This window comes from Bradyrhizobium lablabi (assembly GCF_900141755.1).
Classification (GTDB): domain Bacteria; phylum Pseudomonadota; class Alphaproteobacteria; order Rhizobiales; family Xanthobacteraceae; genus Bradyrhizobium; species Bradyrhizobium lablabi_A.
Genome location: NZ_LT670844.1, coordinates 6,942,315 through 7,166,372 on the forward strand (window position 1 = coordinate 6,942,315; position 224,058 = coordinate 7,166,372).

The 224,058-nt window shown below is 61.8% G+C and carries 228 protein-coding genes, 4 tRNA genes and 2 pseudogenes (1 of these 234 cut by a window edge); 148 read left to right on the plus strand and 86 right to left on the minus strand.

Annotation, left to right across the window (positions count from 1 at the left end; genetic code table 11):
- From B5526_RS32215 to B5526_RS32230, 4 genes are all read right to left on the minus strand, one after another.
- A protein-coding gene (locus B5526_RS32215; protein ID WP_172842162.1) for an acyl-CoA desaturase crosses the window boundary here: on the minus strand, positions 1-79 show its 5' end (the start). The gene continues 836 nt to the left of window position 1, outside the view; 79 of the gene's 915 nt are visible here — the first part of the coding sequence; its start codon is at positions 77-79; its stop codon lies beyond the left edge, outside the window.
- Positions 79-1,263: an MFS transporter gene (locus B5526_RS32220; protein WP_079543750.1), complete on the minus strand. Its 1,185-nt coding sequence runs from the start codon at positions 1,261-1,263 to the stop codon at positions 79-81. Before B5526_RS32220 ends, B5526_RS32215 begins: the two co-directional genes overlap by 1 nt.
- Before the next feature lie 131 nt (positions 1,264-1,394).
- Positions 1,395-2,744: an NAD(P)/FAD-dependent oxidoreductase gene (locus tag B5526_RS32225; RefSeq protein ID WP_079543751.1), complete on the minus strand. Its 1,350-nt coding sequence runs from the start codon at positions 2,742-2,744 to the stop codon at positions 1,395-1,397.
- Positions 2,745-2,860: 116 nt separating this feature from the next.
- Positions 2,861-3,421 (minus strand): PAS domain-containing protein, encoded by a 561-nt coding sequence (locus tag B5526_RS32230; protein ID WP_079543752.1) that lies wholly within the window; start codon positions 3,419-3,421, stop codon positions 2,861-2,863.
- 480 nt (positions 3,422-3,901) lie between these two features.
- Here B5526_RS32230 and B5526_RS32235 point away from each other — a divergent pair, with 480 nt between their 5' ends.
- Both B5526_RS32235 and B5526_RS32240 read left to right on the plus strand, forming a co-directional pair.
- Positions 3,902-4,711: a rhomboid family intramembrane serine protease gene (locus tag B5526_RS32235; RefSeq protein WP_079545702.1), complete on the plus strand. Its 810-nt coding sequence runs from the start codon at positions 3,902-3,904 to the stop codon at positions 4,709-4,711.
- A 196-nt stretch (positions 4,712-4,907) separates the two neighbouring features.
- Positions 4,908-5,336: a CBS domain-containing protein gene (locus tag B5526_RS32240; RefSeq protein ID WP_079543753.1), complete on the plus strand. Its 429-nt coding sequence runs from the start codon at positions 4,908-4,910 to the stop codon at positions 5,334-5,336.
- A gap of 30 nt (positions 5,337-5,366) precedes the next feature.
- On the opposite strand, the gene B5526_RS32245 is transcribed toward B5526_RS32240, so the two are convergent.
- A complete protein-coding gene (locus B5526_RS32245) occupies positions 5,367-6,401 on the minus strand; it encodes a patatin-like phospholipase family protein (protein ID WP_079543754.1) in 1,035 nt (344 codons plus the stop codon).
- A gap of 233 nt (positions 6,402-6,634) precedes the next feature.
- Here B5526_RS32245 and B5526_RS32250 point away from each other — a divergent pair, with 233 nt between their 5' ends.
- Together B5526_RS32250 and B5526_RS32255 are read left to right on the plus strand one after the other, a co-directional pair.
- Entirely contained in the window at positions 6,635-7,684 is a 1,050-nt protein-coding gene (locus tag B5526_RS32250) for a hypothetical protein (RefSeq protein WP_079543755.1), read from the plus strand.
- A gap of 172 nt (positions 7,685-7,856) precedes the next feature.
- Positions 7,857-10,328: a putative bifunctional diguanylate cyclase/phosphodiesterase gene (locus B5526_RS32255; protein WP_079545704.1), complete on the plus strand. Its 2,472-nt coding sequence runs from the start codon at positions 7,857-7,859 to the stop codon at positions 10,326-10,328.
- A 108-nt stretch (positions 10,329-10,436) separates the two neighbouring features.
- On the opposite strand, the gene B5526_RS32260 is transcribed toward B5526_RS32255, so the two are convergent.
- Positions 10,437-11,000: a nitroreductase family protein gene (locus B5526_RS32260; RefSeq protein ID WP_079545706.1), complete on the minus strand. Its 564-nt coding sequence runs from the start codon at positions 10,998-11,000 to the stop codon at positions 10,437-10,439.
- Between the two features lie 212 nt (positions 11,001-11,212).
- Positions 11,213-13,258: a threonine--tRNA ligase gene (gene thrS / locus B5526_RS32265; protein WP_079543756.1), complete on the minus strand. Its 2,046-nt coding sequence runs from the start codon at positions 13,256-13,258 to the stop codon at positions 11,213-11,215.
- A gap of 284 nt (positions 13,259-13,542) precedes the next feature.
- Here thrS and B5526_RS32270 point away from each other — a divergent pair, with 284 nt between their 5' ends.
- Positions 13,543-13,935, plus strand: coding sequence for a hypothetical protein (locus B5526_RS32270; protein ID WP_079543757.1), 393 nt, complete (start codon positions 13,543-13,545; stop codon positions 13,933-13,935).
- Between the two features lie 35 nt (positions 13,936-13,970).
- Here the strand turns inward: B5526_RS32270 and B5526_RS32275 are convergent, their stop codons facing one another.
- A complete protein-coding gene (locus B5526_RS32275; RefSeq protein WP_197688383.1) occupies positions 13,971-14,204 on the minus strand; it encodes a hypothetical protein in 234 nt (77 codons plus the stop codon).
- Between the two features lie 96 nt (positions 14,205-14,300).
- Positions 14,301-15,596, minus strand: a complete 1,296-nt coding sequence (locus B5526_RS32280; RefSeq protein WP_244562112.1) for an alpha/beta hydrolase — start codon at positions 15,594-15,596, stop codon at positions 14,301-14,303.
- A 305-nt stretch (positions 15,597-15,901) separates the two neighbouring features.
- Between B5526_RS32280 and B5526_RS32285 the strand changes: the two genes are divergently transcribed.
- Together B5526_RS32285 and B5526_RS32290 are read left to right on the plus strand one after the other, a co-directional pair.
- The gene (locus B5526_RS32285) at positions 15,902-17,281 is read left to right on the plus strand and encodes an APC family permease (RefSeq protein WP_079545711.1); all 1,380 of its coding nucleotides are present in this window, start codon (positions 15,902-15,904) and stop codon (positions 17,279-17,281) included.
- 2 nt (positions 17,282-17,283) lie between these two features.
- Positions 17,284-18,507 carry a hypothetical protein gene (locus tag B5526_RS32290; RefSeq protein ID WP_079543759.1) on the plus strand — a complete coding sequence of 408 codons (1,224 nt, stop codon included), beginning with the start codon at positions 17,284-17,286 and terminating at the stop codon, positions 18,505-18,507.
- 280 nt (positions 18,508-18,787) lie between these two features.
- Here B5526_RS32290 and yidD read toward each other — a convergent pair whose 3' ends face one another.
- Positions 18,788-19,126 (minus strand): membrane protein insertion efficiency factor YidD, encoded by a 339-nt coding sequence (yidD, locus tag B5526_RS32295; RefSeq protein WP_079545713.1) that lies wholly within the window; start codon positions 19,124-19,126, stop codon positions 18,788-18,790.
- 245 nt (positions 19,127-19,371) lie between these two features.
- On the opposite strand from yidD, the gene B5526_RS32300 reads away from it, so the two are divergent.
- Positions 19,372-20,280 carry a hypothetical protein gene (locus tag B5526_RS32300; protein ID WP_079543760.1) on the plus strand — a complete coding sequence of 303 codons (909 nt, stop codon included), beginning with the start codon at positions 19,372-19,374 and terminating at the stop codon, positions 20,278-20,280.
- Positions 20,281-20,407: 127 nt separating this feature from the next.
- Here the strand turns inward: B5526_RS32300 and B5526_RS32305 are convergent, their stop codons facing one another.
- Positions 20,408-20,863 carry an iron-sulfur cluster assembly scaffold protein gene (locus B5526_RS32305; RefSeq protein WP_079543761.1) on the minus strand — a complete coding sequence of 152 codons (456 nt, stop codon included), beginning with the start codon at positions 20,861-20,863 and terminating at the stop codon, positions 20,408-20,410.
- Between the two features lie 237 nt (positions 20,864-21,100).
- Between B5526_RS32305 and folE the strand changes: the two genes are divergently transcribed.
- The 4 genes from folE to B5526_RS32325 all read left to right on the plus strand — a co-directional run bounded on the left by folE (position 21,101) and on the right by B5526_RS32325 (position 24,818).
- Complete coding sequence (gene folE, locus B5526_RS32310) at positions 21,101-21,832, plus strand: GTP cyclohydrolase I FolE (protein WP_079543762.1); 732 nt, start codon at positions 21,101-21,103, stop codon at positions 21,830-21,832.
- 29 nt (positions 21,833-21,861) lie between these two features.
- Positions 21,862-22,290: a phosphoribosyl-AMP cyclohydrolase gene (hisI, locus tag B5526_RS32315; protein WP_079543763.1), complete on the plus strand. Its 429-nt coding sequence runs from the start codon at positions 21,862-21,864 to the stop codon at positions 22,288-22,290.
- 162 nt (positions 22,291-22,452) lie between these two features.
- Positions 22,453-23,478 carry a transglycosylase SLT domain-containing protein gene (locus B5526_RS32320; protein ID WP_079543764.1) on the plus strand — a complete coding sequence of 342 codons (1,026 nt, stop codon included), beginning with the start codon at positions 22,453-22,455 and terminating at the stop codon, positions 23,476-23,478.
- A 164-nt stretch (positions 23,479-23,642) separates the two neighbouring features.
- A complete protein-coding gene (locus B5526_RS32325; protein WP_079543765.1) occupies positions 23,643-24,818 on the plus strand; it encodes a DUF2336 domain-containing protein in 1,176 nt (391 codons plus the stop codon).
- A gap of 165 nt (positions 24,819-24,983) precedes the next feature.
- Here the strand turns inward: B5526_RS32325 and B5526_RS32330 are convergent, their stop codons facing one another.
- The 3 genes from B5526_RS32330 to B5526_RS32340 all read right to left on the minus strand — a co-directional run bounded on the left by B5526_RS32330 (position 24,984) and on the right by B5526_RS32340 (position 27,016).
- Entirely contained in the window at positions 24,984-25,562 is a 579-nt protein-coding gene (locus B5526_RS32330; RefSeq protein ID WP_079543766.1) for an Hpt domain-containing protein, read from the minus strand.
- 23 nt (positions 25,563-25,585) lie between these two features.
- The gene (locus tag B5526_RS32335; protein WP_079543767.1) at positions 25,586-26,131 is read right to left on the minus strand and encodes a response regulator; all 546 of its coding nucleotides are present in this window, start codon (positions 26,129-26,131) and stop codon (positions 25,586-25,588) included.
- 105 nt (positions 26,132-26,236) lie between these two features.
- Positions 26,237-27,016 (minus strand): NAD kinase, encoded by a 780-nt coding sequence (locus B5526_RS32340; RefSeq protein WP_079543768.1) that lies wholly within the window; start codon positions 27,014-27,016, stop codon positions 26,237-26,239.
- Between the two features lie 332 nt (positions 27,017-27,348).
- Between B5526_RS32340 and B5526_RS32345 the strand changes: the two genes are divergently transcribed.
- Positions 27,349-28,920 (plus strand): S10 family peptidase, encoded by a 1,572-nt coding sequence (locus tag B5526_RS32345; RefSeq protein ID WP_079543769.1) that lies wholly within the window; start codon positions 27,349-27,351, stop codon positions 28,918-28,920.
- Positions 28,921-28,933: 13 nt separating this feature from the next.
- Here the strand turns inward: B5526_RS32345 and B5526_RS32350 are convergent, their stop codons facing one another.
- The 3 genes from B5526_RS32350 to B5526_RS32360 all read right to left on the minus strand — a co-directional run bounded on the left by B5526_RS32350 (position 28,934) and on the right by B5526_RS32360 (position 31,599).
- Complete coding sequence (locus B5526_RS32350) at positions 28,934-30,322, minus strand: serine hydrolase domain-containing protein (RefSeq protein ID WP_079543770.1); 1,389 nt, start codon at positions 30,320-30,322, stop codon at positions 28,934-28,936.
- A gap of 160 nt (positions 30,323-30,482) precedes the next feature.
- Positions 30,483-31,028 (minus strand): tetratricopeptide repeat protein, encoded by a 546-nt coding sequence (locus B5526_RS32355; RefSeq protein WP_079543771.1) that lies wholly within the window; start codon positions 31,026-31,028, stop codon positions 30,483-30,485.
- Positions 31,029-31,056: 28 nt separating this feature from the next.
- Complete coding sequence (locus tag B5526_RS32360) at positions 31,057-31,599, minus strand: tetratricopeptide repeat protein (RefSeq protein WP_079543772.1); 543 nt, start codon at positions 31,597-31,599, stop codon at positions 31,057-31,059.
- A 289-nt stretch (positions 31,600-31,888) separates the two neighbouring features.
- Here B5526_RS32360 and B5526_RS32370 point away from each other — a divergent pair, with 289 nt between their 5' ends.
- The 4 genes from B5526_RS32370 to B5526_RS32385 all read left to right on the plus strand — a co-directional run bounded on the left by B5526_RS32370 (position 31,889) and on the right by B5526_RS32385 (position 34,118).
- Positions 31,889-32,185 carry a His-rich protein BRANT gene (locus B5526_RS32370; protein ID WP_079543774.1) on the plus strand — a complete coding sequence of 99 codons (297 nt, stop codon included), beginning with the start codon at positions 31,889-31,891 and terminating at the stop codon, positions 32,183-32,185.
- A 377-nt stretch (positions 32,186-32,562) separates the two neighbouring features.
- Positions 32,563-32,985 (plus strand): hypothetical protein, encoded by a 423-nt coding sequence (locus tag B5526_RS32375; RefSeq protein WP_079543775.1) that lies wholly within the window; start codon positions 32,563-32,565, stop codon positions 32,983-32,985.
- Positions 32,986-33,192: 207 nt separating this feature from the next.
- Positions 33,193-33,387, plus strand: coding sequence for a hypothetical protein (locus tag B5526_RS32380; protein WP_079543776.1), 195 nt, complete (start codon positions 33,193-33,195; stop codon positions 33,385-33,387).
- Positions 33,388-33,761: 374 nt separating this feature from the next.
- Positions 33,762-34,118 (plus strand): hypothetical protein, encoded by a 357-nt coding sequence (locus B5526_RS32385; protein WP_079543777.1) that lies wholly within the window; start codon positions 33,762-33,764, stop codon positions 34,116-34,118.
- A 249-nt stretch (positions 34,119-34,367) separates the two neighbouring features.
- On the opposite strand, the gene B5526_RS32390 is transcribed toward B5526_RS32385, so the two are convergent.
- Positions 34,368-34,622, minus strand: a complete 255-nt coding sequence (locus B5526_RS32390; protein WP_079543778.1) for a hypothetical protein — start codon at positions 34,620-34,622, stop codon at positions 34,368-34,370.
- Between the two features lie 161 nt (positions 34,623-34,783).
- Between B5526_RS32390 and B5526_RS32395 the strand changes: the two genes are divergently transcribed.
- On the plus strand, positions 34,784-35,020 hold the full coding sequence (locus B5526_RS32395; RefSeq protein WP_154071564.1) for a hypothetical protein: 237 nt from the start codon (positions 34,784-34,786) through the stop codon (positions 35,018-35,020).
- A 12-nt stretch (positions 35,021-35,032) separates the two neighbouring features.
- Here B5526_RS32395 and B5526_RS32400 read toward each other — a convergent pair whose 3' ends face one another.
- Both B5526_RS32400 and B5526_RS32405 read right to left on the minus strand, forming a co-directional pair.
- On the minus strand, positions 35,033-36,223 hold the full coding sequence (locus tag B5526_RS32400; RefSeq protein ID WP_079543779.1) for a serine hydrolase domain-containing protein: 1,191 nt from the start codon (positions 36,221-36,223) through the stop codon (positions 35,033-35,035).
- A 19-nt stretch (positions 36,224-36,242) separates the two neighbouring features.
- Positions 36,243-36,521, minus strand: a complete 279-nt coding sequence (locus tag B5526_RS32405; protein ID WP_154071565.1) for a hypothetical protein — start codon at positions 36,519-36,521, stop codon at positions 36,243-36,245.
- Here B5526_RS32405 and B5526_RS32410 point away from each other — a divergent pair.
- Together B5526_RS32410 and B5526_RS32415 are read left to right on the plus strand one after the other, a co-directional pair.
- Positions 36,520-37,230, plus strand: a complete 711-nt coding sequence (locus tag B5526_RS32410) for an outer membrane protein (protein ID WP_079543781.1) — start codon at positions 36,520-36,522, stop codon at positions 37,228-37,230. The genes B5526_RS32405 and B5526_RS32410 overlap by 2 nt on opposite strands.
- A 183-nt stretch (positions 37,231-37,413) precedes the next feature.
- Positions 37,414-37,653 (plus strand): DUF6719 family protein, encoded by a 240-nt coding sequence (locus B5526_RS32415; RefSeq protein WP_079545718.1) that lies wholly within the window; start codon positions 37,414-37,416, stop codon positions 37,651-37,653.
- Between the two features lie 83 nt (positions 37,654-37,736).
- Here B5526_RS32415 and B5526_RS32420 read toward each other — a convergent pair whose 3' ends face one another.
- The 4 genes from B5526_RS32420 to B5526_RS32430 form a co-directional block, all read right to left on the minus strand.
- Positions 37,737-37,991 carry a hypothetical protein gene (locus tag B5526_RS32420; RefSeq protein WP_079543782.1) on the minus strand — a complete coding sequence of 85 codons (255 nt, stop codon included), beginning with the start codon at positions 37,989-37,991 and terminating at the stop codon, positions 37,737-37,739.
- 257 nt (positions 37,992-38,248) lie between these two features.
- Positions 38,249-39,061 carry a dienelactone hydrolase family protein gene (locus B5526_RS32425; protein ID WP_079543783.1) on the minus strand — a complete coding sequence of 271 codons (813 nt, stop codon included), beginning with the start codon at positions 39,059-39,061 and terminating at the stop codon, positions 38,249-38,251.
- Positions 39,062-39,071: 10 nt separating this feature from the next.
- Positions 39,072-39,209: a hypothetical protein gene (locus B5526_RS38140; RefSeq protein ID WP_154071566.1), complete on the minus strand. Its 138-nt coding sequence runs from the start codon at positions 39,207-39,209 to the stop codon at positions 39,072-39,074.
- A gap of 119 nt (positions 39,210-39,328) precedes the next feature.
- Positions 39,329-40,651: a ferredoxin reductase family protein gene (locus tag B5526_RS32430; RefSeq protein WP_079543784.1), complete on the minus strand. Its 1,323-nt coding sequence runs from the start codon at positions 40,649-40,651 to the stop codon at positions 39,329-39,331.
- A gap of 299 nt (positions 40,652-40,950) precedes the next feature.
- Here B5526_RS32430 and B5526_RS32435 point away from each other — a divergent pair, with 299 nt between their 5' ends.
- Together B5526_RS32435 and B5526_RS32440 are read left to right on the plus strand one after the other, a co-directional pair.
- Positions 40,951-41,670: a cytochrome c oxidase assembly protein gene (locus B5526_RS32435; RefSeq protein WP_172842163.1), complete on the plus strand. Its 720-nt coding sequence runs from the start codon at positions 40,951-40,953 to the stop codon at positions 41,668-41,670.
- 5 nt (positions 41,671-41,675) lie between these two features.
- Complete coding sequence (locus tag B5526_RS32440) at positions 41,676-42,179, plus strand: CopD family protein (RefSeq protein WP_197688384.1); 504 nt, start codon at positions 41,676-41,678, stop codon at positions 42,177-42,179.
- On the opposite strand, the gene B5526_RS32445 is transcribed toward B5526_RS32440, so the two are convergent.
- Positions 42,143-42,655 carry a DUF2231 domain-containing protein gene (locus B5526_RS32445; protein WP_079545722.1) on the minus strand — a complete coding sequence of 171 codons (513 nt, stop codon included), beginning with the start codon at positions 42,653-42,655 and terminating at the stop codon, positions 42,143-42,145. The two genes, B5526_RS32440 and B5526_RS32445, sit on opposite strands and share 37 nt — an antisense overlap.
- A gap of 54 nt (positions 42,656-42,709) precedes the next feature.
- Between B5526_RS32445 and coxB the strand changes: the two genes are divergently transcribed.
- Genes coxB through B5526_RS32460 form a run of 3 tightly spaced genes read left to right on the plus strand, consistent with a single transcriptional unit; the run spans position 42,710 to position 46,274 of the window.
- Entirely contained in the window at positions 42,710-43,399 is a 690-nt protein-coding gene (gene coxB, locus B5526_RS32450) for a cytochrome c oxidase subunit II (protein WP_079543786.1), read from the plus strand.
- Positions 43,396-45,936, plus strand: a complete 2,541-nt coding sequence (gene ctaD / locus B5526_RS32455) for a cytochrome c oxidase subunit I (RefSeq protein ID WP_079543787.1) — start codon at positions 43,396-43,398, stop codon at positions 45,934-45,936. The genes coxB and ctaD overlap by 4 nt, the downstream gene beginning before the upstream one ends.
- Positions 45,933-46,274: a hypothetical protein gene (locus tag B5526_RS32460; protein ID WP_079543788.1), complete on the plus strand. Its 342-nt coding sequence runs from the start codon at positions 45,933-45,935 to the stop codon at positions 46,272-46,274. Before ctaD ends, B5526_RS32460 begins: the two co-directional genes overlap by 4 nt.
- 41 nt (positions 46,275-46,315) lie before the next feature.
- On the opposite strand, the gene B5526_RS32465 is transcribed toward B5526_RS32460, so the two are convergent.
- Positions 46,316-46,390: transfer RNA gene (locus B5526_RS32465), tRNA-Thr, on the minus strand.
- A 252-nt stretch (positions 46,391-46,642) separates the two neighbouring features.
- Between B5526_RS32465 and B5526_RS32470 the strand changes: the two genes are divergently transcribed.
- A complete protein-coding gene (locus B5526_RS32470; RefSeq protein WP_079543789.1) occupies positions 46,643-46,894 on the plus strand; it encodes a hypothetical protein in 252 nt (83 codons plus the stop codon).
- A gap of 67 nt (positions 46,895-46,961) precedes the next feature.
- Here B5526_RS32470 and B5526_RS32475 read toward each other — a convergent pair whose 3' ends face one another.
- Positions 46,962-47,375 (minus strand): hypothetical protein, encoded by a 414-nt coding sequence (locus B5526_RS32475; protein ID WP_079543790.1) that lies wholly within the window; start codon positions 47,373-47,375, stop codon positions 46,962-46,964.
- A 189-nt stretch (positions 47,376-47,564) separates the two neighbouring features.
- Here B5526_RS32475 and B5526_RS32480 point away from each other — a divergent pair, with 189 nt between their 5' ends.
- From B5526_RS32480 to B5526_RS32495, 4 genes are all read left to right on the plus strand, one after another.
- Positions 47,565-48,293 (plus strand): dienelactone hydrolase family protein, encoded by a 729-nt coding sequence (locus B5526_RS32480; RefSeq protein WP_079543791.1) that lies wholly within the window; start codon positions 47,565-47,567, stop codon positions 48,291-48,293.
- Between the two features lie 15 nt (positions 48,294-48,308).
- Positions 48,309-49,004: an urease accessory protein gene (locus B5526_RS32485; RefSeq protein ID WP_079543792.1), complete on the plus strand. Its 696-nt coding sequence runs from the start codon at positions 48,309-48,311 to the stop codon at positions 49,002-49,004.
- A gap of 160 nt (positions 49,005-49,164) precedes the next feature.
- Positions 49,165-49,644, plus strand: coding sequence for a hypothetical protein (locus tag B5526_RS32490; protein WP_079543793.1), 480 nt, complete (start codon positions 49,165-49,167; stop codon positions 49,642-49,644).
- 40 nt (positions 49,645-49,684) lie between these two features.
- The gene (locus tag B5526_RS32495) at positions 49,685-50,176 is read left to right on the plus strand and encodes a hypothetical protein (RefSeq protein ID WP_079543794.1); all 492 of its coding nucleotides are present in this window, start codon (positions 49,685-49,687) and stop codon (positions 50,174-50,176) included.
- A gap of 132 nt (positions 50,177-50,308) precedes the next feature.
- Here B5526_RS32495 and rlmB read toward each other — a convergent pair whose 3' ends face one another.
- A complete protein-coding gene (gene rlmB / locus B5526_RS32500) occupies positions 50,309-51,142 on the minus strand; it encodes a 23S rRNA (guanosine(2251)-2'-O)-methyltransferase RlmB (RefSeq protein ID WP_079543795.1) in 834 nt (277 codons plus the stop codon).
- Between the two features lie 201 nt (positions 51,143-51,343).
- On the opposite strand from rlmB, the gene B5526_RS32505 reads away from it, so the two are divergent.
- The 3 genes from B5526_RS32505 to B5526_RS38580 all read left to right on the plus strand — a co-directional run bounded on the left by B5526_RS32505 (position 51,344) and on the right by B5526_RS38580 (position 52,161).
- Positions 51,344-51,429, plus strand: a tRNA-Tyr gene (locus tag B5526_RS32505).
- A 292-nt stretch (positions 51,430-51,721) separates the two neighbouring features.
- Positions 51,722-51,910, plus strand: coding sequence for a hypothetical protein (locus B5526_RS32510; protein ID WP_079543796.1), 189 nt, complete (start codon positions 51,722-51,724; stop codon positions 51,908-51,910).
- Between the two features lie 29 nt (positions 51,911-51,939).
- Positions 51,940-52,161 carry a hypothetical protein gene (locus B5526_RS38580; protein WP_079543797.1) on the plus strand — a complete coding sequence of 74 codons (222 nt, stop codon included), beginning with the start codon at positions 51,940-51,942 and terminating at the stop codon, positions 52,159-52,161.
- Between the two features lie 833 nt (positions 52,162-52,994).
- On the opposite strand, the gene B5526_RS32520 is transcribed toward B5526_RS38580, so the two are convergent.
- A complete protein-coding gene (locus tag B5526_RS32520) occupies positions 52,995-54,044 on the minus strand; it encodes a LysR family transcriptional regulator (RefSeq protein ID WP_349642751.1) in 1,050 nt (349 codons plus the stop codon).
- On the opposite strand from B5526_RS32520, the gene B5526_RS32525 reads away from it, so the two are divergent.
- Both B5526_RS32525 and B5526_RS32530 read left to right on the plus strand, forming a co-directional pair.
- Positions 54,043-55,029, plus strand: a complete 987-nt coding sequence (locus B5526_RS32525) for an NmrA/HSCARG family protein (protein WP_079545725.1) — start codon at positions 54,043-54,045, stop codon at positions 55,027-55,029. The two genes, B5526_RS32520 and B5526_RS32525, sit on opposite strands and share 2 nt — an antisense overlap.
- A 388-nt stretch (positions 55,030-55,417) precedes the next feature.
- Positions 55,418-55,491: transfer RNA gene (locus tag B5526_RS32530), tRNA-Gly, on the plus strand.
- A gap of 571 nt (positions 55,492-56,062) precedes the next feature.
- On the opposite strand, the gene ftsH is transcribed toward B5526_RS32530, so the two are convergent.
- The 5 genes from ftsH to B5526_RS32555 form a co-directional block, all read right to left on the minus strand.
- Positions 56,063-57,910 (minus strand): ATP-dependent zinc metalloprotease FtsH, encoded by a 1,848-nt coding sequence (gene ftsH, locus B5526_RS32535; RefSeq protein WP_079545727.1) that lies wholly within the window; start codon positions 57,908-57,910, stop codon positions 56,063-56,065.
- A 91-nt stretch (positions 57,911-58,001) separates the two neighbouring features.
- Positions 58,002-58,751, minus strand: a complete 750-nt coding sequence (locus B5526_RS32540) for an NADH dehydrogenase ubiquinone Fe-S protein 4 (protein ID WP_079543799.1) — start codon at positions 58,749-58,751, stop codon at positions 58,002-58,004.
- Between the two features lie 68 nt (positions 58,752-58,819).
- The gene (locus tag B5526_RS32545) at positions 58,820-59,320 is read right to left on the minus strand and encodes an Hsp20/alpha crystallin family protein (RefSeq protein WP_079543800.1); all 501 of its coding nucleotides are present in this window, start codon (positions 59,318-59,320) and stop codon (positions 58,820-58,822) included.
- Positions 59,321-59,426: 106 nt separating this feature from the next.
- A complete protein-coding gene (locus B5526_RS32550; RefSeq protein WP_079543801.1) occupies positions 59,427-59,888 on the minus strand; it encodes an Hsp20 family protein in 462 nt (153 codons plus the stop codon).
- Between the two features lie 161 nt (positions 59,889-60,049).
- Positions 60,050-60,430: a hypothetical protein gene (locus B5526_RS32555; RefSeq protein ID WP_079543802.1), complete on the minus strand. Its 381-nt coding sequence runs from the start codon at positions 60,428-60,430 to the stop codon at positions 60,050-60,052.
- Positions 60,431-61,049: 619 nt separating this feature from the next.
- Between B5526_RS32555 and B5526_RS32560 the strand changes: the two genes are divergently transcribed.
- Positions 61,050-62,090, plus strand: coding sequence for a DUF2778 domain-containing protein (locus tag B5526_RS32560; RefSeq protein ID WP_433994610.1), 1,041 nt, complete (start codon positions 61,050-61,052; stop codon positions 62,088-62,090).
- Positions 62,087-62,344 carry a hypothetical protein gene (locus tag B5526_RS32565; RefSeq protein WP_079543804.1) on the plus strand — a complete coding sequence of 86 codons (258 nt, stop codon included), beginning with the start codon at positions 62,087-62,089 and terminating at the stop codon, positions 62,342-62,344. The genes B5526_RS32560 and B5526_RS32565 overlap by 4 nt, the downstream gene beginning before the upstream one ends.
- Positions 62,345-62,488: 144 nt before the next feature.
- Here B5526_RS32565 and B5526_RS32570 read toward each other — a convergent pair whose 3' ends face one another.
- Positions 62,489-62,848: a cytochrome C gene (locus tag B5526_RS32570; RefSeq protein WP_079543805.1), complete on the minus strand. Its 360-nt coding sequence runs from the start codon at positions 62,846-62,848 to the stop codon at positions 62,489-62,491.
- 239 nt (positions 62,849-63,087) lie between these two features.
- Positions 63,088-63,432: an MmgE/PrpD family protein gene (locus tag B5526_RS32575; RefSeq protein ID WP_079543806.1), complete on the minus strand. Its 345-nt coding sequence runs from the start codon at positions 63,430-63,432 to the stop codon at positions 63,088-63,090.
- Positions 63,433-63,497: 65 nt separating this feature from the next.
- On the opposite strand from B5526_RS32575, the gene B5526_RS32580 reads away from it, so the two are divergent.
- Positions 63,498-63,677 (plus strand): hypothetical protein, encoded by a 180-nt coding sequence (locus B5526_RS32580; RefSeq protein ID WP_079543807.1) that lies wholly within the window; start codon positions 63,498-63,500, stop codon positions 63,675-63,677.
- 347 nt (positions 63,678-64,024) lie between these two features.
- Here the strand turns inward: B5526_RS32580 and B5526_RS32585 are convergent, their stop codons facing one another.
- A complete protein-coding gene (locus tag B5526_RS32585) occupies positions 64,025-64,405 on the minus strand; it encodes a winged helix-turn-helix transcriptional regulator (RefSeq protein ID WP_079543808.1) in 381 nt (126 codons plus the stop codon).
- A gap of 109 nt (positions 64,406-64,514) precedes the next feature.
- Between B5526_RS32585 and B5526_RS32590 the strand changes: the two genes are divergently transcribed.
- From B5526_RS32590 to ltrA, 7 genes and pseudogenes are all read left to right on the plus strand, one after another.
- Entirely contained in the window at positions 64,515-65,261 is a 747-nt protein-coding gene (locus tag B5526_RS32590; protein WP_079543809.1) for a glucose 1-dehydrogenase, read from the plus strand.
- Between the two features lie 872 nt (positions 65,262-66,133).
- Entirely contained in the window at positions 66,134-67,090 is a 957-nt protein-coding gene (locus B5526_RS32595; RefSeq protein ID WP_244562114.1) for a crotonase/enoyl-CoA hydratase family protein, read from the plus strand.
- Complete coding sequence (locus B5526_RS32600; protein ID WP_079543810.1) at positions 67,087-68,901, plus strand: feruloyl-CoA synthase; 1,815 nt, start codon at positions 67,087-67,089, stop codon at positions 68,899-68,901. Before B5526_RS32595 ends, B5526_RS32600 begins: the two co-directional genes overlap by 4 nt.
- Before the next feature lie 39 nt (positions 68,902-68,940).
- Complete coding sequence (locus B5526_RS32605; protein ID WP_079543811.1) at positions 68,941-69,402, plus strand: lipocalin-like domain-containing protein; 462 nt, start codon at positions 68,941-68,943, stop codon at positions 69,400-69,402.
- On the plus strand, positions 69,399-70,400 hold the full coding sequence (locus B5526_RS32610; protein ID WP_244562115.1) for a 3-hydroxyacyl-CoA dehydrogenase NAD-binding domain-containing protein: 1,002 nt from the start codon (positions 69,399-69,401) through the stop codon (positions 70,398-70,400). Before B5526_RS32605 ends, B5526_RS32610 begins: the two co-directional genes overlap by 4 nt.
- Positions 70,397-70,589 (plus strand): annotated as a pseudogene (locus B5526_RS39270) (DDE-type integrase/transposase/recombinase); the annotation flags it as partial. The gene B5526_RS32610 and the pseudogene B5526_RS39270, both read left to right, overlap by 4 nt.
- 558 nt (positions 70,590-71,147) lie before the next feature.
- Positions 71,148-72,479: a group II intron reverse transcriptase/maturase gene (ltrA, locus tag B5526_RS32620; RefSeq protein WP_154071316.1), complete on the plus strand. Its 1,332-nt coding sequence runs from the start codon at positions 71,148-71,150 to the stop codon at positions 72,477-72,479.
- A gap of 257 nt (positions 72,480-72,736) precedes the next feature.
- On the opposite strand, the gene B5526_RS32625 is transcribed toward ltrA, so the two are convergent.
- Entirely contained in the window at positions 72,737-73,675 is a 939-nt protein-coding gene (locus B5526_RS32625; RefSeq protein WP_079543813.1) for an AEC family transporter, read from the minus strand.
- Between the two features lie 1,787 nt (positions 73,676-75,462).
- Between B5526_RS32625 and B5526_RS32630 the strand changes: the two genes are divergently transcribed.
- The gene (locus B5526_RS32630) at positions 75,463-76,851 is read left to right on the plus strand and encodes an FAD-binding oxidoreductase (protein ID WP_244562116.1); all 1,389 of its coding nucleotides are present in this window, start codon (positions 75,463-75,465) and stop codon (positions 76,849-76,851) included.
- Between the two features lie 450 nt (positions 76,852-77,301).
- Positions 77,302-77,643, plus strand: a pseudogene (locus B5526_RS32640) (CbbX protein); the annotation flags it as partial.
- Between the two features lie 33 nt (positions 77,644-77,676).
- On the opposite strand, the gene B5526_RS32645 reads toward B5526_RS32640, so the two are convergent.
- The 8 genes from B5526_RS32645 to B5526_RS32680 form a co-directional block, all read right to left on the minus strand.
- The gene (locus B5526_RS32645) at positions 77,677-78,003 is read right to left on the minus strand and encodes a hypothetical protein (protein WP_079543815.1); all 327 of its coding nucleotides are present in this window, start codon (positions 78,001-78,003) and stop codon (positions 77,677-77,679) included.
- Between the two features lie 84 nt (positions 78,004-78,087).
- Positions 78,088-79,542: a catalase gene (locus B5526_RS32650; RefSeq protein ID WP_079545732.1), complete on the minus strand. Its 1,455-nt coding sequence runs from the start codon at positions 79,540-79,542 to the stop codon at positions 78,088-78,090.
- A 135-nt stretch (positions 79,543-79,677) separates the two neighbouring features.
- Positions 79,678-80,337 carry an HD domain-containing protein gene (locus tag B5526_RS32655; RefSeq protein ID WP_079543816.1) on the minus strand — a complete coding sequence of 220 codons (660 nt, stop codon included), beginning with the start codon at positions 80,335-80,337 and terminating at the stop codon, positions 79,678-79,680.
- Positions 80,338-80,415: 78 nt separating this feature from the next.
- The gene (locus tag B5526_RS32660) at positions 80,416-81,396 is read right to left on the minus strand and encodes an agmatinase (RefSeq protein WP_244562117.1); all 981 of its coding nucleotides are present in this window, start codon (positions 81,394-81,396) and stop codon (positions 80,416-80,418) included.
- 54 nt (positions 81,397-81,450) lie between these two features.
- Entirely contained in the window at positions 81,451-82,089 is a 639-nt protein-coding gene (locus B5526_RS32665) for a glutathione S-transferase family protein (protein WP_079543817.1), read from the minus strand.
- Between the two features lie 107 nt (positions 82,090-82,196).
- Entirely contained in the window at positions 82,197-83,288 is a 1,092-nt protein-coding gene (locus B5526_RS32670) for a TQO small subunit DoxD (RefSeq protein WP_079545737.1), read from the minus strand.
- Between the two features lie 37 nt (positions 83,289-83,325).
- The gene (locus B5526_RS32675; protein ID WP_079545740.1) at positions 83,326-84,318 is read right to left on the minus strand and encodes a molybdate ABC transporter substrate-binding protein; all 993 of its coding nucleotides are present in this window, start codon (positions 84,316-84,318) and stop codon (positions 83,326-83,328) included.
- A gap of 8 nt (positions 84,319-84,326) precedes the next feature.
- Complete coding sequence (locus B5526_RS32680; protein WP_079543818.1) at positions 84,327-85,109, minus strand: transcriptional initiation protein Tat; 783 nt, start codon at positions 85,107-85,109, stop codon at positions 84,327-84,329.
- A 238-nt stretch (positions 85,110-85,347) separates the two neighbouring features.
- Between B5526_RS32680 and fdxA the strand changes: the two genes are divergently transcribed.
- Positions 85,348-85,677, plus strand: coding sequence for a ferredoxin FdxA (gene fdxA / locus B5526_RS32685; RefSeq protein WP_079543819.1), 330 nt, complete (start codon positions 85,348-85,350; stop codon positions 85,675-85,677).
- Positions 85,678-85,707: 30 nt separating this feature from the next.
- On the opposite strand, the gene cysG is transcribed toward fdxA, so the two are convergent.
- Positions 85,708-87,087 carry a siroheme synthase CysG gene (gene cysG / locus B5526_RS32690; protein WP_197688388.1) on the minus strand — a complete coding sequence of 460 codons (1,380 nt, stop codon included), beginning with the start codon at positions 87,085-87,087 and terminating at the stop codon, positions 85,708-85,710.
- 266 nt (positions 87,088-87,353) lie between these two features.
- Here cysG and B5526_RS32695 point away from each other — a divergent pair, with 266 nt between their 5' ends.
- The 5 genes from B5526_RS32695 (at position 87,354) to B5526_RS32715 (ending at position 91,981) form a co-directional block, all read left to right on the plus strand.
- On the plus strand, positions 87,354-88,127 hold the full coding sequence (locus B5526_RS32695) for a ferredoxin--NADP reductase (protein WP_079543820.1): 774 nt from the start codon (positions 87,354-87,356) through the stop codon (positions 88,125-88,127).
- A gap of 19 nt (positions 88,128-88,146) precedes the next feature.
- Positions 88,147-88,494 carry a DUF2849 domain-containing protein gene (locus tag B5526_RS32700; protein WP_079543821.1) on the plus strand — a complete coding sequence of 116 codons (348 nt, stop codon included), beginning with the start codon at positions 88,147-88,149 and terminating at the stop codon, positions 88,492-88,494.
- Entirely contained in the window at positions 88,484-90,169 is a 1,686-nt protein-coding gene (locus B5526_RS32705) for a nitrite/sulfite reductase (RefSeq protein ID WP_079543822.1), read from the plus strand. The genes B5526_RS32700 and B5526_RS32705 overlap by 11 nt, the downstream gene beginning before the upstream one ends.
- Positions 90,156-90,689 carry a DUF934 domain-containing protein gene (locus B5526_RS32710; RefSeq protein WP_079543823.1) on the plus strand — a complete coding sequence of 178 codons (534 nt, stop codon included), beginning with the start codon at positions 90,156-90,158 and terminating at the stop codon, positions 90,687-90,689. The genes B5526_RS32705 and B5526_RS32710 overlap by 14 nt, the downstream gene beginning before the upstream one ends.
- A 389-nt stretch (positions 90,690-91,078) precedes the next feature.
- Positions 91,079-91,981 carry a LysR family transcriptional regulator gene (locus tag B5526_RS32715; RefSeq protein ID WP_079543824.1) on the plus strand — a complete coding sequence of 301 codons (903 nt, stop codon included), beginning with the start codon at positions 91,079-91,081 and terminating at the stop codon, positions 91,979-91,981.
- Here the strand turns inward: B5526_RS32715 and B5526_RS32720 are convergent.
- Positions 91,967-92,161 carry a hypothetical protein gene (locus B5526_RS32720; protein ID WP_079543825.1) on the minus strand — a complete coding sequence of 65 codons (195 nt, stop codon included), beginning with the start codon at positions 92,159-92,161 and terminating at the stop codon, positions 91,967-91,969. The two genes, B5526_RS32715 and B5526_RS32720, sit on opposite strands and share 15 nt — an antisense overlap.
- 351 nt (positions 92,162-92,512) lie before the next feature.
- The gene (locus B5526_RS39815) at positions 92,513-92,668 is read right to left on the minus strand and encodes a hypothetical protein (RefSeq protein WP_154071568.1); all 156 of its coding nucleotides are present in this window, start codon (positions 92,666-92,668) and stop codon (positions 92,513-92,515) included.
- Between the two features lie 324 nt (positions 92,669-92,992).
- Between B5526_RS39815 and B5526_RS32725 the strand changes: the two genes are divergently transcribed.
- The 3 genes from B5526_RS32725 (at position 92,993) to B5526_RS32735 (ending at position 99,173) form a co-directional block, all read left to right on the plus strand.
- The gene (locus B5526_RS32725; protein ID WP_079543826.1) at positions 92,993-96,211 is read left to right on the plus strand and encodes an efflux RND transporter permease subunit; all 3,219 of its coding nucleotides are present in this window, start codon (positions 92,993-92,995) and stop codon (positions 96,209-96,211) included.
- Between the two features lie 22 nt (positions 96,212-96,233).
- Positions 96,234-97,490 carry an efflux RND transporter periplasmic adaptor subunit gene (locus tag B5526_RS32730; protein WP_079543827.1) on the plus strand — a complete coding sequence of 419 codons (1,257 nt, stop codon included), beginning with the start codon at positions 96,234-96,236 and terminating at the stop codon, positions 97,488-97,490.
- A gap of 108 nt (positions 97,491-97,598) precedes the next feature.
- Complete coding sequence (locus B5526_RS32735; RefSeq protein ID WP_079543828.1) at positions 97,599-99,173, plus strand: efflux transporter outer membrane subunit; 1,575 nt, start codon at positions 97,599-97,601, stop codon at positions 99,171-99,173.
- A gap of 403 nt (positions 99,174-99,576) precedes the next feature.
- Here the strand turns inward: B5526_RS32735 and B5526_RS32740 are convergent, their stop codons facing one another.
- Positions 99,577-100,752, minus strand: coding sequence for a peptidase M15 (locus B5526_RS32740; RefSeq protein WP_079543829.1), 1,176 nt, complete (start codon positions 100,750-100,752; stop codon positions 99,577-99,579).
- Positions 100,753-101,243: 491 nt separating this feature from the next.
- Between B5526_RS32740 and B5526_RS32745 the strand changes: the two genes are divergently transcribed.
- Entirely contained in the window at positions 101,244-102,782 is a 1,539-nt protein-coding gene (locus B5526_RS32745; RefSeq protein ID WP_079543830.1) for a L,D-transpeptidase, read from the plus strand.
- Positions 102,783-103,291: 509 nt separating this feature from the next.
- Here the strand turns inward: B5526_RS32745 and B5526_RS32750 are convergent.
- Positions 103,292-104,602, minus strand: a complete 1,311-nt coding sequence (locus B5526_RS32750; RefSeq protein WP_079543831.1) for a PQQ-dependent sugar dehydrogenase — start codon at positions 104,600-104,602, stop codon at positions 103,292-103,294.
- A gap of 244 nt (positions 104,603-104,846) precedes the next feature.
- Positions 104,847-105,902, minus strand: coding sequence for a helix-turn-helix domain-containing protein (locus tag B5526_RS32755; RefSeq protein WP_154071569.1), 1,056 nt, complete (start codon positions 105,900-105,902; stop codon positions 104,847-104,849).
- A 228-nt stretch (positions 105,903-106,130) separates the two neighbouring features.
- Between B5526_RS32755 and B5526_RS32760 the strand changes: the two genes are divergently transcribed.
- Positions 106,131-107,603 (plus strand): aldehyde dehydrogenase family protein, encoded by a 1,473-nt coding sequence (locus B5526_RS32760; RefSeq protein ID WP_079543833.1) that lies wholly within the window; start codon positions 106,131-106,133, stop codon positions 107,601-107,603.
- On the opposite strand, the gene B5526_RS39275 is transcribed toward B5526_RS32760, so the two are convergent.
- The 5 genes from B5526_RS39275 to B5526_RS32780 all read right to left on the minus strand — a co-directional run bounded on the left by B5526_RS39275 (position 107,600) and on the right by B5526_RS32780 (position 111,031).
- Positions 107,600-107,797, minus strand: a complete 198-nt coding sequence (locus B5526_RS39275) for a hypothetical protein (RefSeq protein WP_244562118.1) — start codon at positions 107,795-107,797, stop codon at positions 107,600-107,602. The two genes, B5526_RS32760 and B5526_RS39275, sit on opposite strands and share 4 nt — an antisense overlap.
- Positions 107,798-108,277: 480 nt before the next feature.
- Positions 108,278-108,673: a type II toxin-antitoxin system VapC family toxin gene (locus B5526_RS32765; RefSeq protein WP_079543834.1), complete on the minus strand. Its 396-nt coding sequence runs from the start codon at positions 108,671-108,673 to the stop codon at positions 108,278-108,280.
- Entirely contained in the window at positions 108,673-108,927 is a 255-nt protein-coding gene (locus B5526_RS32770) for a type II toxin-antitoxin system VapB family antitoxin (protein WP_079543835.1), read from the minus strand. Before B5526_RS32770 ends, B5526_RS32765 begins: the two co-directional genes overlap by 1 nt.
- Positions 108,928-109,071: 144 nt before the next feature.
- A complete protein-coding gene (locus B5526_RS32775; RefSeq protein ID WP_079543836.1) occupies positions 109,072-109,950 on the minus strand; it encodes a LysR family transcriptional regulator in 879 nt (292 codons plus the stop codon).
- A 4-nt stretch (positions 109,951-109,954) separates the two neighbouring features.
- Positions 109,955-111,031 (minus strand): YeiH family protein, encoded by a 1,077-nt coding sequence (locus tag B5526_RS32780; protein ID WP_079543837.1) that lies wholly within the window; start codon positions 111,029-111,031, stop codon positions 109,955-109,957.
- A 215-nt stretch (positions 111,032-111,246) separates the two neighbouring features.
- Between B5526_RS32780 and B5526_RS32785 the strand changes: the two genes are divergently transcribed.
- Both B5526_RS32785 and B5526_RS32790 read left to right on the plus strand, forming a co-directional pair.
- Positions 111,247-112,917, plus strand: coding sequence for a hydantoinase B/oxoprolinase family protein (locus tag B5526_RS32785; RefSeq protein ID WP_079543838.1), 1,671 nt, complete (start codon positions 111,247-111,249; stop codon positions 112,915-112,917).
- Positions 112,914-114,986: a hydantoinase/oxoprolinase family protein gene (locus B5526_RS32790; protein ID WP_079543839.1), complete on the plus strand. Its 2,073-nt coding sequence runs from the start codon at positions 112,914-112,916 to the stop codon at positions 114,984-114,986. Before B5526_RS32785 ends, B5526_RS32790 begins: the two co-directional genes overlap by 4 nt.
- 3 nt (positions 114,987-114,989) lie before the next feature.
- Here the strand turns inward: B5526_RS32790 and yghU are convergent, their stop codons facing one another.
- Positions 114,990-115,865: a glutathione-dependent disulfide-bond oxidoreductase gene (yghU, locus tag B5526_RS32795; protein WP_079543840.1), complete on the minus strand. Its 876-nt coding sequence runs from the start codon at positions 115,863-115,865 to the stop codon at positions 114,990-114,992.
- A 173-nt stretch (positions 115,866-116,038) separates the two neighbouring features.
- On the opposite strand from yghU, the gene B5526_RS32800 reads away from it, so the two are divergent.
- The gene (locus B5526_RS32800; protein ID WP_079543841.1) at positions 116,039-116,416 is read left to right on the plus strand and encodes a VOC family protein; all 378 of its coding nucleotides are present in this window, start codon (positions 116,039-116,041) and stop codon (positions 116,414-116,416) included.
- 102 nt (positions 116,417-116,518) lie between these two features.
- On the opposite strand, the gene B5526_RS32805 is transcribed toward B5526_RS32800, so the two are convergent.
- Complete coding sequence (locus tag B5526_RS32805; RefSeq protein ID WP_079543842.1) at positions 116,519-116,902, minus strand: type II toxin-antitoxin system VapC family toxin; 384 nt, start codon at positions 116,900-116,902, stop codon at positions 116,519-116,521.
- Positions 116,899-117,156, minus strand: a complete 258-nt coding sequence (locus tag B5526_RS32810) for a type II toxin-antitoxin system Phd/YefM family antitoxin (protein WP_079545745.1) — start codon at positions 117,154-117,156, stop codon at positions 116,899-116,901. The genes B5526_RS32805 and B5526_RS32810 overlap by 4 nt, the downstream gene beginning before the upstream one ends.
- Before the next feature lie 271 nt (positions 117,157-117,427).
- On the opposite strand from B5526_RS32810, the gene B5526_RS32815 reads away from it, so the two are divergent.
- Entirely contained in the window at positions 117,428-118,657 is a 1,230-nt protein-coding gene (locus B5526_RS32815) for a CaiB/BaiF CoA transferase family protein (RefSeq protein WP_079545747.1), read from the plus strand.
- A gap of 299 nt (positions 118,658-118,956) precedes the next feature.
- On the opposite strand, the gene B5526_RS32825 is transcribed toward B5526_RS32815, so the two are convergent.
- Positions 118,957-119,628 carry a TetR/AcrR family transcriptional regulator gene (locus B5526_RS32825; RefSeq protein ID WP_079543844.1) on the minus strand — a complete coding sequence of 224 codons (672 nt, stop codon included), beginning with the start codon at positions 119,626-119,628 and terminating at the stop codon, positions 118,957-118,959.
- Positions 119,629-119,866: 238 nt separating this feature from the next.
- On the opposite strand from B5526_RS32825, the gene B5526_RS32830 reads away from it, so the two are divergent.
- The 4 genes from B5526_RS32830 to B5526_RS32845 all read left to right on the plus strand — a co-directional run bounded on the left by B5526_RS32830 (position 119,867) and on the right by B5526_RS32845 (position 123,792).
- The gene (locus B5526_RS32830) at positions 119,867-121,105 is read left to right on the plus strand and encodes an acyl-CoA dehydrogenase family protein (protein ID WP_079543845.1); all 1,239 of its coding nucleotides are present in this window, start codon (positions 119,867-119,869) and stop codon (positions 121,103-121,105) included.
- Between the two features lie 50 nt (positions 121,106-121,155).
- The gene (locus B5526_RS32835) at positions 121,156-122,214 is read left to right on the plus strand and encodes a phosphotransferase family protein (protein WP_079543846.1); all 1,059 of its coding nucleotides are present in this window, start codon (positions 121,156-121,158) and stop codon (positions 122,212-122,214) included.
- A gap of 233 nt (positions 122,215-122,447) precedes the next feature.
- Positions 122,448-122,801, plus strand: a complete 354-nt coding sequence (locus B5526_RS32840) for an NIPSNAP family protein (RefSeq protein WP_079545750.1) — start codon at positions 122,448-122,450, stop codon at positions 122,799-122,801.
- A gap of 535 nt (positions 122,802-123,336) precedes the next feature.
- Entirely contained in the window at positions 123,337-123,792 is a 456-nt protein-coding gene (locus tag B5526_RS32845; RefSeq protein ID WP_079543847.1) for a hypothetical protein, read from the plus strand.
- 2 nt (positions 123,793-123,794) lie between these two features.
- On the opposite strand, the gene B5526_RS32850 is transcribed toward B5526_RS32845, so the two are convergent.
- Together B5526_RS32850 and B5526_RS32855 are read right to left on the minus strand one after the other, a co-directional pair.
- Positions 123,795-124,088 carry a putative quinol monooxygenase gene (locus B5526_RS32850; RefSeq protein ID WP_079543848.1) on the minus strand — a complete coding sequence of 98 codons (294 nt, stop codon included), beginning with the start codon at positions 124,086-124,088 and terminating at the stop codon, positions 123,795-123,797.
- Positions 124,089-124,128: 40 nt separating this feature from the next.
- Positions 124,129-124,914, minus strand: a complete 786-nt coding sequence (locus B5526_RS32855) for an SDR family NAD(P)-dependent oxidoreductase (RefSeq protein ID WP_079543849.1) — start codon at positions 124,912-124,914, stop codon at positions 124,129-124,131.
- A gap of 200 nt (positions 124,915-125,114) precedes the next feature.
- Between B5526_RS32855 and B5526_RS32860 the strand changes: the two genes are divergently transcribed.
- Both B5526_RS32860 and B5526_RS32865 read left to right on the plus strand, forming a co-directional pair.
- Positions 125,115-125,822 (plus strand): histidine phosphatase family protein, encoded by a 708-nt coding sequence (locus B5526_RS32860; RefSeq protein ID WP_079543850.1) that lies wholly within the window; start codon positions 125,115-125,117, stop codon positions 125,820-125,822.
- Between the two features lie 92 nt (positions 125,823-125,914).
- Positions 125,915-126,682, plus strand: coding sequence for an SDR family NAD(P)-dependent oxidoreductase (locus B5526_RS32865; RefSeq protein WP_079543851.1), 768 nt, complete (start codon positions 125,915-125,917; stop codon positions 126,680-126,682).
- 185 nt (positions 126,683-126,867) lie between these two features.
- Here the strand turns inward: B5526_RS32865 and B5526_RS32870 are convergent, their stop codons facing one another.
- On the minus strand, positions 126,868-128,091 hold the full coding sequence (locus tag B5526_RS32870; protein ID WP_154071570.1) for a serine hydrolase domain-containing protein: 1,224 nt from the start codon (positions 128,089-128,091) through the stop codon (positions 126,868-126,870).
- A 150-nt stretch (positions 128,092-128,241) separates the two neighbouring features.
- Between B5526_RS32870 and B5526_RS32875 the strand changes: the two genes are divergently transcribed.
- Positions 128,242-128,317 (plus strand) — tRNA-Trp (locus B5526_RS32875).
- 214 nt (positions 128,318-128,531) lie between these two features.
- Here the strand turns inward: B5526_RS32875 and B5526_RS38165 are convergent.
- Together B5526_RS38165 and B5526_RS32885 are read right to left on the minus strand one after the other, a co-directional pair.
- The gene (locus B5526_RS38165) at positions 128,532-128,960 is read right to left on the minus strand and encodes a hypothetical protein (RefSeq protein WP_154071571.1); all 429 of its coding nucleotides are present in this window, start codon (positions 128,958-128,960) and stop codon (positions 128,532-128,534) included.
- 264 nt (positions 128,961-129,224) lie between these two features.
- Positions 129,225-129,668 (minus strand): hypothetical protein, encoded by a 444-nt coding sequence (locus tag B5526_RS32885; protein WP_244562119.1) that lies wholly within the window; start codon positions 129,666-129,668, stop codon positions 129,225-129,227.
- Between the two features lie 356 nt (positions 129,669-130,024).
- Here B5526_RS32885 and secE point away from each other — a divergent pair, with 356 nt between their 5' ends.
- The 4 genes from secE (at position 130,025) to rplA (ending at position 132,148) form a co-directional block, all read left to right on the plus strand.
- Positions 130,025-130,216, plus strand: coding sequence for a preprotein translocase subunit SecE (gene secE, locus B5526_RS32890; protein WP_079543854.1), 192 nt, complete (start codon positions 130,025-130,027; stop codon positions 130,214-130,216).
- A 23-nt stretch (positions 130,217-130,239) separates the two neighbouring features.
- On the plus strand, positions 130,240-130,770 hold the full coding sequence (gene nusG, locus B5526_RS32895) for a transcription termination/antitermination protein NusG (protein WP_079545755.1): 531 nt from the start codon (positions 130,240-130,242) through the stop codon (positions 130,768-130,770).
- Between the two features lie 250 nt (positions 130,771-131,020).
- Positions 131,021-131,449 (plus strand): 50S ribosomal protein L11, encoded by a 429-nt coding sequence (rplK, locus tag B5526_RS32900; RefSeq protein ID WP_079543855.1) that lies wholly within the window; start codon positions 131,021-131,023, stop codon positions 131,447-131,449.
- A gap of 6 nt (positions 131,450-131,455) precedes the next feature.
- The gene (rplA, locus tag B5526_RS32905) at positions 131,456-132,148 is read left to right on the plus strand and encodes a 50S ribosomal protein L1 (RefSeq protein WP_079543856.1); all 693 of its coding nucleotides are present in this window, start codon (positions 131,456-131,458) and stop codon (positions 132,146-132,148) included.
- A gap of 218 nt (positions 132,149-132,366) precedes the next feature.
- On the opposite strand, the gene B5526_RS32910 is transcribed toward rplA, so the two are convergent.
- Positions 132,367-133,170: a hypothetical protein gene (locus B5526_RS32910; RefSeq protein WP_079543857.1), complete on the minus strand. Its 804-nt coding sequence runs from the start codon at positions 133,168-133,170 to the stop codon at positions 132,367-132,369.
- 148 nt (positions 133,171-133,318) lie between these two features.
- Here B5526_RS32910 and B5526_RS32915 point away from each other — a divergent pair, with 148 nt between their 5' ends.
- From B5526_RS32915 to rpoC, 5 genes are all read left to right on the plus strand, one after another.
- Positions 133,319-134,272, plus strand: a complete 954-nt coding sequence (locus B5526_RS32915) for a 2-hydroxyacid dehydrogenase (protein ID WP_079543858.1) — start codon at positions 133,319-133,321, stop codon at positions 134,270-134,272.
- 580 nt (positions 134,273-134,852) lie between these two features.
- Positions 134,853-135,371 (plus strand): 50S ribosomal protein L10, encoded by a 519-nt coding sequence (gene rplJ / locus B5526_RS32920; RefSeq protein WP_079543859.1) that lies wholly within the window; start codon positions 134,853-134,855, stop codon positions 135,369-135,371.
- Positions 135,372-135,427: 56 nt separating this feature from the next.
- The gene (gene rplL / locus B5526_RS32925; protein ID WP_079543860.1) at positions 135,428-135,805 is read left to right on the plus strand and encodes a 50S ribosomal protein L7/L12; all 378 of its coding nucleotides are present in this window, start codon (positions 135,428-135,430) and stop codon (positions 135,803-135,805) included.
- A 524-nt stretch (positions 135,806-136,329) separates the two neighbouring features.
- Positions 136,330-140,454, plus strand: a complete 4,125-nt coding sequence (gene rpoB, locus B5526_RS32930) for a DNA-directed RNA polymerase subunit beta (RefSeq protein ID WP_079543861.1) — start codon at positions 136,330-136,332, stop codon at positions 140,452-140,454.
- Between the two features lie 128 nt (positions 140,455-140,582).
- Positions 140,583-144,782, plus strand: coding sequence for a DNA-directed RNA polymerase subunit beta' (rpoC, locus tag B5526_RS32935; RefSeq protein WP_079543862.1), 4,200 nt, complete (start codon positions 140,583-140,585; stop codon positions 144,780-144,782).
- An 87-nt stretch (positions 144,783-144,869) separates the two neighbouring features.
- Here the strand turns inward: rpoC and B5526_RS32940 are convergent, their stop codons facing one another.
- Positions 144,870-145,142, minus strand: a complete 273-nt coding sequence (locus B5526_RS32940) for a hypothetical protein (protein WP_079543863.1) — start codon at positions 145,140-145,142, stop codon at positions 144,870-144,872.
- 661 nt (positions 145,143-145,803) lie between these two features.
- On the opposite strand from B5526_RS32940, the gene B5526_RS32945 reads away from it, so the two are divergent.
- Entirely contained in the window at positions 145,804-146,928 is a 1,125-nt protein-coding gene (locus B5526_RS32945; protein WP_244562120.1) for an alpha/beta hydrolase family protein, read from the plus strand.
- 218 nt (positions 146,929-147,146) lie between these two features.
- Here the strand turns inward: B5526_RS32945 and B5526_RS32950 are convergent, their stop codons facing one another.
- Entirely contained in the window at positions 147,147-147,662 is a 516-nt protein-coding gene (locus B5526_RS32950; RefSeq protein WP_244562121.1) for a MarR family winged helix-turn-helix transcriptional regulator, read from the minus strand.
- 400 nt (positions 147,663-148,062) lie between these two features.
- Here B5526_RS32950 and B5526_RS32955 point away from each other — a divergent pair, with 400 nt between their 5' ends.
- The 34 genes from B5526_RS32955 (at position 148,063) to rplQ (ending at position 174,469) form a co-directional block, all read left to right on the plus strand.
- On the plus strand, positions 148,063-149,640 hold the full coding sequence (locus B5526_RS32955; RefSeq protein ID WP_079543866.1) for a porin: 1,578 nt from the start codon (positions 148,063-148,065) through the stop codon (positions 149,638-149,640).
- A gap of 650 nt (positions 149,641-150,290) precedes the next feature.
- Positions 150,291-152,345: an FAD-dependent oxidoreductase gene (locus B5526_RS32960; RefSeq protein ID WP_079543867.1), complete on the plus strand. Its 2,055-nt coding sequence runs from the start codon at positions 150,291-150,293 to the stop codon at positions 152,343-152,345.
- A gap of 128 nt (positions 152,346-152,473) precedes the next feature.
- The gene (locus B5526_RS32965; RefSeq protein WP_079543868.1) at positions 152,474-154,501 is read left to right on the plus strand and encodes an ABC transporter ATP-binding protein; all 2,028 of its coding nucleotides are present in this window, start codon (positions 152,474-152,476) and stop codon (positions 154,499-154,501) included.
- Between the two features lie 661 nt (positions 154,502-155,162).
- Entirely contained in the window at positions 155,163-155,534 is a 372-nt protein-coding gene (gene rpsL, locus B5526_RS32970) for a 30S ribosomal protein S12 (protein ID WP_029584567.1), read from the plus strand.
- A 116-nt stretch (positions 155,535-155,650) separates the two neighbouring features.
- Positions 155,651-156,121 carry a 30S ribosomal protein S7 gene (gene rpsG, locus B5526_RS32975; RefSeq protein WP_079543869.1) on the plus strand — a complete coding sequence of 157 codons (471 nt, stop codon included), beginning with the start codon at positions 155,651-155,653 and terminating at the stop codon, positions 156,119-156,121.
- Between the two features lie 31 nt (positions 156,122-156,152).
- Positions 156,153-158,225 (plus strand): elongation factor G, encoded by a 2,073-nt coding sequence (fusA, locus tag B5526_RS32980; protein ID WP_079543870.1) that lies wholly within the window; start codon positions 156,153-156,155, stop codon positions 158,223-158,225.
- A 39-nt stretch (positions 158,226-158,264) separates the two neighbouring features.
- Entirely contained in the window at positions 158,265-159,455 is a 1,191-nt protein-coding gene (gene tuf / locus B5526_RS32985; protein WP_079543871.1) for an elongation factor Tu, read from the plus strand.
- Between the two features lie 137 nt (positions 159,456-159,592).
- Positions 159,593-159,901 carry a 30S ribosomal protein S10 gene (gene rpsJ / locus B5526_RS32990; RefSeq protein ID WP_011473876.1) on the plus strand — a complete coding sequence of 103 codons (309 nt, stop codon included), beginning with the start codon at positions 159,593-159,595 and terminating at the stop codon, positions 159,899-159,901.
- A gap of 53 nt (positions 159,902-159,954) precedes the next feature.
- Positions 159,955-160,683: a 50S ribosomal protein L3 gene (gene rplC, locus B5526_RS32995; protein WP_079543872.1), complete on the plus strand. Its 729-nt coding sequence runs from the start codon at positions 159,955-159,957 to the stop codon at positions 160,681-160,683.
- A gap of 1 nt (position 160,684) precedes the next feature.
- Positions 160,685-161,305: a 50S ribosomal protein L4 gene (gene rplD / locus B5526_RS33000; RefSeq protein ID WP_079543873.1), complete on the plus strand. Its 621-nt coding sequence runs from the start codon at positions 160,685-160,687 to the stop codon at positions 161,303-161,305.
- Positions 161,302-161,601: a 50S ribosomal protein L23 gene (locus B5526_RS33005; protein ID WP_079543874.1), complete on the plus strand. Its 300-nt coding sequence runs from the start codon at positions 161,302-161,304 to the stop codon at positions 161,599-161,601. Before rplD ends, B5526_RS33005 begins: the two co-directional genes overlap by 4 nt.
- 13 nt (positions 161,602-161,614) lie before the next feature.
- On the plus strand, positions 161,615-162,448 hold the full coding sequence (gene rplB / locus B5526_RS33010; protein ID WP_079543875.1) for a 50S ribosomal protein L2: 834 nt from the start codon (positions 161,615-161,617) through the stop codon (positions 162,446-162,448).
- A gap of 12 nt (positions 162,449-162,460) precedes the next feature.
- Positions 162,461-162,739, plus strand: a complete 279-nt coding sequence (gene rpsS, locus B5526_RS33015) for a 30S ribosomal protein S19 (protein WP_027536815.1) — start codon at positions 162,461-162,463, stop codon at positions 162,737-162,739.
- 11 nt (positions 162,740-162,750) lie between these two features.
- Complete coding sequence (gene rplV, locus B5526_RS33020) at positions 162,751-163,131, plus strand: 50S ribosomal protein L22 (RefSeq protein WP_079543876.1); 381 nt, start codon at positions 162,751-162,753, stop codon at positions 163,129-163,131.
- A 20-nt stretch (positions 163,132-163,151) separates the two neighbouring features.
- Positions 163,152-163,850, plus strand: a complete 699-nt coding sequence (gene rpsC / locus B5526_RS33025) for a 30S ribosomal protein S3 (protein ID WP_079543877.1) — start codon at positions 163,152-163,154, stop codon at positions 163,848-163,850.
- Positions 163,851-163,887: 37 nt separating this feature from the next.
- On the plus strand, positions 163,888-164,301 hold the full coding sequence (gene rplP / locus B5526_RS33030; protein ID WP_079543878.1) for a 50S ribosomal protein L16: 414 nt from the start codon (positions 163,888-163,890) through the stop codon (positions 164,299-164,301).
- A 10-nt stretch (positions 164,302-164,311) separates the two neighbouring features.
- The gene (rpmC, locus tag B5526_RS33035; protein ID WP_029584556.1) at positions 164,312-164,518 is read left to right on the plus strand and encodes a 50S ribosomal protein L29; all 207 of its coding nucleotides are present in this window, start codon (positions 164,312-164,314) and stop codon (positions 164,516-164,518) included.
- A gap of 11 nt (positions 164,519-164,529) precedes the next feature.
- On the plus strand, positions 164,530-164,775 hold the full coding sequence (gene rpsQ, locus B5526_RS33040; protein ID WP_079543879.1) for a 30S ribosomal protein S17: 246 nt from the start codon (positions 164,530-164,532) through the stop codon (positions 164,773-164,775).
- An 81-nt stretch (positions 164,776-164,856) separates the two neighbouring features.
- Positions 164,857-165,225, plus strand: a complete 369-nt coding sequence (gene rplN / locus B5526_RS33045; protein ID WP_011473865.1) for a 50S ribosomal protein L14 — start codon at positions 164,857-164,859, stop codon at positions 165,223-165,225.
- Positions 165,225-165,539: a 50S ribosomal protein L24 gene (rplX, locus tag B5526_RS33050; RefSeq protein WP_079543880.1), complete on the plus strand. Its 315-nt coding sequence runs from the start codon at positions 165,225-165,227 to the stop codon at positions 165,537-165,539. Before rplN ends, rplX begins: the two co-directional genes overlap by 1 nt.
- Positions 165,532-166,089, plus strand: a complete 558-nt coding sequence (gene rplE, locus B5526_RS33055) for a 50S ribosomal protein L5 (RefSeq protein WP_079543881.1) — start codon at positions 165,532-165,534, stop codon at positions 166,087-166,089. Before rplX ends, rplE begins: the two co-directional genes overlap by 8 nt.
- A 43-nt stretch (positions 166,090-166,132) precedes the next feature.
- On the plus strand, positions 166,133-166,438 hold the full coding sequence (gene rpsN, locus B5526_RS33060; RefSeq protein WP_079543882.1) for a 30S ribosomal protein S14: 306 nt from the start codon (positions 166,133-166,135) through the stop codon (positions 166,436-166,438).
- Between the two features lie 13 nt (positions 166,439-166,451).
- Positions 166,452-166,850 carry a 30S ribosomal protein S8 gene (rpsH, locus tag B5526_RS33065; protein ID WP_079543883.1) on the plus strand — a complete coding sequence of 133 codons (399 nt, stop codon included), beginning with the start codon at positions 166,452-166,454 and terminating at the stop codon, positions 166,848-166,850.
- Positions 166,851-166,865: 15 nt separating this feature from the next.
- Positions 166,866-167,399, plus strand: a complete 534-nt coding sequence (gene rplF / locus B5526_RS33070) for a 50S ribosomal protein L6 (protein WP_079543884.1) — start codon at positions 166,866-166,868, stop codon at positions 167,397-167,399.
- Positions 167,400-167,410: 11 nt separating this feature from the next.
- A complete protein-coding gene (rplR, locus tag B5526_RS33075) occupies positions 167,411-167,773 on the plus strand; it encodes a 50S ribosomal protein L18 (protein WP_079543885.1) in 363 nt (120 codons plus the stop codon).
- Between the two features lie 38 nt (positions 167,774-167,811).
- Positions 167,812-168,384, plus strand: coding sequence for a 30S ribosomal protein S5 (gene rpsE, locus B5526_RS33080; RefSeq protein ID WP_079543886.1), 573 nt, complete (start codon positions 167,812-167,814; stop codon positions 168,382-168,384).
- Between the two features lie 36 nt (positions 168,385-168,420).
- The gene (gene rpmD, locus B5526_RS33085; RefSeq protein WP_079545758.1) at positions 168,421-168,615 is read left to right on the plus strand and encodes a 50S ribosomal protein L30; all 195 of its coding nucleotides are present in this window, start codon (positions 168,421-168,423) and stop codon (positions 168,613-168,615) included.
- A gap of 72 nt (positions 168,616-168,687) precedes the next feature.
- Complete coding sequence (rplO, locus tag B5526_RS33090) at positions 168,688-169,176, plus strand: 50S ribosomal protein L15 (protein WP_079543887.1); 489 nt, start codon at positions 168,688-168,690, stop codon at positions 169,174-169,176.
- A gap of 151 nt (positions 169,177-169,327) precedes the next feature.
- Positions 169,328-170,659, plus strand: a complete 1,332-nt coding sequence (gene secY, locus B5526_RS33095) for a preprotein translocase subunit SecY (RefSeq protein WP_079543888.1) — start codon at positions 169,328-169,330, stop codon at positions 170,657-170,659.
- 126 nt (positions 170,660-170,785) lie between these two features.
- On the plus strand, positions 170,786-171,652 hold the full coding sequence (locus B5526_RS33100) for an adenylate kinase (protein WP_079543889.1): 867 nt from the start codon (positions 170,786-170,788) through the stop codon (positions 171,650-171,652).
- Positions 171,653-171,836: 184 nt separating this feature from the next.
- On the plus strand, positions 171,837-172,205 hold the full coding sequence (gene rpsM / locus B5526_RS33105) for a 30S ribosomal protein S13 (protein ID WP_079543890.1): 369 nt from the start codon (positions 171,837-171,839) through the stop codon (positions 172,203-172,205).
- A 128-nt stretch (positions 172,206-172,333) separates the two neighbouring features.
- Positions 172,334-172,723, plus strand: a complete 390-nt coding sequence (rpsK, locus tag B5526_RS33110; RefSeq protein ID WP_006021048.1) for a 30S ribosomal protein S11 — start codon at positions 172,334-172,336, stop codon at positions 172,721-172,723.
- A gap of 130 nt (positions 172,724-172,853) precedes the next feature.
- Complete coding sequence (locus tag B5526_RS33115; RefSeq protein WP_079543891.1) at positions 172,854-173,873, plus strand: DNA-directed RNA polymerase subunit alpha; 1,020 nt, start codon at positions 172,854-172,856, stop codon at positions 173,871-173,873.
- A gap of 179 nt (positions 173,874-174,052) precedes the next feature.
- Entirely contained in the window at positions 174,053-174,469 is a 417-nt protein-coding gene (rplQ, locus tag B5526_RS33120) for a 50S ribosomal protein L17 (protein WP_079543892.1), read from the plus strand.
- Positions 174,470-174,567: 98 nt separating this feature from the next.
- Here the strand turns inward: rplQ and B5526_RS33125 are convergent, their stop codons facing one another.
- Positions 174,568-176,523: a leucine-rich repeat domain-containing protein gene (locus B5526_RS33125; protein ID WP_154071573.1), complete on the minus strand. Its 1,956-nt coding sequence runs from the start codon at positions 176,521-176,523 to the stop codon at positions 174,568-174,570.
- A gap of 259 nt (positions 176,524-176,782) precedes the next feature.
- On the opposite strand from B5526_RS33125, the gene B5526_RS33130 reads away from it, so the two are divergent.
- Together B5526_RS33130 and B5526_RS33135 are read left to right on the plus strand one after the other, a co-directional pair.
- The gene (locus tag B5526_RS33130) at positions 176,783-177,577 is read left to right on the plus strand and encodes an SDR family NAD(P)-dependent oxidoreductase (RefSeq protein ID WP_079543894.1); all 795 of its coding nucleotides are present in this window, start codon (positions 176,783-176,785) and stop codon (positions 177,575-177,577) included.
- An 8-nt stretch (positions 177,578-177,585) separates the two neighbouring features.
- Positions 177,586-177,882 (plus strand): DUF1330 domain-containing protein, encoded by a 297-nt coding sequence (locus B5526_RS33135; RefSeq protein ID WP_079543895.1) that lies wholly within the window; start codon positions 177,586-177,588, stop codon positions 177,880-177,882.
- Between the two features lie 67 nt (positions 177,883-177,949).
- On the opposite strand, the gene B5526_RS33140 is transcribed toward B5526_RS33135, so the two are convergent.
- Positions 177,950-178,963 carry a zinc-binding alcohol dehydrogenase family protein gene (locus B5526_RS33140; RefSeq protein WP_079545760.1) on the minus strand — a complete coding sequence of 338 codons (1,014 nt, stop codon included), beginning with the start codon at positions 178,961-178,963 and terminating at the stop codon, positions 177,950-177,952.
- Positions 178,964-179,084: 121 nt separating this feature from the next.
- Here B5526_RS33140 and B5526_RS33145 point away from each other — a divergent pair, with 121 nt between their 5' ends.
- Positions 179,085-179,462: a winged helix-turn-helix transcriptional regulator gene (locus tag B5526_RS33145; protein WP_079543896.1), complete on the plus strand. Its 378-nt coding sequence runs from the start codon at positions 179,085-179,087 to the stop codon at positions 179,460-179,462.
- A 72-nt stretch (positions 179,463-179,534) separates the two neighbouring features.
- Here the strand turns inward: B5526_RS33145 and B5526_RS33150 are convergent, their stop codons facing one another.
- Positions 179,535-181,121, minus strand: a complete 1,587-nt coding sequence (locus B5526_RS33150) for an OprO/OprP family phosphate-selective porin (RefSeq protein ID WP_079543897.1) — start codon at positions 181,119-181,121, stop codon at positions 179,535-179,537.
- A 430-nt stretch (positions 181,122-181,551) separates the two neighbouring features.
- Here B5526_RS33150 and B5526_RS33155 point away from each other — a divergent pair, with 430 nt between their 5' ends.
- Both B5526_RS33155 and B5526_RS33160 read left to right on the plus strand, forming a co-directional pair.
- The gene (locus B5526_RS33155) at positions 181,552-182,958 is read left to right on the plus strand and encodes a DegQ family serine endoprotease (RefSeq protein ID WP_079543898.1); all 1,407 of its coding nucleotides are present in this window, start codon (positions 181,552-181,554) and stop codon (positions 182,956-182,958) included.
- Positions 182,955-184,289: a replication-associated recombination protein A gene (locus B5526_RS33160; protein WP_079543899.1), complete on the plus strand. Its 1,335-nt coding sequence runs from the start codon at positions 182,955-182,957 to the stop codon at positions 184,287-184,289. Before B5526_RS33155 ends, B5526_RS33160 begins: the two co-directional genes overlap by 4 nt.
- A gap of 14 nt (positions 184,290-184,303) precedes the next feature.
- On the opposite strand, the gene B5526_RS33165 is transcribed toward B5526_RS33160, so the two are convergent.
- Positions 184,304-185,245 (minus strand): alpha/beta hydrolase, encoded by a 942-nt coding sequence (locus B5526_RS33165; protein WP_079543900.1) that lies wholly within the window; start codon positions 185,243-185,245, stop codon positions 184,304-184,306.
- A 125-nt stretch (positions 185,246-185,370) separates the two neighbouring features.
- On the opposite strand from B5526_RS33165, the gene B5526_RS33170 reads away from it, so the two are divergent.
- Both B5526_RS33170 and B5526_RS33175 read left to right on the plus strand, forming a co-directional pair.
- Positions 185,371-186,567 carry an RluA family pseudouridine synthase gene (locus tag B5526_RS33170; RefSeq protein WP_079543901.1) on the plus strand — a complete coding sequence of 399 codons (1,197 nt, stop codon included), beginning with the start codon at positions 185,371-185,373 and terminating at the stop codon, positions 186,565-186,567.
- A gap of 41 nt (positions 186,568-186,608) precedes the next feature.
- Positions 186,609-186,914, plus strand: coding sequence for a hypothetical protein (locus B5526_RS33175; protein ID WP_079543902.1), 306 nt, complete (start codon positions 186,609-186,611; stop codon positions 186,912-186,914).
- Here B5526_RS33175 and B5526_RS33180 read toward each other — a convergent pair.
- A complete protein-coding gene (locus tag B5526_RS33180; RefSeq protein WP_079543903.1) occupies positions 186,908-187,366 on the minus strand; it encodes a hypothetical protein in 459 nt (152 codons plus the stop codon). The genes B5526_RS33175 and B5526_RS33180 overlap by 7 nt on opposite strands.
- A gap of 92 nt (positions 187,367-187,458) precedes the next feature.
- On the opposite strand from B5526_RS33180, the gene B5526_RS33185 reads away from it, so the two are divergent.
- From B5526_RS33185 to B5526_RS33200, 4 genes are all read left to right on the plus strand, one after another.
- Entirely contained in the window at positions 187,459-188,235 is a 777-nt protein-coding gene (locus B5526_RS33185; RefSeq protein WP_079543904.1) for an ATP12 family chaperone protein, read from the plus strand.
- A gap of 166 nt (positions 188,236-188,401) precedes the next feature.
- On the plus strand, positions 188,402-190,063 hold the full coding sequence (locus B5526_RS33190; protein ID WP_079543905.1) for a flagellar hook-length control protein FliK: 1,662 nt from the start codon (positions 188,402-188,404) through the stop codon (positions 190,061-190,063).
- Positions 190,060-190,326: an EscU/YscU/HrcU family type III secretion system export apparatus switch protein gene (locus tag B5526_RS33195; protein ID WP_079543906.1), complete on the plus strand. Its 267-nt coding sequence runs from the start codon at positions 190,060-190,062 to the stop codon at positions 190,324-190,326. The genes B5526_RS33190 and B5526_RS33195 overlap by 4 nt, the downstream gene beginning before the upstream one ends.
- A 92-nt stretch (positions 190,327-190,418) precedes the next feature.
- On the plus strand, positions 190,419-191,237 hold the full coding sequence (locus B5526_RS33200) for a penicillin-binding transpeptidase domain-containing protein (RefSeq protein ID WP_079543907.1): 819 nt from the start codon (positions 190,419-190,421) through the stop codon (positions 191,235-191,237).
- Positions 191,238-191,368: 131 nt separating this feature from the next.
- Here the strand turns inward: B5526_RS33200 and B5526_RS33205 are convergent, their stop codons facing one another.
- Together B5526_RS33205 and B5526_RS33210 are read right to left on the minus strand one after the other, a co-directional pair.
- Entirely contained in the window at positions 191,369-192,370 is a 1,002-nt protein-coding gene (locus B5526_RS33205; RefSeq protein ID WP_079543908.1) for a dienelactone hydrolase family protein, read from the minus strand.
- Between the two features lie 79 nt (positions 192,371-192,449).
- The gene (locus B5526_RS33210; protein WP_079543909.1) at positions 192,450-192,854 is read right to left on the minus strand and encodes a DUF4260 domain-containing protein; all 405 of its coding nucleotides are present in this window, start codon (positions 192,852-192,854) and stop codon (positions 192,450-192,452) included.
- A gap of 133 nt (positions 192,855-192,987) precedes the next feature.
- Here B5526_RS33210 and B5526_RS33215 point away from each other — a divergent pair, with 133 nt between their 5' ends.
- Both B5526_RS33215 and B5526_RS33220 read left to right on the plus strand, forming a co-directional pair.
- The gene (locus B5526_RS33215; protein ID WP_079543910.1) at positions 192,988-194,520 is read left to right on the plus strand and encodes an acyl-CoA carboxylase subunit beta; all 1,533 of its coding nucleotides are present in this window, start codon (positions 192,988-192,990) and stop codon (positions 194,518-194,520) included.
- Between the two features lie 21 nt (positions 194,521-194,541).
- A complete protein-coding gene (locus tag B5526_RS33220) occupies positions 194,542-195,540 on the plus strand; it encodes a nucleoside hydrolase (protein ID WP_197688389.1) in 999 nt (332 codons plus the stop codon).
- A gap of 48 nt (positions 195,541-195,588) precedes the next feature.
- Here the strand turns inward: B5526_RS33220 and B5526_RS33225 are convergent, their stop codons facing one another.
- On the minus strand, positions 195,589-196,107 hold the full coding sequence (locus B5526_RS33225) for a glycoside hydrolase family 108 protein (protein WP_154071574.1): 519 nt from the start codon (positions 196,105-196,107) through the stop codon (positions 195,589-195,591).
- Between the two features lie 130 nt (positions 196,108-196,237).
- Between B5526_RS33225 and B5526_RS33230 the strand changes: the two genes are divergently transcribed.
- The 4 genes from B5526_RS33230 (at position 196,238) to B5526_RS39820 (ending at position 197,845) form a co-directional block, all read left to right on the plus strand.
- Positions 196,238-196,684, plus strand: a complete 447-nt coding sequence (locus B5526_RS33230) for a DUF2214 family protein (RefSeq protein ID WP_079543911.1) — start codon at positions 196,238-196,240, stop codon at positions 196,682-196,684.
- Positions 196,685-196,736: 52 nt separating this feature from the next.
- Positions 196,737-197,054: a hypothetical protein gene (locus B5526_RS33235; RefSeq protein WP_079543912.1), complete on the plus strand. Its 318-nt coding sequence runs from the start codon at positions 196,737-196,739 to the stop codon at positions 197,052-197,054.
- 156 nt (positions 197,055-197,210) lie between these two features.
- Complete coding sequence (locus tag B5526_RS33240; protein ID WP_079543913.1) at positions 197,211-197,516, plus strand: twin-arginine translocation signal domain-containing protein; 306 nt, start codon at positions 197,211-197,213, stop codon at positions 197,514-197,516.
- Positions 197,517-197,605: 89 nt separating this feature from the next.
- A complete protein-coding gene (locus B5526_RS39820; RefSeq protein WP_079543914.1) occupies positions 197,606-197,845 on the plus strand; it encodes a GCG_CRPN prefix-to-repeats domain-containing protein in 240 nt (79 codons plus the stop codon).
- A gap of 69 nt (positions 197,846-197,914) precedes the next feature.
- Here the strand turns inward: B5526_RS39820 and B5526_RS33250 are convergent, their stop codons facing one another.
- Both B5526_RS33250 and B5526_RS33255 read right to left on the minus strand, forming a co-directional pair.
- Positions 197,915-198,922 carry an alpha/beta fold hydrolase gene (locus tag B5526_RS33250; RefSeq protein ID WP_079543915.1) on the minus strand — a complete coding sequence of 336 codons (1,008 nt, stop codon included), beginning with the start codon at positions 198,920-198,922 and terminating at the stop codon, positions 197,915-197,917.
- A 166-nt stretch (positions 198,923-199,088) separates the two neighbouring features.
- Positions 199,089-199,787: an ArsR/SmtB family transcription factor gene (locus tag B5526_RS33255; protein WP_154071575.1), complete on the minus strand. Its 699-nt coding sequence runs from the start codon at positions 199,785-199,787 to the stop codon at positions 199,089-199,091.
- Between the two features lie 182 nt (positions 199,788-199,969).
- Here B5526_RS33255 and B5526_RS33260 point away from each other — a divergent pair, with 182 nt between their 5' ends.
- Both B5526_RS33260 and B5526_RS33265 read left to right on the plus strand, forming a co-directional pair.
- Entirely contained in the window at positions 199,970-200,275 is a 306-nt protein-coding gene (locus tag B5526_RS33260; protein WP_283807581.1) for an NIPSNAP family protein, read from the plus strand.
- Between the two features lie 81 nt (positions 200,276-200,356).
- Positions 200,357-201,172 carry an isocitrate lyase/PEP mutase family protein gene (locus tag B5526_RS33265; protein WP_079543916.1) on the plus strand — a complete coding sequence of 272 codons (816 nt, stop codon included), beginning with the start codon at positions 200,357-200,359 and terminating at the stop codon, positions 201,170-201,172.
- Positions 201,173-201,241: 69 nt separating this feature from the next.
- Here the strand turns inward: B5526_RS33265 and B5526_RS33270 are convergent, their stop codons facing one another.
- Positions 201,242-201,673 carry a hypothetical protein gene (locus B5526_RS33270; protein WP_079543917.1) on the minus strand — a complete coding sequence of 144 codons (432 nt, stop codon included), beginning with the start codon at positions 201,671-201,673 and terminating at the stop codon, positions 201,242-201,244.
- 139 nt (positions 201,674-201,812) lie between these two features.
- Here B5526_RS33270 and B5526_RS33275 point away from each other — a divergent pair, with 139 nt between their 5' ends.
- Positions 201,813-202,454, plus strand: a complete 642-nt coding sequence (locus B5526_RS33275; RefSeq protein ID WP_079543918.1) for a trimeric intracellular cation channel family protein — start codon at positions 201,813-201,815, stop codon at positions 202,452-202,454.
- 3 nt (positions 202,455-202,457) lie between these two features.
- On the opposite strand, the gene B5526_RS33280 is transcribed toward B5526_RS33275, so the two are convergent.
- A complete protein-coding gene (locus B5526_RS33280) occupies positions 202,458-203,660 on the minus strand; it encodes a cytochrome c (RefSeq protein WP_079543919.1) in 1,203 nt (400 codons plus the stop codon).
- Between the two features lie 334 nt (positions 203,661-203,994).
- Here B5526_RS33280 and B5526_RS33285 point away from each other — a divergent pair, with 334 nt between their 5' ends.
- Positions 203,995-207,486, plus strand: a complete 3,492-nt coding sequence (locus tag B5526_RS33285; protein ID WP_079543920.1) for an indolepyruvate ferredoxin oxidoreductase family protein — start codon at positions 203,995-203,997, stop codon at positions 207,484-207,486.
- A gap of 161 nt (positions 207,487-207,647) precedes the next feature.
- On the opposite strand, the gene B5526_RS33290 is transcribed toward B5526_RS33285, so the two are convergent.
- Entirely contained in the window at positions 207,648-207,983 is a 336-nt protein-coding gene (locus tag B5526_RS33290) for a hypothetical protein (RefSeq protein ID WP_154071145.1), read from the minus strand.
- A gap of 41 nt (positions 207,984-208,024) precedes the next feature.
- On the opposite strand from B5526_RS33290, the gene B5526_RS38170 reads away from it, so the two are divergent.
- From B5526_RS38170 to B5526_RS33330, 9 genes are all read left to right on the plus strand, one after another.
- Positions 208,025-208,351, plus strand: coding sequence for a hypothetical protein (locus B5526_RS38170; RefSeq protein WP_154071576.1), 327 nt, complete (start codon positions 208,025-208,027; stop codon positions 208,349-208,351).
- A 942-nt stretch (positions 208,352-209,293) separates the two neighbouring features.
- Positions 209,294-210,445 (plus strand): thiolase domain-containing protein, encoded by a 1,152-nt coding sequence (locus B5526_RS33295; RefSeq protein ID WP_079543921.1) that lies wholly within the window; start codon positions 209,294-209,296, stop codon positions 210,443-210,445.
- Positions 210,442-210,834, plus strand: coding sequence for a Zn-ribbon domain-containing OB-fold protein (locus B5526_RS33300; protein ID WP_079543922.1), 393 nt, complete (start codon positions 210,442-210,444; stop codon positions 210,832-210,834). The genes B5526_RS33295 and B5526_RS33300 overlap by 4 nt, the downstream gene beginning before the upstream one ends.
- Positions 210,835-210,985: 151 nt before the next feature.
- Positions 210,986-211,846: a MaoC/PaaZ C-terminal domain-containing protein gene (locus tag B5526_RS33305; protein ID WP_079543923.1), complete on the plus strand. Its 861-nt coding sequence runs from the start codon at positions 210,986-210,988 to the stop codon at positions 211,844-211,846.
- A gap of 173 nt (positions 211,847-212,019) precedes the next feature.
- Entirely contained in the window at positions 212,020-212,898 is an 879-nt protein-coding gene (locus B5526_RS33310) for an SDR family oxidoreductase (protein WP_079543924.1), read from the plus strand.
- A gap of 127 nt (positions 212,899-213,025) precedes the next feature.
- Positions 213,026-213,982: a dihydrodipicolinate synthase family protein gene (locus B5526_RS33315; RefSeq protein ID WP_079543925.1), complete on the plus strand. Its 957-nt coding sequence runs from the start codon at positions 213,026-213,028 to the stop codon at positions 213,980-213,982.
- A gap of 4 nt (positions 213,983-213,986) precedes the next feature.
- A complete protein-coding gene (locus tag B5526_RS33320; RefSeq protein WP_079543926.1) occupies positions 213,987-214,799 on the plus strand; it encodes an NUDIX hydrolase in 813 nt (270 codons plus the stop codon).
- Between the two features lie 201 nt (positions 214,800-215,000).
- The gene (locus B5526_RS33325) at positions 215,001-215,924 is read left to right on the plus strand and encodes a DMT family transporter (RefSeq protein ID WP_079545770.1); all 924 of its coding nucleotides are present in this window, start codon (positions 215,001-215,003) and stop codon (positions 215,922-215,924) included.
- Positions 215,925-216,130: 206 nt separating this feature from the next.
- Positions 216,131-218,806 (plus strand): PAS domain S-box protein, encoded by a 2,676-nt coding sequence (locus B5526_RS33330; RefSeq protein ID WP_079543927.1) that lies wholly within the window; start codon positions 216,131-216,133, stop codon positions 218,804-218,806.
- 12 nt (positions 218,807-218,818) lie between these two features.
- On the opposite strand, the gene B5526_RS33335 is transcribed toward B5526_RS33330, so the two are convergent.
- A complete protein-coding gene (locus B5526_RS33335) occupies positions 218,819-219,166 on the minus strand; it encodes a GrlR family regulatory protein (protein WP_079543928.1) in 348 nt (115 codons plus the stop codon).
- Positions 219,167-219,510: 344 nt separating this feature from the next.
- Here B5526_RS33335 and B5526_RS33340 point away from each other — a divergent pair, with 344 nt between their 5' ends.
- A complete protein-coding gene (locus tag B5526_RS33340; protein ID WP_172842165.1) occupies positions 219,511-219,960 on the plus strand; it encodes a hypothetical protein in 450 nt (149 codons plus the stop codon).
- Here B5526_RS33340 and B5526_RS33345 read toward each other — a convergent pair.
- Positions 219,957-220,295 (minus strand): hypothetical protein, encoded by a 339-nt coding sequence (locus B5526_RS33345; protein WP_079543929.1) that lies wholly within the window; start codon positions 220,293-220,295, stop codon positions 219,957-219,959. The genes B5526_RS33340 and B5526_RS33345 overlap by 4 nt on opposite strands.
- 42 nt (positions 220,296-220,337) lie before the next feature.
- Positions 220,338-220,721: a VOC family protein gene (locus tag B5526_RS33350; RefSeq protein WP_079543930.1), complete on the minus strand. Its 384-nt coding sequence runs from the start codon at positions 220,719-220,721 to the stop codon at positions 220,338-220,340.
- A gap of 281 nt (positions 220,722-221,002) precedes the next feature.
- On the opposite strand from B5526_RS33350, the gene B5526_RS33355 reads away from it, so the two are divergent.
- From B5526_RS33355 to B5526_RS33365, 3 genes are all read left to right on the plus strand, one after another.
- Entirely contained in the window at positions 221,003-221,611 is a 609-nt protein-coding gene (locus B5526_RS33355; protein WP_154071577.1) for a hypothetical protein, read from the plus strand.
- Positions 221,612-221,757: 146 nt separating this feature from the next.
- The gene (locus tag B5526_RS33360) at positions 221,758-222,246 is read left to right on the plus strand and encodes a hypothetical protein (RefSeq protein WP_079543932.1); all 489 of its coding nucleotides are present in this window, start codon (positions 221,758-221,760) and stop codon (positions 222,244-222,246) included.
- A gap of 381 nt (positions 222,247-222,627) precedes the next feature.
- On the plus strand, positions 222,628-222,843 hold the full coding sequence (locus tag B5526_RS33365; RefSeq protein ID WP_079543933.1) for a hypothetical protein: 216 nt from the start codon (positions 222,628-222,630) through the stop codon (positions 222,841-222,843).
- Between the two features lie 82 nt (positions 222,844-222,925).
- Here B5526_RS33365 and B5526_RS33370 read toward each other — a convergent pair whose 3' ends face one another.
- Positions 222,926-223,414, minus strand: coding sequence for a hypothetical protein (locus B5526_RS33370; RefSeq protein ID WP_154071579.1), 489 nt, complete (start codon positions 223,412-223,414; stop codon positions 222,926-222,928).
- Between the two features lie 272 nt (positions 223,415-223,686).
- Between B5526_RS33370 and B5526_RS33375 the strand changes: the two genes are divergently transcribed.
- Complete coding sequence (locus B5526_RS33375) at positions 223,687-223,983, plus strand: hypothetical protein (RefSeq protein WP_079543935.1); 297 nt, start codon at positions 223,687-223,689, stop codon at positions 223,981-223,983.
- The last annotated feature ends 75 nt before the right edge of the window (positions 223,984-224,058 follow it).

Here is a 224,058-nt window from a genome sequence, read left to right on the forward strand (position 1 = left end):
GGGACCAGCGCACATCGCCTGCCACGGGATCCGTTTCGTCGCTCGCAATGATGCGCTCCGAACCGGGCGCCAGGTTCATCAGGAGCCTCCGCGCTCGCCAACAATAACGCCCGTCAGCGTTATGGGGATGCGATTGAAACCCCACAAAAGCACCGGACACGCAAGGATCGCGGCGGCGCCGAAGTCGAACGCCGCGGCGGCGCTGCCGGCCCATTTGGCGCAGGCGCCGGCGACGATCGGGCCGAGCATCATGCTGGCGTAAAACATAGTGAAAAACAGGCCCATGCCGATCGCCCGCGTCGCCGGCAGCAGCACGCGCGCCGGTAGACTCATGATCGGACCCGCCGGCTGCCCGCCGATTAGCCCAAGCGCGACCACAACCAGAATGACCGAGCCACTGCGCGGCAGCGCAGTCATCAGGATCGCGAACACGATGCAGCTTACGACCAGAACGAGTTCGGGTCGCTTGGTCCGATCCGCAACAAAACCGCCCAGCGGAACGGAGATCACCGCCAGCCATAAGACGATGCTGATGGTTGAACCTGCCGCCGCGATCGACCAGCCACGTTCGACCAGCAGCGAGGGCCCAAATGAGAAGATCACCGCGAAGCCGACGTTGAACAGACCCCAAATCAAGCCGGCGGTGATTACGCAGATGATGGCATTACGATCAAGACGCAAGCTCGCTGTTGATGCGACCGCGACATCCGCCGGCGACCGGTACGTGATCATGAGCAGCGCGATACCAAAGAAGCTGAATGCAGCAACACTCAGGTGAACCGCGCCGACGCCATAGGTGGTGCCGATCCAAGGCATCAGCAGCAGCGAAATCGCGACACCGGCGGGCCATGAATTGACGAAGATCGCCATCGCGGTTGCGATCTCCTTACCCGCAAACCAGTCCGTCAGCATCTTTGTCAGTTGAACGCTGAGGATGACGCCACCAGCACCGGCAACCAGCCGGCCGGCGATCTGCGCGCTCCAGGAGGCAGCGAAGGCCATGGCCACGCTGCCCGCGAGCATCAGCAGCAGGGCTCCGAGCACGGTCGCCTTGTCTCCGAACCTTTGCCCGATGGCGCCGCCCGGCATAGCCAATGCAACGCCGGGCGCGAAATACAGTCCGATCAGAACGCCGATATCAGCCAGGCTGACGCCGAATTCACTTGTGAGTAACGGTGCAATCGCGGCAACACTCTGGAACTGGAACGCCATGGTGCCGCGAATCACGAACAGGACAGCAAGGATCGCCCAGCGATTGCGCAACGCTTCACCCCCAATTTGAAATCAGCGCGCAACCTGAGACGGTGCGATGCGTCTGTCAATCACCGTGCAAATTCGATCGCCCACCGCAGATTGGCATCGGGTGGCCTTCCGGGAAACGCCAGTGTTGCCAGTCACGCGAAGGCTTTGGCGGAGACCGCATCGATCCGTTCCTTGATATGCGGTTCGTGCAATAGGTCGTGGGGTTGCAGAAGCTGGCCGACTTCTATCATGGCGCGATGGACGACCGGGTCAGCGACCACCGCACGGAACAGAGCGGCCTCGAACTGTCGGCTTTTCTCAAAATCCTCCGGCCGTTCGCCGCGCGTGTCGGGAAAAGCGAGGTCGGCGCTCGTGGACATGCTCCAGGGCGTCTGCAGCACAGCTTCGACCCCGGCCATGAAACCGGCCTGTGCCGCAAGAAGCGGATCCGGTTCGGCCGCGGCCAGTCCCAACACGGTCTGCAGCAATCGGGCCTGCTTGGCAGCGGCCGACATGCCCTGACCGTAGATCGGGTTGAACCGGCAAAGCGCATCGGCGATCGGCAGCGCCCCGCGGGGCAAGCGGGGCAGGCGTTCGAAGTGCCGCCAAACACTCGCGGGAAAGCCGTAGTGCCGGATGCCGTCCAGCGGCTCAGCGCGACGCAGCGCATCGTATATTGTTGGCGTGAGCAGTTGGGGGAGCGCGGCGTGGAAACTGCCCCAATTGTCCAGCCGCGGAATTGAGCCGCGGTCGGCGATCGTGACGATCCAGCGACCGCCCTCTAACGGCACTAACACGGCGTACAGCCCCAAGGCTGGTGGGTTCGGCAGCGTAATCACCAGCTTCCAGTCCGGCATCGCATCAGCAGGAATCCGCACCACAGCGGTTGTGTAAGTGAGATCAATCCCGATTTCGGTCACCTGCGGCCGTTCCCAGCCGAGCGTGTCCAGCAACTCCAATGTCGTTGCCCCACGACCCGACGCGTCTACCACCAGATCGGCTTCCAGCGTCTCCGATGGTCCCGACCCAGAGTCAAATCGGACACCGTGCGCGGCTTCATGAGCTGGTACAATCTCGGTTACCCGGCACCCCGCTCGCAGCGCGATATTAGCGACCGCCATGGCCCGACGTCGCAGCACGAACTCGATAAACGGTCTCGACGCACAGAGGATCGACAGGCCGAAATCCCGCCTCGGCAGCGCGCCAACATCCGCCCGCTCGTAACGGATGTCCTGTGCGACCCCCACGGAGACAGCCCCAGCTTCGGCAAGATCGCGCTCGAAGCCCGGGAAAATCTCACCGAGTGCCTTGAGGCCACCGGCTAGTAGGCCGTGGGTGTGCCGATCCTGGGCGGTACCGGGCCGCGATTCGGCATATGCCGCGAGACGGTCGCGCTCAAGGACGTCGACCTGCTCGAAATAAGGCGCCAAGGCACCCGCTGCCGACAGACCGCCGATGCCGCCACCGACCACCACCGCGCGACGACCGAAGAAATTGCTCATGACCCGCTCCACGAATTTCGGAACGAGCAGATCATTGTGCGCGGGTTGCAGTTGAGTTTCAGTCGCGGAGAAAGTCGTTACAGCGGTAACGTGCGGACCGCAGACGCGGGAGAGGGTTAGCTCAGGCCTTCATAGACCATGAAGCCGCGCGCGATCTTGAGTTTGCGCAAAGCGCGCGGGACGAGGCGCTGCGGCGGCGGGTGGCCGAAATAGCGCCACGACGTCAGTTTGAAATCCCGCAATTGTTTGTGTTCGCTTTCGAACGGTGCCAACAGGCCGGTCAGGCTGAGCGGGGTGTGGGCGCGGGTGTTGAACGGCAACAGCAGCAATTCCAGATGCGCCGGGGAGCCGTCTTCCGACGTTGCGGTGATGCCGGCTACCGCAGCCAGCATTTCTTCCGCCACCACCGCGATGATGTCCTCGATCTCGCGGCGTGCCGGCGGCGCAAACAGCGCGGAAAAACTCTTGTCCTTCAGATCACAGCCGAGCAGCGCGCACACCCTGGTTCCGGCAACGCGGAATGGATAGCCGGATGCAGCGTCATAGGACAGTACGAAGATGTCGCCGAGCAGGTCGCGCACCGCGCCGGGCTCGATCTCGCTGCGGTCCGGCGCCCGCGCGCCGCCACGCTTCTCGTCCCAATAGGCGAAGAACTCGCGGTTTGACGGATGTTTCATACCTCAACCTTGCCCCGGCGAATGCGCCGGTGGGACACATCTGTCCCGCTCTTGCGCACGCGCATTCCCCGGTTTGTTTTGCAAGAGAGGCACTGCAGCGTCCATGCCGCAGGCGCATTTCCGCCGTCTTCGCCGCGTCTTTGCGTTGTTAACGTTAAATTAACTATGGGCTTGGGGTTCGGCTGCGGGCTGCTATGGTCCGCGCACTCTAATTCTCGCCGGTTTCCTCCAAGTGGCCGGCGAGGTTGCTACACTGGCGGCGTCAAACAGGTTTGGTCATCGCGCGGGGAGGGGTGGGGATGTCACCCGGGCTCTGCGCGAAAAAAGACCGGCAAAAACGGGGGAGGGCTTTCTCAGAGCCCTCCCTTTTCTTTGAGGTTTCGCGCGTCTGGCGGCTATCCTGCGCTTGCACCGCACCGCCAAGCCGCCTATTGGGGCGCAATCGCTCGCGAGAGCCGCTGCCTTAAGGCCGTCGACCCCTTGGAATCCCCACCGCAATACCCGCAAGATTTGCCGCAGGACGCTGCGCCGCAGGCCCCGCGCGAACCGCTTCTGACGCTGCCCGGCCCGCTCACCGCCTATGTGCTGCTGCTGGCGGTCATTCATCTGCGCGTGCTGCTGCCGCCGGAACTCGAAAACTGGACCGTCGACGTGTTCGGTTTCATTCCGAAGCGCTATGATTCAACGCTTCTGGCGATCAATTTTCCCGGCGGCGCCGGCGCCAAGGTCTGGACTTTTGTCACGTATTCGCTGCTGCATGCGAATCTCAGCCATATCGGTTTCAATGTCCTCTGGCTGTTGCCGTTCGGCAGCGCGCTGGCGCGCCGGTTTGGCGCGATCCGGTTCTTCCTGTTCATGGCGGTGACGGCGGCGGCCGGCGCTCTTGCGCATCTCGTCACCCATGAGCACGCGGTCGCGCCGATGATCGGCGCCTCGGCCTCGGTGTCCGGCACCATGGCGGCCGCGATGCGCTTTGCCTTCGTCAAGGGCAGCTTCCTGTCGTTCAGCCGGGGCGATGCCGATGCGGCGGCGAGGGTGCCGGCACTGTCGCTGATGCGCGCCTTGCGCAATCCGCGCGTGCTGGCGTTTCTCGTGATCTGGTTCGGCGTCAACATCATCTTCGGCATCGGGTCGATCGCGATCGGCAGCGACGGCGCCAGCGTCGCCTGGCAGGCGCATATCGGCGGGTTCCTTGCCGGCCTGGTGTTGTTTTCGCTATTCGACCCGGTGCCGCGCAGCGCGGCCGATGCTGCGGATGCGTCATCGTCCGATGCATCGCACTCTGGCTGATCCTTGCTTGCGGCGCGGGGCGATTTCATTCATCATTGCTGCCTTCTGAGGCAAGGCATAAGCTCGTAAGCGTGCTTAAACCACTGTGCTTGCCGAACGCGCCGCAACCGAAGCGGCGCAGAACTGTTGATTGAAGACTCGAACGAACAAAGATCGCGCTCGCTTCAAGGGCGCGACCGGCTTCAGGGAGACGACAATGACGGTACGTGCAATTCTCGACACCAAGGGCCATCAGATTACGAGCGTCGAGCCGGACGCCAAACTCGCCGCGGCGATCAAGATTCTGGGCGAACGCAAGATCGGCGCCGTCTTGGTGATGAGCCAGGGCCGCGTCGAGGGCATCCTGTCGGAGCGCGACATCGTGCGCGTCCTCGGCGACCGCGGCGCCAGCGTGCTCGACGAGCCGGTCAGCGCGGTGATGACGCGTAAGGTCATCAGCTGCAAGCAGGCCGACACCGTCAGCGCCATCATGGAAATGATGACGCTCGGCAAGTTCAGGCATCTGCCGGTGGTCGAGGGCGAGCGGGTCGTCGGCCTGATCTCGATCGGCGACATCGTCAAATGGCGGGTCAGGGAATACGAGGCCGAGCAGGAAGCGCTGCGCGACTACATCAAGACCGCCTGATTGAGGTTTTGGCTTCGCCCTTCAAGTTCATCAAGGGATCTTGTCGGCGGCCGGGCCCCGATTGCCGGCAGGAGGCGCGAGAATGTGGATCGCTTCCTGGATCGAGTCGATGGCGCGCTCGGCGGCGCGCGCGCCAAAACTGATCAGGTCGTCGGCGCGGTGGAAGTCGAACCAGCCGATTTGACCGACGCGAGGCGAAATCAACAGGTCCGGTGGATCGCCGGCGAGGCGGGCGCGGGTGATGCGGTCCTGCATGATGTTGAAGGCATCGACCATGACCGAGGAGATGCCCGGCCGCCCGCCGCCGCCGAAAAATTCGCGCTTCATGGTGCGCTCGGGAGAGAAGAACTTGCCCAGCCCGCGCTTCGGCCGCGCGGGTTCGATCACGGCCTCCGGCGCCTCAGTCGAGGGGCCATGGGAATAGATCGTGGTGGAGTGCGTGAATACGTCGCTGGAGAGGTTGGCGGCGATCACGATTTCGGCGCCGAGCGCGCGCGCCGCCGACACCGGCACCGGGTTTACCAGCGCGCCGTCGACCAGCCAGCGGTCGCCGACCAGGACCGGCGAGAAGATTCCGGGCAGCGCGTAAGAGGCGCGCATCGCGTCGACCATGCGGCCATGGGTCAGCCAGATCTCGTGGCCGGTGCGGACTTCCGTCGCCACGGTGGCGAATTTCAGCGGCAATTCCTCGATCAGGATCGGGCCGATCGCGGCCTCGAGCTGGGCCGCCAGTTTGTCGCCGCCGATCAGACCGGAGCCGTTGAGGCGGATATCGAGATAGCTCAGGATATTTCGCGGCTGCAGGCCGCGCGCCCATTTTTCCAAAGTATCGAGATGGCCCGCCGCATAGGCGCCGCCGACCACGGCCCCGATCGAGGTTCCGACCACGACGTTGGGGACGATGCCGTGGGCGACCAGGGTCCGGACGATGCCGATATGCGCCAGCCCGCGGGCGGCGCCGCCGCCCAGCGCCAGCCCGATCACCGGCCGCCGGATGCTGCCGAGGCCCACCTTCTGGCGGCCCTCGGCGCCGTTTTGGCTACGTCCGATCAAAATATCCAGCACCTAAAGCACTCCTGCGCGCGCAAGACTATTCACCATGGACCGGCCCCGCCAGAATTGATCACAAGCATGGTTTATGCCGCTTATGCCGGGCTCGGGACGGGGCTAGGCGGGGATTGTGACTGCAGCGCGGCCTTGCGAAGTAACATATGGGACTTGGCGCCGGTTCCGTAAGGCTACGGTCCGGCGGGTCAGGTGGCTTGAATTTGCCGCGTTTTCGGTGAAAAGCATGCGCTATGACATCAGGGGGTAGCGGTATTGGTCGAACCGGGCGGGGCGAACGCCCGCTGCTGGCGCTTGTGCTCGCGGCGATGCTCGGTTTTGCCCTTCCGCTCCCCGCCTCGGCGCAGATGTTCACCGATCACCCGCCGCCGATACCTCCGGCTTCCGTGCCGGAGCCTTCGGGGCCGGCGATGAATCTGGCCCCACCCTCCGGCCCTTCATCGATCCCCCTGCCGGCGCCGCTGACGCAGCCTTCGATCGCCGCCGTGCCGCCGGTGGTCCCACCGCCCGGCGCGTCGACCGCGGGCCAGGCGGTATTGTCGCTGACGGCGCGTTACGGCAAGGACCTGCCGGTCATCAACTCAGGCCTGGTGTGGCGGGTATTCTCTGACCGTCCCGACGAGACCGGCACCTTCAAGATGATCCGCGAGGAGCGCGGGGCGACCCCGAATATCGTGCTGCCGCCGGGCAGCTACGTCGTTCATGTCGCCCTTGGCCTCGTCAGCGCGGTGCGGGCGGTGACGCTGAAATCCGAGACCGACCGCGAATCCTTCGTACTGCCGGCGGGCGGCCTGCGCATTGAAGGCCGCGTCGGCGCGTCCAAGATTCCGCAGAACCAGATTTCGTTCGCGATCTACAAAGGCAGCCAGTTTGAAGTCGGCGAACGCGCCGCACTGGTGCCGAACGTCGCCGTCGGCGATGTCGTGCTGTTACCGGAGGGCACCTACTACATCATTTCCAATTATGGCGACGCCAATTCGGTGGTGCGCTCGGATATCCGCGTTCAGGCCGGCAAGCTGACCGACGTCATCATCACCCATCGCGCCGCCGTCATCACGCTGAAGCTCGTCAGCGACAAGGGCGGTGAGGCCCTGGCGAACACCGCCTGGTCGGTGATCACGCCGGGCGGCGACGTCATCAAGGAATCGATCGGCGCATTCCCGCGCGTCGTGCTCTCCGAAGGCGAATATCGCGCCATCGCCAAGAACGAGGGCAAGGTCTACGAGCGGCCGTTCAACGTCGTCAACGGCGTCGACGGCGAGGTCGAAGTCGTCGCGCATTAGCGCTGAAATCCCTCCGTCGACAGTCATAGTCGCTAACTCGTACTAACCATCCGATGAATTAAAACTGTCATAATCGACGGTTTGCCGATACCACCTCGCAATTTTTACAGCGCATTAAACCCTGCCCGCCTTGGATGCGGCGGGGCAGAGGTTTGCGTTTGCGGGGAATGCGATGATTGCGGCCAAGAAAACGTCCGGTAAATCAAGTACGGAAATGTTCGACGACGTTCCCGTTCTGCGCCGCAAATGGCACGCCGCGCTGCGGCCGGGCGAGAGCTTGCCGCGCTATGAAGATGTCATGCTGGGCAGCCTCGGCAAGCTCGCCGATCATATCGTCCTCTTGAAGCATAACGAGACAGTGCTCGAAGTATCGCGCACCGGCCGCTACATCCAGAAATGGCTGGAGGACGACCGTTGGGACATTCCCTTGAGCGCGCTGCCGCCCGATTGCGCCACCGCGCTCGGCGAGGCCGCGGCCTGCGCGCTTGCAACCAGCCGTCCCTATCTCGCCGCCGCCCATTGCGTGCGCGACGGGGTGGTCCAGACCTACGATATCCTCGCGCTTCCGACGTTCTCGCGCTGGGGCGGTACACTGATCGGAACGTACGTCAACGAGCGCGCACCGAAGTACAATCTGCTGGATGCGATTTTTTCCACCACCGACGAGGGCGTGCTGTCGCTGGCGACGATTCGCGATTTGAGCGGCCAGCCGTTCGATTTCCAGATCGTCCACCACAATCAGGGAACGTCGCGGCTTTTGAAGTTGCCGTCGAGCGGCCTGTTGTGGCACCGCCTCAGCGCCGGGGGAAATCTCCTGTGCCTGCCGGAGGTCATCGAACGATTGCTCGCCGTCGTCAACAGCGGCGACCGCGATCAGTTCGAAATCGACAGCGATGATCGCAACCTGCGGCTGGGCGTCACCGCATTCGGCGACATCCTCTCGCTGACGATTTCGGATGTGACGGCGCTGAAGCGCCGCGAAGCCTCGTTTCGTCTGTTGTTCGACAACAACCCGATGCCGATGTGGGTGTTCGACGCCGAGACGACTGGCTTCCTCAGCGTCAATGACGCAGCGGTGCAGCATTATGGCTATAGCCGCGCGACGTTTCTGCGCATGAAGATCCGGGACATCTGGCCCGAGGACGAGTGGGTCATCCATACCGAGGCGCTGCAGCAAATCGGCGATGCCTTTTATTCCGGCCGCCACTGGCGGCATCTCAAGGCCGATGGCAGCGAGATCCAGGTGCTGACATATGGAAGGCGTGTCTCGTTCGAGGGGCGCGACGGCTATCTCGTCGCCGTCGTCGACATCACCGAGCGGCGCAAGGCCGAGGCGCGGATCGCTTACATGGCCCACCACGACGGCCTGACCAATCTGCCGAACCGCGAACTCTATCAGGATCGCCTCAAACAGGCGCTGGAACAGGCCGAGCCGGGCAACAAGCGGGTTGCGGTGTTGTGCGTCGATCTCGACCTGTTCAAGAACGTCAACGATTCGTTCGGCCATCCGATGGGCGACCGCCTGCTGAAGCAGGTGGCCGACCGGCTGCGGTCGGAAGTTCGCGGCAGCAATCTGGTGGCAAGGCTCGGCGGCGACGAGTTTGCGGTCATCCTGGCCTCCGACGTCTCGCCGAAGCAAGCCAGCGGCTTTGCGACCCGGCTGATCCAGATCCTGAGCGCAGGCTACGACATCGACGGCATCGAGGTCGTCATCGGCGCCAGCATCGGGATCGCGCTTTCGCCCGGCGACGGCACAACGTCTGAGGAACTGATGCGCAACGCCGACATGGCGCTGTACCGCGCCAAGTCGGACGGCGGCGGCGTACACCGCTTCTTTGAGCGCGAGATGGACCGCCAGGCGCAAAGGCGCCGCGACATGGAGTTCGATCTGCGCCGCGCCTTTGCCAATGGTGAATTCGAGCTGCACTATCAGCCGCTGGTGGACATCGCCGCCGACCGGATCTCGGGCTTTGAATCGCTGCTGCGCTGGCGGCATCCCGAAAAGGGCATGATCTCGCCCGCGGAGTTTATCCCGGTCGCCGAGGATATCGGATTGATCACCCCGCTCGGCGAGTGGGTGCTCAGGGAAGCCTGCAACGAGGCGATGAAATGGCCCTCAGGCATCAAGGTCGCGGTTAATCTGTCGCCGGTGCAGTTTCGCAGCCGCAATTTGGTTCAGGTCGTGATCTCGGCGCTTGCGAATTCCGGATTGTCGCCGCGGCGGCTCGAGCTTGAAATCACCGAATCGCTGTTCTTGGCGGAGACCGAGGCTAATCTAGCGATCCTGCATCAATTGCGCGAACTCGGCGTCAGCATTTCGATGGACGATTTCGGTACCGGATATTCCAGCCTGAGTTATCTGCGAAGCTTTCCGTTCGACAAGATCAAGATCGACCGCTCGTTCGTGAAGGATCTCGCCGAGCGCTCCGATTGTGTGGCAATCGTGCGGGCGATCTCGGGCCTCGGCCGCAGCCTCAACATCACCACGACCGCCGAGGGCGTGGAGACCATCGACCAGCTCGACTGGCTGCGCGCCGAAGGCTGCAACGAAGTGCAGGGCTTTCTGTTCAGCGCCGCCAAGCCCGCGGCCGAGGTCGAAGCGCTGCTGTGCAAGTTTGGCGAGCGCGCATCACAGGCGGCGTGAAAACCGTCGTCATTGCCGGGTTTGACCCGGCAATCCATCTGGAAAAAAACCGCTTCCTCGTGAAGAACGAAGGATGCCCGGATCAAGTCCGGGCATGACGATATTGCTCTAAAACCGCGTGACGATGTCGGCAAGTGCCGGGCGGGGGCGGTCTTCGCTCGGTTTCGACGGCGTGCCGATATGGATGAGGCCGGCGAGCTTTTCGTCCGCCTTCAATCCGAGCCCGTCGAGCACGTCGCGATCGAACGCGAACCAGCCGGTCAGCCAGCACGCGCCGTAGCCGAGCGCGGTCGCCGCGGTGACGATGTTCATCGCGCTGGCGCCCGCCGATAATTGCTGCTCCCACGGCGGCACTTTTGGATGCGGTTTTGTGAAGCTGACGACGCCGATCACGAGCGGCGCATCGGTGAGCCGGCGCTTTTCGACATCGATTTCGGAAGCTTGCGCGTTCGGATTCTTCTGCGCGAATACCTTTGCGATGACCTCGCCGGCACGAGCACGCGCCTCGCCCTCGAAAATGATAAATCGCCACGGCACTAGCTTGCCGTGATCGGGTACCCGTGCGCCGATGGTCAGGATGGTTTCAAGCTCGGCGGGCGAGGGGCCGGGTCCGCTCATCTCGCGCGGCTTTACCGAGCGGCGGATTTTCAGGAGGTCGATGGCGTCGGGCACGAGCGTTTCTTTCATAGGGGGATTAGGAGAGTTTCCTACCACCAGATAGGCGAACGGCACGGCAGGTGAAAGCCAATTTTAGATCGATTGTGAATCCTTGCACCGTCATGCCCGGGCTTGTCCAGGCTTGTCCCGGGCATCCACGTCTTGGCCGCGGATAACAAGAGAAGACGTGGATGGCCGGGACAAGCCCGGCCACGACGGTAAGAGATTTAACCCGCCGCCTTCGCCCGTCTCACATCCGGCGGCGTCGCTTCTTCGACCAGCGCGGCGATGGCCTCGTCGGTCGGCATCACCTTTTGCCCCTCGCTACCGAGGCGGCGGATCGAGACCGAATGCGTCTCGGCTTCTTTCTTGCCGACCACGAGAAGCGCCGGGATTTTCGCCAGCGAATGCTCGCGGACCTTATAGTTGATCTTCTCGTTGCGCAGGTCGATCTCGACGCGCAGGCCGGCGCGCCGCGCGGCGGCGGCAACCACCTTGGCGTATTCGTCGCCTTCGGAGGTGATGGTGGTGACCACCGCCTGCACCGGCGCCAGCCAGAGCGGGAAATTGCCGGCGTAGTGTTCGATCAGGATGCCGATAAAGCGCTCCATCGAGCCGCAGATCGCGCGATGCACCATGACGGGCACCTTCTTCGAACCATCGGCATCGATGTAGAACGCGCCGAATCGTTCCGGCAGGTTGAAATCGACCTGCGTGGTGCCGCACTGCCAGTCGCGGCCGATGGCGTCGCGCAGCACATATTCGAATTTCGGGCCATAGAACGCGCCTTCGCCCGGATTGATCTCGGTCTTGATGCGGTTACTGCCCTGCGCCTTGATCTCCTGCAGCACCGTCGCCATCACGCGCTCGGCATGATCCCACATCTCGTCGGTGCCGACGCGCTTTTCCGGCCGGGTCGAGAGTTTTACGGTGAGTTCGCCCTCGAAGCCGAAATCAGCATAGGTCGACAGGATCAGGTCGTTGATCTTGAGACACTCGTCGGCGAGCTGCTGCTCGGTGCAAAACACATGCGCATCGTCCTGCGTAAATCCGCGCACCCGCATCAAGCCATGCATCGCGCCCGACGGCTCGTAGCGATGCACCACGCCGAATTCGGCCAGACGTAGAGGCAAGTCGCGATAGCTCTTCAGGCCATGCTTAAAGATCTGCACGTGGCCCGGACAGTTCATCGGTTTCAGCGCAAACCAGCGCTTGTCCTCGGCTTCGTCGCCGGCAGATTGCGCGGCGAACATGTTTTCGCGGTACCAGTCCCAATGGCCGGAGGTTTCCCACAGCGACTTGTCGAGGATCTGCGGCGCGTTGACTTCAGAGTAGTCGCCGGTCAAGCGGCGGCGCATGTAAGCGATCAGCGCCTGGAAGATGGTCCAGCCTTTGGCATGCCAGAACACAACGCCGGGGCCTTCTTCCTGGAAGTGAAACAGGTCGAGCTCGCGCCCCAGTTTGCGATGGTCGCGCTTCTCGGCTTCCTCGATCTGCTTCAGATACGCATCGAGGTCTTCCTGTTTGGCGAACGCCGTGCCGTAGATGCGCGTCAGCATAGGATTGTTTGAGTCACCGCGCCAATAGGCGCCGGCGACCTTCATCAGCTTGAACGCGTTGCCGACCTTGCCGGTCGAGGTCATGTGCGGTCCACGGCAAAGATCGAACCAGTCGCCCTGAAAATAGATCTTGATCGGCTCGTCGCCGGAAATGGCGTCGACCAATTCGACCTTGAACGCCTCGCCCTTGTCGCGGAATACCTGTTTTGTCTTTTCGCGGTCCCACACTTCCTTGGTGAAGGGTTTGTCGCGCGCGACGATCTCGCGCATCTTTTTTTCGATCGCGGCAAAATCCTCCGGCGTGAACGGCTCGTTGCGGAAGAAATCGTAATAGAAGCCGTTCTCGATCACCGGACCGATCGTCACCTGCGTGCCAGGCCACAGCGATTGCACCGCTTCGGCCAGCACATGCGCCGCGTCGTGGCGGATCAATTCCAGCGCGCGCGCATCGTCGCGGGCGATGAATTCGATTTTCGCGTCCTGTTCAATGGGGTCGGCGAGATCTCTGACCTCGCCATCGAGCGCCATCGCCACCGTGCGCTTGGCGAGCGAGGGCGAGATGCCCTTGGCGATGTCGAGGCCGGTGATGCCTTTGGGGAACTCGCGCCTGGCGCCGTCGGGGAAGGTGAGGGCGATCTTGTGCACGGGCTCGACCGGTTTCAGATTCGAGAGGCTGTACTGGAATCCTGACGTGGGGGTATTCTTGTCGGGCATAGGTCTCTCCTTAAGCTCACTCCTGCGAACGAGCGCAGGTAAGCGGGAACGAGCGGTATAGCAGGCGATTCGGGCGTTGCAATGCGCCGTTGCCGGGAACAGCGCCAAAGAAAATAATCGGACTTCACCCTAGGATTTAGCAAAAGGCCGCGCCGCCGACCGGCGGCCTAACCGGCGTAGCCGCTCCGCCCGGCGGGGAAGCCGGGGGATTTTCGGCGCCATGCGGCTCGACTCGCCGTTTGCCTTGCCTTACATCGGCGGGCGAATACGAAAAGTGAGGCATTATGAGAAGAATACTTCCGCTGGTCCTGGTCCTATATTCCGCCGCAGCCTTTGCCCAAACCAACCCACCTGCCGAAGGCACCCCACCGGCCGAGGGCAAGGGTAGCCCGCCGACGGTCGGGGGAAAGCCGCTGGTTCAGGTGAAGCCGAAGAGTGCGACGAAGGGTGCGGCTCCGGCTGGCGCGCATCAATCGGTAGCCAAGCGGTTGCAGGCCTGCCTTGACATCGACGATGGAACGAAGGGCCGGCTCGATTGCTACGATGCCATCTTCCCGCCCAAGCCAAATCCCAAGGCGCCCGCCGCGAAAGGTGTCGCCGATTGCCATTTGACTAAGGAAGAAGACGAGCGGCTGACCTGCTACAACGGCTTCGCCGAGAAGATACCGAAATTCTAACGGGACCATGATCCGATTAGATCGCGCATCAAGCTCTAGTCGCCGATCCGCGTCAGCACCGCCTTGAAGGCGATGCCGGGCAACTGCAACGCGGTGCCTTCGAAGTCGACCATGTCGCCGTTCTGCGCTCCGTGCAGCGTCAGCGTGATCATGTCGGTTCCGAACAGCGGCTTGAACCCGGGATCGGGATTGTGCCGCAGCGTCGAGATCTTGACGTGGATGTCGTCGCCCTTGCGGGTGTAATTGCCGCTGGGACGTATGGCGAACAATCCCGCGCATCGGCAAATCGCGCGGCCCTCAACATCACATTTTTAGCTTTAAGATCAGGTGACGAACTTTGCCGATGCGGGCTACGCGCGCGCCGCCTATTGGCTGGCGGGCGAGGCGGCGCTCGCGGCGATCCTCGTCAGCGCCGGCGTCGCGGCCATCTTGGCGAGCACTTCCTTGACCGGATTGTCGGTCCAGGCGTGGGTGACGTAGTCACGATGGGTGACACCTTCCGGCGTCTCGACGAATACCACGCTGCCGGGCTTGAGCGGCGCATCGATATTCTCCGAGACAGCGATGCCCTTTTCCTTCAGCATTTGCATCAGATCGCGGTCGTGCCGCCGTGTGTAATGGGTATAGGAGCTGAGGAAGAAGCCGGATCGGTTGCTTTCGATCCAGGACGCGAACTTGTCGAGTTCGCCGTAGACCGCATCGAGCAGCAACACGCCGCGGACGCGGTTACTCAGGCCGCCCACATCCAGGCTCCAGGCGGTCGGCATGAAGCCGCCGCTATAGCCGACGATGACGATCGGCATGTTGGCAAACGCCTTGGCGGCGCGCGGATCGCCGTAGAGCTCGGCGAGGTGATCGGCGGACTCGGCGATGAAGCGTTTGAACGCACCGGGCTGCCAGAACTTGCCGGCGGAGGAATCGGCTGCATCGACCGCCAGCTGCGGCGCCAGCAGCACGGCATTGGCGCCGGACTCCGAGATTTGTTGCGGCACCAGTTGGCGGTCGCGCACGTCGCGCTCCAACGTCGCCCCATTGCCATGGAAGAACACCACGATGACGCCCGGTTTGCGGATATCGAAATTCTCCGGGACATGCATCAGGACGCGGTTGTCGCTGTAGGTTTCGTCCTGCCAGTACACCCGGCCGCCGTAGCTGCGGTGGCCGCGGCGACCGCCCTTGGAGATGTTCAGGAAAGGCTCGTCGGTGTGCGGATTATTGCCGAGATAGGGGAACGCCGAGGTTTTCAGGCTGACGAGGGTGGTCTGGTCTTCTCGCGGCGCCGAGCGCCCGTAGGGGACGGTTGGGGCCAGCGACGCAACCCGGTAGCGCGCGGGCTCCGCCTGCGCCGTCTGTTTGGGCGGCGCCTCGACCGGTTGCCGCTGAACCAGGCTTTCACTCGCGGTTGGGAAGCGATCCTTGAATTGAGGTTTTGGGAAGCGGTCGTCGAAGGAATCCCCGCTGGACTGCACATTGGCGGCAAGGGTGCCGGCGCTCGGCGCCTGTCCGCATTGAACGAGAACGAAGGACAGCGGGACAAACGCCGACAGCAGCGCAATCCAGCGCCAGCGCTGCGAAAGTGCAGCCCGCCCGGCGCCAAGCGACGTCACGAGTGACGTCACCCGGCAGGCGCGCTCAAGCGTCTGGAATTTCGCCCCGACCATCCACCCATGACCCCAATATCCAGCGACAATCGGCAGATGTGAACGCGCTGGCGTTTAGGTGACGTTAAGCTTCCGAGAAAAACTCCCCATCCCGGAAGCTTTACGAGATCACCAAATCGTGTCGCGATTGTGGGGCGACCACCGAGTTTCCGCAATGCCGTAGGCGCCCGGGAGGGCTTGACAGGTATTTAAATACCGAATTCGGGCCGAGATTTAAATCATTGTTAACATTGCTTGAATTGAGGGAGGACAGCCTGCACGATGAAAATTACCGGCGTGACGCGCGCCCCAAGGTATGGACCGACATGGCGGCATCAGAAACGGGAAGCGCGGCCTGGCCCGACAGCCTCCCAGGTCATCGGTCCACTGTCTCGGTCTTCGTCGCGACCGCCATTGTCGTCGCCGACATGGTCGGCGTCGGCGTCTTCACGAGCCTGGGCTTCCAGGTCAAGGACATCCCCTCCGGCTTTTCGATCCTGTTGCTGTGGGCGGTCGGCGGCATCGTCGCGCTGTGCGGGGTGTTTTCCTACAGCGAGCTCGGTGCGATGTTTCCGCGCTCCAGCGGCGAATACAATTTCTTAAGCCGCGCCTTTCACCCCGCGTTCGGATTTCTGGCGGGCTTCGTGTCGGCGACCGTCGGGTTCGCGGCTCCTGTAGCGCTGGCCGCAATGGCGTTCGGGGAATACGGCAAATCGGTTTTTCCGGGCGCTCCGCCGCTTTTGCTCGCCGTCGGCATCGTCTGGCTTGTGTCGCTCGTGCAACTCGGCGGCATCAAACACTCCTCCAACTTTCAATTGATCTCGACGATCCTGAAAGTGGTGCTGATCGTGGCCTTCCTGGTGGCGGGTTTTGTCATCGGCACGCCGCAGCCGGTGCGATTCACGCCCGATGTCTCTGATCTAGCCCATATCACCAGCGCGCCGTTCGCGATCGGGCTCGTGTTCGTGATGTATTCATTCTCCGGATGGAATGCGGCGACCTACATCATCGGCGAGATGAAAACCCCGCAGCAGAGCCTGCCGCGCGCGCTGCTTTGGGGGACACTGATCGTGCTGGTGCTGTATGTCGCGCTCAACGCGGTGTTCCTGCGCACCGCGCCGATCGACAAATTGGCAGGTCAGCTCGACGTCGCCCGCATCGCCGGCAGCTATATTTTCGGCGATCTCGGCGGCCGCATCGTTGGCGCCATGATCTGCATCGGCCTCATCTCCTCGATCAGCGCGATGATGTGGATAGGCCCGCGCGTGATGATGACCATGGGGGAGGACATCCCGGCGCTTCAGGTATTTTCCCGCAAATCGGCCCGCGGCGCGCCGGTCTACGCCATCCTGTTCCAGCTCGCGGTCGCCAATCTGATGCTGTTCACCCAAAGTTTCGAGAAGGTGCTCGATTTCATTCAGTCGGCGCTGTTGTTCTGCTCGTTCTTCACCGTGCTCGGCGTCATCAAGCTGCGCATCACGCAGCCCGGCCTGCCGCGGCCCTATCGCGCCTGGGGATACCCGATTACGCCTGCGGTTTTCCTGCTCGTGACCGGCTTCATGATGTACTATCTTTTGACGGAGCGGCCGCTGCAATCTTCTCTCGGTATTTTGATTATGATTTCGGGCCTTTTGATTTACGCCATCTTCCGCAAGCGGGCCGGTCCGGGCGCCGCATCCCCAAGCAGCCAGACAAGCCGCGAATAGAGATGCTAACGCCCGCGAAAACTGCAGCGATCGCTGCAACCATGTTCCTCGCCGCGGCAACGCCTGCTCCCGCCGCCGAGACCGTCACCGCGGACGACACCGCGCGGTTCCTGGCGGGAATGGCGCCATCGGCCGGCTCGCCGCTGACGCCTTTGACCAAAGACCCGGCCTGGCAACACCACGCCAGATTTTTTGACGCGGCGTTCGCCCAGCTCGAGCAGCGCCAGCTCTCGAAAATCCGCAGCTGGTCGGCCGCCAACCTGGCCGCGCCGAAGCCGACCATGTTCTACATGTTCTCCGGTCCCGACTTCCTCTACGCGGACGCGTTCTATTCGAAGGCGACGACCTATGTGCTGAGCGCGCTGGAGCCGCCCGGGTCGGTGCCGGATCTTGTCCGATTGCCGCGCGGCGGCGTCGGGGCCGCGCTCTATAATGTCGAGCATTCGATGAGCTCGATCCTGAGTTTCTCGTTCTTCATCACCAAGATGATGAAGGTCGATCTGCGTGCCGGGCAGCTCAACGGCACCTTGCCGATCCTCTATGTGTTCCTGGCGCGCTCGGGCAAGACCATCCGCGACGTCAGCCCTGTCGCGCTCGACGACAAGGGGCAAGCGCATTTAGGCAACGAGAATCCCGGCAACATCGCGACCCGCGGCGTGCGCATCCTATTCGCAGGCAGCGATGGCGCCGAAAAGACGCTGTATTACTTCTCGACCGATCTTTCCAATCCCGGCGTCAAGGCGTCGGGCTTCCTGAAATTCTGCCAGACGCTGGCGCCCGGCAACAGCCTGATCAAGAGCGCGTCCTATCTGCTGCATTCCGGCAATTTCTCGACGGTGCGCGACTTCATCCTCGCCAACAGCGCGACCATCATCCAGGACGATTCCGGAATTCCCTTGGCCTATTACAGTCCGAAGAAATGGCGGTTCTTCCCGTTCGGCCGTTATGCCGGTCCGATCTCCGAATTCCCCAACAAATATCAGGAGCAATACGCCGAATTGTTCCGGCGCGCTCAACCGATGGATTTCGGCATCGGCTATCGCTGGCGAACCTATGAGTCGAACCTGCTGCTGTCGGTCAGGCTGGCCGCTGACGATACAGGGCACGCTGATACGACGTCATCGGCCGAACCTGCGCCACTGCCGCCAAAACCACCGCGGCCCAAAAAACCCCGTCCGCCGGCCCCCATCGGGCCGCCCCCAGGTTACTTCTGGTTTTCGCGCTAAGGCGTCCTCACCAGCGAACGCTTTGGCTCGGCTCAATGATGGCTGTCGTGCTTGGAGGGTCGGAGCTGCCTGCGAAAAACCGCCAGGCGGCGACGATCAGGATGAGCAAGGCAAGGACTGCGATCAGATCGATCTGTCTGGGGTCGTGACCCCCGTGGCTGATTTTCCAGCGCATTGTTTTTGATCTTCCGGACAAGGTCTCAAATCAATGCGCGCGTCACGCTGCAGTTCCATCACGGTAGCAATGCGCCGTTGGCTTGAAGGCAGTGCAGCGAAACTGTCAGGGCGCGTTGACGCCGCGCCATCGCCCGTAGCGCCACGGCAGATACCAGCGCGCGCCCGCAGGTTTTGTCAGCGGCACGTTGTCGATCCCGGAAGTCCCAAAGGGCTGGCAGCGCAATAGCCGCGCCAGCGTCATCCAGCCGCCGCCCCACAATCCGAAGCGTTCGATCGCCTCGTCGCCATAGACCGAGCAGGTCGGCAGATGGCGGCAGTTGTAGCCGACCAAAGGCGACAGCGTGTGCCGGTAAGCCCAGATCATGGCGCGCCCGGCATTGCGCGGCAGGCGCGACACCGTACCGGCGCAGTCGGAGCAAGCGTGCGAGAGTGAATGCTTCATGGGCGGCATGGCGAAATCATATGCGTAGATTTGCGGGGTTCCTATGCATGGAACCGGTGGGCCGCAGGCATTTGCGCCACACTTTTGTAAATATCAGTGATTTGAACGCGGTGCAGCAAAGGTTCTATGGACGGCAACCTTTCGTATGGCTACCATTTTCATGACGCCGACACGACAGAATCATGTGGCGTTAAAGTGGGGCCATTGCCACGGCTCGTTATGGGGCTTGCGGGGAAGGAACCGAATTGAGGCTTGTGAGGTCGCTTGATTTCCGCGGTTGGGTGCTGCTTGGCGCCGCTGCCTTTTGCATCGCTTTACCCGGCGTGGTCACGACCTCCGTCGGCGCGGCGCAGGCAGGCGTCACCCTCGAAGAACGCAAACTGCCGATGAAATTCAGCTGGGTCGCCTGCCAGCCGAATTGCCGCGGCTGGGTCTCTGCGGTCGGCATCGTCACCGCCGACAGCCCGAGGGATTTCGATGAGTTCGCGCGCGGACGCGAGCTCGGCGGCATCACCATCGTGCTGGATTCCTCAGGCGGGTCGGTCAACGATTCCATCGCGCTCGGACGGCGCTGGCGCAGTCTCGGCGCGCTGACCACCGTCGGCATCAGCGTCCAGGGCGCTACCGCGCAGGGCGATCGCGCCCGCGTCGAGCCCGAAGCCTATTGCGAATCGATGTGCGTGTTCCTGCTGTTGTCGGGCAAGACGCGCTATGTCCCGCAGGCCGCGCACGTCCGGGTCCACCAGATCTGGATGGGCGATCGCGCCGACGACGCCAAGGCTGCAAGCTACACCGCGCAGGACCTGATGATTGTCGAACGCGACATCGGACGTCTCGCCAAATACACCTTCGACATGGGCGGGGCGGGCGATCTGTTGGCGCTGTCGCTCAACGTGCCGCCGTGGGAAGATCTGCACGAATTGTCGTCGGCGGAATTGCGGTTGACCAACCTCATCACCACCGACGCGGTCGCCGAGGTGCTGCCCGGCAGCCCGGTTGTGCCGGTAGCCGAATTGACGGCCAAGCCCGTCCAGGATCGTTTTGTCGCCACGGCGGCTCAAACCGAGACCACGCCGCAAACCGTGAAATCGACCAAGACCGCCGAAGCGTTGGCTCCGACCGGCGGCGTCGCCACGGCTACGCCGGCGCAGTAATAGCGACGATCAATCCAACATAGTCGTCATTCCGGGGCGCGCGAAGCGTGAAGCCGGAATCTCGCGCCGATAACTTCGAGATTCCGGGTCCACGCGAAAACGCGCGTCCCGGAATGACAACAAGTGGTCACCCCTGGGCTGCGGCCGGCTGCTTTGCCTTGGTCTCGATCTGGCCGATGGCGTCGACCACGGCATCGAAGGTCAGCATGGTGGAAGCGTGCCGCGCCTTGTAGTCGCGCACCGGCTCGAGCAGCGCGATATCGGCCCATTTGCCTTCCGGCGGGCTGCCGTTTTCCTTCAGCATCTTGCGGACGGTCTCGCGCAATTCGCGCAGTTCGCCGGCGGTCGAGCCGACGACATGGCGCGCCATGATCGACGACGAGGCCTGGCCGAGCGCGCAGGCCTTCACGTCATGGGCGAAGTCGGTCACCACCGGCCCGTCCATTTTGAGGTCGATCTTCACCGTCGAGCCGCAGAGCTTTGAATGCGCCGTGGCGCTGGCGTCGGGATCGGGAAGCCGGCCGAGCCGGGGGATATTGCCGGCCAATTCGATGATCCGCTTGTTGTAAATGTCGTTCAGCATATGATTGAGGTCCTGCGTTCCCCCGCCGCGATCGCCCTTGGCGACCGCGCTCCAGGGTCCTATATATGGGCCGAAATGGCGGAAATACAGTCCGGCTGTTTCCTGGAAGCGGCTTGAAATGGAAACCAATTCGGCCGCGGCAGTGTTAGGATTGTGGGACTCAGGCGTCCGGCGGCCAGACCGCCCCGTCTGCCGGTGACACTCCGGTCCATTTGAGACCGGTCGAACGGAGTTGACATGGACGCGCTGATCAAATCTATCCGCCCAGGCAAAGCTTCTGACCTGAAGACTTCGGACAAGCCTTCCGATGCGAAGGACCAGAGGATTCCGGAAAGCCGTCCGGCCGAACTCGACCCCTCCGAATTCCTAGCCGCGGCCGTACGCGCCGACCAGCCGCGTCCGTCGCGCGCCGAAGCCGAGCACGCGGTCGAGACGCTGCTCAGCTATATCGGCGAAAATCCCGGCCGCGAGGGCCTGTTGGACACGCCGCGCCGGGTGGTCGAGGCTTTCGACGAACTCTATCAGGGTTATCACCAGTGTCCGGCCGAGGTGCTCAACCGCACCTTTGGCGAGACCGCGGGCTATGACGATTTTGTGCTGATCCGCGACATCGAATTTACCTCGCAATGCGAGCACCACATGATGCCGTTCTACGGCAAGGCGCATATCGCCTATACGCCGGTCGAGCGGGTGGTGGGCCTGTCGAAGCTCGCGCGGCTGACCGATATCTTCGCCCGCCGCCTGCAGACCCAGGAACATCTGACCGCCCAGATCGCGGCCGCGATCGATGAGATCCTAAAGCCGCGCGGCGTTGCGGTGATGATCGAGGCGGAGCATACCTGCATGTCGGTGCGCGGCGTCGCCAAGCATGGAGCGATGACGTTCACCAGCCGCTTTACCGGGATGTTCCGCGATAATCCGGCCGAGCAGGCGCGTTTCCTGTCCATGGTGCGAGGACCGAACCGGTAACCTCGCTTTACGATGCGCGAGGGTTTTCCGTGTCCAATTCAGCAGATATCGATGACCGCGAGGAAGGGCTTAAGTTCCAGCCCAAATTCGACGCGTCCGGCCTTGTGACCTGCGTCGCCACCGATGCTGCGACCGGCGAAGTGCTGATGGTCGCGCACATGAACGACGAAGCGTTGCGCAAGACCATAGCAAGCGGGGAGGCCTGGTATTTCAGCCGGTCCCGCAACGCACTGTGGCGAAAGGGCGAAACCTCCGGCCATATCCAGCGCGTGGTCGAGATGCGGCTGGATTGCGACCAGGACGCGGTCTGGATCCGGGTCGAGCAAACCGGCGCAGCCTGCCACACCGGCCGTCACTCCTGTTTTTACCGCAAGGTCGAGGCCGGCGAGGGCGGGGCGCGATTGTCGTTCGTGGATGCCGACCGCCTGTTCGATCCGCACGCGGTTTATCGGAAATGACCGTTCAGCCCGCGCGCTGACGCGGTACCCCCGGAATGCCGCGGGGAGGCCTTTTAACCTGCCATTAACCATAAAAGCCGCAGTGTGACGGTGGCTTGAACGTTAGTGGGAGCTCTCGAACAGGCTTGGGCGGGCGTTTCGCGGGGAGCGGGGCACCAATATATGTCGGTTGATACGTCAAACGCCACGGCTGCGGCAGGTGTCGATCCATCGCGCCTGCGGATCGCCGGCGCCATCAAACAGGCCGCCAGCACCACCGGCACCAGCTTCGAATATCTGCTCACCACCGCCAAGATGGAATCCGATTTCAATCCGACGGCGGGCGCTTCGACCTCGTCCGCGCACGGGCTTTATCAATTCATCGACCAGACCTGGCTCGGCACCGTGAAGGAAGCGGGCGCCCAGCTCGGCTACGGCCAATACGCCGACGCCATCACCAAATCCCCCTCCGGCAGCTATTCGGTCGGCGATCCCGCGGCGCGAAGGGCGATCATGAAGCTGCGCGACGATCCCACGGCTGCTTCGGCGATGGCGGCGGTTCTGACCCAGTCGAACAGTTTTCAGTTGACGGGCAAGATCGGCCGGCGGCCCACCGATAACGAACTCTATATGGCGCACTTCATGGGTGTCGGCGGCGCGGCAAAACTGATTTCGAGTGCCGAGGATAATCCGAACGCGTCCGCGGCGCGGATGTTTCCGAATGCGGCTGCGGCGAACCGGTCGATCTTCTTCGACCGCACCGGGCGTTCGCGCAGCGTATCCGAAGTCTATTCGGTGCTATCAGCGCGTTACGCCGGCGCCGCCAATTCGCACGCGACACGCTCGGCGATGGCCGCCGTCGGCGACGTCCCGTCCAGCGTGGCGCTCGCCAGCGCAGCCCCGGCCGCGCCTGCCATCGACAATGCAGCGTACCTGTCGACCTTCCCCGATGTCCGCTCAGTCGCGCCGGTGACGATGGCGTCGGCATCGAGCGCGACAAATTCCTCGCCGCCGAGTGACCCGATCTTCCGTTCGTTGTTTCAGGCCAGCGACGAACGGGCGCAGCCGGTTTCGCCAACGGTCCGCGCGTTGTGGGGCAACTCCTCGTCGCTGACCTCGGTCGCCAACGCCGGCGTGGGGTCGTCGCCCGTCGGTACGCCGCAACCGCTCGATCTCTTCAGCGACCGCAGCGGCACATTCAGCAGCTAAATCGCTCGCGTCGAGGGGCTTGCGGCGAACCCCGCACCCTTAACAAAACGTCAATAAAACCAGCCGTTTATGGTGAACGCTTTGTTAAGCGTCGTGGTTTATTTTGTGTTTCGGGGGCATCGATCACGGTGCCGATTTCTAAGGTTGCGTAAGCCGGCAGGACCATGATCGTTCGGCAGTTTATCAGTTGGATCAGGACCGCTCCGGCAGGCGAGCGGGCAGAGGCAACGCGATCGCTGGCGCGGGCCTGGCTGATTTCCGATCTCTCTGAGGAGGATCGCGCTGCCGCCGAAGGCGCGCTGTTGATGCTGCTCGACGATGCTTCCCCACTGGTGCGCCAGGCCATGGCCGAAGTATTCGCGCGCAGTTCCGAGGCGCCCGCCTCCATCGTGCAGGCGCTGTCGCTCGATCAGCCGTCGGTCGCACTTCCGGTGCTCGAGCATTCTCCGCTTTTGATCGATGCCGATCTGGTCGACATCGTCGCGACCGGCAACGGCCAGATGCAATGCGCCATCGCCCGCCGCGTCAATCTGCCGGCGTCGGTCTGCGCCGCGATCGCCGAGGTCGGCACGCCGGCGGCAGCGCTCGAACTGATCGAAAACGCCTATGCCGAGCTCGCGCCGTTTTCCTGGGACCGCATCGTCGAGCGCCACGGCCATCTCGCAGCGATCCGGGAATCGATGCTGGTGCTGGAGGATCTTCCCGCTGCAACCCGGGCCGCGCTGGTTGCAAAACTGTCGGAAACGCTGGCGCAGTTCGTCGTCGCGCGGAACTGGCTCTCCCCCGATCGCGCGATGCGGATCGCAAGCGAAGCGCGCGATCGCTCCACCGTCAACATCGCGGCGCATTCGCGCGGCGAGGACATGCGCGGCCTGGTGCGGCACCTGCGCGCCACCGGCCAGCTCACCGCCGGATTGATCCTGCGCGCTCTATTGTCGGGCAATCTCGAACTGTTCGACGCCGCACTTACGGAATTGTCCGGCTTGCCACAGGCGCGCGTCTCGTCGCTGCTGCACGACCGCGGCGGCGCCAGCCTGCAGGCGCTCCTGATCCGCGCGGGCTTGCCGGAATCGACCTTCGCGGCGTTCCGCGTAGCACTCGAAGTCAACCATGAGATGGGCTATGTCGACACGGTCGGAGGCGCGGCGCGGTTGCGGCGCCGGATGGTCGAGCGCGTGCTGACCCATTGCGAGACCGACCGGCAGGCCGCCGAGCCGCTCTTGATTCTGCTACGTCGCTTCGCAACCGAATCCGCCCGCGAAGAAGCCCGCATGTTCTGCGACGAGCTGATGGCCGAAGATGTCATTGCGCCGGTCCAGCATGATCTGATCGCGGCTTAGTCTACGCTCTCACAACAAATCAGGTGTCGTCCCTGCGAAAGCTGGGGTAACCACCGGACCTTGTTGTTACAAAAGCCGGCTACCCCAATGCTAAATCGACAGGCCGCGGCGCATGGGTCCCTGCTTTCGCAGCGACGACGAGTCGAAAGAGCGCGACGTTTATCTCTAGTCCCCCGGCACGATGCTCGGCGCGAGGATCGCTTCGAGATGCTCAGGCCGGTCGCGATTGGCGTGGACGAGGAAGACGTCGGCGATGCCGCGCAGCTGGCGGCTCAACTCGCTCGCCATGCTCGCGGTGTCGAGCTTGGTGCGCTCGCGCACGATCGCCTGAATGGCGTTGATATGATGCGCGATCAGGTCGGACGGCACCTGGGCGAGCTCGGGGGCATGTTCGATGATCCGGCACAGGCTTTCGGCGGCGGCGCCGGCGGATGGGTAACCAAACGTGGCGGCGTCACCCTTGATGTCATGGGCGGCGCGAAACAGCTCTTCGCGCGTCGCGTCGGTAAAGCCGGCCTTGCGGATCGCGGCATGTGCCGCCGAGAGCCGGTCGGTTTCGACGATCATCCAGTTCTTGAATTCGCCGGACAGGCCGGCGAGTGCCTTTTCAGCGCGCGCCACCGGATCGTCGAGATCCTTTTCGGCGACGCGCCGCAGCACGTTGCGCAGCGGATTGGGCTGCGTGATCACGTGATGGTCGGCGAAGGTCTTGACCTCGATCGTCCCGCGCTTGTCTTTGGCCATGATGGTTTCCTTCAGCGTTCGCGCTAGACGGTCGAGCGGGCCTTGTCGAGCAGCGAGGGCTGCTGCAGGACCTCCGCCTCGCCACCGACACGGCGCTCGGGGCCGATATAGGCATTGCTGGTGTTGCGCCGGCGGTCCGGGCCGAAATAGGTCTTGGTCTTGATGAACGGGCGTGGATTGGCGACGACGTTGAGGATGCGCTGATAAAGCCCCTTGGCCGAGATCGGCTTCGCCAGGAATTCGGTGACGCCGGCGTCGCGCGCAACCGTCACGCGCCGCTTCTCGGAATGCCCGGTCAACATGATGATCGGCGCGTAGGGGTTGCCCTTGGATTCCGGTTGCCGGATCATCTGCGCTAGTTCGAGGCCGTCGAAAATCGGCATCGACCAGTCGGTGATGACGATGTCGGGAACGTAGTGGCTGTACATTTCGAGGGCGGTGGCGCCGTCCTCGGATTCATAGACCTCGCGCGCGCCGAACGAATGCAGCAGGGTCCGCAGGATGCGGCGCATATGCGGATTGTCATCGCAGACAAGAAACCGCAGCTTGTTGAAATCGATGCGAAACATGGCCGGGCCCTGGCGGGCTGACCGCTGAAGGCGGTATTACCCGACGTTAACCATATCGCGCCGGCGGTTAACGAATGGTTGCGAAAGGGCTGGCCGCCTTGCGGATCAATGCCCGAATTGCTCGCTCAGGATGCGCTCTTCCAGGCTATGGCCGGGGTCGAACAGCATCCGCATCGAGATGGTCTTGTCGGACAGCACCTCGACGCGGCGGACGTCGCGCGCCTCGTCGTGGTCGGCGACGGCGGCGACCGGCCGCTTGTCGCCCTCGAGCACCTCGATGACCACATAGGCGGTGTTGGGGAGGAGGGCGCCGCGCCAGCGGCGCGGGCGGAACGCGCTGATCGGGGTCAGCGCCAGCAACGCGGCGTTGATCGGCAGGATCGGCCCCTGCGCCGACAGATTGTAGGCGGTCGATCCGGCCGGCGTTGCCACCAGGATGCCGTCGGCGATCAGCTCGGGCATGCGCTCGCGCTCGTCGATCAGAATGCGCAGCCGCGCTGCCTGATGGGTTTGGCGAAACAGCGCGACTTCATTGATGGCATGATGAAGATGCACTGCGCCATGGACGTCGGTGGCGCGCATCAGAAGCGGATGGATTACGGATTCCTTTGCGGCTGCAAGACGGGCGCGCAGATCGTGGGCGCTGAACTCGTTCATCAGAAAGCCGACGGTGCCGCGATGCATGCCGTAGATCGGTTTACCCGAACGCATGTGCTGATGCAGCGTCTGCAGCATCAGGCCGTCGCCGCCAAGCGCCACCACCACGTCGGCGTCTGCGGGATCGTGATTGCCGTAAAGCCCAACCAGCTGCGCCAGCGCTGCTTGCGCCTCGGCGCCGGCGCTGGCGACGAAGGCGATCCGGTCATATCGCTTGGGGCTGGTCATGGGATCGTTTGGGCTCGCATCGGCGCGCGCCGGGATCGGAGTGCGCCGGGGTCGTCTATACGACCTTGGCCATCCTTGTCGAGATCAGTGAAAAGCCGAATTGGGTTGGGGTAAAGAAAAAGCCCCGGGATTACCGGGCAATTCCGCCGGCGTGACTGGTTTCGCGAACTGATCCATCCGCGCCAGCGGGATTGTGATCGCCGCAAAACCTGTTGCTGTTGCGCAGTGTATGGACCTGTCGCATTTTCGAGCTAGAACCCGTCTCTCATCGGAAACGCCGGCTCTCCTAAATGAGACCGCGCCGGAGTGGGACGATCGGGAGAGACAGCGACATGGCCATCCATTTCCCGGCGCCGCGCCATGCGCGCTTGATGCTGGCGATGATCGCGCTCTCGCTGGCCGTCGCGGCGCACGCCGAGGATTCCCCGCAACCACCGCCGCAGCAACCCGCAGCAGTGCCCTCGGGCCAGAAATCCGGAGCATCGGGCGGCCGCGCCAACGCCCCGACTTCGCCCGCTGCCGCAGAGCAACATCGCCTGCCGCCGGATTCCACGACCAAGCAGACGCTGGCGCTGCCCGGGCGCACGCTCGATTTCACGGCCACCGCGGGTTCGATCCGCCTGTTCGACGAGAAGGGCGAGCCGCAAGCCGACATCGCCTATACCGCCTACCAGCTCGATGGCGCGGACGCCCGCACCCGGCCCGTGACGTTCCTCTTTAATGGCGGGCCGGGCGCTGCGTCGGCCTATTTGCAGCTCGGCAATTGCGGCCCCTGGCGGCTTCCCATCGACGGCAACGCGGCGATCCCCTCTGCGTCGCCCGATCTCGAGCCCAACGCCGAGACCTGGCTCGACTTCACCGATCTCATCTTCATCGATCCCGTCGGCACCGGCTACAGCCGCTTCGTTGCGGCCGGCGACGACGTGCGCAAGAGGTTTTTCTCGGTCGAGGGCGACGTCAACGCGCTTGCGGTGACAATCCGCCGCTGGCTGGAAAAATCCACCCGCCTGCTCTCGCCAAAATTTGTCGCCGGCGAAAGCTATGGCGGCATCCGCGGGCCAAAACTCGTTCGTAATTTGCAGACCGAACAGGGCGTCGGGGTGAGCGGCCTCATCCTGGTTTCGCCGGTATTCGATTTCCGCGAATTTTCAGGCTCCAGCATTCTGCAATATGTCTGGAGCCTTCCGACCATGGCCGCGGTGGCGCGCGAGACCAAGGGCGCGGTGACCCGCGCCGACATGATCGACGTCGAGCGCTATGCGCGCGGCGAATTCGTGACCGATCTTCTCAAAGGCGGGGCCGACACTGAAGCGACGACGCGCGTTGCCGACAAGTTCGCTCACTTGACGGGGATCGATCAGGCGGTGAGCCGCAGGCTCGCGGGGCGTTTCGACATTGCGGAGTTTCGCCGCGAATTCGACCGCAAGAATGGCAGGGTGACCGGACGCTATGACGCATCGGTGAAAGGCTTCGATCCCTATCCGGATTCAAGTTCCTTTCGTTTCAGGGATCCGTCCGGCGACGCCTTGACCGCGCCGCTGACGAGCGCCGCCGTCGATCTCACCACGCGCAAGCTGAACTGGCGGCCGGACGGCTCTTACCATTTGCTCAATGGCGATGTCGAAAAGGCCTGGGACTTCGGCCACGGCCTCAATCCGCCGCAGTCGCTCTCCCAATTGCGGGAAATTCTCGCGCTCGATCCAAAACTGAAGGTATTGGTGGCGCATGGCCTGTTCGATCTCGCCACGCCTTATTTCGGCTCGCAAATCCTGCTCGACCAGTTGCCGGCCTTTGGCTCACCCGAACGGGTCAAGCTCGTGGTCTATCCCGGCGGGCATATGTTTTATTCGCGCGACGCCTCACGCCAGGCTTTTCGCGCCGAAGCGGAGGCGTTGATGAAGTGATGCTGGCGCGCGCTTAGCGGGCGGGCCGGGCTTTGCGCGGCCCGTAACGGCGCTCCATCTCCGCCGCCAGGATCTTCTCCCGCTTCAGGTTGCTGCCCGCGAGCCAGATATCGGTGACGCGGCCTGCCTTGTTGCGGGTGCGCCGCACGGCCTGGCCATGGCTTGCATAACCAGTGGCCAGCGATATCCGGCCGGCATCGCGGCCGGTGAGCTCGATTTCCGTTGCATCCATGAACGGATTGAGGAGGTGCGGATTGGCGACAACGACAAGGTTTCCGATCGGCACCAGATCGACCGCGCCCCATATGCTCCACCAGCGTCCGGTCCAGTCGCGAAGGCGCCGCTTCGGTGCGCCGCCGGCGGCAAAGGCGCGCAGGATGTGCATGACACCCTCGAGCCAGAATACGGCCAGCCCATCGGTCGAATTGGTCAGGATGGTGATCGTGATGTCGCAGGCCGGGATGACGGAGGTCCGCGAGACATAGCCCTGGAACAAACCGCTGTGGCCGAACCAGTCCCAGCCCGCGAGTTTGCCGCTCATGATGCCGAGGCCGTAATGTCCCTCCAGGCTCGCGTGCGGATTACGCCACTGCTTGCGGATCATCTCGCGGCGGCTGTTGGCGGAAAGCACACTTCGCTTCGCCGCCGGCGATAGCTGCGCGAAGAACCGGGCGACATCCTTTGCCGTGCTGACGAAGCCGGCGGCCGGCGCGATCGCATGGGTCGGGTTGTCGCCGGGAATAACGAGGCGGCGTTCCAGCGGAAGCTGAAGGGTGTGGCCGCGCGCGAACGGAATGCCCTTGGCGATCGGCATGTCGGGCTCGGTCTCGCGCAATCCGGCGGCGTCGACGATCTCGCGTTTGATCCAGACCCGATAAGGCTCCGCGGTGATCGCCTCGATCACAAGACCAAGCAATCCAAAGCCGTGGTTCGAATATTTGAAACGCGTATTGGGCTCGATGGCAGGCGGCGAGCGAAGCTCCGCCAGGAGCTCTGTCTCGCCAAGATATGGCCGTCGATCGCTGAACTGTCCGGCGTTGGCGCCGTCGCGGGTCAGCCCGGCGCTGTGCGAGAGAATTTGCGCGATCGTCGTTTCCGCGATTTGCGGGTGCAGGCCCTTCACATATTGTCCGACCGGATCGTCCAGCCGCAGCTTGCGCCGTTCGCGGAGCTTCATGATTGCCGTCGCGGTGAAGCTCTTCGAATGCGATGCGATCCGAAAGCGGTGGCGTGGGGTGAGCTTTTCGCGGTTCACAAGGTTGGCGTGGCCCAAGGCGTATTCGGCGACGATCTGGTCGCGATGGGAGATGGCGACGATGCAGCCGGGCCGCTGCGAGGCGCGGTGTTGAAATTCGATCCATCGGTGGATGTATTCGATCGCGGACGGCAGCCATGATTCCACGTGCGCGATCTCCGGAGTGTCGGATGATTAAAGCGGTCGACGATGTGTCGACCATTCGGCAGGAATGGTGTTGGATGCTAACGGACAAAACAAAGCCGGCGCAAACTTTCTTGAAGTTTGCGCCGGCTGATTTGCGGCGGATGATCTGTGCTCGCCGAACTCAGTAAACCAGACCGGTGCCGGGCGGCTTTTCCAGGGCTGCTGCGAGCGAGCGATATTCCTCGCTATTGGTGCCCGCAAGCGCGGCGATCCGGCTCAGATGGTATTGCGCCTGATCGCGGTTGCCCTGTTCGACCTGCCAAAGCCCGTAATACTGCCAGGTCTTGACGTGGTTCGGGTCGGCCTTGAGCGCGCGCTCGTACCAGACCTGCGAGAGCTTGTAGTCGCCGAGCTTGCGATAGGAATAGCCGATCAGATTGGCGACGGCGGCGGTGTCGTCGTGGCCGAGCGCCTTCAGCTCATCGATGGCGGATGCGTAGTCGTTGTGATCATAGATCGTAGCGTAGGCCGCGCGGTAGCCCTTCGCGAAGGCGGCGTCCTCGCTGCTGGGCCTTACTTCGCTGGTCTTCTTCTTGGACTTGGTGGACTTGGTCGAGGAGGGCGGCGGCGCGTTGTTGTCGGGGTTGGCGTAGGCCTTAGCCAGTGGTGCCGCGACCAGCGCCGTCGAGAACATTGCCAGCGTCAAAATCCTCGCAAATTTCCTCATGCATCTCTCCTGTTGAAGTTCCGAGGGATCAGTAGACGAGACCAGTGCCCGGCGGCTGTTCCAGCGCGGCGGCGAGCGAACGATATTCCTCGCTATTGGTGCCGGCCAAAGCGGCGATCCGGCTCAAATGATATTGCGCCTGGTCGCGGTTGCCCTGTTCGACCTGCCACAGCCCGTAATACTGCCAGGTCTTGACGTGGTTGGGGTCGGCTTTCAGCGCGCGCTCATACCAGATTTGCGAAACCTTGTAGTCGCCGAGCTTGCGGTAGGAATAGCCGATCAGATTTGCCACCGCGGCGTTGTCGTCGTGACCAAGGGCTTTCAGCTGCTCGATGGCTGAAGCGTAGTCGTTGCGGTCGTAGACTGTGGCGTAGGCTTCGCGATAGCCTGCGAGGAATCTGGAATCCTCGATGCTGGAGCTCTTGTCTTTCTTCTTTTCCTTCTTGGTGTCCGACGCCGGAGGCGTAGGCTTTTCATCGCCCGAGGCATACGCGGTTGTGATCAGGGGTACGGCGGCCAGCGCCATCGCGTAAATTGCCAGCGCCAAAAGCCTGATTGCGAATTTCATCATCCGTCTCTCCCGAATTGCGATGGGGCCGATCCTACACCGAAGCCCAACGACTTGAACACCCGGGCCGTCATAACATTCCCGGTAGCGGCCTTAATTTGAAGCGGATCGTGGCCGGCATACGCGACATCGGGCGACGCGAACATGACCAAGATGTCATCCAGATGAACGAAGTCCATCGCCCTGCTTCAGGGCGGGTTCAGCGCGCAAAAGTTAGCTTCGTACGCATGATTGACGAGCCCGGTCACCCGGCCGGCCACCTCGCGATCCCCCGAGGAAACAGGAGACCAGCATGTTGAAGACCATTTCCGCAGCCCTGCTTGCCGTTTCAGTGCTCGCCGCGCCGGCGCTCGCCGCGAGTTCCACCGATTCTGCACCGGCCGCCAAGACCAACTCGGCGCCGCTGGCCAAAACCGCACCGGTGAAGTCCAGCACGTTGAACACCAGCACCAAGACCAGCCGACATCATCGCAAGCATGTCGCCCATCATCGCACCCACAAGCGCGTGGCCGCGGTCAAGACGCACAAGCTCTCGAAGGTTTCGAAGGCCTCGACCAAGCACATTGCGCCCACGACCAAACGCGGCTGACACCAATCCGCTGGGCGCGGCTTCATCCACATTGCCCCCGCCGCTGCTTTGCGGATATCAAGCCCGGCCCGTGAGCCATTATGTCCCGCGGGCGCGATCAGCAAAAGTGGACGCCGGTTTTGCGTCCGATCGCGCCCTCTTTTATGAAGAGGGCGCATGATCGGATCGCCAAACCGCTCACACTTTGGCGGATCATGCGCGCGGTTACGCGGGTCGGGCACTTCCAGCCCTCGCACGATCACCGAGATACGAATTCCCTTTCGCCGGCGTACGGTCTAGGATTCGCTTTCAGTGGGAAAAAGCGGGTTGCACTTGAGGGTAGCACTTGAGGGTAGCACTTGAGGGTAGCACTTGAGGATAGCACTTGGGGATAGCACTTGGGGATATCGGTAAAGCGCGCGGCGATTTTGCTGCTGCCAATTGTGCTTGCGGCCTGCGCGGGCGGCGACGACGGCAGAGGCATCGCCTTCGACGACGATCGCGGTGGCGTCAACCAGCCCTTTCCGGACAATTACCGCGCCGAATTGCTGGCGTTCATGAGAACCTATCTCAACAATCCCGTCGGCGTGCATGATGCCGCGCTGGCCCAGCCGGTGCAGCGCACCGTCGGCGGGCGGGTGCGGTATGTCACTTGCCTGCGCTTCACGCCGCGCGAATCCGACGGCAGCTATCGCGAATTGCGCGAGCGCGCGGTGCTCTATGTCAATGGCCGGCTCGACCGCATGGTCGAGAACGCCAGCGATGTCTGTGCCGGCGCGGTCTATACTGCGTTCCCGGAGCTGGGAAAGCTGACGCGCTAGCGCTTGATTCGGAGAAACATGCGCTCAGACGACGCCGCGGCGGCTGGAAACCGGTTTTTCCGAAATCATCGCGTTCAACCAAAGGGATACTGCTAGGAGGTCGCTCAACCCGGCCAAATCTCCAGCAACGATTTCCGTTCCCCGCGCTCGTTCCAGTGTCCAACACCGGACAGACAATCCCGGACGGCTGACATAGCTTCGCCTCCGATGTCCCAGGACAAGAAAGATCCGCGGTCCAGGCTCGAATTGGAAGCCGAAGCGTTGGCGGCGCTCGAAGAGGCTCGCCGCATGCCTGCTGGTCCTGAGCGGACCGAGGCAATGAAAAAGGCGGGCATTTTGCGAAATAATGCCGGCTTACAGGGCGAACCGTTCGCCAAGCGTGGCAGGCCTGCGAAAACCTGAAGCGGATTGCTGCGATGGAGCGTAGCGCCGGGCAAGCTCGGCGCGTTGATGATGATCAATCCCGTCGGACTAAAACTAAATACCGCTGCCGAGACAACGTTGATCGTTCACTCACGAGTGAAGACGTCCATCCTTCAGTCACGATTGAACGCCACCGATCACGCCACACATCAGAATCTCCGGCAACGACGATTTGCCGGAACCGGCGCCGGGTCTGCGAAATTGAACCCACGCCGAGTCGTGCAGCCATATAGTCGCCGCGACAGCGTCGCTATCTTGTGATCGTAGGTTATCATGGCATTGCGATTCGCACAGCGCGGCATGAAGATTGCTTAAGACGAAGGGGGCTGGTTTCGACATTCAGGAGCGTCACAATGAAACGCATCGTGTTTGGTCTGACCTTGAGTATGATAGTCGCTTGCCTTGTTGGTAGTGTGACAGCGCGCGACCTCGACGGCCGCTACGCCAATTCACCGCTTAAACCCTGGTTCGATCATCTCGCGAGCGGCAAAGGTCTTTGCTGCTCGATGGCGGATGGTGAGAGCGTCGCAGACCCCGATTGGGAGTCCAAAGACGGTCACTACCGGGTCCGCCTTGAGAATGCCTGGATCGACGTTCCCGATGACGCTGTCATCACCGAGCCGAATCGGGCGGGCCGCACGATGGTTTGGCCGATGCGGTTTGACGATCAAATCTCGATCCGGTGCTTTATGCCGGGCAGCATGACTTAGCGGCAACATGACTCAGTGGGCACATGACATAGAAAACGAGACTTAGAGATCGCAGGCATCCGTTCGCAAAGTTCGATCTGCCTAAACAGGCGGATCGTTGACCGGTTTGCCGATGGTTTTCCAAAGCGGGATCGTCGAGATGCTGCTTGCGATTTGCGCTCGGGCGAAGCTTCCGCTCGCGTGACGTCGTGGCGCCCCTTCGGGTTGGAGGGCCAACCGTTCGATCCAGCCATCGTTCCGCTGGAGGCGTCAGTTGTCTTCCGTCATCATGAAGACCAGCCCGGTCAAGGTCGCACCGATCCCGAAGCTAAGGACGAGGGTGCCGACAGACTCCAGAGATCCGCGACTTTCCCCGTGATCGTAGACCGTGGCGATGCCCGACCGCTCCATCAGCACCAGGACGAGCGCGAACCCAAGCCCCATCGCGACGCCCATGGCGGCGTGGCCGACCAGCCTCAGCAGCCCCGACGGGGTGTCCAACCCTGATGGCTTCTTCGTTTGCACGGACTACTCCACGGCGCGATCATCGAAACGCTTTGACGGGCGAAGAGTTCCCGCTCCGGTCATGGCTGCCCGTCGCGCAGGGAATGTCGGGCAACAACGGCTTTCATCCGGCATTCAGGAACACTCGTCCATGCTCGTGCATATCCCGATAGGAGTAAGCCGTGAGCAATCTGCTGTTCTTCCGTCGCTCCCTCGCCTACCGCAATGCGGCGGCCGAGATGATGCGTAAGGCACGCGCTATGCCATTTGGGCCGGAACGCCGCGCCGCACGTCAGCTTGCCCGTGCGCTGAAAGATTTGGCAAAGACGGAAGCGTGGCTCGAGGGCCAAACGCCTCGTCCGCGGCCTGCTAGTCTCAAACGGGAGCAGCCGCGCGGCGCCTTCAGTCTCAAAGCGTGAAGTCTCAAAGTCTCACAAAAAATAATCCGCAATTGCGTCAAAACCGCGCCGCCAGCCGCGTACCCGATCCGGATCGAGCGGGGTCGCCTCCGACGCCATCCGGATGATCACGAGCTCGGCCTCCGGGTGAATATAGATCCACTGGCCGTGAATGCCGAACGCGCAGAGCACGCGCTTCACCCGGTCGACCCGGTACCATTGGCTGCGGTAGCTCGCCTGCGGGAACAGCTCGGCGAGCTCCGAACGTGCCCACGCTTCGGGATCACCGCGTTCGTTGATATCGTCGATCCACTCACCCGGCACCACCTGCCGGCCGTCCGCGACCCCCCGCCGGCGGATCATCTCGCCGAAGCGGGCGAGGTCGCGCGGGGTGACGCAGACGCCGCCGGCGGCGCGCATCGCATTTTGCGCGTCGACGGTGATATAGGCGTCGCGCTCGGCGCCAAGCGGCGCCCACAAATATTCGCTTAAGATGTCGGCGTAAGGCTGATCGCAGGCGCGCTCATAGACCCAGCCGAGCACGTCGGTATTGGTCGAGACGTAGTGAAACAATTCGCCGTGCTTTTGCCCGTCAGGTTTTTGCAGCGCAAGAAAGCCGCGCAGATCGATTGGCGCCTCGCCGGCGGGCAGCGGATCCCATCCCGCGGCATGGCGATAGCGCACCACGTCGCCCCTTGGGTCTTCGTAATCCTCGTTGAAGGCGATGCCGACCGCCATGTCGAGAAGGTGGCGGATGGTGCAGCCGGCATAGACCGACGATTTCAATTCGGGAACGTAGTCGATGACGCGGTCATCCGGATCGAGCAGCCCGCGATCCGCCAGGATGCCGCCGAGCGTGCCGCAAATCGACTTGCTGACGGAGAAGACGATATGCGGGGTGGTGGCGCTCATGCCGCTTCCGTACCACTCCATCGCAATCCGCCCGCGCCTCAGCACGACGAAGGCGTCGGTATCGGTGGCGCGCAGCGCGTGGCTTAGTGTGGTCGGGCGGCCATCATGGCCGGTAAAGCCGATATGCCCGATCTCCTCCGGCGCCATTTCCAGCGCGAGCGGCCGGCCGGCGGCGGCGATGTTGGCGGTCGGGAGCAGCCGGCGGACGTTCCGAAAACCCCAGGAGTTGAACGGCGCCTTGCGCCAGTTCGACAGCGTCACCAGCCGGTCCGGCGCGGGCGGAAAGTCGCCCATCAGTTGGTCCGCGGGCATCCCGTATCCTCCCAGTTTCTCACGATTTCTGATTGCTTCTTTTCGCCTGAAGGAGCGGTTCCGAAGCCCGATCACTTTTCAGCGAGCCTTGAACCGGATCGCCAAAGGCGCTGACAAAAGCATAACGGAGAACCATCTGTTTTTTCGGCAGAAACAGGACGTTGATGGAACAAATCGGCGCTGTTGCCGCGGCGTCACAGTTACGAACGATCAACGTTCCGGCATCGCCGCGAAGCAACCAAATTGAGGCCACGTTGTTTGACTGATGTCGCAAGCGACATAACGGGGTAGCAATCATGAAGAGAGTTTTGCTCGGTACAGTCGCCATTCTTGCGTTCGCGGCTCCCGCGTTCGCGGCCGACATGCCGGCGCGTACCTACACCAAGGCTCCGGTCTATACACCGCCGGAAGTGATCTACAATTGGACCGGATTTTATATCGGCGGCCATCTCGGCGGCGCGTTCGCGGGCAACAACAGCCTGGAGGGCAGCGGCGGCCGGTTTATGGGCGGCGTGCAGGGCGGCTTCGATTACCAGTTCGCGACCAACTGGGTGGTTGGTGCGGAGGCCCAGTACAGCTGGCTGTCTAACAACAACAGTAATCTGGTTTTCCCGGGCGGCACTGTGGTGACCGCGAAGAACAACCAGCTCGGCTCGGTAACCGGCCGGCTCGGCTACACCTGGGGTCCGGCGCTGCTCTACGCCAAGGGCGGTTACGCCTGGCGCGACAACCCCAATATCGGGGTAGCGGTGGCCGGCACGCCCGCCGCGTTCACCACCGACAGTACCCACAAGAATGGCTATACAGTTGGCGCCGGTCTCGAATACATGTTCGCGCCGAACTGGTCCGCCAAGGCCGAATACCAGTATTACAATTTTGGCAGCACCACCTTCACCGGCGGGCCCGCCCCGATCGTCGGCTCCCGCTTCCGGGACGACGAGCACACCGTCAAGGTCGGCGTGAACTACCGCTTCGGCTGGGGTGGCCCGGTCGCCGCCAAGTACTGACGCCGCTTCGGATGGATCGATACGAAAAGGCCGGCTTCGCCGGCCTTTTTGCTTTGAAAATGGGACTGCGGCGCGGGCGCGCCGTCCGCCCGGGTGCGGCGCAAAAAATAATTTTCGCTGGTCACGAAACTTCCGCATGCAATCGGCTATTATGGTTCCGCCGGGTTGGTGGACAACAAGAACATGCGTACCCTGTTACTAGGTTCGGTTTTGTGCGCGGTTGCGCTGCCGTGCCTTGCCCAGACCGTCCTTAAATCCGAACCCCTTGTGCTTGCGCCCTATGAGGTCGCCTTTGTGCAGGACGCCTCTTGTCCGGCCGGAAAGGTGCTCAAGGTCACCGGCGCGATCAGGGGGTTGCACCGTCGCAAAGCCTGCGTGGCGCTTGCCTCGGAGCAGGCCTCGCTGGCGGTAGCGACGCCGTAGGACTGGTCTCCCGTAGGTCGTCCCGGCGAACGCCCGGACGACGCGGCGAGCCGTCACTGCACGAGCTTTCACCGTGCGAGCCGTCACTGATTGACCTGAAATTCCATCTCGGCCTCACGCTCGGCTTCGGCCTGATTCCTGGCGGGATCTTCCTGCGGCTCCAGCGGGCAGGGTCTTATCTCGTAGTCATTGTCCAGGACCGGCCGTGGCGCCGCTTTATCCTGCTCCGTGGCCGCGTCGACCACGAGACCGCTCTGCCGGGCGAATTTCCAGACATCGGCTTCGGTCGGATAAGCCTTGCTCAACTGGGCGTCATTACTGAACAGCGCATAGGGCATCGAAACGTCTCCGGTAACACACCCCAACGCGCTTGACGGGGCAGGGTTTCGGCCCGCCGCCAGGCGGCAGTTCACGCGCAAGTGAGGAGGACATTTGAGTCGCGAGTTTCCGAATGTGACGGCTTTTTCCCTGAGTCGTAAACGAGTCCTTTATTCCGCAAAAAATATCGTGCGAGACTCCCCGGGTAGAATCGCCGGATGTTTTGCCGGCATGGGAACGACCTTCAAAACCTCCGGCGAAAAAGTGCATGTCGCGCTCACGGTTGCGCTGCTGGCGGCGTGCGCGGCGAATCTGATGCTGGTGTGGGGGTGGCTGTGAGGAGCCGGGCTTCGAAGAACCCGACCACGCGGCCGAGCGCGTCGGCCGTCATCGGATCATTGTCCGAGAAGTCAAACCCGTGCGTCTTGCCCGGATAGCCGACGAATTCGGCGTCCACCCCGATCGCTTTGCCGAGTTTGACCAGCTCCTCGCCCTTGGCCGGTGGAACGTTGCGATCCGCCTCGCCATGCAGTTCGATCAGCGGCGGCAGATGCTTGACCTCTGGCACCACCGCATCCGGCAGGCCGCCATACATCACCGCGAGTGCCGTGATGCGCTCATCGCGCGCAGCGGTATTGGCGGCAACATAGCCGCCCAGCGAGAAGCCGAGCAGGCCGATGCGGCCCGAACAGTCCGGACGCGCCAGGATCGTGGTGACGACGCTCGACACTTTCTTGGCCCAGTCATCGAATCGCCTGGTCTCATAGGCTTCGCGGCGCTCTCGCGTTGTCTTGAAGCTCGAGACATCGGCCTCGCTGAGGTAGCGGACCCAATAGGCGTCGATGCCCTTCGCCGCGAGCGCATGGGCATACCGCTCATAGGCGCTGGGCTTGAGGTCGAAGCCGTTGGTGCCGTGCAGGAGGAGGACACTTGGGCGCGCGCCAGTCCGGTCGGCGGCGTACCGGGTCAAAACGACACGGCCATCGTCGGTATCGACACCGAGCCGTTCGGGCGTTCCGGCGCGGGCCGGATGGCGCAGCGCGAGCAGCCCAAGCCCCGCCAAAACCGTCCGTCGATCGATCCTATGCATCAGGACGGGCTCACACGGGGATCGCCGGAAAATTGGTGCCGGTTGAGAGGATTGAACTTCCGACCTTCGGTTTTCCTCGAAAGGCGAGGAAGACGAGCAAACCAAGAGCGATCAGGATACCGAACAGTCCGGCTGCGTAGGCGCTCATGATGCTCCTCGTCTACCCGGCCACACGCGAAAGGGCGAACATGATCGACATCAAGATCAAAATCGCTCCCGTGGCCAGGACCAGTCGGTCGGCAAACAATCGGCGCATCGGAAACCTCCTTACGCAAAACTGTAGCGCTCAGAATGGTACTTCGAGATCGGCACGTTCATCTCGCCGAGAGACTTTTCGATCGCGTCCATCATCACGTTTGGCCCGCAGATGAAATACTCATGGTCGGCATATGGTGGCAGCAGGTGACGTTTGAACATCTCCGCGTTGATGAAGCCCTGCTCACCGGTCCAACCAGCCGGTGGCTTTGCGAGCACGTAGACAATTGTCAGGTTGAGCCGCGCTTTCAGCGCTTCAAGCTCTTCACGGAAAGTGATCGAATCCCAGTCCTGGACCCCGTAATAAAGGACGACGGGTCGCTTGTCGCCTTGGTCGGCGAGCGTGCGGATCATGCTCATCATCGGCGTTACCCCGATGCCACCAGCGATCAACACATGCATGTCCGCCGGATTGCCGATCGTGAAAGCGCCATAGGGTCCATCAAGATATACGCGCTGGCCAACCGGGACTTTGTGAATTTCATTTGTAAAGTCGCCCAGGCCCCTGATCGTCATCTCGACGCGTCCATCCGCGGCCGCGGCGCTGGACGAGAATGAAAAGGGGTGCGCGGTAATCTTGAACGGACTCCCCCACAGCGTCAGCCAACCGAACTGGCCGGGGCTGAAGCGGAAGCCGGGGTGACCATCCGGCTGCATTACCAACGTCGAAGTGTCGCCGCGTTCCCTGCGCACTTCCGTGACACGGTACGGCCGGCGAAGCATGAACAGCGGCTTGGCGATCCGCACGTAAAGCAGCAGTCCGATCCAGAAGATCGTCAGGCCGATCCACAACGTTCGTTTCCAGGGATCAACCAGGTAGAAGCTTGATCCTACCATGTGCACGATTCCCGCGGTGACAGCGACAACCGCGAGCATGATATGGGTGAGATGCCATGCTTCGTACTTGATCCTCAACGCTGCACGCCAAAGGGCCGTCACCACGAGCGCGATCACCGAGAAAATCGAAAGGAAAGCAAAGTAGGCACTCAACGGCGCATCAAGCATATTGGACGGAGCGAGCAATTCCGGCTTAACGGCGACCAGAATGACCGGATGCGTCATGACCAAGGCGACCGCTATGAGCGAAATCTGACGGTGAAAATGGTAGATGACGTCTTCGCCCCAAGGCTCGGTAACGTACCGGAAGCGCGCCGTGAGGCCGAACTGCAGCCCCATCATCGCCAAGCCGGTATAACCGAGCGCGGCCGAGAGCTCCGTCCAGAAATCGCGCGTCGGCGGATGCGAGCCGGCCAGGAGCGCGAACAAGGGAGCGAGAATGAACAGCAGGTAGACGAGGATCCAAACGGCCCCGCGCAAATTGTAGCGAAGCTGCATAAACTGATCTCCTACCGTGATCACGGTCAGAGTATCGTCGGTTACTATCGCGCAGCGAATCTAGCAGTATCGCAAACGAAAAGCCCCTTCAAGATTCCGCCACCGGCCACCGTGGTTGCGAATCCGCGAGCAGTAGAATGATTCATAGAACGGCTTGAGTAATCGATCAGTTCTCCCGCAATGCGGCATCGCCCGTTCACCTACAACTGCTACTATTTTTCCTTCCTTTTCCGGCCTATCATGCACTTTCTGATTGAGCTACGTTTGTAGCGGGGCCCCAGACCAGGGGGAACGCCGTCATGCCGGATATGATCGCCTATTGCGGTCCCGCCGCTGTCCCGGACGACCTCTGGACCCGCTGGAATGTGGATCCGCTGCTGATCGCAATACTCGCTGCCTTGGCGCTTGCGGTTGGTCGCAGCCGATCCTCCGACACCCGAGCAGGGTGGGGGGCGATCGTGCTGATGCTCGTTATCTTCGTCTCGCCGCTTTGTGCGTTGTCATCAGCGCTGTTTTCGGTGCGGGTATTGCACCACGTCTTGTTGATCGCCGCCGTAGCGCCGCTTCTGGCACTGGCTTTCCCGCAACGGCGCGCAAGCTCGCCGCCGCTCGTCATCCTTGTCGCGGCACATGCGGTCATCCTCTGGCTATGGCACACACCGGGCGCCTATGCTTGGGGCCTCGCCAGCGTGCCTGCCTATTGGCTGATGCAGACGTCGCTCCTTGGAAGCGCTTGGCTGTTGTGGCGGGCGATCCTGGCGCCGGCGCAGCCCGGTCCGGCGCTGGTTGCACTGGTAGCAACGATTGGGCAGATGGGCCTTCTCGGCGCGTTAGTGGTGTTCGCGCCCAGGCCGCTCTATCCCGTGCATTTCGCAAGCACGGCAGCTTGGGGGCTCGCGCCGCTCAGTGACCAGCAACTTGCCGGCCTGCTGATGTGGGTGCCGGCGATGCTACCTTATCTCGCTGCGGGGGTCTCGATCGCGTGGTCCAGCTTGCGATCGAGCGAACCAGCGCTGTGACAACTTTGCTGAAATTCGTGCATCTTGCCGCGATCGCGCTCTGGTCGGGCGGATTGATCGCGCTACCCTTTCTGTTCTGGCAGCGGCGCACGCTCGAGGCGGGGTTGGATCTTGACCGGCTACACCGCGTCACTCGCCTCGTCTACGTAGAGCTAACCTCGCCCGCCGCGTTCATCGCCATCGGCAGCGGAACGGCGCTGATCTTCCTGCAGGCCACCTTCGCAGAATGGTTCTCGCTGAAGATGGTGTTAGTCGGGATCATGGCGATGCTGCACGTCGTAGCCGGCCTGGTCCTCTTGCATTTGTTCTTGCCCGAAGGCCGGTTCAGTTGGCCTTCCTATCTGGCCTTGACGAGCGCGTATATCGTATTGATCACCGCAATTGTCTGGATTGTGTTGGCCAAGCCGCACATTGATTCGAACCAGTTCGCCGCGCATTTGTTCGAGCCTGGCGGACTCGCGCGTTGGCTGCATCAGTCCTTCGGCGAAATCAGAATGCCCACGCCATGATCAAACACAAGCTTGCCCCCGTGCCAGCCGGCGAAGCCCACCATCACGGAGGCGAGGGCGGAGAGGGCGAGGCCGTGCGGCAAGATCGACGCGGGATCGATCAGGCGCAGGCCCCAGTTGGCACCCGCGATCGCAACCAGCGTCATCGCCGCCACAGCATGGGACCAGCTCGCTTCAAGAAGCCGGATACCGCGTACAAGCAACAGTTCACCGGTGCCGACGACGCTTGCGGCTACGCCGCTCCAGAAGGCCATGCCGGCCGACCAGAGTCCGACGCGCACCCAGAAGGCGTCTCCCGACCACCAGTAGAATACGTCGACGCCGAGGGTCGCGATCACGAATGCGATCGGGAAATGCACCATCATCACATGGATCGGGTGCCCGACCACGGCAACCGCCGAACCGACATCGAGTCGAAGCAGTTCAAGCAGGACCTCACTGCGGGGCTGGGTCTTGAGATCGTCTTGCTTTGCCATCATCCCCCTCCATCGCGTCGAATACGACATCCTTCAAGCCGGCATCGTAGTCTGTTGTGCCTGGCGGTCCAAGTCGGAACGCTCGCAGTACTTCCGGGCTGCAACGGGCCGCTGTCGGCACTCGATCCCTCGGGGCCGGCCGCGGCTTCGATCGCCATACTGTGGTGGGTGATGCTGATTGGTGCGGGAGTTCTCTTCGCGCTGGTGATGGTGCTATTCGCACTGGTGATCCGGCGGCCGGGCTGGGGCTCGAGCGTGTCGCCGGGGCGCTGGATCGTGCTCGGCGGCTTGGTTCTGCCGGCCGCTGTCCTGCTGCCGCTTATCGCCTATGCGTTGACTGCCGGTGAGAGGCTGCTGCCGCTACCAGGACAAGCGCCGCCGCGGATCGAGGCCATGGGACGGCAATGGGTGTGGACCTTCCGTTATCCCGACCATGGCGGCGCGGAGACCCGGAACGTCTTGCACATGCCCGCGGGCACTCCGGTCGACATCCTGGTCACCAGCCAGGACGTCATCCACGCCTTCTGGATACCCCGCTTCGCCGGCAAGATCGACGCGGTGCCCGGGCACGTGAACCGCCTGCGCATTCAGGCCGATCAACCTGGACGCTACGCGGGCCAATGCAACGAATTTTGCGGTCTCGGTCACGCAGGGATGCGGTTCGATGTCATCGTCCATCGCCCGTCGGACTTCGCTGCCGCGCTTGCGCAGGCAGCCGCATCAGGGGAGGCGGGGATAAAATGAGTGGATCCGTCGAGTTACCGTCGCAGGATGCTGTGGCGCTGCGGCTGCACCGCGAACTCGCCGCGATTTGGGGCACCGGGCCCGGACTGCAGCGTCTTGCTGCTGTCAACCACTCCATCATCGGCCTGCGCATGATGATCACGTCGTTCGTGTTCTTCGCCATCGCCGGCGTGCTCGGCATGTTGACCCGCGTGCAGCTCGCCACGCCGAAGGGGGATTTCATGGACCCCGAGACCTACAACCAGGTCTTCACCATGCACGGGTCGATGATGCTGTTCCTGTTCGCCATCCCGATGGTGGAGAGCTTCGCGGTCTACCTCACCCCGAAGATTCTCGGCACGCGCGATTTCGCCTTCCCTCGGCTCACCGCTTACGGATACTGGTGCTATCTGTTCGGCGGCACGATCCTGACTGTGGCGTTGATCGCCGGGGTCGCACCCAACGGCGGCTGGTTCATGTACACGCCGCTAAGCTCCAATGTGTATACGCCGGGGGTCAACGCGGACGTCTGGCTGCTTGGCGTGACCTTCGTCGAGATCTCGGCGCTGTCGCTGGCCATGGAAATCGTCGTCTCGATCCTGAAGATGCGCGCGCCGGGCATGTCGCTCGACCGCATGCCGATCTTCGGCTGGTATATCCTGGTGACCGCCATGATGATGATCGTGGCCTTTCCGCCGCTGATCCTCGGCTCGATCCTGCTCGAAGTAGAACGCGCCTTCGGCCTACCCTTCTTCGACCCGACGCGTGGCGGCGATCCGCTCCTCTGGCAGCACCTGTTCTGGCTGTTCGGCCACCCGGACGTCTACATCATCTTCCTGCCCATGGCCGCCGTGCTGTCGACGATCATCCCGGTCTTCGCCAACCGACCGCTCGTGGGCTACCGGGCGATCGTCGTCGCGATCATTGCGCTCGCCTTCTTGAGCTTCGGTATCTGGGTCCATCACATGTTCACCGTGGGCATCCCGCACCTCGCGCTCGCCTTCTTCTCGGTGGGCTCGGCGATCGTCGCGGTCCCGACCGCAGTGCAGATCTTTGCCTGGCTCGCCACGCTGGCGCACGGCAGGCCGCGCTGGGACGTGCCGATGCTCTACGTCTTCGGCTTCTTTTTCGTCTTTGTGCTGGGCGGCCTGACTGGCGTCATGGTCGCCATGGTGCCCTTCGACTGGCAGGCGCATGACACCTACTTCGTCGTCGCCCATATGCACTATGTGGTGGCCGGGGCCCTCGCTTTTCCCATGCTTGCGGCGTTCTACTACTGGCTACCGTTGTTGACAGGGCGGACCGCCGTGCACCGCCTGTCGGTACCTGCGTTCTGGCTGGTCTTCGTCGGCTTCAATCTGACTTTCTTCATGATGCACCTGACCGGTCTGCTTGGTATGCCCCGTCGCATCTATACCTATCAGGGCAATGAAGGCTGGGACTGGCTCAACCTGCTGTCCTCGGTCGGCGGGTTCGTCATGACAATCGGCTTCGCGCTGGTGGTGATCGACCTTATCGTGCAGCTCCGATACGGGCGTCGCGTGCGGCGCAATCCCTGGGGCTCGGCGACGCTGGAATGGGCCATGTCGATCCCGCCGGCACCCTATGCCTTCGCCTCGATTCCGCATCTAGCAAAAACAGGGACCGACGAGATCGCCCCCGGCGATCTCGGACTGTCGCTGGCGCGAGGCGAAGGCTATCTCGGCTTCACACGCAATGGCTGGCAGGAGACGCTGGGCGTGCACATGACATCCGGCGCGCCGGACCAACTGATCGTGCTGCCGCGCCCGACCTACCTTCCGCTTTGCACCGCGCTCGCCACTGCGGCGGTGGTTCTGGCAATGCTGTTCAAATTTTACTTGCTGGCGCTCGCTTTGGCGCTGGTGACTGCCGGCATGTTCCTGTTCTCCGGGCACCGCGCCGGTCTCGCGCGCGACTATGGTCCAATGCCCGTCGGTCATGGCGTCGATGTGCCGCCTCATACCGAGGTGGCCGGCGCGCCACCGTGGTTGGCGTTGATCTGCACGCTGATCGCCGACGGCACCCTGTTCACATCGCTGCTGTTCGGGACCTTCTATCTTTGGATCGCAGCGCCGAATTGGCCGGCCGCGATCACACCCGAACCGAGCCGCATGCTCGCCCTCGTCGCCATCGCGGCTCTCGCCGTAGCCGCTGCGGCGGCGCATGGATCGCTGCGAGCGGTCGTCGCCGGTGGCGGGGCGAGCGGCTGGATTGGTCTTGCCGTGCTGGCGCTTCTGGCGGCCATCGCCGCGGCCGTCGGCTTAATCGTCGGTGTCACGCCGCATCCGCGCGAGCATGCGCTCGGCGCGACCGCGGCGGCACTGCTCGGCTATGTGGCTCTGCATGCCGGTATCGGCCTTCTCTTCCTCGTCAGCAACTTCTTGCGTCTCGGCGCCGGCTTCATTGCGCCCCGGCGGGTGCTGGATCTACGCCTCACGCGATTATGGCTCGACTACACGTTGGTCACAGGAGTCATTGCAATGGGCCTTGTTCTCGCTCTGCCCGCGCTCGTGTCGATACTGGGGGCCCGATCGTGAGCGGTGAGCGTCCGGTACCGCCAAGGCACTTATGGTGGCTCGCGGCCGGCTTCTCCGTCTGGTGTAGTGCGCTGGTTGCTCTGTACGCCCTGCACGCTATCGGCTGCGCTTTTGCCTGGTCGGCCGGTTCGCTGCGGTTGGGCCTTGCCGTGGTACTCCTCGCGCATCTGGTGGTGATGGTCTGGATGTGGCGCGACATCGCCCGGGCTGGCCCTGACCCCGTTTTCGGCCTGACCGGTACGTTCCTGCATTGGGCGGTCACCTGGACGCTCATCACCGCCCTCGTCGCCAGCGTGCTTACCCTCGTCCCACCCCTTCTGCTAACGATGTGCATGTGATCGGCACGCGGTTATCCATCGTGCCCTTTCCATCAAACAGTTGGTGCCGGTTGAGAGGATTGAACTCCCGACCTTCGGTTTACAAAACCGCTGCTCTACCGCTGAGCTAAACCGGCAAACGCTGTAATTTCGGAAAACCTGATCAGCGCTTGAAACTGTCTTGTCGCTTGTCCCGCCATCGCCGTCGACAGGGCAGGCGCGCCGTCAAATACCAGACTTGTCCGGCAAGGGCTACTGCCGCGAAAGGGCGGAAAGGCTTATGCGAAGCCATCCGGCGGATGCTACATTTTAACCAAGAGAATCAAGCCCGGCTGGGGGGATGCGACATGGCGAACAGGCTAAGGTTGACGGCTGCATGCGTGCTATCGATGTCCTTCCTATCGGGATGGACCGCCGCCCGGGCGGCGGCTCCCGCCTTCTGCAAGCAATATGCGCAAGCCGCCCTCAACCAGGTGCGCGGCGGATTGGCAAATCCGCGCTGCGCCGGCAGCCTGCAGGGCGCCCGCTGGTCGACAGACTTTGCCGTTCACTATGAGTGGTGTCTCGGCGCTTCCTTCGGCGCTGCCGGCACCGAGCGCGATGCGCGGACGCAGTTTTTGAGAAGCTGCACCGGCAGATGATCGGGTCCATTATATGTGAATGAGGCGGCCTTGCAGCCGCCTCATCCGGGTTCACTGCACCCGGATTTTATTGGCAGAGATGCCGGCGGCCGTCTTCGCCCTTGAACCAAGTACCGGGCTGGCAGACGAAACCGTTACGTTCGGCATAGCTCTGACTGGGCCAGCCGCTGTAATAGCCGCCGTTGTAGTATGCGTATGAATCGCCCCTGAAAGGCGCGGTAGCAATCGCGCCTGCGGTGCCAACCGCGGCGCCCGCGGTATCGATCGCGCCGCCTACGACGCCGGGAGCGTGTCGAGAGGCGGCCCGGCGCTGATAGTCGCCAGTGTAGGGATTGTTCGGTCCCTTGTTCTGGCAATTGGCGTTTGGGTAGTACTGCGCGCAATAGCCGGGATTATAGATCACCTGCTGCGCCATGGCGGGACCGGCCAGCGCGGATGAAAGAACCACCGCCGTAGCGCCAAGGAGTCCGAGTTTGATCATGCATCTCTCCCTTCTAGTGACCTAAACCTAAGCGCGCAGTCGAACCGACGTTCCACTATTTCTCATGCGCCGTTTCAAACAGATGTGATGTTCCGAAAACGAGCAGCGAATGTTCCGAATCCGGGTTGTGCTCACTTCAAGGCGGTGTGAAGTTCCCCTTCTAGCCCAAGGAAGTGAGACCACCCGCCGATGCAAACACGTGATATCGACTACCGCCATGAGGCGACCAATCTGCGCGGATATCTCACCTTCGACGACAAGGTTTCGGCGCGGCGGCCCGGCGTGCTGGTGTTTCACGAGGGATTGGGCCTCGGCGATTTCGAGATGGCGCGGGCGCGTAGGCTGGCGGAGCTCGGCTATGTGGCGTTCGCTGCCGACATGTACGGCGACCGCCGGCGGGCGCGCAATCTGCAGGAGGTCGCCACACTGGTAGGCGATATTCGGAATCGGCCGGAACTGATGCGCGCCCGTGGCCGCGCTGCGCTGGCGGCGCTGGCAGGATTGCCGCAGGTCGATGCGACGAGACTGGCGGCGATCGGCTTCTGCTTCGGCGGTGCGGTGGTGCTCGAGCTCGCGCGCGATAGCGCCGATCTCAAAGCCGTGGTCAGCTTCCATGGTGTCCTCACCACCCAAGCGCCGGCGGTTGCCGGAAGCGTGAAGGCCAGCGTGCTGGTTTGCACCGGAGCCGACGATCCGCTGGCGCCGCCGGAGCAGGTCAGGGCGTTCGAGGACGAAATGCGCGCGGCCGACGTGCGGGACTGGCAGGTCATCCGTTACGGCAATGCCCTGCATGGCTTTACCAATCCGGCGGCCGATGGTTCGATGATGCGCACCGCGCTGTACAATGAACAGGCCGACCGCCGCTCCTGGGCCTCGATGCGGAGCCTGTTGGATGAAGCGTTTGGCGCGCCGGTCTGAGAGAGCAGGGGACACATGTTCGGAATTCTGGGCCTCGGTTTCCTCCTCGGCATGCAGCACGCGCTTGAGGCCGACCATATCGCCGCGGTGTCCTCGATCGCCGCACGGCGCACCCAGGTCGGCGACATCGTCAAGCACGGCCTGACCTGGGGGCTCGGCCATACCCTGACGCTGTTCGTCTTCGCCGGCGCTGCGATCCTGCTCGGGCACACGATTCCCGAACATCTCGCGCGGCCGCTCGAGGCCGGCGTCGGCATCATGCTGGTCGGTCTCGGCGCGCATGTGCTGTGGCGGCTGTGGCGCGACCGCGTGCATTTTCACAGCCACGGCCATGGCGACGGCACCGTCCACATCCATGCCCATAGCCATGCCGGCGAAACGCTGCCACATGCCCGCGCGCCGCACAGCCACGCGCACGGCTTTCGCTGGCGCACGCTGCTGGTCGGATTGATGCACGGCATGGCAGGCTCAGCGGCACTTTTGGTGCTTGCGGTATCGCAGGCCTCCAGCGCCGCCGTTGGACTTGGCTATGTCGCGCTGTTCGGGATCGGCTCGATGATCGGGATGGGGGCGCTGTCGACAGTGATCGCGGTGCCGATCACGCTGTCCGCGCGCTGGCTCACCCGCCTCAACAGCGGCCTGCAGGGCATCGTCGGCGTCGTCACCATCGCGATCGGAGTCACGACGATCGTCAAAACGGTGTTCGCATAGGCGTGCCGCCGGCGGCGTTAACGGTTCCGTTATCTTAAACGCTAGCAATTGAGCGGGCCCAAATCCTTGCACGTTAGCCTTACCGGCAGTTTGCGCCGCGGCCTTAACCCTTCCGCTCGCGCGTTCGGATAGGTTGCGCTGGAAATTGGGACCCGAAACCATGCGCCGCGGGATAGCACTGGCCATTTTGATCGGAACGACGCTACCGGCCTGTGCCGGCGGCGGCTTCGATATCGTCATACCCGGCCGTCCCGGCGTGCCCATCATCATTAACGGCATCGATGCGTCCTACGCCGTCATCGAAGGCGAATGGGGCCTCGGCAAGAACGAGCAAGTGCAGCCGACGATCTATGGCGGCCGCTATGTCGATTCGGTGCCGAACGTCGGTCATTACTATCCGAGCCTCGGTCATCAGCCGGGCTACGGCCGTCTCGAAATCGAACCGCCGGCCAACCGCCGGCTGCCGCAGCCCGCGGAGAGTTTTCATCAATCATGGTCGGCGCAATCGACCCCGCAGCCGGCGCAGCCCGAAGTACCCTTTTATCCGCCCCCTGTTATCCTCGCCCCGCAAGGCGGAGAAGATTTCGCACGGCCGCCGCAGAATTTTGATCATCGCAACATCAGGAAATTTCCTCACTAACTCAACGCCAACAAAAAGCAGTTCCACAGGAGAGAGAGTAATGCGTCAGATGATTTCAGGATTGGTAGCGGCGGTTGCCGTTGTCAGCGCCAGCGCCGTGCCGGCGATGGCGTGTGGCGGCGGACTGTTCGGTTCGTGCTCGCCGTGCGGAGCCTATGTCAGCCCGTGCGCGCAGCCCGAGGTTTACGTCGCCCCGGTCGCGCCGGTCTATAGCTATAGCTACTCCGGCTGCAACAGCTGCGGCGGGGCCTATGAGCGGCTGCCCGATCCGGTGGATCAATATCAGACCTATACGAGCCCGGTGCATCAGTATTACTACGTCAACCAGGGCCCGACCTATGGCGGTCCCGGCAACTTCGCGCCCTATCCCGTCTATCGGGAGAGCGAAGGCCCCTCGGTCTACGGCTATCCCCATTATCATCGCTGGCATCACCGCTATCACAGCTATCGCTACGGCTACGCCCCCCGCTACAGCTATCACGCCGCCGCGCCGTATTACTATGGTCATCGCGTGCTGCGCCGCTATTACTAATCGAAGTCTTTTTTGGAGCATGATCTCCGCGCAAACGCTTCGCGTTTGTCGCGAGGGAAAACCGGTTCCCACTTTTCCGGATCATGCTCTAACGCAAGACATCAGCGCCCGTTCGCATCATGCGAGCGGGCGTCATCTTTTGCCCATCAGGCCGAGCCGGCTCGAGCCGATATAGAGCGCGAGCACCGCGGCGTTCGAGACGTTGAGGCTCTTGATTTCGCCGGGCATGTCGAGCCGCGCCACCACGCTGCAGGTCTCACGCGTCAATTGCCGCAAGCCCTTGCCTTCGGCGCCGAGCACCAGCGCCAGCGGCTCGCGCAGCGCAACCTCGCCGAGATCCTCGCTGCCCTCACTGTCGAGCCCGACCGTCATAAAACCCTGGTCGTTCAGTTCGGTCAGCGCGCGGGCGAGATTTTGCACGGTGACCAGCGGCACCAGCTCCAGCGCTCCGGAGGCGGATTTCGCCAACACCCCGGTCGCCTCCGGCGAGTGCCGCGCGGTGGTGACGATGGCCTTGACCGCGAACGCCGCCGCCGAGCGCATGATGGCGCCGACATTGTGCGGATCGGTGATCTGGTCGAGCACCAGTACGATGCCCTCCTGGGTGAGCGTATCGATATCCGGCGAGGGCAGGGGATCGGCCTCCGCCAACAGCCCCTGATGCACCGCGTCCGGCCCGAGCCGCTGGTCGATCAGGGCCGGCCGCACGATTTCCGGCGTCACGCGGGTATCGATATGCTCGTCGGCGAGCCGCCGGGCGGCGTTTTCGGTGAGCATCAATTTGCGGATATGCCGCTCGGGGTTGGCGAGCGCCGCCGCCACCGTATGCCAGCCATAGAGAATGGCCGGCCCGTCCGGGCTTTGCTCGCGACCGCGCCAGGGGCCCCGGCGGCCGGATTCGCGGCCTCCGCCGGGGGCTTTGGCGCCGCCGCGCCGGAATTTTGGCTTTCGATCGCGATCGTTCATGGCAGGCTTGTGTCATGGGTTCCGAATAATGGCAATTTGGGCCCTTTCGGCCGCGTATTAGCCGCCGGCCTTGGTTGACTTTGCAGGGCTGCTTCGCCCATAAACGCGCCCGACCGGGAGCCCGAGCGGGTCCTTAGGTTTTCAGCGTCATCCATGGCCTGATCTCCGCGATTTCGGCGGTGGGTTATGATGCTGTTGAGCGGGGGAGTGTCCCGAGTGGCAAAGGGAGCTGACTGTAAATCAGCCGCCTTATGGCTTCGAAGGTTCGAGTCCTTCCTCCCCCACCAGCCTTCGCTCGCTTCGCGAGCTACGGCTGGGCAAGCCAGCCCGGCTTTCTCGTAGCGAATGAGCGAAGGCTGCCGCGCCGAAGCCAACGGCGAAGGCGGGCTGTTTGGTCGCGCAAGCTCTTACTGCGCGCGATTCAAACGCTTAAGCTTCATCGCTGTTTCGTCTCAACCCCGGCCACGAAACACTCCGGAAACACGAAAGTTCCGGCCGCGCTTGAACGCGCCGCTTTGGCCTTACGACTGATGAGCAGAACGCGAGAAAATTGCGCCAAATCATACAGCGGAGACGGTCATGTTACGCAAGCCAGCCACCATCATCAGCGATCGCACGCGGGCGCCTGCGTCATCCCAGGCGGGCGACTGGCACGACGCGACCGGCCATCACCGTTACTACGGCAGCTCGGCCTATAATGGCGGCGAGCAAATCGTCGCCACCCGCCGCGGCGCGCGCCCGAAATCGATCAACCCGGTCGGTTTCTGATCGCGATTTTGCAAAAAAAGATCACGCCCATGACCGCCGTGGCCGCAGGCACGCTCCTTGTTCTGTTCCTGCCCTTCGGGCTTGCGCTCGCCGGGCAGGCGACGATGCCGAAGATGCTGTGTCTAGTCGTAAGCGTTCTGGCGCTTTTGCTCAGTGTCGAGAAATATGCTGCCGTATTGCCGTGGTGCATCGGCATGGCGATCGCCGTGATCTCCCTGCGCGCGCGATTTTGCCAGCGCCGGCCGGTTTAGGCCTGTCGCGCCTGATCTGAGATTGTAAAAATAAAAAGACGCGGACGGGAAGGCTTTGCGTCGTGCTTAGTCCCTCATAGTCCCTGCGGAAGCAGGCGCCACATTTTCAGATGTCGTCCCTGCGAAAGCAGGGACCCATACGCCGCGGCCTCGCAATTTAGCGCGGCGGTTAGACGGCTTTGCAACAACAAACGCTGGTGGTTATGGGTCCCTGCTTTCGCAGGGACGACAAGCGGGGTCACCACCTTCACGTTTCAAACAGCCTGCCATGTTGCGACACAGCTTCGTTGCGACACAGCTTCGTTGCGACACAGCTTCGTTGCGACACAGCTTCGTTACGACACAGCTTCGCGATCTCGCCGCGTGTTTTGCGCGAGGTTTGCTCTGAACATTCCGCCCTCTCAATGAAGAGGGCGCAGGGAATGCCGGGCGCCCGATGCGCCCGCAGCCGCGCGTGTAGTGTAGTAAACACGCGCGTTAGTCACCACGGTCACACCGGAACAACCCGGCATTCCCCGCGCAATGGTTTACGGCTTATATCGTGCTCTCCCCGGTGAGCCGGGCTTTCTTGCCACCGTCATCGGCGAAATTGCTTCCGCCAACTTGACACCAGCGTCGGGGTGTCAGGACCACACGACTTCGCCGTCCGCTTAGGCGCTGTTCGTCAATAGCGCCACCGCGTCCACCGCATCCCGCCGCCCACGTCCGTGACGATCGCGAAACGCCCCTCGAAAGGAGGCGGGACGGAATTGCTATAGTCCTGTTTCTACCCTGCCGTCAAGAACAATTTCGGAATTTCAGAAATTATTTAAGGTAGCTTGCGCTGGAAGGATTTACGCGTCGACCAGCGAGACGATCGCCTCCCGGATCCAGCGTTGGCCGCTGTGTCCGTGACTGCGTTCGTGCCACACCATCCCCACGGCGAACCCTTCCACGGGGAACGGACAGTCCATCAATTTGAGTTTGGCGGCACGGTCACGTACCAGCCGTTCCGGGACCAGGGCCACAAAGTCCGAGTGCGACACGATCTCGGGAACGAACAAGAATGAAGCTGCCGACAGCACCACATTGCGCCGATGTCCGAGCGCAGCGAGAGCGTCGTCCACCGGGGTCACGAAGCCACCGTCGCCAAGGGACACAATCACATGCTCCAGCTGCGCAAATTCCCTGACCGTGATCCCATCTCGTAGTCGCGGATGATTGCGGCGGCCGATGAGCACATAGTGCTCGTCGAACAGATGCCTGGTACGAAGACCGGGCGGCGCGGCTTGCGGCGTCATCAGCGCCAAGTCGACATCACCGCGGGCCATCTGTGCATCCAATTGCGCCATGTCCAGATTGCGCAGCGCCACACGCACTCCTGGCGCCCGCGTCCTGAGTTTCAAGATGAGCGGCTTGACCACCGCTGCCTGCAGATAGTCCGTGCAGGCGATGGCGACGGTTAGCTTGGCCTTGGCAGCGTCGAAGTTCCTGTGTCTGGCGACCGCGCCGCGAACCTGGTCGAGCGCCTGGCGCAACGGGTCGAGCAACTCCAGCGCCTTGGCGGTCGGCGTCATCCCCCGCTGTGCGGGAATTAGCAGGGGGTCATCGAACTCATGCCTGAGACGGTTCAGTTGCGCACTCACCGCCGGTTGGCTGAGGTGCAGGCGGGTGGCCGCCTTCGTCACGTTCTGCTCGACCAGCAACGTCTCCAGTGTGACCAGCAGATTGAGGTCGAGCCGCTTGCTATCCATGGAATGGATAGTAGCCGAACATTTCCATGATTTCAAATATAGCTCAGAGGAGCGCAGACTTCCGAAAGTCGACCTTCGCCCGCTCACCGCTTGCTTGGCCTTCTTGGTCGCGGCGCGGGCTTTCGCCCCCAAGACCAGGAGAACCAGCATGATCCAAACCGATATCTCCAAACCTTTGATCACCGTTGTCGGTGCCGCGAGCAAGCAAGGGCGCAGTGTCGCCGGGGCCTTGCTCGACAGCGGGCGCTACCGGGTGCGCGCCTTAACCCGGCGCCGCGATAGCCAGCCCGCGCAGGACTTGGCGCGGAGGGGCGCCGAAGTCTTGGTCGTGCCCTTGATGCCCGGCATGCAGGTCGAGCTAAGCGCGGCCATGCGCGGCTCGGCTGGGGCGTTCCTGATGACGCCGCCGATCGCCAAGGTGCCACCTGAGGAACCTGAACTTATCCTCGGCCAGGAGTTGGCCAATGCGGCGGTGTCGGCCGGCGTCGAGCACGTGGTTTTCAGCGGGCTCGAAAATGTCGAAGCGCGCACCGGCGGCACCAAATGGGCGCCGCACTTCACCGACAAGGCGAAGGTGGAGGCCTACATTCGCAGCCTGCCCATTCGCAGCTCGTTCGTGTACCCGGCTTTTTTCTACACCAACATCCTGGAATATTATGTGCCGCAACGCGGGGCCGACGGCCTGACGTTTGCCATATACTTGCCGCCGCACGTCCCCAATCCGTTCTGCGATCCGCTCACCGCCACCGGACCGGCGGTGCGCGAGATGTTCGATCACCCGACGCAATACGCCGGCCAAAGCCTGCCGGTGATCGGCGAGGTTCTCACGGCGCAAGACATGGTGGACACGTTCGTACGCGTCACCGGGCAGCGGGCGCACTACGCCTCTGCCTACGGGCGTGAAGACTTGTTGCGCCATTTTCCAAATTTTGGCGCCGACGAGCATTTCGTGCGCGAATTGGTGGGCATGGTCGAATATGCCGTCGAATATGGCTATTACGCCCCCGACCGCGACCTGACGTGGAGCAGGAAAATCGATCCACATGCAATGACCTGGGAGCAGTTCCTGAAGCGCAGCAATTGGCAAGGCGAGTTGCAGACTTTTGGCGCCGCTCCGGAGCTGGTGCCGACATGACGCCCAGAGCGTCAAGGCAGAGCGCCCGCGCCATCGATGCTATCCAGTCCGCGGATCCCGGCTTTCGCGCCAACGCGCGCCCGGAATGACGGGCTCCAACACAAAAATGACGGGCTTCAGCACAAAAAAGACGCGACGGGAAGGCTCCCGTCGCGTCCCAACTTTTGTAACTCGCTGGTCCAGGCGCCGAGAGCGCCCTGGTTGCGAAGCCTTAAGTCGGCTTAGCGGGCGATCCCAGCGAGGTGACAGCGCTTGGTGTAAGACACTGGATCACCTCCTTTCTTTGTTGATGGAAACCCCAATATAGACAAGGAATTGCCGTCTGTTAAGGGACGGGCGGATGAACGGTTGAGGCGGCCGTTCCGGCGTGTTAGGTGATCGCGGGCACGCGGGTGTAGCTCAATGGTAGAGCAGCAGCCTTCCAAGCTGAATACGAGGGTTCGATTCCCTTCACCCGCTCCAATTTTTCCAAGCACTTCCGGCATTATCAGTTTTCCATTCGGACAAGCGTACTCCTGCTCATTCGGACAAATGTCCGTCTTTTGTTCGCAGAGCGCGCCGCTTCTTGGCGATGGATTGGAATGAGAGTCTAATTTCTGGAGATAGTTAGAGGGCTGCGTGTGCACGATGTGTGCACTAGGAGATCAAAGAAAATCCAACGGCAGCCAACGTGAGCGACGTCGAACTGAACGCAATTCAGTGTGGTAGGCCGATGTTTCGAGAGGGCGTGAGCTCTTTAAGTAAGCTTCGGCGAAATCGATCTTTACCAACGCTGCTGCAATTCGCGGAATGCGTGGTTATGGAACGACCGCTTTTGGCGCAAAGCGGACATTGGCCAAAGCACCGAAGTCGCCTAAGTGCCGCCAGAAGCAGTTGTCGACTAAATCCAGACGACGACCTTGGGCGCACCGATAGCCCAGCTCTGGAGGCGGCTTTTCGGGCGGCCTCGAAAGCTCCGCCGGCTTGGGGTCGCCATTCACGGGGGAAGCCGCGCATGAAGAACCGGACGCCATATGTCCGCGATTGCGCCGCTCTATTCGGCAGCGGCTTGTGGCGATCGAGGCTCCGGATGATTGGCCAGTTGAGTTAGCTCGGCTTCCTCCAGCGTTTCCTTTTCAAGGAGACGTTGGGCCGTGCGATCGAGAACGGCGCGCCGTTCCTTGAGGAGATCGAGGGCGCGCTGGAATACTTTCTCCACAATGGCCCGTACCTCTTCATCAACGGTCGCTGCCGTTTTCTCGGCATAATCCCGTTCATGCGGAGGCGATGGAAGATCGCGGCCGGTCAGGAATGTGTACGGATCACGATCATAGGCGACGTTGCCGAGTTTGTCGGACATTCCGTAGCGTGTAACCATGCTGCGAGCGATGTCGGTGACACGTCGCAGGTCGTCTGCAGCACCTGTCGAAAGATGACCGAATACAATCAGCTCCGCGGCGCGACCACCGAGCGACACGGCCATCTTGTTCTCCAGTTCCTCGCGCGTCATCAAGAATCGGTCCTCCGTCGGACGCTGAATCGTATAGCCGAGCGCGCCGATGCCGCGCGGGATGATCGACACCTTGTGAACCGGGTCGACACCTGGCAGCGCAAGCGCCACGAGAGCATGGCCCATCTCGTGATAGGCGACGATCTCCCGCTCCTTGGGGTTGAGCAGCCTGTTTCTCTTTTCCAGACCCGCGACGATCCGTTCGACAGCGTTGCCGAAGTCCGCCATCGATGTGGCATTTGCGCTTCGCCTCGTCGCCAGCAGCGCCGCTTCGTTGACGAGATTAGCGAGGTCGGCGCCGGAAAAGCCCGGCGTCAGTGCAGCCACCTTGTCGGCATCGACGTCGGCTGCAATTTTCACCTTCTTCATGTGAACCTGCAGGATCTGCACGCGGCCCTTCTTGTCGGGCCGGTCCACCAGTACCTGGCGGTCGAACCGGCCGGCCCGCAGCAACGCGGGGTCGAGAATTTCAGGCCGGTTGGTGGCCGCCAGAATGACGAGCCCCGAACGCGAGTCGAAGCCGTCGAGCTCGACCAGGAGCTGATTGAGCGTTTGCTCCTTTTCGTCATGGCCTCCGGCATAGGGACCGATGCCGCGCGCCCGGCCGAGCGCGTCGAGTTCGTCGATAAAGATGATGGCGGGCGCCTTCTGGTGGGCTTGCTGGAACAGGTCGCGCACGCGCGCAGCACCTACGCCGACGAACATCTCGACGAATTCCGAGCCCGAGATAGAAAAGAACGGCACCTTCGCTTCACCGGCGACCGCCTTGGCCAACAGCGTCTTGCCGGTGCCGGGCGGGCCCACCAGCAACACGCCTTTCGGCATGCGGCCACCGAGCCGGCCGTAGTCTGCCGGGCTTTTCAGGAAGTCAACAACTTCTCGCAATTCGTCCTTGGCCTCGTCGACGCCGGCGACGTCTTCGAATGTGACACCGGTGTCGGCTTCGACATAAATCTTGGCCTTGCTTTTGCCGATCGACATCAGCCCGCCACCGAGGCCCTGTGATTCTGCGAACCGCTTGCCGAGATACCACCAGAGCCCCACGAACAAGAGCACGGGCATGACCCACGACAGCAGGTCGCGCAAGAACGTGCTCTCGATTTGGCCGGTGTAGCGGACCCCATACTTGTCGAGTTCGCCTGCGAATTCCGGATCGACCCTCGTCGTAACGAATTGCTTTTGTCCGCCGGGCAACGGCTCTTTCAGGGTTCCCTGAATGAAGCGGTCCGATACGCCGACCGTGGCTATCTTGCCTTCGTGCAACAAACGTTGAAAGTCGCTGTAGGGGATCGGCGCGATCTGGTTGGCAACCGAGACCGCGTACTGAATCATAAACACCAGAAAGATGGCAGCAATCGCGTATCCGACATTGAAGCGGGTTTGTTTCGTCATGGTCAGGCCTCCTGATTCCATCCCTGCAATTGCGACGAACGTCCTCAAGCAGTTCACGCCCGCCCCGCCTCCATTTCAGCGCGGCCCTGCCTCATGCTGCGCGGCCTTCACAATCCCGCGCCGTCACAGGCGTCCGTTGCGCGGACGTGCTGGCCTGCGTCTCGTCCAGATCGAACAGAGCGTCGATCACCTCGTCCAGACGCGAGGGATCGGTTTGCGGTTCGCCGTTGAAGAGAGCGAGCTCGATCAAATACGCATCCAGCGCCCACCGGCGGAGAACGTTTCGCTTCTGCACCGGCGACAGATCGCGGTCATGGAGCACATCCTGGGGACTTGCGTAACGCGCCGCAGGACCGCATGCCGGTCCGGGCGTGTTGTGCATGCCCTCGAGCCCGAGCGTTCGTTCGACCCATTCCAGGCGCCAAGGCCGCACGCCTGACCGAGACGAATTCGCATTGGCGGCGTTCAGGTTTGCAACCGGCCGTGCCTCGGGAGTGTCGGCACCTAGCAGATCGTCGGCACCTTGCAGAATGTAACGCAAACCCTGGCGCCGAGCGTAGGCAACGGCCGCGGCTGCCGACGGGAATGTCAACTCGACCTGCGATAATGTGTCATCGCAACCTGTCCATCCCATGAGCGGCTCGATTAAAGGACGAGAACGAGGCTCGAAGCGCAGTTTCCAATCGCGCGTGCGCGCTTTTCCCGAAGTCATGGCGGAGCGCGCCGGCTTGCAAATCAGAGCCAACGCATCATCGGGAAACACCGACCGGGTCGACGCAGCGCGAGCTGCACCATCCCGCTCCGTCCAGCATTCATGTGCGCTGTTCGTTTCCTGCAGCATCGTCGCCTCACGATCAAAAGACGAGGCGGGAGCCGGGTGGCTCCCGCGCATGGCCTTAACCTTGGCGCTTATTTGCCGTTGACCGCGATACGCTTCACCTTCTCCTGCGCCTTGGCCGACTTCGGCAAGGTCACGGTCAGCACGCCGCTCTTGAACGAGGCATTGACATTGTCCGCCTCGATATCGTCGACCGGGATGCGCCGCTCGAACCGGCCATAGTAGCGCTCGCTGAAGAGCCGGTCCTTGTCCTCAGTCTCGGCCCTCTTCTCGCCTTTGATGACGAGAACGCCGTTCGCGAGTTCGACGCCGACATCTTTCTCCTCAAGGCCGGGCAATTCCGCCGTGACCTTGACCTCCTTGTCGGTCTCACTGACCTCGATGTCCGGCCATCCGAGCGCGCGATCGAACAAGCGATCGGAGCCGAACGGCGCCACGTCGAAATCGCGGAAGACGTTATCGAACACGCGGTTCATTTCACGGTGCAGCTTCAGCAAGGGATTTGCTTTTTCGCCGCGGTGTACCGCAACGTTGCGGCCACGATTCCATGGGATGAGATCTCTGATAGTCATGGTTATTCCTCCTTTCTGGTTTCTGGAAAAGGGGTGCCGTGCGCGGCAGAGCCGCGCGCGGGAAATCCCAAACTCGACCGATCGGATTGCGGCCGGGCCGCTCCGATCAGGCCGCCTGGCTGTGCTCGATTTGCTGGAGATCGCTGCCAACGTCGGCGTTGATCGTAATCCGGCGCGGCTTCATGGCCTCCGGCAACTTGCGCATCAGCTCGATCTGCAGGAGCCCGTTTTCAAACGATGCGCCTGTCACCTCGACGTAATCGGCGAGGTTGAATTTGCGCCGAAACGGACGTCCCGAGATGCCCTGGAAGAGGTACTCGTGATCGCCGTTTTCTGTCTTACTCCCTTCCACGGTCAGAATGTTCTGCTCTGCCGTGACGGTGATCTCCTCCGGCTTGAAGCCGGCCAGAGCGAGCGAGATGCGATAGCGGTCCTCACCGACGCGTGCGATGTCGTAGGGCGGATAGTTGTCCTCGCCCTGCAGCCGGAACGAATCGTCGATGAAGTCGAACAGGCGATCGAAACCGATGGTCGACCGCCGGACGGGGGTGAGATCGAAGTCTCTCATAGCCATATCCTCCATTTGAGCAACATGGATACAAGGGGCGCCCAAAGAGCGGCCGCCCCGTTGGACTTTGCCGATCCCCGGATGGGCGATCGGCGAACCGGATTTAGGTGGCCTGCTTTTGTCGTCAAGAGGGGGGAATAACGATCGCGGCCGGAGACGGCTCAGTACCAAAAGCCGCTTCCCGTCGGACCCTCCTCGGGATCACCGCCGCGGTCCGGGGCTCGACGCCTGCGCTGCGGCTTCATCCCGCCGATGTCGTCGGCCTCGCCGTCGAGTTCCCGCAAGGCATCGATTATTTCATCAAACTTCACGACGCGACCGGAAACGGGGAGCTGCCGCAGCGCGGGCGTCGATTCGATGGCACAGGCGTCGGATGCCCATGACGACAGGATGGCTCGCTTTTCGGCTGTAGTAAGGGTGGCGTTCCCGACGACGTCACTGGGGTGCCGGAAATAGCGGGCTGGCTGAAGCAGCCGTTCGAGCTCGGCCCCGAGTGGCTCAGCTGCGGAAGCAGAGACGATCTTGTTCTGGTCGTTCGACATGGCAATGGCCTCGCGTTTTCTCCATCTCCTTTCCGAAGAGCGATATGGACCCGGAAGCTGTCACGAACCGACTTTCGCTCTCCGCAAGTGACAACGATTTAGTTCGGCGTCGCCCGCACGCAAGCCGTGCTCGGAACCACTTTGCCTGGGTCGCACTTCGGCAATCAATGTCCGTCAGGGTCAGAAACTGAGCTTATGGGAACGACCGGTAGTGGCGCAAAGCGGCCGTTCAGCCGAGCCCATAAGCCGGCCGATCATAAGCGATGAGCGCTGCACCTAGTGTTCGGCCATCCACCGCCGACCACCATGAGAGAAAGGGCTTTGCTCTTCGGCTATTTCCGCGGCATCGTGGGTGGCGCCGATCACTGGCGCACAGAGGTTTTGAATGTGAGCGGCAACGATGCGCTGCAGGCCGCATACCGCGGGTGCAAGCGGCGATCCAATTATTGGACACGGTCCGACACCGTCGCTTGTCTCGATTATGCCTCACTTTTGGCTCTCAAATGGTGCCCGGCTGGTCGACGAATCCTCGCAGGGGTAGGCGCCCTACGAGATGGTATTGGGGTCAGTGGCTTTTGGGGACTTGATGGCTTTCGATGCAGCAATCGCCGACGGGCTGTTGTCGCGCCGCCGCATGGGGTGGTCCGAGACGGCCGCGCTGGCTTTTGCGGCCCTCGCCTTGGTACTCGGCGCGGCTGCCTGGATTTCCGATTCCGATCAAGCCACAGCGCTGGCATCGGCGGCATTACCGCGAGCCCCGGATCGCATCTCCTTCGACGATCGTTTTTCTCCGCTCTCATCATCCGATTCGCCCGCCGGCGATCTTGCCTTGCAGCCGCCGGACCGTTTTGTCCAGGCTGCCGTCGAGTTGAGGTTCCGCTACGCCAAGGGCATGCTTGCCCGACAGTTGATGTCCCGGGACTGGCATACCGCCTTTGTCGATCAGGTCGGCCTTGATGAGGGCAAGAGCCATGAGAGCAAGATCGATGAGGCCAAGGCCGATGAGAGCAAGCCGCCGGCCCCGGCCGGCATTCCCTTGCCAAGGTCTCGTCCCGCTACGGCAGACCTGGAATCGCGTCCCGGATCGGCTTTGGCTCAGGCTGACAACACCGCTCGGCCGGACGATCGCACGCTCCTGCAAAAACTGTCGGACCTGCTGCCGGGACGCATCACGCTGGCCTCGCTCACGCCGGAAGGCGGGCTGTTTCGCCAGGGGCCGGGTCTGGCGTCTCTCGGCTACGACAAGCTCACCGCGATTTATGACATCTCGGCGCATGCAGTTTACCTGCCGAACGGCTTGAGCCTGGAGGCGCACTCGGGAATAGGCAGCCTGAAGGACGATCCCGAGCACGCTAACGTGCCGAACACCGGCGCGACCCCGCCGGCCGCCTATGAGCTGAAACCGCGCGAACGGCTGTTTCACGGTGTGCAGGCGCTGCGTATGATCCCCGCCGAGGGCAGCACCACGAACGGGCGTTCCGGGCTGCTCGCGCATAGCTACATGCTCGGCCCCAACGGCGATTCGAACGGCTGCGTATCGATCAGGAACTATGATCGATTCCTCAGAGCCTTCAACGACGGAGAGATCAATCGCCTCGTCGTCGTCCCGAGCCTGAGCAGCGCATTGCTGGCCGCTCAGCGCCTGAACACGCAGTTATGAGCGATGCATCCATTTCCGCAACGCCGCCGCGAACGACGTTTCAGATCAAGCTGAACGGGAAGACGGTATCGATCGCGACTGTGGGTCAGGCCTATCAGTTCCTGACGAATCTCAGTTCGATCGAGTGGACGGAATTCCGCTCGTTGCATGCCGACGCCATCAGTTGGCTTGAGTGCGCTGCCGATAATGCGATGTTGACCGTGCCTGCGACCAACGCGGTGCGCACGCTATTCGTAAGAGCGAACATGCTTTGAGGACCGGGAGTCCAGTAGTCACGCCCATCCACGTGGGCAAGCTCTGGCGACATGGATCTGCCTCGAGCGCTTGCTTTGACCGACCCTGTGATGCTTCGATCGCGCGCCTGAGCTAGTGCCCCGGCACCGGCGCAGGCGGGCGGATCATGGGCGTGACGAGCGAGTAGCAGGAGGCGACGGCTTCGCCGCGGCGTTCCGCGATCGCCCGCGCTGCGCGCTGTCGACGGATTCCAGATAAGAGGTGAGCGCCCAGGCCGAGCTGGAATTGCTCGCGTAGTGCTCTTGCAGGAACAAGAAGAGCGTGAGACGAAAGCGGCCCTTGGCAAGACCGCGTGCGCTGCGATGACATGTCGCACAACTATCCCCAAACAGCTTGGCGGCCGATTTGCCCTGATCGAGATTCTGGGCATGTGCGGCGCTGCCGATCAGTACCAAAAGTGCGCCAAGGGCGAGTAGACGGAACCAACGTTTCCGCAGCGACGTACGTTCCGACGCTAACTGCATGCCGCCGTTGTCCTTCGAACCGCGCCGGCATGTTGATCAACTGCCGACGCTCCAACCCTTAACCCAAGGCTTGGGTTAGGATCTAAGCGCGTCAAAAAGGCGGCGAAGCGTTCGGCGGAGATCAGACGGTGGCAACTTCAAGCGGGGAGGCATTGTCTCGCACTGCCAGACCGCGGTGCACGAGTCCGCTTCGGGCGAACTCGGACATTGCTTGACGCAGTCGGCATGTCTCAAACGTGCTAAACTCGGAAGATCACCTCGGCTGGGACAAGCACCGCCGAGGCATGGCTGATTGCCGGGTAGAAGTTGTCGTCATAGTCGAGCGCGTGTGCGGCGGTGCCGTTGACCATCGCCGCAATCGCTGCGGGTGCCCGGCCGCCGCCGATTACCGCGCTTTCGCCCGAAGCCGAAATCTGCGTGGCAACGGCGCGACGTACGGCTTGGGTCGAAAAGTCATCGACGCCGGCCGCCATGCAGCCGAGGGTATCGGCGATCGCGTCCATCGCGCGTCGGCGGGCGAGGCAGGAAAATGCGCTGGCCAACCGGCTCCACGCAGCGATTGTTTCGATAGCGCTGGTCCTCATGTATCTCCGGGAAGTGAACGCGAATGCTCGCGGTTACGGCTTGAGCGATCAGCGCGGAAAACTCGATGAGCGGCCTGGACGCACAGAGGTCTGATAGACCGAAATCCCGCCTCGGCAGTGGCCAACATCTGCGCGCGCTCGTATCGGGCGTCCTGCGCGATTCTCTCGGGGACGGCGCCACCTCCAGCATGATCGCGCTCGAAGCCAGGGAAAATTTCGTCGAGTGCCTTGCGGCCGCCAGCTAACAGACCGTGTATGCGCCGATCCTGCAGCAAGGGTGGCGCCATGAGGCCGGTGCCTTCGTATTAGAGATGACGATCCCCCGCAAGCGCTTGCCTGCTTCCGAGGCTGAATTTCAGCCTTTTCAGGCTCAGATGATGACAGTGCGAGATGACGACATGGTTTCAAAATACAATCATTAAATTACAAACGTAATATAAAAACGGGCCCGCGACGCGCCCCCGGGGGAGGGCAAGGAGAAATCCTCGTCCCTACCGCGACCATCGCTGTCTCGAATGAGCGTGTTTGTGCGGACAAAGTTGAGACCAAACTTGGCCGGAGCGTTCCTTCCCCCGAATCTGATGACCATGATTTATGCGGCGTCCCGCTCGCCGCCGGCTGTTGCCTCAAACGCGGTCTGTGCCGCCCTGACGACATCTGCGTACTCCGTGGTCCATTCGAAAAGCGCAGCGACCGGGCGCTCGAGCGTCCTGCCCAATTCCGTAAAGGCATATTCGACCCCCAGCCGTCCTGTCGTCAGCACTCTTCGCGTGACAAGGCCGCTCTTTTCCAGACGCCGCAGACATTGAGCGAGGCTCTTCTGCGAAAGGCCCGGAACGTCGCGGCGAATGGCATTGAATCGCCGCCGGTGGTCATGATCGCACAGCGATCCCAGGACATGGATCGTCCATTTGTCAGCAAGCAGATCGAGCAGCACTCGATCATCACGCGTCCGTTTTTCGCTGGAGGACATGACAGCGGTTACCTCAAGGAAACTAGGTTGAAATGCGGTGCGTAATTTACACCAGGTTTCAATCTGATACCAATTTCTCGACTTCCTACAGACATCAAAGAGAGACCAAATGAAACTTTGCGACAAAGTGGCGATCGTAACTGGCGCATCCAAAGGCATCGGAGCTGCCATCGCCAAAGGGATAGCGCAAGCTGGGGCGAAGGTGGTCGCGAACTATGCTTCCGATCATTCTGGCGCGAAGAAGACAGTTGCTGCGATCAGGGCAGCGGGGGGCCAGGCGGTCGCGGTCAAGGCCGATGTCTCAAAGTCCTTCGATGTACAAGAGCTGTTCGAGCAGACCATCCGGACCTTCGGCCGGCTCGATATTCTCGTCAACAATGCTGGAGTCTACCGTTTCGAGCCAATCGAAGCCGTCACAGAAGAGGAATTCCATCGCATCTACAATACCAATGTATTGGGCGCGCTCCTGACGATGCAAGAAGCAATCAAGCGTTTCGGGCCGGACGGCGGTACCATCATCAATATTGCCACTGCCGGGATTTCGACGACTGCCCCGATGAGTTCGGTCTACACATCTTCCAAGAGCGCGCTGGTGACACTTTCACACGTGCTTGCGAAAGAGCTCGGCCCCCGAAACATTCGTGTGAACGTCGTCGCTCCCGGCGCCACCGAGACGGAGGGGGCGCATGCGATCGGCGTTCTCGAAGGACCCATGGTCAAGCAGCTGGTCGACGGAACGCCGCTCGGTCGGCTGGGACAGCCCGAGGATATAGTCGGCCCCGTGGTGTTTCTTGCCTCCAGCGATGCCCATTGGGTAACCGGTGAAGTGCTGTTCGCGTCCGGCGGCTCCCGCTGATTCACCTCGATTGGTAGCGGCTGATATCTGCCCGTTCATTCGAGGAGCCAGCGTAGCCGGATGATTTTCGGACCGGCCACGCATATCAGTGGTGACGCGCCATTTGTCAAAGCCAAGAACCCGGCCGACCCTGTAATAGAATGGAGAACGGCGGCGACTTCAGCTTCTGGCAGGCACCTTTGAGACATGCCGACGGAGTCTGAAAATGTCTGCCTATCAGGAAAGCCCGGAAGTGACGGGTGCGCGGCCCGAGCGACGCGATTGACCGTGCGCCCCAAGGGCGCGAACTATCAGTGAGGGAGGCTCTCACCCGGATAATTGTCGATTGGTGGGATGGGAAACGGGGCGTTGGCCATAGGCCCCAAGCTACCGCGCCCATCCTCGACTCTCTACCTGGCTGTGTGAAAACGCGCTGCTAAAATCATTTGTGCAGAAACAAATCGTTCACGGTCATGTCGTAGCGCTTTTCAGCGACTTCTTTGCGCCAGTTCGGAACGAGGACGGAACTAATCCTCTACCGGTCACACCGCATCAGGGATCAGATCATCTCGGCCTTGGTCGACGATCTCGATCGCGTCGCCTCCCGGCTGAAAGGGAAAGGCGTGTCATTCGCGAAAGAGCTGCAAACTCCGCGGCCCGGGTCGCATGTGCTTCATTCATCATTTTTCTGGCTTGCATACGGTTCGGTGCCCCTTTCGTTTCTGCTCGAGGGGTTTTGAGAGGCAATGAGGCCTTCATGCGGCATGTCACTTCCCTCTCGTTACCGACGTAACACGATAACCCGGTACGGCAATCGCATTGCAATACTCTCAGAGCTTAATGAGCCTCGAACGCCGGACGCGTGCGATGGTGCGACCGGGCACGCAACGCCAATGGCCGAACGAAAGCTGAAGGAGCGTTTCGATATGTCTCGTCCGATGGATCAAATCGACAATTCGAGTACCAAGCCGCTCCAGACGGAACATCACGGACAAATGAGCTCGCGCCGATCCCAAAGTGATGTGCGCCTGGAAAACTGCGAGAGCGAGGCAAGGCGGGATCTGCCGAACAGCCTGACCGCAAGCCAGCATGGTCCGGTGACGCTGTTACGTCTGTCGCGGCCTGCCAAAAGAAATGCCCTGGACGATGCGACGATCGCCGGCATCGAGTTCTTCTTCAGCGATCCGCCGCAACAGACGCGCGCCATTATCTTGCACGGCGAGGGGAAGCATTTTTCGGCCGGTGCCGATCTTTCGACCGTTACGGATGCCAGCGCGCCAGTCAGCGTTCGCCGTTCGCAGTCCTGGTACCGCGCTTTCGACGGGATTGAGAATGGCCGTGTGCCGGTCGTCGCTGTACTTCACGGCGGCGTCATCGGAGGCGGTTTGGAGCTTGCCGCTGCTGCACACATCCGGGTCGCTGAACGCAGCGCGTTCTACGCGCTGCCAGAGAGCACGCGGGGCATATTCGTTGGCGGCGGCGGCGCCGTGCGCATACCGCGCCTGATCGGCACAACTCGGATGATTGACATGATGCTGACCGGTCGGACTTACAGCGCAGAGGAAGGACTATCGCTCGGCTTCTCGCAATACCTTGTCGACGATGGACATGGACTAGCCAAGGCCATCGAGTTGGCCGAGCGGATCGCGACCAACACGGTGCTGAGCAATTTCGCAATCGTACAGGCGCTGCCGCGGATCGCACGCTCAGATCCAGAGGGCGGCTTCCTGCTGGAAAGCTTGATGGCCGCGATCACCGTAGGCGACGATGAAGCTAAAGAGCGGGTAAATGCCTTTTTCGAAAAGCGGGTAGCAAAGGTTGCCCATCCCTCCGGAGAAAGCGAGCGATGATGGAGATGACGATGCGACCGGTCGCGCTACCGTGGAAAAATGTGATATTCGAACCCTCTCCGGACGGCAGTCTGCGCGTGCGCAATTCGACCGGGCTTGGCCCGTATCCAGGCCGTGTCACTGAGCGACTACGGCACTGGGCAGCAGTTGCGCCTGATCGCGTGCTTCTCGCCAGCCGTGACGGCGAGGGCTGGCGAAAGGTAACCTATCTCGAAGCTTTAAATTCCGCTTGCGCCATCGGGCAGGCGCTGCTCGATCGTGGTCTCTCCGTCACCCGGCCCGTTCTCATCTTGTCGGGCAATGGAATCGAGCACGGCCTGTTATCGCTCGGCTGTCTGCATGTGGGCATACCGTTTGTGCCGCTGTCGACAGCTTACTCGTTGATTTCGACGGACTTCGCCAGGCTACGCGACATTGTCGCTCTGGTGCGCCCTGGCCTCGTGTTTGCGGATGACGGCAATCGCTATGCGGCGGCGCTTCGTGCCTGCATCCCAGGGGATGTCGAGGTTGTGATCGTGCGCGGCGATCCCGGCCGTCGCGCGACGGGCTTCGATGCCTTGTTCGCCACCACTGCGACCAGCGACGTGGATGCCGCTGCCGTTGCCGTCAATCCCGATACGATCGCCAAGCTGCTATTTACCTCTGGTTCGACCGGAGTTCCGAAAGGAGTGATCAACACGCACCGGATGTGGTGCAGCGCCCTGCAGATGGTGCTTGCGTGCTACCCCATGCTTGGCGAGGAGCCTCCCGTGCTCGTCGATTGGCTGCCTTGGAACCATATCTCCGGGGGCAGCATAAGTTTCGGCATCGCACTGTTTAATGGCGGGACGTTGTATATCGACGACGGCAAGCCACTGCCGGGTCAAATCGAGGAGACGGTTCGCAACCTGCGCGAGGTCGCGCCGCTGTTTTATTCGAACGTTCCGAAGGGTTACGAGGAGCTGCTTCCGTGGTTGCGTCGTGACCGCGCGCTTCGGGTAAACTTTTTCAGCCGTGTCCGGGTGCTGCAATATGCCGGAGCAAGTATCGCTCAGCATATCTGCGACGCGTTTGACGAACTTGCACTCGAAACCATCGGCCAGCGCATCCCGTGGGTAGCGACGCTGGGCTCGACCGAGGCCGGTTTCATGGCCGCCCACCGGCATTCGGGCGCCGCGTCGGCCGGCTGCGTCGGCCTGCCGCCGCCCGGTGTCACCCTGAAACTCACGCCAATGGACGGCAAACTGGAGTTGCGGGTTCAAAGTCCAAGCGTAACTCCAGGCTATTGGCGACGAGACGATCTCACTTCCGATGCATTCGACGAAGACGGATTTCTGCGAACCGGCGATGCGCTAGCCTGGGCGGAAGCCGGAAATCAGCAAAGCGGTTTCCGCTACGACGGACGCCTCGCGGAGGATTTTAAGCTGGCCACCGGCACGTGGGTCCGCGTCGGCTCGCTCAGAACGCATCTCTTGAAGCATTTGACGCCCGAGGTTCGCGACGTGGTGATCGCGGGGGAAAACCGGGACTACATCGCCGTCCTAGGCATTCCGTCTAACGCAGAGACGGTAGGCGACAGCACGGTGCAGGCGCGTGTGCGCGCCAAATTGATGGCGCTGACAGCAGAAGCAAGTGGTAGCGCCCAGCGCGTGGTGCGTTTTGCATTTTTAGCTGAAAAGCTCTCGATCGACACTGGCGAACTGACTGACAAGGGCGCGGTAAGTCAACGCAACATTCTGCGGCGCCATGCAGCATTGATTGAGAAGCTCTACGCCGACCGTCCGGCAGATGACGTCATCTGCCTCGATCGACTATTTGAAGAAGGGGTTTGACATCTCGGTGCAAGCTTTTGCCCGCAGCGAGGTACGCACATGGGTTCGCTAAGTCTGCGCGAGAGCCTGATTGGCGCTTGGGAACTGGTCAGCGCAATCGAGCGCGATGTGGAGACAGGGGTCGAGAACAACGTGCTGGGCGAACGTCCGCAGGGGTTCATCCTCTATACCCCGGATGGATATATGTCCGCCCAGTTGCAAGGCCTGGCGCGGGCGCCATTCGAGGAAGGGGATCTGCTTCGCGGCCGCCCCGAGGAGTATGTCGCGGCGGGGAGTAGTTACATCGCTTATTCCGGGCGCTTCTTCGTCGATGAAGCCAAGCGCAGCCTGTCGCATGAAATGGCAGTCAGCTTCTTTCCCAACTGGGTTGGTCAACGCCAGGTGCGGCTGGTGGAAGTCGACAGCAAGCGTCTGCAATTGAGCACCGACGGGCCTCAGCGTTTCAACGGCACATTGAAGACCGCCACGATTCGTTGGCGCAGGGCCAAGCCCAATTTTTGAAGGAGGCCCGCAAAGCAGGGCAGCAGAATATGGCAAATACCGCAAAGACATCATCGGCCCATGTGGCAGTCGTCGGTACAGGGGTTATCGGGGCCAGTTGGGCCGCCTGCTTTCTCGCCAGGGGCTTCGACGTTGTCGCAACCGATCCGGCGGAAGGCGCCGAAGCCCGCCTGCATAGCCTCGTGAGCGATTTCTGGCCCGCCCTTGCGCGTATCGGGCTTGCGCCCGACGCTTCACCGGCCCGGCTGAAATTCGACAGTAATCTCGCAAGCACCGTCGCAGAGGCCGTCTTCGTTCAGGAGAATGGTCCCGAGCGGGTCGATATCAAACGCGATCTCATTGCGCGGATCGATGCCGCGGCACCGGCGACCACGCTGATAGCCACAAGCTCCTCCGGCATTCTGATCAGCGAAATCCAGAATGCGGCAGCACGTCATCCCGAACGTGTGCTGGTCGGCCATCCGTTCAACCCACCGCACCTGATTCCCCTGGTCGAAGTCGTCGGCGGACGTACGACCTCGGCTGCAGCAATTGAGCAGGCCATGGCTTTCTATACAGCCCTTGGCAAGAAACCCATCCATATCCGCCGGGAAATCAAGGGACACGTGGCCAACCGCCTGCAGGCCGCGCTGTGGCGCGAAGCCTTTTACCTCGTCAGCCAGGGTATCGCGTCCGTAAGCGAGGTCGATATCGCCATCTCCCACGGGCCCGGCCTGCGTTGGGCTCTGCTCGGTCCGTTTCTCAATCTTCATCTTTCCGGCGGACCCGGCGGCATCGCGCATGTGTTGGAACATCTCGGTCCGCCGCTCGAAAGCTGGTGGCACGATATGGGTACGGTGGCGCTAAGCACCGAATTGAACAAGCGACTGGCCGCTGGCGTGGATGAGGAGTTGGCCGGCACCGACTTAGCCGTACTCACCAGCCAGCGAGATGCCCTCCTGCTGGGCTTGCTGGAGCAGAAGGCTGCGATGGACGCTAGAAAACCCTCGCTGCTCTAGCCGAAGTTCGAACCCCTCAAGGTAAGTTCTACCTGCTCGTCGCGATCGACCGCACCCTCCAAGTTCGCTTTTGTCGAAGTGCATGAAAAGGTCGCGCGCAGCACAGCGGCCGACTTCCTCCGCCGCCTAGTTACGGCTGTGCCATTTAAGATCCACAAGGTGCTTACCGACAACGGCACGCATTTTACAACGTCCGGCAACCGCGCATGCCGGCTTGGGGTCAAAAACCGATCTTCGGGAATGACTGCTATTGGCGTGCGCCGTGCAAAGGCGGCGCTTTCCAGTGGGTGCAAGCCCCACCCGGCAATCGCTCCAGCCGGAAGCAATCGGAGCAGTCATGGAGGTAACGAAGTGGCTGAAGCCTTCGATTAGCGTGTCGCGAATTGGCGACAGCGCGAGTGTGCAGGCCGCAACGCGAGTAAACGCTGAGCAAGCCTCGAAAAGGTCGATGTGCAGGCCGACCCGACTGCCATATCGGGGAAGGCTGATACGGCTAGGTGAACGAGCGAAGATTACGCCTAGCTGCTGCACCGGGGTACTGGCGGCGGCATGTACACAAGGAAAGCGTACGCAACACGGGAAGCCCCAAGGCGTGGTCAGCGATGACCAACCGGACGCCCGCGAGGGACAGGCCGGGCGCCATGGGGTGGCGGAGAGGTTCGTAGTAACGCTGAAGCCGGGTAACGCCGGTGGAGGGAAGGGACCTCAGTTCAAGACAGACGCAACAAGTGGTGAGGGATTTGGAGATTGGGCAACCTATCAACTCCGAAAACTGTTCAGAAACTGCAGAAGGCGTTGCACGCGAAAGCGAAGGCAGAAGCCGGCTATCGCTTCTACGCGCTGTACGACAAGATCAGCCGTGAGGACATTCTGGCCCATGCGTTTGCCCAGTGCCGCTCCAACAAGGGCGCACCGGGGGTAGACGGTCAGGACTTCGCGGACATCGAGGCGTATGGCGTCGAGCGGTGGCTTGGCGAACTGGCGCTTGCGCTCCGGGAGGAGAGCTACCATCCGGATCCTATCAGAAGAGTGTTCATCCCGAAGGCCAATGGCAAGCTCAGGCCGCTGGGCATCTCGACCGTGCGGGATCGGGTCTGCATGACAGCAGCGATGCTGGTGCTGGAACCGATCTTCGAAGCCGACCTTCCACCCGAACAGTACGCGTACCGGCCCGGGCGCAATGCCCAACAGGCGGTGGTCAAGGTGGAAGAGCTGATGTTCCGGGGCCACCCGGAAGTCGTTGACGCCGACCTCGCGGACTACTTCGGAAGCATCCCCCATGCCGAGCTATTACAGTCGGTAGCGCGCCGGATCGTTGATCGACGCGTGCTGCATCTGATCAAGATGTGGCTGGAATGCCCCGTGGAAGAAACCGATGATCGAGGAAGGAAGACACGCACGACCGAAGCCCGGGACAACCGGCGCGGCATTCCGCAGGGTTCACCCATCTCACCGTTGCTGGCGAATATATACATGCGCCGGTTCGTGCTGGGATGGAAGAAGCTCGGACTGGAGCAACGCCTCGGCAGTCGTATCGTGACCTATGCCGATGATCTTGTGATCCTGTGCAAGAAGGGCGAAGCCGATGAGGCATTGCAACAACTGCGCAAGATCATGAGCAAGCTGAAGCTCACGGTCAACGAGGAGAAGACACGAATCTGCAAGGTCCCGGAAGGGGAGTTCGACTTTCTGGGGTACACGTTCGGACGAATGTATTCTGTGAGAACCGGCCAGGCGCGCCTGGGTTACCGGCCATCGAAGAAGAGCATCAAGCGCATGGTTGAGCAAATCCATGCACTGACGGACCGAACGGGGACATGGCAAGAGGTCACTAAGCTGGTGGGCACAGTGAACCGCACGCTGCGCGGATGGGCGAACTACTTTCGAGTAGGCACCGTCAGCAAGGCGTATCGGGCACTCGACAGCTACACAGCGATGCGGCTGCGCCGGTGGTTGCAGTTCAAGCACAAAACCAGGCGTCGCAAGGGCGGGAGCTATCCACTCTCGCATCTTTACGGGCACTTTGGGCTCGTACGCCTGAGCAGGCTTGGGCACGACGTGCCGTGGGTGAAGGCGTGAAGTTTTGTCCGAGAGCTGGATGCGGGAAATCTGCCTGTCCAGTTCGATGAGCGGGGTGTGGAAACGGGGACATGGTCGAACCAGTAAGGCACCGCCGAACGAAAGGGGCGGAAACAGATATGTTCGAACCTAAAGCTACCGCGTCACACCTCGACTCTACGCAAAGCGGACATTCGGCAAAAGGCTGACGTCAGCTAAGTGCCACTTGCAGACGGTTGGTCACGTGGCCGCGACCAACCGGACTATTGAACGTTCGCTCAGCCGACCCCAAGCCAGATCATCAAGAGGGAGAGAGTGACCAGTGACATACCCGTCGAGACGACGACAGCTGACGACACGGTCTCGACATGTACGTTGTATTGCTGAGCAATGACGTAGGGATTCGCCCCGATGGGCATCGCCGAGAGAATTATAGCCGCCTGTGACCACAACGGGTCCAGAACAAATACGTAGGTCACCAGCGCGAACGTCAGAGCGGGATTGGCGATGACTTTCAGCGCTGTGAGCCATATCACTTCGGTCGCATTGCCCGTTAGTTTGCTATCGATCAGCGACAGCCCCAAAGCGAACAGGGCGGCCGGGGCCACCGCGGCGGCCATCAGATCGAGGTAGTTGCTGGCCACCTTGGGAAGAGGGAGCGCGGTTATCGCAAAGAGGATGCCGAGCAGTGGCGAGATCACTAGCGGGTTGCGCAAAATTGTACCGGCCAACTGCACGGCCAGGCGAAGCGCCGATGGTTCTGTTGCACGTGCGCCCTCCAGGACGGCGATGGCACCGCAAATGAGCAGTAAGGTGATACTAAGGGCGGCAACGATCGAGGGTAGTGCCCCATCCGGTCCGTAGGCCGTCAGGAGAAGCGGCAGCCCCATAGTAAACACATTCCCGAATACGGCAGCGAGCCCGGCAATACTGAGTGTCGCCACATCATGGCGAAACCAAAAGCGCCCAACGACCAGTGCAATCGGAAGCGTCAGCATCGAACCGCCGACAAAGGCGCCGATAAAAGGCCAGTTGAAGATCTTATCGATCGGCGCTCGGGCCGTAGCGATGAAAAGGGCGGGAGGCACCGCGAAATAAAAGACGAAGCGGTTGAGGGCGGCTGCTGAGTCCCGCCCCAATACCTCGAGGCGCCCGGCAAGATAGCCGGTCAAGATGATCCCGAAGATGGGAAGGACAACATTGATGAGGGCGTTCATCGCATCTCAAGGCTGAGCGATCGGGGAGAGCTCAGCGCACACTAGTGCTATGCCGGTTGTAAGAATGGGGCTCAACGCCAGTCAAAGCGAACAGGCACGGTGCCGGCCGAAAAATGCTTTCCCTCGCCGTGCAAGATAACGGCGCGCTTCTGCTCCGGCGGATCGCTGAACCACGCTGGTTTGCGATCAGGCTGTTCGGCAGAATCTGCCTTGCCTGGGTCTCATCCAGGCGCACGTCACTTTGTGATCGGTCCGAGCTCATTTGTCCGTCATGTTCCATCAGGAGCGGTTTCGTACGCGAATTGTCGATTTGATCGATCGGACGAGACATATCGAAACTCTTCATTGGCTCTCGTGTGGGACTAAATTGCTCCGACCCACCCCTCTATGCTGCTTTGATATTGCGTCCTGCAAACCTAGATCAGCCGACAATCAGCGTCATTGGCTGTTGACGCCCTCTCGCTCGTACGGCGGCGCACTGCGCGTTGCGCCCGAGAGTTCATTGGAGGTAGCGTCGCAAGGCTCATCGGCTTGACGTACGCCAGGGTCATAAGCTTAAGCCTCACCATCACACAACTGCGTGACACGTCCATCGGGGCGAAGAGGCAACTTCAATTCGCGAGTCGATACTGAAACGCCGAAATACCCCGGCACTGCCTCCCTTATAATTTGGTCCCGCTGGGGCAAATAAGGAATTTCTCGATACTCCTGGTCATTTCGAGACGTCTCGTTTTACAACACGAGGCGTCTTTCGTAAACACTGCGGTGTTGCGCGGTGTAGGTCGCTTCGTCGTTGTACTTTTTCCGTTCACCGCAGCACGCCAGATGATCCCCTCGCCTTTGGATACTGAGGGGATCATCAGGCGGCTCGCTGCTGAGGTCGCCGGAGCGTGCGACCGGCACGTCCGGCGGTCTGCAAGATCGGCCGAGCGAGTGGAGCACGCCGCTAAGCGCCGCGCGCGCTACAGCAACATGTTCCGCCGTCGACGGTGTAGAGAGACGATGTGACGAACGAGGCGTCGTCAGACAAGAGAAATTCCATGACTGCGGTGACTTCATGTGGCTCGCCATAGCTATGCCCGTCGGAAATCAAACTCGCACATACAGATGATGAAGTCCGCCGAGGAGCGGCGTAGGCAAAATCCGACCAACGGCAAGTACTGTTCGCGACGACCGCGCTCCTCGTTGACTGAAAGGTGCGTGCGAGCCGTTGTAGTAGGTCGTGTATCGCAGCAGATGGCGGAGCCGCGGGGCCAGCCTTCCGCCGATGAGATAGCTGTCATACAAGCGATATAAAGGATGGTCTCGTCTGTACCGCTGTCGTCAACGATCCAATGTGTCGATCGACGAAGAGTGGCTGGCACTATCCCGATCGTGTCTGCCAAGTTTATGCGCAGCTGAATGGCTACGGATCCGATAGCGTCGCTGGCTCGGCACCTTGTTTGCACGCTTCCTTCCAAACTCAATCTGACGCTCCCGCGTCAGGTCCTGAAGTTTTACGGCGCCAGGTGAAATCTTGAGCGCTTCCATCACTGCTGCTTTAGATCGGCGAGGAAGCTCGCCCACTTCGTGCGTATCCTGATTGTGGAGATCGATCAGATTACCGAACGTACGGACCCATCGCCGAGCGGTGTGCCCGCCGTTTACTTGTCACACAGCAATCCGATCCTTTTTCGGGAGAGGCGCTGGTTACATCTGCAACGCGGCGGCTTAGTCCTGTAATCACCGTGTAATACGCGCCACCTATGTTCTCGTCCCCGCCTCTGTTCATTTCTACAAGGAACAACGTGGTCACTCCGAAGTTCAGGCGGCGCGATGGCACTGCCGTAGACAAGGCGACTATCGAGGCGTTCAGACATGGATTCCAGGGGCAAGTGTTGCTACCGAGCGATGCCGGATACTCCTCGGCTCGACGCATCTGGAATGCGAGCATCGATAAGCATCCCGGCTTGATCTCCCGCTGTTCGGGGGTAGTGGACGTAGTTCGCGCGGTGAAGTTTGCGCGCGCGAACAATCTTCTCGTCGCCGTCAAAAGCGGCGGTCACAACGTCGCCGGCCGGGCCCTGTGCGACGATGGTATCGTCATCGATCTCTCGGCGATGAATGGCGTTTCCGTTGATCCAGAGCTGCGGACGGTGCGCGTGCAGGCGGGAGCGCTGCTGGGCGAGGTCGATCGCGAAACCCATCTGCATGGCTTGGCCGTCCCGTCCGGCGTCGTCTCGAAAACGGGCATCGCCGGCCTAACGCTTGGCGGCGGCGTCGGATGGCTGGTGCGCAAATACGGGCTGACCTGCGACAACGTCCTCTCCTGCGAAGTCGTCACCGCCGAGGGCGCGATCGTCACCGCTGATGCCGAGACAAACGCGGACCTGTTCTGGGGGCTACGCGGTGGGGGAGGGAATTTCGGCATCGTGACCTCTTTCCTGTTCCAAGCGCATCCGGTCTCGACTGTGCTGGGGGGCGTCATCGTTCATGCGCGCCCCCAGGCGGCGGCTGTATTTCGCTATTACCGCGATTTCATGGCGTCCGCTCCGGAGGAACTGACGGCGTATGCCGGCCTGATATCAACGCCGGAGGGTATGCCTGCCGTCGCCGTGATGGCCTGCTATTGCGGCGATCTTGCTGAGGGCGAACGCGTCCTCAAGCCGCTGCGGGCATTCGGTTCGCCGCTCCTCGACGCAATCCAGCCGATGCCGTTTCCGGTCATGCAGAGACTTGCCGATGAAGCGAGCCCGGACAACGTCCACAACTATTGGAAATCGACTTTCTTGAATGAGCTCAGCGATGAAACCATCGATCTGATCGTCGAGCATGGTAATCGCGCGGAGTCTCCGCTGACCCACGTCCTCATACAATTGTTCAACGGACAAGTGGGTAGAGTCGGCAACGCCGACACGGCGTTTGCACAGCGGCAGGCGGGGTATAATGTCGGCATCGAGGCGAAGTGGATCGATCCTGCCGAGAGCGAAAAACATACCACCTGGGCGCGTGCTTTTTCGGAAGCGCTGAAACCCTATTCAAGCAAAGCCTACCTATTGAATTTCCTCGGGGATGAAGACCCGGATCTTGTCCGGGGCGCGTTTGGGAGCAATCACGCACGACTGGTCGAACTCAAGACCAAGTACGATCCGACAAACTTCTTCAGCCTCAACCAAAACGTGGAGCCTAGACGCTGATCCTCTCGGCGCCGTGCTTTTGCGCATTGCCTGATCGCGAAAACCGCGGGCGGGTGACCGGCTTTGCCCAGATCGTTATTGCGGCGGCGTAGCGGTCCTCGCCCGGCATTGACAGCCTGTGTCTGTCGTAAATCAAATCCGGACATACTGGTGGTGCAATCCACCCAAGATCGGACGGCAAAGAATGTAAATCCAGCGCTCTGAATGGGGCGCGGCGCCGGCGCATCCTTGTTCAACGATAGATGCGTAGGTACCTCATTGTAGGACAGCAGGATGTGACGGAGGTGTCGCTCGCCTAACACAACAACGTAGTTCCCGTCGGATCGAACGATCGAACCGATCAGCCTTTCAGCATATGCGTTTTGCCACGGGGAACGCGGCGATGTTGGTCGGTCGCGAATGCCCATCGATCGGAGTCTGCGGATAAGGACCTCACCATAGGCTCCGTCCCGGTCACGACCGAAACAGATCTGCGACCATCCAAACAATGAGCCTGACAAGATCTCTCATCCCGCAACACTGGCGATTTCGGAATTAATGCTGCACGGCATGAACTACGGGTTCAGCCCTGACGCGCGCCACGCGTTCATCCGTCACATCGCGCTGCGCAAGACCCAGCCGCTATTTTCCAACGCGCGCTCGATCCGCAACGCGCTCGACCGCATGCGGCTGCGCCAGGCCAGCCGCCTCGTCGCCGATCTCGACCGCGTGCTGACCGCCGACGACATCATGTCGCTGGAGGTATCCGATGTCCCTGCCAGCCGGGTGTTCTTGAGCAGCTCTGGCGGGTGAAGTCGACGTGGTGCGAGCTCGAAGCTTAAAGTCCTAACGCCTGTTTCGTTTTGGCCCGGCTGAATCGACGATCGATTCTGACCGGCCGCTTTTGGCGCAAAGCGGCCGTTCATACGCAAACGGGATATCGTGGTCGATAACGAATGAGTAGAAAACTATCCAGTTTCCAACCGGCAAGGAGATCGCAATAAGGCGACCGAAAGCATGCTGTTCGGAAATGCCCGCAGCCAGCGCTCGAGTCTCGTCCGGTAGGATGATGTCTTCCTCCCGACCACGACCAGCGTCGGCACCTGGATTTGGGCTAATGACGATCTGGTGTCTGACCGTGTCCCCAATAGCGACGTTTTGAATCTCAGTCATTTTCTCTGTTCTCTGTCGGTGGTTGACCCACTCGATTATTTGGTTTGGGAGGACGGCGAGAGCGAGCTCGCCGCCCCGGTCGTGTTAGAGTTCGCCGTCGGCGAACTTGACGAGTGCGTCGGCAACACCCCTGCCATAGGCCGGATCCGCCTTGGCACAGTTCGCGACATGCCGCTCTTGGATGTGCTTGGAAGCCTGTCCGACCTGTCGCGCGGTGTTCTCGAACAGCAGCTTTTGTTGTGCAGGCGTCATCTTCCGGAACAAATTGCCGGGCTGCTCCCAATGATCGTCGTCAACGCGGTGGTCAAAGTGCGCCGCGTCGCCTTCGATCGGCATCGGAGGTTCGGCGAAATCGGGCTGGTTATCCCAAAGTCCGGCGCTGTTGGGATTGTAAGTGAGCGTCCCGCCCAGATTGCCGTCGGTCCGCATCTTGCCGTCGCGGTGATAGCTTTGGAACGGGCATTGGGGCGCGTTGACCGGGATGTGGTTGAAGTTGATGCCAAGCCGGTAGCGCTGGGTGTCGCCATAGGAGAACAGCCGGCCCTGAAGCATCTTGTCGGGCGAAAAGCCGATGCCGGGCACGATGTTGGCGGGCGAGAAGGCGGCCTGTTCCACTTCCGCGAAAAAGTTCTCCGGGTAACGGTTGAGCTCCATCACGCCAACCTCGATCAGCGGATACTCCGCCTTCGGCCAGACCTTGGTCACGTCGAAGGGATTGTGCCGATGAGTCTTCGCCTGGGCGTCAGTCATCACCTGAATGAAAAGCGTCCAGCGCGGAAAGTCGCCCGCCTCGATCGCGTTGAGCAGGTCGCGGCCGTTGCTTTCGCGATCCTTGGCGACGAGGGCCTCGGCCTCCGCGTCGGTGAGGTTCGCGATTCCCTGCTGGGTGCGGAAGTGGAACTTGACCCAGACACGTTCATTGGCGGCATTGAGCATCGAGAAGGTATGGCTGCCGAAAAGGTGCATGTTGCGGAAGCTCTTCGGGATGCCGCGATCGGACATGATGATGGTGACCTGATGCAGCGCCTCGGGGAGCAGCGACCAGAAATCCCAATTGTTGTCCGCGCTGCGCAGCCCGGTGCGCGGGTCGCGCTTGATGGCATGGTTGAGGTCCGAGAACCGCAGCGGGTCGCGAAAGAAGAAGACCGGCGTGTTGTTGCCGACGATGTCCCAGTTGCCCTCCTCGGTATAGAACTTGAGGGCGGTGCCGCGGATGTCGCGTTCCGCATCGGCCGCGCCGCGCTCGCCGGCGACCGTCGAGATGCGGGCGAACATCGGAGTCTGCTTGCCGATCTTGGAAAAAATTTTGGCCTTGGTGTACCGAGTAATGTCGTGCGTGACCGTGAAGGTACCGTGGGCGCCCCAGCCTTTGGCGTGCATGCGCCGCTCCGGGATTACTTCCCGGTCGAAATGCGCCATCTTTTCGATCAGCCAGATATCCTGGAGCAGCGCCGGGCCGCGCCGACCGGCGGTCATGATGTTGGTATTGTCAGCTACCGGCGCGCCGGTGGCATTGGTAAATCGCTTCGTTTTGGACATGGTGGGCTCCTGGGTTTTGGACATAGTGGACTCCTGAAATGCGAGATTTCGCGCGTCGCCGCCGGCCGATGCTGTCTGACCGATGCTTCCGAAAGCCTCAGCGCTTGAATTATCGATTGGAGGACGCGGAGAGGTTTACCCTCGCCAGGCGGAAGCGCGGATCACGCTGCAGAAATTGACGCGGGTGAAGTGCGGGTCCCTATCCGCGAGTACGTCGGCGTTGACGTTGCCGAAGGTCGTCTCCGGCTTGTGCTTGTTGCCGTCGTAGAAGGCCTGGATGATGTCTTCTTTGAAACGCGCGTTACGCGGATGTGCATGCACCACCGCCTCGCGCTCCGCATCGCCGAATTCGGAATAAGCGAGACCAAGCACATCCATTTCGACGCCGGCCGTCACTAGAGCTACGACCGGGTGCATGTGCGGGGGGATGCCCGGCGTCGTGTGCAAGGCGATCGCGGTCCAGACAGTTTCAACGTCTTGTTGATGGACTCCGTGGCTTCGCAGGAAGTCACGGGCGGTATTTGCGCTGTCAACCTCGAAGCGTTCCTGCGTGCTGCTGTGCTGATGGGTCAAGCCCATGTCGTGGAACATCGCGCCTGCATAAAGCAGTTCGGGATCGAATCTCAGTCCGCGACGCTTGCCTGCCAGAGCGCCCCAGTAATAGACGCGGCTGGAATGATGAAACAGCAACGGCGACTCGGTGTCCCGCACCAGCTCCGTTATTTCACGCGCGAGCTTGCTGTCGGGAATTTTGATTCCCGCAAGATCGATATTGAGTTTTAGATCGATATTCATTGCACGTCTCCTTCTGATTGATCTTGGTCGAATGGATGTTCTGAGCAGCGATCATCACGGTGGCTGCCGTGATCGATGTCAGGCGCGCCGCTTGGCGCGTTGGTGGAAGATCGAACCGATGAAATCGAGGCTGGTCCGTGCGGCGAGCAGCGAGGTGATTCCGGACGGATCGTACGGCGGCGAGACCTCGACAAAGTCGACGCCGACCACCTCGAAGCGCCTCGCGGCCTCGCGCAACAGCTCCTTGGCTTCGTAATAGGTGAAGCCGCCATGGCTGATGGTCGCGGTGCCCGGCGCGATCGACGGATCGAAACTGTCGATATCGATCGACACATAGACGTGCTCGCCGTCGGCGATATGGGCAAGGGCCGCTTTCGCGCCGATCGCTCGAAACTTCCTCAAGGGAACGACATGCGTCCCATAGGCTTTCGCTGCCTCGTAGTCCTTCCTGCTAACCGAGGCCATGTTGTGGGGACCGAGCGTCGTGATCCCCTTGACATGCGTCATCTCCGAGGCTCGGCGCATCGGACTGCCGTGGCCCCAGGTGATGCCGTTGCGCGAGTCAATGAAGTCGAAATGCGCATCGAGATGCACGATGTGGAACGGCCTCTCGTTCGAGTAGGCCGCGACCGTCGCCATGGTGATGGCATGATCACCGCCGAGAATGTACGGCATCGTCTTGGCGTCGAGCAGCGCGCGGACTGCCAGTTCAGCGTTTGCCAGGCTGCGCTTGGTGTCGGCGTAGATCACGTCACTGTCGCCGGCGTCGACGGTCTTGGCTTCTTCCGCGGTGAGATAGGTCACCTCGTCCTCGAAATCGAAGACGCCCTCCGGACCGAAGCCGTAGAACATCGACATCTCGCGGATCGCGCGAGGCCCGAAGCGCGTTCCGACGCGATAGCTCGACGCGGTATCGATCGGCACGCCGAGAACGGCGACGTCGGCGCCGTCGAGCTTGTCCCAGTCTGTACAGGCCGGCTGGCCCGCAAAGGTGGCGAGGCCGACGAAGGGAAGGTCCATCCGCTCCGGCATATTCCGGCTGATCATCTGCGTGTCCATTGCAATTTCCTCTCTTCAAAAGAGAACGCGTCTCGGTTGATCGGTCGTCGGGGCTCAGCAGATTTCGTCGGTGACGCCCTCGCGCGCATAGGGGCGGCGGACGGAGGGCAGGGCTGTGACCTTGTCGAGCAGCCGTGCGATGGCAGGCCGCGACCGCGGCGGGCTCGTCATCGGACGCGGCCAGCGGGCGAGCAGGACGAGGTAGAAGTCGGCAGCGCTCAGCTTTTCGCCGAGGAAGAGCGGCCCGTTCTCTTTGAGGTGTCGGATGACGTCAAGGTAGGCACCAGCGCGCTTCTCTGCGCCCCGCTTTACAACCTCCGTCGCGGCAACGTCGGTACCGGTCAGGCGGTCCGGAGATTGCCAGATCATCAGCTCTTCCTGCAGCGAGTTCGTCAGGAAGATCATCCACTGGTAGAACTTGGCACGTTCCGGCGTCCCGACCTTGGGTGCGGGGCCTGCTTCTGGATGCTGATCAACCAGGTGGAGAACGATCGCAGCGGCCTCGAACATTACGAGATCACCATCAACCAGAGTCGGAATGCGACCATTTGGATTGATCTTCAGATAGTCCTTCGATTTCTGCGCATTCTTTACACGGTCAACGAGTACAAGGTCGTACTTCTGGCCGAACTCTTCGAGCACCATGTGCGGTGCTGCGTTGGCGTTGCTTGGAAAGTGGTGAAGTTGGTACATCGTTACTCCTGGTTCGCGTTTGGACGAGGACTCTAGATTTCTGCTGCTCAAAAAAGGGGTCCATCAACGCAGGATGCCGCGCCGCGGCATCCTGCGCGCATCTGGCGTTACGGGTTACTTCCGAGTGTCGCGGAGAAGGTCTGGCCGTCTACATCCGTCAGCTGTACGTACCTCGCACCGGCAATTGTACCGGAAGCAGGCACGGGTAATGTCACAGTGGCGGCAGCTCCCATTTTGGCTCGGATCCCAAACGGGCCGGGCTCAAACTTGTTGTAGGCATAGTCGTTCGCGAAGTCTGTCTTCGGCAGTTCGGACAGTTGGGCTGCGTTCCAATCCGCGACAGAGTGCTTTTCGCTGTTTAGCAGGTCAGCCGCGACCACATGCGCTGCGGCCTCCGGCGTGCCGGCATCAAGATAGACGTGGAAGCGCACTCCGCCATCCGGGAGAAGCTCCGCGCGGCTCAATGCCAGGTGATGCTTGGTCGGGCTGACTGGTCCGCTGTGGAAAGGTGTCACTACCGAGCCGCGATAGTAGTTGTAGGTGCCGACGTCGAAGATCACGACGAATGCGAGCACGGCCAACGCCAGCGTCCTGAAGCCGCCATCGGTCTGAGGCAGTGGAAGGCTGCCCGACGCCCAGCGGAACCATCGTTTTCCGGCCAGAGCGGGGTTGCGCTGAAGCAAGACATTGTCGAGCGAGTAGGCGCCGCTGCCCGCGAGCAGCAGGCTCGCACCCATCGCCAGATTACAGGCCGCCATCGTCCACTCGTCGATGCAGGTGGCGCCCTGCCAGCCGAACATCAGCATCAGCAGTACCGAAAAGCCCATCGAGAACAGCGCCGCAAGGCGAGTCAGCAGCCCCGTCATGAGCATCGCTCCGACGATAAGCTCGGCAGCGCTGAACAGAATGACGCCGGCATAAAGCAGGTAGAAGTGCGTCAGCATGAAGCTGATCAGATGATCGGTGCCTAACAAGGCTCCTGGCATCGCTGTCTGGAACTTGTTCGCCATCCAACTCTGGGCGCTTGGGTCTAGTTTGGAAGGTGCGTAGATGAAACGGCGCGAGCCGCCGCCCCAATAAATGAAGCCCTGGATGACGCGGATCGAAAGCAACGCGATGGCGGCAATGCGCCAGTTGCGTTGCGCTTCGGTCATGGTGGGCGCTTGCTCAGCGATTCGGTCGAGGGTGGTTGCATGCATGTTCACGTTCGTCTCCTATGTTGCGAAGTCACGTGATTCAATCGGTTGGCGCCTTGCCAGTGTAAGGCTTGAACCCGTAGCGCTCGAAGATCGACAGCGCCTGGGGCGAGTGGACGAAGGAAAGCCAGAGCTTGGCTGCCTCCTTGTGTGGCGCGCCCTTCACCACCGCGCCGGCGTATATGGCCGTTGTGTTCTCGCTGGCCGGGATGTCGACATAGCTGATCGGGTGTCCCGCCTGCTCCTGGAACATCGCTTCGGATTGCCATGTGACACCGGCCTCGGCACGCCCCTGCATCAGAAAGAGTGGTGTCTGACGATGGTGGATATGAGTGAGGATGGTGCTGCGGTCGGCCACCTTGGTCTTGTAGACCGCGTCGGCGAGCGCCTGCCCGCCAGCCTTCTTTAGCGACGCCTCGATCTGCCTCGCAATTCCCTCGAATTCGGGGTTAGGCATGGCGAGACGGACATCGGGTTTTCCAAGATCGGCGAGACCGGTCACGTGGCCGGGGTTGCCCTTGGGCACCATAATCGTGAGCGTGTTGGTGGCGTAAGGCACCGCGGGGTCGGCGAGCAGTCCTTGGCCGATAAGCGCGTCGACCTTTTTGAGACCGGCCAAATAAGCGTCCGGCTTCGCCGTCCAGGTCATGTTCCCGGAGGTGATCGTGCCACCCGCCTCGATCTGCTTGACGAGCAGCCCCGGCGGAATGGTCTCCCAATAGATTCGCCCCTTGTAGTCGGGATGTTCATTCTCGAACTCCGCAACGAGCGGCGCCATCGCGAAAAAATAGTTGCCTCCGACGTAGAGCACGAGCTTCGGATCGGTGATGTCGCCGTGGAAATCGGCGAGGTCGTCGACCTGAGTAACCGTGAACTCGAGGCCGCGGTTGGTGGCATCGTTGTTCTCGCCGTGCTGCCAGGGTGGAAACACGTCGGCCTGGGGAGCAGGCTGCGCGGCGAAGGTCGGCGTAGCCAGGATTGGCATCAAAAAGGCGGCCGCCGCGAGAGCGGTGCGGAATGATCTCTTGTGCATGGTGATCCTCATTTCACGTAGCGGAAGCCGGCCTGCTGCAGCTCGGGGATCGTCGCGACGATCCCGGGCGTGAGCACGACGCCGTCGATGAGATGATTGGTGAGCTCGGCTGCGACCGCCTCGTGCGAGAGCCGATCGGGGTTCACGCCCTTTGCCAATAGCTTTCCCGTCACTTCCCAGATCGCGTTGTGGCAGGCCATGAACACGACGCCACGACTCTGCAGCACCGGGATTGTGTTGCCGGCAGGCCCGAACACGCTCTTGGGGTTCTCGAAGTCGGAAAGCTCCGACGGCGCGGCCTTCCGGACGATGAGCGTGTTCGTCTTGATGTCGCCACCTGCCATCTCGGCGAGCCTGTATTTGTCCCACATATCCTGGTCGAACAGCGCCAGGTGCGCGGAGCCGTGCGTGGCCGAAACAGTCAGGAAGTTGCGATGCCCGAAGGAGAACACCTGCGCATTGAGCGAATTGCGCATGAGATTCATCCAGGGGCTTCCAATGTCCGTGTTATCCCAGACCTGTTTGGGCGTATCGCGATAGGCAATCACTTCTTTCAACGCGGTGTCGTCCCACAGGTCCGGGTGATCGAGGATCATCGGCACCGTCTGGAAGTCCCGCCTGCGCGGAGCCTTGCGGAGACGCTCCATGAGTTCAGGCAACGCGTGAGCGCCCTGCGGGACCACGCTGTTGCCTGCTTCGGCGTGAGCCGGGCCGGCAGCCAGAGCGGCTACGCCGAGAGCTACGGAGCTGAATCCGAGAAGTGCGTTCCGTCGTCCAGTATCAACAGACATTCCATACTCCTTTGGGATACGAGGGAGCTCGCGAACAATCGAATTCCTCGCGACAACTCCGTCTCTGTGTCGTCTCTGAGGTCGAAGTAATGCTGAGGGCGCTGGCGACCAACGAAACGTTGCGATCGAACCGATCCGAAATGCAGATTGGAACTGCGAGCGATATGCACTCAAATTACCCACACCTGCAGAAACCCCCGTCCGCGGGTCAGCCTTTCCACCTAGAAAAGGATAAGCCATGACCTATGTGGTCACCGAGAACTGCATTCGCTGCAAATACATGGACTGCGTCGAGGTCTGCCCAGTTGACTGCTTCTACGCCGGTGAAAACATGCTCGTGATCAACCCCAGTGAGTGCATTGATTGCGGCGTGTGCGAACCGGAGTGCCCGGCCAAGGCGATCGTCCCCGATAGCGACGACCGCGCGTCGGCTTGGGCCGAAACCAATGCGACCTATGCCGGACAATGGCCGAGAATTACCCGCAAGGGCGAGCCGCCAACCGATGCGGACGAGTGGAAGGATAAGTCCGACAAGGGCAAGCTGTTTTCCGCTCAACCAGCCGCGTAGCAGCAGCGCCTGCCTTTCGCGCTTGCACGCCTAGGTACAAGCAGAAGGGCATACTAAGAGACATTGGCTTCTTGCAACTCCGCGTTGGCCAGAGCCGGCCTCGTGAAGGGTACCGCCCGCCCCGACGGCAGGGCCAACCAGAACGAGAGCAGGACCGCCCGTGGACCGGACAACCGCGCGCTCCACCAACTCGTCGAGCGTTCCGAACAAAGTGCGCTGCCGCCGGGTGCCGCCCCATTCGACCAGGGCTGCCGGCGTGAGCGGATCCTGTCCCGCCGCTGCAAGCCCGTCGCGCAGCAGCGGCAACGTGGCTATCCCCATATAGATTGCGAGCGTGCCGCCAAACTGAACAGCGGCCTGGAAATCGATATCGAGGCTGCCATTGCAGGTATGGCCTGTGACGAGGGTGACGCTGCGCGCGGCGCAGCGATGGGTGAGCGGGATGCGGGCCTGGGCCGCGCAGGCGAGAGCCGCGGTGATGCCGGGCACGATCTCGAATGCGACCCCCGCATGCTCCAGCGCCTCCGCTTCCTCTCCGCCGCGTCCGAAGACAAGGGGATCACCGCCTTTGAGGCGCACGACCCGCTTGCCCTCCCGACAGAGTCGGACCAACAACGAGCTGATGTCGGCCTGCTTCATGCAGTGATTTGCGCGTGCCTTGCCGACATTGATACGGGCAGCGTCGCGCCTCGCCATGTCCAGCACGTCATCCGTCACGAGACGGTCGTGAACGATGACGTCAGCCTCGCCGAGCAGGCGCTGCGCGCGCAAGGTCAGCAGGTCGGCTGCTCCCGGCCCGGCGCCAACCAGGTAGACCATCCCGGACCGCGAGGCCGGACCGCTGTTGCCGAGCTTGTCTGCGAACAGGGCGGCCGCTTCGCTGTCACGATTGGCAAAGACGAGGTCGGCGACGCGGCCCGCGAAGATATCTTCCAGCACGCGCCGGCGCATCGCTATGTCGGGAATGTGTCGGCGCAGCTTGGCCCTGAAACGATCTGCAAGGGCCGCCAGCCGACCATAGGCGGGCGGTATCATGGCCTCGATGCGGCTGCGGAGCATGCGGGCGAGCACCGGAGCTGTCCCGGAGGAGGATACAGCGACTGTCACTGGATCGCGGTCGATCACTGAGGGAGTGATAAAGCTGCAGAGTTCGGTGCGGTCGACGATGTTGACTGGAATCCCGCGGGCGCGCGCCTCTGCGGACAAGGCACGCAGATCGGCCTCGGGCGCTTCTGCGCCGATGGCGAGAGCGCAGCCATCGAGCGCGCGCGGGTCGAAGGCTGGATGGATGTCTACCAGAGCGCCGCAACGGCGCAGCGCCTCGGCCTTGCGTTCGGCCACTTCTCCGCTACCGACCACGAGGGCACGTCGTTCGTGCAGGTCCATAAAGATGGGGTAGTGGCGCATCATACGACTCCTATTGCCGCCGGTTGCTTTGCCGTGAGGTGCCGTGACCGCCTTCGCGCGACAACGCCGCAGATTCTTTCTCTCTTGCATCTTTGGTAGCGCACGGTCTCGCCGTCCAATCTGATATTGCGATGACATTAATCAGCGCCTTTCCCAGACAACCAATCTTTCTCCGAGAACAGTCCCTTCAGAACATTCGATTGGAATTGCGCCTCATCGGCAACTAGGTCGACGGCAGACAAGAACTCTATCGATGAGGAGAAGAAACCTTGGCTGCCATTCTATCCGAAGAAGTTATCAACGTTCGGCACTGGACCGACCGCTTGTTTAGCTTCGTTGTCACTCGCCATCCGTCGTTCCGCTTTGAAGCCGGACAGTTCGCCATGATCGGGCTCGAACTCGACGGCAAACCATTGATGCGCGCCTACAGCATGACCAGTGCACCGTTTGACGATCATCTCGAGTTTTTCAGTATCAAGGTCCCGGACGGCCCTCTCACATCGCGTCTGCAGCATCTGGATGTCGACGACACGCTTCTCCTGGGAGCCAAGGCGACTGGCACCTTGATGGCAGATAATCTGTTGCCGGGTCGTAACCTTTTCCTGCTGGGCACCGGAACCGGCTTCGCTCCGTTCGCCAGCATCATACGGACGCCGGAAACCTACGCCCGATTCGAGCGCGTTATCGTCGTGCACTGTTGCCGGCAAGTCGCAGAACTCGGTTACAGTACCTGCGTTGTGGATGAGGTGCGGAATGGAGAGCTCACCGGGGAATTCGCAGCGAAACATCTGCTGTATTACCCGACTGCTACCCGGGAGCCTTTTCGCAACCAGGGACGGATTACCACCCTTCTGTCAGACGGTGCACTGACCTGCGATCTCGGGCTCGCGCAGCTCGACCCTGCATGCGACCGCGTCATGCTCTGTGGCAGCCCCGCGATGCTGAGCGACCTTGAGGCATTACTCAGCGATTGGGGATTTACCGGCAGCACGTCCAATACGCCTGGGACATACGCGGTCGAACGGGCGTTCGTAGAGCATTGAGAAAGAGAAGGCACCGACCATGGGTCTCGAAGTTAGAAACAATCGACGCCAACCTGGACGGTCCAGCGTCGTGACGGCGAACCGCCTCCGTGACGGCCAGGTCGTGTGGCTCGCGCCAGGAGGACACTGGGTGGAAGACATCGCCGCCGCTGAAGTATTCGACAACGGCATCATCGACGAGGTGATTGTCCGCGCTCGCATGTTCGAGGAGAAGCGGGTCGTGCTCGACGTCTATGGTGTCGAGCTTGACCCCGCATACCCCTGCACGGTCCCGGTCACCGAGCGCGAGCGGATTCGCGCGGCTGGTCCAAGCGTGCGACCAGACCTCGGCCAGCAGGCGAGGGGAGCAACCGTTCATGCAAGCTGACGCAATCTTGCCGGTCGGTACCTATGGTTATCAGCAGGTCGACCTGGACTTCCTGAACGACCGTGCCGCGCAATTCCGCGACCAGGTCGAGCGACGCCTATCCGGTGATCTGTCGGAGGATGAATTCAAGCCGCTACGTCTGATGAACGGTCTCTACTTACAGCTCCACGCCTACATGCTGCGCGTGGCAATTCCCTATGGCGTGTTGAGCGCCGCTCAACTGCGCCGGCTTGCCAGGATTGCGCGCATCTACGATCGTGGCTATGGGCATTTCACGACCCGGCAGAACATCCAGTTCAACTGGATCAAGCTGGAAGAGGCTCCGGACATCCTCGCCGAACTGGCCGAGGTGGGGATGCACGCTATCCAGACCAGCGGCAACTGTATTCGGAACATCACGAGCGACGAATTCGCCGGTGCGGCTGCCGACGAACTGCTGGATCCGCGCGTCCATGCGGAAATCCTGCGGCAATGGTCGACACTCCACCCGGAGTTTTCGTTCCTGCCGCGCAAGTTCAAGTTCGCCATCAGCGGCAGCCCGCATGATCGTGTTGCGGCGCGATTCCACGACATTGGCCTTATCGCAAAGCCCGGTGCCGACGGCGCCGTGGGCTTCGAGGTATTCGCCGGAGGCGGGCTCGGGCGGACACCGGCGATCGGGATGAAATTGCGTGATTGGCTGCCGGAACACGAGCTGCTGGCTTACATGGAAGCGATCCTGCGCGTCTATAATGCGTATGGCAGACGAGACAATCTCTATAAGGCGCGGATCAAGATTCTTGCTCAGGCGCTTGGCCGAGACGCCTTCGCAGAGAAGGTCGAGGCTGAGTTCGAGGCCATTCCGAAAGAGCGTTACAGGCTAGGCCCGGAGATCGTCGAGGCGATCCGTGCGCGCTTTGGCAAGCCACATCTCGATGCGCCTGAGGAGGTTCCGGCAGAGCTGAGCAAGCACCGTCGGCGCGATCCCGCCTTCGACCTCTGGGTTCAGACGAACAGCCATCCCCATCGCGCGGCCGGCTACATTTCCGTCGTGATATCGCTCAAGCCCAACGGCGGCATCCCCGGCGACGCCAGCGCCATGCAGATGGACGCGATCGCCGACCTCGCCGAACGGTTCTCCAGCGGAGAAATCCGGGTCACGCATCTCCAGAACCTGGTCCTCGGCCATGTGCGTCAAGACGAGCTGTACACGCTATGGCAGGCACTGGGACCGCTTGGCTTGGCTACTCCGAACCGCGGTCTGATCACCGATATCGTCTGCTGCCCCGGGCTTGACTACTGCGTACTGGCGAATGCGCGTTCGATCCCAATCGCGCAGCGCATCAGCGAGCGCTTTGCCGATGTCGAGCTACAGCAGCAAATTGGTTCCCTTCGGATCAACATCTCCGGCTGCATCAACGCCTGCGGCCACCACCATAATGCTGACATCGGGATTCTCGGCGTAGACAAGAAGGGCGAGGAGTTCTTTCAGCTGACGTTCGGTGGTCGCGGAGAGGAGGACGCCGCGATCGGTCAAATTCTCGGCACCGCTCTGCCTGAAAGCGAAGCCGTTAACGTTATCTCGAGGGTGATCGACACGTATCTCGCGCGACGTGTCCCAAATGAACGCTTCCGCGACACCTATCAGCGGCTCGGCGCAACGTTCTTCAAGGAGGCTGCCTTTGCCGCTGCTTGAATGTGGTCGGATCGTAAGTGATCCCTGGCAGGAAGTCGCGGACGACGCGGCGCTGCCTTCGGGCCCCAGCATTTTGAGCCTGTCTCGCTTGCAGCAAGACCAGGCCGTTCGAACGGCACCGCATCTGCGTCTCGGCGTCGCCCTGCCGGTCGACCAACCGGCAGAGGTTCTGGCGCCCTATCTCGACCGACTGTCTCTCGTTGCTGTCAATTTCCCGACGTTTCGGGACGGGCGCGGCCTTACTCAGGCCCGTAGCCTTCGCGAGCGGCTCGCGTTTCGTCACGAGATCAGAGCGACGGGCAACATCCTGCCGGACCAGTACGCGTTTCTCCTGCGCTGTGGGATCACTACTGTCGAGATGCAGGACGGCGCAGACCCTGCGGCATGGCAGAAAGCGGCTGACCGCTTCTCCTTCGCCTATCAGCCATCCGCACTCGAAGAGCCGGTCCTCTCAGGCCTTCGCCGAACGATGCTAGTCGGCGTGCCGCGGAATACCGACCCGCAGTTCATCGGGGACTGAGGCCATCAAGAGACGCTTATTCGACCTCTGGGCCGAGCGCTGGCGACGGCACGAGGCCACGGACGACATGATCCTCATGCGTTATGCTGATGACATTGTCGTCGGCTCCGAACACGAGCAAAGCCAAATTCCTTTTTAGTCTGGGAGAGGTGCGGTTCTCAACCATGGTTAGGGACGAGATGATCGTGACATGGCCGGAGCACGGCGACGTTGTCGATTGCCGTCCATTCCGTTGACGCGAAAGTTACCTCATGGGGACAGCATCGTCCCAATATTATCTCATCAAGACTCAAGGTACATCAAGCGAGGTGCAGCTGCCTCGCGCAAGGGCGTCTGATAACGGCGACGACAATGCGAAAGACAGTTCTGCCCGGAAAGGGGCAAAACACATGACGCTGGAGCAGCTAAGGGTATTCGTCGCCGTTGCTGAACGTCAGCACGTCACGCGCGCCGCGGTAGCGCTCAATGTGGCCCAATCCGCCGTCAGCGCCGCGATCGCGGCGCTGGAAGCGCGACATGATGTGGAATTGTTCTGCCGTGTCGGCCGTGGCGTCCACCTGACCGAGGCCGGCGCGCTATTCCTCGTCGAAGCCCGCGCCCTCCTGGCCCGCGCCGAGGCGGCGGGACTGGTCCTATCGGAGCTGGGTGACTTGAAGCGCGGGACACTCGCGGTGCAGGCCAGCCACACGATTGCCAATTACTGGCTGCCGCGCCACCTGGTTGCGTTCCGCCACAAATATCCCGGCATCGACATCCGCCTGACGATCGGTAACACGGCGCAGGTCGCCGCCGCGGTGCGTGAGGGCGCTGCAGATCTCGGTTTCATCGAGGGGATGATCGAAGATCCGATGCTGACGACGGAGCAAGTCGCACGCGACCAGACGGTGATTGTCGTCGGCACTGCGCACGCTTGGTCAACGATCGACCGACTTGAGCCGGAAAGGCTGATCGAAACCGACTGGGTCCTGCGCGAGCCGGGATCCGGCACTCGATCGACATTCGAAGCAGCGCTGCAAGGCTTTGGCGTGTCTCCCGGCGCATTGCGGCTTGCGCTGGAACTGCCGTCTAACGAAGCGCTGCGCGCGGCTGTCGAGGCAGGGTTGGGCGCAACTGTGATCTCGGCGTCTATAGCGGCACCCAGCCTGGAAGCGGGACTGCTGCATCGGGTGCGTTTCAATCTGCCGGAACGCTATTTCCAAGTGGTGCGGCACGTGGCGCGCTGCCGCAGCAAGGCGGCGGAAGCGCTGCTGTCGATGGTCACCGCACCCTTTGCCCGATCACGAGCACCGTAGCTGCCCGTGCATCACTGTCTGGAACTTGTTCGCCATCCAACTCGGCGCGCTTGGGTCCGGCTTGGAGGGTACGTAGATGAAACGGCGCGAGCCGCCGCGCCAATAAATGAAGCCCTGGATGAAGCGGGTAGAAAGCAACGCAATGGCGGCAATGCGCCAGTTACGTTGCGCCTCGGTCATCGTGAGCGCTTTAGGCCGAGAAGTCTCCAGTTCGTGGCGAAATGGTACGCCATGACGATTCCGAAGAGCACGCCCCTTGCGAAGTTACGGCGTAGCGCTTGGCGTGGGTGCGCTAATCTTCCGCGTAGTGATGAATGCTGCACACCTTCCAAGATGACGCATTCTTCTAAGCGGTCCGCTCTCGCGGCCGGACTGAACGAGACCAGACCTTCCCTGGCGCCGTTCCTAAACAATCAATCTCTCTCCGAGAAATTCCCGTCGGAACATTCGATTGGAAGCGCGCCTCATCGGCAATTAGGTCAACCGCAGACCGGAACTCAATCGACGAGGAGCAAAACCTTGGCTGCCACTCTATCCGAAGAAGTTGTCGACGTTCGGCACCGGACCGACCGTTTGTTTAGCTTCGTTGTCACTCGCCATCCATCGTTCAGCTTCGAAGCCGGACAGTTCGCCATGATCGGGCTCGAGCTCGACGGCAAACCGTTGATTGGCTTCGCGCGCGTACATTGGGCATAGGAGCGGCGCGTCCGTGCCCCCGATGGCCGGCGACGCGCGTGCCTGCTAATCGTCTGACGCCGAAATGGACACCTCAATCAAAGAAAAGCCCATGGCTTTCGACGATGCCCGCTGACTCAACGCGAATTTACTATCTTAAAAGTCAATTTAATGGCCCCTCCGGTGCACCGTTGCGATTTCTGGTTAGCGCTCTCATGCAGCTTGATGGTCTCCAGTTTTGACGACGGAGCAGTCAATATCGGCGTCGACAAATAGGTTTGAGCCTCGGGACATACTGGAAAGGCCGATTTCCAGCGGCCGCGGGAGACCTGCCTGATGTCATTCGTCGCCTTTATGTTGAAGCGACCTTATACGGTTATTTCGAGTTTAATCCTGATCGTGCTGCTCGGCGTCGGCGCCGTGTCGCGTATGCCCATCGACATCTTTCCTGAAATCGACGTGCCGGTCGTGGCGGTGGTTTGGACCTACAACGGCATGGGGGCGCAGGATATCCAGAACCGGATTCTGACGCTTCACGAACGTGAACTTGCGTCAGTAGTTGATGACATCGAACGGATCGAGGCAACAAGCTACTACGGTGTCGGTGTTGAAAAAATCTTCCTGCATCAGGGCGCCGATGTCACGAGGGCTATTGCCCAACTCTCCAGCAGCGCACTCGTTGTTCTGAAATACATGCCGCCTAACATCACGCCGCCGCTCGTGCTGCGTTATGGAGCGACCGATGTACCGATCATCCAGCTCAGCCTTTCGAGCCCGTCGCTGCCCGACTCGACGCTTAACGACCTCGGGCAGAACATCATCCGTCCTGATCTTGCGGTCGTGCAGGGAGCCGAAGTTCCCTATCCTTACGGCGGCAAGCCCCGAGTCATCATGGCCGACCTCGATCAGAATGCGCTGAACGCGCGCGGCCTGACAGCGAGCGACGTCGCCAAAGCCCTCCAGCACCAAAACATCATTTTGCCCTCCGGCGACGTTAAAATTGGCAGCAAGGACTATTCGCTGTCGATGAACAACAGCCCCGATGTCATCGCCACGATCAATCAATTTCCGATCAAGCAGATCGATGGCCGCACGGTGTTCGTTCAGGATGTCGCGCATGTTCACGACGGCTATCAGGTACAGACCAATTCCGTTGCGGTCGACGGAACACCCGGCGCCCTGATGTCCGTTCGCACAACCGGGGGCGCCTCGACCCTGACCGTCATTGACGGCATCCGGAACAACCTTCCCGATATAAGGCGGCTGCTGCCTGAAGGCGTAACTATCAAGCCGCTTTTCGACCAGTCCGTTTTTGTCAAAGCGGCGCTGAACAGCGTCGTGATGGGAGGCCTGATGGCGGCTGGCCTCACCGCGCTGATGATCCTGCTCTTCCTCGGTAACTGGCGCCTGACGCTGATCATCCTCGCAACGATTCCAATGGCGATCATAACCGCCATGCTGGTGATGTATCTGGGAGGCGAGACGCTTAACACGATGACGCTTGGCGGTTTCGCCCTGGCCGTCGGCATTCTCGTAGATAACGGGACCGTTGTGATCGAGAACATCGAGCGACATGTCGGCCAGAAGGAGCCGCTGGTGCATGCGATCGTCAACGGCGCAGGTGAGGTCAGCATCCCGACGGTCCTGTCGACGATGTGTATTTGCATCGTCTTTGTCCCGATCTTTCTGCTGCAGGGAGTAGCCAAGTATCTGTTTTCCCCGCTGTCGTTGTCGGTATGCGTTTCACTGATCGCCAGCCTGCTGCTGTCGTTCACACTCGTCCCGCTGCTGTTTCGCATTTTGATGCGGTCCACGGTCGAACAACATGAAAAGCACGACGCCGACCCGCAGGCTTCGCCCGCCAGACGTGCTTTCAATCCTTTCAGAGCGATTCACAACGGCTTCGAAACCGGTTTCTCCCGTTTCCGGGAGGTTTATCGGAATGCACTCGCGTTCAGCGTCACGCGTTCGGCGGTCACCGTGCTGTTTTTTGGCATCGTGATGGTCTGTTCCCTGGCGCTGTTTCCTTTGCTCGGACAGGACTTCTTCCCGCAAGTCGATGCCGGGCAGATGCGGTTGCACGTGCGCGCGCCGCCGGCAACCCGGATCGAGGAAACACAACGCCAATTCGCCGAGGTCGAGCACGCAATCCGCAAGATCGTCGGCAACGATCAGATCGACACGATGCTCAATAATATCGGGCTGCCCTACAGCGGCATCAATATCGCATTAAGCGATTCGGCAACCGTCGGGCCCATGGACGGAGAGATCCTGGTGTCCTTGAAAAAGAAGCACACGCCGACCGCCGCGCATGTCGCCGACCTGCGGCGCGAACTGCCAAAGCAATTTCCCGAGATGCAATTCTTCTTCCAGGCAGCAGACATCGTCGACCAGGTATTGAACTTCGGTCAGCCTGCGCCCATCGATATCAGGATTTCCGGCCCCGACGGTGACTTCAGCTTCAGTCTGGCGACCAAGATCGCCGCGGATTTGAAACAGGTGCCGGGAATTGTGGACTCGCACGTGTTCCAGGTTCCCGACGCGCCCGCGCTCACCGTTGCGGTTGATCGCGGAATTGCACAGCAGTTCGGACTGGACCAGGGACAGATTGCCAGCAATGTCCTGGTGACAACCAACTCGAGTGCTCAGACCACGCCGAATTTCTGGATCAGTCCCAAGAACTCCGTTAGCTATCCGCTGGTCATTCAGGCGCCGACCTACCGCCTGGATTCGACTGACGCCCTCAACACTTTGCCTGTGCTGGCAAGGAGCGGCAGCGAGCGCGGCCAGATACTCATGAATGTTGCGAGGCTTGGGCGCGAGAAGGTCCCCCTGGTGACATCGCAGCTCAATATCCGCCCGGTCTTCGACGTCAACGCCGACGCTCAGGGAATCGATCTCGCAACGGCCGCCGCAGCCATCGACAAGGTTTTGGCGGCGAATACGCCACCTGCAGCAAAGGCGACCCATGTGACGCTTGCGGGCCAGGTGGAAACCATGCGCAACAGCTTCAACGGGTTGTTTTCCGGTATGGCAGTGGCCGTGGTCCTGGTCTACTTGATCCTCGTCATCAATTTTCAGAGCTGGGTCGATCCGGTGATCGTCCTGTCCGCGGTGCCCTTTGCTATCGGCGGCGTGATGTGGATGCTGTTCCTGACAAGCACCCATGTCAGCGTTCCTGCCCTGATGGGCACCCTGATGTGCATCGGCCTCACGACCGCCAACAGCATTCTCGTTGTCAGCTTCGCCAATCAACGTATGACGGCTGGCGACACCCCGCTTATTGCCGCGATTGCGGCTGGCTATACGCGATTGCGGCCGGTCCTGATGACGGCGGGCGCCATGATCCTGGGCATGATCCCGATGGGTCTTGGCGTCGGAGAGGGAGGCGAGCAGAATGCACCGCTCGCAAGGGCCGTCATCGGCGGTTTGCTATTTGCAACTTTCGCAACATTGATCCTGGTGCCGACCGTCTATCGGCTGCTGCGACGCCCTGTACGGACAGAAGCGTCAAGCGATCGGTTTGCAACCGAGCAAGCTCCATCCATTCGATAGAGATTTTCGAGCCGAGGTATCTATGCTGGTCACCCCGATCCCGCCGAATGACGAACAGCCATCGCAAGAACCGCTCGAATATAAGCGCGGCACAGGGTTGCGAATGAGCATTCTCGCTCTTGTGTTTGCGGGCGTGTTGGTCGTCGGATTTTTCTTCGTCAACTCTGAGCGGCGCTACAAGACCAGCGAATTAGCCGCAGCGACAAAGGCGGAGATGTCGGGGCCTCTGCCGGTCGACGTCGTCTCCGCCAAGTCATCGCCCCTGACCCAGCGCCTCGTTCTGCCGGGCGAGACGGCCGCCTGGTATGACAGCAAGATCTATGCCCGAGTGAACGGCTACGTTGAAAAGTGGTTTGTCGACATTGGCGACCATGTCAGCAACGGACAGACGCTCGCCTTGATAGAAACGCCTGAACTCGACGCCCAGCTTGAGGCCGCCCGCGCCAAGCTAGGTGCCGCGCAAGCCGAGGTAAACGTCAAGCAGGCCAACGCCGATTTCGCCAAAAGCACGTACGAGCGTTGGCGCAATTCGCCACAAGGTGTTGTATCGGAACAGGAACGCCAATCGAAAAAGGCAGCCTCTGTCGCAGCAGATTCCGAGTTGGTCGCATCCAAGGCTGAGGTCGCTCTTGATAAGGCAGAGGTCGATCGACTAACGTCATTGACGGAATTCAAGGAGGTAAAGGCCCCGTTCGACGGCACGATTGTGGAACGCGATATCGACATCGGAGATCTCGTGAATGCCGGCAGCGGATCGGGAATGTCGGCTCTCTATCGCGTTGCCCGTACCGAACCGATGCGCGTGTTCGTCAATGTCCCGCAAAGTGCAGCAGACGATCTTCTCACTGGTGATGCGCGGGCGAGTATTACTGTCGGAGGCGACGCGGGCCAGCATTACGACGGTAAGGTGGCTCGCACCTCCCGGGCCATCAATCGGCAGTCCAGGACTCTACGAGCGGAAATCGATCTCCCTAATTCCGACTCCCGCCTGGTACCGGGGCTGTATGTAGAAGTCAGCTTTGCCCTTAAGAATCCCATCGGCGTCCAGGTTCCGGCGGCCGCATTGCTGTTCCGCCCGAAACCCCAGGTTGCGATCATTGACGAAAAAAATGTGGTAGAGTTTCGCGACGTCAAGATCGGCGCAGACGACGGGGATGTCGTGCAGATCGAATCCGGTCTCAAGGAAGGCGACAAGGTCGCGCTTAATCTGAGCAGCCAAATCGCTTCCGGGATGAAGGTTGATGCGCATGAACTCGGCGTTCGGCTTTCGGAAAAGTAATGGATACGGCCTTCGCTATTTGCGAGTCGGGGAACGTGGTGGGGTGAAAACGGCGTAGGGAAATCAAACAGGATTTGTCAAAACCTTCGACAATGGCGGGGGGATCGTATGAGTTCACTCCTTTCGGAGCGAGTATTTAGAAGCTGGATTGCTTGCTGGGGAGCCGCAGGCCTGTCGGCTTGCTCGGTCGGCCCTGATTTCAAGCCTCCTGAAACCGAGCTTCCGGGAAGGTACATCGCCGCCATCGCAACGGCCCCCACTGCCAAGCCGGTGACAAGCGTCGATCTCACGCAATGGTGGCGTTCTTTCCGGGATCCTCAACTTGTTTCGCTGGTCGAGCGGTCAATCGCGGCCAATCCGGATATCGCAATCGCGCTTGCGCGCCTGCAACAGGCACGCGCTACGCAACTCGTCGCGACTGGCGCGGCTCTTCCGAACGCCGAGTTGTCAGCGGGCGCTGCTTATGGAACCGGCACGGACAATACTCGCGGACGCGTCTCGGACCCGTTGCATAGTGCTGGCAACACTACCGGCTATAATCACGTGGACGAAGCCGGAGGGCTGGATACAGCGTGGGAGCTCGATATCTTTGGCAAGCTGCGTCGTGAGATCGAAGCCTCAAATTTGGACGCGCTGGCTGCCGCGAAGGCCCGCGATGCGGTTCTCGTATCGGTCATCGCTAACGTTGCTCGCGCTTATGTCGAGCTGCGGGGTTTTCAGGCGCAGATCGGTGTAACCCGCAGGAACATCGAATCCGCCCGGCGGCGTCTTGAGTTTGTCCAGAGCCGTTTCAGTCAGGGACTCACAAACGAACTCGATGTCACGCTGGCGCAACGCCAGCTCGCCACATTCGAGGCCGGCCTCGGACCGCTCACGGGCCAGCTCCAGTCAAGCCAGTACGTCATCGCCGTCTTGCTCGGACAGTATCCGGAGACGTTGTCCAAAGAATTGAGAATGGATGGACCCGTTCCGCGTTTTCCGGCCAAAATTCCGATTGGTCTGCCGGTCAGCCTGTTGCAGCGACGCGCGGACATCCAGCAGGCGGAATTCGAAATTGGGGCGGCGACTGCACGCATGGGATCTGCAGTTGCCGATCTTTTTCCGCGCGTGGCTGTGACAAGCGCTGTGGGCGGCCAAGGCGGGGCGCGTGCAGCGACCGGAATACCAATTACGTTCATCGGCGGGATTGGTCCTGCGCTCTACTGGCCGGTCCTGGACTTCGGGACTCTTGATGCGCGTATCGAGGTGGCTGACTATCGGGCTCGCGAAGCGCTGCTTCGATACAAGGCGAATGTGCTCGGTGCCGTGCAGGAGGTAGACCAGGCGATTGCGGGTTACAACGCCGAACAGAACCGCTTGAACAGCCTTTCCCGCGCCCGGAGCGCTGCCGTTGACGCAGTCAAGCTCTCGTCCGAACGCTATGAGAGAGGGCTGACGGACTTCCTCAACGTCCTCGATGCCGAGCGACAGCAGTTTGAACTCGAAGCGCAATACGTCATCGCCCGCCGGATGGCAGCCGTTCAACTGGTCGCCCTCTACAAGGCAATCGGTGGCGGCTGGGAACACTACCAGGCAGTTCCGCCGATCCGGAACCCAGAGCCTGCGATCGCCGCCGCGGCACGGGAATCCAACGCACTGCGTCCGATCTCGACAGATCTGGGTTTATCGCAGGTCCAACCCTGATGCGCTGATCGAAGCCTTTTCGAAACTGGAATCTGGTGAAGCCTGCGCGTTCGCTTCTTACAGGAGTTCGTCGATTTATTCTGAACGGCGCGCCAGTTTTTGTCAAAACCGCAACGTCTTGGCTGCCTCATCAGGCTCTCTGCTGCCGGCGCAACCAGCAAGTTCGCAGAAATGACCGCGAATGCAGACTAGCAGTGAACGTCCGGTTCTGGCGCAAAGCGGACATTCGCGACACATGGATGTCGGCTAGTGCCATTCGCGGCAGTTTTACGATGTCCTAGTCACTTCCGCTTTTCCCCTGATAGCCGACGTTAGTCAAAACGGTCGGCGAAAGGTGCCAACAACGGAAGTCACGGCTTCCCGGATTTTTTATTTTGCGAGCCTCATATCGGAACCGGGGCGCTCAGCTCGTTCTCATCTTTGAGGCTGCTGCAGCTCTCGGGCGCTTCGCGAGACTCGGATCATCCCGTATGGCCACGCGCTTCACCTTCTTCACGTCCGATCCCGCGTGTTTGGAGCCGCGGTTGTGCGCGGCATATTCCTGGCCGTCGACCGGTGCGACATGCGGCGGGTCCCTGCCGAGATATGGGCGCCCGATTCCGAACTCCTTCCCATGCGCATCAACCCACTTCCAGAGCTTTTCGGAGGAAGCCCATCGCTGGTCGCGAGTTCCGCCCTGGACACTCACGATATCGGCCGCAAGCCCATGCCCATAGCCACCGCGGGAGCTCCCGCCATGATACGACCTGTTGCTCGCCGCCTTGAGGCCGCTTGCGATCAACTGGCGGTAGTCATCACGGAACGCGCTGGTAATGCCGGGCGAAAGGCCCGCCGCCTCCGCCGCGTGAAGCGTATGAAACAGTTTTAGCTTGAAGCTCCGATCCATGCCTCCGATCACGTAGTCCATCATCGACATGCCGGCTCGTTCCGCCGCCTTCGGATCCTTCCACCCAAAATCTTCATCGACGAGCTTGGTGAAGGTTCTGGCGACAGTCACCATCTTGCCCTTCCGCTTGACGGTGACGTTCCTCCGTTCAAGCTCCTTGATGGTGTCCTCCTTGGGCGTCCGTTGATAAAGCGCCCACAGATATCGATCGACGCAGATGTCCACGACCAGGCACTCGTCGACGATTTCGATGGAGCTCACGGCTTCGATGGAGCTCACGGCCTTGCCGGCGTCGCCAGGTTCGAGATCCGACGGATTCGCCATTGCGACTTGCACAGGCGCTGGTTCGGCTGGCGGCACATCCGGCGAATTGGTCGAGGCCGTTTCGACAACCGGCTCCGGCTTGTTCAGAGCGATTGATGCGTCGGCGACTGCTCCCGCAAGCGATAGCTCGGCCATCGCTACATCGGTTTGACCGAGATCGTCATTAAGCATCGAGCTTGGCTGCGGTGCACCGGCGAGCTCCAGTTCGGTGGAGAGAGAAGGAGCGCTGATGTCCTTGCGTGGCGCCTCGCCGGTGTTCTGGATTCCTGCAGGCCCGAAGGCAGCAAGCAAGCCGACAACCCCGGTCGCGAGAATGACCGATCGCAACAATGGCGCCGGCACTGTCGAAAGTCGCCGCGGGTTCATCATCCCAGCCTCCAAAGGCTGCATCGGAACCGGATTGCACAGCCAAGCATGCGGACGCCGCTGATTGTTCGGACAAGGTAATGGCCGCGCAATGGCGCAAACGGGCAGGTCGTGTGCTTTTCCCGGAAGTGTTGCATGTGTGCAACGGCAGGCGGCAAGCCTGCGAACGCCCGCTCGATGGGCTACGATCACCATAAAGGGTGAGCACACAGGCCCGAAACATGGGAACGAGACTTTCAACCTGGCATGTTCGAGGTCCGCTATTGATCGCATACCGGACTCAACTCGGACATAACGCCATGTCCGTTCCAATTTCAGCCGCGAGCCACCCTTCCTCCTACGCAGGCTGTCGTATATGAGAGATTTGCCGCCGGAACGTGCCGATAACCCCAGGAGCGAATTGGCGTGGATGGTGGCGGCCGTTAGTTATTCCAAAATCGCGATCTGATACTTGATCCACGCAAGCGCGGAGAGGCATTTCGACCGGGGATAGCATGGTGAATCGATTTACGACGGCGCAATCCACCGTGGCGATGCGGCGCTGGGGGCCTCTCGCCATTGTGACGCTCGCGGCGATGGCCGCACTGACGGCGCTGACCGCCGACGCCGCGGCGAGACAGGCGCGCCCCGCGCCCCCCACCGAGGCAACGGCGCCGCGCGATGCAGGCGAGCCGATCATGGCGATCGTGTCGATCAAGACCCAGCAGGTCACTTTCTACGACGCCGACGGCTGGATCCTGCGCGCGCCGGTGTCGACCGGCACCACGGGACGCGAGACGCCAGCCGGCGTCTTCGCCGTCCTCGAGAAGGACGAGGACCACCACTCGAGCCTCTATGACGATGCCTGGATGCCGAACATGCAGCGCCTCACCTGGAACGGCATCGCGCTGCACGGCGGGCCGCTGCCCGGGTATGCGGCCTCGCACGGCTGCGTGCGGATGCCCTACGACTTTGCGGAGAAGCTGTTCGACAAGACGCGGATCGGGATGCGGGTGATCATCGCGCCGAACGACGCGGCCCCGGTCGAGTTTTCCCACACGGCGCTATTCGTGCCGAGCCCGGAGGCCGTCGCGGCGGCTCCGGCGCGTGCCGAGACGCTCGCCCGGGAGGCCGCGGAGGCCGCCAAGACGGCCGACGAGGCGAAGAAAGCCGCCGCGACAGCGGCGCGTGAGACAGCATCGCTCACGGCGTCGCTGCGCAAGCTGGAATGGCTCAAGACCCGCGCCGACGCCGAGCTCGCGCTCGCCGACAAGGCGCTCGCCGCCGCAAAGACGGACCAAGCCAAGGCGCGGGCCGAGGATCTGAAGCAGAAGGCCGCTCCCAAGGCTGCGGAAGCGGGGACGCAGCTCGACACCGCCAGGGCCGACGCGAAGTCGAAGCTCGACGCCGCCGCCGCCGCAAAGGACGCCGCCAAGGCGGCCGCGACCAGGAAGGCCGACACCGCCAAGGCGGCGAGCGAGGCGAAGCTCGCGCTCGAGCCGGTCTCGGTCTACATCAGCCGCGCGACGCAGAAGCTTTACGTACGGCGCAACACGCATAAGCCGTGGCCGGACGGGGGCGAGGTGTTCGATACGACCATTGAGGTTCCGGTCACGATCCGCAATCCCGACAAGCCGATCGGCACGCATGTGTTCACGGCGATGGCGCGCAACGATGCGGGCCTGCGCTGGACCGCGGTCACGATCGACAACGGGGACGACGCCAAGGACGCGCTCGACCGCATCACCATCCCGCAGGATGTGCTCGATCGCATCGCGCCGACCGCAGTGCCGCGATCCTCGATCGTCGTCTCGGACGAGCCGCTGAGCCGCGAGACCAACTATCGCACGGAGTTCGTCGCGGTGCTGAACAACCAGCCCCAGGGCGGCTTCGTGACGCGCCGGCCTACGGCCGATGTCCTCGTTGCGAGCGGCAACTCCTGGGGCGACGGCGGCTTTGGCTTCTTTTTCCAGCGCAATCCGGACCCGCAAACCGGCAATACGCGCCGGCGCGGCGGCCAGTACTCTTATCCGGTGCAACGGGGCTGGTGGTAAGACGCGGCACGCCGCGCATAGGCCGCATGTCCGCTCCGTGTCAATCGCGCCAATTCGACCGCTGGGCGGCGACTTCCGATCTTCCCCCGGGAACGGACATCGTCCCGGCCGGGCGGCATGTCTCAAACCTGCCAAAAATCGAACTTGCGGGAATGGCGACCTTTGGCGCAAAGCTGACGTTCGCGAAACCTCGACGTGTGTTACGTGCCCAATAGGCAACATCAGCGAAAAAAAGCGACGCTACCTCCGTGACTTCATCGCTTCCCTTGCGAGTATCGCAGCATCGCAGCCGAGAGCGCCCAGAGCTGCGGTGAGGCCGGCAACCACCTGATCACATTGAGGTCTCCGTGCCCCTCAAGTGCATCGAAGTTCAACACCAAGATGACGGCACGCGATTTCGGCGCAGGAACCAAGGATTGAGAGGACGTGCATACGTGCCTCATGCGTTGACGGCGATGGGCTCAGCAGGCGGACCCTTACGTTCTCCGACATAAGCGTTGCGGGCTCGTTCAGCCCTGCCGCTCGCCCGTTACACGCCAGATCACATCGCCAACATCGTCCGCCACCAGAACGGAGCCGTCGGGCCCGAGTGTTACCCCGACTGGTCGTCCATAGGACTCCCGCTCATCCGGTGCGAGAAACCCCGTCAGAATATCCCGCGGCGGCCCGGCCGGGCGCCCGTTCGCGAACGGCACGAAAACGACCTTGTAGCCACTCAACGTGCTGCGGTTCCAGGAGCCGTGCTGCCCGATGGCCATGCCGTCCGGAAAGCCTGGAAGCGTGCCGGCCGGCAGCCAGCATAGACCCAGCGACGCGGTGTGCCCGCCCAGCGCGTAGTCCGGCGTGATGGCCCTTGCTACCGCGGTCGGATCCTGCGGTACCCGATCGTCCACCGTCTGTCCCCAGTAGCAATAGGGCCAGCCGTAGAAACCCCCATCGCGGACCGAGGTGAGATAGTCGGGAGGTGTCTCGTCGCCCAGGCCATCGCGCTCGTTGACCACGGTCCAAAGCACGCCGGTCTGTGGCTCCCATGCGAGGCCCACGGCATTGCGCAGGCCGCTGGCAAAGATGCGGCTGGTGCCGCGCGCAAGATCGAGCTCATAGATGGCGGCCCGGCCTTCCTCGACTTCCATGCCGCTCTCGGCGATATTGGTGAGCGAGCCAACCCCGGCATAGAGCCTCTCACCGTCGGGGCTCGGCAGCAGGCTCCGCGTCCAATGCCCGGCAGGCTTGAACTCGATGAGTTTCCGCCCCGGCGCAGCGATGCGGTCCGCGCCCGCCGCATACGGGAAGGCCACCACGCTGTCGGTGTTGCCGACATAGAAGGTGTCGCCCAGCAGCGCCATGCCGAACGGCTGGTTCAGCCCCTCCATAAAAGTTTCGCGCCTTTCGGCGATGCCGTCGCTATCGGTGTCGCGCAGCAACGTGATGCGGTTCGCACTGACGCCAAGGGCGTCGGCACGTCTCATCGTGGCCTGCATCGCGTAGCCGAACACGCTCCGGACCGGTCCTTGGACCTGCGTCGACTCGGCAACGAGGACGTCGCCATTGGGCAGCACGTGGATCCAGCGCGGATGTTCCAGGCCGGTCGCAAACGCATTGACCTTGAGCCCCGGCGCTGCCACCGGCTTCTGCCCGTCGGTCCACCCCCTCGCCGTCGGCATCTTGAGCGTCGGTATAGTGCCCTGCGGCTTCGCCACTGGAACCACCGGAGCGCGGCCCCAGGCCGGCTCGGGCGCTGCGCCCTGCAACCGGCGCCACAGCAGCGCGGCGGCGCCGATCAGCGCGACTATTCGTGCAACAATGCCGGACAAGTTCATGTCATTCCCCTGTTGATCGCGCGCACACTATCCGACACGAGGGCGCGTTAAAACCGTCGACGTGCGAGCTCACCGGCACCTGGAGCGCATTCCCATAGCGCCGGCAACGCAGAGGACGGGCCCCCGGGACGGCCACTCTGTCGTTGGTTTGAGGAAGAGTCTTGAGAGAGCGAGGGTTTAAGCGGCCATGGGCGACGTAGTAGTTTGGCCTCCCCGATTCATCTTCGACTTTCGCCGGCACACTTCAGGATCCAGACGCATCCTGTCTGCTGGCATTCCGGTATCGGCGCGGGCTTGTTTGAAAAGCATTGCGAAAGGCGCGGCTGAGACTACTCGATTCCGAAAAGCCCCAGCGGAATGCGATCGACGTAATGCTTTGGTGAGCGAGACTGGCATCGGCGAGGTCGCGTCGGCAGCCCGCGAGACGCCGCTCACGAACATATTCACCGACCGTACCGCCCGAACTTTGCCGAAAGACCTGTTGGAGATGGCCACTGGAGAGCCCGACAGCCTCGGCGATCTTTTCAATAGATAAAAACGGATCCCCCAGCGACTCCGATATATAGGCGCATGCACGCGCGAAGTAGAACGCCGATGCGTTGTGGCCGCGGCGTCCGATATTGCCTTCGAAAAAGCTCCGCGTGGCCAATGCAAGGTGATCGAGCGCGCGATTCGCGGCGGCGGGCAAAAGCATAGGTTCGATGGCGGAGACGAAGCGTTCGAGAAGAACGATATTTTGACGGGCAATTGCGGTCAGCGCATCGTCGCCAGAGAGAGCCATCCCCGCCAGGTCGCGGTTCTTTGGAACGATGTCATGAAATAGCGGAGTCGGCATTCTTAAAATGCTCTGCTTGAAGGTCTGCGGAAAAATCACTTCGTATGGCCGGGCCGTATCGAGAAAGCCAATATCCCCGGTTTCAAGCGTTGTCTGTTGCTCAGCCTGGCGTATCGTGCATGTCCCTTTGCCCTGTACCATGAGAAGCCACGTCGGCTCGGGCTGGATGCTTATCAACGCGCGGGTGCGATTGACCCGCTGCGGATCAGCTTCGACGTGAACAAGATCGAAGCTCGGCATATGCGCAAGAGGGATTGATTGGGCATGGATGGCACCCGCATAGGGGTGTTCCTCAGTCAGCGCGTTCGCTTCAACACCCGCTATCGTATGACAAACAACTTCACGCCAAAAGTCGAGGCGCTGGGCCGCAGGAACGCTCGCTGTGGTCAGCAAGCCAGCGACTTTCGCAGAGTCGGGCGGCGGGGCGTCCTTGCCTTGCCGTATCGTGCCGGGCAGCGAAGTCACGGGGGACCTCGGTGAAATTCGATTGCTACAAGCCAAAATATCTAACCATGAGGCGCCCAGACTGTCGACGAAAAATCTGAGTTTAAGTCAAATCCGGGCCGCAACCTGTCAAGACATCTCTCCCGATCCAATCCAGCCTATTGTTTGAGCAAGCTTCGATCCCGTCATTTGTTGGCTGGCGACATCGCCAACCGTCACAAGGGCCGGCCGTCACAAGGAGAGCGTTGAATGTCCGCATCGTTCGAGATGATCAACGGAATACCAAATTACAACCTCTACATCGCCGGTCAGTGGACGCGCTCCTTGCGCAACGAAACCACGGAAAGCACAAATCCTGCGACAGGGGAGCTTTTTGCACGCGTGCAGCAGGCCGGCGTGGCCGAAACGGAAAAGGCCATCACCGCCGCCCACAAATCATACAAGGCCTGGTTCGAGACGCCGGTATCCGCGAGGGAGGCCGTATTCTTAAGGGCTGCCGATGTGCTCGCGGCAAAGGCCAAGGATATCACCGAAGTCCTTGTCGCCGAATCCGGATCGGTCTTCGGCAAAGCAGGTTTTGAAGTCGGCTATTGCTTTGACCTGTTGCGAACGGCAGCCGCCGAAATGCGCAGGTCGCCGGGCGAGACCATGCCGCTGACGGCGCCGGGGCAATTTGGCTTCACCATTCGCCAGCCCCTCGGCGTGATCGCAGGCATCGCGCCGTTTAATGCCCCCTTTCTTCTCGCCATGAAGAAAGTCGTTTTGGCGTTGGCTGCGGGCAACGGGTTTGTTCTGAAGCCTTCAGAACTTACGCCTGTCACCGGACTAAAGATTGCGGAAGTGTTCGACGAGGCCGGCCTGCCGCACGGTTTGCTCAGCGTTATTCCGGGACCGGCGGCCGAGATCGGAGCGGCGATCTTCGCAGATCCCCGCGTGCGAATGATCACTTTCACCGGTTCGACGCACACCGGTCGCATGCTTGCGGTGGAAGCTGCAAAAACCCTGAAGCGCTTTACGCTTGAGATGGGTGGTAAAAGTCCATTGATCGTCCTGGGTGATGCGGACGTGGATTATGCTGTGAAAGCCGCGGCGTTCGGAATCTTCTTTCATCAAGGCCAGGTGTGCATGGCGAACTCGCGCATTCTTGTCGAAGAACCGATATTCGATGCTTTTTGCGAGCGCTTCGCCGCCGTCGCTCAAAGCCTCAAGGTGGGCGATCCCCGTGAGCCCGACACGGTCATCGGTCCGCTGATCCGGGGTACCCAGTGTGCCGTGATCGATGGCCATGTCGAAGACGCCGTTAGCAAGGGCGCAAAATTGATGTGCGGGGCCACCCACAAGGATCAGTATTATTGGCCGACCGTTCTCAGCGGTGTCACTTCCGACATGCGCATCTTTCACGAAGAAAGCTTCGGCCCGGTTACGTCGATCATCAAGGTCCGCGACCACGAAGAGGCGCTCGAGATTGCCAATGCCACCGACTACGGGCTCTCATCGGGTGTGATAACCAACAACATGCAGAAGGCTCTCGACCTGGCGTTCGGGCTCGAGTCCGGAATGGTTCACCTCAATGATTGTACGGTTTCCGACGAGCCGCATGTACCGTTTGGTGGTGTCAAGAACAGCGGATACGGCCGCGAAGGCGGTCGCTTCTCGATGGAGGAAATGACCGAGCTCAAATGGATCACGGTGCAACGGGGGCAGCGCGCCTTTCCGATCTAACGGCACAGCTTTTTTTCGAGGCGACCTGTCTCGTGTATCAATGCACGGCAGGTCGTGCTTTCGTTACGGAGTCTCGATGCACGGTCGGGCTGCGCCAGGGCGATGACCACCAGAACTTCTGCTTTCTGCCGGCCAAGACTGCGAACTTGGCGAGATGTTTCGCCAGAGAAATACAGACAGTCGCCTTTCTCCATCGCGATCTCTTCGCCAACGAGCTTTGATCGCGATCCGAAGCAAATTTATTGATGAGTCTCCTATCACTATTTGTTGGAAGAAATCGAAGGCCTCTTACTCGCAGAGCTTCGAAAGATTCTCGAAGGCAGGGAAGCCGACCGCGCTGCTGTTGAGCGGGCAAGGTGCATTATGAACGCTATTGACACCGCCAAGCAGGAACAAACAAGAGAAGATGCCAGGACGGCGGCAATTGAATGATGACACCGTTGGCGCGTGAAAATCTCTCGCGCGTTGCTCCAATTCAGGTAGGCAGCACTTCTCGAAACCGCCAGTTTTCATTCTGACAAACCCGGCTGTTCATTCTGACAGACGTTTACCTTTTGGCCGCCTGTTTGATGCGCTTTATCTGCGCATCTTGTTTGCCGTCGTCGTGGTTGTTGCAGGTGGTTCGCCGTCGCCGCTGTCGATGACCTATCGTCCCTTCATCAACTGCGTGGCGATCAGGCCTGACGTGCTGCATTGATGTCGGTCCTGGCGAAGTCCTCTCCCTTGAACAGCAGTGGCTCGCCGCGGGTCCGCGCCAGTGCATAGGAAAAGCAATCTCCGTAGTTCAGCGCTGCAGCGTGACGTCCTTTGCCGTACCGGCGCCAGACCCGGCGCGCCGCATCGGCCTGTTCGACATCGACCGGGACGACTTCGGCCCCGACCTTGAGCAGCCAAAAATCAAATTCCCGTCCGCCCGCGTCGCCGAGCCGCGTCTCGATCACGATCGTGGCTTCGAGCACGGTTGCCGCGGAAATCAACCGGACCGGATCATCGGCGATCCGTTCTTCGAAGTCTGCCGCATCAGGTTCGTTGAGCGCGATCGCCACGATTGCGGATGTGTCGATCACCATCAGCGCGGCAATCCATTTTCGTCATAACCGAGGATGTCCTCCGGCGTACGGTCGTCCAGGACCGGCAACGCGCTCCAGCGCCTGCGGATTTCGGCCAGATCCTCCAGCAGGGTGACCTTGCGGGAATGGCCGCCTACCCGGCGCAGCCGCTCCTCGATGGCACGTTTGGTCGCCGTCGTAATGTTCTCCCCCGTGAGCTGCGCGAGGGTTCGGGCGAGGCGCTCAGTTTCAGGGTCTTTAATGCTCAGGGCCATAAGTTTTGGGTTCCTTAGTACCTAAATAGGTACCTTCTACCTAGTTTCCGCACAAGGGTTCTTCGTGAATATCTAATAGAACAAATAAAGAACATACGCCTCGGTTATCTCTAAGGACATGCCGCGATAATCGCTGCATCCCCCTCACATCCGAAACGACGCCAGCAGCGCCTTTTCCGCCTGGCTGGCATAGCGCTCCTTGTGGCGCAGCGCGTAAAACGCGCGCTTCGGCAGGTCGATCTTGACGCGATGGAGCGTGCCGGCGGCGAGCGACGGCGCCACCACCAGATCGGAGATCGCGGTGGCGCAATCGCCGGATTCCACGGCAACGCGCACCGCTTCGTTCGATGGCAGTTCGAGGCGGATATCGAGGTCCGACAATTTGATGTCGAATTTCTTCAGCGCGGCCTCGAACATCGATCGTGTGCCCGAGCCCGGCTCGCGCAGGATCCAGCAGGTTTTTGTCAGTAGTTTTGGCGTGATGCGTGCCTGGCCGGTCCAGGGATGGTTGACGCCGACCACGATGGCGAGCGAATCGCCTTCGATTTTGCGGACGGCGAGTGCGGGATTGTCGACTTCGCCCTCGACGAAGCCGAGATCCGCATCCCCTCGATGGACGGCATGGGCGACCTGTTCGGTGTTGGCGATGCTCACGCGCAGGTCGATGCCGGGATGGGTTTTGCGAAAGGCCGCGATGCGGGGCGGCAGCCAGTAATTTGCAACCGTCTGGCTTGCCGCCAGCGCCAGCGAGCCGCGCTTGAGGCCGGCGAGATCATTCAACACCTGCGCCGCGGCCTTGGCGCGCGCCACCACCGCGCGGGCCTCATTGAGGAAATCACGGCCGGTCTGGGTCAGCGCGATGCCGCGGCCGACGCGGTCGAACAGCTTTATGCCGTAACGTGCCTCTAACGCGGCGATCGCAGCGCTCGTTGCCGATTGGGTCAAATGCAGTTCGCTGGCCGCTTGCGTGACGTGCTGTTTTTCCGCGACCGCGATGAAAATGCGAAGCTGCTCCAAGGTCATCTGACTACCCCATCCATTTGATCAGCGTGAGGCTGAAGGTGGCGATGAAGAGGAAGGCGAAGGCGCCGAGCAGAGCGGGGCGAATGCCCTTCGCCGCCAGCTTGCCGATGCTCGTCTCCAACCCCATCGCGGCGAGTGCAACAGACAACAGGAATGTCGTCGCGGCAACGACCCATGCCTTGGCTTCGAGGGGGATCGTCACAATACTGTTGACCCCGACCAGCGCCACGAAGCCGAGCACGAACCATGGCACCGGCGGCCGCGCCGACGGTGCGCCGGCGGATTTGCCGCCCTTTACGCCGCGCGCGGCCAGCACCCCGATCGCAATCACCATCGGCGCCAGCAGCATGACGCGCGACAATTTGGCGATCGTTCCAAACTCGCCGGCCTGTTGTCCATCCTGGAACGCCACGGCAACCACCTGCGCAATTTCGTGGATCGAGGCGCCGGACCATAGCCCGAACGCATGCGGGTCGAGGTGCAACAGGCCGGGCAGCAGCGGGTAGGAAAACATCGCTACCGATCCGAACACAGTGACACAGGCGACCGCATAGGCGACGTCTTCGTCGTCGGCATCCGTGACGGTGTTGGTGGCGATGACAGCGGAAGCGCCGCAGATTGAGGTGCCGGCCGCGATCAATTGCGTGAGTTTTGCTTCGACCCCCAGCAGTTTGCCCATCCAGATCGTAAGGACGAAGGTGGCAAGCACGGTCGTGACGATAATGCCGAGACCGCGGCCGCCGATCTCGACGACCTGGTGCGAGGTCAGTTGCAGCCCGAGCAGGATGATGGCGAGACGAAGCAGCCGGCGGAGACTGAAGCTGACGCCGGCTTTCGCCCAGGCCGCGGTGCCGACGATATTGTGATAGGCGATCCCGATCATGATCGAAAGAATCATCGGGCTGAACGTCGCCATGCCCGGCAGCAGCCTCAGCGCGAACGCCGCGCCCGCGATCGTTGAATTCAAGGCTAGGCCCGGCAGGATTTCGAGGGCGTGGCTTGTGAACCGGCGCCGGGCGGGGAGGGGGGCGCGGGCGCCGGCCTGTTCGTTCAGCGGCCCGGTCAATTCAGTGCTGGTCATGAGTTGGACTCCGTCTGCTTCCAACCCGAATATCGGAACGCCCGATTAATCTATCCAACAGATAATTTTCATTAAATCAATAGACGTGGTCGATTGATAGGCCGGCGACCCGCTCGGACAATCAGTGGGCCTTTACGCCGGACCGCCCCTGCACGGGTAGCCGCATGCGGCCAACGCAGTGCCCAGCGCAAAAAAGATGCTATATCGGCAGCTGCATGTCCCATCCTCCCGATCCCATCACACGATCCGTCGTCCAGCATCGGCTGAGTTCGATCGTGGCGGAAATGGGCGAGGCGATGCTTCGCACCTCTTACTCGCAAATCCTCAACTCGAGCCGCGATTTTTCGCTGGCGATTTGCGATGTATCGGCGCGGCTGATTGCGCAGGCCGATCACATCCCGGTCCATGTCGGCGCGCTGCCCTGGGCGACGCGCGCGGTCGAAGAACGGTTCAAGGAGGTCGCGCCGGGGGACGTGATCCTGATGAACGATCCCTATCACGGCGGCAGCCATCTTCCTGACCTTACCGTGTTCGTGCCGATCTTCGACGGCAGCCGTCGATTGTTCTGGAGCATCGTGCGCGCCCACCAAAGCGATATCGGCGGCGCGACGCATGGCGCCTATAATCCTGCCGCCACCGAGATCTGGCAGGAAGGGTTGCGCATTCCGCCGATCAAGCTCTCAGAGGCAGGGCGCGTGCGCGACGATATCCTCGACATGCTGGCGCTCAATGTCCGCAATTCCCACGATTTTCGCGGCGATCTGGCCGCGATGATCGGTGCCGCGCATATGGGCGAGCGGCGGATGGCAAAACTGTTCCGCGAACTGGGCGCGGGCGTCGTGGAGGCTTCGATCGAATCCATTCTGGACGCGGCCGAACAGCAGGCCCGCGCCGTGGTGTCGACCTGGAAGGACGGCGTGTTCTTTGGCGAGGCCTTTCTCGACGACGATGGCCGCGGCAACAACGACATCAGGATCGCGGCGAAGGTCACGAAACGCGGCAGCAACATCGAAGTCGATCTGTCCGCTTCCGATCCGCAAGTCTCGAGTTTTGTCAATTCCTCCCACGCCAACATGCACGCCGCCGTCGTGATGGCGTTCGCCTATCTGATCGATCCCGACACGCCCAAGAATTCCGGCGCGTTGCGGCCGCTGACGGTGGTGGCAAAACAAGGCACCATCGTCTGGGCCGATCCGGGACGGCCGGTGACGCTGTGCACCAGTCATCCGTCGAACGAGATCGTCGAGGCGGTCATCAAGGCGCTCGCGGCGTCCTGTCCCGATCGCGTCATGGCCGGATGGGGCCGAAGGTTTCGCATCGCGATCCAGGGCGAGGATCCGCGCACCGGTCGCGGCTTCATCTGGCACCTATTCCATGCGCGTCCGGGCGGCGGGGCCTCGCCGGGCGGCGACGGCTGGTCGTCGATCGGAGAGTGGCATTCGGTCGGCGGTCTGAAATTCGGCAGCCTCGAAGTCGCGGAAGCGCGTTTCCCGCTGCATTTCCGCCAACACGAATTCCTGCCCAATTCCGGCGGCGACGGCCAGTTTCGCGGCGGCCTCGGCGTGGCGCTCGATCTCGTGTTCGAAACCGAGAAGCCGGCGCTGGGCAATACCGCCGGTGACGGCGCGCGGCACGGCTCCTGCGGCATGCTGGGCGGCGAAGACGGCGTGCCGCATCGCTATCGGTTGCTTTCGACTGATAAGCCGCCGCGCACGCTGCGCACCAAGGAGGTCGGTATCGAAATCCTGCCGGGCGATTGCCTGGAGGTCCGCTCCGCCGGCGGAGGCGGCTGGGGACCGCCGGCCAAGCGCGCGCGAGAGGCGCGCGAACGCGATCGCGCGCAGGGCCTCGTCACGGACGAAGCAGCGAAGGCGCGGCTCCCTTGAGCAAACTGACTGTTGGCATCGACGTTGGCGGCACTTTTACGGATCTGGTCGCGATCGACGCGGCGGGACGCTCGGTGTTCGCAAAATCGCCATCAACGCCGCAAGACCAATCGATCGGCGTGATGGCAGGGTTAGAAGAACTCGCGCGCCGGCTCGGTCTTTCGCGTTCGGAGATGCTTGCTGGCACGCAGCGGCTGGTTCACGGCACCACGGTCGCGACCAATGCGCTGCTCGAGCGCAAGGGCGCCAAGGTCGCGCTGTTGACCACCGAGGGCCATCGCGACATCGTTGAAATGCGCGAAGGGCTCAAGGGCAATCGCTACGATTTGCGCACGCCGCCGCCTGAGCCACTGGTGCCGCGCGAGTTGCGTTTTGGGGTGCGCGAGCGGCTGCGGCCGAATGGCGAAGTCATGACGCCGCTCGATCAGCAGTCGCTTGGGGAAGCGATCGACGCGATCCGAAAATCCGGCGTCACGTCGGTTGCAGTTTGTTTCCTGCATTCCTACCGCAATCCGGCGCATGAGATCGCGGCGGCGGAGCGCCTTGCGCGTGAACTCCCTGATGTCAGCCTGTCACGCTCGAGCGACGTGCTGCCGCAGATCAAGGAATATGAGCGCGTCTCGACCACGATCGTGAATGCTTACGTCGGCCCGATCGTCCGGCATTATCTCACCGGCCTCGAGCGCCGCCTGCAGGAAGCAGGTTTTGGCGGCAGCCTCTTCATCATCCTGTCCCATGGCGGCATGGCGCCGGTTGCGGAGGCGGCGCGGCTGGCGGCGGCCACCGTCTTGTCCGGTCCTGCGGGCGGCATGTCGGGCTGCCGGCGCTGTTCGGCGATGCTTGGGATTCCCGATCTCGTGGCCTTCGACATGGGCGGCACTTCGACCGACATCTCCCTGATCGCCGACGGCGCGATGTCGCTGTCGGCCGACGGCGGACTGGCCGGCCAGCGCATCGCGCTGCGCAGCCTCGACATATCGAGCATTGCCGCCGGCGGCGGCTCGATCGCATCGGTTGATTCCGGCGGCATCTTCCGGGTCGGTCCCGCGAGCGCCGGCGCCGTGCCGGGGCCGGCCTGCTATGGCAATGGCGGCACTGCGGCGACCGTGACCGATGCCAATGTCATCCTCGGCTATCTCGATGCCAAAGCGTTCATGGGCGGTGCCCGGCCGCTCGACATGGCGGCCGCCGAGGCCGCAGTCGACGCGCTCGCGGCATCGCTTGCGATCACCCGCACACAGGCGGCCGCGGGCATCTTTCGCCTGGTCAATTTGAAAATGGCCGACGGCATCCGGATGATGACGCTGCGGCGCGGCGTCGACCCCAGGCGTTTTGCGCTGCTGAGTTTCGGCGGCGCCGCCGGACTGCACGCCTGCGAGGTGGCGCGCGAACTCGACATCGAGCGCATCATCGTGCCGACCAATGCATCGGTGCTCTCGGCCTGGGGCATGCTGACCAGCGACCTGCGCTATGAGCTCGGCCGCACGCATTTCGAAACCGGCGCGCGCAGCAACGCCTCGGAAGTGCGCGACATTTTCGTCGATCTGGAAACGCAGGCCGTCGAACGGCTGCGCGGCTGGTTCGACGGACCGATTGCGATCGAGCGCTCGGCCGAGATGCGCTATGGCGAGCAAATTTTCGAGATCGACGTTCCCTTGAGCGACATCGATCTCAACTCGCCGGCGCTGATTGCCGAGATCGAGGATCGCTTCCATCTCAGGCACGAGGAGCTTTACACCTACGCCTCGCGCGACCAGGAGGTGGTGTTCGTCAATGCGCGGGTGGCCGCGATCGGGGCGGTTTCAGCCGCTGAGAGGGACGAGGAGAAGGTTGAGGCGGCGACGCCTTGCGCGCCGCGCTCGACGCGAAAGGCGTTGTTCGGCGATTGGTGCGAGGTGCCGGTCTACGCGCTCGATGATTTGCGGCCGGGCCATACGCTGGACGGACCCGCCATCATCGAAGCCGAGACCACGACCGTAATGATCAACGCCGGCGATGGGCTCGCCGTCAACGGGCGCGGCTGGCTCGATATTCGAATTGCGCGGAAACCGGATATCGATCGCAGCTGAGCTTCACGCCCCCTCGGCGCTTGCGAGCTTGTCCTGCGTCTTGGTCTCGAAATCGGAGGCGTCGTGGCGCTCGTGCAACTGGCTTGCGGGCTCGCCCCAGGTGCGGTTGACCATGCGCCCGCGCTTGACCGCCGGGCGCTTGGCGATGGTGTCGGTCCAGCGTTGCACGTTCTTGTACGCCTCGACCTCGAGGAATTCGCCCGCACCATACAAGAGGCCTTTCGCGAGGCCGGCATACCAGGGCCACACCGCGATATCAGCGATCGTATAATCCTTGCCTGCGAGATATTCTCTGTCGGCAAGCCGGCGGTCGAGCACGTCGAGCTGGCGCTTCACCTCCATCGCGAAGCGATCGATCGCGTATTCGATCTTGGCCGGCGCGTAGGCGTAGAAATGGCCGAAGCCGCCGCCGAGATAGGGCGCGGCACCCATCTGCCAGAACAGCCAGGACAGGCATTCCGCGCGTGTCGAATCGGTCGGCAGCAACGCGCCGAATTTTTCCGCGAGATGCATGAGGATCGCACCCGATTCGAATACCCTGACCGGCACAGGCCCGGAGCGGTCCATCAGCGCCGGGATCTTCGAGTTGGGGTTTACCGCCACGAAGCCGCTTCCGAACTGATTGCCGTCGATCTTGATCAGCCAGGCGTCGTATTCGGCGCCGCCAAAGCCTCGCGCCAGCAGTTCTTCCAGCATCACCGTGACCTTGACGCCGTTCGGTGTCGCCAGCGAATAGAGCTGCAGCGGATGGCGGCCGACCGGCAGCTCCTTGTCATGCGTGGGCCCTGCGACCGGACGGTTGATCGCGGCGAACCTGCCGCCTGACTCCTTGTTCCAGCTCCAGACTTTTGGCGGCACATAGTCGGTTGGCTCGGTCATGCTTCAGGCTCCAGGCATTTGACGAACGCTCAATGGTCATCAAATCGGGGCCGCTGGCAACCGCACTCGTTGCAGACCAGCGCGGACTTAAGGTGTTGACCGATGCCTGCGATGGCCGATAGGAAGACGACAAGAGGCTGGTCAGCAGCTCTTTCAGGGGAGGGAAATCCGAGATGTTTTCGCACGTGATGATCGGGACGAACGATTTGGGGAAAGCCAAGGCGTTCTATGACGGGTTGCTCGGCACGCTCGGCGTGGCGCCTGCGAAGGTCGACGGCCATCGCATCTTCTACTTCACGAAGTCAGGCGTTTTTTCCGTGTCCGAGCCGATCAACGGCAAGCCGGCGACTCCCGCCAATGGCGGCACCATCGGCTTCTCCTGCGATTCACCCGAGCAAGCCGACGCGTGGCACGCGGCCGGAATCGCCCATGGCGGGACGAGTTGCGAAAATCCTCCCGGTGTGCGCGAGGGCTCCGCCGGCAAACTCTATCTCGCCTATCTGCGCGACCCCGACGGCAACAAGCTCTGCGCCCTGTATCGGATCCGCTGAGCTGATTTCTGTCGCCAGTCCGGAACCAGACAGACTGGCGATGTCTCATCGATGAGCGGGATGACTCCCCGGCGCAGGCAGATGGCGCCGGGGATGGCGAAATCACGAAATGCCCTTGATGTCGGTCTCGGCGAAATCGCCGCCGACATAAAGCAGGGGGCAGTCGTGTTCTCTTGCTAATTCGTAGGCAAAACAGTCGCCGAAATTGAGGCATGCGGCATGGACGCCTTTTCCCCATTGCGCATAGGCCAGCGCAACCCGTCGCGCTGAGGCTGCAGTCACCGCTACGGTATTGAAGCCTAATCCGTCGATGAGTTTTGCCATTTCTTCGCTGACATTGCGGCGTGCCGCGACGATCAATGCTTCGGCGACCGTCGCCGCCGAGATCAGGATATCGGCTTCTTTCTCGAGCGCCGCAATGCACGCATTGGCCTCGGCCTCGTTAAGCACAACAGCCATCAGTGCGGATGTATCGACGGCAATCATCCGGGCAGGCCGTCATCGCCGTAGAGGAAGTCCTGGCTCCTTGCGGCGTCCGGCCCGGGCGTTGCCTTTGCCGCGCCGCTCGCCCGCACGGCTTCGAGCAGCGCTCGCCGCGCCTTCCGGTTAGATGCCGGCGTCACCGGAACCAGCCGTACAGCTTCATGTCCGTGACGGGTCAGGATCACTTCGTCACCAGCTTCGGCGCGGCGCACCAGCTCGGTCAACTGTCCCTTGGCTTCGGTAACGGAAATTCGCACGGTTTCCTCTTCTTGATCTGCGAACCGACCATCCGATAAAATGGACCATTCAATGGTCCATGTCAACGGAAGGGGCCGTTTAGACCAGTCGCGTGTCTTGCGAGCCCCCGGTCAGCCCTCGCGGTAGGCTAAAAGGGGTCAGTGCGTCGACGGGGATGGCCGCATGCCCGGAACGCAATGCTGTCAGCCCGGAAAATGATGTATCCGCTGGCTTCGCACCCCGCTCAGAGGCTGTTCCGAGCGATATCAAAAATTCTGGAGGAAGATGTTCATGTCGCCTTTGCCGCTCTCAGGCATCAAGATTCTTGATCTCACGCGTGTGCTGGCGGGGCCGCTGTCGGCGCAGATGCTGGCCGATCTCGGCGCCGACGTGATCAAGATCGAGCGGCCGGGCACCGGCGACGACGCGCGCGCCTTCGGCCCGCCCTATCTGGTCGATCCGGAAGGAAAGGAAAACAACAACAACGCGTTCTACTTCTGCGCCAACCGCAACAAGAAATCCGTCACCGTCAATATCGCCACGTCCGAGGGACAAGAGATCATTCGCGAGCTTGCAAAAACCGCCGACGTGATGATGGAGAACTACAAGGTCGGCGACCTCAAGCGCTACAAGCTCGACTACCAGACGATCCGCGCCATCAACCCCGGCATCATCTATTGCTCGGTGACCGGTTTCGGTCAGACCGGGCCTTATGCGCCGCGCGCGGGTTATGACGCGATCTTCCAGGCGATGGGCGGGCTGATGAGCGTCACCGGCCATATGGACGGCGAGGCCGGCGCCGGACCGATGAAGGTCGGGCCCTCCATCGTCGACTACATGACCGGCATGAACACCTCGATCGGCATTCTCTCAGCCCTTTATCATCGCGATGCCAATGGCGGCGAGGGCCAGCATATCGACGTCTGCCTGCTCGACACCGTGATCGCCTCGCTGTCGCATTACGCGCAGATCTATCTCGTCAATGGCAAGACGCCGCCGCGGCGCGGCACCTGGGGCAATGGCGGCATGCCGGCCGGCGTGTTCCGCTGCGCCGACGGCGAATTGATGCTGGTGGTCGGCAATGACGGGCAGTTCGCACGGACCTGCGAGGTTTTGGGCAGCCCGGAGCTCGCCACAAATGCAAAATTCGTCAAGAACAACGACCGCGTCGTCAACGGCAAGGAGATCATGGCGATTTTTGCCGGGCTGTTTTTGAAGAACAAGGTCGCCTATTGGCTGGACGAACTGGAAAAGGCCGGCGTGCCCTGCGGCCCCGTCAACGATTTCGCGCAGGTGTTCGCCGATCCGCATGTGCGCGAGCGCGGCATGGAGATCAAGGTCAACCATCCGTTCGAGCCGGAACTGTCCTTGATCCGCAATCCCATCACGTTCTCCGGAACGCCGGTAAAAGACTATCGCGCGCCGCCGCTGTTAGGGGCGGACACGAGGGAAGTGCTGGCGTCCAAGCTTGGATATGACGACGCAAAACTCGAGACCCTGAAAAAGCAGAAGATTATATAGTCGGTCGTCGGTCGTGGGCGGAGCAAGTCAATTCCGCTACTTATGTCGTCCGCGGTGCCGGTGCGTGGAGGACGGGTGCACGCTGGGTTGGGCCAGTTGCTGCCGCGATTCCTGAAGACGACGCTGATAGCCAGGCGAGTCCATGATGTTTGCCGCGCCGCCGCGAGCGGACAAAGGTTCGCTCGAAACGACGACTGCGGTCGTTGCCGCCGCAACCGTTAGAAGCAATTTCCGGGAATTTTTCATGTCGCGTGTCCTGCCTGATTGAACCGAACAATCCGTTCCAATTCAAGGCTTGATCATGGCGCGTCCCGCGCCATCAGTTTGGCGGGCGGCTTTCTTTCCACCTCACCCCCGGTCAGCGCCATCACCGACACCGCGACAACGCGCTCGATGATGTCAGCGACATCGTCGAGATCGCACTTTCCCTCCGACAGTTTTGTCAATCGCTCGCTGTCGCGCACCGTCTGGTGCGCCATCGCCAAGGCAAAATGCAGCGCCCAATAGAGCTCGACCTCGCTGCGGTCGGGCAGGGCGCGGCGCATTGCGGCGACGAATTTTCGCAAATGATCGATCTCGCGATTGCGGATGCGGCGGATCGGCGGCACCGATTCGATCGAGGCGCGGATCATGAAGCGCGCCGCGGTCGAGCGTTCGCGCTCGGGGCCGAGACAGCCGCGCAACGTCGGCCCGACCAGCGCGCGCAGGATCGCGTCAATCGAGGCGCGGCCGCCGCCTCCTTCTTCCGCCGCCTTCAATTCGTTGAGCCGCTCGCGGTTGGTGGCGATGCTGCGGGTGACGAAGAGTTCGGCGATCAACTCGTCCTTGGAACCGAAATGATAGTTCACCGCCGCGAGATTGACGTCGGCGGCCGCGACGATGTCGCGCAGCGTGACGTCGCCAAAACCGCGGTCGGCGTAAAGCCGCTCGGCGGCGGCAAGGATCGCGCCTCTGGTGTGATCCGACGCCATCTCATGGCCCTATGCGGTGGGGGCGTTGCATTTCAAACAGTTGTATGAAACTATCGTTTGAGACCGGGGAATGTCAATGCGGAAGTCTTCGAGACCGAAGTTTGCCGCGTGGCATCCCGGGCCGGCCGATCCTCGCCGCCGCCGCCAATCGCAGCGGTCAGATTAGTCTTGCGGACGGGGAACGGCGGGGAGACAGTGCCGCCAACAATTTTCGCCAGAGAAATGTGAGGAACGCCCAATGGACTTCAACATGTCTGACCGTCAGCGCGAATGGCTCAATCGGGTGCAGTCGTTCATGCACAAGCATGTGCGGCCCGCGGTCCCGATCTACAAGCAGCAGGACGCCGAGGGCGCGCGCTGGAAGGTGATCCCGATCCTGGAAGACCTGAAGAAAAAGGCGCGCGCCGAAGGTCTGTGGAACATGTTCATGCCGCCGTCGGCGCATGAGGACGACGAATTCCGCGGCGCGGGATTGAGCAATCTCGAATATGCGCCGCTCGCCGAGGAGATGGGCCATATCAGCTGGGCGTCGGAGGTCTTCAACTGCTCCGCGCCGGACACCGGCAACATGGAAGTCTTGATGCGCTACGGCACCAAGGAGCACAAGCGCAGATGGCTGCGTCCGCTGATGGATGGCGAAATCCGCTCCGCCTTCCTGATGACCGAGCCGGCGGTGGCTTCGTCCGACGCCACCAATATCGAAACTCGCATTGAAAAAGACGGCGATCACTACGTCATCAACGGCCGCAAATGGTGGTCGTCCGGCGTCGGTGATCCCCGCTGCAAGATCGCGATCGTGATGGGCAAGACCGATCCGAGCCAGCCGCGCTATCAGCAGCAGTCGCAGATCCTGGTGCCGCTCGACACCAAGGGCATCACGGTCGAGAAGATGCTGCCGGTGTTCGGTTTCGACGATGCGCCGCACGGCCATGCCCAGGTGCTCTTGGAAAACGTCCGCGTTCCCGCCAGCAACATTTTGCTCGGCGAGGGCAGGGGTTTTGAGATCGCGCAGGGGCGTCTCGGTCCCGGCCGCATCCATCACTGCATGCGCACCATCGGCAAGGCCGAGGAGGCGCTGGAGAAAATGGTAAAACGGCTGTCGTCGCGCACCGCGTTTGGCAAGAAGATCATCGAATATTCGATCTGGGAACAGCGCATCGCCGAGGCCCGCACCGACATCGAGATGAACCGGCTGTTGTGCCTCAAGGCCGCCGACATGATGGACAAGGTCGGCAACAAGACCGCCCAGCTCGAGATCGCCATGATCAAGGTGGCGGCGCCCAACATGGCGCTGAAGATCATCGACCACGCCATCCAGGCCTACGGCGCCGCCGGCGTCTCCGACGACGCGGGCTTGGCCCGGGATTATGCCTCGATGCGCACCATGCGGCTCGCCGACGGCCCGGACGAGGTCCATAACCGCGCCATTGCCAGACTTGAACTTCGGAAGTATGCAAACTCTCCCACTACGCATTAACGGGAGCCCCTGATTGGCGCTCCCTTAAAGAAAATTGAGGGAGCGTCATCTTGGCCGAGGGCGTCAGAAAAGACGAAGAATTCTCCGGCACCAGGCCGGTCGAGGAGCGACATCGGTTCGATGAGATCAGCCTCGACCGCTGGATGCACGAGCATGTCGAAGGGTACCAAGGACCCCTGGTCGTCCTGCAGTTCAAGGGCGGCCAGTCCAACCCGACCTACCGGCTCGATACGCCCGATCGCTCGTATGTGATGCGGCGCCGGCCGTTCGGGAAATTGCTGCCGTCGGCCCACGCGGTCGATCGCGAGTTCCGCGTCATCGCCGCGCTGGGCAAACAGGGCTTTCCGGTCGCCAAGGCCTACGCGCTGTGCACCGACGATGCGGTGGTCGGCTCTGCCTTCTACATCATGTCGATGGAAGAGGGGCGGGTGTTCTGGGATCCCTCGCTGCCGAGCCAGCCAGGCGAAGCCCGACGCAAGATTTTTTCCAGCAAGATCGAGACACTGGCAAAACTGCACGTGTTCGATCCGCAAGCGATCGGGCTCGGCGATTTCGGCAAGCCCGGCAATTATTTTGCGCGCCAGGTCGACCGCTGGACCAAGCAATACCGCGCCTCCGAGACGCAACACATTCCCGAATTCGAGAAGCTCGCCGAATGGCTGCCGAAGACCGTGCCGGAACAGAAGCGGGTGTCGATCGTGCACGGCGACTATCGGCTCGACAACATGATCTTCCATCCGACCGAGCCGCGGGTGCAGGCGGTGCTCGACTGGGAATTGTCGACGCTCGGTGATCCCATGGCCGATTTCACTTATCTTCTGATGCAATGGACCATGCCGGGTCTCGCCAATGCCGACCTCAAGGCGTTGAACATTCCGAGCATGGAAGAGGCCGCAAAGATCTATTGCGACGTCACCGGCATGGGTGTGCCGGACCTCAACTGGTATTTTTCCTACAACCTGTTCCGCCTCGCCGGCATCACGCAGGGTATCGCGGGGCGGATTCGCGATGGCACCGCGGCGAACGCGAAGGCGATCGAATCGGCCAAGCGCACCGTGCCGCTGTCGAAGGCATCCTGGGAATACGCGCAGAAGGCGGGCGCGACGTAAACAGCGCGAAAAAGCAAACAGTGTCATCGCCCGCGAAAAGCGGGCGATCCAGTATTCCAGAGGCGTCGGTGATACAATCGAGAGGCCGCGGCGTACTGGATGCCCCGCTGGAGCCTGTCATCGGGCTCGCCGAAGGCGAGACCCGGTGGCGGGGCATGACGACTTCTTTCTGCGCCAGGCGGGATTTGAAAGGCGATCCTTCGACCATATCTCCCAGCGAACCGGAGATCGCCATGATCCAGCAACTGCGCATTTACGAAATCTTCGAAAACAACAAGACCGCGTTCCACGCCCGCTTTCGCGATCATGCGGCGCGGATCATGCGAACCAGATACGGCTTTCGGATTGTCGCGATGTGGGAAACCAAATTTGGCGACAGGACCGAGTTTGCCTACTTGCTCGAATGGCCGGATGAAGCAACCAAGACCGCCGCTTGGTCGGCCTTCATGGCCGACACTGAGTGGTCCGAGATCAAACGCGTGACGCATGCGGAGCATGGCCTGATGGTAGGCCAGATCGAGGACCGCTTGCTCGCTCCCGTCGAATATTCACCGGCGAAGGGGCGGAGCCTTTTGCGCACGGCTTGAGTGCGCGCAAAAGGCCGGCCCAAATCCACGTCGTCCCGGACCAGCGAGCGAAAGCGAGCGCCGATCCGGGACCCAACCACAAATGTCCGTTGTTACGCCGGGCTGGAGCCACAGCGTACGCATCAAGTCGCGTCGGCGTTTTAGGGGATTGAGCTGGTCGATCTTGTCTTGGGTGCTGCGCTCCTTGGCGCGGTCGAAGGGGCGCCCGCTGGCGCCGGCTTTCAAGCCCGCAACGGAGGCGGTGCTAAACCAAGGTATGGGGCATCACCAACCAACACGAGGTTTGGACCAACCTTCGTAGAATCGAGCCGCCCGGCTTTCTCCGATTAGGTTGGTACTCGCAAGCCTCACCCGGGAATGCGCCGAGCGAGCCTGAGCAAAAAATGTGAGTGAAGCACACAACTATTCTCCCGAGCCGACAAAAAAGTATAGCGCCGCTACAATCTCGGCGGAATAATCTCATAATTCAGACGTTTCTTGATCAGCATCGCGTGAGGCGGCCAGATTCAAATCCGACAGCCAGGAGCGGATAGTCATGAAGTGTCTCGCAATGTCATTCGTGGCGGTCATGACGCTTGCAGGAGTTAGAGCAAGCGATGCGGCGGTTCGGATCAAGGAGGACCGTGGCGGCCGGATCGGAGCTTATGTCGACAAGTATAAGGGCCTGCGCAGCTCGGGCGAGATGGTGATAATAGACGGTTATTGTGTCTCAGCCTGCACCATCGTTCTCGGCTCGGTGCCTCCTGACAAGATATGCGTGACCTCTCGTGCCAAGCTCGGATTCCACGCCGCCTGGAATCCCGGTTCCAAGGGTCGTCAAATAACCGACGCCGAAGCAACGCAGAACCTTTATTCGATGTATCCATCGGAGGTTCGGCGCTGGATCGACCAGCGCGGAGGGCTTTCCCCACGCATGATTTTCCTGAGCGGCCGCGAGCTCGCGACCATGTACCGCCCGTGCCATCTGGATTCGCGGGCTTCTTCGTACTGACGCTATTCAACCAGATTGCAGCGCACGCCCGCTAAGCTCACCTGGAGTCCCGCTGACTCCTGCCTCATCTGCTGTATCGATGCGCCATTCCAGTGCGTCTGGAAAGCTTCCGGGCTGGCGTACAATTCGTACAGCATGATCGTATCAGCCTCCTCTTGTGGCACCATGATCTCAAACTGCAGCGTTCCGGGCTCGGCGGCGAGACACCGTTTGCCATGAGCTTTGAGAAACGTCAGGTACTCATCTCGCTTGCCGGGAACCGTCTTGATCGTCGCAACGATTGCGTACTTGGACATCGGTCCTCCCTTGCTGCTCCGGCGCCGCGCATGCGCCCGCCTAAATCGGCTTCCCCGTATACGGCATCGACGCCGTCAGTCCGCCATCGACCGGGATCGCCTGGCCGTTAACATAGGAGGCATCATCGCTGGCCAGAAAAAGTCCCATCGCGGCGAGTTCATGCGGCTGGCCGGCACGTTTCAACGGATTGAGCTGGCCGATCTTGTCCTGGGTGCCGCGTTCCTTGGCGCGGTCGAATACCGGTTTTGTCATGCCGGTTTCGACCAGGCCGGGACACACCGCATTGATCCGCACGCCGGTGCCGGACAGCGAATAGGCTGACGTCTGCACCAGGCTGATGACGCCGGCCTTGCTGGCGCCATAGGGATGCCCGCTGGCGCCGGCTTTTAAGCCCGCAACGGAGGCGGTGCAAACGATCGAGCCGTAGTTCTGTTTGATCATGTGCGGCATGGAATGTTTGATCGCGAGGAACGGTCCGATCAGATTGACGCGCAAAACTTCCTGCCAATGTTCCACGGTCTGTTCGGCGAGCGGCACCAATCCGCCGCTGACGCCGGCATTGGCCCAGATCGCATCCAGTTTGCCGTACGCGGAGAGGGCCTTGTCGATGAAAGCGATGACGTCCTTTTCCGAACCGGCATCCGCCATCACGGCGTCCGCGGTGCCGCCGGCCTTGCGGACCTGTTCCACGGTTTCCTTGACGCCGTCGGTGCGGTCGACCGCGATCAGTTTTGCACCCTCTTTGGTGAACAACAAAGATGCCGCGCGGCCGATGCCGCTGCCCGCGCCGGTGATGATGACGGATTTGCCTTCGAGGCGGCCCATGAGTTTCTCCCTGATAGAACTATAATTATCCATAGCGTTTTCCAGCGAAGTGGCTACCGGTTCGCGTCAAGAAAACGTGTCAAAAATAGATTACAAGTGCCGCCTTGCGGAATTTCAAACAAGATTTCAAACGTTCAAGTCACTTGAGGCGAAGTGAGCTCTCGCGTAGGACACACGAACATTATTGAAGGGTGCTTGCGATGTCCAATCCAGACAAGTCGGCCGTCGTCGCGACGCGATGGTGGTGGGTGCGTCACGCACCGGTTCGCGAGGACAATGGCTGCATCTATGGACAGAAGGACCTTGGCTGCGACACCTCTGATCGCGTGGTATTCGAGGCTGTCGCAAAGATCCTGCCTCGCAATGCCGTCTGGTATGCAAGCAATCTCAAACGCACCCATCAAACGGCGGAAGCGATCTGGGCCGCGGGTTTCCCGAAGCCTGCGAGCATGATTCAGGAAGCTGCCTTCGCCGAACAAAATCTCGGTCAGTGGCAGGGCATGAATCGCGCGGCTTTTCTCGCCAGCCGGCCGCCCGGCAACCAATGGTTTGCGGCGATCGACGAACCTGCACCGGGCGGTGAAAGTTTCATGGACCTCTATAACCGCGTGCGCCGCGCGATCGAGGCGATCAATGTCGAGCACGCTGGCAAGGATGTGATCGTGGCGGGACATGGCGGAACGATCAAGGCCGCCGTCGGTCTTGCGCTGGGCGGGCAGCCGGAAAAAGGCCTCGCCTTTGACATCGACAATTGTTCGGTGACGCGGCTCGATCATTTCGCAAGCTCGGGTAACAGCATTTGGCGGCTTCCGATGGTCAACCAGCAGCCGTGGATCGCGGACGCCTCGCACAACGCCATGCATCAGCCGGCCGGGCCGGAAATCGCGACCGCGAGCAAACTCGCCTGATCCGTCGCTTATTGTCTCGCGGCGCGAACGCTGGTTAGCTGGATGGAAATGAAAACCGGCGCATCCGCCGGATCAATATCTGGGAGAGACGCATGACCTTGTTTGACATGTCGGGAAAAGTCGCCGTGATCACCGGCTCCTCGCGCGGCATCGGCCGGGCCATCGCCGAGCGCATGGCCGAGCATGGCGCCAAGGTGGTGATCTCCTCGCGCAAGCAGCAGGCCTGCGACGAGGTGGCGAAGGCCATCAACGACAAGGCCGGCAAGCAGGTCGCACTTTCGGTCGCCGCCAACATCTCGACCAAGGATGACCTAAAGCACCTCGTCGAGGAAACCAACCGCGCCTTCGGCAAGATCGACACGCTGGTCTGCAATGCGGCGTCAAATCCCTATTACGGGCCGCAGGCGGGAATTTCCGACGAGCAATTCCGCAAGATCCTGGACAACAACATCGTCGCCAATCACTGGCTGATCTCGCTGGTGGTGCCGCAGATGATCGAGCGCAAGGACGGCTCGATCACCATCATCTCCTCGATCGGGGGCTTGAAGGGCTCGACCGTGCTCGGCTCCTATGCGATCTCGAAGGCCGCCGACATGCAGCTCGCACGCAATCTCGCCTGCGAATACGGCAAGCACAACATCCGCGTGAACTGCATCGCGCCGGGCCTGATCAAGACCGATTTTGCCAAGGCGCTGTGGGACAATCCGGAGACCCTGAAAGCCTCCACCGCCCGCTCGCCCTTGTTGCGCATCGGCGAGCCCGACGAGATCGCGGGCGCCGCGGTGTTTCTGGGTTCGGCGGCAGGGACGTTCATGACCGGGCAGACCATCGTGATCGATGGCGGCGCGACGATCAGTTGAGGACGTACGAGCGGCGATGCTTGCTCAACTGTCATCGTCCGCGAAGGCGGACGATCCAGTAAACGCGGCCGTCTCGGACCTATAACAAGCGTCACGGCGTACTGGATGCCCCGCCTTCGCGGGGCATGACGACAGTGGGTGTGGCGGCGCGCCGGGACGACGAGATATTTAACGCGCGAAATTCGTCACTCCACCGCCGCGTACACCAGGCCCCGCAGCAGCGAGCGGATATATTCGCGCTGGCCGGGGCCCTGCATCATGAACACCGCGAACATCTCTTCCGCCGGATCGATCCAGAAGAAGGTGCCGGCCATCCCGCTCCAGAAGAACTGACCGACCGAGCCCGCGAACGGCGCCATGCCCGGCTGGGTGCGGACCGCGAAGCCGAGCCCAAAACCGTGACCGGCCGGCATCAGGCGAGACGCGACCTTGACCTTGGGGCCGAGATGATCGGACGCCATCAGCTCCAGCGTCTTGCGGCCGATGATGCGGTTGCCGTCCAGCGTGCCGCCGTTGAGCAGCATCTGGCAGAACCGGGCATAATCCATCGTGGTCGAGACCAGGCCGCCGCCGCCGGATTCCATGACCGGCTGTTCCAGCATGTTGAAGAGCTGCACCTTCTCGCCGCTCCAGGGATCGATCGGGAACGCCTCGGCGAGGCGACCGGCATTCTCTTCGCCGGTGTGAAACGCGGTCTCGGCCATCTGCAGCGGCGCCAGGATTTTCTCGGCGAGGTACGCGCTCAGGCTTTTGCCGGAGACGACTTCGATGATGCGGCCGAGAATGTCGGTGGAGCGGCTGTAGTTCCACTCCGAGCCGGGCTGGCAGATCAGGGGCAGGCTGCCGACCAGGCTTGCATGTTCGGCGTTGCTGATCTTGCGGCTGCGCAGCCGCGATTCCTTATAGAGCTGCTGCACCAGGCTGTTGCCGGTATGGTCGTAGGTGATGCCTGAGGTGTGCCGCAACAGATCCTGGATCGTGATCGGCCGTGCCAAGGGCACCAGATCGAGCTTGCCATTGTTCTCGACGCCGACCTTCTGATCGGCGAACTCCGGAATGAATTTCGCGATCGGATCGCCGAGGACGAAATGGCCTTCCTCCAGCAGCATCATAATGCCGACCGAGACGATCGGTTTGGTCATCGAGAAGATGCGGAAGATCGAATTGTGCGCCATTGGTGTGGAAGCCGCCGGGCTTTGCCGGCCGAGCGCCTCGAACCAGCCGACCTGGCCGCGGCGCGCCACCATTACGGTCACGCCTGGAACGGTTCCCTTGTCGATCTCGCGCTTGAACGCGTCCGACATCCGTTGCAGCGCCGCGGGCGAGAGCCCGAGTGATTCCGGCTTGGCTTGCGGAAGCGGCGGGGTCTGCGGGGCGGGGGCGTGTTTTGCGACGGTTTGCGCGGTCATGGTGTTTCCTTTGCTCTTGTTGCCGGGCTTGGCGGAAGTCTGGCGCAGAACGGCCGCCTTGAACAGGCCGGTTAATCCCTTCGCCCTTGCAATCGGGGCATTCCTTATGCTTGAAACGGCGCGGATCGGCGGCGACGCGGGTTCGGCTCTAGGAGTGTAGCTCAATTGGTAGAGCACCGGTCTCCAAAACCGGGGGTCGCAGGTTCGAGCCCTGCCACTCCTGCCAGCTAAATCAACGACTTAGCGATAGAACCTGCCCAACACGATGAGAACGTGGACCCAATTTGGACCCAAGCGGGATTCACGGCTGAAGGAAGCCGGCCGCTGACCGCGGACACGGAGATCTGTCGGTTCCGCTTCGCATCGTTCTTGAGTAGGACGCCTGGATCATCGCCGGTCAGCTCGGCGACGAGCTCGCGACCTCGGGGTTTGTAACTTCCCTATTTCACATGCTGATCGGATTCAGACCTAATCGGACCCGTGTCATTTTCCATAGTCATGCCTTGCGCGATAAACGCAACAGCGGCGTTCGACTGCAACATCATGAATTCGGGTTTCTTTCTGCCGATCGAAGTGATCCAAAAATAATAAAACGTGATCTGCTGCGATCCCACAATCTGAAACGTCAGAACGATCTGTGCATCTGCCACATTGTTCGCGCTATAGTTCGCTGTCGGAACGGAAAACCTACAGGTGCCGTCCGAATTATTGTGAGGGCAGGTGTAGTGCCATTCGTAGACGGCCGCTCCCGGTGGGAACGGATTCGGTTGAGGTATCGGGCGCGCGATTTGAGTCTCGGCGACGAGGGGCCCGTTGACTATCAGCCCACCAAGCAAGCACAACGCGGAAAACAAACGAGTCAGTGGCATCAGGTCACCGCATATAAGTCGTGTTTGCTTCAGCGGCCGAGATGTGCGGGATGTGGATCACGGTGTGTTCGGAAGGCGGCCTCGCTGCACCTTGCCAGATATTCTCGCTAGGCCGAACATAAACCCCGACGGTCTCCAAAACCGGGGGTCGCAGGTTCGAGTCCTGCCACTCCTGCCAGCTTTTTCAATGTGTTAGCTGGCCTTTGATAATCTTAACTTTAGGCTCTTGTCCCAATTGCCCCAAGCGCCCCGGACCGTTCGGGGTCAGATAACGCCGCCGGCATCGATGGCTTTTTTGGCGAGCTCGACGGCCTTCTCGGCCGTCAGCGCATCGGCTGAGGTTGTGTATTCGTCGCGCACGGAGGGCGGGACGGCCACCCGGATTTTCTTGCCGTCCAATTTGCGGACGGTCGCGCGCCATTTATCCGTGTCGCGCTGGAAGGCGTCGATGACATAGGCCTTATAGGTCACGCCGCTCACGGGAGGTTGCCTCACGGCGCGGGCATCCAGGCCGTTCGCGATCTCATGAACGATCTCAATGATCTCGCGAACGATACGGCCGCGCGCGCCCTCGGTTGCGTCCGTGAGCAGATACCTCGCCGCCGCGCTGATCTCCGCCTTGGCTTCATCGGCGCCCGGGTAGCGGGTGTCATATTCGGGGGCAGTGGGGCCCGTTTTGTCGGCGAAGAATTTGCGGATTGGTTCCATCGGAGCCTTATACCGGGTGCCGCTAAACGGCAGGTGAACTTGATCGTATAAACCCGGGGGTATTCGGCAAACCGGGATGCGCAGGATTCGCGCCCTGCTTCGCGCCGATGCCGCCTGAGACGCCCAAGGTCGGTTCCCGCGACCTTGACCTTTGGCCCTACCCGCAGTACATAGCCGCCACCTGCTGCCGGCCCGTTTTGACGGATATCCGGCGCGGCTTTTAAAACCCCCGAACAATCGAGCCCGCTTGCCGGCTCATCCTTCGAGAGAGGGCTGGGCGCTAAAGGACTGTTCGGAATCCGTAAACCGTAAATCGTCAGACACTTCGGATCACATCAAGGCGGATCACATCAAGGATGGCTTTCAGCCCGTTCAAATTCCTGCAGGAAGTGCGCTCGGAGACCGCCAAGGTCACCTGGCCGACCCGCCGCGAGACGACGATTACCACCATCATGGTGTTTGTGATGGTGGCGCTGGCTTCGATCTTCTTCTTCGCCTCGGATCAGATCATCCGTTTCCTCGTCACCTTCATACTCGGCATCCACTGATGACAAGCGCCGGAACGCAAACGATGGACAAGCGCTGGTATATCGTCCACGCCTATTCGAACTTCGAAAAGAAGGTGGCGGAATCGATCCGCGAGCAGTCGAAGCAGCGCGGGCTCGATGAACTGTTCGAGCAGGTGCTGGTGCCGACCGAAAAGGTCACCGAAGTCCGCCGCGGCCGCAAGGTCGACGCCGAGCGCAAGTTTTTCCCGGGCTATGTCCTGGTCAAGATGAAGCTGACCGACGAGGCGTTTCATCTTATCAAGAATACCCCGAAGGTGACGGGCTTCCTCGGCGCGGAAAACAAGCCGATGCCGATCTCCGAAGCGGAAGCCATGCGGATCCTGCATCAGGTGCAGGAAGGCGTGGAGCGCCCGAAGGCGTCGGTGTCGTTCGAGATCGGCGAGAATGTGCGCGTGGCCGACGGCCCGTTCGCCTCGTTCTCGGGCGTGGTCGAGGAAATCGACGAGGCGCGCTCGCGCGTGAAGGTCGCGGTCTCGATCTTCGGCCGCGCCACGCCGGTCGAACTGGAATTCGGTCAGGTCGAGAAGGTCTGATCGTTCTTTTTGCCTCTCCCCGCTTGCGGGGAGAGGTCGGATCAACGCGCAGCGATGATCCGGGTGAGGGGGCCCTCCGCGCGTTCAGTGCGTGGGACTGCCCCTCACCCCGCCCTCTCCCCGCAAGAGCGGGGCGAGGGTGAAGAGAACAGCCGTGGAAGGGGACTGACGGTCGCCAGCCGTCATGCGAACCGCACCACGGTCCTGTGAAGTTTCCGGAATGGTCCGGAAACAGCATGAGGAGTGATAAATGGCAAAGAAAGTGACCGGATACCTGAAATTGCAGGTGCCGGCGGGTGCTGCGAATCCGTCGCCCCCGATCGGCCCCGCGCTTGGTCAGCGCGGCCTCAACATCATGGAATTCTGCAAGGCGTTCAACGCGCAGACGCAGAAGGAAGAGAAGAATACCCCGATTCCCGTGGTGATCACGATCTACGCCGATCGTTCCTTCACCTTCGAGATGAAGACGCCCCCGATGTCGTTCTTCCTCAAGCAGGCCGCCAAAATCCAGTCCGGGTCGAAAGCCCCGGGCCGCGACAAGGCGGGTGCGGTGACACGCGCGCAGGTGCGCGAGATCGCCGAGAAGAAGATGAAGGATCTCAATTGCGATACCATCGAAGCGGCCATGAAGATGGTCGAGGGCTCCGCCCGGTCGATGGGTCTTGAAGTTGCGGGGTAACGGGTCATGGCAATCGGAAAACGTTTGAAGAAGGCCCGCGAGGGCGTCGACCGCGAAAAGCTCTATCCGCTCGCGGATGCCATCAAGATGGTCAAAGAGCGCGCCAAGTCGAAGTTCGACGAGACCGTCGAGATCGCGATCAATCTCGGGGTCGATCCGCGTCACGCCGACCAGATGGTGCGTGGCGTCGTCACCTTGCCGAACGGTACCGGCCGCACCTTGCGGGTCGGCGTGTTCGCGCGCGGCGCCAAGGCCGAGGAAGCCAAGGCCGCGGGGGCTGACGTCGTCGGCGCCGAGGACCTCGTGGAAAAAGTGCAGGGCGGCAACATCGACTTCGACCGCTGCATCGCGACCCCCGACATGATGCCGCTGGTCGGCCGGTTGGGTAAGGTGCTCGGACCGCGCGGCATGATGCCGAACCCGAAGATCGGCACCGTGACCATGGACGTCGCCAACGCCGTGAAGGGCGCCAAGGGCGGTTCGGTCGAATTCCGCGTCGAGAAGGCGGGCATCGTCCAGGCCGGTATCGGCAAGGCGTCATTCTCGGAAGAAAAGCTGGTGCAGAACGTCAAGGCGCTCGCGGACGCGGTTGCAAAAGCAAAACCGGCCGGCGCCAAGGGCACCTACATCCAGCGCGTCGCGGTCTCCTCCACCATGGGGCCGGGCGTCAAGGTTGAGCCGGGAAGCCTGCTCGGTTAATTGCGCTAACGAGAATCAGGAGCCGGGCATCCCGCGTGGGGTGCCCGGCTTTTTTTGACGCATTCGATGAACGGCTTGAGCTGATGGATGCGGCAGTCAGACACGGCGCCGCGCGCGCTAGAGCATGATCCGGAAAAGTGGGTACCGGTTTTCCGAAAAGATCATGCTCAAACAAAAAGATAGAGCGGAATAACGATTCGAAGAAAAGTCATCACGCTCTAGCTGTTTTTCTGCTTGGTGGAGGCGATGCCGGGCACGATCGCGCGGGGTAGAATCGGCGGGGTCGGGGAATCGTCGAGCACCGTTGCCACAGTGCGGCTTACGCCGACGATCAGCGTCGCCAGATAATGGTCGGCCTGTTCGCGGATATCGCAGAACCCGCCTCGGGTCGTGTCCGACAGCGCGAGTTCGTCGTTGCCGTTGAAGGTATCGCGAACCGCCTTGCGGGTATATGCGCCGACATTCGCGAAAATATACTGGCTCAGCGCATCCGGGAAATACATCTGGCCGGTGAGCATGTCCCTGTCGTCGATGAATATCTTGAAGTGAATATGCACGGTGCGACCTCGGTACCAGCCCGGATAGACAGTGCGGAAGGAGGCTTCGCCGCGCGCGTCCGCGATCTGTGTGCCGCGCATGAAACTGGCGCCTGAGGTATCGACGTTCTGCTTGTCGCCTTGACCGGGATAGCCCGAGTAGTAGCCATCCGCCCGCGTGTGCCAGACGTCGATACGGACGCCGGAGACCGGCGTGCAATTTGCCGCATCGAGCACGATGAAGCGCAACCGCAGGGGCACGCCGGGATGTCCCTCGGTTATGTCCGCGCGCTGCAGCTTCGGATTGAAGTAGAACGGACCCGGCACCGCCGCCGGCGTGAGCACGCACGCCGGCGTCAGCGCAACGGCCGGGGCCGCCGGAGCTTGCGCGAACGCGCGGGGCGCGGATGAGATGATTGCTGGCGCGGACGCGAGCGTGGCGAGGGTCGCGCGGCGGCTGAGGAGCGATTTTCCGGGCGAAGGCATGGCTGAGCTTCCGGAAGCGCATGAGCACTTGCCGACACATGATACACGGACCGAGCACATTGAAGTAAAGTCACAAATGCTCGCGTGGCCAATGAGCCGACGCGAAAGTCAGGACGTCTCGCCAGCACTTCCCCCAGGAATTCACAAAATGCCCCAAAAAGTCCTGATCTTTTCGCGATTCCCCAAGGCACTGATGCTGCGGATCGGCGAACGTTTTGACCTCCTGGACGCCGCCGGCAAGCCGCCGAACGAGGTTTTCAGCACGGACGAGCTCTCCGGCATCCGCGCGATGATCACGGCCGGCGGCACGCCACTCGGCGGTGGCATGATGGACATGATGCCGAAGCTCGGTGCGATCGTCTGCTACGGCACAGGTTACGATGGCGTCGATCTCGCGGCAGCCGCCGGGCGTAAGATCGTGGTCGGACACAGTCCGGGCGCGAACGCTGCATCGGTCGCCGACATCGCGGTGACGCTGATGCTGGCGGTGACGCGGCGGCTATTGCCGGCGGACAATTATGTCCGGAGCGGCAACTGGTCGGATGCAAAACCGTCGCCCTTGATGCGGCCGCAGCCCGGCAATCCCGGCCGCAAGGTCGGCATCTACGGCATGGGCGAGATCGGCCGCAAGATCGCGGCCCGCGTCGCGGCATTCGAGTGCGAGGTGGCCTATTTCAGCCGCAGCCGGCACGACGTGCCCTACCAATATCTGCCAAGCCTGGAAGCGCTGGCGGAATGGTGCAGCGTCCTGATGATCGCAGTCCGCGCCGGCGCCGACACCCATCACGCGGTCAATGCAAACATCCTGCAAAAGCTCGGCAAGGACGGCTATGTCGTCAACATCGCGCGCGGCTCGGCGATCGATCAGCAGGCGTTGGTCGCAGCGCTCGCGGATGAGACCATCGCCGGCGCCGGCCTCGACGTCTACGAGAAGGAGCCGCATGCGCCGGACGTGCTGACGGCGTTTCCGAACGTGGTGCTGACCCCCCATGTCGGCGGCCACACGCTCGATGCGCACACCGCGATGCAGAACTGCGTGATCGCCAATCTCGAGGCATATTTTGCGGGCAGGCCGCTGCCCTATGCGGTTCGGAACCTCTGAAACGAGTGACTTCGGGCCAAGTCTGGTAGGATTACCAGTCGGTTCGATTGCCGCGAATTTCCCCTTGGCAAGCCGGAAAAGACTCGTTAAACAATTCCTACCGGACGTGCTGGCCGTTGCTGGCACGTCCGTGCTCGCATTCCGAAAGCCCGATACGATAGGAGATCATTCCTTTCAGGACATCCGCAAGGGATTGCTGGAAAGGAAGGAAAACCGGTCGTTTTGGTGGAATCGGGCCGGGGTCGTTCGGCTTTGGGCCGGGTGGCCTCGATCCTGTCCAAGACTGCAGGCGCCCGCGGCAAAACCAAACGTTTCGCCAATGGCTTAATCGCATGGCCTGCATAGACGGGTGAAGACCGGATTTCGCTTTCGTCGCTTCCCGCGACGCCCAAGCGGATTTGGTTCGAACCTCGACACCCCGTGTTTCCGTAAAGGGCGCGGGAGGGCAGGCTTTTCAATGTCGTCTTGCCCGGCGTGTCCTAAGAGACTGGTGTCTTGAGGTCAGGTTCAGGCGGGACGATGGGTGCAACCCGGCGGTCCTGCCTTTTGGGCAAAGGCCGCCAACCGGAGAGAGCTTGCTGTGGAAAGAGCGGCAAAAAAAGACGCGGTCGATGAGCTGAACGGTCTGTTCAAGACCACCAGCGTCGCGATCGTGGCTCATTATTCCGGCCTCACCGTGGCCCAGATGCAGAAGCTGCGTATGCAGATGAAGCAGGCGGGCGCCTCGGTGAAGGTCTCGAAGAACCGTCTCGCCAAAATTGCTCTTGAAGGCACGGACGTCGTTGCCATCGGTCCCCTGTTGAAGGGGCCGACCGTGATCGCGACTTCAAACGATCCGGTAGCGGCGCCGAAGGTTGCCGTCGAATTCGCCAAGACGAACGAGCAGTTCGTCATTCTCGGCGGATCGATGGGCAAAACCGTCCTGAATGTCGATGGCGTGAAGGCGCTTGCCTCGCTGCCTTCGCTCGATGAGTTGCGTGGCAAGATCGTCGGCCTCCTGGTGGCGCCGGCAACCAAGATCGCCCAGCTCACGACCGCGCCCGCAGCCAAGCTCGCGCGCGTTGTTCAGGCCTATGCCTCAAAGAGCGAAGCGGCGTGAGGCCCTTCGCAACATTCAAACCTGGTTCGAACCGATACGCTTAAGGAAACAGATCAATGGCTGACTTACAGAAGATTGTAGACGACCTCTCGAGCCTGACCGTGCTCGAAGCCGCCGAGCTCGCAAAGCTCCTTGAAGAAAAGTGGGGCGTGTCGGCTGCGGCTGCCGTCGCGGTTGCCGGCCCCGCCGGTGGTGGGGCTGCTGCGGCTCCCGCCGAAGAAAAGACCGAGTTCACGGTCGTGCTCGCCGCCGCCGGCGAGAAGAAGATCGAAGTCATCAAGGAAGTCCGCGCCATCACCGGCCTCGGCCTCAAGGAAGCCAAGGACCTCGTCGAAGGTGCGCCGAAGCCTGTCAAGGAAGGCGTCAACAAGGACGAAGCCGAGAAGGTCAAGGCCCAGCTCGAAAAGGCTGGCGCCAAGGTTGAGCTGAAGTAACGCAAGTTGCTTCAGCGAAATCCCGGGCGTGCGAAGCGCGACCCGGGATCCATCGCCCCCGGGGCAAGCAAGGCGTGTGCCGAGCGCGACCCGGGGATCGCCCCACCAAAGGCGTGGATGGCCGGGTCAAGCCCGGCCATGACGAAAATGGAGGGCGCGTACACAGAAATGTGTGGGGATTCGAAGGCTTTGCCCCTCGAATCTCCACGATTGCCGGCCCATATAGGGTCGGCAGCACGAAAGCACGGTTAGGCGGCGGGAACGGCAGCGTTTCTACGCAAGCCGTTGGGAGATAAGCAATTTCGGGCTTTTTCAGTCCGTGAAGCAAATGGTTATGACGGGCGGGTGCGGTCATGCGCCCCGCGCGTCGTTTTGCGTTCTGAAGGTCCGGCGCGCGGATTCGGGATTTAAGTCCTGAGTTTAGGGTTCCAGGTCTAGGAACGAATCGAAATTCAACCCGGGGGCGATGCCAATCGCGCTCCGGAGGGTTCGCCCAGTGAGGGGCGACGAAATGAGAGGCCACGATGGCGCAGCAGACATTCACCGGTCGCAAACGCGTTCGCAAGTTCTTCGGACATATCAAGGAAGTCGCAGAGATGCCGAACCTGATCGAGGTTCAGAAGGCGTCCTATGACCAGTTCTTGATGGTCGACGAACCGCCGGGCGGCCGGCTGGACGAGGGCCTGCAGGCGGTGTTCCGCTCGGTGTTCCCGATTTCGGATTTCTCCGGCACCTCGATGCTGGAATTCGTCCGCTACGAGTTCGAGCCGCCGAAATATGACGTCGACGAGTGCCGCCAGCGCGGCATGACCTATGCTGCGCCGCTGAAGGTGACGCTGCGCCTGATCGTGTTCGATATCGACGAGGAAACCGGCGCCAAATCGGTCAAGGACATCAAGGAGCAGGACGTCTACATGGGCGATATCCCGCTCATGACGATGAACGGCACCTTCGTCGTCAACGGCACCGAGCGCGTCATCGTCTCGCAGATGCACCGTTCGCCCGGCGTGTTCTTCGACCACGACAAGGGCAAGACCCACTCCTCGGGCAAACTCCTGTTTGCCGCGCGCGTGATTCCCTATCGCGGTTCCTGGCTCGATATCGAATTCGACGCCAAGGACATCGTGTTCGCGCGCATCGACCGCCGCCGCAAGATCCCGGTGACGTCGCTGATGTTCGCGCTCGGCCTCGACGGCGAGCAGATTCTCTCGACCTTCTACAAGAAGATCAGCTTCAAGAGGACCAAGGATGGCTGGCGCGTGCCGTTCGACGCCGCCCGTTTCCGCGGTTACTCCACCATCAACGATTTGATCGATGCCGACACCGGCAAGGTCGTGCTGGAAGCCGGCAAGAAGCTCACCGTGCGCGCCGCGCGCCAGCTCCAGGAAAAGGGGCTGAAGGCGCTGCGCCTGTCGGATGAGGAACTGGTCGGCAACTATCTGGCCGAGGACCTCGTCAATCCGAAGACCGGCGAAATCTATGCCGAAGCCGGCGAGGAAATTACCGAGAAGTCGCTGAAGGCGCTCAACGAGCACGGCTACAAGGAATTGCCGCTGCTCGACATCGACCATGTCAATGTCGGCGCCTATATCCGCAACACGCTGCACGCCGACAAGAACATGACGCGGGAAGACGCGCTGTTCGACATCTATCGCGTGATGCGTCCCGGCGAGCCGCCGACCATCGATTCCGCGCAGACCATGTTCCAGTCGCTGTTTTTCGACAGTGAGCGCTACGACCTGTCCGCGGTCGGCCGCGTCAAGATGAACATGCGCCTCGAGCTCGATGCGCCCGACACCCATCGCACGCTGCGCAAGGAAGACATCCTCGCCGTCATCAAGACCCTGGTCGATCTGCGCGACGGCAAGGGCGAGATCGACGACATCGACCATCTCGGCAACCGCCGCGTGCGTTCGGTCGGCGAATTGATGGAGAACCAGTACCGCATCGGCCTGTTGCGCATGGAGCGCGCGATCAAGGAGCGGATGTCCAGTGTCGATATCGACACCGTGATGCCGCAGGACCTGATCAACGCCAAGCCGGCGGCCGCCGCGGTGCGCGAGTTCTTCGGCTCCTCGCAGCTCTCGCAGTTCATGGACCAGACCAACCCGCTGTCGGAGATCACCCACAAGCGCCGGCTCTCGGCGCTTGGCCCGGGCGGTCTGACCCGCGAGCGCGCCGGCTTCGAGGTGCGCGACGTGCATCCGACGCATTACGGCCGGATCTGCCCGATCGAGACGCCCGAAGGCCCGAATATCGGCCTGATCAACTCGCTCGCCACCTTTGCGCGCGTGAACAAGTATGGCTTCGTCGAAACGCCCTATCGCAAGGTCAAGGACGGCCGCGTCACCGACGAGGTGGTCTATCTTTCGGCGATGGAAGAGGGCCGCTATCACGTTGCGCAAGCCAACGTCGCGCTGGATAACCGTGGCCGCTTCACCGACGACCTCGTGGTCTGCCGCCATGCCGGCGACGTCTTGATGATCACGCCGGACAAGGTCGACTATATGGACGTGTCGCCGAAGCAGCTGGTTTCGGTCGCAGCTGCCCTGATCCCGTTCCTCGAGAACGACGACGCCAACCGCGCGCTGATGGGCTCGAACATGCAGCGTCAGGCGGTGCCGTTGGTGCGTGCCGAGGCGCCGTTTGTCGGCACCGGCATGGAAGGCGTGGTCGCCCGCGACTCCGGCGCTGCGATCGCGGCACGCCGCACCGGCGTGATCGACCAGATCGACGCCACCCGTATCGTGATCCGCGCCACCGAGGATCTCGATCCGACCAAGTCGGGCGTCGATATCTACCGGCTGATGAAGTACCAGCGCTCCAACCAGTCGACCTGCATCAACCAGCGTCCGCTGGTGAAGGTCGGCGACGTCGTCAAGAAGGGCGACATCATTGCCGACGGTCCCTCGACCGATCTCGGCGAGCTCGCGCTCGGCCGCAACGTGCTGGTCGCGTTCATGCCGTGGAACGGCTACAACTTCGAAGACTCGATCCTGCTCTCGGAGCGGATCGTGAAGGACGACGTCTTCACCTCGATCCACATCGAGGAATTCGAGGTGATGGCCCGCGACACCAAGCTTGGTCCCGAGGAGATCACCCGCGACATTCCGAACGTTTCGGAAGAAGCGCTGAAGAACCTCGACGAAGCCGGCATCGTCTATATCGGCGCGGAAGTGCGCGCCGGCGACATCCTGGTCGGCAAGATCACGCCGAAGGGCGAGAGCCCGATGACGCCGGAAGAGAAGCTGTTGCGCGCGATCTTCGGCGAAAAGGCCTCCGACGTCCGCGACACCTCGCTGCGGGTGCCGCCGGGCGTGCAGGGCACGATCGTCGAAGTACGCGTCTTCAACCGCCACGGCGTCGACAAGGACGAGCGTGCGCTGGCGATCGAGCGGGAAGAGATCGAGCGTCTGGCAAAGGACCGCGACGACGAGCAGGCGATTTTGGACCGCAACGTCTATAGCCGCCTCGCCGAGCTCCTGGAAAACCGCCAGGGCATCGCCGGTCCGAAGGGATTCAAGAAGGACACCAAGATCACCCGCGCGGTGCTCGATGAGCATCCGCGGTCGCAATGGTGGATGTTTGCGTCCCCCAACGACAAGCTGATGGCCGAAATCGAGGCGATGCGGAAGCAGTACGACGAGTCGAAGCGGGGCCTTGAACAGCGCTTCCTCGACAAGGTCGAGAAACTGCAGCGTGGCGACGAATTGCCGCCCGGCGTGATGAAGATGGTGAAAGTCTTCGTCGCGGTGAAGCGCAAGATCCAGCCCGGCGACAAGATGGCCGGCCGTCACGGCAACAAGGGCGTGGTGTCCAAGATCGTTCCGATCGAGGACATGCCGTTCCTCGAGGACGGCACGCATGCGGACATCGTGCTCAATCCGCTCGGCGTGCCGAGCCGGATGAACGTCGGTCAGATTCTCGAGACCCATCTCGGCTGGGCCTGCGCCGGCCTCGGCAAGCGCATCGGCCAGACGGTCGATGCCTATCTTGCCACCGCCAAGCAGGACACCAGGCCGCTGAAGGAGACCTTGAAGAAGATCTACGGCGACGACGAGACCATCAAATCGCTGAGCGACAGCGAGCTGATGGAGCTTGGCCGCAATCTGAGCCACGGCGTGCCGATCGCAACGCCGGTGTTCGACGGCGCAAAGGAAGCCGACATCGAGGAGATGCTAAAGCTTGCCGGTCTCGACGCCTCCGGACAATCGACCGTCTATGACGGCCGGACCGGCGACGCCTTCGACCGCAAGGTGACGGTGGGCTACATCTATATGCTCAAGCTGCATCACCTCGTCGACGACAAGATCCATGCGCGTTCGATCGGACCGTACTCGCTCGTCACCCAGCAGCCGCTGGGCGGCAAGGCGCAGTTCGGCGGGCAACGATTCGGCGAAATGGAAGTGTGGGCGCTGGAAGCTTACGGCGCGGCCTACACGCTCCAGGAAATGCTGACCGTGAAGTCGGACGACGTCGCCGGCCGTACCAAGGTGTACGAGGCGATCGTGCGCGGCGACGACACGTTCGAGGCCGGTATCCCGGAATCGTTCAACGTGCTGGTCAAGGAAATGCGTTCGCTCGGTCTCAACGTCGACCTGCACAACTCCAAGCTGGGTGGTGCGACGACGTCGGAGGCGGCGGAGTAACGATAAACGTCATGCCCGGCGCTTTCGCGCCGGGCACGCGCGCCTTGCTCGGACGTTGAGCGGGGTGCGTTGCTGATAGAGAGTTTCGAATTTGCTGCCGGTGACGATCGGCACGCGAGGAGAAGACGATGAATCAAGAAATTATGAATCTTTTCAATCCGACGACGCCGGCTCAGGTCTTCGACCAGATCCGGATCTCGATTGCATCCCCGGAGAAGATTCTGTCGTGGTCGTATGGCGAAATCAAGAAGCCGGAGACCATCAATTACCGCACCTTCAAGCCGGAGCGTGACGGCCTGTTCTGCGCGCGCATCTTCGGGCCGATCAAGGACTATGAGTGCCTGTGCGGCAAGTACAAGCGCATGAAGTACAAGGGCATCATCTGCGAGAAGTGCTCGGTCGAAGTGACGCTGTCGCGGGTTCGGCGCGAGCGCATGGGCCATATCGAACTGGCTGCTCCCGTCGCGCATATCTGGTTTTTGAAGTCGCTGCCGTCGCGCATCGGTCTTCTGCTGGATATGACGCTGAAGGATCTCGAGCGGATTCTTTACTTCGAATATTACGTCGTGCTTGAGCCGGGCCTGACCGCGCTCAAGGACCGTCAGCTGTTGTCGGAAGACGAGTACCTGAAGGCGCAGGACGAATACGGCCAGGACTCTTTCACCGCCATGATCGGCGCCGAAGCGATCCGCGAGCTGTTGAAGGGACTTGAGCTCGAAAAGCTCGAGACGTCCCTGCGCGCCGAGATGCAGGAGACCGAATCCGACATCAAGCACAAGAAGCTCGCCAAACGGCTGAAGATCGTCGAGGCGTTTCGCTATTCCGGCAACAAGCCGGAGTGGATGATCCTCACCGTGGTGCCGGTGATCCCGCCGGACCTGCGCCCGCTGGTGCCGCTCGACGGCGGCCGGTTTGCGACGTCCGACCTCAACGATCTCTACCGCCGCGTCATCAACCGCAACAACCGCTTGAAGCGGCTGATGGAGCTGCGCGCCCCCGACATCATCATCCGCAACGAAAAGCGCATGCTGCAGGAGGCGGTCGACGCTCTGTTCGACAACGGCCGCCGCGGCCGCGTCATCACCGGCGCCAACAAGCGACCGCTGAAGTCGCTCGCCGATATGCTCAAGGGCAAGCAGGGCCGCTTCCGCCAGAACCTGCTCGGCAAGCGCGTCGACTATTCGGGGCGTTCGGTGATCGTGGTCGGTCCGGAACTCAGGCTGCATCAGTGCGGCCTGCCGAAGAAGATGGCGCTCGAATTGTTCAAGCCGTTCATCTATTCGCGGCTCGACGCCAAGGGTCTGTCCACCACGGTGAAGCAGGCGAAGAAGCTTGTCGAAAAAGAGCGTCCCGAGGTCTGGGATATTCTGGACGAGGTGATCCGCGAGCATCCGGTGCTGCTCAACCGCGCCCCGACGCTGCATCGCCTGGGCATCCAGGCGTTCGAGCCGGTGCTGATCGAGGGCAAGGCGATCCAGCTGCATCCCTTGGTGTGCGCGGCGTTCAACGCCGACTTCGACGGCGACCAGATGGCCGTGCACGTTCCGCTGTCGCTGGAAGCCCAGCTCGAAGCGCGCGTCCTGATGATGTCGACCAACAACATCCTGCATCCGGCCAATGGTCAGCCGATCATCGTGCCGTCGCAGGATATCGTGCTCGGCCTGTATTATCTGTCGGTGCTGCGTGAGGGACTGCCGGGCGAAGGCAAGCTCTACGGCGAAATGGCCGAGATCGAGCATGCCTTGCACTCCAAGGTCATCCACCTCCACACCAAGATCAAATATCGCTGGCAGGGCGTCGACGAGAACGGCAAGCCGATCAGCCGCTGGTACGAAACCACGGCCGGCCGCGCCATGCTCGGCCAGGTGCTGCCGAAATCGCCGAAGGTGCCGTTCGACATCATCAACAAGCTGATGACGAAGAAGGAAATCTCCGGCGTCATCGACCAGGTCTATCGCCACTGCGGCCAGAAGGAGACGGTGATCTTCTGCGACCGCATCATGGCGCTCGGCTTCTACAACGCGTTCAAGGCCGGCATTTCCTTCGGCAAGGACGACATGGTGGTGCCGGCGTCGAAGTGGAAGATCGTCGAGGATACCCGCGCGCTCGCCAAGGAATTCGAGCAGCAGTACAATGACGGCCTGATCACCCACGGCGAGAAGTACAACAAGGTCGTGGACGCGTGGTCGAAGTGCACCAAGAAGATCTCCGAAGACATGATGACGGAAATCTCCGCCGTTAAGAAGAATCCGAAAGGCGGCGAGGCCCAGATCAACTCGATCTTCATGATGTCGAACTCCGGCGCCCGCGGTTCGCAGGACCAGATGCGCCAGCTCGCCGGCATGCGCGGCCTGATGGCCAAGCCCTCGGGCGAGATCATCGAGACGCCGATCATTTCCAACTTCAAGGAAGGCCTGTCGGTGCTCGAATACTTCAACTCGACCCACGGCGCCCGCAAGGGCCTCGCGGATACCGCGTTGAAGACGGCTAACTCCGGCTACCTGACGCGTCGTCTGGTCGACGTGGCGCAGGACTGCATCATCACGGCCGATGATTGCGGCACCAAGCTCGGCATCAAGATGCGCGCCATCATCGATGCCGGCACGGTGGTAGCGTCCCTGGCGTCGCGCATTCTCGGCCGCACCGCGGGCGAGGATTTGCGCGATCCCGCCACCAACAAGGTCGTGGTCAAGCGCGGCACGCTGATGGAAGAGACCCATGTCGACGCCATCCAGCAGGCCGGCATCCAGGAAGTGAAGATCCGCTCGGCTTTGACCTGCGAGCTCGTCAACGGCATCTGCGGCAAGTGCTACGGGCGCGATCTCGCCCGCGGCACGCCGGTCAACCACGGCGAAGCGGTCGGCGTCATCGCGGCGCAGTCGATCGGCGAGCCCGGCACCCAGCTGACGATGCGGACCTTCCACATCGGCGGCGCGGCGCAGATCAACGAGCAGTCGTTCATCGAGTCGAACTTCGACGGCAAGGTGACGATCAAGAACAAGGCGATCGCCAAGAACAGCGAAGGCCATCTGATTGCCATGGTGCGTAACATGGTGGTCGCGGTGACCGATGCCGACGGCACCGAGCGTGCGACCCACCGCATTCAGTACGGCGCGCGGATGCGCGTCGACGAAGGCGATATGGTCAAGCGCGGCCAGCGCATCGCCGAGTGGGATCCCTACACGCGGCCGGTTCTGACCGAAGTCGAGGGCACCATCGGCTTCGAGGATCTGGTCGAGGGTCAGTCGATCTCGGAGACGCTCGACGAATCCACCGGTATCGCCAAGCGCGTCGTCATCGACTGGCGCACCTCGCGGGGCGGCGGAGATCTGCGTCCGGCCATCGTCATCAAGGGCAAGGACGGCAAGATCCTCAAGCTCGCGCGTGGCGGCGAGGCCCGCTACATGCTGTCGGTCGACGCGATCTTGTCGGTCGACGTCGGCGCCAAGGTCAAGACCGGCGACATCCTCGCGCGTATCTCGACCGAAAGCGCCAAGACCCGCGACATCACCGGCGGTCTGCCGCGGGTTGCCGAACTGTTCGAGGCCCGCAAGCCAAAGGACGCGGCGATCATCGCGGAAATCGCGGGCACCATCCGGTTCGGCCGTGACTACAAGAACAAGCGCCGCATCTCGATCGAGCCGATGGACAAGACCGAGGAGCCGCGCGAGTACCTGATTCCGAAGGGCAAGCACATCCACCTGCAGGACGGCGACATCGTCGAAAAGGGCGATTTCATCGTCGAAGGCAATCCGGCGCCGCACGACATTCTGGCGATCAAGGGCATCGAGGAACTCGCGGCCTATCTGGTCAACGAAATCCAGGAGGTCTACCGGTTGCAGGGCGTCTTGATCAACGACAAGCACATCGAAGTGATTGTCCGTCAGATGCTGCAGAAGGTGGAGATCACCGACCAGGGCGAGACCGACATGATCTCGGGCGAACAGGTCGACAAGATCGAGTTCGACCAGATCAACGCCAAGGCCAAGGAAGAGGGCAAGAAGCCCGCTACCGGAACGCCGGTGCTGCTCGGCATCACCAAGGCGAGCCTGCAGACGCGCTCGTTCTTCTCGGCGGCCTCGTTCCAGGAGACCACCCGCGTGCTCACCGAAGCCGCCGTCAACGGCAAGGTCGACCCGCTGGAAGGCCTCAAGGAGAACGTCATTGTCGGCCGGCTGATCCCGGCCGGCACCGGCGCCTCGATGGCCAAGATCCGCGAAGTCGCGGTCAAGCGCGACAAGCTGATCCTGGACGAGCGCGAGAAGCAGGCGACCATCGTGCCGGCGGCTCCCGAAGTCGAACCGCTGGCGCTGCCGCCGGCGGAATAGTCCGCACCCGGGCGATTACCAAAACGGAAAAGCCGGCGTTAGCCGGCTTTTCTTTTGGCGATCATATTTGTCGAACCCAAGCCGTTTCTAGGGATGGGCCAGGGACCTGAGCAGAGTGATAACTTTGCGGGCCCGCTCGGTGTCGAACTGTCCAAATCCCATGTGAACGGCTTCTGCCCACTTCAGATATTCCATGAGCTCGCTGTCGGTCGCACCACCACGAAGCATGGCCGCGACCTTGCCGACATAGGCATCGTATTCATCCGCGGGACAACCCCCTATTGGGTCCCAGTCCTTATTGAGGATGTCCCTGATGCGGCCTCTCCATATCCGGAAGGCAAGTTTATCGATGGGTGGCATTTTTTGTAGCTTGCGGGTTGGCGATCTTCGTTGGCTTAGCTTCGAACCGTTGTGCTTTGGTCCGCGCAAGGCGACGGGCGACTACCTACGTAATCCGGTCAAGATGATTTCAAAATATTACATTGCCTTGCTTTTGCGCAGGTCGATAGCTGGGCGATGATGCTTGTCCGGGGGTCTGCGGATTTGCGGCGTCGCGCCTGAAACATTCTCGTTTTGGCTTCACGCCTTCTCAACAGTTCGTGTTCCGCATGCGAGCGCATGCGATGATGGGCATAATCCCGCGCAATTCTTCCGTTTGCGCCGCTTCGCGCATTGTGCGTCGCGGAACTTTGTCTTGACCGTATACTGTAAGAATTTGTACTATAATCTTTACAGCGTAAAGATAGTGCGGGCGGGTGAAAGTTTTGAAAGGCAAGTGCGTTCGTGCCGAATATCGCGCCAGTTGGGAGCAAAGCTTGCGATGTCGCGGTGTCGAACGCGCGCCATGGAATTTAGGGCATCGCGTGGTGTTGAATGGGACTGCGATCGAAGAGCGTCAAGCGGGATTTCGCAGGCTTGCGCGCTCATTCGTCCGCCTGGAACGTCGATAAACAGCCATGCGCAAGCCCCACTTCTCGAGCCTGTCCGCTTATCTGATAAAGTTAGCTGATAGGATAATATTTTGAATATCCACTGCATGGGGTTCAAGGTCGAGCTTCAGGAATGGGTCTTTTGGCCCGAGCGGGAAGACCTGTCGATCGAGTTCATGAGGCTCCTCGCCGCCGCTCAGGAAGGCGGCACGACGCTCGCCGAGTGCTGGGCCACGGCCGGCCGGATCGATTTTGCCGACGACAATTCCTGGTACCGGGAATGGCAGAAGATCGCCGATACCAATCGCGAACGCGGCGATGCCGCGCTCGGCAACGGCAATCGGCTGACGGCAACGAGTAACTGGCTGCGCGCGGTGAACTACTATCAGGCGGCAGCGTTCCCCTACGATCGAACCGACAGGCATCACGAGATCGCAACCGAGCGCATGCGCGAATGCGCCGGCAAGTATCTCAGGCACCGAAAGCCTGGCGGCGAGGTCGTGCTGATCCCGTGGCCGGGCGGCTATCCGCTGGAGGGCTACTTTCTGCCGGCCTCGGCGGGCGCGGATCCTGCGCCGGCCGTCATTTGCATCGGCGAGCCCGGGCAACGAAAGGAAGAATACCTCAGCAAGGTCGCGCGTTATGCCGGGGATCGCGGCATGTCGGTGCTTGCGGTGGACCTTTTGGGGGCAGGGGCGGGCGCCCGGTTCGAGGAGATCGTCGGCCGCTCCGATCTGGAGGCAACCGTTGGACTGATCATGGACTATCTCGTCGAACGAGACGATGTCGACACCCATCGGGTAGCCATTGTCGCCGACGGCTGGGGCTCCTCTTTCGTGGCGCGGGGAATAGCGTTTGACGATCGGTTTGCGGCGGCGGTCTGTGACGGCGGCATCTGGGACCTGCATGAACGGGCCTTCCTTCGGGATCGCCTCGCGCCGGTGGATGCGCAGATCGCCGCAAGGCCGATCGTCAGCAGGGTGGCGCGAAACATCAAGTGCCCCGTCCTGATTTCGGCAGGCGAGCGCGGCTGGCTCAAGGCGGAGCGCGTCAGGGAATTGTACGACGGGCTGAAGGCGGACGGCCGGGACGTGACGCTCAAGATCTTCACCAGCGAGGAAACCGCCTCCGCCCAAGGCCATGCCGACAACACGACGCTCGCCAATGAATTCATTTTTGACTGGATCGCGGAGCGTCTCGGCATCGAGACGGGTTAGCTAGCGCTTTATATGCGGTTCCAACTCGATCCTCACCGTCGTCCCTGCGGAAAGCAGGGACCCATAACCACAGGTTTTAGTTGCTGTGCGAAAGCCGTCGACCCGTCCGCCGAAGCTTTAGCGAAGGCGGAACAGCGTCGCTCAAAACAAACGCCGCGGCGTATGGGTCCCTGCGTTCGCAGGGACGACGAAGCCGAATCGCGCCGCGCTTGCGAGAACTAGATGTCCAGGACCAGCTTCAGGCAGGCCTTCTCGAGGCGGGTCTGCAGGACAGCGAGCTTATCCGTGAGTTCGTCGAGTTCGCGGTCGTCGAATGTCTCGAAGATGAATTCGTTCAGGGCCTCCTGCTGCGAGGCCAGACTTGCCAGCTGCTTGTAGGTCCTGTCGGTCAGGGACATCAGGACGATCCTGGCGTCCTCGGTCGAGGGCTTTCGGCGTATGAAGCCCTTCTTTTCCAGGAGTTTGGATTGGGTCGTGACGAATGACGAATCAACGTGCAGCTTTTTCGACACCACGTTGACGGGCACACCATCGTCCTGGTCGATTTCCGCCAACGCCATCAGGATCATCCATTGCGGCCCGCTGATGCCAAGCGCCTTGCCCCAGAAGTAGCGAAGTTCTTCAAGGTGCACGCTGATAGCGGCGATCACCCAGGATAATCGCCGGATCACGTCTTGATTCTTGCTGGCGCTGCCGCCCGAGCTCGCGCGTTTGGCGAGAGCCGGTGGGCCCACGCTCCTCTTGTTGTTCGCTCCCATAGCCCATCTTGATCGGATTCTTTTGCGAGACAAGCAAAAAAGATTGCTGATTAACTCAATAATCTGGCCGCGCGGCCGATCCGGGTGACCCATGCCGGGGCGCCGTTGCCGAAAAGATACATCGGTCCATCAATCGATATCTGACTAAATAATCTATTTTGATTAAAAAACGGATGCATGCATATTCCCGTCCGACGGCTGGGGGGTCCTGGATCGTCCCGTTAGGTGGTTCGCTCAAGTCCCGCGCGTCATGTGGGTAGTCCGAAGGCGCAGAACGACTGAGCGGTTTGCAACGGAACAAGGGAGCCAATCCTCAAGGTGTTTAGGCACAGAGCGGATCTGGAACCCTCCTGACAGAGCAACTTGGAGGTTTATTATGAACACGATTAAGAGCCTTATCCTCGGCTCAGCGGCGGGTCTTCTCGCCATGAGCGGGGCTCAGGCGGCCGATCTTCCCGTCAAGGCCAAAGCGGTCGAATACGTGAGAATCTGCTCCCTGTATGGTGCCGGTTTCTTCTACATTCCGGGCACCGACACCTGCATCAAGCTCGGTGGTTATCTGCGCGTCGACACCACGTTCAACGGCAACGGCACCCAGGATGCGCCGGCCTGGACCGGCGATCCGGGTCAGGTCAATCGCTACCGCGATTATTTCACCACCCGTTCGCGTCTCGCCTTCACCGTGGATACGCGCACCGCGACCGAATACGGCGTCGTCCGTACCTTCGGTCAGGCCGATTTTCAGTTCGATACTTTGGGCAGCGCGACGTTCAACCCGAACTCGCTCGCCACCAACCTCGGCAACAACGGCAACCTCTTGAACTCCGCCGGCGGCGGCTACACCGCGGTCGAGTTGGTGTTCCTGCAGTTCGCCGGTTTCACCTTCGGTAAGTCGGCGTCCGCCTATGCCACGCCCTGGCATGGCTATCCGGGCAACAACTCGTCCTCGCTGATCGGCGGCCACGACACCGTCACCGGCGTCAACAACATCCAGTACACCGCGCAGTTCGGCAACGGCGTGTCGGGCACCATCGGCCTCGACGATCCGACCGTGTTCAACCGCACCGCAGTCTTCGACCTCTCGACCGGCCTCAACGCCACGGGAACCACCGGAAACGCCTATGACGGCGTGCATGCGCCCGACATCGTCGGCAACATCCGCATCGACCAGGCCTGGGGTCTGTTCCAGATTTCGGCCGCAGCCCATGAAGTCGGCGCGTCCTACAATATCCTGACCGCGGCGACCGCGGCTCCGACCAATTTGTCGGAAATCTCCGGTCACCCCGACACCAAATGGGGCGGTTCGGTGATGGCTGCCTTGAACATCAAGAACATCCCGACCGGTGCCGGCGACGACCTCAAGATCGATGCGACCTACGCCAAGGGCGACACCAAGAACGTGATCTCCACGAGCGGTGCCTCGCCGAGCTTTGCGATGTTCAGCGGCAGCGGCCGCGCCTTCCAGAGCGTCGGCTTCGGCGCCACCACGGACGCGATCTACCAACCGACCGCCTTCGGCGGCACCGGCGATTTGAAGCTGACGGAAGCTTACGGTTTCCGCGGTGCGTTCAACCACAACTGGGATCCGTTCTGGTCGTCCAGCCTGTTCGGCAGCGGATCCTGGGTGCACTACAGCGGTTCGTCCGCCGACCTCTCCACGGCGAAGGGCCAATTCTGCGCCCAATACGTCGCCAGCAACAAGCTGACGGCCGCCACTACCTCGGCGGACTTCAGCTGCAACCCGGACTACGCCGTCTTCCAGGTGGGTGCGATCACCCGCTGGACGCCGGTCAAGAACCTGACGTTCTCGGGTGAAGTCATGTACACGCGCCTCGATCAGAAGTTCACGGGTGCCGCTGTACTGACGCCCTCGGCCCCCAAGCCGACAGCGCTCTATGAGTTCAAGAACCAGGACACGGTCTCGTTCAACGTTCGGGCCCAGCGCAACTTCTGATCCCGATCCTCTGACAAGATTAAGACAGGAAAACTCCGGACCCGGAACGGTCCGGAGTTTTTCTTTTGCGCGCCGGTCGACCGCGACGAAGGGCGAAAATCAACATGAGAATTAGTAAAAAACATTATTTACTTAAGTAATTTTTTGGAGTAATTTGCAGATGTAGCCGGCGAGATCGTTTGTCGGCCTTGTCTCGGGGAGACGACACCTACTTTATGATAGACCTCCAAAACCACCGGCAATGCCCTGCCGGTGGTTTTTATCTTTTTGGGAGGTCGCAAGCCGGGCTTCGATGGCCCGCCGGTAAAGGGGGTTCCGACGCAATCGCCGACCGGTTTCCGGGCAACAGCGGCATGCCGGTCCGGATTTGGACTTGGGGTCAAGTCCGACCGACTGATTCCCGACGGTACCCCGTGAGGCCCGCAGCCCCGAGCGGAACCTCCGGCGTCACCGCGGGCGAAATGAAGCGGGCGAATCCGTCATTATTGGGCAAAAGGCCCGCGAAAATCGGTCTTTCGTTATTTTTTGGCTATTTTGCTCCGCTTTGGGTATTCGTTCATCTTCCCTTCAGGGACAAAAGCGCCTCTCCTAACAGGACTTAGACCGACGTCCCGCCGGGGGGCTGGCGGCGGGGGCATCACGGAAAACACATGCTGGATCTTGCAATTGTTGGCGGCGGGCCGGGTGGGCTCATGAGCGCCTGGTATCTCAAACGGAAGCTGGGGGAGCTTTGCCGCGTCACCATCTTTGAGGCGTCCGATCGCCTCGGCGGCAAGATTCTGACGCGCAAATTCGATTCCGCGCCCGCAATGTATGAGGCCGGCGTCGCCGAGATATATGACTACTCGATGACAGGCCCGGACCCGCTGCGCGAGCTGATCCAGCATTTCGGCCTGCAGACGATTCCAATGGATGCCGAGCAGGTGCTTCTCGACGGCGACCTGCTAGGCGACGTGCCGGGCATGCGCCGCAAATATGGCGCCAAGACCGCCGACGCAATCGAAGCGTTCCGCAAGCGCTGCACCGAGATGGTGTCGCCGATCGAATATTATGAAGGCGTCGGCGCGCACGACAACGAACATCCCTGGGCCTACCTCACCGCCGAGGAACTGCTCGACAAGGAAGTCGACGATCCCGTTGCAAAGCGTTTCCTGAAGGTGATGGCGCGCTCCGATCTCGCCACCGAAACCCACAACACCAACGGGCTCAATGCGCTGAAGAATTTCGTGATGGATGTCGAGGGCTATATCGGCCTCTATTCGATCCAGAACGGCAACGAGCAGTTGATCGACTGCCTGCAGTCCGAGGTCGACGCCGATATCCAGCTCAATCATCGCGTCCTCAAGGTCGGCAAGACCGCCTCCGGCCGCTATCAGCTCAACATGATGAACGGCAAGGGACCGGAGACGCGGGACTTCGACCTGGTGCTGATGTGCCTGCCGCATTCCTGGCTCGCGACCATGCGCTGGGACGGCGAGGAACTGCGCAAGTCGATGGTCAGGCACGTCGCCTATTTCGACCGGCCGGCGCATTACTTACGGGTCTCGATCCTGTTCGACGAGCCGTTCTGGGGCGAGAAGATCCCAGGCGCGTGGTTCATGTCGGAGGCGTTCGGCGGCTGCTGCGTCTACAATGAGGGCGCGCGCCACGACGTCGGCAAACATGGCGTGCTGAACTGGCTGATCGCCGGTTCCGACGCGCTCGCGTTCGCCAATCTCGGCGATCAGGAACTGATCGACGCCGCGCTAAAATCGCTGCCGGCCTCGCTCGGCGACGCGCGCGCGCATTTCCTGGAAGGCAAGACCCATCGCTGGCTGTCGTCGGTGAACGCTCTGCCGGGCGGGTTGCCGGCGCGCGACGTCATGAGCAATCACCGGCCCGAACCGCGGCAGCATCCCGGCCTGGTGGTGGTCGGCGATTACCTGTTCGATTCGACGCTGAACGGGCTGTTGGATTCCTCCGACGCCGCCACCGACATCATCCTCACCGAGATGATGCGGTTGCGCCGCGTCCGCGGCGACGGCGGCAAGCCGCCGTCCGACAAGATCGACCGCGGCTATTTCGAGAATTATCGCGGGCTTGGTCCTTATCGTGAGGTCTGGAGCCACTTCACCGATCCCGTCTATCTGACCGAGCTCATCAGGATCGTCTGGAACCGGGCCAAGGGCTACAAGCTCCTGGTGGCAGGTTCCGCCAGCGGCGAACTGGTTGGCGCGCTGCGTGATCGCGGCATCGATGCATGGGGCATCGAGAACAACCGCGCCATCCATGCGCAGACGCCGAAGGCGCTCAAGAAATTCAACAAGCTCGGGTCGATTGTCGACATGCCGTTCAAGAACGGCGAATTCGATTTCGTGTTCGAGACGAGCCTTTGCCATGTCGCGCAGAAACAGGTTCCGCGCGCGGTTCGCGAATTGAACCGCGTGGTCAAGACCGGCCTCGTGTTCGGATCGGTGACCTCGGACATGGCGCCGGCGCTGATCGACCGCTACGATCTGCTGCGCGGGGTTAAGAAGCTCGGCACCTGGTGGGAATGGTCGGAATTGTTCTTCGGCAACGGTTTTGATCTCTCGATGCACCGCCGCGACTGCACCGATGCGTTGTGGGCGGCAACACTCGCCGCCAACAAGGGACCCGGCCAGTGGTACGCCGACTCCGACAGCCTGCGTTATTCGTTCTTTGACAAGGTCGCCGCCGACGACTGAGCGCATTATTGGTTAATCCAATTATTTTGCTGAATGCGCGGCAATCGCTTAGGATCGACGCGGTGGTTTGAAAAGGCCATCTCCCTCGATTTTGCGGTCATACCGGCCGTGCAGCTTCGGTTGGTGTCATGGCTCGTAAGCCTTCTTCATCGGAGAACAAGTTGCCCGCGCCGGCGGATGATGGCGCTGGCCCCGAGCTCGATGAGAAGCTCCCCGCGAAAGTAGAAGTTCCCGGTCGCCTCGTCGTCGACAAGGCCGATTCGCCGCCGCCGCCCGATGACGATGACGAAGAGGACGGCGACGACGAGCTTGATAGCGGCGACGAAGAGGACGAGGAGGATCTCGTCGTCTTTACTGCCAAGGAAGCCGCCGGCGCGCTGGCGACGATCTATGCGTTCGTCAAGCCGTTCCTGAAAAACTACAAGCGGATGCTGGCCTTCGTCGGCCTCGGCGTCCTGGTCGAGACGCTGTTCAACGTCTTCATGCCGCTCAGCCTGAAGTTCCTGATCGACGATGCGCTCGGCGAGGAGGATTTCCAGGCCCTCTACAAGATTCTCGGCGCGCTCGCGGTTGCGGGGATCTTCACCTCGATCGTCGCGGTCTGGTATGAGCGCTGGGACGCCCGGCTGTCGTCTTGCATTATATCAGACGTACGGAAACGTCTGTTCGAGCACATCCAGAACCTGCCGTCGTCCTACTTCGCCCGCACCAAGCGCGGCGAGATATTGTCGCGCTTTTCCGTCGATCTTGCGGCCTTCGAAGGCTCGATCAAGGGCTTTGCCAACTCTGCCGCACTGCCGTTCTTCGAATTGATCGCGGGCATCATCCTGATGCTGTTCTTGAACTGGCAGCTCGCCGCGGTGTCATTATTGGTGTTCCCGATCACGCTGATCGGCCCGCGAATCCTGACGCCAAAGGCGGTGCAGGCCAATTACGAACAGAAACTCAACGAATCCGCGCTGCTCGGCATGGTGCAGGAGAACGTGGCGGCGCAAGCCGTGATCAAGGCGTTCAGCCTGCAGCGGCGGACGCTCGGCTGGTTCACGATGCGCAACGACGAGGCGCGCCGCAAGATCGCGTCGGCGGCGTTCCTCTCGACCATGGTGGAGCGCACCGTCACGATCTCGGTGTTGTTGCTGCACCTCGTGGTGCTCGCGATCGGCGCCTATCTCGCCACTAAAGGCCACATCACCATCGGCACCTTCGTGACCTTCGAGAGCGCGTTCTGGGAGGTGTCCTACAACATCGCCCACATCATGCATTTCATCCCGGTATCGATCCAGTCGGCCGCCGCGGTGCGCCACATTCAGGAACTCCTGGACGAGCCGACGCGCGGCGCCGACCGTCCCGGGGCCCCGGACCTGCCGCGCATCACCAACGACATCGCGTTCGACCGCGTCACCTTCCAGTATGAAGGTAGCCAGACGCCGGTGCTGAACAATCTCAGCCTCAAGCTCAATGTCGGCAAGAGTATCGCCATCGTCGGCCCGAGCGGCTCCGGCAAGAGCACGCTGCTTAATCTGATCCTCAGGCTTTACGTGCCGGATGAGGGGCGCGTCACCATCGACGGCGTCGATATCAGGCGGGTGACCCGCGAATCGCTGCGGGCGAGCATGGCGGTGGTGTTTCAGGAGAACATGCTGTTCAACATGTCGATCCGGGAAAACATCCGGCTCGGCAAGGAGGGGGCGACTGACGAAGAGGTCGAGCAAGCAGCGCGCAAGGCCGAGATCCACCGCTACATCATGAGCCTGCCGCAGAAATACGACACCCTCGTCGGTGAGCGCGGCGATACGCTGTCGGGCGGCCAGCGCCAGCGCATTGCGATCGCGCGCGCGATCGTCCGCGATCCCTCGATCCTGTTGCTCGACGAGGCGACCTCGGCGCTCGATCAGACCACCGAAGCCGCGATCAACAAGACGCTGCTAAAACTCGCCAAGGGCCGCACCATCATCTTCTCGACCCACCGCCTGACCTCGGTGGTCGACATGGACGAGATCATCGTGATTTCGGGCGGCGAGGCGATCGAGCGCGGCTCGCATGAGCAGCTCTTGGCGGCCAATGGTGTCTATCGAAAACTCTGGGACGACCAGAGCCACAAACCGCATCAGGATGCCGATCAGGCCGACGATGATGAGGAGGATGACGAGGATTGAGCGGGAACTTCGCTTCCTTGCGCCGGGAAAGCAAATAAGCCTTTAGCTTCAGGCCCAACCCGGCAGGGGACGACGGAGCAGCGGCTCTATAATACCCGGGTAAAATTAGGCCAGCTCGCCGTCCCGCCCGCCGCAGATCGTTTTCGAGGCTTGCGGCGATTGCGCGCGAAGTGCTGATTCTGCAGGCGGCAGAGGCGCTTCTCGGCCTTGTGTTTCGCCTTGACTTGACTATCTAGCGTCGATACAACGCGCGCACTTAACGACAGGCGGTGAGCGACGCCAGAGTCGGAACGGACAACCCTTTCAAATGCCCCGCCTAATTTTCGGGGACTTAAGAAGGGCACCAACCTCGACGCATGCCGCTCAAACGCTGTCGATTATAGCTAGGCAATGCCAGGACGATCTTGGTTCTCTTGAGCAGTTCTCTTGAGATTGATTTCGGATGCATGACCTCGGTAGCCGGCTGACCAGCTCACGCTGATCGGCCACGACTCGCGGTCCTCTGTGGCGTCGAAGCGCTTCCGCTCAGCAATGGGCGGTTGGCGCGATTTCGCTTTGCGCGGGTGTTTTCGCGTGATGCGGCCGGATGGGACCGGTAGTCCCGAATGAATTTGCGGAACTGATTTTCCGGTTCCGCACGAATAAAAGGGTGAAGGCTGACATGCCGACGATCAACCAGCTGATCGCAAGTCCGCGGACGGTCCAGAAGTCGCGCAAGAAGGTGCCGGCGCTGCAACAGTCGCCGCAGAAGCGTGGCGTTTGCACGCGCGTCTACACCACGACCCCGAAGAAGCCGAACTCGGCGCTTCGTAAGGTCGCCAAGGTGCGCCTGACCAATGGCTTCGAGGTGATCGGCTACATCCCCGGTGAAGGCCATAACCTTCAGGAGCACTCGGTGGTCATGATCCGCGGCGGCCGCGTCAAGGATTTGCCCGGCGTGCGCTACCACATTCTCCGCGGCGTGCTGGATACCCAGGGCGTCAAGAACCGTAAGCAGCGCCGTTCGAAGTACGGCGCGAAACGTCCGAAATGACCGGAGCGTAGCGAGGGTCATCCCCGGGCGAACGAAGTGAGACCCGGGGATCTGGATCAACAAGTTTAAGACGTGGATGGCCGGGACGAGCCCGGCCATGACGAAGGAATAAAGAGATGTCGCGCCGCCATTCTGCCGAAAAGCGTGAAGTGCTTCCGGATCCCAAGTTCGGAAACATCATCATTACGAAATTCATGAACTCGGTGATGTACGCCGGGAAGAAGTCGGTCGCCGAAGGCATCGTCTACGGTGCGCTCGGCATGATCGAGACCAAGACCAAGCAGAGCCCGCTGACGGTTTTCGAGCAGGCGCTGGAAAACGTCATGCCGACCATCGAAGTCCGTTCGCGCCGCGTCGGCGGCGCCACCTATCAGGTGCCGGTCGAAGTCCGCACCGTGCGCCGGCAGGCGCTCGGCATTCGCTGGATCATCACGGCGGCGCGTGAGCGTAATGAAAAGACGATGACGGAGCGGCTCTCGGCCGAGCTGCTTGACGCGTCGAATGGCAGGGGAAACGCCGTCAAGAAGCGTGAAGACGTGCACCGGATGGCGGAAGCCAACCGTGCCTTCTCGCACTATCGCTGGTAACGGCGAAACAACGGAATTTAAGGAACAACCCATGCCCCGCGTTCATGCCATAGAGGACTACCGCAACTTCGGTATCATGGCGCATATCGATGCCGGCAAAACTACGACCACCGAGCGGATCCTTTATTATACCGGCAAAAGCCACAAAATCGGCGAAGTGCACGAAGGTGCCGCGACGATGGACTGGATGGAGCAGGAGCAGGAGCGCGGCATCACCATCACGTCGGCCGCGACCACTGCGTTCTGGAACGGCAAGCGCCTCAACATCATTGACACCCCCGGCCACGTCGACTTCACCATTGAAGTCGAGCGTTCCTTGCGCGTGCTCGACGGCGCGGTGTGCGTGCTCGATAGCAACCAGGGCGTTGAGCCGCAGACCGAAACCGTCTGGCGCCAGGGCGACAAGTACCGCGTGCCGCGCATCGTCTTCGCCAACAAGATGGACAAGACCGGCGCCGACTTCTTCAAATGCCTCGATGATATCGTCGACCGCCTCGGCGCCAAGCCGATCGCGATCCAGCTGCCGATCGGCGCCGAGAATAATTTCAAGGGCCTGGTCGATCTGGTCCGCATGAAGGGCGTGGTCTGGGAAGACGAGGCGCTCGGCGCCAACTTCAAGGACATCGATATTCCCGCCGACCTCGTCGACAAGGCCAAGGAATACCGCGAGAAGATGCTGGAAGCCGCCGTCGAACTCGACGACGACGCGCTCGCCGCTTACCTCGACGGCAAGGAGCCCGATGAGGCGACGCTGAAACGGTTGATCCGCAAGGCGGTGCTGACGGGCGCGTTCTTTCCGGTACTGTGCGGTTCGGCGTTCAAGAACAAGGGCGTGCAGCCGCTGCTCGACGCGGTGGTGGATTATCTGCCCTCGCCAGTCGACGTGCCCGCCATCAAGGGCGTCGATGAGGACGGCAACGAAGTCGTTCGCCTGCCGAACGACAAGGAGCCGCTCGCGCTGCTCGCGTTCAAGATCATGGACGACCCGTTTGTCGGCACCATCACGTTTTGCCGCATCTATTCCGGCACGCTTTTGTCGGGCACCGGCGTCATCAATTCGACCCGCGACCGCAAGGAGCGGATCGGGCGGATGCTCTTGATGCATGCCAACAACCGCGAAGACATCAAGGAAGCCTATGCCGGCGACATCGTAGCCCTTGCAGGCCTGAAGGAAGCCCGCACCGGCGATACGCTGTGCGATCCGAACAAGTCGGTGATCCTGGAAAAGATGGAATTTCCGGAGCCGGTGATCGAGATCGCGATCGAGCCGAAGTCGAAGGCCGACCAGGAAAAGCTCGGCGTCGCGCTGGCAAAGCTCGCCGCGGAGGATCCGTCGTTCCGGGTGTCGACCGATCAGGAGTCCGGCCAGACGATTCTGAAGGGCATGGGCGAACTGCATCTCGACATCAAGGTCGACATCCTTCGCCGCACCTACAAGGTCGATGCCAACATCGGCGCGCCGCAGGTGGCGTTCCGTGAGCGCATCACCAAGAAGGCCGAAGTCAAGTACACGCACAAGAAGCAGACCGGCGGTACCGGTCAGTTTGCCGAAGTGTCGATCGTGGTCGAGCCGAACGAGCCCGGTAAAGGCTATGAGTTCGAATCGAAGATCGTCGGCGGCGCGGTGCCGAAGGAATTCATCCCCGGCGTCGAAAAGGGCCTCAACAGCGTGCTCACTTCGGGCGTGGTCGCCGGCTTCCCGGTGGTCGACGTCAAGGTGCAGCTCGTCGACGGCAAGTATCACGACGTCGACTCGTCGGCGCTGGCCTTCGAAATCGCCTCGCGCGCGGCATTCCGCGAGGCGCTGCAAAAGGGCAAGTCGGTCCTGCTCGAGCCGATCATGAAGGTCGAGGTGGTGACGCCGGAAGACTATACCGGTTCCGTCATCGGCGATCTGAATTCGCGGCGCGGGCAGATCCAGGGTCAAGACATGCGCGGCAACGCCAACGTCATCAATGCGATGGTGCCGCTCATGAACATGTTCGGTTACGTGAATAACCTGCGCTCGATGAGCCAGGGCCGCGCAACCTTCACGATGCAGTTCGACCACTACGCGGAAGCGCCGGCGAACGTGTCGGCAGAAGTCCAGAAGAAGTTTGCCTGATTGTCGTTAGCGGCAGTTAACGACTGAACGGAGAGTCAAATGGCCAAAGCAAAGTTTGAACGTAATAAACCGCATTGCAACATCGGAACGATCGGTCACGTCGACCACGGCAAGACGTCGCTGACGGCGGCGATCACCAAGGTGCTGGCGGAATCCGGCGGTGCGACGTTCACTGCCTACGACCAGATCGACAAGGCGCCGGAAGAGAAGGCGCGCGGCATCACGATTTCGACCGCTCACGTCGAGTACGAGACCAAGAACCGGCATTACGCCCACGTCGATTGTCCCGGCCACGCCGACTATGTGAAGAACATGATCACCGGTGCCGCCCAGATGGACGGCGCGATCCTGGTGGTGTCGGCGGCCGACGGCCCGATGCCGCAGACCCGCGAACACATCTTGCTCGCAAAGCAGGTCGGCGTTCCCGCGATGGTCGTGTTCCTCAACAAGTGCGACATGGTGGACGATCCGGAACTGCTCGAACTGGTTGAGCTCGAAGTCCGCGAATTGCTGTCGAAGTACGATTTCCCGGGCGACAAGATCCCGATCGTCAAGGGCTCGGCGCTGGCAGCCCTTGAGGACAAGGACAAGACGCTCGGCCACGATGCGATCCTCGAGCTGATGAAGCAGGTCGATTCGTACATTCCGCAGCCGGAGCGTCCGATCGACCAGCCGTTCCTGATGCCGGTGGAAGACGTGTTCTCGATCTCGGGCCGCGGCACCGTGGTGACCGGTCGCGTCGAGCGCGGCGTGATCAAGGTCGGCGAGGAAATCGAGATCGTCGGTCTGCGCGATACCCAGAAGACCATCGTCACCGGCGTCGAGATGTTCCGCAAGCTGTTGGATCAGGGTCAGGCCGGCGACAACATCGGCGCGCTGCTGCGCGGTACCAAGCGCGAGGAAGTCGAGCGCGGTCAGGTCTTGTGCAAGCCGGGTTCGGTCAAGCCGCACACCAAGTTCAAGGCCGAGGCTTACATCCTGACCAAGGAAGAGGGCGGGCGTCACACCCCGTTCTTCACCAACTACCGGCCGCAGTTCTACTTCCGCACCACCGACGTCACCGGCGTCGTGCATCTGCCGGAAGGCACCGAGATGGTGATGCCGGGCGACAACATCGCCATGGAAGTGCACCTGATCGTGCCGATCGCGATGGAAGAAAAGCTGCGCTTCGCGATCCGCGAGGGTGGCCGCACCGTCGGTGCCGGCGTCGTCGCCAGCATCATCGAGTAAGAAACTATCCGTCGTCATGCCCGGCCTTGTGCCGGGCATCCACGACTTCCTTTTTTAGACGTGGATGGCCAGGACATTAGTGGGAAGACGCGCTTCGCGCTTTAGCCCGGCCACGACGGAACAGAGAGACAACGGCAATGAACGGCCAGAATATTCGCATACGTCTCAAGGCGTTCGACCATCGAATCCTCGATTCGTCGACGCGTGAGATCGTGAACACGGCGAAACGGACCGGTGCACAGGTTCGCGGACCTATCCCGCTGCCGACCCGCATCGAGAAGTTCACCGTCAACCGTTCGCCGCATGTCGACAAGAAGAGCCGCGAGCAATTCGAGATGCGCACCCACAAGCGCCTTCTCGACATTGTCGATCCGACACCGCAGACCGTGGACGCGCTGATGAAGCTCGACCTCGCCGCCGGCGTCGACGTCGAAATCAAGCTCTAACTTTTTAAGCCCGTCCGAAAAGTTCACGGACAGAAAGAACAGGAAGCACGCCGATGCGCTCCGGAGTGATCGCACAAAAGGTCGGGATGACGCGGGTCTTTACGGAGACCGGCGAACATATCCCTGTGACCGTGCTGAAGCTTGGCAATTGCCAGGTCTTGGGTCACCGCACGACCGAGAAGAACGGGTATGTTGCGCTGCAGCTCGGCTCGGGCGCCCGCAAGACCGTCTATCTGCCGAAGGCGGAACGCGGCCAGTTCGCGGTCGCCAAGGTCGAGCCCAAGCGCAAGGTCACCGAATTCCGCGTGTCGGAAGACGCGCTGATCCCGGTTGGCGCCGAAATTCAGGCCGACCATTTCGTGGTCGGCCAGTTCGTCGATGTCACCGGCACTTCCGTCGGTAAGGGCTTTGCCGGCGGCATGAAGCGCTGGAATTTCGGCGGCCTTCGCGCCACCCACGGTGTCTCGGTGTCGCATCGTTCGATCGGTTCGACCGGCGGACGCCAGGACCCCGGCAAGACCTTCAAGAACAAGAAGATGCCCGGCCACATGGGTGTCGATCGCATCACCACGCTCAATCTGCGCGTGGTGCAGACCGACGTTGAGCGCGGCCTGATCCTGGTCGAGGGCGCCGTTCCCGGCTCCAAGGGCGGATGGATCGCGGTGCGCGATGCCGTGAAGAAGGCGCTGCCGAAAGACGCGCCGAAGCCCGGCAAGTTCCGCCTGGCGGAAGCCAGCGGCGAGCAGGCAGCAGTTGCGCCGGCCGAGCAGGAGGGCGCGTGAGATGGAATTGAAAGTCACAACCCTTGAAGGCAAGGAAGCCGGTTCGATCCAGCTTTCGGACGCCATTTTCGGTCTCGAGCCGCGCAAGGACATTATCCAGCGTTGCGTGCAATGGCAGCTCAACAAGCGTCAGGCCGGAACCCACAAGGCCAAGGGCCGCGCCGAAATCTGGCGCACCGGCAAGAAGATGTACAAGCAGAAGGGCACCGGCGGCGCGCGTCACGGCTCGGCCCGGGTGCCGCAGTTCCGCGGCGGCGGCCGTGCGTTCGGTCCGGTGGTGCGATCGCATGAAACCGATCTGCCGAAGAAGGTCCGTGCACTGGCGCTGCGCCACGCGCTTTCCGCGAAAGCAAAAGACGGCGGGCTCATCGTGATCGAATCCGCAAAGCTCGAGGCCGCCAAGACCAAGGCGCTGATCGGGCACTTCTCGGGCCTCGGCCTGACCAATGCGCTGATCATCGACGGCGCTGAGCTCAACAACGGCTTTGCCACCGCCGCCCGCAATATCCCGAACATCGACGTGCTGCCGATTCAGGGCATCAACGTCTATGACATTCTGCGCCGTCAGAAGCTGGTGCTGACCAAAGCGGCGCTCGATGCGTTGGAGGCGCGCTTCAAATGAAGAATATCGATCCGCGCTACTACGACATCATCGTTTCCCCTGTGGTGACCGAAAAGGCGACGCTCGCCTCCGAGCACAACAAGGTGCTGTTCAAGGTCGCGAGCAAGGCGACCAAGCCGCAGATCAAGGAAGCGGTCGAGAAGCTGTTCGACGTCAAGGTCAAGAGCGTCAACACGCTGGTGCGCAAGGGCAAGACCAAGGTGTTCCGCGGCAATTTCGGTTCGCAGTCGGACGTCAAGCGCGCGATCGTGACCCTCGAAGAGGGCCACCGCATCGACGTCACCACCGGGCTATAAGGCGATTACGACGATGGCATTGAAAACATTCAACCCCACGACGCCGGGCCAGCGCCAACTGGTGATGGTCGATCGTTCGGCGCTCTACAAGGGCAAGCCGGTCAAGGCGCTGACCGAGGGCAAGCAGTCCTCGGGCGGCCGCAACAACACCGGCCGCATGGTCGTGCGCTTTCGCGGCGGCGGCCACAAGCAGGCCTATCGCATCGTCGATTTCAAGCGCACCAAGATCGACATGCCGGCGACCGTGGAGCGTCTGGAATACGATCCGAACCGCACCGCCTTTATTGCACTGGTCAAATATACCGACGGCACCCAAGCCTATATCCTCGCCCCGCAACGTCTGGCCGTCGGCGACACTGTGATCGCCGGCAATCATGTGGACGTGAAGCCGGGCAACGTCATGCCGCTCGGCAACATGCCGATCGGTACCATCATCCACAATGTGGAATTGAAAATCGGCAAGGGCGGCCAGCTCGCCCGTTCCGCCGGCACCTACGCCCAGATCGTCGGCCGCGACCAGGACTACGTGATCGTTCGTTTGAACTCGGGCGAGCAGCGCCTGGTTCACGGCCGCTGCACCGGCACCATCGGTGCGGTGTCCAATCCGGATCACATGAATATTTCGATCGGCAAGGCCGGTCGCAACCGCTGGCTCGGCCGCAAGCCGCATAACCGCGGCGTCTCCATGAACCCGGTCGACCATCCGCATGGCGGCGGCGAAGGCCGCACCTCCGGCGGCCGTCATCCGGTGACGCCATGGGGCAAGCCCACCAAGGGCAAGAAGACCCGCTCCAACAAGTCGACCAACAGATTCATTCTCATCAGCCGCCACAAGCGGAAGAAGTAAGGAACGCCGGACATGGTTCGTTCAGTCTGGAAAGGCCCGTTCGTCGAAGGCTCGCTGCTCAAGAAGGCAGATGCCGCGCGCGCGTCCGGCCGTCATGACGTGATCAAGATTTGGAGCCGTCGCTCGACCATCCTGCCGCAGTTCGTCGGCCTGGTGTTCGGCGTCTACAACGGCCAGAAGCACGTGCCGGTATCGGTCAACGAGGAAATGGTCGGTCACAAGTTCGGCGAGTTCTCGCCGACCCGGACCTTCCACGGCCATTCGGGCGACAAGAAAGCCAAGAAGGCTTGAGGATCTAAGCGATGAGCAAAGCAAAGCGCGAACGGAGCCTCCCGGACAACGAGGCCAAGGCGGTCGCCCGGATGCTGCGGGTGAGCCCGCAGAAGCTCAATCTGGTGGCGCAATTGATCCGCGGCCGAAAGGCTTCGGCTGCGCTCGCCGACCTGCAGTTTTCGCGCAAGCGGATCGCGGTCGACGTCAAAAAGTGCCTCGAATCGGCGATCGCCAACGCCGAGAACAATCACGATCTCGATGTCGACGAGCTGATCGTCTCGGAAGCGCATGTCGGCAACGGCATCGTCATGAAGCGTTTCGCCCCGCGCGGCCGTGGCCGCTCGGGCCGTGTCTTTAAACCATTCTCGCAGCTGACGATCGTGGTTCGTCAGGTCGAGGCGAGCGCTTAAATCGGGCGCGGGAGAATACGATGGGTCAGAAGATCAATCCAATTGGCTTGCGTCTCGGCATCAACCGGACGTGGGATTCCCGTTGGTTCGCCGGCAAGAACGAATACGGCAAGCTGCTGCACGAGGATGTCAAGATCCGCGAGATCCTGCACAAGGAGCTCAAGCAGGCAGCGGTCGCCCGGATCGTGATCGAGCGTCCGCACAAGAAGTGCCGGGTGACGATCCATTCGGCGCGTCCGGGCGTCGTGATCGGCAAGAAGGGCGCCGACATCGACAAGCTGCGCAAGAAGGTTGCCGATATCACCGCTTCCGACGTCGTCATCAACATCGTCGAAATCCGCAAGCCCGAGCTCGACGCGACGCTCGTCGCCGAATCGATTGCCCAGCAACTCGAGCGCCGCGTCGCGTTCCGCCGCGCCATGAAGCGCGCGGTGCAGTCGGCGATGCGTCTTGGCGCCGAGGGCATCCGTATCAACTGCTCGGGCCGTCTGGGCGGTGCCGAAATCGCGCGGATGGAATGGTATCGCGAAGGCCGCGTGCCGCTGCATACCCTGCGCGCCGACATCGATTACGGGGTGGCGACCGCGTTCACCACCTTCGGCACCTGCGGCGTCAAGGTCTGGATCTTCAAGGGCGAGATCCTCGAGCACGATCCGATGGCCCAGGACAAGAAGATGGCCGAAGGCGACACGGCGCGGCCGCGCCGCGACGCCGCCTGACGCGCGATCAATAGAGAAGGTTTGAGGGCGCAAAGCCATGATGCAACCAAAGAAAACGAAGTTCCGGAAGGCGCATAAGGGCCGCATTCACGGCACCGCGACTTCGGGCGCGACGTTGTCGTTCGGCCAGTTCGGGCTGAAGGCGATGGCGCCCGAGCGCCTCACCGCGCGCCAGATCGAAGCCGCCCGCCGCGCGCTGACCCGTCACATGAAGCGCGCCGGCCGCGTCTGGATCCGGATTTTCCCGGATGTCCCGGTGTCGAAGAAGCCCGCCGAAGTGCGCATGGGCTCGGGCAAGGGTACGCCGGAATTGTGGGTGGCCCGCGTCAAGCCGGGCCGGGTGATCTTCGAGATCGACGGCGTCACCGTGCAGACCGCGAAGGAAGCACTGTCGCTGGCGGCCGCCAAACTGCCGATCAAGACGCGCTTCGTTGCGCGCATTGCGGAATGAGGAAGTGATCATGGCCGAGATGAAAACCGCCGATATCCGCGCGATGAGCCCCGATCAGATGGACGATGCCGTCCTCAATCTGAAGAAGGAACGTTTCAACCTGCGCTTCCAGCGCGCCACCGGGCAACTGGAAAACACCTCGCGGCTGCGTGAAGCGCGCCGCGACATCGCCCGTATCAAGACCATCGCCGCGCAGCAGCGCGCGAAGAAGAAGTAAGGGGCCTTAAAATGCCAAAACGTACGCTTCAGGGCGTGGTCGTCAGCGACAAGCAGGCCAAGACGGTTGTGGTGCGGGTGGACCGCCGCTTCACCCATCCGATCTACAAGAAGACGATCCGCCGCTCGAAAAACTATCACGCGCACGACGAGAACAACGAGTTCAAGCCGGGCGACATGGTGTGGATCGAGGAGAGCAAGCCGATCTCGAAGTTGAAGCGCTGGACCGTGGTCCGGGGCGAACAGAAAACTGCCTGAAGTCTGTTCAGCTTAGCTGAACAACCTGCAGGAAAATTTTAAGCGCGACTTAGCGCATCAGAAAGAGGACGAGGTGCATCAATGATTCAGATGCAGACCAACCTCGACGTGGCCGATAATTCAGGCGCACGCCGTGTCATGTGTATCAAGGTGCTTGGGGGCTCCAAGCGCCGCTATGCCACCGTGGGCGACGTCATCGTGGTGTCGATCAAGGAAGCGATCCCGCGCGGCAAGGTCAAGAAGGGCGACGTGATGAAGGCCGTGGTGGTGCGGGTCCGCAAGGACATCCGCCGCGCCGACGGTTCCGTCATCCGCTTCGACCGCAACGCCGCCGTGTTGATCAACAACCAGTCGGAGCCGGTCGGCACGCGTATTTTCGGACCGGTGCCGCGCGAGCTGCGCGCCAAGAACCACATGAAGATCATCTCGCTTGCGCCGGAGGTGCTGTGATGGCTGCCAAGATCCGCAAGGGCGACAAGGTCGTGGTTTTGTCCGGCCGCGAGAAGGGCCGCACCGGCGAGGTGTTCGAAGTGCGTCCCGACGAGAACCGGGCGCTGGTGCGCGGCATCAATCTGGTGAAACGCCACCAGAAGCAGACCCAGGCGCAGGAAGGCGGCATCATCTCCAAGGAGTCGCCGATCCATTTGTCCAACATTGCGATCGTCGGCAAGGACGGCAAGCCGACGCGGGTGGGTTTCAAGATTCATGCGGATGGCAAGAAGGTACGTATTGCCAAACGCTCGGGAGCAGAGATCGATGGCTGAGACCGCATACACCCCGCGCCTGCGCGCGGAATACGACAAGAGCATCCGCACCAAGCTGACGGAACAGTTCGGCTACGCCAACCTCATGGAGGTGCCGCGGCTCGACAAGGTCGTGCTCAACATGGGCGTCGGCGAAGCCGTCAACGACCGCAAGAAGGCCGAGCTGGCGGCCGCCGACCTGTCGCTGATCGCCGGCCAGAAGGCGGTTGTGACCTATTCGCGCGTCGCGATCGCGACCTTCAAGCTGCGTGAAAACCAGCCGATCGGCTGCAAGGTCACGCTGCGCAAAGCCAAGATGTACGAGTTCATCGATCGCCTGGTGAACGTCGCGCTGCCGCGCGTGCGCGACTTCCGCGGGCTGAACCCGAAGAGTTTTGACGGCCGCGGCAATTACTCGCTCGGTATCAAGGAGCACATCATTTTCCCCGAAATCGACTTCGACAAGATGGGGGAGACGTGGGGCATGGACGTCACCGTTTGCACCACGGCGCGCACCGACGACGAGGCGCGAGCCTTGTTGACCGCATTCAATTTCCCGTTCCGGCAGTGAGTAGCTGACAAGCCTCTCAAACGCGGAAACCCAGGAGCCAAGCATGGCAAAGAAGAGTTCGATCGAGAAGAACAACCGGCGCAAGCGGATGTCCAAGAACGCCGCCCCAAAGCGCGCGAAGCTGAAGGCGATCATCGCCGACAAGAAGAAGCCGATGGAAGAGCGGTTCGCCGCGACGCTGAAGCTTGCCGAAATGCCGCGCAATTCGTCGACCACCCGCATCCGCAACCGCTGCGAGATGACCGGACGGCCGCGCTCGATCTATCGCAAGAACAAGCTCAGCCGGATCGCGCTGCGTGAACTCGGCTCCAAGGGCCTGGTTCCCGGGCTCGTGAAGTCGAGCTGGTAAGGAGGGTCGTCACATGTCAACGCACGATCCGATCAGCGATCTCATCACCCGCATCCGCAACGCGCAGATGCGCGCCAAGCCCAAGGTCTCGACCCCGGGCTCGAAAATGCGCGCCAATGTGCTCGAAGTGCTGAAGACGGAAGGGTACATCCGCGGCTATGCCAGCGTCGAGCACGCTTCTGGCCGCAGCGAGCTTGAGATCGAGCTGAAATATTTCGACGGCGAGCCGGTGATTCGCGAGATCGAGCGGGTATCGAAGCCGGGGCGGCGGGTTTATGCCTCGGTGAAGAACCTGCCGCGGGTGAACAACGGTCTCGGCATTTCGGTGTTGTCGACACCGAAGGGAATCATGGCTGACCACGAAGCGCGCGAAGCGAATGTGGGCGGCGAAATTCTCTTCACGGTGTTCTGAGGAAGGATTCTAGCCATGTCACGTATTGGCAAGCGGCCTGTGACGGTACCAACGGGCGTTACCGCGACCGTCGAAGGACAGACCGTGAAGATGAAGGGGCCGAAGGGCCAGCTTCAGTTCGTCGTCCATGACGACGTCGAGGTGAAGTTCGAGAACGGCGTCATCAAGGTTGCGCCGCGGGTCAAGACCAACCGCGCGCAGGCGATGTACGGCACCGCACGCGCGCAGGTCGCAAACCTCGTGGCCGGCGTCACCAAGGGTTTCGAGAAGAAGCTCGAGATCACCGGTGTCGGTTATCGCGCAGCACTGCAGGGCAAGAACCTGCAGCTCGCGCTCGGCTACAGCCACGACGTCGTCTATGCGATCCCGGAAGGCATCGCGATCACGGTGCCGAAGCCGACCGAGATCACCATCACCGGCAATGACAGCCAGCGCGTCGGCCAGGTCGCCGCCGAGATCCGCAGCTACCGGCCGCCGGAGCCCTACAAGGGCAAGGGCGTGAAATACGCCGACGAGTTTATCTTCCGCAAGGAAGGCAAGAAGAAGTAACGGAGCCGGTCATGTCGAGATTGAAAATTACGAATGCCCGGCGCAAGCAACGCGTGAGGTTGTCGTTGCGCCGTACCGCCAGCGGCCGCCCGCGGCTTTCGGTGTTCCGCTCGTCGAAGCACATCTACGCCCAGGTCATCGACGACCTCAAGGGCGAGACGCTGGCGTCGGCGTCTTCGCTGGAGAAGGCGATGCGCGAGGCCGGTAACACCGGCGCCAACATCGCCGCGGCGAAAGCCGTCGGCAAGCTCTTGGCGGAGCGCGCGGTCAAGAACGGCGTCACTGAAGTCGTGTTCGACCGCGGCGGCTATCTCTATCACGGCCGCGTCAAGGCGCTCGCGGATGCCGCGCGCGAAAGCGGATTGAGCTTCTAACTGGATTGAACGGATACTTTTAAGGATCGGAAAACACCATGGCAGGTGAACGCGAACGCGGTGGCGGCCACAGGGGCGGCCGGGAAGAACGCGACAGCGAGTTCGTCGACAAGCTCGTCCACATCAACCGTGTGGCGAAGGTCGTCAAGGGCGGCAAGCGCTTCGGCTTTGCGGCACTCGTCGTGATCGGCGACCAGAAGGGCCGGGTCGGCTTCGGCCACGGCAAGGCGCGCGAAGTGCCCGAGGCGATCCGCAAGGCGACGGAGTCGGCGAAGCGCAACCTGACGCGCGTCGCACTGCGCGAAGGCCGCACGCTGCATCACGATATCGCCGGCCGTCACGGCGCCGGGCGGGTTTATCTGCGGGCGGCGCCGGCGGGTACCGGCATCATCGCCGGTGGTCCGATGCGCGCGGTGTTCGAGACGCTCGGCATCCAGGACGTGGTGGCGAAGTCGATCGGTTCGTCGAACCCCTACAACATGGTTCGCGCGACTTTCGATGCGCTGAAGCATCAGGATTCGCCGCGTTCGGTTGCGGCGCGCCGCAATATCAAGGTGTCGACGCTGCAGGCGCGCCGGGTCGGTGGCGACGCCGAAGTGGTCGCGGAATAACAATACGCGCTCAAGGCGCTTTTCGGAGTTATGACGATGGCCAAGGCCGCAAAGATGATCAAGGTCGAGCAGACCCACAGCGCGATCCGCCGCCACCATTCGCAGCGCGAGACGCTGATCGGTCTGAAACTCAACAAGATCGGCCGGGTCACCGAATTGCAGGATACGCCTGCGATTCGCGGCATGATCGCAAAGGTTCAACATCTCGTCCGCATCGTCGACGAGAAATAGAGGGAGCATGATCCCGCAAAGCGGAAGGCCGCTTTCGGTTGCGATCATGCGCCAGGATAAAGGAAGGCAACGATGAAGCTCAGCGATATCGCCGACAATGCCGGCTCGCGCAAGAAGCGCATGCGGGTCGGCCGTGGCATCGGCTCCGGCAAGGGCAAGACTGCGGGCCGCGGCGGCAAGGGCCAGACCGCGCGTTCCGGCGTGCGCATCAAGGGTTTCGAGGGCGGCCAGATGCCGATCCATCGGCGGCTGCCCAAACGCGGATTCAACAACATTTTCCGGGTCGAGTTCGCCGAGATCAATCTGGACCGCCTCCAGCAGGCGATCGACGCCAAGCTGATCGACGTCAAGGAAACCATCAACGCCGAATCGCTGGTGAAGGCCCGAGTGCTGCGCCGCGCCAAAGCCGGCGTGCGGCTGCTCGGCCGTGGTGAGCTGAAGGCGAAGTTGAATATCGAGGTGCACGGCGCCTCGAAATCCGCCATCGCGGCGGTCGAGAAGGCCGGCGGCACGGTGAAAATCCTGGCGCCGGTTGAGAAGGACGAAGGCGAGGCGGCGTAACATCTGCGTCATTGCCCGGCCGAAAGCGGGCAATCGGCACCACGAAACGATGGACTTATCGAAGCCGAGCACCAAATAATGACCGGCGTCTGCGCAAATTCCCACCTATCTCAGGGCATGACAGCGTAAGCAGCGCGGGAGAAAGCCAAACATGGTCTCAGCAGCGGAACAACTGGCGGCAAATCTCAATTTCGGCGCGCTCGCGAAAGCCGACGAACTGAAAAAGCGCATCTGGTTCACCCTGGGTGCGCTGCTCGTTTATCGGCTCGGTACCTACATTCCGCTGCCCGGCATCGACCCGACCATCTGGGAACAGGTGTTCAAATCGCAGGCCGGCGGCATTTTGGGCATGTTCAACATGTTCGCCGGCGGCGGCATTCACCGCATGGCGATCTTCGCGCTGAACATCATGCCGTATATCTCGGCCTCGATCATCATCCAGCTCCTGACCACGGTGTCCTCGCAGCTCGAGGCCCTGAAGAAGGAAGGCGAGGCCGGCCGCAAGACGCTCAATCAATACACCCGCTATCTGACGGTGCTGCTGGCCGCGTTCCAGTCCTACGGCATCGCGGTGGGACTAGAGGGCGCCGGCAATGTCGTCAGCGATCCCGGCATGTTCTTCCGCATGTCGACGGCGATCACGCTGACCGGCGGCACCATGTTCCTGATGTGGCTGGGCGAGCAGATCACCTCGCGCGGCATCGGCAACGGCATTTCGCTGATCATCCTCTCCGGCATCGTCGCGGAGTTGCCTTCCGCGCTCGCCAACATGCTGGAACTCGGCCGCCAGGGCGCGCTGTCGACCGGCTTGATCCTGATCGTGATCATCATGGCGGTCGGAGTGATCGCCTTCATCGTGTTCATGGAGCGCGCGCAGCGGCGGCTTCTGATCCAGTATCCGAAGCGCCAAGTCGGCAACAAGATGTTCGAGGGCCAGTCCTCGCATCTGCCGCTGAAACTGAACACCTCGGGCGTGATTCCCCCGATCTTCGCGTCCTCGCTGTTGCTGCTGCCGACCACGGTTGCGAACTTCAACGCCGGCCGGGGCCCGGAATGGTTTCAATGGATCACTACCCAGCTCGGCCACGGCCGCCCGCTGTTTTTGATCCTTTATTTGGCGCTGATCGTGTTCTTCGCGTTCTTCTATACCGCGATCGTGTTCAACCCGACCGAGACCGCCGACAATCTCAAGAAGCATGGCGGTTTCATTCCGGGCATCCGCCCCGGCGAGCGCACCGCCGAATACATCGATTACGTGCTGTCGCGGATCACGGTGTTGGGCGCGATCTACCTTGCGATCGTCTGCCTGATCCCCGAAATTCTTATTTCTTACGCTGCGGTGCCGTTCTACTTTGGCGGGACCTCGCTGTTGATCGTGGTCAGCGTGACCATGGATACCGTGGCGCAGGTTCAGGGGTATCTGCTCGCCCATCAATATGAGGGGCTGATCAGGAAGTCGAAGTTGCGGGGGCGTCGCCGCTGACGCTTAACTAACGCGTTGCATCGCTTTCGCTATCCGCGCTCGGCGCTGATTGTGGTTGGCGCTGGTGGTGGGTTTTGAATTGCAGGTGCGCGATCAATCGCTCACCGGGCCGGGGGGCGAACAAGGATGAGACTGATTCTTCTCGGGCCGCCCGGATCGGGCAAGGGAACCCAGGCGCAGCGGCTCGTTCAGCGTCACGGCATTATCCAGCTCTCGACCGGTGAAATGCTGCGCGCGGCGGTGGCGGCGCAGACCCCGGTCGGGCTGAAGGCCAAGGACATCATGGCGAGCGGGGGCCTCGTTCCCGACGACATCGTGATCGGCATCATTTCGGATCGCCTCGACCAGCCGGACGCGGCGAAAGGTTTCATCCTCGACGGCTTTCCGCGCACGGTGCCGCAGGCCGAGGCGCTCGATGAGCTCTTGAAGAAAAAGCACATGAAGCTCGACGCCGTGATCGAGCTTCGCGTCAACGAAAGCGCGCTGCTGCAGCGGGTCGAAACCCGGGCCGCAGAGACGCGGGCGCGCGGTGAGGAAGTCCGCATCGACGACACCCCGGAGGTGCTGACCAAGCGGCTCGCAAGCTACCGTTCGCAGACCGAGCCGCTGATTCACTATTATTCGGAGCGCCGCAAGCTTTTGACCGTCGATGGCATGATGACCATCGAACACGTGACGCGGGAAATTAACCGAATCCTAGCCGCGATCGGGGCCGTGGATATCAAGGCCTCTGAGAAGGCTGCCAGGAAGCGGGCGATGGCCAAGCCGGCCGCAAAAGGCGCCAGGAAGGCTGCCGGGAGCACGGCCAAATCCGCGGCCAAGGCCGCCAAACCCACTCCGAAAGCCGCCAAGACTTCCCTGAAGGCCGCCAAAACGGCCTTGAGAGGCGGGAAAAAACCAGTTCGCAAGGCTGCCGCGGGTTCCAAGGCGCGTGGCGCTGGTAAGGTGGGGGCTGCTGCTAAAAAGGTCACGAAAAAGCGAGCTAAAGCATAGAGGCGGTTGACGAAACCAAGTTGAATCCTTTAATAAGCCCCGTATCCAAGTCGGATAGTTTTCAGACGATGCCGGGCCCCAAGATATCGAAGGGGAGGGCGTCGTGTTCGCGTTTGCGGACACCTGCCCGAATTAGCGAAAACACTGCCGGTCTTTAATGAGATTGGCGACAGGAGAGAAGTCCGTGGCCCGTATTGCCGGCGTGAATATCCCGACCAACAAGCGCGTTCTGATCGCGCTCCAATATATCCATGGCATCGGCCAGAAGAACGCCGCCGAGATCATGGAGAAGGTGAAGATTCCCGAAGATCGCCGCGTCTCGCAGTTGAGCGATCAGGAAGTGCTGCAGATCCGCGAAGTGATCGACCGCGACTATCTGGTCGAGGGCGACCTTCGCCGCGAGACCGGCATGAACATTAAGCGGCTGATGGATCTCGGCTGCTATCGCGGCCTGCGGCATCGCCGCGGATTGCCTGTGCGCGGTCAGCGCACCCATACCAACGCGCGTACGCGCAAGGGTCCGGCCAAGTCGATCGCCGGGAAGAAAAAGTAATTGGCGAGTAGCGAATGGCGAATGGCGAGTAGGAATTGATCCTATTCGCCATTCGCCACTCACAATTCGCATCACAGGTGTAGCCGCTGGCATTACGGCGGCGTTGAGATCTTTGGAAAGGTTTTGGAATGGGTAAGGAAGCCACCCGCGTTCGCCGCCGTGAGCGCAAGAACATCGCCTCCGGCATCGCGCACGTGAATTCGTCGTTCAACAACACGACTATCACCATCACCGACGCGCAGGGCAACACCATTGCCTGGTCGTCGGCCGGAACCATGGGTTTCAAGGGTTCGCGCAAATCGACCCCCTATGCCGCGCAGGTCGCGGCCGAAGACGTTTCCAAGAAGGCGCAGGAACACGGCATGCGCACGCTGGAAGTGGAAGTGGCCGGCCCCGGTTCGGGCCGCGAATCGGCGCTTCGCGCGCTGCAGGCCGCGGGCTTCACCGTCACCTCGATCCGCGACGTGACCACGATCCCGCATAATGGTTGCCGTCCGCGCAAGCGGCGGCGGGTTTGAAATACACATGGCGGGCGGCTTTGCTGCCCGCAAAACGTTTTGAAAGATTTTGCAAGCTGCGGACTGATCCGCAGGTCTCCAACGCCAGCAATTCAGATGCGAATGGACTGGCCGGTATGGGTGAAAAACAGTGACGATCCAGAAAAATTGGCAAGAACTTATCCGCCCGAACAAGCTTCAGGTGACCCCAGGCTCTGACGCGAACCGTTTTGCGACCCTGGTCGCCGAGCCGCTCGAGCGCGGCTTCGGCCAGACGCTCGGCAATGCGCTGCGCCGCATCCTGTTGTCCTCGCTGCAGGGCGCCGCGGTGCAGTCGGTGCACATCGACGGCGTGCTGCACGAATTCTCCTCGATCGCGGGTGTTCGCGAGGACGTCACCGACATCGTGCTCAACATCAAGGACATCTCGATCAAGATGCAGGGCGAAGGCCCCAAGCGCATGGTCGTGAAGAAGCAGGGCCCGGGCGTCGTCACCGCCGGCGACATTCAGACCGTCGGCGATGTCGTGGTGCTCAATCCGGAACTGCAGATCTGCACGCTGGACGAGGGCGCGGAAATCCGCATGGAATTCACGGTCGCCGCCGGCAAGGGCTATGTCGCCGCCGAGCGCAACCGGCCCGAGGACGCCCCGATCGGCCTGATCCCGGTCGACAGCCTGTTCTCGCCGGTCCGCAAGGTCTCCTACAAGGTCGAGAACACCCGCGAGGGCCAGATCCTCGACTACGACAAGCTGACCATGACGATCGAGACCAACGGCGCGATCACCCCTGATGACGCGGTGGCCTATGCCGCGCGCATCCTGCAGGATCAGCTCAACGTGTTCGTCAACTTCGAAGAGCCGCGCAAGGAAGTGGCGCAGGAGATCATTCCCGATCTCGCCTTCAATCCGGCGTTCCTCAAGAAGGTCGACGAGCTCGAACTGTCGGTACGCTCGGCGAACTGCCTGAAGAACGACAACATCGTCTATATCGGCGACCTCGTGCAGAAGTCGGAAGCGGAAATGCTCCGTACCCCGAACTTCGGCCGCAAGTCGCTGAACGAGATCAAGGAAGTGCTGGCCCAGATGGGTCTGCATCTCGGCATGGAAGTGCCGGGCTGGCCGCCGGAGAATATCGACGAGCTCGCCAAGCGCTTCGAAGATCACTATTGATTTCGTCATTCCGGGGCGCGCGTGAGCGCGAACTATGCTGCGCAATTGCGCAGCTGGGAATCTCGAGATTCCGGATCGCCGCTTCGCGACGTCCGGAATGACTGGGGCGAACGCAGGCGGCCCACCTGAGCAAATTGTCCGACGAGCCGTCGCGACAGACAAGTATTGAGGAATATACCATGCGTCACGGCAAGGTTCATCGGAAGCTCAACCGCACCGCCGAGCATCGGCGTGCGATGTTCGCCAATATGTGCGCGGCGCTGATCAAGCATGAGCAGATCGTCACCACGCTGCCGAAGGCCAAGGAACTGCGCCCGATCGTGGAGAAGCTGGTCACGCTCGGCAAGAAGGGCGGCCTTTCGATGCGCCGGCAGGCGATCTCCGAGATGCGCGATCTCGACCAGACCAAGAAATTGTTCGACGTGCTGGCGGTGCGTTACAAGGACCGCCAGGGCGGCTATACCCGCATCATCAAGGCCGGCTTCCGCTACGGCGACAACGCCCCGATGGCCGTGATCGAATTCGTCGACCGCGATGTCGACGCCAAGGGCCTGGATTCCGGCCCCGAGCAGGAAAAGGCCGCGGAAGCGGCGTAAGCCTTCCCCGATATCGGTTGCAAAAGCGGCGCTTCAGGCGCCGCTTTTTTGTAGGGTGAGCAAGGCACAACGGGTCGCGCGAATGCGGGTAAACTTGGTCAGCCTGGTATCCGGATGCGAAGTGTGCGGACTACCGCGCTCTCGGTGGCGTGCCAGTCGGGATTGACCGGGAGCAGGAACCGGTCGAGCTCGCTTTGGGCCAGATCCAGGGCTGCGTTCGCGGCGGGGGCGTCGGGCACCGCGCGTAGCGTGAAGCCCGTCGCTCGGCCATATAGGCATTGCAGGCGAACCAGCCAAAGCTGGTGATAGTCGAGATACCAGCACGCTTCCGCGTTCGTCGGCAGAACCGATAACACGCGATCGGCCCATTTGAGCGCCGCCTCAGCCATCGCTTCCCGGCGAGGGCGATCCTGCTCCTCCTCGGCCGCGACCCGGCGAACTTTGACCGAAAGCGCCATCAGCCTGGCATGCGGCTTCAGTGGCATCAGGGGACGGCGCAGGTTGAGCGAAGATACCATGTCGTCGAGCGCCGCAAGCGCCTCGGTGAAGCGCCGTTTATCGAGGCTTGTCTCCACGGCCCAAAGCTTCTCCGATTCGGAAAAGTCGGTGTCGCCCTTGCCGTCGATATATTCGCAGCTGATGAATGCGCGCGGCAGCCCGTCGTGGAGCCGGGCGAGTTGCGCGCGGCTGAGATCGGTGTAGCCGATGGCCAAATATTCGAGCCGCTCGAAAGACGGCAGACGCCACAGCACCGAACCGAGCTGGGCAGCGTTCACCCGCGTCGCCAGGGCCCGCAGGTTGCGGGCGCGCAACAGGCCGGCCGGAATCCCGTGCTTCAGCGCCGGCCAACTGATATCCAGTATCTCCAAATGCGGGTTGTCCCAATACTCGTCGCTGTCGTGATACTCAAGCTCCTCGATGGTATTGATGTCGTAGTGCTGTTGGAGGACCCGCAGCCACGGGAACTGCGACAGATCGAGATTGGCGGTGAAAACCGCCGAACCGTTGAAATAGCCCTCGCCGATGGTCAGGATTTCGACCGAGCGGAAGCTGTCGGGACCGAACGGCAGCGAAGTGATCGGATTGTCGGTCAGTTCCAGCTTGCGAAGGCGCGGCAGCCCGGCGATCTCGCGGGGCAGGGTGTCAAGGCCGCAGTCTTCCAGGCCCAGCGTCTCCAACGCTTCGAAGTCTCCGATCCAGGATGGCAATTGCTTCACCCGGTTGCCCGAAAGCACCAGTTCGCGCGCGCCGCTGAACCCGCGCAACTGTTCGGGAACGAAACGGAGTTCGCATTTGGCGAGACTTACTTTCTCGATCGGCTCGCCGCGCTCCTTGCGGGCGCGCAGTTCGGCGAGACGCGCGGCTCCCATGTCGGAGAGCCTCGGCGGCGCCGGCGTGCCGATCTCGCCCTCGGGACGAAGAATGGGCAAATTCCGCTTCAACCGATCGAGGACGACGCCATCATGCACGGAGTTGGTTTCGTCGATGACTTCGGGCGCCAGAATGAGGTCGAGGCGGTCGTTATCGTAGTCGACGGGAATGTTGAGCCGTCCGGCCGAGCTCGCGACGTATTTTCGCTCCACAGGACCATCGAAGATGAACTCATAATCGGAAACCAGCACCAGCAGGGCGCGCGTCTTGCCGCGAATTCGCATCTGGCCGTGGTTATAATAGCCCATCAGCACGCCGGTGACCGTGACGTCGCCGTCGATCTCGGACGCGCTGCCGCCAAGGCAGAGATTTTTCGCAACGACGTTGCCTTTCACCTTCAACAGCGGCGACCAGTCGATATCGGGCTCGGCAAGCGTGGCGTTGGGGGCAAGCAGCGAGCCCGTAATGAACAGGGCGCCGAGCCGAGCATCCTTGAATGCAGGTACCAACTCGTTGGTCAGCACGAGACCTTCTTGTGTGACGCCGAGATCGCCTTCGACGACGCCGGCCTTGTACTCGTCCATCTGAGAATAGGTCATCGTGCGGGACGCGATGTCCTTCACGCCGGGCATGAAACGCTGGAACGCGTCCGCCATGGACAGGAGATATTCAGCCAAACTCATGCCTCCCGATGCTAGCGACGACATGGCCTGGTGCCTGGAACGGCACCCCGCAATTAGAGTCATCGGGATCAACTCCCGTTCAACGCCCGTATTCCCAAAATTTTTGTCTTGAAATCAACGGGTGTCCTCCCGGCGAACGCCGCAAAGGAGCCGCGCCATGTGCGCCGCTTTCTTATTGGGCAATCACCCCGTGGCGACCGGCGATTGCACTCGCGCGCGCAGCTCCCGATATCTAGTCCTCCACGGATGGAGATGGCTCATGAAGATCGATCTTTCGGGAAAAACCGCGCTGGTGACGGGTTCCACGTCCGGCATCGGTCATGCCGCCGCCAAGGGGTTGGCGGCCGCCGGCGCTGAAGTCGTGGTCAACGGCCGCGCGCAAGCCAAGGTCGACGCCGCGGTCGCGGCCATTGGCAAGGTGGTGCCTGGGGCCAAGGTCCGGGGCGTCGCCGCCGATGTTTCAACCGCAGCCGGGTGCAAGGCACTGGTCGCGGCGCAGGGTGAGGTGGACATCCTGATCAACAATGCCGGCATCTTCGAGCCGAAGGCATTTTTCGAGATTCCCGACGAGGACTGGAGCCGCTTCTTCGACGTCAATGTGATGTCGGGCGTGCGGCTGTCGCGGGCTTATTTCCCGGGCATGCTGAAGCGCAATTGGGGCCGCATCGTCTTCATCTCGTCGGAGTCCGCGCTGAATATTCCGAAGGAAATGATCCACTACGGCACCACCAAAACCGCGCAGCTTGCGGTATCGCGCGGGCTTGCCGAGATGACAAAAGGCACTGCCGTGACCGTCAATTCGGTGCTGCCGGGCCCGACCATGTCGGAGGGCGTCGAGACTTTCATCAAGGATATCGCGAAACACAACGGCGTGTCGGTGGAGCAGGCGACCAGGCAGTTCTTCCAGCAACAGCGCCCGACCTCGCTGCTGCAGCGGTTTGCAACCGTCGAGGAGATCGCCAACATGGTGGTCTATGTCGCCTCGAAAGAGGCGGCGGCGACCAATGGCGCCGCACTTCGCGCCGAGGGCGGCATCATCCAGACCATTGCGTGAGGGGTCAGATGGCGGCCTATGTGATTTCCGAACTCGAGGTGCGCGATCCCGCAGGGATCGAGACTTACCGCACCATTGCGGCCAAATCGATCGCGCAATATGGCGGCCGCTATCTGGTCCGCAACGGCGCCGCCAGCGTTGCGGAGGGCGGCCCGCCGGTGAAGAGCATCGTCGTGGTCGAGTTTCCCTCGATGGAACGCTTGCGCGAATGGTACGCCTCGCCGGAATACGCCGAAGCATTAAAGGTGCGGCGGACGGCGCTCGACCGCCGTTTGATCTTTGTTGAGGGCGTGCCGGTGGCTTGAGCGCCCCGGTTATTGCGAGCCAACGGGTCGGCGCAAAGCGCCGCCCGGTGGCTCGCAATGACGGTCTCTACCATCCCTCCAGCACGATCTTGCCGCGCGACTTGCCGCTTTCCAGCAGCGCATGCGCGCGCTTCAGGTTCGCTGCATTGATCGTTCCAAAGGTCTGATCGAGCGTGGTGCGCAGCACGCCCTTGTCGATGAGGTCGGCGACGTCGTTGAGCAGATGATGCTGCGCGATCATGTCCGATGTCTGGAACGAGCTTCGCGTGAACATCGATTCCCAGTGGACCGAGACCGCCTTGCCCTTGAAGACGCTGACGTTGAATTCCGGGGGATCGTCGATCAATCCGAATTTGCCCTGCGGCGCGATGATGTCGGCCAGCGCCTTGTAATGCTGGTCGGTGCTGGTGAGGCTCGCGATCAAGCCAACCGGCGGCAATTTCAGCTTCTCGATCTGCTCCTTCATCGGCTTGGCGTGGTCGATCACGGCGTGGGCGCCGAGATCGAGGCACCATTTTTGGGATTCCGGCCGCGACGCCGTGGCTAGGACGGTAAGTCCAGTGAGGCGGCGGGCGATCTGGATCAGGATCGAGCCGACGCCGCCGGCGCCGCCGATGATCAGCAGCGTGCGCGGATCAAGACTTTTGCCGGGCACGGCACCCAGGCGGTCGAACAGCAATTCCCAGGCGGTGATCGAGGTGAGGGGAAGGGCTGCGGCTTGCGCGAACGAAAGCGTCTTCGGCTTGCGGCCGGCGATGCGCTCATCCACCAGATGCAATTCGGAGTTGGTGCCTTGCCGCTGGATCGAGCCGGCATAGAAGACTTCATCGCCGGGCTTGAAAAGCGAGACCTCGGGGCCGATGGCGTCGACGACGCCGGCCGCGTCATAGCCCAAAATCTTGGTCTCACCTTCCGGCGGCGTGGCGCGTTTTCGCACCTTGTAATCGACCGGATTGACGGAGACCGCCTTCACCGTGACACGGATGTCGCGCCCCTTCGGCTCCGGTTTTGCGGTCTCGAAATCGATCAGTGCATCCGTAGCATCAATCGGTAGTGATTTTTTGTAGCCTACGGCTTTCATGTCCGTTGTCTCCTTGATGGCAGCGATCATTCCCAGCCTAATTGTCGCCCTAGCACAATTTTGGCAAGTACTGTATATCTGGGGATATAGTCCCTGTTTGGATACTATTGGAAAATCCCCCATGAAACGGCGGAATTTTGCCCACCGGCCGGGCTGCGCGGTCGAAGCGACGCTCGACCTGATCGATGGCAAGTGGAAAGGCGTCATCCTCTATCACCTGCAAAACGGTACCCAGCGCTTCGGCGAGTTGCGGCGGCGGATGCCGGGCATCACCCAGCGCATGCTGACAAAACAGCTGCGCGCGCTCGAGGACGACAATCTGGTGATCCGCAAGGTCTATGCGGAAGTGCCGCCCCGGGTCGAATATCGCCTGTCGGAGATCGGCGAGAGCCTGCGTCCGGTGATCGACACCTTGAAGGCGTGGGGAGAAGGCCATCAGGAGCGGCTTTCCTGCGGACCCGCCGCAGACCCAGTAAAGACACCCAAGCGCGCCGCTTGAGGGTCTCCAGGGGCTGCAGGAGCAGCCGTGGCTGCTCCTGTCAGAACTGGCGAGGCCGCCAGGCTTGCTCGCTCAGAATGCGACCTGTGTCCGCATGGCGAACGCATCGAACTTGGCGCCGGCATCGCCGAAGTTGGTGGGACTAATCTGCCTGGTGATGTTGCCGTGCAGATAGTCGAACATAAACCGGACGTTGCGGTTGACGTACCAGTTCAGCGCCAGCGTATAGATCGTCTGCCGCCCGCCGGCGATGCCGTTCGCAAAGCCGAGCCGATCGTTGAGATCGATGGTGCTGTAACGACCAGCAATCTCCCACGCGCCCCAGCCGCCGCCGGCCAAGGAGAACGGATTTGCCGGCGCAATGCCGCCGTAAGAGGCGCTGCCTGCATTGTAGCGCCGGGTTTCGCCGGTCAGGACATAGGCTGCCTCGGCATAGCCGCCCTGGAATTTCAGGCTGGGCAGCGGGGCGAACGCATTACGGTCGACATTGAACCAGAAATATTCTCCCTGGAAGAACAGCGGCCCATACGTCGCGGCCGCTTCGGCGCTGTAGACTTGGGCGCCGGATACGCCTGCGATCGCACCCGTCGAGACCAGCGTGGTCGGGTCGATGCGCAATTCCGGGCGGTCACTCAAGGTCAGCGTTTGCGTCCCCGCGATCAGATTGTGCGGCGGCTGCAGCAGCCATTGAGCGTCGCCGCCTATGTGCAGCGAGTAGTCGTTGCCGCTGACAACTTGTCCGGCGACGCGGGCGACGGTGCCGTATTGTTCGGTGGTGCCGGGAGGGTTGATGCTGGAGGCAGAGTGAATGGCTCCCATGGCGGGCCCCGTCACATAGGCGCCAGCCCAGAACCTGTCGGTGTACCAGCGCGCGCCGAAGGTGGAACGGAAGTCGCCGGCTGCGATGTTGGTGGCGGTAATACCGGAAGCGGCGCGCTCCATGAACGGGATGTCGTTCGAGCTCGACGCCTCATCCAGCGTGTAGGGCAAGTCCATCACGCCGCCTTCGATCGCGAGCCTGCCGCCAAACGGCTTGAAACCCGTGTAGCTGAGGTAGGCGTTTTCAATGCCCGACAAGGCTCCACCCGGAAGAAATCCGACCGCCGTTCCGCCGACGCTGGCCGTGCTGGCAAAACCGTCCGAAGCCCCGCCGAAGTCGTAGATCAGCGCGTAATCCCAGTCGCTCATGAATTTGCCGATTACGCCGATCCGCGCACGACGGACGTTGACGCCATCATCGAGGCGTTGCGGAACGGTCGCCGCGGTATTGGGCCGGTAATCGTAGCCGCCACCATCGAAGTGCACCCGGCTGGTGATCGCAACGCAATTCTGACCGTCGTCGGTGCAGATGGTTGGCCGGTTGTTCGGCATTGTCACGACCGCGCCGGAAGGCGCGATAGGGCCCTTGACGGGATAGGCGGCATTGGCGCTGGCAACGTTGACCTTGGCATCGGCCTTCGCATTGGCCTTTGCTGCCGCGGCGGTATTGGCGGTCGTCTGCTTCTGCAACGCGTCGAGCTTCTGCTCCATCAGGCGCAGTTGCTGCTTCAAGGCGGCAATCTCGGCGTCGGCTCCGGCAGACTGCGCGCGTGCTTGCGATGTGACCAATGCCCCGATCAGGCTGACAGCGGCCGCTGTAGTCAGTTTTGCTATCGACATGACATCACCCCTTGCTATCCAGTTACGAATTCCGCCGCGCGTTTCGTACGCGAAGGAAGGAAGATGGTCTTTTCGATTGCGCGAAAAGCCATCGCGACAACTTTGCAAATTCCAACCGTTACGCTGAGGCTCACCGGCCGATCGAAACGCCCGGCAAGGCCAAGGATAATCTACGACAGCCTCGCGATGCGGCGAACAGCAAAGCCGGTTCGCAAACCTCACGCGACGAGAAGGTTTCACCATGTGGTATCGGGGCCACAGGGATATGATGCTCGTCATGTGACCATGCACGCTGTCTGAAACGGGTGATTCGAAGGAAGGTGAAATCTCGCCAATCAGGCGTCGGACGCCGGGAGAATGGAAGAAACCGCTCTTCTATTGGCCGGCCGAAGCGTTATATTCCCGGCGGGTTCCCCCTGAGAGGTTTTAGATGCTCAAATACTTTGCTGCTGCGACCACCCTGCTGTGCGTCGGGGCATTGGCGGGCGCGGTCGATCACGCGGCCGGGCAGGACCGGCGCGTGCCGGCCTCACCGGCGGAGGTGAAGCTCTCCTATGCCCCGATCGTGCAGCGCGTGCAGCCGGCGGTGGTCAATGTTTACGCCGCCAAGATGGTGCAGAACCGCAATCCGCTGCTCGACGATCCGATCTTCCGCCGGTTCTTCGGCGTGCCCGGCCAGCAGCCGGAGCAGATGCAGCGGTCGCTGGGTTCAGGCGTGATGGTCGATCCATCGGGTCTCGTCGTGACCAATGTCCACGTCATCGAAGGCGCCGACGAGGTAAAAGTCTCGCTCTCGGACAAGCGTGAATTCGAGGCCTCGATCATCCTCAAGGATCCGCGCAGCGATCTCGCGGTATTGCGGCTCAAGGGCGTGCACGAGCAATTCCCGACGCTCGATTTTGCCAATTCCGACGAGCTGATGGTCGGCGACGTGGTGCTGGCGATCGGCAATCCCTTCGGCGTCGGGCAGACCGTGACCCACGGCATCATTTCGGCGCTGGCGCGCACGCAAGTCGGCATCACCGACTACCAGTTCTTCATCCAGACCGATGCCGCGATCAACCCCGGCAATTCCGGCGGCGCGCTGGTCGACATGACCGGCAAGCTCGCCGGCATCAACACCGCGATCTTCTCGCGCTCCGGCGGATCGCAAGGCATCGGCTTTGCGATCCCCGCCAACATGGTGCGCGTGGTCGTGGCTTCCGCGAAAAGCGGCGGCAAGGCGGTGAAGCGGCCATGGCTCGGCGCGCGCCTGCAGGCGGTGACGCCGGAGATCGCCGAGACCTTGGGGCTTCGGCTGCCGAGCGGCGCGCTGGTCTCGAGCGTCGTCGCCAACAGCCCGGCGGCCCGCGCCGGCCTAAAACTGTCCGACCTGATCGTCGCGATCGACGGGCAGACGGTCGACGACCCCAACGCGTTCGACTACCGGTTTGCGACGCGTCCGCTCGGCGGCACCTCGCAGATCGACGTGCAGCGCGCCGGCAAGGCGATCAAGCTCGCGGTGCCGCTCGAGACCGCGCCCGATGCCGGACGCAATGAAATCGCGCTGACGACGCGCTCGCCGTTCCAGGGCGCCACCGTCGCCAACATCTCGCCCGCGGTTGCCGACGAGCTGCATCTGGATGCGGACACCGAAGGCGTCGTGGTCACCGAGTTGGGCGACGACACCACGGCCGCCAATGTCGGGTTCCAGAAGGGTGATATCATCCTGGCGGTCAACCACCAGAAAATCGCCAAGACCAGCGATCTCGAAAAGGCGACGCGGGATTCCTCAAGGCTCTGGCGAATCACGCTGGTGCGCGGCGGCCAGCAGATCAACGTCACGCTCGGCGGATGAGCCCGAAGCGACCACGCGAGGCGCAAAACCTGTTCGCAGCCGCAGGGCTGGAGCAGGACGCGCCGCATCCGCTTCCTGATAAATTGCGCCCGCGCACGTTGTCGGAAGTCGTTGGACAGGATCATATCCTGGGAGCGGACGGCGCGCTGACGCGCATGTTGGCGACGCGGACGCTGGGGTCGCTGATTTTCTGGGGCCCGCCGGGCACCGGCAAAACCACGGTGGCGCGGCTCTTGGCGGACGCCACCGAGCTGCATTTCGAGCAGCTCTCGGCGGTGTTTTCCGGCGTCGCCGACTTGAAGAAGGCGTTCGATGCCGCCCGCGCCCGGCGCGAGATGGGCAAGGGCACGCTCTTGTTCGTCGACGAGGTGCATCGCTTCAACCGTGCGCAGCAGGATTCGTTTCTGCCGGTGATGGAAGACGGCACCGTGGTGCTGGTCGGCGCCACCACCGAAAATCCCTCGTTCGAGCTCAACGCCGCGCTGTTGTCGCGGGCGCGCGTGCTGGTGTTTCATTCGCTGGATGCCGGGGCAATCGAAAAACTGTTTGCCCATGCCGAAAAGATCGAGGGCAAAAAACTGCCGCTCGATGCGGAGGCCCGCGCCGTGCTGGTGCGGATGGCCGATGGCGATGGCCGCGCCGCGCTGACGCTCGCCGAAGAGGTCTGGCGCGCCGCGCGCGAAGGCGAGGTCTTCAATGCCGGGCAATTGCAGGACATCCTGCAGCGCCGCGCGCCGATCTACGACAAATCCGCCGACGGCCACTACAATCTGATCTCGGCGCTGCATAAGTCGGTGCGCGGCTCCGATCCGGATGCGGCGCTATATTATCTCGCGCGCATGATGGACGCCGGCGAAGACCCGCTGTTTCTGGCCCGCCGCGTGGTGCGCATGGCGGTCGAGGACATTGGGCTGGCCGATCCGCAAGCGCTGGTGATCGCCAATGCCGCCAAGGAAGCCTACGACTTCCTTGGCCATCCCGAGGGCGAACTCGCGATCGCCCAAGCTGTGATCTATCTCGCCACCGCGCCCAAATCGAACGCCGCCTATACCGCGTTTGGAGCTGCGATGCGTGTGGCAAAAGAAGCCGGCTCGCTACTGCCGCCAAAGCACATCCTGAACTCGCCGACCGGGTTGATGAAGTCGGAGGGCTATGGCTCCGGCTATGAATACGACCACGACACCCCTGAAGCTTTCTCCGGACAGGACTATTTCCCGGACGCGCTCGGCCATCAGACTTTTTACGATCCGCCCGACCGCGGCTTCGAGCGCGAGATTCGCAAGCGGCTGGATTATTGGGCGAAGCTGCGAAGGGAGCGGAGACCGAAATAGCGTCATAAGCCGCGCTACTTTCCCGTTCTGACAAAATCCAGAATCTGGTCCGTCAGGCGCGTATCCGCGGTGTTGATCGAATACACCTCCGACATGTGGCTGTGCTGCGGCAGGATGAACGCGTGGGCGCAGCCGCTGGCGCTCTTGCAGGTGGCGTCCTTCAGCAGTTCGAATTGCCGCAGGAATACGGGTGGATCCATTTCTGCGGCAACGATCATCAGCGGTATGCTTGTCGTCGCCAGACCGCGCAGCGAAGAATCTTCTGCGTAGCGTGATGGGTCGGCGCCGAAATAAGCGCGTTCGGGATCGCCCAGCTGCATCGCCGCCAGATCGTAGAGACCCGATACCATGATCGCACCGGCAAGGCCGCCGCCTTTCACTTTGTAAAATTCCGGGTGCGATACGTAGCTTGCGACGTGAACGGCGCCGGCGGAATGTCCCATCAGATAGATTCGCGCGGGATCGCCACCGCGCCCGCCGATGTTGTTGGTGACCCATTGCACGGCGGAGCCGATATCTTCCGCGCCGGCCGGCCATTTCGCTTGCGGTGCAAGCCGATAGGTCATGTTGACGCCGACAAAGCCGTTCCTCGCCGCCCACAGCATGATGTTGTCATAGAACGGGCTGCCGCCTTCGCGTCTGTCGCCGGACACGAAGGCGCCACCGTGAACAAACATCAACACCGGGCGTGGCGCTGACGCCGTCTCCGATATGAAAACATCGAGCAGATTGCGGTCGGCCGTGCCGTATTTGACATCGCGCTCGACCTTGACGCCCTGATAGGGTTCTTTTTCCTGCAGTGGCGCGTAGATTTCGGCAGTGTTCTGAAAATCGACGACAGGGCCGATCTCCACCAGCCTCCACGCGATGTCCTCCAACATGGGGCTTTGCTGCGCCCACGCCACGCTCACGAGCATCGCGGCGAGAACGCCCAGGGCCGATTTCAGTGGCGCCATCCGGGGTGCTCCCGTTTGTTTCTTGTCCAATATGGTCGATCCCACGCCCGATTTGTACTGATTTTGCCGTGACGACCAGTTGCTTTTGCGCTACCCAACGGCCTAATTCGGAGCAGCAAGCCACCATGAGCCGTCGCGTCAAGAAACCATTGAAAGCCCGGGGCGATCGCCCGAAGGGCGCGCGTCCGTATCGGGGTTCAAAGGCCGAGCGGCCGCATGCGTATCGTCCGGGTGGCAAGCCGACCGCACGCGCTCAAGCGTCGCGCGCGGAAAAGCCGGCGCCCTTCATCGCGGAGCCCGAAAAGATCGCCGCCGAGCCGCCACCGCTGCCGACAAAAGTGCAGACCGTTGTCGTGACCGCGGACGAGAACAACATGCGCGTCGACCGTTTTCTGGAAGCGCGTTTTCCCGGCCTGTCGTTCTCCCACATCCAGCGCGTCGTCCGCAAAGGCGAATTGCGCGTCAACGGCAAGCGCGCCGATAGCAAGGACCGGCTGGAAGAGGGGCAGAGCGTCCGCATTCCGCCATTAAAACTCGACGCGCCGAAAGCGACAGGTCACCTTTCGGAAGCGGGGGCGAAAACGCTCCAAGCGCTCAAAGAAATGATCCTCTTTGAGGATGCCGACGTCATGGTGCTGAACAAGCCGGCCGGCCTCGCCGTGCAGGGCGGTTCCGGCACCACGCGGCACATCGATCAGATGCTGGAAGTGATGCGCGATGCCAAGGGCCAAAAGCCGCGGCTGGTTCACCGGCTCGACAAGGAGACCGCAGGCTGTCTGCTGGTGGCAAAAACGCGGTTCGCCGCGACCGCGTTGACCGGATCGTTCCGCCATCGCTCCGCGCGCAAGATCTATTGGGCGCTGGTCGCCGGCGTGCCGAAGCCGAAGCAGGGCAGGATCTCGACCTATCTGGCCAAGGAGGAGGGCGAGGAAGACACCATCATGCGCATCGCAGCCCATGGCGACGAGGGCGCGAGCCACGCCGTGACCTATTATGCCGTGGTCGAAACCTCGGCACAAAAACTTGCCTGGGTGTCGCTGAAACCGGTCACCGGGCGAACGCATCAATTGCGCGCCCATATGGCGCATATCGATCACGCGATCGTGGGCGATCCCAAATATTTCAACAAGGAAAATTGGCAACTTCCGGGCGGCCTGCAGAACCGGCTGCATCTGTTGGCGCGCCGGATCGTGATTCCGCATCCGCGCGGCGGGTTTATCGACGCGACCGCGCCGCTGCCGGCGCATATGTTGCAATCATGGAACCTGCTGGGGCTGGAGGCCGACAGGTTCGACCCGATCGAGAACGCGCCTGAAGAATAGTTTAGCTTGCGGTTTGTTGGGGGCATCACGACATAAGCCTCATGAGACTTTCATCGATCATCATCTGCACACTTGTCGCGGCGCTGCTTTCCGGCGGTGTCGCCTCGGCGCAATTACTTCCCCCCGGCACTTCGCCACTCAGTGCGCCGCTGCCTCCTCCGTTGCCGCAACCGAAGATCGCGCCGCCGGTGATCCCGCAGATGGACGCGCCGGTGCGCCAGAACTATGCGCCGGCGCCGCGTCCTTCCTTCAGCGACCGGATCAGCACCTGTCTCGATCAAGCCGCGGCGAGTGGGTTTAACCAGAGCGACCGCGCGACGTATTCGCGCTCCTGCGCCAATCAGTGATCGCGGCCCCGGTATTGCGCCAGAAACATCCGCAATGAATCGTGCGGACTCTCGACGTCCGCAATCACCCAGCCGTCGGGGCCGTTCACCAGGATAAAATTCAGCGTGACGGCGAGGCCATGATTGTCGAAGGCTACGCCGACATAGGTCTTGTCGAATTGCTTGCGCAGGATCGAGATCGAGATCGCGCCGAGTTTCCAGGTCGGGCTCTGGACCAAGAAGTCATACGGCTGGTCTTTTGAAGACGTCCATGCCGCTTGCAAACTCGGATCGAAGAACTTGTGTGCGGTGGCGGCATCGCGCGGCAGTCCGCTCGAGAGCTCGGACGAGCGGTCGCCGTAATAGGCATAGACGTTCCTGACCAGCGATTCCGGCGAGCGGAATCCACCCCAGGCGGTCGCGGCACCGAGAACCGCAAGTACCGTCAGAAAAGCCCCAAAAATCCTTGCCATCGCGGCTCGCTTTATTTGCGTCCATCCTTATCATATTGTTGCGCGGGACATACCGTGGGCAACGGAAGCCGAAAAACCTCCAAAGAACCTGAATGCGTGAACTGTTCGACGAAGCATCCGGAAAATCGCCGCTCGATCCGGAGGAGGCGGTGCGGCGCACGATGCGCAGCCCGCGCCGGAAGCGGTTTTATGCCAAGGCCGGCGTCGTTGACGCGCCGGACGGCTTTGCGATTACCCTCGACGACAAGCCGATCCGCGCGCCGTCCGGGCGCCCGTTAGTCGCGCCGGTCAGGGCGATTGCCGACGCCATCGTCGCCGAATGGGATGCGCAGCCGGAACTGATCAATCCCCTGACAATGCCGATGACGCGATTTGCCAACAGTGTCGTCGATGCCGTGGTCGACCGGGTCGATGCCGTCAAAGAGGACATTGCGAAATATTTTCAGTCGGATCTGTTGTTCTATCGCGCCGGGCATCCCGACGGGTTGGTCGCGCGTGAGGCAGCGCTTTGGGATCCGCCATTGTTCTGGGCGGCGGAGGCGCTCGGCGCGCATTTCATTCTCGCCGAAGGCATCGTGCATGTCCGTCAGCCCGAGACGGCCGTGGCCGCGGCGCGCGCGGCGCTACCCGATGACCCCTGGAGAGTGGCGGCGCTGCACGTGATCACGACACTGACGGGCTCGGCGCTATTGGCCTTGGCGCTCTTGCGCGGTGTGCTCGATGCCGATCAGGTCTGGGCCGCCGCCCATGTCGATGAGGACTGGAACATCAAGAAATGGGGCGTGGATGAAGAGGTCGCGGCGCGCCGCGCCGCCCGGCTGGTCGATTTCCAGGCCGCGGCGACCATTCTCAGGTCGGTTAATCCGTAGCGGATGATCCGCCAAAGTGTGAGCGATTTGGCGATAAGATCATGCGCTAATTGATATTTTAGAGCGCGATCAGCAAAACCTCTTGCCGTTTTGCTGATCGCGCTCTCCGGTTAACGAGAGGTTTACGACGCTGCGCTAGCTTTCGCGGACCCAGCGAGAGCTCTCGATGACGATATCCGTCAATCCAACCGTTCCGGTCGTCGCCGCGCAAAGCGTGGCGTCCGATCTCGTGCTGCAGCCGGGAACCGTGGTCGACGCCGAGGTCCTGAAAGTTCTCTCCGACAATCTGGTGCGGATCGCGATCTCCAGTCTTGCGATCGATGTGCTCTCTGAAGTGCCGCTTCAAGCCGGCCAGTCCCTGCAGCTTGCGGTATCGCAGACAGCCGATGGCATCCGGCTTGCGGTGGTCGGACCGGATGCGGCGGCCGGCGCGCCGGCTGATGCCGTCACCCTGACGCCCGATGCGCCCGTCACTGCCGCGACGGCCAGTCCGCCCGCGGGTGCTGCGCCTACGGCGAATGCGCTGACGCCGCTCGAGCGGGCGGCCGTCTCGGCGGCGGCCGCGGGCGCGGCCACCCAGCAGGACAGCCTGGCGCCGCTGTTTGCCAACCTCGGCGTTGCCGCCACGTCGAACGGCCTGCCGCCAAAACTGCAACAGGCGGTGCTGCAGGTCTTGGCGCAGCGTACGAGCCTCGATCCAGGCTTGACCGGCAACGACGTCAAGAACGCCTTCCAGAAATCCGGGATTTTGCTCGAGGCCTCGCTTGCCGCGGGTTCGGTTCCGCCGCAGGGCAGTGTCCCCGATCTGAAGGCGGCGCTGATCGTGCTGCGCCAGACTCTGTTGTCATCGCTCGGCACAGGCGATGGCACCGCCGCGGCGGCGACGGTCGCGCCGTCGCCCGCTACGCCGGCGGCCGCCGGCGCTTCAGCCGCGGATGCCGCCTCTCTGCAACACGGCACGGCGACATCCACGCCGTCGCCATCGCTGTCTCCCGAGATCGCGGCGCAGGAGATTCTTCTGCCGCAGTCGCGCGTAGCCGTCACCGGTGATCCCCTCGCGTCTGGGAGCCCGGTCCGGATCGTGCTCCCTGAAACACTGCTCAACGCCGGGTCGCGCACGATGACGGCGGGCACGGTGTTGAACCTGTTGCAGGAGACGTTGCAGGCAAGGCCGCTTGTCGCAGGCAGCACCAACTTGCCGGCAACGGCGACAGCGCTGGCCGGACGCAACGACGACGTCACCGTTCATACCAACACGCCGCCGCCGCCGTTTCGCGGCGCGCTGCCCTCGGCGCAGCCGATCGCCACGCCGTCGATCACAGCCAATGCGCCGCTTGCCGCAAACACGCATCATCTGCTCGCCGATACCGACGCCGCCATTGCGCGCCAGACCCTGCTGCAGGTCGCCTCGCTGCCGGATCGTGTCGATGCCGCAGGCCCGCGGCTCGATCCGGCGACGCCGCGATGGAATTTCGAGATTCCGTTTGTGACGTCGCAGGGCACGGCGATGGCGCAGTTCGAGATTTCGCGCGACGGTGCTGGTAACGAGGTCGAAGCCGCCAAACGGGTCTGGCGGGCGCGGTTCTCGCTCGACGTCGAACCGGCCGGCCCCGTTCATGCGCTGGTGTCGCTGAGCGGCGAGCGGACGTCGGTGCGGATGTGGGCGGAACGGCCCGCGACCGTGGCGCAACTGCGCGCCGGGGCCGCACAATTGAGCCAGGCGCTGACCAAGGCCGAGCTCAAGCCCGGCGACATCGTGATCCGGGACGGCACGCCGCCGCAAGCTGCACCGGCGCGCGCCGGGCATTTTCTGGATCGGGCGCTATGAGCGTGGAGACGCGAAACCAGCTTGCGGTCGCGCTGCATTATGACAAGACCGGCGCGCCGCGGGTGGTCGCCAAGGGCAAGGGCACGATCGGTCAGAAGATCATCGAGGTCGCCAAAGCCCACGACATCCCGATCGAAGAGAACGAAATGCTGGCCGGCGCGCTCTCCAATGTCGAACTCGGCGATGAAATCCCTGCCGAACTCTACAAGGCGGTCGCCGAAGTCCTGATTTTTGTGCTGCGGCTTTCGGGGCGCGTTCGCTAGGCTTTTTCGATTGGCAGCTTCGGATTGTCATCGTTTTACCACGATGTCGTCAGCATCGTCGCCGCCGTTCGTTTCACCATATCGGATGAGCCATGATCAATCGCCGCCATGCGCTCGGCCTCCTGGCCGCCGCGAGCTTCCTGCCAACGCGCGGTTTTGCCGACGTCGCGCCCCAGCGCAGCGAGATACACGACGACCTCGCCAAGCACTTTCTTAGCGAAGGCACGGTCGGCACCTTCCTCGGTTACAAGGTCGACGATTACCTCATCATCGCAAGCGACAAAAATCGTTCCGGCGAGGCGAGGCTGCCGGCTTCGACCTACAAGATCCCGAACTCGCTGATTGCGCTGGAAACCGGCGTGGTCGAGGACCCCGACAAGGACGTCTTCAAATGGGACGGCGTAAAGCGCAGCATCGAGGCCTGGAATCGCGACCACACCATGCGCACGGCGATCGCGGCTTCCGCCGTGCCGGTCTATCAGGAGATCGCCCGGCGCATCGGCCAAGAGCGGATGCAGAAATATGTCGATCTGTTCGAGTACGGCAATCGCAACATCGGCGGCGGCATCGATCAGTTCTGGCTGACGGGAGATTTGCGCATCGACCCGGTGCAGCAGGTCGATTTTGTCGACCGGCTGCGCCGCGGTGTGCTGCCGATCTCGAAGCGCAGCCAGGACCTGGTGCGCGACATCCTGCCGGTGACCAAGGTCGGCGATGCCACGATCAGGGCCAAGAGCGGTCTGCTCGGCGCCGAAATCGGCAAGCCTTCGCTCGGCTGGATGGTGGGCTGGGCCGAAAAGGGCGACGCGCGCACCGTGTTCGCGCTCAATATGGACGTGCTCGAGCCGCGCCATATCCCGCTGCGCATGACGCTGACGCAGCAGTGCCTGACCGATATCGGCGCGCTCTAGCTAGCCCAGCTCGTAGGGCGGATTAGCGATAGCGTAATCCGCCGTTACGCCGGCCGAGATGGCGGATTACGCCGGAGCCTGTCATCGGGCCGCGCTTTGCGCGGACCCGTTGGGCTAATCCGCCCTACGAACTACCCCAATTTGAACAACGCCTGCAGAAACTCGACCACCGCCTTGCGCGCCTGTTCGGCGGTTGTGGGATTGCCGCCGACATGCGGGTTGAGCTCGACGCAGGAATCCCTGTAGTTGAACGGCGTTTCGGTATCGGCGTTCAGCAGCACGCCGCCGTCGGCTTCCCGGATATGGCAGTGGCGCACGGTCTGAGCGTTCGTTGAAACCGTCACGGTGTCGTTGCCCACGAGACCGATGTCAAAACCATGCGCCGAGTCCGGGTATTCAGTCAGCACCACGTCGCGCTTGGCCTCCTGAAGCCGCGCGACATAGGCTTTGCAGCTCGCAACCGGGTTATAGTCGTCGGGGGCGCCGTGAAAGATGCGGATCGGACGGGCGGCGACCTCGGTATCGGTCAAATAGGTCATGGAGCAATCCGGATAGAATGGAATGTAGCCGGCGAACTCGACGCCGGATTTATTCCAGAGCTTGTTGAATCGCGTCAAGCTCGCGTAAAGCGCGGCCTGTCCGCCGCGCGAAAATCCCATCAACACGATCCGGTCTGGATCGACGCGCGGGTGTTTTGCCAGGATGTCGAGCGCGCGATAGATATCGAGGACGAAGTTGAGGCGGCCGAGCATCGCCTGGTTGGTGCTCACTGCCGTCAATCCGCGGCCGCTAAAGCCGTCGATCACAAATGTCGAAATCCCCATCCGGTTGAATTGATTTACCCAGGCCTCGATGTTGGCGCCGACGCCGCCCGATCCATGCATCAGCACGACGACGGGGAGGCGGCCGGATCCCTGCGCGATGCGAAATTCGCCGGCGACACTGGCCGGTTTGCCGTCGGCGTCGCCTAACAGGAATTGCCGGTCCGAGATGGTCAGCGAGGGGATTGAATAGAGTTCGACGCGCGAGGCAATTTCCTTCGGCATCGATTGCGCGTTGGTCTCGATCCCCGCCAGCAGAATGGCGGTGCAGAAAATCCAGGCCGCAATCGCCGCACCCATCCATGTCCGCATCGTTTCCCCCGATCGTGATTCGCCGCTGGCGGCGCTGCGCGGGAATAGAACAAGTGCCGGATAGGGTGTCAATTTGGCTTTATGCGCCCTTACCGATGCGGCCGAGATGGGTGAAGCCAAATCCGGCCGAGTATTTCAGGCCGTAACCGAGCGCGCGATCGATGCCGATATGCGCCATCCAGATCAGCGCGATGGAAAGCCAAAGCGGGGAGACCAGCGCAAATGACAGGGTCATCAGCGTTACCGGTGCCATATAGCTGTGGGCGGCATTATAGACGATGGCGCCGGTCCTGGAGTCGGCCAGATAGGCCGCAAAACTCAGATCGGGCACCAGAAACAGTATGAAATAGATCCACCACGAGCCGCCCCAGACCGCATAAAGCAGCGTCATGCCCAAAAACAGCGTCAGCCCCTCCAGCCGGAGCAGGGTTCGCACGCCGCCGGTGACGGTGCCTGTGGTCTCCTGGGTTGTGGTATCGGTCATGGCGTCGCCTCCGTTGAGGCGCCGGATATAACGTGCGGCGGGCAGGGCTGCCAGATGCCCCGATGGACGTTTCCAGCCGGGAAAAGGCCTGTTAGAACCCGTCCAAATCTAACCCAGATACGGGCGGGAGCAGATGAAAGAAATCCTGGATATCCTCGAGGAACGGCGCGCCGGAGCAAAGCTCGGCGGCGGCGAGAAGCGCATCGAGGCGCAGCACGCCCGCGGCAAATTGACCGCGCGGGAGCGCATCGAGCTTCTGCTCGACAAGGGCTCGTTCGAGGAATTCGACATGTTCGTCGAGCACCGCTCGACCGAGTTCGGCATGGAAAAGACAAAGGTGCCGGGCGACGGCGTCGTCACCGGCTGGGGCACCGTCAACGGCCGCAAGACCTTTGTGTTCGCCAAGGATTTTACCGTGTTCGGCGGCTCGCTGTCGGAAACCCACGCGCAAAAAATCGTAAAAATCCAGGACATGGCGATGAAGGCGAGGGCGCCGATCATCGGGCTTTATGACGCCGGCGGCGCGCGCATCCAGGAAGGCGTAGCAGCGCTTGCCGGCTATTCCTATGTGTTCCGCCGCAACGTCATTGCATCCGGCGTGATCCCGCAGATCTCGGTCATCATGGGTCCCTGCGCCGGCGGTGACGTTTACTCTCCGGCGATGACCGATTTTATCTTCATGGTGAAGAACACGAGCTACATGTTCGTCACCGGGCCCGACGTGGTCAAGACCGTCACCAACGAGGTCGTCACCGCCGAAGAGCTCGGCGGCGCGTCCGTGCATGCCACGCGCTCCTCGATCGCCGACGGCGCGTTCGAGAACGACGTCGAGACGCTGTTGCAGATGCGCCGGCTGATCGATTTCCTGCCCTCAAACAACACCGACGGCGTGCCGGAGTGGCCGAGCTTTGACGATATCGGCCGCGTCGACATGTCGTTGGACACGCTGATCCCCGATCATCCGAACAAGCCCTACGACATGAAGGAACTGATCCTGAAGGTCGTCGACGAGGGCGACTTTTTCGAAATTTCCGAGGCGTTTGCGAAAAACATCGTCACCGGCTTCGGCCGCATCGCCGGCCGCACGGTCGGTTTTGTCGCCAACCAGCCGATGGTGCTGGCGGGCGTGCTTGACTCCGATGCCTCGCGCAAGGCGGCGCGCTTTGTCCGCTTTTGCGATGCTTTCAATATTCCGATTGTCACGTTCGTCGACGTACCAGGCTTCCTGCCGGGCACCGCGCAGGAATATGGCGGGCTGATAAAACACGGCGCCAAATTGTTGTTCGCCTATTCGCAATGCACGGTGCCGCTGGTCACGGTGATCACGCGAAAAGCCTATGGCGGCGCGTTCGACGTGATGGCGTCAAAGGAAATCGGCGCCGACATGAACTACGCCTGGCCGACCGCGCAGATCGCTGTCATGGGCGCCAAGGGCGCGGTCGAGATCATTTTCCGGAGCGATATCGGCGACACCGACGCCATCGCCGCACGCACCAAGGAATATGAAGACCGCTTCCTGTCCCCCTTCATCGCCGCCGAGCGCGGCTATATCGACGACGTCATCATGCCGCACTCGACCCGGCGACGGATCGCCCGGGCGCTGGCGATGCTCAGGGATAAGCAGGTCGAGATGCCGATGAAGAAGCATGATAATTTGCCGTTGTGACGAGCGATGGGGCGAAAACGCATGAGCTTCAGCGTGCGGATGCGCCTTGTGGTACGGCTTGTTTTGTTGCTGCCGCTCGTCGGTGCGATTGTTTCCCCGGCGATGGCCGCCGGCGCGCCGGCCCAACAGATGGTCATCATCGACACCGACATCGGCGACGATTTTGACGACGCGTTGGCGGTGGGACTGGCGCTATCGAGCCCGGAGCTGAAAATTCTCGGCATCACCTCGGCCTGGGGCGATACGGCCTTGCGCGCGCGAATGCTCGACCGTCTGCTGTGCGATGTCGGCCGCACCGATATTCCGGTCGCGGTTGGTATCGAGAAGCACGCACCAGGCCAGGCGGCGTTCACGCAAGCCCGCTGGGCAGCCCGCCAACCAGCCAGGACACATCAGGCCGCCGTCGATTTCATGCTGGAGCAGATTCGCCGATATCCGGGAGAGATCACGTTGATCGGCATCGCGCCGTTGACCAATTTGGGCGCGGCGATCGAACGCGATCCCGCCACCTTCAAGAAATTGAAGCGGATCGTGATCATGGGCGGCTCGATCCATCGCGGTTACGGCGATGTTTATGCGCCCAACAACCGGCCCGATGCGGAATACAACATCGCCATGGATGCGGTCGCGGCCAAACAGGTCTTCAACTCCGGCGTGCCACTCTATGTGATGCCGCTCGACGCCACCCAACATAAACTGGATGAGGTGAAGCGGCAGCTCCTCTTCACCGAAAGCACGAACCTGACGGACGATCTGTCGCTATTGTACCTGCAATGGGTCGCAGGGTTCCATCAGCAGACGCCGACTTTGTACGACGATGTCGCGGTGGCCTATGCGATCGATCCCGCCCTGTGCCCGGTCTCGCCCATGAGGATCGAGGTGGACGACAAGGGTTTTACGCGCCCGGTGCCGGGAGCGGCGAACAGTTTCGTCTGCCTCAGCTCCGATTCCGACAAGTTTTTCAATTTCTACATGGCGCGCTTGATGCAACAGAGACTTGCCGGCTCGTGCCCCAGGTGAGCGCGGGACGGGAGATGAATGGCCGGGTGAAGCCCGGCCACGACGGGCTCACACCATCGACAGCGCGGCCCTCCGGCATTTCGTCACCCGGTTGATCAGGCCTTTCTGAAATCTCGGGACCTTGAACGCTTTAGTCTTCTTGATGAAGGCCATGCGATCGTCGCAGATAGCGTTGATCGTGGTTTTGGGGTCGGCCTTGTTCGCGGCGGCGGTGGTGACCGGGCCGAGCGAGCCGTCGTCGGCGACGCCGATCGCGCGCTGCAGTGCTGCTACGCCGCGGGTCGGGCCGGAATGGACGCCGAAGTCGAATACCGCGAGATCGATCCCGTCCGGAAGATTGTCGCCATTGACGTTGTCCCAGAATTTCCCGCGATAGATCGGCCCGACCTTTGCCGGCGTCAGCGCCTTCACTTCGGCGATCGTCGCCTGGCGGCCGATGAAGGCCGAAAGCGTCGCCTGGGTGATGCCGAGATTGGTCGGGCCGCCCGGATCCTTGGGATCGTTGGTGAAGCCGCCTTCGAATTGCAGAATGAATTTGAAACATTTATCAAAGTTGGATGCCGCCATAATCAATTCCTCCAAATCTAAACCTGAGGTTGAGTATAGGCGCGGCTTCGTAAAATGCCAGCTTGTACCGCGTCAGCCTTGCTTCCACTTCGCCATCATCTACATTCGGCACAAAAGGGAGCCCCGCGCCATGTCCACGCTGTTCGCGTTCCTCCATCACCTTTGCGCCTTCACGCTGGTGTCGGCGCTCGCGATCGAATTTGCGCTGATCCGCGGGGAACTGACGCTTTCCTCGGCGCGCAGGCTGCAGGTCACCGACCTCGTGCTCGGCATTGCTGCCGGCGCGCTATTGATCATCGGGCTGATGCGGGTGTTCTTTTTCGAGAAGGGCGCGGAATATTATTTCCATAGCCACGCCTTTCTCACCAAGCTCGCGCTCTTTATCGTTGTCGGACTGCTGTCGATCATCCCGACGGTGGAATTCCTGTCATGGCGCGGGGCGCTGAAGGCGGGGCAAGTGCCTTCGATTGACGCGAAGAAACGGCGACGGGTCACGGCCGTGATTCACGGCGAACTGTTTGCCGTCGTCATCATCCTGCTGTGTGCCGCGATCATGGCCCGGGGAGGATGGGTTTAGCGCGCGTCTTGCGCTATCGTCGCGGCCTGAAGAAACCGTGCCGGAGGAAGCCATGCCCGCTGCGTTCTTTGTCGTTCGAGCCACCGTTTCCGATTCCACCAGGCGCAGGGCGTTCGATGCCTGGTATCAAAATGAACATCTGCCGGACGCGGCAAAATCGTTCGGCGTGAAAAAGGCGTGGCGGTTCTGGAGCCTCAGCGACCCCGCCATTCACCAGGCGACCTACCAGTTCGCCGACGAAACCTCGCTCGACCGTGCGATGAACGGTGAGGACCTCAAACGGCTGGTCGCCGATTTCAATCGGGACTGGCCCGATGTGACGCGCACGCGCGAGATGTTCGTGCTGGCCGAAGAGTTCGGCGCGGGGTGATTATTTTGTCGTCCCGGCGTTCTGCGGGGACGATAGAGTTAACGCATGCGCGCGTTGCCAATATTTCCAATATTTAATGTCGCCGGTTCAGCGGCCATTCATATCGACGCGGTCAAACTCTCCTCGCATCACTCGCCGAGATGAGGGGAAGATGTCATGGAGCGCCGCCACTTTCTGAAATTCGCTGTTGGATTTGCCGCGGGCGCTGCCGCGCTAGCCGCGAGTGCCCAGGCCGCGCCGCTGGCGCCCCTGCCGCTTGCCCGAGATGAAAGGCGATCGCCGTCGAACGAAAATCTCCGTTCCGCCGTTACCACCAAGGCCGAAGTCGATCGCCTCCAGCCGCAGGAAGTACGCTGGGGCTGGCACCACCGGCACTGGCATCATCGCCACTGGGGCTGGCGTCACCGTCATTGGGGCTGGCGTCGCCGTCACTGGCGCCGCTGGCACCGCCGTTACTGGTAACGCGTCGTCGCGTTATCGGGCTGCCAAATTGTTGGCGTAAGTTATGAATCCGCCGCGTCGCGGCGAATGATGGGAAGAAAGGAGAAGTCATGAAACTGCTTGCTGCATCTGCGTTAGCTATTGGCCTCAGCCTTGCGGCGATGACCGCATCGCAGGCAATGCCGGTGGCGCCGCTCGATCAATCCGAACACGCCGATATCATCCAAGTCTACGGCGGCTGCGGATGGGGTGGACACCGCGGTCCCTATGGCGGATGCCGTCCGTTGTATAATTGCCCGCCCGGCTGGCATCCCGGACCCGCCGGCCGGCGTTGCTTTAGGAATTGGTAAATTCGAAAGTAGCGGCGGGGACCGCGTCAGCGGTCCCTGCTTGAACGAAGCTTAAATTTATTTGGCAAGTTACTTGGCGAGAAAGCCGAGCATCAGCTCGTTGAATTTCGCGGGCGCCTCGAGAAACACAAGATGCCCGGTATTCGGGATCACTTCGGCGCTTGCGTTTGGCATTTTCGCCGCCAGCGCCTTGGCGAGCTCGGCGTTCTGCCCCATCTTCGGCCGCAGCGCCTCCGGCGCATTGGGCTTGCCCGGCGCATTGTGATCGTCGGCGCCCATGATGAACAGCGTTGGCTCCGTGATCAGCGGGATTTCGTGCGCCACCGGCTCGCGGTAGATCATTTGCCCCGAGGAGACAAACGCGCGCAGCCAGCGCGGATATTCGGACGCGCCCTTGATGTTGAAGCGCGCATCGATGAACGGTGTGATCTGGTCGGGCGGCAGTTTTATCGAATAATTGGTCTCGAGCTGCTTGCGATAGCCCTCGGCGGTCAGTTTGTCTTCGCTCTCCAGAATTTTTTCCGTCGGCGTCGGCGGGACATAAAGCCGGTAATCCTCGAGCCCGATCGGCGCCGCCAGCAGCAAATGCTGGACCCGGTCCGGATAGGCGCGCGCGATCCGCACGCCCAGCATGCCGCCGAGCGAATGCGCGACGATGTCGGCCTTTGCGATCTGTAGATGATCGAGCAGCGCGATCGTGTTCCGCGCCAGTGTGTCGAAATGCAGTTCACCCCAGGGTTTTGAAGATTTGCCGAAACCGACCTGGTCCGGCACCACCACGCGGTAGCCGGCGTCGGTGAGCGTCTTGATCACCGGCGCCCAATAGCTCGACGGAAAATTGCGGCCGTGCAACAGCACCACCGTGCGGCCGTTCGGCTGCGCCGGCGCCACGTCCATATAGGCCATCCGCAGCTGCTCCCCGTCACTAGTAAGCGGCAATAGGTTGACGGGGAAGGGATAGGCAAAACCTTCGAGGCCTATGCCGTAGGGTTCGCGTTGCGTGGTTTCAGCGGCATTGACCGCGATCAATGGCGAGGCGAGCAGGGCGGCAGACAACGCTGTAACAAAACGGTTCATCAGAGCTCCGGAGACATTTTTCCGTCATGCCCGGGCATAGCCGTCCGAAGGACGGCGTCGCTTCCGCTTGCCTATGTCCCGGGCATCCACGTCTTCACTTGCCGGAGATAAAGACGTGGATGGCCGGGTCAAGCCCGGCCATGACGACGGTTGGGACCGCGAAAAGCTAATCCTCGCCGTTGCCGAACAGCGCCGCGAACCGCTTTTCGCCGTTGCGGCTGAAATTGACGACGCGGCTGCCGGGCGTGGGGTCGCGCGCGGCCCATTTCAGTTCAGTGAACCGGCTCATCAAGGCGGCGCCCAGCGTGCCGGCGAGATGATGGCGCCGCTCGCTCCAGTCGAGGCAGGCCTTGCACAGCGGCCGGCGCGGATGGGCGAGGGCGTCAGCGTCGATCTGTAGCGCGGTCGCCATGAAGCGCGCGCCCTCGGCGGTCAGCTTGATGTCGTGCTGCTGCTGCCGGACCAGCTTTTGCCGCTTCATGCTGTCGAGCATCTGGACGCCGAGATCGCCGGCGAGATGATCGTAGCAGACCCGTGCGCGGCGCAACGCCGGATCCTTCGGCCCGGTGCGCACGCGCATGTGGCCGGCCCGCGCGGCAAGACCCGCAAGGCCCTCAAGCACGCCGGCGACATCGGAATCGCTCAGGCGGTAGTAGCGGTGGCGGCCTTGCTTTTCCTGCTCGATCAGCCCGCCGGCTTCGAGTTTTGAAAGATGCGAACTGGCGGTCTGCGGCGTGATGCCGGCCTGGTGCGCAAGTTCGGTCGCGGTCAGCGCGCGGCCGGTCATCAGCGCGGTGAGCATGTTGGCGCGCGCGGGATCGCCGACCAGCGAAGCGACCATGGCGATATCGGGACCTGCTTTCATAGTTCGATGATAACCGAAGCATTGGCGTCGATCAAGCGGGTATTGTTGGGCCCGTCATTGCGAAGAGCCAACGGGTCGCGCGAACGCGCGCCCGATGACAGGCTCCGCGACGAAGCAATCCAGCGTTTGTGCGGCTGTGGATTGCTTCGCTACGCTCGCAATGACGGAAAGTGGAGGTTCCAGTGATTACCGTCTTCATCCGCTACCAGCTCGATCCGTTCAAGCGCGCGATGTTCGAGCAATATGCAAAACGCTGGCTCAGCATCATTCCCCGCTGTGGCGGCGACCTGATCGGCTATTGGATGCCGCATGAGGGCACCAACAACATCGCGTTCGCTCTGATTTCCTTCGAAAGTCTCGCGGCCTATGAAAATTATCGCGCGCGGCTTCGCACCGACCAGGAGGGCATGGCCAATTTCAATTTTGCGGAAGAAAACAAATTCATCCTCGCCGAGGAACGGACGTTTTTGCGCAAGGTGGTCGCATAACAGCGACCCGCGCTCTGGCGGGAAACGTGCCGCATCGCTATCCTTTGCACGCAGAGACAACGAGAACAAAAGGGAGAAACCATGCCGGTAACATCAGCGGACAAGCGCGCCACCTTTCGCAAGATGCATGAGACGGGATGCTTCGTGCTGCCCAACCCCTTCGATGTCGGCAGCGCCAAGGCGCTGCAGCATCTGGGCTTCAAGGCGATTGCGTCCTCAAGCGCGGGCTTTGCGTGGACAATCGGAAAGGCCGACAACCGCGTCACGCTGGAGGAGGTGCTGGCGCATCTCACCGCGCTCTGCGATGCGGTTGATCTGCCGGTCAACGCGGATTTCGAGGGCGGTTTTGCCAGTGAGGCGGAGAAGGTCGCCGCCAATGTCGCGCGCGCGGTCAAGACCGGCGTTGCCGGTCTGTCGATCGAGGATTCCACCGGAGATGCCGCAAAGCCGCTTTACGAGCGCGGGCATGCGATCGAGCGCATCAAGGCGGCGCGTGCCGCCATCGATGCCGACAACAGCGGCGTCGTGCTGGTCGGCCGTTGCGAAGGTTTCCTGGTCGGGCAGGCCGACCTGACCATGGTGATCGACCGGCTCAACGCCTATGCCGACGCTGGTGCTGATTGCCTCTATGCGCCCGGCATCCGCGCCAAGGAGCAGATCGCCGAAGTCGTCAAGGCCGTGCACCCCAAACCGTTCAATCTTCTGCTTGGCTCGCCCGGCTTGAGCGTCGCAGAAGCCGCCGACCTCGGCGTCCGCCGCATCAGTGTCGGCGGCGCATTGGCGCGCGCCGCCTGGGGCGGGTTTATGCGCGCGGCGCGGGAGATCGCGGAGAAGGGGACGTTTGCCGAACTGGGCAATGGCTATCCCGGCGGCGAGTTGAACAAGATGTTCAGCTGAGGTGCAGCAGAAGAAGCCGCAGCGGGCGGAGCGCTTGCCCGCTGCGTTGCTATTCGATTTTGCCTGCCGCTACTTGGCTGGCGCGTTATTGGCCGGCGGATTGGCGGGCCGGTTCATCTGCGCCGGCGCCGTTGGCGGCGACGTCTGCGGCTGAGCCGGGGCTTGGCCCGTCGTCACGCCCTGATCGGTGTTGGCGCGCGGGGTGACGTCGCGCATGCCCGGCGGGGCTGCGGGCGGCGATGAGGGCGTGTTCTGCGCCGTCGAAGGCGTCCCTGCCTGATGGACCGACGAGTTATTCAGGCCGTAGAAAACCGCGCCAAGCGCCACCGCGATGGCAATCCCGAACAGCGCGACCCTGCCGCCGCTGGCGCGGCCCTCGGCGAGTTCGGGATCGGGCTGTAACTCATTATCGACGCGGGCCGCGCGGCGATATTCATCATCGGCGCGATTGGCGCGATAGGGATCGCTGGCGCGATAAGGATCGTCCGGATTGTAGGCCATGGATGTTTCCTCCGTTAGCGTAGTGCTCAATCGCCGACGTTGGCCGAGGTTCCGGGAACCGCGTTCCATCGGGCCGTTTTTCGGTCTGTTCAGAATGGAACCCGCAACGTAAGTTCGAAAAAACTCCCCGAGGTTTGCGATGTGGGCCTTGCCGCCGACCGATACCGTCCTGCAGGTGCTGTCGCTGGTGGCGCTCGCGGCGCAGGCGATGAGCGCGGCGCTTGCTGCGGGAAGGCGCCGCATGGATTGGGTCGGCGTATGCTTCCTTGGCTGCATTACCGCGCTTGGCGGGGGAACGATCAGGGATGTCCTGCTCGGGCACTATCCACTGCTGTGGGTGGAAAACCCGTTCTATCTCGCGCTGACGGCAGGTAGCGCCTTCGCGACCATCCTGATTGCCCGCGCGGTGCATCGGCTGAGCGTGGCGTTTCTCGTCCTCGACGCGATCGGGCTCGTGGTATTCACCATGGCCGGATGCGACGTCGCCTGGCAGGTCAACGCGTCATTGCCGATCGTGATCGTGTCCGGAATGATCACCGGATGCGCCGGAGGGGTGCTGCGCGATATCCTCTGCAACGACGTGCCGTTGTTGTTTCGCTCCGAGCTTTACGCCAGCGTCTCTGTCGTCACCGGACTTTTTTACGCCACGGCCTTCGGCCTGAAATTGACTGACGACGTCTGGACGGTCCTGACTTTTGTGCTGGGCCTGTCGTTTCGCCTGCTAGCGATCCGCTATAAATGGGAAATGCCGAAATTCGTGTTTAACGAAGATCGCAAGTGACGTTCACCGCCGCGCTTTCTTAACCTCCGCCGGCGTCACCAGCGGTGCGGCGTTGCCCCACGAATTCCTGACGTAGTTCGTGACATCCGCAATCTGCTGGTCCGACAAATCTTTGGCGTACGGCGGCATCGATCCGGTATTGGGTGCGCGCGACGTCGTCACGGTCTGGGCGCCATCGAGCATGATACGGAGCGTGCTTGCGGGGTCGTTCGCCTGCAGATTGGCGTTGCCGGGCAATGGCGGATAAATCCTCGGCGCGCCCGAGCCGTCCGCTTCATGGCAGGCGATGCAGAGATGGTCGTAGATGGCCTTTCCGGCCGCCATCTCCGACTGCGGTGGCGCTGTGACCGCCGGCTCCGATGCGCCCGGTGGAAGATCCTTCAGGTAAACCGCGATGGCGCGGACATCGGCGTCGCTCATTTTCGAGGTCGAATTGGCCACGACTTCCGCCATTAACCCGCCGGCATGGCTTTTGGTGTTGCGGCCGCTCGCAAGGTACTCGGCGATGTCATCGACGCTCCATGATTTCAACCCGCTGCGCGCGGCATTATCGAGCCGGGGCGCAAACCAGCCGCCGATCAATCCGCCGCCAAACGCCCGGCCGCGTTTGTCGGCGCCGAAGAAGTTTTTCGGCGTGTGGCAGGCGCCGCAATGCGCGGCGCCAGTGACGAGATAGCCACCGCGATTCCATTCCGCGCTCTTTTGTTGATCCGGCTCGAAGATGCCGGGCCGGAAGAACAGAAAATTCCACAACCGCATCATCACCCGGTAATTCAGCGGCCAGCGCAGTTCCGGCGGCGGCGGGTCGTTGTGAACCGGCGCAAGCGTCGCGAGATAGGCGCGGATCGCCAGGATGTCGTCGCGGGTGAGTTTCGTGAAATTCGGATAGGGGAACGCCGGGTAATAGCGCGAGCCGTCCGGGTCCACGCCGTAGCGCAAAGCACGCGAAAAATCGGCATCGCTCCAGCCGCCGATCCCGGTCTCGTGATCCGGCGTCAGGTTCGGTGAATAAATCCCGCCGAACGGGGTGTCGATGCGCTTTCCCCCGGCGAACGGTTTGGCGGGATCGGCGGTATGGCAGCTCGCGCAATCGCCGGCTTCCGTCAGCGCCTTGCCGTGCGCGATGGTGTCCGCCGAGGGCTCGGCCTGCGCCCCGCCAGCGGCTGACGCGCTGCACAAAAGCACGGCGGCGAGAATCGCCCGCATTCCATCTCGTCCCTGCACCGGATTGTCCCTCCCTGCCGGCACTATTGCGCTAAACCGAGCGGGGAGACCGCCACGTCGTTTCGCGCCGAGCCTGCGGAACGACACAAAGCGAAAAGTGCTACCGGCGTTTGACGCATGAAATTGCGATTCCCGGACGCGGGGCTCCATTGCCCAGATTTGTGGTGCGTCCCTCGCGAAAACCGACATAGACTGGCGAAGGCCGCGGGGATGACTAGCTAACAAGACTAGCTAAAAACAGCCGCCCGCGCCAAGGCTTTGACGTGAAGGTTTTAGACGCCAAGGCTTCAAGGGTGGCAAAGCTTGCGAGGGTGGAATGGGAATCAACCAGGGTCCGATCAGTCTCGATCAAAAATATACCCAGGGCTCCGGCCATATTTTCCTGACCGGGATTCAGGCGCTGGTTCGCCTGCCGATGGCGCAAATCCGCCGCGACCGCGCCGCCGGTCTCAATACCGCGGGTTTTATTAGCGGCTATCGCGGCTCGCCGCTCGGCGGTTATGACCAGCAACTCTTCGCCGCCCGAAAACATCTCGAACAATACAACATCAAATTCCAGCCCGGCGTGAACGAAGACTTGGCGGCCACCGCGATCTGGGGCTCGCAGCAACTCAATCTTTCGCAAGGCGCCCGCCACGATGGCGTGGTCGGCATCTGGTACGGCAAGGGCCCCGGCGTCGACCGCTGCGGCGACGTGTTCCGCCACGGCAATGCCGCAGGCTCGGCGAAAAACGGCGGCGTATTGTGTCTCGCCGGCGACGATCACGGCGCGAAATCCTCAACGGTCCCGCATCAGTCGGACCATGCCTTCATCTCGGCGCTGATGCCCTATCTCTACCCCTCCAGCATCCACGAAATGATCGAGATGGGCCTGCTCGGGATCGCGATGTCGCGCTATTCCGGCTGCTGGGTCGGCATGAAGGTGATCACCGAGACGGTGGAGACGACAGCCGAAATCGATCTCACCGACGAGATGAAGCCTTTCATCATCCCTCCCGATTTCGAGATGCCGCCGGGCGGTCTCAATCTGCGCTGGCCGGATGATCGCTTCGACCAGGACCGCCGCTTGCAGGATTACAAGGGTTTTGCCGCGATCGCGTTCGCCCGCGCCAACAAGGTCAACCGCATCACCATGGATTCGCCGAACGCCCGTTTCGGCATCATGGCCTCCGGCAAGAGCTACGAGGATATCCGTCAGGCGCTGCGCGAGCTCGGCGTGACGCCCGAGATCGCCGCGAAAATTGGCTTGCGGCTCTACAAGATCGGCATGCCCTGGCCGCTGGAGCCGGAAGGCGTGCGGCAGTTCGCGGTCGGTCTGGAAGAGATCTTCATCATCGAGGAACGCCGCGAGATCGTCGAGAATCAAGTCAAGCAGGAACTGTTCAACTGGCGCGACGACGTCCGTCCCCGCATCGTCGGCAAGATGGACGACCACGACAAGCGCTTCCTGCCGTTCGCCGAGGAACTCAGCGTCGCTTCGCTTGCGAGCTCACTCACCGAGCGGTTGCTGCGGTTGAACCTCAATCCCGAAATCGCAGCTCAGCTGCGCGCCAAGGCCGACTGGTTCAACGGGCGGCTGGCCACCCAGATGCAGCCGGTAGCGCCGATCACCCGCACGCCGTATTTCTGCTCGGGCTGTCCGCACAACACCTCGACCAAGGTGCCGGAAGGCAGCCGCGCTTTCGCCGGCATCGGCTGTCACTTCATGGCGCTATGGATGGACCGCAACACTGAAACCTTTACCCATATGGGCGGCGAGGGCGTGCCATGGGTGGGCGTTGCGCCCTTTACCAACGAGAAACACGTGTTCGCCAATCTCGGCGACGGCACTTATTTTCACTCCGGCAGTCTTGCGATCCGTCAGGCGATCGCCTCCGGCGCCAACATCACCTACAAGATCCTCTACAACGACGCGACCGCGATGACCGGCGGCCAGCATGTCGACGGCGAACTGTCGCCGCAACAGGTCACCTTCCAGCTCCACTCCGAAGGCATCCGCGACATCTATCTCGTTTCGGAAAATCCCGACGCCTATCCGGCGTCCGACATCGCGCCGGGCACCAGGACCGCGCATCGAGATGAACTCGATGCCGTCATGAAAACGCTGCGCGAGGTGAAGGGCGCTTCCGCGATCGTGTTCGTGCAGACCTGTGCCGCCGAAAAGCGCCGCCGCCGCAAACGCGGCACGATGGAGGATCCGGCCCGCCGCGTGCTGATCAACCCCGCGGTCTGCGAAGGCTGCGGCGATTGCTCGGTGCAGTCGAACTGCATTTCGGTAGAGCCGCTGGAGACGGAGCTCGGGCGCAAGCGCACCATCAACCAATCGACCTGCAACAAGGACTATTCCTGCGTGAAGGGCTTTTGCCCGTCCTTTGTCACCGTGGACGGCGGCAAATTGCGCCGCCGCGCGCCGCCCGATCTCGCTGATATCGGCGATTTGCCCGAACCGTCATCGCGGCCGTCGCTGGAACGGCCTTATAACGTCGCGGTCGGCGGCGTCGGCGGCACCGGCGTCCTGACCATCGGCGCGCTGCTCGGCATGGCCGCCCATATCGAGGGCAAGGCCAGCATGATCCTCGACATGTCGGGCCTGGCGCAAAAGGGCGGCGCGGTGCTGAGCCACGTTCGTCTGTCCGAACACACCGCCGACGTCACCTGTTCCCGCATCGTCACCGGCACCGCCGATCTCGTACTTGCCGCCGACGAAGTCGTGGCCGCGGCCAAGGAAACCATCTCGCTCTGCGAATCCGGCCGCACCTTTGGGGTCATCAACACCCATCTCATTCCGATCGCGGATTTCATCATGAACCGCGACTTCAATTTTCAGAGCCGCAAGGTCAACGCGGTCCTGGAAACCGCGTTGCGCAAGGATTCCTCGTTCTTCGATTTCACAAAGCCCGCCGAAATCCTGCTCGGCGATTCCATCGCCACCAACATGATGATGATGGGCTATGCCTATCAAAAGGGCCAGTTGCCGCTATCCGCCAGCGCCATCGAGCAGGCGATCGAGGTCAACGGCGTCGCCATCAAGATGAACACGCAGGCGTTCCAGCTTGGGCGCCTGGCGGCGGCCGACCCGGCGCGGCTCGCGGCGATGATGAAGGGCCAGGACGACACGGTGGCGCCGAAGACGCTGGAGGCGATGTCGTTCGACGAGATCATCGCCCACCGCAGCGCGCTTTTGACCGATTATCAAAATGCAAAGCTTGCCGAGCGCTATCGCAATCTGGTGACGCAGGTCCGCAACGCGGCGGTGCAGGGCGGCTTTGGCGATGCATTGCCGCGCGCGGTCGCGATCAACTACGCAAAACTGCTCGCCTACAAGGACGAATATGAGGTAGCGCGACTCTACACCGACGGCCGTTTTGCAAAACAGCTTCGCGATCAGTTCGACGGCGATTTCAAGATCAGCTTTAATCTCGCGCCGCCACTGCTCGGCGGGGCTAAGGATGCACTGGGCCGTCCGCGCAAGCGTGCGTTTGGGTCCTGGATGATACCGGTGTTCCGGTTGCTGGCGAACATGCGCCACTTGCGCGGCACGCCGTTCGACATTTTTGGTCACAGTGCCGACCGCAAGCTCGAGCGCGACCTGATCGCCGGTTACGAGAAAGATGTCGCGCACGTGCTTAACGTGCTTTCGCCGCTGACGCTTGACACCGCGATCGAACTTCTCTCGCTGCCGGATCGCATCCGCGGCTATGGACCGGTGAAGGAGAAGGCAGTGCAGGACGCCAAAGCGCGCTACGCGCAGCTCGCCGCCGATCTCGTCAACCCGCCGCCCGCGCCACGGCAGATCGCGGCGGAGTAAGTGTCGCTCTCTTATGCTCTGAAGTTACTTCCGCTTTCGGAGCATAGCGGACAGGGCAGACTTGCGGCTGGCTTAAGCCCTGTCGCGAATGACCCATCTGAGACATCAACCATTTCCAAGCAAGCGGTGCTCTAAGCCAGTTCTGGCCCCTATCAAAATACTCATTTGAGCTTATGACCCGAATGACGGCCGCTTGGTTCGCCAAGAGCAAGGAACGATCGGAGGCTTGGCAGGCTGTCTATGAAGCGATTGCCGGCAAGGATGGAGCTATGGGACAAATCGTTGCTTGAGCGCCCTTGCAACATAAAGGTGATATAAAAGGAGAGGTAAAGGAGGGATAACTCGATCACCATCGCGCTCGGTGCGATCACCGCGCGCGCGGACGATTGCTGGAGCACTGAGGCTCTGTGAGATGTGAACAGCTTGGCGGCTTCTGTCGCGCTGAAGACGGTCTGGAACAAAAAAATCATGAGACGGTTTGGAACACAAACAATCATGGTGGGTTGGTCCGACTAACTAAAATCAAGGGAGAACGACCATGAAACTTGCGACAATAGCATTGGCTTCTGCGTTCGCACTCTCAAGCACGTTCGCACTTGCATACACAAGTCATCATAAGAAGCATTCTAGTCAGTACCGCGGCAGCTACGGTCAGTACTACGGCAGCCCGAACAATCGAGGCGGATTGGTAGGCGGCTCGGACGCCGGTACTGGCGGCGGTCAGTACTACGGCAGCCAGAACAATCGAGGCGGATGGGGAGGCGGCTGGAACACCGGTACTGGCGGCAACAGTCAGTACTACGGCAACCCGAACAATCGAGGCGGATTGGTAGGCGGCTCGGACGCCGGTACCTACAGGCCCTAAGAGTAAGCTCGCGTAGGGCGGGTTCTCTTTAACCCGCCATCTCGCGTGGAGTGCGGCGGGTTAAAGTGAACCCGCCCTACGAAGCAGATTGCCTGACGGGCAAATCACTTCGGCGTTCGTCAATGGAGGAGTCCAGCCCTCTTCGCAAAAATATTCCGCTTAACCTGTCGGGCAAATCAAAACTATATCTCTCGCCATCCCGTCCCGAAAGAGGGGCGTTGGCCATCGTCACGAACGTTGGGGCGGGTTGCGGTGGACGCGGCAGCGTTGCGCGTGAAACGGGATTGCGGGGCGGGCTTTGCCTGTGAGCGATCAACGATACGCAGACGAGCACGCTTGAAGCGTACGGCAAAACCGTGTGGTCCTGGCACCCGTTGCTGGTGTCAAGTCGGCGGAGTTTTTCGCGGCCCAACCGGGCTGGCGAACATCGATATCCGCCGATGACGGTGACAAGACGAATTCGTCGCCGGGGAGAGCGCGGCATAAGTCGTAAAGCCATTGCGCAGGGAATGTCGGATTGCCTCCGCTGAACCTGTATGCTCGTGTGCGCTTTTTTGCACCATTTTGCACACGAGACCGCGGGTGCAGCGCGCATCCGGCATTCCCTGCGCCCTCTCTTTTCGAGCGGTGCAAGAATTACTTGCAAACCTCGGGCGCGCCGCGCCGCGGGAACGCGGACGCGCGTCTGCGGTATTCGGGATGGCGCCGCTGCGGATCGCGGCGGAAATAGGTCTTTGCCCCTCATGGTGAGGAGCGCGCTCTTGCGCGCGTCTCGAACCACGAGGCCCGTGGCACATCCTTCGAGACGCGGCCAAGAGGCCGCTCCTCAGGATGAGGACCTTATCGAGCCGTCTCGCCTGACGGAATATTTCCGCGCTTGCCAAGGCCGCCCTTACAGGCCAGAAAAAAGCTAGAGATCAAGAAACGCCTGCGGAGAACGATTTGAGCATCAGGGGCAAGGCCTATATCGCCGGGATTTACGAGCATCCGACCCGGCACGCGCCGGATAAATCCACCGCGCAGCTCCATGCCGAAGTTGCCAAGGGCGCCATCGAGGACGCCGGGCTCACGAAAGCCGATATCGACGGCTATTTCTGCGCCGGCGACGCCCCGGGCGGCGCCTGGCCGATGGTCGATTATTTGGGTCTCAAGGTGCGCCACATCGATTCTACCGAGACCGGCGGCTGTTCCTACCTGATCCATCTTGGACACGCTGCCGAGGCGATCGCCGCCGGCAAATGCTCGATCGCGCTGATTACGCTCGCGGGCAAGCCGCGCACCGGTCCGATGCCGCCGCGCGCCGCCGGCGCCGAGGCCGATTTCGAGGCGGCCTATGGCGCGACCACCCATAACGCCTACGGCATGTGTGCCATGCGCCACATGCACGACTACGGCACCACCAGCGAGCAGTTGGCCTGGATCAAGGTCGCCGCCTCCCATCACGCGCAATACAATCCGCATGCGATGCTGAAGGAGGTCGTGACCGTCGAGGATGTGTTGAATTCGCCGATGATTTCCGATCCGCTGCATCGGCTGGATTGCTGCGTCATCACCGACGGCGGCGGCGCGCTGATCGTCACCACGCCGGAAATCGCCAAAAGCCTGAAGAAGCCGTTGGTGCGCCTGATCGGACATGGCGAAGCGATGAAGGGTCCGCGCGGCGGCAAGGATCTCGATCTGACTTACTCCGCCGGCATCTGGTCCGGCCCCCGCGCATTCGAGGAGGCCGGCGTCACGCCGAAGGACATCAAATACGCGTCGATCTACGACAGCTTTACGATCACCGTGTTGATGCAGCTCGAAGACCTCGGCTTCTGCAGGAAGGGCGAGGGCGGTAAATTCGTTGCCGACGGCAATCTGATTTCCGGCGTCGGCAAATTGCCGTTCAACACCGATGGCGGTGGGCTCTGCAGCAATCATCCCGTCAATCGCGGCGGCATGACAAAAATCCTCGAGGCTGTCAGGCAATTGCGCGGTGAAGCCCATCCCAAGGTGCAGGTGAAGAACTGCGATCTCGCGGTCGCGCACGGCACCGGCGGACTACTTGGCGTACGCCACGCGGCTTCGACCGCTATTCTGGAGCGCGTGCAATGACGGAGCCAAAGAAATACCCGACGCCGGTGACCAATCCGGAAACCGCGCCGTTCTGGGAAGCCGCCAAGCAGGGAAAATTCCTCATCAAGCGCTGCACCGCGTGCGGCGAGCCGCATTATTTCCCGCGCTCGATCTGTCCGTTTTGTTTCTCCGACAAGACGGTGTGGGAGGAAAGCTCGGGCGAGGGCACGATCTATACGTTCAGCCTGATGCGCAAATCGGCGACCGGCCCCTACGCGATCGGTTACGTGACGTTGAAGGAAGGCCCGTCGCTGCAGACCAATTTCGTCGACTGCGACATGGAGAAGTTGAAGATCGGCCAGAAGGTCAAGGTGGTGTTCAAGCCGACCGACGGCGCGCCGCTGCCGTTCTTCACGCCGGTGTCGTGAGTTGAGCGCAAAGCGCGCCAAGCAAAGGGTGTCATCCCCGCGAAGGCGGGGATCCAGTAAACGCCGGTGATTACTGGACCCCCGCTTTCGCGGGGGTGACGACAATAAAGTGTGGCGACGACACTAAAAAAATTCGGGAGAAAATGAAAAAATGCCGATCAAGTACGATGAGCTGATGGCGCTGAAGAACCTCGGCCAGAAATATGCCTACAGCGATCGCGAGGTGATGCTGTACGCCTATGGCATCGGCATGGGCGCGGACCCGATGGACGAGAAGGAGCTCGCTTTCGTCAACGAAGCCGTCGCCACGCCGCGCGCGCTAAAAGTCGTCCCGACATTTGCTTCGGTCGCGGCATGGGGGGCCGGGCCCGGTGAAATGAATCTCAATCGGGTGATGGTGGTCGATGGCGAGCGCGACATCACCTTCCATCGGCCGCTCGCGGTAGCAGCCCATATCACCGCCGACTCCAGCGTGCTCGACGTCTTCGACAAGGGCAAGGACAAGGGCGCGGTGATCCGGCACAAGACCGTGCTCAAGAACGAGAACGGCGAGGAACTGGCGACGCTGGTCGCGTCACGCTTCGCGCGCGGCGATGGCGGTTTCGGCGGGCCTTCCGAAGGCCAGCCCGAACCGCACAAGGTGCCGACCCGCGCGCCCGACAGGACGATCGATATTTCCACGCGTCCGGATCAGGCGCTGGTCTATCGGCTTTGCGGCGATCGCAATCCGTTGCATTCCGATCCCGAATTCGCAAAGCGCGCCGGTTTTCCGAAACCGATCCTGCACGGCATGTGCACCTACGGCATCACCTGCCGCGGCATTTTGCAGACCTATGCCGATTACGATCCCACAGCGTTCAAACAGCACGCCGCGCGGTTTTCCTCGCCGGTCTATCCTGGCGAGACTGTGACGATGGATTTGTGGAAGGACGGCAACGTGGTTTCATTCGAGGCCAAAGTGAAGGCGAGAGGCGTCGCCGTCATCAAGAGCGGCAAGACGGTGCTGGGTTAGAGCGGCGAGGGCGGTGCGCTCCCTCGCCCCGCTCTTCGCGGGGAGAGGGTTGGGGTGAGGGGAGCCTCCACACCGGGACTCGCGGAGAGTCCCCCTCACCCGAAGGCTTCGCCTTCGACCTCTCCCCGCAAGCGGGGCGAGGTAAGGAAAGAAGAACCAGAAGGAGAACGACCATGGGATTACTCGACGGCAAGGTGGCGCTGATCACCGGGGCGGGCGGCGGGCTCGGTGAGGCCTATGCAAAGCTGTTCGCGCGCGAGGGGGCGGCGGTCGTGGTCAACGATCTCGGCGGGCCCCGTGACGGCTCTGGCGCCGATGTCTCGATGGCGCAGAAGGTCGTCAACGCGATTGTCGCCGAGGGCGGCCGTGCGGTCGCCAACGGCGCCGACATCTCGACGCTCGCCGGCGGGCAGTCGGTGTTCGACGATGCCATCAAGAATTTCGGCCGCGCCGATATCCTCGTCAACAATGCCGGCATCCTGCTCGACGAGACCTTTGCCAAGGCGAAAGAAGGGAATTGGGACAAGGTCATCCGGGTGCATCTCAAAGGCACCTTCTGCTGCACCCAGCCCGTCTTCCGCTGGATGCGGGACAATGGCGGCGGTGTCATCGTCAACACCTCCTCGACCTCCGGCCTGATCGGCAATTTCGGCCAGACCAATTACGGCGCGGCTAAGGGCGGTATCTGGGGATTGTCCAACGTGCTCGCGATCGAGGGCCGCAAGTACAATATCCGGGTCTGGACCCTGGCGCCGGGCGCGCTGACCCGCATGACCGCAGACCTGCCACGCTATAAGGAAAATCCTGGATTGGCCTTGGGGCCGGACGGCATCGCGCCGGCCGTGCTATACATGGTCAGCGATTTGTCGGGCGACCAGACCGGCAAAGTGTTGGGCGTCTCCGGCCCGCGCGGGGTGCGGGAGATGCGGATGATGGAAATGGAAGGCTGGAAACCGCCCCATACGGGATGGAAGCCACAGGATGTCGTCGACCACGCCAACGAGATCTTCTTCTCCGAAGAGCAGATCAAGATGGGCGCGCGGCGGTTTTAGTTCAAACGTCATTCCGGCATGGTCCGAAGGACCAGACCGCAGATGCGCAATTGCGCATCGGGGAATCTCGAGATTCCGGGTTCATGCTTCGCATGCCCCGGAATGACGAAAGAGAGAAGAGGCACAGATGACAAAACTCACCCCCAGCGCCGCAGGCACCTTTGCGATCGCGCCGACGCCGTTCCACGACGACGGCCGCATCGACGAGAAATCCATCGACCGGCTGACGGATTTTTATGCCGAGGTCGGCTGCGACGGCGTCACGGTGCTCGGCATCCTCGGCGAGGCGCCAAAACTCGATGCCGCGGAGGCCGAGCAGGTCGCGATCCGCTTCGTCAAGCGCGCCAAGAACATGCAGATCATCGTGGGCGTCTCGGCGCCGGGATTTGCCACCATGCGCGCGCTGGCGCTGAAGTCGATGGATGCGGGTGCTGCCGGTGTCATGATCGCACCGCCGCCCAATTTGCGCACCGACGATCAGATCATCGGTTATTTCAAGCAGGCGGTGGAAGCGATCGGCACGGATGTGCCCTGGGTGCTGCAGGATTATCCGCTGACCTTGTCGGTCGTGTTCACACCCAGCGTGATCCGCAAGATCGTGATGGACAATCCGTCCTGCGTGATGCTCAAGCACGAGGACTGGCCGGGGCTGGAGAAAATTTCCGCGCTCCGCGGCTTCCAGAAAGACGGCTCGCTGCGGCCGCTGTCGATCCTGACCGGCAATGGCGGGCTGTTCCTCGATTTCGAGATGGAACGCGGCGCTGACGGCGCGATGACCGGCTACGCCTTTCCGGAATTGCTGATCGATGTCGTGAGGTTGTCGAAAGAGGGCCGCCGCGACGCCGCACACGATCTGTTCGACGCGCATCTGCCGCTGATCCGCTACGAGCAGCAGCCTGGCGCAGGCCTCGCGGTACGCAAATATGTCCTGCAAAAGCGCGGCGTGATCGCCTCGAGCGCGCAGCGCAAGCCCGGCGCGAATATCACGGCTACCGCAAAGTCCGAAGTCGATTACCTGTTGGCGCGGGTGGCGCGTCTCGACAAGCGCGCCAACCTGCAGCCATTATCAAGTGCCGCGGGCTGATCGCATGGCAGAGGCCGTCACAGCGCGTCCGGCGTCCACCATCCTGCTGCTGCGCGACAGCGCAGGCCCCGACGACAACGGTCGCGGAGAGATCGAAGTCTTCATGATGGTGCGCCATTATGAAATCGACTTCAACTCCGGGGCGCTGGTGTTTCCCGGCGGCAGCGTCGACAAGGGCGACAACGAGATCCTCGCACGGCCCGAGCTTTACTCGGGCGGCGAGGGGCTCGATGCGGACGACTTAAGTTTCCGCATCGCCGCGATCCGCGAGACCTTTGAGGAAAGCGGCATTCTGCTCGCGCGTTCCCGCGGATCGAACGGCTTGATCGATGCCAGGCGGGCGCGCGAGATCGAAGCGGCCCATCGCGCCATCCTGTGCGAGGGCAAGACGACATTTTTAAAAGTGCTCGCCGATAATGGGCTGTTGCTGGCGCTCGATGAACTCGTGCCCTATGCCCACTGGATCACGCCGGAGGGCATGCCAAAGCGATTCGACACCTGGTTCTTCCTCGCCGCGGCACCTCCCGAGCAGGTCGGCGCCCATGACGGCAAGGAATCCACCGATTCGATCTGGGTATCGCCGCGAGAGGCCTTGGCCGGCGGCGAGAGCGGGCGGTTCAAATTGCCGTTTCCGACCACGCGCAACCTGATCCGGCTCGGCAAGCAGAACAGCGTCAAGTCGGCGCTCGACGACATCAGCGGCAAGCCGATCGTGACGGTGATGCCGGTCATGACAAAGCTCAACGGCGGCCGCCAGCTCCGCATCCCCCGGGAAGCCGGCTATGATGGCGAGGTTTTTGAAGTCGGCGCGGTGTGACGCAAGGCCCAACGGTAGTGCGCTGATCTCTCGTTCGTCATGTCCGGTCTTGTGCCGGGCATCCGCGTCTTTAAGCCCGGTGGTAAAGCATGACGCTGCTAGAACCGTGTCTTACACCAACACTTCGATATGCAGCGAAGTATATCGATACACGACCATGTAGTGTTCCGCCTCGAAGCCTCGGGAGCCGGAACGACGCAGATGGAAAATACTTCTTCGCGAAATCCTTACATCGCCGTGGAGCTTGCATTACTCTTGCTGTTGGCGGCGCTGTGGGGCGCGTCCTATACCTTCATCAAGCTCGGCGTCGCAACTATCCCACCGATCACGTTGATCGCGGCGCGCACCTCGATTGCGGGATTGCTGCTGCTTGTGATCATGCACGCGCGCGGGCTGCGGCTGCCGAAGGATGCCGGGACCTGGCGGCGCTTTTTGTTTCAGGCCTGCCTCAACAGCGTGATCCCCTGGACGCTGATCGCCTGGGGCGAACGTTTTCTCGACGCGGGCCTTGCGACCATTCTCAATTCCACCTCACCGATCTTCACGTTCTTCCTGGCGTTCGCGATCACGGGAGCGGAGGCGCTGAGTGCGCGAAAACTGTTGGGCGTTCTCGCCGGGATGGCTGGCATCTGCCTGATCGTGGGCGTGCAGGCGCTCAATGGGTTAGGCGAGCAGCTTGCCGCGCAACTCGCCGTGGTGGCGGCAACGGTTTGCTATGCCGGCGGCGCCATCTTCAGCCGCGGTTTCAAGGGCCTCGATCCGATGGCGCCGGCCGCGGGTTCGCTAATCTGTGGCGCGGCGATCCTGATACCCGTCAGCCTCGTCGTGGACCGGCCATGGAGCCTTGCGCCCTCGATGAGCTCGCTGCTGGCGCTGCTCGCACTCGCGCTATTCTCGACCGCGTTCGCCTTTGTCATCTATTTTCGGCTGATCCAGACACTGGGCTCGGTCGGCACCACGGCGCAAGCGTATTTGCGGGTGCCGATCGGCGTCGCGCTTGGCGTCGTTTTTCTCGGCGAAAGCCTGTCCTCGACGGCATGGATCGGTCTTGCCTGCGTCGTGACCGGCGTGGTCGCGATGACGATACCGGGCCGGAGGCCGACGTTGGTTAACGCGTCGACCTGAAGAGTGCGCTCCTGATTCGGGGTCCACGCCTGGGCACGGTATGGGTCCCGGCTCTGCGGAGCAGCGTGAAGGACGCTGGATCGCGTCCGGGACACGGACATACCCGCGCGCGCGCCCCGCGGGCATTGGCGGCCGGCGGCAGGTTCCCCTAAGGCCCGATTCCATCGTATAAAAGGGCCACTGTTCGGACCCAGGTCCCGATCCCCATGCCCTTTGCCGCCTTCATCCGACGGATACGGTCATTTTCGCTTTCGATCGGTCAGCTGACCTTTGCCAGCTTCATCCTGCTGCTGGCGATGATCGTGATGACCAGCGTCGCCAGCGTCATCTCCATCCGCCACATCGATACGACCTTTGCCGAGTTGCAGCGGCTGCAGAGCCTTGGCGACGTCGCCGTGGATATCGATCGGCGCATGAACGAGCTGCGGCTCGCCGCCCGCGATTTCGTCACCGATCCGGACGCCCGGCCCGAGCGGGTGGGGGCAGCCGCGTCGGCGCTGAGCGCGCTGCTCAAGAAAACGCGGTTGGAGCTTGCGCCCGAACAGCAGGATATGATCGACGGCGTTACCCAGCGGCTTGCGAACTACCGCGAAGGCATCGAGCGGGTCACCGCGTTGATCGCGCGGCGCACGCAACTGGTCGCGGCCTTGCCGCCGGTGCGCGAGCGGTTCGAGCAGGCGATCGCCGACGTGCCCGATCGCGAGACCGCGCGCAGTCTGTTTCGCATGCAAAACCAGGTTGCCGAGGCCTTGCTGACGCACGATCCAGCGGCGGCCGAGCAGGCCGCCCAACGCATGCGGGCACTCGCCATCAACCAACCGGCGCTTCGCGGCGCGGTCGATGCCTATGCCGACGCGATTATTTCGGTCTCGGACACGGAGGCGCAGATCGCCGAGATCGACAAGGACGTCTTGGGCATCGAAGGCCGGCAGATCGGACGGGTGACCGAATTGTTGCGCGAGGTCAGCGCCAGCCGGGGCCGGCTACTGGGCGTCGATTTCGCCAAGACCCTGGCCCACGACAAATGGCAAAGCATCATCCTGGGAACGCTGGGTGTCTTGATCGGACTGGTCGCGGCACTGTTCGTGGTGCGCCGCACCGTGCGTCCGCTCAAGGCGATTGCGACCGCGATTCGTTCGCTCGCCGCGGGCAAGAAGGACGCCTCGATCCCGGCGACCGACATCAACAACGAGATCGGCGATATCGCCCGCGCCGCCGAAGTGTTCCGCCGCACCTTGGTCGACGCCGACGCCGCGCGGGAAGCGGCGGTGCACGCATTGGCCGAGCAGCGCCTTGCCGAGGAAAGCTATCGCAAGCTGTTCCAGGGCTCGGTCGACGGCATCTATGTGACGACGCCGGGCGGCGTGCTGCTCAACGCCAACCCGGCGCTGGCGCGAATCATGGGATACGCGACACCGCAGGGTCTGATCGAGGGCATCAGCGACATCGCGCAGACGGTCTACGTTCATCCGGCGGCGCGAGCGGAATACCAGTCGCTGATGCAGCGCGACGGCATGGTGCGCGAGTTCGAGTATCAGGTACGTGCGCGCGACGGCACCATCCTCTGGCTGTCCGACAGCGCCACCGCCGTGCGCGACGATCGAGACCAGGTCATCCGCTATGAGGGAACGGTGCGCGACATCACCGATCAGAAACGCGCCGAGGACGCGATCGCCGAGGGAAGGCGGCTATTGCAGCAGGTGATCGACACCGTGCCCGCGGTCATCAACGTCAAGGACAAGCAGCTCCGCTATGTCCTGATGAACCGCTACATGGCCGGCATCTTCGGTGTCGAGCCGGCCGACGCGATCGGCCGCACCACCAGCGATCTGATGTCGCGCTATGGTGCGCAGAAGACCGACGAGAATGACAAGCGCGTGCTGGCCTCGGGCAGGGGGCTCGGATTCTACGAGGAGGAGTATCTGGATTCCCAAGGCAAGTTGCGGCAGTGGCTGGTGAACAAGATGCCGCTGCTCGATGCCGAGGGCGAGATCGAACGCATCGTCACCGTCGCGCTCGATATCGGCGAGCGTAAGCGCGGCGAGCAGGAAATGCGAAAAGCGAAGGATGCCGCCGAAGCCGCGCTGCGCAATCTGCGGGAGACCCAGAACTCGCTGATCGAGGCGGAAAAGCTCGCAGCGCTCGGGCGGCTGGTGGCGGGCGTCGCCCACGAGGTCAATAATCCCGTCGGCATCAGCCTGACGGTCGCTTCCTCGCTGGAGCGCAAGACGGCATTGTTCGCCGCCGAAGTCGAGCGCGGCAATCTGCGGCGATCGAGCCTTAGCGAATTTCTGGAGACCAGCCGCGATGCGTCCTCGCAGCTCGTCGCCAATCTCAATCGCGCCGCCGAACTGATCACCTCGTTCAAGCAGGTCGCCGCCGACCGCAATTACTCGGACCAGCGCACCTTCGACCTCGGCGATCTCACCGAGCAGGTCGTGATGAGCCTGCGGCCGGGCTTGCGGAAGCACAATCTGTCGCTCACCGTCGATTGCCAGCCCAATCTCACCATGAACTCTTATCCGGGCCCATACGGCCAGGTGCTGACCAACCTTTTTCTCAATGCGGTGGCCCATGCTTTTCCCGACGGCAAGCCCGGCGCGGTGGATATCCAGGTGCGGGCATCCGGCAAGGACAATGTCGAGATCATTTTCTCCGACAATGGTTGCGGCATGAGCCTCGACGTCCGCCGCCGCGCCTTCGATCCGTTCTTCACCACCCGCCGCGATCAGGGCGGCACCGGGCTCGGCCTGCATATCGTCTACAGCATCGTGACCAACCGCCTCGGCGGCCGGCTCGACCTCGATTCAGAGCCGGGCAAAGGCACCCGGATCCAGATCATCCTGCCCCGCGTGGCGCCGCTGGAGCAGGCGGCGGAATAACGAGCGCGCTCGTCAGTCGATGTCGGCGAGCTTGCGCAAGGTCGCCTTGAATATCTGGCTCGCTTTGCCGACCAGCGCGGTGCCGTCCATCACCGCTGCCTTATCGGTGAAGGTGCCGGAGACGCCGATGCCGACCGGGCTCGGCCCGCCGAACAAAGGATTGGCGTCGGGACTGGAGGTGTGGCGCTGGACCAGCACCTCGCCCTTGAATGTATCGCCCTTCGACGTGTAGCTGCCGGTGTAAAACAGATAGGCATCGCCGCCGACGATCTTGCCGTCCCGGAACACGACCACGCCGCTGCCCTTGCCCACACGACCATCCTGCAGGCTGACGTGGATCGAATACAGACCATTCTTCATGGCGTGGCCGGTTAACGACGTCCGTCATTCACGGAGTCGGTTCCCTGTTATGCCAAAGCGCCACGCGCGGCGTCAACGCGACAGGTTGACCGCGCCCGCCACGCCCGGCGCAAACTCACTAACCGGGACGTTCGCCGTAGCGCGCGCAAATGGCATCCGGTTGGCTGCAGGAAATTATTCCTTGTTAACACTCAGCGCGCGCTTGGACCGCTCAGCCAGCATCCATTTCCGAAGCTAACACCGTATTCACCCGGAATGTCGCGAATCACCGTCTGTCATAATCTTGGCCCGCGAAATGCATGGCGAAGGAAGCACCGGCCGGTGGGTGCTGGAGCAGGAGAAACGTGAGCAACTGGAACGATTCCGGCGGCCATGAGCCGCATTTAGACACTGACGACAACGATTGGGAAAATTCGGGTCGCCGACATAAAAGGCGATTAAGAACGTCGCTGACGTTCGGTCTTGCCGCGCTATTGCTGGCACTGGCTTCCCATTCCGGGCATGCGCGCGATCCCGACGGGCGCTATGCCAACTCGCCCCTGAAGCAATGGTTTGACAGTCTCAAAAGCGGCAAGGGGCCGTGCTGTTCGGATGCCGACGGCACCGCGGTTTCCGACGTCGATTGGGAATCCGCGGGCGGTCATTATCGCGTACGGCTCGATGGCGAATGGGTCGACGTGCCGGATGAAGCTGTCATCACCGAACCCAACCGGATCGGCCGCACCATGGTGTGGCCGCTGCGCGGGTACCTCGGCACCTCGATCCGATGCTTCATGCCGGGCAGCATGACTTAGCTGACGTTGCGCTTGTCTGCGCGTTTTAAAGCGCGCCAGATTTGTTTGCAGGCAACCATCGCGAGCGCCGACACGATCAGCGGCAGCAGGATCGTGCTTGCGGCGCTCACGTAGATAATCTGGTCCTTGGCGTCGCCGCCCTCTGACCAGATCGCGCCCGGCAGATATCTCGAAATGTCGCCGGTGATGTAAGTTTGGGTGGGACGAACCAGCGAGGCCATGCAAACGGCGATCGCTAGATAATTCCACCACCGCCGCGCGGCGAGGCGTATCAGGAGAACGGCTGTGGCGATCTGCGCGACGATGATGATGGCAACCGAAGGCCAGCCGTTCATCGGCCAAGCCGTCGCGTGATGGCGGCTTGGCGCCTTTTTTCCTCAGGCATATTTTTTGTCGCGCTCCAGGAGCTCGACCGAGATGCCCTGCGGCCCGCGGATGAAGCAGATGCGCACACCCGGCCGGATCGTCGTCGGCTCCTTGGTGAATTCGACGCCCTTGGCCTTGATCTCGGCGGCCACCGCATCGATGTCTTTCACCGTCAGCCCGAAATGATCGAGCCCCTGATAGGGCGTTACCGGCGGGCTGTTGACGCCGTCGCCGGCCACAACCGGCGCGATGAACACATTGGCGCCGCCGAGCTTGACGTCGATCCGCCCGGGGCCGTGGATGATCACGCCGCCGAGAATGTTTTCAAGCCAGGCCGCGGTCGCCTCCGGATCGGGACTGCGCAAGTGAATATGATCCCAGGTGACTATCGGCATCGTCGTTCTCCCCTTGGCTTTGGCTAGCGCGCCGCTTGCCGCGACGCGTCGCTTGGCCGCGGCACGCGCCGCGACGCCGTCAATTTAGCGGTCGCGTTCCGGCATGGCCATCCCCATCGCCAGGCCGCCGGCCATCCCCAATATTGTTACATTTCGATGCAACCATTTCGGAGTTTGCCGATTATGGGAAAGCGGCGGAACCGGTGCAACGCGTCCACCGCGTGTGTGGCTGTGCGGCGCAACAGGTGATAATTGTTTGCCGCCAATCGGTGGGCATGACGATGAACACTGGGCTGTACGGTATCGAATTGACCGGGCCCGCCGAAGTCGGCGGCAATTTCCCGGATCGGCCGGAAAAATCGGGGGTCAACTACTTCAAACTCGGACTTTTCTGGCTGCCGGCGGCCCTGATCGCCGGTTTTGCCTGCTGGATGCTGCTGTTTGGCTACGCCGGCCACAGCGCCGAACGCGAACCGGCGCGGATGGCGACTGCCGCGACCGAGCCGCCTCCATGGCCGGCAACCGTCACGAATGTCGCGCGGGACGGTTCCACCTTCGACCCGGCGACCGCGGAGGCGATCACGCCCGCGCAACCCGCCCCCGTCGACCGGCTCAAGATTTCATCGCAATCCTGGCGAAGGGGCGGGCTGGGGTCGAAGGCGCTCGTCACGCTCACGCTCCGCAATGCCAACAGTTACGCGGTCAAGGATATCGAGCTGTTTTGCTCATTTGCCCGCCGGGACGGCAGCCACCTGACCGACCGCACCCGGGTGATCCATGATGTCGTCAACATGAAGAGCCGCAAGACCTTTGCCCGCATGCATGTCGGTTTCGTCAATATCAATGCCGATCTGGCCAAATGCTCGCTGGTCGCCGCGAGCCACCTCTAGCGCCCGATTTGGCAGCCGAGGCCCCGCGGGGGTAACGAAGCGGTAACTTCGTTGTTACGGGGGTCTGGCGGCCCTAGGAACCAATCGCAACATCCCTAGTTAGATTGTTAATCCGCGCCAATGCGTGCGGACGGAGTGATGCCGAAATGCCCGTGGCGCGATATTTTATGTACGTCGGCGGAGTGTTGCTCGCGCTGCTGTTCGTCATCAATGCGTATTTGCCGGCGCCGCCGCCGGTTGCCGACAGAGCGGATGCGGAGCTGCCCGTGATCCGTATTCATTCCGCGCGACAATGGCCCAAGGCCGTGGTTTTCGATACCAGCCAGCCTGCGCCCGCCCAGATCGCAAAGACCGAGACTGCCGCGCCGGCCCCGGCAACGGTTGCCGACGCCTCGGCGAAGGCGCGGGTGCGGGACGCGTTTGCGCAGCTTCAGCCATCCGATCTGAAGCAGGTGGAGAAGCAGGGAGCACAGCCCGACCCGAAAACGGCGGAAGTGAAAACGGCGGAAGTAAAGCCCCAACCCAAGCGCAGGGTTGCAAAAAGGCGTGTGGCGCCTCCCGTGGGTCCGCCGACGATGCTGGTTGCACAGCAACCGCACTTTGGATTTGGGCTGTTCGGCAACAACGTTTGGTAAGAACCAGCTGGTAAGCTGGGTGTTTAGCGCGGCGGTTTTGCGCCGACCTTCGTTCTCGCCCCGCATCCTCTGAGTTTGTTCGCCGCTATCAGATGCCGCCAGGCAGTTCGATGCCTGCTTCCATCAAATCGCGAAGGAATTTCCGCACCAGCAGCATGTTGGTTTCTTGCAGCACCGCGGGTCCTACCCAATATGGGTATGGCGACGGTCTCGCAGCGTCAATAGCGACTTGTGAGCGGAATGATTTTCTCCGATAGATCACTGAGTTGCCGTGTGCGCAATTGGGCACGCGCCCTGGAAGCGCCGAGCCGACACTCGTCCCGCTTCAATTTACTGAATGGCTTACGATTCCCGATTCGGCATTTCGAATGGTTGGACCACATGACATTCATTATCGAAGCGACAAGAGACGATCACCGCACCGCTGACATCCGTTCCAGCGTCATTGATGCGGTGATATTGGCCCGGAAGCTTGCGGCGGATGGTTTTGCGGTTTCGATCAGCACACCAGCCGGGCGTCAATACGGCGCCGATCAGTTCAAGCTTTTGCTGACACGCGAAAGTTTGAGCTCGCAAGGAGCGGGCGAAGCGGAATGAGGGATGCGACGGCGTAGGACACCGCCGGGACCAGGGCGAGCACGAGCGGGGCGCTATCGCTGCCGTTCGGCCGCGGCCCATTTCAAGGGCTCCGAGGACGATGCTTCGAGCGGCGTTTGACCGCTTCGGTCATTTTGCCGATCAAGCTCGCCATTGACTGCCGACGGCGCGTCGCGAAGTGGACCAGCGATCTGAGGTGTCCGACAAGGGGATTTCCGCTATTTTCCAGGTCGAGTTCGAATCTTTCGAGCGGAAATATCATTGCACATCCCGCCGGCTCGCTATTCCTTCGCGCAAATGAGCGCGCGGAATTTTCAAACAGAAAAATCCCGCCGATCTTGCCTCTCGCATCACGGGCAACCCAAAAGCCTTCGCTGTTGCGGCCGATGAAAAATGTCGGGATGGTGTCGTTGACGATACTGGGATCGAGCGGCTGAAACGGCGCGGTAGCTATGGTGGGCTCGTCGATCGGCGAAATGCCGCAGCGCTCGCCTTCCGGCTCGATCGCAGTGGTGGAGGTTGTTGGAGCACACCGAAACAGGTTTGGGCTGGTTAGCGGCACGGCGATCATGGTGTCTTCGGCGGTTGCGGGCGTTCCCAAGGCACGGCCGTGGGCGAATGCGAATGATAAGCAGACGATGCCGTAGGAATGCGAGACGGGTTGGCGTCGCGCATCATAAGAAAAGTATAAGTATCGTGGGGCGAGCGGCCGCAAGGTTAATGCCTTAAGGTATTTATAGCGCGGCTATGAGAGCGCGCAGGAGGTCGTCTCGATTTCCTATGCGGTAATCTGCATCTTCGGATCGATAGCTCGCGATATGAGCTGACGATGGAGATCGGAAGATGGCTCGCTCTCTTGCTGGCGGCGATGAACTTCCCGGCTTGATCCGCAACGATGGCCTTCAGAAAGGCTACAGGTTCGGCAGGATTCACGTCAGACGCGTTCGCGTGCGGACCGCCTTGAGCCGCGTTAGCGGCCGTCTGAAAGAGCTGATCGAAGCCGTCGCCGATGCGAAGCTGCGTCGGATGGAGCGCGAGCTTGAGCTTCGCGGTGCTGGTTTCGTGCGGGTCGAAGAGAGCCTTGTGGCGCGCCAATCGGCTTCGACAGCGCGTCCGCGGGGATCGAGATGGGAAAAATAGTCTCCACCGATTCCGGTTACCATTCCAAGAGGAGCGTCCGATGCTTCGGCTTCCTTCCACCGTATCCCTTCTTAT

Excerpts from the sequence above, each read along its gene's own strand:
- B5526_RS32225 (WP_079543751.1), bottom strand. The coding sequence starts at position 2,744 with ATGAGCAATTTCTTCGGTCGTCGCGCGGTGGTGGTCGGTGGCGGCATC.
- B5526_RS32230 (WP_079543752.1), bottom strand. The coding sequence starts at position 3,421 with ATGAAACATCCGTCAAACCGCGAGTTCTTCGCCTATTGGGACGAGAAG.
- B5526_RS32240 (WP_079543753.1), top strand. The coding sequence starts at position 4,908 with ATGACGGTACGTGCAATTCTCGACACCAAGGGCCATCAGATTACGAGC.
- B5526_RS32250 (WP_079543755.1), top strand. The coding sequence starts at position 6,635 with ATGACATCAGGGGGTAGCGGTATTGGTCGAACCGGGCGGGGCGAACGC.
- B5526_RS32255 (WP_079545704.1), top strand. The coding sequence starts at position 7,857 with ATGATTGCGGCCAAGAAAACGTCCGGTAAATCAAGTACGGAAATGTTC.
- thrS (WP_079543756.1), bottom strand. The coding sequence starts at position 13,258 with ATGCCCGACAAGAATACCCCCACGTCAGGATTCCAGTACAGCCTCTCG.
- B5526_RS32270 (WP_079543757.1), top strand. The coding sequence starts at position 13,543 with ATGAGAAGAATACTTCCGCTGGTCCTGGTCCTATATTCCGCCGCAGCC.
- B5526_RS32280 (WP_244562112.1), bottom strand. The coding sequence starts at position 15,596 with ATGGTCGGGGCGAAATTCCAGACGCTTGAGCGCGCCTGCCGGGTGACG.
- B5526_RS32285 (WP_079545711.1), top strand. The coding sequence starts at position 15,902 with ATGGCGGCATCAGAAACGGGAAGCGCGGCCTGGCCCGACAGCCTCCCA.
- B5526_RS32290 (WP_079543759.1), top strand. The coding sequence starts at position 17,284 with ATGCTAACGCCCGCGAAAACTGCAGCGATCGCTGCAACCATGTTCCTC.
- yidD (WP_079545713.1), bottom strand. The coding sequence starts at position 19,126 with ATGAAGCATTCACTCTCGCACGCTTGCTCCGACTGCGCCGGTACGGTG.
- B5526_RS32305 (WP_079543761.1), bottom strand. The coding sequence starts at position 20,863 with ATGCTGAACGACATTTACAACAAGCGGATCATCGAATTGGCCGGCAAT.
- folE (WP_079543762.1), top strand. The coding sequence starts at position 21,101 with ATGGACGCGCTGATCAAATCTATCCGCCCAGGCAAAGCTTCTGACCTG.
- B5526_RS32320 (WP_079543764.1), top strand. The coding sequence starts at position 22,453 with ATGTCGGTTGATACGTCAAACGCCACGGCTGCGGCAGGTGTCGATCCA.
- B5526_RS32325 (WP_079543765.1), top strand. The coding sequence starts at position 23,643 with ATGATCGTTCGGCAGTTTATCAGTTGGATCAGGACCGCTCCGGCAGGC.
- B5526_RS32330 (WP_079543766.1), bottom strand. The coding sequence starts at position 25,562 with ATGGCCAAAGACAAGCGCGGGACGATCGAGGTCAAGACCTTCGCCGAC.
- B5526_RS32335 (WP_079543767.1), bottom strand. The coding sequence starts at position 26,131 with ATGTTTCGCATCGATTTCAACAAGCTGCGGTTTCTTGTCTGCGATGAC.
- B5526_RS32340 (WP_079543768.1), bottom strand. The coding sequence starts at position 27,016 with ATGACCAGCCCCAAGCGATATGACCGGATCGCCTTCGTCGCCAGCGCC.
- B5526_RS32345 (WP_079543769.1), top strand. The coding sequence starts at position 27,349 with ATGGCCATCCATTTCCCGGCGCCGCGCCATGCGCGCTTGATGCTGGCG.
- B5526_RS32355 (WP_079543771.1), bottom strand. The coding sequence starts at position 31,028 with ATGAGGAAATTTGCGAGGATTTTGACGCTGGCAATGTTCTCGACGGCG.
- B5526_RS32360 (WP_079543772.1), bottom strand. The coding sequence starts at position 31,599 with ATGATGAAATTCGCAATCAGGCTTTTGGCGCTGGCAATTTACGCGATG.
- B5526_RS32370 (WP_079543774.1), top strand. The coding sequence starts at position 31,889 with ATGTTGAAGACCATTTCCGCAGCCCTGCTTGCCGTTTCAGTGCTCGCC.
- B5526_RS32380 (WP_079543776.1), top strand. The coding sequence starts at position 33,193 with ATGTCCCAGGACAAGAAAGATCCGCGGTCCAGGCTCGAATTGGAAGCC.
- B5526_RS32385 (WP_079543777.1), top strand. The coding sequence starts at position 33,762 with ATGAAACGCATCGTGTTTGGTCTGACCTTGAGTATGATAGTCGCTTGC.
- B5526_RS32400 (WP_079543779.1), bottom strand. The coding sequence starts at position 36,223 with ATGCCCGCGGACCAACTGATGGGCGACTTTCCGCCCGCGCCGGACCGG.
- B5526_RS32410 (WP_079543781.1), top strand. The coding sequence starts at position 36,520 with ATGAAGAGAGTTTTGCTCGGTACAGTCGCCATTCTTGCGTTCGCGGCT.
- B5526_RS32405 (WP_154071565.1), bottom strand. The coding sequence starts at position 36,521 with ATGATTGCTACCCCGTTATGTCGCTTGCGACATCAGTCAAACAACGTG.
- B5526_RS32415 (WP_079545718.1), top strand. The coding sequence starts at position 37,414 with ATGCGTACCCTGTTACTAGGTTCGGTTTTGTGCGCGGTTGCGCTGCCG.
- B5526_RS32420 (WP_079543782.1), bottom strand. The coding sequence starts at position 37,991 with ATGCCCTATGCGCTGTTCAGTAATGACGCCCAGTTGAGCAAGGCTTAT.
- B5526_RS32425 (WP_079543783.1), bottom strand. The coding sequence starts at position 39,061 with ATGCATAGGATCGATCGACGGACGGTTTTGGCGGGGCTTGGGCTGCTC.
- B5526_RS38140 (WP_154071566.1), bottom strand. The coding sequence starts at position 39,209 with ATGAGCGCCTACGCAGCCGGACTGTTCGGTATCCTGATCGCTCTTGGT.
- B5526_RS32430 (WP_079543784.1), bottom strand. The coding sequence starts at position 40,651 with ATGCAGCTTCGCTACAATTTGCGCGGGGCCGTTTGGATCCTCGTCTAC.
- B5526_RS32435 (WP_172842163.1), top strand. The coding sequence starts at position 40,951 with ATGCCGGATATGATCGCCTATTGCGGTCCCGCCGCTGTCCCGGACGAC.
- B5526_RS32445 (WP_079545722.1), bottom strand. The coding sequence starts at position 42,655 with ATGGCAAAGCAAGACGATCTCAAGACCCAGCCCCGCAGTGAGGTCCTG.
- ctaD (WP_079543787.1), top strand. The coding sequence starts at position 43,396 with ATGAGTGGATCCGTCGAGTTACCGTCGCAGGATGCTGTGGCGCTGCGG.
- B5526_RS32470 (WP_079543789.1), top strand. The coding sequence starts at position 46,643 with ATGTCCTTCCTATCGGGATGGACCGCCGCCCGGGCGGCGGCTCCCGCC.
- B5526_RS32475 (WP_079543790.1), bottom strand. The coding sequence starts at position 47,375 with ATGATCAAACTCGGACTCCTTGGCGCTACGGCGGTGGTTCTTTCATCC.
- B5526_RS32480 (WP_079543791.1), top strand. The coding sequence starts at position 47,565 with ATGCAAACACGTGATATCGACTACCGCCATGAGGCGACCAATCTGCGC.
- B5526_RS32485 (WP_079543792.1), top strand. The coding sequence starts at position 48,309 with ATGTTCGGAATTCTGGGCCTCGGTTTCCTCCTCGGCATGCAGCACGCG.
- B5526_RS32490 (WP_079543793.1), top strand. The coding sequence starts at position 49,165 with ATGCGCCGCGGGATAGCACTGGCCATTTTGATCGGAACGACGCTACCG.
- B5526_RS32495 (WP_079543794.1), top strand. The coding sequence starts at position 49,685 with ATGCGTCAGATGATTTCAGGATTGGTAGCGGCGGTTGCCGTTGTCAGC.
- rlmB (WP_079543795.1), bottom strand. The coding sequence starts at position 51,142 with ATGAACGATCGCGATCGAAAGCCAAAATTCCGGCGCGGCGGCGCCAAA.
- B5526_RS32510 (WP_079543796.1), top strand. The coding sequence starts at position 51,722 with ATGTTACGCAAGCCAGCCACCATCATCAGCGATCGCACGCGGGCGCCT.
- B5526_RS38580 (WP_079543797.1), top strand. The coding sequence starts at position 51,940 with ATGACCGCCGTGGCCGCAGGCACGCTCCTTGTTCTGTTCCTGCCCTTC.
- B5526_RS32525 (WP_079545725.1), top strand. The coding sequence starts at position 54,043 with ATGATCCAAACCGATATCTCCAAACCTTTGATCACCGTTGTCGGTGCC.
- B5526_RS32520 (WP_349642751.1), bottom strand. The coding sequence starts at position 54,044 with ATGCTGGTTCTCCTGGTCTTGGGGGCGAAAGCCCGCGCCGCGACCAAG.
- ftsH (WP_079545727.1), bottom strand. The coding sequence starts at position 57,910 with ATGACGAAACAAACCCGCTTCAATGTCGGATACGCGATTGCTGCCATC.
- B5526_RS32540 (WP_079543799.1), bottom strand. The coding sequence starts at position 58,751 with ATGCTGCAGGAAACGAACAGCGCACATGAATGCTGGACGGAGCGGGAT.
- B5526_RS32545 (WP_079543800.1), bottom strand. The coding sequence starts at position 59,320 with ATGACTATCAGAGATCTCATCCCATGGAATCGTGGCCGCAACGTTGCG.
- B5526_RS32550 (WP_079543801.1), bottom strand. The coding sequence starts at position 59,888 with ATGAGAGACTTCGATCTCACCCCCGTCCGGCGGTCGACCATCGGTTTC.
- B5526_RS32555 (WP_079543802.1), bottom strand. The coding sequence starts at position 60,430 with ATGTCGAACGACCAGAACAAGATCGTCTCTGCTTCCGCAGCTGAGCCA.
- B5526_RS32565 (WP_079543804.1), top strand. The coding sequence starts at position 62,087 with ATGAGCGATGCATCCATTTCCGCAACGCCGCCGCGAACGACGTTTCAG.
- B5526_RS32570 (WP_079543805.1), bottom strand. The coding sequence starts at position 62,848 with ATGCAGTTAGCGTCGGAACGTACGTCGCTGCGGAAACGTTGGTTCCGT.
- B5526_RS32575 (WP_079543806.1), bottom strand. The coding sequence starts at position 63,432 with ATGAGGACCAGCGCTATCGAAACAATCGCTGCGTGGAGCCGGTTGGCC.
- B5526_RS32580 (WP_079543807.1), top strand. The coding sequence starts at position 63,498 with ATGAGCGGCCTGGACGCACAGAGGTCTGATAGACCGAAATCCCGCCTC.
- B5526_RS32585 (WP_079543808.1), bottom strand. The coding sequence starts at position 64,405 with ATGTCCTCCAGCGAAAAACGGACGCGTGATGATCGAGTGCTGCTCGAT.
- B5526_RS32590 (WP_079543809.1), top strand. The coding sequence starts at position 64,515 with ATGAAACTTTGCGACAAAGTGGCGATCGTAACTGGCGCATCCAAAGGC.
- B5526_RS32595 (WP_244562114.1), top strand. The coding sequence starts at position 66,134 with ATGGCCGAACGAAAGCTGAAGGAGCGTTTCGATATGTCTCGTCCGATG.
- B5526_RS32600 (WP_079543810.1), top strand. The coding sequence starts at position 67,087 with ATGATGGAGATGACGATGCGACCGGTCGCGCTACCGTGGAAAAATGTG.
- B5526_RS32605 (WP_079543811.1), top strand. The coding sequence starts at position 68,941 with ATGGGTTCGCTAAGTCTGCGCGAGAGCCTGATTGGCGCTTGGGAACTG.
- B5526_RS32625 (WP_079543813.1), bottom strand. The coding sequence starts at position 73,675 with ATGAACGCCCTCATCAATGTTGTCCTTCCCATCTTCGGGATCATCTTG.
- B5526_RS32645 (WP_079543815.1), bottom strand. The coding sequence starts at position 78,003 with ATGACTGAGATTCAAAACGTCGCTATTGGGGACACGGTCAGACACCAG.
- B5526_RS32650 (WP_079545732.1), bottom strand. The coding sequence starts at position 79,542 with ATGTCCAAAACGAAGCGATTTACCAATGCCACCGGCGCGCCGGTAGCT.
- B5526_RS32655 (WP_079543816.1), bottom strand. The coding sequence starts at position 80,337 with ATGAATATCGATCTAAAACTCAATATCGATCTTGCGGGAATCAAAATT.
- B5526_RS32660 (WP_244562117.1), bottom strand. The coding sequence starts at position 81,396 with ATGGACACGCAGATGATCAGCCGGAATATGCCGGAGCGGATGGACCTT.
- B5526_RS32665 (WP_079543817.1), bottom strand. The coding sequence starts at position 82,089 with ATGTACCAACTTCACCACTTTCCAAGCAACGCCAACGCAGCACCGCAC.
- B5526_RS32670 (WP_079545737.1), bottom strand. The coding sequence starts at position 83,288 with ATGCATGCAACCACCCTCGACCGAATCGCTGAGCAAGCGCCCACCATG.
- B5526_RS32675 (WP_079545740.1), bottom strand. The coding sequence starts at position 84,318 with ATGCACAAGAGATCATTCCGCACCGCTCTCGCGGCGGCCGCCTTTTTG.
- B5526_RS32680 (WP_079543818.1), bottom strand. The coding sequence starts at position 85,109 with ATGTCTGTTGATACTGGACGACGGAACGCACTTCTCGGATTCAGCTCC.
- fdxA (WP_079543819.1), top strand. The coding sequence starts at position 85,348 with ATGACCTATGTGGTCACCGAGAACTGCATTCGCTGCAAATACATGGAC.
- cysG (WP_197688388.1), bottom strand. The coding sequence starts at position 87,087 with ATGATGCGCCACTACCCCATCTTTATGGACCTGCACGAACGACGTGCC.
- B5526_RS32700 (WP_079543821.1), top strand. The coding sequence starts at position 88,147 with ATGGGTCTCGAAGTTAGAAACAATCGACGCCAACCTGGACGGTCCAGC.
- B5526_RS32705 (WP_079543822.1), top strand. The coding sequence starts at position 88,484 with ATGCAAGCTGACGCAATCTTGCCGGTCGGTACCTATGGTTATCAGCAG.
- B5526_RS32715 (WP_079543824.1), top strand. The coding sequence starts at position 91,079 with ATGACGCTGGAGCAGCTAAGGGTATTCGTCGCCGTTGCTGAACGTCAG.
- B5526_RS32720 (WP_079543825.1), bottom strand. The coding sequence starts at position 92,161 with ATGACCGAGGCGCAACGTAACTGGCGCATTGCCGCCATTGCGTTGCTT.
- B5526_RS39815 (WP_154071568.1), bottom strand. The coding sequence starts at position 92,668 with ATGTACGCGCGCGAAGCCAATCAACGGTTTGCCGTCGAGCTCGAGCCC.
- B5526_RS32725 (WP_079543826.1), top strand. The coding sequence starts at position 92,993 with ATGTCATTCGTCGCCTTTATGTTGAAGCGACCTTATACGGTTATTTCG.
- B5526_RS32730 (WP_079543827.1), top strand. The coding sequence starts at position 96,234 with ATGCTGGTCACCCCGATCCCGCCGAATGACGAACAGCCATCGCAAGAA.
- B5526_RS32735 (WP_079543828.1), top strand. The coding sequence starts at position 97,599 with ATGAGTTCACTCCTTTCGGAGCGAGTATTTAGAAGCTGGATTGCTTGC.
- B5526_RS32740 (WP_079543829.1), bottom strand. The coding sequence starts at position 100,752 with ATGATGAACCCGCGGCGACTTTCGACAGTGCCGGCGCCATTGTTGCGA.
- B5526_RS32745 (WP_079543830.1), top strand. The coding sequence starts at position 101,244 with ATGGTGAATCGATTTACGACGGCGCAATCCACCGTGGCGATGCGGCGC.
- B5526_RS32750 (WP_079543831.1), bottom strand. The coding sequence starts at position 104,602 with ATGAACTTGTCCGGCATTGTTGCACGAATAGTCGCGCTGATCGGCGCC.
- B5526_RS32760 (WP_079543833.1), top strand. The coding sequence starts at position 106,131 with ATGTCCGCATCGTTCGAGATGATCAACGGAATACCAAATTACAACCTC.
- B5526_RS39275 (WP_244562118.1), bottom strand. The coding sequence starts at position 107,797 with ATGGAGAAAGGCGACTGTCTGTATTTCTCTGGCGAAACATCTCGCCAA.
- B5526_RS32765 (WP_079543834.1), bottom strand. The coding sequence starts at position 108,673 with ATGGTGATCGACACATCCGCAATCGTGGCGATCGCGCTCAACGAACCT.
- B5526_RS32770 (WP_079543835.1), bottom strand. The coding sequence starts at position 108,927 with ATGGCCCTGAGCATTAAAGACCCTGAAACTGAGCGCCTCGCCCGAACC.
- B5526_RS32775 (WP_079543836.1), bottom strand. The coding sequence starts at position 109,950 with ATGACCTTGGAGCAGCTTCGCATTTTCATCGCGGTCGCGGAAAAACAG.
- B5526_RS32780 (WP_079543837.1), bottom strand. The coding sequence starts at position 111,031 with ATGACCAGCACTGAATTGACCGGGCCGCTGAACGAACAGGCCGGCGCC.
- B5526_RS32785 (WP_079543838.1), top strand. The coding sequence starts at position 111,247 with ATGTCCCATCCTCCCGATCCCATCACACGATCCGTCGTCCAGCATCGG.
- yghU (WP_079543840.1), bottom strand. The coding sequence starts at position 115,865 with ATGACCGAGCCAACCGACTATGTGCCGCCAAAAGTCTGGAGCTGGAAC.
- B5526_RS32800 (WP_079543841.1), top strand. The coding sequence starts at position 116,039 with ATGTTTTCGCACGTGATGATCGGGACGAACGATTTGGGGAAAGCCAAG.
- B5526_RS32805 (WP_079543842.1), bottom strand. The coding sequence starts at position 116,902 with ATGATTGCCGTCGATACATCCGCACTGATGGCTGTTGTGCTTAACGAG.
- B5526_RS32815 (WP_079545747.1), top strand. The coding sequence starts at position 117,428 with ATGTCGCCTTTGCCGCTCTCAGGCATCAAGATTCTTGATCTCACGCGT.
- B5526_RS32825 (WP_079543844.1), bottom strand. The coding sequence starts at position 119,628 with ATGGCGTCGGATCACACCAGAGGCGCGATCCTTGCCGCCGCCGAGCGG.
- B5526_RS32830 (WP_079543845.1), top strand. The coding sequence starts at position 119,867 with ATGGACTTCAACATGTCTGACCGTCAGCGCGAATGGCTCAATCGGGTG.
- B5526_RS32840 (WP_079545750.1), top strand. The coding sequence starts at position 122,448 with ATGATCCAGCAACTGCGCATTTACGAAATCTTCGAAAACAACAAGACC.
- B5526_RS32845 (WP_079543847.1), top strand. The coding sequence starts at position 123,337 with ATGAAGTGTCTCGCAATGTCATTCGTGGCGGTCATGACGCTTGCAGGA.
- B5526_RS32850 (WP_079543848.1), bottom strand. The coding sequence starts at position 124,088 with ATGTCCAAGTACGCAATCGTTGCGACGATCAAGACGGTTCCCGGCAAG.
- B5526_RS32855 (WP_079543849.1), bottom strand. The coding sequence starts at position 124,914 with ATGGGCCGCCTCGAAGGCAAATCCGTCATCATCACCGGCGCGGGCAGC.
- B5526_RS32860 (WP_079543850.1), top strand. The coding sequence starts at position 125,115 with ATGTCCAATCCAGACAAGTCGGCCGTCGTCGCGACGCGATGGTGGTGG.
- B5526_RS32865 (WP_079543851.1), top strand. The coding sequence starts at position 125,915 with ATGACCTTGTTTGACATGTCGGGAAAAGTCGCCGTGATCACCGGCTCC.
- B5526_RS32870 (WP_154071570.1), bottom strand. The coding sequence starts at position 128,091 with ATGACCGCGCAAACCGTCGCAAAACACGCCCCCGCCCCGCAGACCCCG.
- B5526_RS38165 (WP_154071571.1), bottom strand. The coding sequence starts at position 128,960 with ATGCCACTGACTCGTTTGTTTTCCGCGTTGTGCTTGCTTGGTGGGCTG.
- B5526_RS32885 (WP_244562119.1), bottom strand. The coding sequence starts at position 129,668 with ATGGAACCAATCCGCAAATTCTTCGCCGACAAAACGGGCCCCACTGCC.
- secE (WP_079543854.1), top strand. The coding sequence starts at position 130,025 with ATGGCTTTCAGCCCGTTCAAATTCCTGCAGGAAGTGCGCTCGGAGACC.
- nusG (WP_079545755.1), top strand. The coding sequence starts at position 130,240 with ATGGACAAGCGCTGGTATATCGTCCACGCCTATTCGAACTTCGAAAAG.
- rplK (WP_079543855.1), top strand. The coding sequence starts at position 131,021 with ATGGCAAAGAAAGTGACCGGATACCTGAAATTGCAGGTGCCGGCGGGT.
- rplA (WP_079543856.1), top strand. The coding sequence starts at position 131,456 with ATGGCAATCGGAAAACGTTTGAAGAAGGCCCGCGAGGGCGTCGACCGC.
- B5526_RS32910 (WP_079543857.1), bottom strand. The coding sequence starts at position 133,170 with ATGCCTTCGCCCGGAAAATCGCTCCTCAGCCGCCGCGCGACCCTCGCC.
- B5526_RS32915 (WP_079543858.1), top strand. The coding sequence starts at position 133,319 with ATGCCCCAAAAAGTCCTGATCTTTTCGCGATTCCCCAAGGCACTGATG.
- rplL (WP_079543860.1), top strand. The coding sequence starts at position 135,428 with ATGGCTGACTTACAGAAGATTGTAGACGACCTCTCGAGCCTGACCGTG.
- rpoB (WP_079543861.1), top strand. The coding sequence starts at position 136,330 with ATGGCGCAGCAGACATTCACCGGTCGCAAACGCGTTCGCAAGTTCTTC.
- rpoC (WP_079543862.1), top strand. The coding sequence starts at position 140,583 with ATGAATCAAGAAATTATGAATCTTTTCAATCCGACGACGCCGGCTCAG.
- B5526_RS32940 (WP_079543863.1), bottom strand. The coding sequence starts at position 145,142 with ATGCCACCCATCGATAAACTTGCCTTCCGGATATGGAGAGGCCGCATC.
- B5526_RS32955 (WP_079543866.1), top strand. The coding sequence starts at position 148,063 with ATGAACACGATTAAGAGCCTTATCCTCGGCTCAGCGGCGGGTCTTCTC.
- B5526_RS32960 (WP_079543867.1), top strand. The coding sequence starts at position 150,291 with ATGCTGGATCTTGCAATTGTTGGCGGCGGGCCGGGTGGGCTCATGAGC.
- B5526_RS32965 (WP_079543868.1), top strand. The coding sequence starts at position 152,474 with ATGGCTCGTAAGCCTTCTTCATCGGAGAACAAGTTGCCCGCGCCGGCG.
- rpsL (WP_029584567.1), top strand. The coding sequence starts at position 155,163 with ATGCCGACGATCAACCAGCTGATCGCAAGTCCGCGGACGGTCCAGAAG.
- rpsG (WP_079543869.1), top strand. The coding sequence starts at position 155,651 with ATGTCGCGCCGCCATTCTGCCGAAAAGCGTGAAGTGCTTCCGGATCCC.
- fusA (WP_079543870.1), top strand. The coding sequence starts at position 156,153 with ATGCCCCGCGTTCATGCCATAGAGGACTACCGCAACTTCGGTATCATG.
- tuf (WP_079543871.1), top strand. The coding sequence starts at position 158,265 with ATGGCCAAAGCAAAGTTTGAACGTAATAAACCGCATTGCAACATCGGA.
- rpsJ (WP_011473876.1), top strand. The coding sequence starts at position 159,593 with ATGAACGGCCAGAATATTCGCATACGTCTCAAGGCGTTCGACCATCGA.
- rplC (WP_079543872.1), top strand. The coding sequence starts at position 159,955 with ATGCGCTCCGGAGTGATCGCACAAAAGGTCGGGATGACGCGGGTCTTT.
- rplD (WP_079543873.1), top strand. The coding sequence starts at position 160,685 with ATGGAATTGAAAGTCACAACCCTTGAAGGCAAGGAAGCCGGTTCGATC.
- B5526_RS33005 (WP_079543874.1), top strand. The coding sequence starts at position 161,302 with ATGAAGAATATCGATCCGCGCTACTACGACATCATCGTTTCCCCTGTG.
- rplB (WP_079543875.1), top strand. The coding sequence starts at position 161,615 with ATGGCATTGAAAACATTCAACCCCACGACGCCGGGCCAGCGCCAACTG.
- rpsS (WP_027536815.1), top strand. The coding sequence starts at position 162,461 with ATGGTTCGTTCAGTCTGGAAAGGCCCGTTCGTCGAAGGCTCGCTGCTC.
- rplV (WP_079543876.1), top strand. The coding sequence starts at position 162,751 with ATGAGCAAAGCAAAGCGCGAACGGAGCCTCCCGGACAACGAGGCCAAG.
- rpsC (WP_079543877.1), top strand. The coding sequence starts at position 163,152 with ATGGGTCAGAAGATCAATCCAATTGGCTTGCGTCTCGGCATCAACCGG.
- rplP (WP_079543878.1), top strand. The coding sequence starts at position 163,888 with ATGATGCAACCAAAGAAAACGAAGTTCCGGAAGGCGCATAAGGGCCGC.
- rpmC (WP_029584556.1), top strand. The coding sequence starts at position 164,312 with ATGGCCGAGATGAAAACCGCCGATATCCGCGCGATGAGCCCCGATCAG.
- rpsQ (WP_079543879.1), top strand. The coding sequence starts at position 164,530 with ATGCCAAAACGTACGCTTCAGGGCGTGGTCGTCAGCGACAAGCAGGCC.
- rplN (WP_011473865.1), top strand. The coding sequence starts at position 164,857 with ATGATTCAGATGCAGACCAACCTCGACGTGGCCGATAATTCAGGCGCA.
- rplX (WP_079543880.1), top strand. The coding sequence starts at position 165,225 with ATGGCTGCCAAGATCCGCAAGGGCGACAAGGTCGTGGTTTTGTCCGGC.
- rplE (WP_079543881.1), top strand. The coding sequence starts at position 165,532 with ATGGCTGAGACCGCATACACCCCGCGCCTGCGCGCGGAATACGACAAG.
- rpsN (WP_079543882.1), top strand. The coding sequence starts at position 166,133 with ATGGCAAAGAAGAGTTCGATCGAGAAGAACAACCGGCGCAAGCGGATG.
- rpsH (WP_079543883.1), top strand. The coding sequence starts at position 166,452 with ATGTCAACGCACGATCCGATCAGCGATCTCATCACCCGCATCCGCAAC.
- rplF (WP_079543884.1), top strand. The coding sequence starts at position 166,866 with ATGTCACGTATTGGCAAGCGGCCTGTGACGGTACCAACGGGCGTTACC.
- rplR (WP_079543885.1), top strand. The coding sequence starts at position 167,411 with ATGTCGAGATTGAAAATTACGAATGCCCGGCGCAAGCAACGCGTGAGG.
- rpsE (WP_079543886.1), top strand. The coding sequence starts at position 167,812 with ATGGCAGGTGAACGCGAACGCGGTGGCGGCCACAGGGGCGGCCGGGAA.
- rpmD (WP_079545758.1), top strand. The coding sequence starts at position 168,421 with ATGGCCAAGGCCGCAAAGATGATCAAGGTCGAGCAGACCCACAGCGCG.
- rplO (WP_079543887.1), top strand. The coding sequence starts at position 168,688 with ATGAAGCTCAGCGATATCGCCGACAATGCCGGCTCGCGCAAGAAGCGC.
- secY (WP_079543888.1), top strand. The coding sequence starts at position 169,328 with ATGGTCTCAGCAGCGGAACAACTGGCGGCAAATCTCAATTTCGGCGCG.
- B5526_RS33100 (WP_079543889.1), top strand. The coding sequence starts at position 170,786 with ATGAGACTGATTCTTCTCGGGCCGCCCGGATCGGGCAAGGGAACCCAG.
- rpsK (WP_006021048.1), top strand. The coding sequence starts at position 172,334 with ATGGGTAAGGAAGCCACCCGCGTTCGCCGCCGTGAGCGCAAGAACATC.
- rplQ (WP_079543892.1), top strand. The coding sequence starts at position 174,053 with ATGCGTCACGGCAAGGTTCATCGGAAGCTCAACCGCACCGCCGAGCAT.
- B5526_RS33125 (WP_154071573.1), bottom strand. The coding sequence starts at position 176,523 with ATGAGTTTGGCTGAATATCTCCTGTCCATGGCGGACGCGTTCCAGCGT.
- B5526_RS33130 (WP_079543894.1), top strand. The coding sequence starts at position 176,783 with ATGAAGATCGATCTTTCGGGAAAAACCGCGCTGGTGACGGGTTCCACG.
- B5526_RS33135 (WP_079543895.1), top strand. The coding sequence starts at position 177,586 with ATGGCGGCCTATGTGATTTCCGAACTCGAGGTGCGCGATCCCGCAGGG.
- B5526_RS33140 (WP_079545760.1), bottom strand. The coding sequence starts at position 178,963 with ATGAAAGCCGTAGGCTACAAAAAATCACTACCGATTGATGCTACGGAT.
- B5526_RS33145 (WP_079543896.1), top strand. The coding sequence starts at position 179,085 with ATGAAACGGCGGAATTTTGCCCACCGGCCGGGCTGCGCGGTCGAAGCG.
- B5526_RS33150 (WP_079543897.1), bottom strand. The coding sequence starts at position 181,121 with ATGTCGATAGCAAAACTGACTACAGCGGCCGCTGTCAGCCTGATCGGG.
- B5526_RS33155 (WP_079543898.1), top strand. The coding sequence starts at position 181,552 with ATGCTCAAATACTTTGCTGCTGCGACCACCCTGCTGTGCGTCGGGGCA.
- B5526_RS33160 (WP_079543899.1), top strand. The coding sequence starts at position 182,955 with ATGAGCCCGAAGCGACCACGCGAGGCGCAAAACCTGTTCGCAGCCGCA.
- B5526_RS33165 (WP_079543900.1), bottom strand. The coding sequence starts at position 185,245 with ATGGCGCCACTGAAATCGGCCCTGGGCGTTCTCGCCGCGATGCTCGTG.
- B5526_RS33170 (WP_079543901.1), top strand. The coding sequence starts at position 185,371 with ATGAGCCGTCGCGTCAAGAAACCATTGAAAGCCCGGGGCGATCGCCCG.
- B5526_RS33175 (WP_079543902.1), top strand. The coding sequence starts at position 186,609 with ATGAGACTTTCATCGATCATCATCTGCACACTTGTCGCGGCGCTGCTT.
- B5526_RS33180 (WP_079543903.1), bottom strand. The coding sequence starts at position 187,366 with ATGGCAAGGATTTTTGGGGCTTTTCTGACGGTACTTGCGGTTCTCGGT.
- B5526_RS33185 (WP_079543904.1), top strand. The coding sequence starts at position 187,459 with ATGCGTGAACTGTTCGACGAAGCATCCGGAAAATCGCCGCTCGATCCG.
- B5526_RS33190 (WP_079543905.1), top strand. The coding sequence starts at position 188,402 with ATGACGATATCCGTCAATCCAACCGTTCCGGTCGTCGCCGCGCAAAGC.
- B5526_RS33195 (WP_079543906.1), top strand. The coding sequence starts at position 190,060 with ATGAGCGTGGAGACGCGAAACCAGCTTGCGGTCGCGCTGCATTATGAC.
- B5526_RS33200 (WP_079543907.1), top strand. The coding sequence starts at position 190,419 with ATGATCAATCGCCGCCATGCGCTCGGCCTCCTGGCCGCCGCGAGCTTC.
- B5526_RS33205 (WP_079543908.1), bottom strand. The coding sequence starts at position 192,370 with ATGCGGACATGGATGGGTGCGGCGATTGCGGCCTGGATTTTCTGCACC.
- B5526_RS33210 (WP_079543909.1), bottom strand. The coding sequence starts at position 192,854 with ATGACCGATACCACAACCCAGGAGACCACAGGCACCGTCACCGGCGGC.
- B5526_RS33215 (WP_079543910.1), top strand. The coding sequence starts at position 192,988 with ATGAAAGAAATCCTGGATATCCTCGAGGAACGGCGCGCCGGAGCAAAG.
- B5526_RS33220 (WP_197688389.1), top strand. The coding sequence starts at position 194,542 with ATGAGCTTCAGCGTGCGGATGCGCCTTGTGGTACGGCTTGTTTTGTTG.
- B5526_RS33225 (WP_154071574.1), bottom strand. The coding sequence starts at position 196,107 with ATGGCGGCATCCAACTTTGATAAATGTTTCAAATTCATTCTGCAATTC.
- B5526_RS33230 (WP_079543911.1), top strand. The coding sequence starts at position 196,238 with ATGTCCACGCTGTTCGCGTTCCTCCATCACCTTTGCGCCTTCACGCTG.
- B5526_RS33235 (WP_079543912.1), top strand. The coding sequence starts at position 196,737 with ATGCCCGCTGCGTTCTTTGTCGTTCGAGCCACCGTTTCCGATTCCACC.
- B5526_RS33240 (WP_079543913.1), top strand. The coding sequence starts at position 197,211 with ATGGAGCGCCGCCACTTTCTGAAATTCGCTGTTGGATTTGCCGCGGGC.
- B5526_RS39820 (WP_079543914.1), top strand. The coding sequence starts at position 197,606 with ATGAAACTGCTTGCTGCATCTGCGTTAGCTATTGGCCTCAGCCTTGCG.
- B5526_RS33250 (WP_079543915.1), bottom strand. The coding sequence starts at position 198,922 with ATGAACCGTTTTGTTACAGCGTTGTCTGCCGCCCTGCTCGCCTCGCCA.
- B5526_RS33255 (WP_154071575.1), bottom strand. The coding sequence starts at position 199,787 with ATGAAAGCAGGTCCCGATATCGCCATGGTCGCTTCGCTGGTCGGCGAT.
- B5526_RS33265 (WP_079543916.1), top strand. The coding sequence starts at position 200,357 with ATGCCGGTAACATCAGCGGACAAGCGCGCCACCTTTCGCAAGATGCAT.
- B5526_RS33270 (WP_079543917.1), bottom strand. The coding sequence starts at position 201,673 with ATGGCCTACAATCCGGACGATCCTTATCGCGCCAGCGATCCCTATCGC.
- B5526_RS33275 (WP_079543918.1), top strand. The coding sequence starts at position 201,813 with ATGTGGGCCTTGCCGCCGACCGATACCGTCCTGCAGGTGCTGTCGCTG.
- B5526_RS33280 (WP_079543919.1), bottom strand. The coding sequence starts at position 203,660 with ATGCGGGCGATTCTCGCCGCCGTGCTTTTGTGCAGCGCGTCAGCCGCT.
- B5526_RS33285 (WP_079543920.1), top strand. The coding sequence starts at position 203,995 with ATGGGAATCAACCAGGGTCCGATCAGTCTCGATCAAAAATATACCCAG.
- B5526_RS33290 (WP_154071145.1), bottom strand. The coding sequence starts at position 207,983 with ATGATTGTTTGTGTTCCAAACCGTCTCATGATTTTTTTGTTCCAGACC.
- B5526_RS38170 (WP_154071576.1), top strand. The coding sequence starts at position 208,025 with ATGAAACTTGCGACAATAGCATTGGCTTCTGCGTTCGCACTCTCAAGC.
- B5526_RS33300 (WP_079543922.1), top strand. The coding sequence starts at position 210,442 with ATGACGGAGCCAAAGAAATACCCGACGCCGGTGACCAATCCGGAAACC.
- B5526_RS33305 (WP_079543923.1), top strand. The coding sequence starts at position 210,986 with ATGCCGATCAAGTACGATGAGCTGATGGCGCTGAAGAACCTCGGCCAG.
- B5526_RS33310 (WP_079543924.1), top strand. The coding sequence starts at position 212,020 with ATGGGATTACTCGACGGCAAGGTGGCGCTGATCACCGGGGCGGGCGGC.
- B5526_RS33315 (WP_079543925.1), top strand. The coding sequence starts at position 213,026 with ATGACAAAACTCACCCCCAGCGCCGCAGGCACCTTTGCGATCGCGCCG.
- B5526_RS33320 (WP_079543926.1), top strand. The coding sequence starts at position 213,987 with ATGGCAGAGGCCGTCACAGCGCGTCCGGCGTCCACCATCCTGCTGCTG.
- B5526_RS33325 (WP_079545770.1), top strand. The coding sequence starts at position 215,001 with ATGGAAAATACTTCTTCGCGAAATCCTTACATCGCCGTGGAGCTTGCA.
- B5526_RS33330 (WP_079543927.1), top strand. The coding sequence starts at position 216,131 with ATGCCCTTTGCCGCCTTCATCCGACGGATACGGTCATTTTCGCTTTCG.
- B5526_RS33335 (WP_079543928.1), bottom strand. The coding sequence starts at position 219,166 with ATGAAGAATGGTCTGTATTCGATCCACGTCAGCCTGCAGGATGGTCGT.
- B5526_RS33345 (WP_079543929.1), bottom strand. The coding sequence starts at position 220,295 with ATGAACGGCTGGCCTTCGGTTGCCATCATCATCGTCGCGCAGATCGCC.
- B5526_RS33350 (WP_079543930.1), bottom strand. The coding sequence starts at position 220,721 with ATGCCGATAGTCACCTGGGATCATATTCACTTGCGCAGTCCCGATCCG.
- B5526_RS33355 (WP_154071577.1), top strand. The coding sequence starts at position 221,003 with ATGAACACTGGGCTGTACGGTATCGAATTGACCGGGCCCGCCGAAGTC.
- B5526_RS33360 (WP_079543932.1), top strand. The coding sequence starts at position 221,758 with ATGCCCGTGGCGCGATATTTTATGTACGTCGGCGGAGTGTTGCTCGCG.
- B5526_RS33365 (WP_079543933.1), top strand. The coding sequence starts at position 222,628 with ATGACATTCATTATCGAAGCGACAAGAGACGATCACCGCACCGCTGAC.
- B5526_RS33370 (WP_154071579.1), bottom strand. The coding sequence starts at position 223,414 with ATGATCGCCGTGCCGCTAACCAGCCCAAACCTGTTTCGGTGTGCTCCA.
- B5526_RS33375 (WP_079543935.1), top strand. The coding sequence starts at position 223,687 with ATGGCTCGCTCTCTTGCTGGCGGCGATGAACTTCCCGGCTTGATCCGC.